The 225,671-nt window shown below is 67.0% G+C and carries 211 protein-coding genes and 1 tRNA gene (2 of these 212 running past the window's edge); 121 read left to right on the top strand and 91 right to left on the bottom strand.

Annotated elements, in window-relative coordinates:
* On the bottom strand, positions 1–432 hold the start of the coding sequence (locus tag QP609_RS05920) for a nitronate monooxygenase (protein ID WP_169410908.1). Its footprint begins 645 nt before the window's first position; 432 of the gene's 1,077 nt are visible here — the first part of the coding sequence; the start codon lies at positions 430–432; its stop codon lies beyond the left edge, outside the window.
* A gap of 127 nt (positions 433–559) precedes the next feature.
* The gene (gene ffh / locus QP609_RS05915) at positions 560–1,936 is read right to left on the bottom strand and encodes a signal recognition particle protein (protein ID WP_005408591.1); all 1,377 of its coding nucleotides are present in this window, start codon (positions 1,934–1,936) and stop codon (positions 560–562) included.
* Positions 1,937–2,058: 122 nt separating this feature from the next.
* Between ffh and ccsA the strand changes: the two genes are divergently transcribed.
* Positions 2,059–2,853 carry a cytochrome c biogenesis protein CcsA gene (gene ccsA / locus QP609_RS05910; protein ID WP_014646399.1) on the top strand — a complete coding sequence of 265 codons (795 nt, stop codon included), beginning with the start codon at positions 2,059–2,061 and terminating at the stop codon, positions 2,851–2,853.
* Between the two features lie 100 nt (positions 2,854–2,953).
* On the opposite strand, the gene QP609_RS05905 is transcribed toward ccsA, so the two are convergent.
* The 4 genes from QP609_RS05905 to radA all read right to left on the bottom strand — a co-directional run bounded on the left by QP609_RS05905 (position 2,954) and on the right by radA (position 9,255).
* A complete protein-coding gene (locus tag QP609_RS05905; RefSeq protein ID WP_197621721.1) occupies positions 2,954–3,418 on the bottom strand; it encodes a hypothetical protein in 465 nt (154 codons plus the stop codon).
* 107 nt (positions 3,419–3,525) lie between these two features.
* Positions 3,526–5,835, bottom strand: a complete 2,310-nt coding sequence (locus QP609_RS05900) for a tetratricopeptide repeat protein (RefSeq protein WP_197621722.1) — start codon at positions 5,833–5,835, stop codon at positions 3,526–3,528.
* A 48-nt stretch (positions 5,836–5,883) separates the two neighbouring features.
* Positions 5,884–7,743 carry an ATP-binding protein gene (locus QP609_RS05895; protein ID WP_014646396.1) on the bottom strand — a complete coding sequence of 620 codons (1,860 nt, stop codon included), beginning with the start codon at positions 7,741–7,743 and terminating at the stop codon, positions 5,884–5,886.
* A 135-nt stretch (positions 7,744–7,878) separates the two neighbouring features.
* Positions 7,879–9,255: a DNA repair protein RadA gene (radA, locus tag QP609_RS05890; RefSeq protein ID WP_014646395.1), complete on the bottom strand. Its 1,377-nt coding sequence runs from the start codon at positions 9,253–9,255 to the stop codon at positions 7,879–7,881.
* Positions 9,256–9,404: 149 nt separating this feature from the next.
* On the opposite strand from radA, the gene QP609_RS05885 reads away from it, so the two are divergent.
* Positions 9,405–11,462 (top strand): bifunctional diguanylate cyclase/phosphodiesterase, encoded by a 2,058-nt coding sequence (locus QP609_RS05885; RefSeq protein ID WP_049404407.1) that lies wholly within the window; start codon positions 9,405–9,407, stop codon positions 11,460–11,462.
* A gap of 220 nt (positions 11,463–11,682) precedes the next feature.
* On the opposite strand, the gene cyoD is transcribed toward QP609_RS05885, so the two are convergent.
* From cyoD to cyoA, 4 genes are read right to left on the bottom strand one after another with little or no spacing between them, the layout of a single operon-like run.
* Entirely contained in the window at positions 11,683–12,024 is a 342-nt protein-coding gene (cyoD, locus tag QP609_RS05880; RefSeq protein WP_005415725.1) for a cytochrome o ubiquinol oxidase subunit IV, read from the bottom strand.
* Complete coding sequence (gene cyoC / locus QP609_RS05875; RefSeq protein ID WP_014646393.1) at positions 12,024–12,662, bottom strand: cytochrome o ubiquinol oxidase subunit III; 639 nt, start codon at positions 12,660–12,662, stop codon at positions 12,024–12,026. Before cyoC ends, cyoD begins: the two co-directional genes overlap by 1 nt.
* Complete coding sequence (cyoB, locus tag QP609_RS05870; protein WP_032956371.1) at positions 12,659–14,656, bottom strand: cytochrome o ubiquinol oxidase subunit I; 1,998 nt, start codon at positions 14,654–14,656, stop codon at positions 12,659–12,661. Before cyoB ends, cyoC begins: the two co-directional genes overlap by 4 nt.
* A 2-nt stretch (positions 14,657–14,658) precedes the next feature.
* On the bottom strand, positions 14,659–15,699 hold the full coding sequence (gene cyoA / locus QP609_RS05865; RefSeq protein WP_014646391.1) for a ubiquinol oxidase subunit II: 1,041 nt from the start codon (positions 15,697–15,699) through the stop codon (positions 14,659–14,661).
* Between the two features lie 355 nt (positions 15,700–16,054).
* Between cyoA and QP609_RS05860 the strand changes: the two genes are divergently transcribed.
* Both QP609_RS05860 and QP609_RS05855 read left to right on the top strand, forming a co-directional pair.
* The gene (locus QP609_RS05860; RefSeq protein WP_142234422.1) at positions 16,055–16,690 is read left to right on the top strand and encodes a GyrI-like domain-containing protein; all 636 of its coding nucleotides are present in this window, start codon (positions 16,055–16,057) and stop codon (positions 16,688–16,690) included.
* 13 nt (positions 16,691–16,703) lie between these two features.
* Positions 16,704–17,039 (top strand): hypothetical protein, encoded by a 336-nt coding sequence (locus QP609_RS05855; RefSeq protein ID WP_014646389.1) that lies wholly within the window; start codon positions 16,704–16,706, stop codon positions 17,037–17,039.
* Between the two features lie 93 nt (positions 17,040–17,132).
* On the opposite strand, the gene QP609_RS05850 is transcribed toward QP609_RS05855, so the two are convergent.
* The 6 genes from QP609_RS05850 to QP609_RS05825 all read right to left on the bottom strand — a co-directional run bounded on the left by QP609_RS05850 (position 17,133) and on the right by QP609_RS05825 (position 28,177).
* A tRNA-Thr gene (locus QP609_RS05850) sits at positions 17,133–17,208 on the bottom strand.
* A gap of 85 nt (positions 17,209–17,293) precedes the next feature.
* The gene (locus QP609_RS05845) at positions 17,294–17,620 is read right to left on the bottom strand and encodes a hypothetical protein (RefSeq protein ID WP_041863164.1); all 327 of its coding nucleotides are present in this window, start codon (positions 17,618–17,620) and stop codon (positions 17,294–17,296) included.
* Positions 17,617–18,567, bottom strand: a complete 951-nt coding sequence (locus QP609_RS05840) for an RHS repeat-associated core domain-containing protein (RefSeq protein WP_289214010.1) — start codon at positions 18,565–18,567, stop codon at positions 17,617–17,619. Before QP609_RS05840 ends, QP609_RS05845 begins: the two co-directional genes overlap by 4 nt.
* 28 nt (positions 18,568–18,595) lie before the next feature.
* Positions 18,596–23,983, bottom strand: a complete 5,388-nt coding sequence (locus QP609_RS05835) for a hypothetical protein (protein WP_289213877.1) — start codon at positions 23,981–23,983, stop codon at positions 18,596–18,598.
* A gap of 221 nt (positions 23,984–24,204) precedes the next feature.
* Entirely contained in the window at positions 24,205–25,206 is a 1,002-nt protein-coding gene (locus QP609_RS05830; RefSeq protein ID WP_046429538.1) for a 2-hydroxyacid dehydrogenase, read from the bottom strand.
* A gap of 97 nt (positions 25,207–25,303) precedes the next feature.
* The gene (locus QP609_RS05825) at positions 25,304–28,177 is read right to left on the bottom strand and encodes an autotransporter domain-containing protein (RefSeq protein ID WP_197621421.1); all 2,874 of its coding nucleotides are present in this window, start codon (positions 28,175–28,177) and stop codon (positions 25,304–25,306) included.
* Between the two features lie 265 nt (positions 28,178–28,442).
* Between QP609_RS05825 and QP609_RS05820 the strand changes: the two genes are divergently transcribed.
* Genes QP609_RS05820 through QP609_RS05800 form a run of 5 tightly spaced genes read left to right on the top strand, consistent with a single transcriptional unit; the run spans position 28,443 to position 34,427 of the window.
* Positions 28,443–28,943 carry a sigma-70 family RNA polymerase sigma factor gene (locus tag QP609_RS05820; RefSeq protein WP_229653741.1) on the top strand — a complete coding sequence of 167 codons (501 nt, stop codon included), beginning with the start codon at positions 28,443–28,445 and terminating at the stop codon, positions 28,941–28,943.
* A complete protein-coding gene (locus tag QP609_RS05815) occupies positions 28,940–29,908 on the top strand; it encodes a DUF4880 domain-containing protein (RefSeq protein ID WP_197621420.1) in 969 nt (322 codons plus the stop codon). Before QP609_RS05820 ends, QP609_RS05815 begins: the two co-directional genes overlap by 4 nt.
* 14 nt (positions 29,909–29,922) lie before the next feature.
* Positions 29,923–32,721 (top strand): TonB-dependent receptor, encoded by a 2,799-nt coding sequence (locus tag QP609_RS05810; protein ID WP_014646383.1) that lies wholly within the window; start codon positions 29,923–29,925, stop codon positions 32,719–32,721.
* 45 nt (positions 32,722–32,766) lie between these two features.
* Positions 32,767–33,723, top strand: coding sequence for a hypothetical protein (locus QP609_RS05805; protein ID WP_197621419.1), 957 nt, complete (start codon positions 32,767–32,769; stop codon positions 33,721–33,723).
* Positions 33,720–34,427 (top strand): hypothetical protein, encoded by a 708-nt coding sequence (locus QP609_RS05800; protein WP_197621418.1) that lies wholly within the window; start codon positions 33,720–33,722, stop codon positions 34,425–34,427. Before QP609_RS05805 ends, QP609_RS05800 begins: the two co-directional genes overlap by 4 nt.
* A gap of 59 nt (positions 34,428–34,486) precedes the next feature.
* Here QP609_RS05800 and QP609_RS05795 read toward each other — a convergent pair whose 3' ends face one another.
* The 7 genes from QP609_RS05795 to murJ all read right to left on the bottom strand — a co-directional run bounded on the left by QP609_RS05795 (position 34,487) and on the right by murJ (position 44,212).
* Positions 34,487–35,176: a lysoplasmalogenase gene (locus tag QP609_RS05795; protein ID WP_180835885.1), complete on the bottom strand. Its 690-nt coding sequence runs from the start codon at positions 35,174–35,176 to the stop codon at positions 34,487–34,489.
* Positions 35,173–37,056, bottom strand: coding sequence for a M61 family metallopeptidase (locus QP609_RS05790; RefSeq protein ID WP_197621417.1), 1,884 nt, complete (start codon positions 37,054–37,056; stop codon positions 35,173–35,175). Before QP609_RS05790 ends, QP609_RS05795 begins: the two co-directional genes overlap by 4 nt.
* 198 nt (positions 37,057–37,254) lie before the next feature.
* Complete coding sequence (ispH, locus tag QP609_RS05785) at positions 37,255–38,205, bottom strand: 4-hydroxy-3-methylbut-2-enyl diphosphate reductase (RefSeq protein ID WP_005408565.1); 951 nt, start codon at positions 38,203–38,205, stop codon at positions 37,255–37,257.
* Positions 38,206–38,232: 27 nt separating this feature from the next.
* Positions 38,233–38,757, bottom strand: coding sequence for a signal peptidase II (gene lspA / locus QP609_RS05780; protein WP_014646377.1), 525 nt, complete (start codon positions 38,755–38,757; stop codon positions 38,233–38,235).
* Positions 38,757–41,588: an isoleucine--tRNA ligase gene (gene ileS, locus QP609_RS05775; RefSeq protein WP_134808625.1), complete on the bottom strand. Its 2,832-nt coding sequence runs from the start codon at positions 41,586–41,588 to the stop codon at positions 38,757–38,759. The genes lspA and ileS overlap by 1 nt, the downstream gene beginning before the upstream one ends.
* Positions 41,585–42,532, bottom strand: a complete 948-nt coding sequence (locus QP609_RS05770) for a bifunctional riboflavin kinase/FAD synthetase (RefSeq protein WP_014646375.1) — start codon at positions 42,530–42,532, stop codon at positions 41,585–41,587. Before QP609_RS05770 ends, ileS begins: the two co-directional genes overlap by 4 nt.
* Positions 42,533–42,607: 75 nt before the next feature.
* A complete protein-coding gene (murJ, locus tag QP609_RS05765) occupies positions 42,608–44,212 on the bottom strand; it encodes a murein biosynthesis integral membrane protein MurJ (protein WP_014646374.1) in 1,605 nt (534 codons plus the stop codon).
* A 117-nt stretch (positions 44,213–44,329) separates the two neighbouring features.
* On the opposite strand from murJ, the gene rpsT reads away from it, so the two are divergent.
* Positions 44,330–44,599, top strand: coding sequence for a 30S ribosomal protein S20 (rpsT, locus tag QP609_RS05760; RefSeq protein WP_005408560.1), 270 nt, complete (start codon positions 44,330–44,332; stop codon positions 44,597–44,599).
* A 166-nt stretch (positions 44,600–44,765) separates the two neighbouring features.
* Here the strand turns inward: rpsT and cgtA are convergent, their stop codons facing one another.
* The 3 genes from cgtA to rplU all read right to left on the bottom strand — a co-directional run bounded on the left by cgtA (position 44,766) and on the right by rplU (position 46,602).
* Positions 44,766–45,818, bottom strand: coding sequence for an Obg family GTPase CgtA (cgtA, locus tag QP609_RS05755; RefSeq protein WP_014646373.1), 1,053 nt, complete (start codon positions 45,816–45,818; stop codon positions 44,766–44,768).
* Positions 45,819–46,011: 193 nt separating this feature from the next.
* Positions 46,012–46,275: a 50S ribosomal protein L27 gene (gene rpmA / locus QP609_RS05750; protein WP_005408558.1), complete on the bottom strand. Its 264-nt coding sequence runs from the start codon at positions 46,273–46,275 to the stop codon at positions 46,012–46,014.
* 18 nt (positions 46,276–46,293) lie between these two features.
* Complete coding sequence (gene rplU, locus QP609_RS05745; protein WP_005408557.1) at positions 46,294–46,602, bottom strand: 50S ribosomal protein L21; 309 nt, start codon at positions 46,600–46,602, stop codon at positions 46,294–46,296.
* A 318-nt stretch (positions 46,603–46,920) separates the two neighbouring features.
* On the opposite strand from rplU, the gene uvrA reads away from it, so the two are divergent.
* From uvrA to QP609_RS05730, 3 genes are all read left to right on the top strand, one after another.
* Complete coding sequence (gene uvrA / locus QP609_RS05740; RefSeq protein WP_049441204.1) at positions 46,921–49,914, top strand: excinuclease ABC subunit UvrA; 2,994 nt, start codon at positions 46,921–46,923, stop codon at positions 49,912–49,914.
* Positions 49,914–50,321 carry a thioesterase family protein gene (locus QP609_RS05735; RefSeq protein ID WP_014646371.1) on the top strand — a complete coding sequence of 136 codons (408 nt, stop codon included), beginning with the start codon at positions 49,914–49,916 and terminating at the stop codon, positions 50,319–50,321. Before uvrA ends, QP609_RS05735 begins: the two co-directional genes overlap by 1 nt.
* A gap of 97 nt (positions 50,322–50,418) precedes the next feature.
* Positions 50,419–51,144, top strand: coding sequence for a hypothetical protein (locus tag QP609_RS05730; protein ID WP_014646370.1), 726 nt, complete (start codon positions 50,419–50,421; stop codon positions 51,142–51,144).
* Positions 51,145–51,216: 72 nt separating this feature from the next.
* On the opposite strand, the gene QP609_RS05725 is transcribed toward QP609_RS05730, so the two are convergent.
* Positions 51,217–51,663, bottom strand: a complete 447-nt coding sequence (locus tag QP609_RS05725; protein ID WP_041863160.1) for a copper chaperone PCu(A)C — start codon at positions 51,661–51,663, stop codon at positions 51,217–51,219.
* 34 nt (positions 51,664–51,697) lie between these two features.
* Here QP609_RS05725 and QP609_RS05720 point away from each other — a divergent pair, with 34 nt between their 5' ends.
* The 4 genes from QP609_RS05720 to QP609_RS05705 all read left to right on the top strand — a co-directional run bounded on the left by QP609_RS05720 (position 51,698) and on the right by QP609_RS05705 (position 55,391).
* On the top strand, positions 51,698–52,474 hold the full coding sequence (locus QP609_RS05720; protein WP_014646368.1) for an enoyl-CoA hydratase/isomerase family protein: 777 nt from the start codon (positions 51,698–51,700) through the stop codon (positions 52,472–52,474).
* A gap of 99 nt (positions 52,475–52,573) precedes the next feature.
* The gene (tesB, locus tag QP609_RS05715; protein ID WP_005412623.1) at positions 52,574–53,482 is read left to right on the top strand and encodes an acyl-CoA thioesterase II; all 909 of its coding nucleotides are present in this window, start codon (positions 52,574–52,576) and stop codon (positions 53,480–53,482) included.
* Positions 53,483–53,486: 4 nt separating this feature from the next.
* Positions 53,487–53,996: a pathogenicity-like protein gene (locus QP609_RS05710; protein WP_053494920.1), complete on the top strand. Its 510-nt coding sequence runs from the start codon at positions 53,487–53,489 to the stop codon at positions 53,994–53,996.
* Positions 53,997–54,173: 177 nt separating this feature from the next.
* Positions 54,174–55,391, top strand: a complete 1,218-nt coding sequence (locus tag QP609_RS05705; RefSeq protein WP_197621682.1) for a sigma-70 family RNA polymerase sigma factor — start codon at positions 54,174–54,176, stop codon at positions 55,389–55,391.
* A 51-nt stretch (positions 55,392–55,442) separates the two neighbouring features.
* Here the strand turns inward: QP609_RS05705 and QP609_RS05700 are convergent, their stop codons facing one another.
* Positions 55,443–56,003: an EF-hand domain-containing protein gene (locus tag QP609_RS05700; RefSeq protein ID WP_014646365.1), complete on the bottom strand. Its 561-nt coding sequence runs from the start codon at positions 56,001–56,003 to the stop codon at positions 55,443–55,445.
* A gap of 156 nt (positions 56,004–56,159) precedes the next feature.
* Here QP609_RS05700 and QP609_RS05695 point away from each other — a divergent pair, with 156 nt between their 5' ends.
* Positions 56,160–56,915 carry an arginyltransferase gene (locus QP609_RS05695; RefSeq protein ID WP_032961379.1) on the top strand — a complete coding sequence of 252 codons (756 nt, stop codon included), beginning with the start codon at positions 56,160–56,162 and terminating at the stop codon, positions 56,913–56,915.
* 38 nt (positions 56,916–56,953) lie between these two features.
* Positions 56,954–58,168, top strand: coding sequence for an endonuclease/exonuclease/phosphatase family protein (locus QP609_RS05690; RefSeq protein WP_032961376.1), 1,215 nt, complete (start codon positions 56,954–56,956; stop codon positions 58,166–58,168).
* 82 nt (positions 58,169–58,250) lie between these two features.
* On the opposite strand, the gene purT is transcribed toward QP609_RS05690, so the two are convergent.
* On the bottom strand, positions 58,251–59,438 hold the full coding sequence (gene purT / locus QP609_RS05685; RefSeq protein WP_014646362.1) for a formate-dependent phosphoribosylglycinamide formyltransferase: 1,188 nt from the start codon (positions 59,436–59,438) through the stop codon (positions 58,251–58,253).
* Positions 59,439–59,575: 137 nt separating this feature from the next.
* On the opposite strand from purT, the gene QP609_RS05680 reads away from it, so the two are divergent.
* The 5 genes from QP609_RS05680 to QP609_RS05660 are packed head-to-tail and all read left to right on the top strand — an operon-like array spanning position 59,576 to position 62,274.
* Positions 59,576–60,457, top strand: a complete 882-nt coding sequence (locus QP609_RS05680; protein ID WP_014646361.1) for an SPFH domain-containing protein — start codon at positions 59,576–59,578, stop codon at positions 60,455–60,457.
* 45 nt (positions 60,458–60,502) lie between these two features.
* Positions 60,503–60,682, top strand: coding sequence for a hypothetical protein (locus QP609_RS05675; RefSeq protein ID WP_014646360.1), 180 nt, complete (start codon positions 60,503–60,505; stop codon positions 60,680–60,682).
* Positions 60,679–60,858: a DUF4177 domain-containing protein gene (locus QP609_RS05670; RefSeq protein ID WP_014646359.1), complete on the top strand. Its 180-nt coding sequence runs from the start codon at positions 60,679–60,681 to the stop codon at positions 60,856–60,858. Before QP609_RS05675 ends, QP609_RS05670 begins: the two co-directional genes overlap by 4 nt.
* Positions 60,859–60,861: 3 nt before the next feature.
* Entirely contained in the window at positions 60,862–61,455 is a 594-nt protein-coding gene (locus QP609_RS05665; RefSeq protein ID WP_014646358.1) for a PH domain-containing protein, read from the top strand.
* Positions 61,456–61,464: 9 nt separating this feature from the next.
* Positions 61,465–62,274, top strand: a complete 810-nt coding sequence (locus QP609_RS05660; protein ID WP_046429507.1) for a M15 family metallopeptidase — start codon at positions 61,465–61,467, stop codon at positions 62,272–62,274.
* A 154-nt stretch (positions 62,275–62,428) separates the two neighbouring features.
* Here the strand turns inward: QP609_RS05660 and QP609_RS05655 are convergent, their stop codons facing one another.
* The 4 genes from QP609_RS05655 to QP609_RS05640 all read right to left on the bottom strand — a co-directional run bounded on the left by QP609_RS05655 (position 62,429) and on the right by QP609_RS05640 (position 66,050).
* Positions 62,429–62,800: a DUF423 domain-containing protein gene (locus QP609_RS05655; RefSeq protein ID WP_014646356.1), complete on the bottom strand. Its 372-nt coding sequence runs from the start codon at positions 62,798–62,800 to the stop codon at positions 62,429–62,431.
* Positions 62,801–62,904: 104 nt separating this feature from the next.
* The gene (locus QP609_RS05650; RefSeq protein WP_014646355.1) at positions 62,905–63,978 is read right to left on the bottom strand and encodes an SRPBCC family protein; all 1,074 of its coding nucleotides are present in this window, start codon (positions 63,976–63,978) and stop codon (positions 62,905–62,907) included.
* Between the two features lie 234 nt (positions 63,979–64,212).
* Entirely contained in the window at positions 64,213–64,854 is a 642-nt protein-coding gene (locus QP609_RS05645) for a response regulator transcription factor (RefSeq protein WP_006424175.1), read from the bottom strand.
* Positions 64,854–66,050: a sensor histidine kinase gene (locus tag QP609_RS05640; protein ID WP_197621681.1), complete on the bottom strand. Its 1,197-nt coding sequence runs from the start codon at positions 66,048–66,050 to the stop codon at positions 64,854–64,856. The genes QP609_RS05645 and QP609_RS05640 overlap by 1 nt, the downstream gene beginning before the upstream one ends.
* A gap of 150 nt (positions 66,051–66,200) precedes the next feature.
* Between QP609_RS05640 and QP609_RS05635 the strand changes: the two genes are divergently transcribed.
* Genes QP609_RS05635 through QP609_RS05615 form a run of 5 tightly spaced genes read left to right on the top strand, consistent with a single transcriptional unit; the run spans position 66,201 to position 69,224 of the window.
* Complete coding sequence (locus QP609_RS05635) at positions 66,201–66,797, top strand: GNAT family N-acetyltransferase (RefSeq protein WP_014036357.1); 597 nt, start codon at positions 66,201–66,203, stop codon at positions 66,795–66,797.
* Positions 66,743–67,588 carry a septum site-determining protein MinC gene (gene minC, locus QP609_RS05630; RefSeq protein WP_046429497.1) on the top strand — a complete coding sequence of 282 codons (846 nt, stop codon included), beginning with the start codon at positions 66,743–66,745 and terminating at the stop codon, positions 67,586–67,588. Before QP609_RS05635 ends, minC begins: the two co-directional genes overlap by 55 nt.
* A gap of 37 nt (positions 67,589–67,625) precedes the next feature.
* Complete coding sequence (gene minD, locus QP609_RS05625; protein WP_005415682.1) at positions 67,626–68,435, top strand: septum site-determining protein MinD; 810 nt, start codon at positions 67,626–67,628, stop codon at positions 68,433–68,435.
* Between the two features lie 2 nt (positions 68,436–68,437).
* A complete protein-coding gene (gene minE / locus QP609_RS05620) occupies positions 68,438–68,698 on the top strand; it encodes a cell division topological specificity factor MinE (RefSeq protein WP_005408532.1) in 261 nt (86 codons plus the stop codon).
* A 46-nt stretch (positions 68,699–68,744) separates the two neighbouring features.
* Positions 68,745–69,224 carry a hypothetical protein gene (locus tag QP609_RS05615; RefSeq protein WP_014646351.1) on the top strand — a complete coding sequence of 160 codons (480 nt, stop codon included), beginning with the start codon at positions 68,745–68,747 and terminating at the stop codon, positions 69,222–69,224.
* 209 nt (positions 69,225–69,433) lie between these two features.
* Here the strand turns inward: QP609_RS05615 and QP609_RS05610 are convergent, their stop codons facing one another.
* The 3 genes from QP609_RS05610 to QP609_RS05600 all read right to left on the bottom strand — a co-directional run bounded on the left by QP609_RS05610 (position 69,434) and on the right by QP609_RS05600 (position 75,103).
* Positions 69,434–70,678 (bottom strand): DUF819 family protein, encoded by a 1,245-nt coding sequence (locus QP609_RS05610; protein WP_046429580.1) that lies wholly within the window; start codon positions 70,676–70,678, stop codon positions 69,434–69,436.
* Positions 70,679–70,818: 140 nt separating this feature from the next.
* Entirely contained in the window at positions 70,819–72,897 is a 2,079-nt protein-coding gene (locus tag QP609_RS05605) for a S9 family peptidase (protein WP_197621621.1), read from the bottom strand.
* A gap of 241 nt (positions 72,898–73,138) precedes the next feature.
* Positions 73,139–75,103 (bottom strand): oligopeptide transporter, OPT family, encoded by a 1,965-nt coding sequence (locus tag QP609_RS05600; RefSeq protein ID WP_197621620.1) that lies wholly within the window; start codon positions 75,101–75,103, stop codon positions 73,139–73,141.
* A 200-nt stretch (positions 75,104–75,303) separates the two neighbouring features.
* Between QP609_RS05600 and QP609_RS05595 the strand changes: the two genes are divergently transcribed.
* Together QP609_RS05595 and QP609_RS05590 are read left to right on the top strand one after the other, a co-directional pair.
* Positions 75,304–76,452, top strand: a complete 1,149-nt coding sequence (locus tag QP609_RS05595; protein WP_111205854.1) for a heparan-alpha-glucosaminide N-acetyltransferase domain-containing protein — start codon at positions 75,304–75,306, stop codon at positions 76,450–76,452.
* A gap of 109 nt (positions 76,453–76,561) precedes the next feature.
* Complete coding sequence (locus QP609_RS05590; RefSeq protein ID WP_197621619.1) at positions 76,562–78,316, top strand: oligopeptide:H+ symporter; 1,755 nt, start codon at positions 76,562–76,564, stop codon at positions 78,314–78,316.
* Between the two features lie 54 nt (positions 78,317–78,370).
* Here QP609_RS05590 and QP609_RS05585 read toward each other — a convergent pair whose 3' ends face one another.
* Positions 78,371–80,359, bottom strand: a complete 1,989-nt coding sequence (locus QP609_RS05585; protein WP_046429487.1) for a prolyl oligopeptidase family serine peptidase — start codon at positions 80,357–80,359, stop codon at positions 78,371–78,373.
* A gap of 163 nt (positions 80,360–80,522) precedes the next feature.
* Positions 80,523–81,158 carry a LysE family transporter gene (locus QP609_RS05580; protein ID WP_005415673.1) on the bottom strand — a complete coding sequence of 212 codons (636 nt, stop codon included), beginning with the start codon at positions 81,156–81,158 and terminating at the stop codon, positions 80,523–80,525.
* Positions 81,159–81,295: 137 nt separating this feature from the next.
* On the opposite strand from QP609_RS05580, the gene QP609_RS05575 reads away from it, so the two are divergent.
* The 13 genes from QP609_RS05575 (at position 81,296) to QP609_RS05515 (ending at position 95,650) form a co-directional block, all read left to right on the top strand.
* Entirely contained in the window at positions 81,296–82,201 is a 906-nt protein-coding gene (locus tag QP609_RS05575) for a LysR family transcriptional regulator ArgP (RefSeq protein ID WP_169410935.1), read from the top strand.
* Between the two features lie 185 nt (positions 82,202–82,386).
* Positions 82,387–82,833 (top strand): GNAT family N-acetyltransferase, encoded by a 447-nt coding sequence (locus tag QP609_RS05570; protein WP_014646343.1) that lies wholly within the window; start codon positions 82,387–82,389, stop codon positions 82,831–82,833.
* 191 nt (positions 82,834–83,024) lie between these two features.
* A complete protein-coding gene (gene mqo, locus QP609_RS05565) occupies positions 83,025–84,713 on the top strand; it encodes a malate dehydrogenase (quinone) (RefSeq protein WP_197621618.1) in 1,689 nt (562 codons plus the stop codon).
* A 326-nt stretch (positions 84,714–85,039) separates the two neighbouring features.
* The gene (locus QP609_RS05560; protein ID WP_075076127.1) at positions 85,040–87,232 is read left to right on the top strand and encodes a TonB-dependent siderophore receptor; all 2,193 of its coding nucleotides are present in this window, start codon (positions 85,040–85,042) and stop codon (positions 87,230–87,232) included.
* Positions 87,233–87,413: 181 nt separating this feature from the next.
* Positions 87,414–89,057: a malonate decarboxylase subunit alpha gene (gene mdcA / locus QP609_RS05555; RefSeq protein WP_075076128.1), complete on the top strand. Its 1,644-nt coding sequence runs from the start codon at positions 87,414–87,416 to the stop codon at positions 89,055–89,057.
* A 10-nt stretch (positions 89,058–89,067) separates the two neighbouring features.
* Entirely contained in the window at positions 89,068–89,388 is a 321-nt protein-coding gene (gene mdcC, locus QP609_RS05550; RefSeq protein ID WP_134808613.1) for a malonate decarboxylase acyl carrier protein, read from the top strand.
* Positions 89,385–90,293, top strand: coding sequence for a biotin-independent malonate decarboxylase subunit beta (locus tag QP609_RS05545; protein ID WP_197606262.1), 909 nt, complete (start codon positions 89,385–89,387; stop codon positions 90,291–90,293). Before mdcC ends, QP609_RS05545 begins: the two co-directional genes overlap by 4 nt.
* A gap of 2 nt (positions 90,294–90,295) precedes the next feature.
* On the top strand, positions 90,296–91,000 hold the full coding sequence (gene mdcE, locus QP609_RS05540) for a biotin-independent malonate decarboxylase subunit gamma (protein ID WP_169411659.1): 705 nt from the start codon (positions 90,296–90,298) through the stop codon (positions 90,998–91,000).
* Positions 90,993–91,634: a malonate decarboxylase holo-[acyl-carrier-protein] synthase gene (gene mdcG / locus QP609_RS05535; protein WP_134808614.1), complete on the top strand. Its 642-nt coding sequence runs from the start codon at positions 90,993–90,995 to the stop codon at positions 91,632–91,634. The genes mdcE and mdcG overlap by 8 nt, the downstream gene beginning before the upstream one ends.
* Complete coding sequence (gene mdcB / locus QP609_RS05530) at positions 91,631–92,485, top strand: triphosphoribosyl-dephospho-CoA synthase MdcB (protein ID WP_197606258.1); 855 nt, start codon at positions 91,631–91,633, stop codon at positions 92,483–92,485. Before mdcG ends, mdcB begins: the two co-directional genes overlap by 4 nt.
* The gene (mdcH, locus tag QP609_RS05525; RefSeq protein WP_197606256.1) at positions 92,482–93,402 is read left to right on the top strand and encodes a malonate decarboxylase subunit epsilon; all 921 of its coding nucleotides are present in this window, start codon (positions 92,482–92,484) and stop codon (positions 93,400–93,402) included. The genes mdcB and mdcH overlap by 4 nt, the downstream gene beginning before the upstream one ends.
* Positions 93,403–93,506: 104 nt before the next feature.
* Positions 93,507–94,874: an SLC13 family permease gene (locus tag QP609_RS05520; RefSeq protein ID WP_197621617.1), complete on the top strand. Its 1,368-nt coding sequence runs from the start codon at positions 93,507–93,509 to the stop codon at positions 94,872–94,874.
* A 56-nt stretch (positions 94,875–94,930) separates the two neighbouring features.
* Positions 94,931–95,650 (top strand): GntR family transcriptional regulator, encoded by a 720-nt coding sequence (locus QP609_RS05515; RefSeq protein ID WP_049441166.1) that lies wholly within the window; start codon positions 94,931–94,933, stop codon positions 95,648–95,650.
* Positions 95,651–95,944: 294 nt separating this feature from the next.
* On the opposite strand, the gene QP609_RS05510 is transcribed toward QP609_RS05515, so the two are convergent.
* On the bottom strand, positions 95,945–96,268 hold the full coding sequence (locus QP609_RS05510; RefSeq protein ID WP_197621323.1) for a hypothetical protein: 324 nt from the start codon (positions 96,266–96,268) through the stop codon (positions 95,945–95,947).
* Between the two features lie 153 nt (positions 96,269–96,421).
* On the opposite strand from QP609_RS05510, the gene QP609_RS05505 reads away from it, so the two are divergent.
* Positions 96,422–97,369, top strand: coding sequence for a nucleoside hydrolase (locus QP609_RS05505; RefSeq protein ID WP_024956998.1), 948 nt, complete (start codon positions 96,422–96,424; stop codon positions 97,367–97,369).
* 4 nt (positions 97,370–97,373) lie between these two features.
* On the opposite strand, the gene QP609_RS05500 is transcribed toward QP609_RS05505, so the two are convergent.
* The 6 genes from QP609_RS05500 to QP609_RS05475 form a co-directional block, all read right to left on the bottom strand.
* Positions 97,374–98,633, bottom strand: a complete 1,260-nt coding sequence (locus tag QP609_RS05500; RefSeq protein ID WP_049441162.1) for an MFS transporter — start codon at positions 98,631–98,633, stop codon at positions 97,374–97,376.
* 78 nt (positions 98,634–98,711) lie between these two features.
* Complete coding sequence (locus QP609_RS05495; protein ID WP_197621324.1) at positions 98,712–99,725, bottom strand: hypothetical protein; 1,014 nt, start codon at positions 99,723–99,725, stop codon at positions 98,712–98,714.
* A 124-nt stretch (positions 99,726–99,849) separates the two neighbouring features.
* A complete protein-coding gene (locus QP609_RS05490) occupies positions 99,850–101,163 on the bottom strand; it encodes a HAMP domain-containing sensor histidine kinase (RefSeq protein ID WP_197621325.1) in 1,314 nt (437 codons plus the stop codon).
* Positions 101,160–101,900 (bottom strand): response regulator, encoded by a 741-nt coding sequence (locus tag QP609_RS05485; RefSeq protein ID WP_032960784.1) that lies wholly within the window; start codon positions 101,898–101,900, stop codon positions 101,160–101,162. The genes QP609_RS05490 and QP609_RS05485 overlap by 4 nt, the downstream gene beginning before the upstream one ends.
* Positions 101,901–101,957: 57 nt before the next feature.
* Positions 101,958–102,503 (bottom strand): redoxin family protein, encoded by a 546-nt coding sequence (locus QP609_RS05480; RefSeq protein ID WP_014646325.1) that lies wholly within the window; start codon positions 102,501–102,503, stop codon positions 101,958–101,960.
* Positions 102,504–102,506: 3 nt separating this feature from the next.
* Positions 102,507–103,298, bottom strand: a complete 792-nt coding sequence (locus tag QP609_RS05475; RefSeq protein ID WP_046429443.1) for an alpha/beta hydrolase — start codon at positions 103,296–103,298, stop codon at positions 102,507–102,509.
* Positions 103,299–103,640: 342 nt separating this feature from the next.
* Here QP609_RS05475 and QP609_RS05470 point away from each other — a divergent pair, with 342 nt between their 5' ends.
* The 5 genes from QP609_RS05470 to QP609_RS05450 all read left to right on the top strand — a co-directional run bounded on the left by QP609_RS05470 (position 103,641) and on the right by QP609_RS05450 (position 107,205).
* Entirely contained in the window at positions 103,641–104,285 is a 645-nt protein-coding gene (locus QP609_RS05470) for a DoxX family protein (RefSeq protein WP_014646323.1), read from the top strand.
* Positions 104,286–104,380: 95 nt separating this feature from the next.
* Positions 104,381–104,857 (top strand): EF-hand domain-containing protein, encoded by a 477-nt coding sequence (locus tag QP609_RS05465; protein ID WP_142234403.1) that lies wholly within the window; start codon positions 104,381–104,383, stop codon positions 104,855–104,857.
* Positions 104,858–104,911: 54 nt separating this feature from the next.
* A complete protein-coding gene (locus tag QP609_RS05460) occupies positions 104,912–105,757 on the top strand; it encodes a DUF692 domain-containing protein (protein WP_197621326.1) in 846 nt (281 codons plus the stop codon).
* Complete coding sequence (locus tag QP609_RS05455) at positions 105,750–106,484, top strand: putative DNA-binding domain-containing protein (protein ID WP_197621327.1); 735 nt, start codon at positions 105,750–105,752, stop codon at positions 106,482–106,484. The genes QP609_RS05460 and QP609_RS05455 overlap by 8 nt, the downstream gene beginning before the upstream one ends.
* Before the next feature lie 82 nt (positions 106,485–106,566).
* The gene (locus QP609_RS05450; protein ID WP_049441148.1) at positions 106,567–107,205 is read left to right on the top strand and encodes a ferric reductase-like transmembrane domain-containing protein; all 639 of its coding nucleotides are present in this window, start codon (positions 106,567–106,569) and stop codon (positions 107,203–107,205) included.
* A gap of 55 nt (positions 107,206–107,260) precedes the next feature.
* Here QP609_RS05450 and QP609_RS05445 read toward each other — a convergent pair whose 3' ends face one another.
* From QP609_RS05445 to QP609_RS05425, 5 genes are all read right to left on the bottom strand, one after another.
* Positions 107,261–108,397 (bottom strand): metallophosphoesterase, encoded by a 1,137-nt coding sequence (locus QP609_RS05445; RefSeq protein ID WP_197621328.1) that lies wholly within the window; start codon positions 108,395–108,397, stop codon positions 107,261–107,263.
* 120 nt (positions 108,398–108,517) lie between these two features.
* Positions 108,518–110,059, bottom strand: coding sequence for a TerC family protein (locus QP609_RS05440; RefSeq protein WP_041863153.1), 1,542 nt, complete (start codon positions 110,057–110,059; stop codon positions 108,518–108,520).
* A 43-nt stretch (positions 110,060–110,102) separates the two neighbouring features.
* Positions 110,103–110,327 (bottom strand): helix-turn-helix transcriptional regulator, encoded by a 225-nt coding sequence (locus QP609_RS05435; protein ID WP_012479411.1) that lies wholly within the window; start codon positions 110,325–110,327, stop codon positions 110,103–110,105.
* Positions 110,327–110,794, bottom strand: coding sequence for a DUF2975 domain-containing protein (locus tag QP609_RS05430; protein WP_041864087.1), 468 nt, complete (start codon positions 110,792–110,794; stop codon positions 110,327–110,329). Before QP609_RS05430 ends, QP609_RS05435 begins: the two co-directional genes overlap by 1 nt.
* Positions 110,795–111,003: 209 nt before the next feature.
* Positions 111,004–111,585, bottom strand: coding sequence for a hypothetical protein (locus QP609_RS05425; RefSeq protein ID WP_049441141.1), 582 nt, complete (start codon positions 111,583–111,585; stop codon positions 111,004–111,006).
* A 129-nt stretch (positions 111,586–111,714) separates the two neighbouring features.
* Between QP609_RS05425 and QP609_RS05420 the strand changes: the two genes are divergently transcribed.
* The gene (locus tag QP609_RS05420; protein ID WP_004147836.1) at positions 111,715–112,026 is read left to right on the top strand and encodes a metalloregulator ArsR/SmtB family transcription factor; all 312 of its coding nucleotides are present in this window, start codon (positions 111,715–111,717) and stop codon (positions 112,024–112,026) included.
* Between the two features lie 24 nt (positions 112,027–112,050).
* Positions 112,051–113,445 (top strand): DUF2867 domain-containing protein, encoded by a 1,395-nt coding sequence (locus QP609_RS05415; protein WP_197621329.1) that lies wholly within the window; start codon positions 112,051–112,053, stop codon positions 113,443–113,445.
* Between the two features lie 38 nt (positions 113,446–113,483).
* On the opposite strand, the gene QP609_RS05410 is transcribed toward QP609_RS05415, so the two are convergent.
* A complete protein-coding gene (locus QP609_RS05410) occupies positions 113,484–113,915 on the bottom strand; it encodes a pyridoxamine 5'-phosphate oxidase family protein (protein WP_046429427.1) in 432 nt (143 codons plus the stop codon).
* A 285-nt stretch (positions 113,916–114,200) separates the two neighbouring features.
* On the opposite strand from QP609_RS05410, the gene QP609_RS05405 reads away from it, so the two are divergent.
* Together QP609_RS05405 and QP609_RS05400 are read left to right on the top strand one after the other, a co-directional pair.
* Entirely contained in the window at positions 114,201–114,638 is a 438-nt protein-coding gene (locus QP609_RS05405; protein ID WP_046429425.1) for a hypothetical protein, read from the top strand.
* 36 nt (positions 114,639–114,674) lie between these two features.
* Positions 114,675–115,181: a PaaI family thioesterase gene (locus tag QP609_RS05400; protein ID WP_046429424.1), complete on the top strand. Its 507-nt coding sequence runs from the start codon at positions 114,675–114,677 to the stop codon at positions 115,179–115,181.
* Between the two features lie 9 nt (positions 115,182–115,190).
* Here the strand turns inward: QP609_RS05400 and QP609_RS05395 are convergent, their stop codons facing one another.
* The 4 genes from QP609_RS05395 to QP609_RS05380 form a co-directional block, all read right to left on the bottom strand.
* Positions 115,191–116,933 (bottom strand): GGDEF domain-containing protein, encoded by a 1,743-nt coding sequence (locus QP609_RS05395; RefSeq protein WP_289213876.1) that lies wholly within the window; start codon positions 116,931–116,933, stop codon positions 115,191–115,193.
* A gap of 164 nt (positions 116,934–117,097) precedes the next feature.
* Positions 117,098–118,123 (bottom strand): AI-2E family transporter, encoded by a 1,026-nt coding sequence (locus QP609_RS05390; RefSeq protein WP_032961540.1) that lies wholly within the window; start codon positions 118,121–118,123, stop codon positions 117,098–117,100.
* A 106-nt stretch (positions 118,124–118,229) separates the two neighbouring features.
* A complete protein-coding gene (locus QP609_RS05385) occupies positions 118,230–119,282 on the bottom strand; it encodes a sensor domain-containing diguanylate cyclase (protein ID WP_197621331.1) in 1,053 nt (350 codons plus the stop codon).
* A gap of 150 nt (positions 119,283–119,432) precedes the next feature.
* Positions 119,433–120,440, bottom strand: coding sequence for a LacI family DNA-binding transcriptional regulator (locus QP609_RS05380; protein WP_197621332.1), 1,008 nt, complete (start codon positions 120,438–120,440; stop codon positions 119,433–119,435).
* 95 nt (positions 120,441–120,535) lie between these two features.
* On the opposite strand from QP609_RS05380, the gene QP609_RS05375 reads away from it, so the two are divergent.
* Genes QP609_RS05375 through QP609_RS05355 form a run of 5 tightly spaced genes read left to right on the top strand, consistent with a single transcriptional unit; the run spans position 120,536 to position 125,168 of the window.
* Entirely contained in the window at positions 120,536–121,588 is a 1,053-nt protein-coding gene (locus QP609_RS05375; protein ID WP_197621333.1) for a sugar phosphate isomerase/epimerase family protein, read from the top strand.
* 27 nt (positions 121,589–121,615) lie between these two features.
* Positions 121,616–122,833 carry a nucleoside permease gene (locus QP609_RS05370; RefSeq protein ID WP_014646305.1) on the top strand — a complete coding sequence of 406 codons (1,218 nt, stop codon included), beginning with the start codon at positions 121,616–121,618 and terminating at the stop codon, positions 122,831–122,833.
* A 12-nt stretch (positions 122,834–122,845) separates the two neighbouring features.
* Positions 122,846–123,970, top strand: coding sequence for a Gfo/Idh/MocA family oxidoreductase (locus tag QP609_RS05365; protein WP_197621334.1), 1,125 nt, complete (start codon positions 122,846–122,848; stop codon positions 123,968–123,970).
* Between the two features lie 19 nt (positions 123,971–123,989).
* A complete protein-coding gene (locus QP609_RS05360; RefSeq protein ID WP_180835672.1) occupies positions 123,990–124,853 on the top strand; it encodes a sugar phosphate isomerase/epimerase in 864 nt (287 codons plus the stop codon).
* Positions 124,854–124,871: 18 nt separating this feature from the next.
* Positions 124,872–125,168, top strand: a complete 297-nt coding sequence (locus tag QP609_RS05355; protein ID WP_042358583.1) for a cytochrome c — start codon at positions 124,872–124,874, stop codon at positions 125,166–125,168.
* A gap of 30 nt (positions 125,169–125,198) precedes the next feature.
* On the opposite strand, the gene QP609_RS05350 is transcribed toward QP609_RS05355, so the two are convergent.
* The 7 genes from QP609_RS05350 to QP609_RS05320 all read right to left on the bottom strand — a co-directional run bounded on the left by QP609_RS05350 (position 125,199) and on the right by QP609_RS05320 (position 132,499).
* On the bottom strand, positions 125,199–125,960 hold the full coding sequence (locus tag QP609_RS05350) for a DUF1080 domain-containing protein (protein ID WP_289213875.1): 762 nt from the start codon (positions 125,958–125,960) through the stop codon (positions 125,199–125,201).
* Positions 125,960–126,535 (bottom strand): gluconate 2-dehydrogenase subunit 3 family protein, encoded by a 576-nt coding sequence (locus tag QP609_RS05345; RefSeq protein WP_169411642.1) that lies wholly within the window; start codon positions 126,533–126,535, stop codon positions 125,960–125,962. The genes QP609_RS05350 and QP609_RS05345 overlap by 1 nt, the downstream gene beginning before the upstream one ends.
* On the bottom strand, positions 126,535–128,220 hold the full coding sequence (locus QP609_RS05340; RefSeq protein WP_046429409.1) for a GMC family oxidoreductase: 1,686 nt from the start codon (positions 128,218–128,220) through the stop codon (positions 126,535–126,537). Before QP609_RS05340 ends, QP609_RS05345 begins: the two co-directional genes overlap by 1 nt.
* Before the next feature lie 26 nt (positions 128,221–128,246).
* Positions 128,247–129,143, bottom strand: a complete 897-nt coding sequence (locus QP609_RS05335; protein WP_197621335.1) for a TIM barrel protein — start codon at positions 129,141–129,143, stop codon at positions 128,247–128,249.
* A 258-nt stretch (positions 129,144–129,401) separates the two neighbouring features.
* Positions 129,402–130,256 carry an SIR2 family protein gene (locus QP609_RS05330; RefSeq protein ID WP_197621336.1) on the bottom strand — a complete coding sequence of 285 codons (855 nt, stop codon included), beginning with the start codon at positions 130,254–130,256 and terminating at the stop codon, positions 129,402–129,404.
* The gene (locus tag QP609_RS05325; RefSeq protein WP_197621337.1) at positions 130,256–131,269 is read right to left on the bottom strand and encodes an AAA family ATPase; all 1,014 of its coding nucleotides are present in this window, start codon (positions 131,267–131,269) and stop codon (positions 130,256–130,258) included. The genes QP609_RS05330 and QP609_RS05325 overlap by 1 nt, the downstream gene beginning before the upstream one ends.
* A 657-nt stretch (positions 131,270–131,926) precedes the next feature.
* Complete coding sequence (locus QP609_RS05320) at positions 131,927–132,499, bottom strand: single-stranded DNA-binding protein (protein ID WP_043034165.1); 573 nt, start codon at positions 132,497–132,499, stop codon at positions 131,927–131,929.
* A 291-nt stretch (positions 132,500–132,790) separates the two neighbouring features.
* On the opposite strand from QP609_RS05320, the gene QP609_RS05315 reads away from it, so the two are divergent.
* From QP609_RS05315 to QP609_RS05305, 3 genes are all read left to right on the top strand, one after another.
* Positions 132,791–133,822 carry a LacI family DNA-binding transcriptional regulator gene (locus QP609_RS05315; RefSeq protein ID WP_197606137.1) on the top strand — a complete coding sequence of 344 codons (1,032 nt, stop codon included), beginning with the start codon at positions 132,791–132,793 and terminating at the stop codon, positions 133,820–133,822.
* 129 nt (positions 133,823–133,951) lie between these two features.
* On the top strand, positions 133,952–134,854 hold the full coding sequence (locus QP609_RS05310; protein ID WP_197621338.1) for an ABC transporter ATP-binding protein: 903 nt from the start codon (positions 133,952–133,954) through the stop codon (positions 134,852–134,854).
* 12 nt (positions 134,855–134,866) lie between these two features.
* On the top strand, positions 134,867–138,451 hold the full coding sequence (locus tag QP609_RS05305) for a M1 family aminopeptidase (RefSeq protein WP_197621339.1): 3,585 nt from the start codon (positions 134,867–134,869) through the stop codon (positions 138,449–138,451).
* Positions 138,452–138,567: 116 nt separating this feature from the next.
* Here the strand turns inward: QP609_RS05305 and QP609_RS05300 are convergent, their stop codons facing one another.
* From QP609_RS05300 to QP609_RS05280, 5 genes are all read right to left on the bottom strand, one after another.
* Positions 138,568–138,885 (bottom strand): hypothetical protein, encoded by a 318-nt coding sequence (locus QP609_RS05300; protein ID WP_049404961.1) that lies wholly within the window; start codon positions 138,883–138,885, stop codon positions 138,568–138,570.
* Positions 138,886–139,027: 142 nt separating this feature from the next.
* Complete coding sequence (locus tag QP609_RS05295; RefSeq protein ID WP_032960680.1) at positions 139,028–139,414, bottom strand: SseB family protein; 387 nt, start codon at positions 139,412–139,414, stop codon at positions 139,028–139,030.
* A gap of 121 nt (positions 139,415–139,535) precedes the next feature.
* Positions 139,536–141,251, bottom strand: coding sequence for an alpha-amylase family glycosyl hydrolase (locus tag QP609_RS05290; RefSeq protein ID WP_197621747.1), 1,716 nt, complete (start codon positions 141,249–141,251; stop codon positions 139,536–139,538).
* Positions 141,251–142,738, bottom strand: coding sequence for an MFS transporter (locus QP609_RS05285; RefSeq protein ID WP_197621748.1), 1,488 nt, complete (start codon positions 142,736–142,738; stop codon positions 141,251–141,253). The genes QP609_RS05290 and QP609_RS05285 overlap by 1 nt, the downstream gene beginning before the upstream one ends.
* Positions 142,735–144,927: a Six-hairpin glycosidase-like protein gene (locus QP609_RS05280; RefSeq protein WP_197621749.1), complete on the bottom strand. Its 2,193-nt coding sequence runs from the start codon at positions 144,925–144,927 to the stop codon at positions 142,735–142,737. Before QP609_RS05280 ends, QP609_RS05285 begins: the two co-directional genes overlap by 4 nt.
* A 237-nt stretch (positions 144,928–145,164) precedes the next feature.
* On the opposite strand from QP609_RS05280, the gene QP609_RS05275 reads away from it, so the two are divergent.
* The gene (locus tag QP609_RS05275) at positions 145,165–147,219 is read left to right on the top strand and encodes a glycoside hydrolase family 97 protein (protein WP_197621750.1); all 2,055 of its coding nucleotides are present in this window, start codon (positions 145,165–145,167) and stop codon (positions 147,217–147,219) included.
* Between the two features lie 275 nt (positions 147,220–147,494).
* Positions 147,495–150,251, top strand: coding sequence for a TonB-dependent receptor (locus QP609_RS05270; RefSeq protein ID WP_169411630.1), 2,757 nt, complete (start codon positions 147,495–147,497; stop codon positions 150,249–150,251).
* A 211-nt stretch (positions 150,252–150,462) separates the two neighbouring features.
* On the opposite strand, the gene QP609_RS05265 is transcribed toward QP609_RS05270, so the two are convergent.
* Entirely contained in the window at positions 150,463–152,076 is a 1,614-nt protein-coding gene (locus QP609_RS05265) for an alpha-glucosidase (RefSeq protein ID WP_197621751.1), read from the bottom strand.
* A gap of 214 nt (positions 152,077–152,290) precedes the next feature.
* On the opposite strand from QP609_RS05265, the gene QP609_RS05260 reads away from it, so the two are divergent.
* Positions 152,291–153,289, top strand: a complete 999-nt coding sequence (locus QP609_RS05260) for a polyprenyl synthetase family protein (protein WP_126411812.1) — start codon at positions 152,291–152,293, stop codon at positions 153,287–153,289.
* A gap of 173 nt (positions 153,290–153,462) precedes the next feature.
* Here QP609_RS05260 and QP609_RS05255 read toward each other — a convergent pair whose 3' ends face one another.
* Positions 153,463–154,254, bottom strand: coding sequence for a dienelactone hydrolase family protein (locus QP609_RS05255; protein WP_197621739.1), 792 nt, complete (start codon positions 154,252–154,254; stop codon positions 153,463–153,465).
* Positions 154,255–154,397: 143 nt separating this feature from the next.
* Here QP609_RS05255 and QP609_RS05250 point away from each other — a divergent pair, with 143 nt between their 5' ends.
* Entirely contained in the window at positions 154,398–155,645 is a 1,248-nt protein-coding gene (locus QP609_RS05250; RefSeq protein ID WP_051007151.1) for a hypothetical protein, read from the top strand.
* A 70-nt stretch (positions 155,646–155,715) separates the two neighbouring features.
* Positions 155,716–156,306 carry an SMI1/KNR4 family protein gene (locus QP609_RS05245; protein ID WP_134808591.1) on the top strand — a complete coding sequence of 197 codons (591 nt, stop codon included), beginning with the start codon at positions 155,716–155,718 and terminating at the stop codon, positions 156,304–156,306.
* Between the two features lie 60 nt (positions 156,307–156,366).
* Here the strand turns inward: QP609_RS05245 and QP609_RS05240 are convergent, their stop codons facing one another.
* From QP609_RS05240 to QP609_RS05225, 4 genes are all read right to left on the bottom strand, one after another.
* Entirely contained in the window at positions 156,367–156,900 is a 534-nt protein-coding gene (locus QP609_RS05240; protein WP_289213874.1) for a hypothetical protein, read from the bottom strand.
* A gap of 87 nt (positions 156,901–156,987) precedes the next feature.
* The gene (murD, locus tag QP609_RS05235) at positions 156,988–158,397 is read right to left on the bottom strand and encodes a UDP-N-acetylmuramoyl-L-alanine--D-glutamate ligase (RefSeq protein WP_197621738.1); all 1,410 of its coding nucleotides are present in this window, start codon (positions 158,395–158,397) and stop codon (positions 156,988–156,990) included.
* Positions 158,378–159,730, bottom strand: a complete 1,353-nt coding sequence (murL, locus tag QP609_RS05230) for a UDP-N-acetyl-alpha-D-muramoyl-L-alanyl-L-glutamate epimerase (RefSeq protein ID WP_032957807.1) — start codon at positions 159,728–159,730, stop codon at positions 158,378–158,380. The genes murD and murL overlap by 20 nt, the downstream gene beginning before the upstream one ends.
* 76 nt (positions 159,731–159,806) lie before the next feature.
* Positions 159,807–162,401, bottom strand: a complete 2,595-nt coding sequence (locus QP609_RS05225; RefSeq protein WP_046429381.1) for a bifunctional aspartate kinase/diaminopimelate decarboxylase — start codon at positions 162,399–162,401, stop codon at positions 159,807–159,809.
* A 75-nt stretch (positions 162,402–162,476) separates the two neighbouring features.
* Between QP609_RS05225 and QP609_RS05220 the strand changes: the two genes are divergently transcribed.
* A complete protein-coding gene (locus QP609_RS05220; RefSeq protein WP_169411622.1) occupies positions 162,477–163,349 on the top strand; it encodes a PhzF family phenazine biosynthesis protein in 873 nt (290 codons plus the stop codon).
* Positions 163,350–163,479: 130 nt separating this feature from the next.
* A complete protein-coding gene (locus QP609_RS05215) occupies positions 163,480–164,358 on the top strand; it encodes a PhzF family phenazine biosynthesis protein (protein ID WP_049441090.1) in 879 nt (292 codons plus the stop codon).
* A gap of 166 nt (positions 164,359–164,524) precedes the next feature.
* Here the strand turns inward: QP609_RS05215 and QP609_RS05210 are convergent, their stop codons facing one another.
* Positions 164,525–164,956 (bottom strand): OsmC family protein, encoded by a 432-nt coding sequence (locus QP609_RS05210; RefSeq protein ID WP_014646276.1) that lies wholly within the window; start codon positions 164,954–164,956, stop codon positions 164,525–164,527.
* A 371-nt stretch (positions 164,957–165,327) separates the two neighbouring features.
* Here QP609_RS05210 and QP609_RS05205 point away from each other — a divergent pair, with 371 nt between their 5' ends.
* The 4 genes from QP609_RS05205 to QP609_RS05190 all read left to right on the top strand — a co-directional run bounded on the left by QP609_RS05205 (position 165,328) and on the right by QP609_RS05190 (position 167,564).
* On the top strand, positions 165,328–165,726 hold the full coding sequence (locus QP609_RS05205) for an HU family DNA-binding protein (protein ID WP_010483539.1): 399 nt from the start codon (positions 165,328–165,330) through the stop codon (positions 165,724–165,726).
* 254 nt (positions 165,727–165,980) lie between these two features.
* Complete coding sequence (locus QP609_RS05200) at positions 165,981–166,289, top strand: DUF3861 family protein (RefSeq protein ID WP_014646275.1); 309 nt, start codon at positions 165,981–165,983, stop codon at positions 166,287–166,289.
* 56 nt (positions 166,290–166,345) lie between these two features.
* Positions 166,346–166,885, top strand: a complete 540-nt coding sequence (locus QP609_RS05195) for a hypothetical protein (RefSeq protein WP_134808588.1) — start codon at positions 166,346–166,348, stop codon at positions 166,883–166,885.
* An 82-nt stretch (positions 166,886–166,967) separates the two neighbouring features.
* Positions 166,968–167,564 (top strand): DUF1439 domain-containing protein, encoded by a 597-nt coding sequence (locus QP609_RS05190; protein ID WP_075077032.1) that lies wholly within the window; start codon positions 166,968–166,970, stop codon positions 167,562–167,564.
* 72 nt (positions 167,565–167,636) lie between these two features.
* On the opposite strand, the gene QP609_RS05185 is transcribed toward QP609_RS05190, so the two are convergent.
* Positions 167,637–168,179: a type 1 glutamine amidotransferase domain-containing protein gene (locus tag QP609_RS05185; RefSeq protein WP_032957815.1), complete on the bottom strand. Its 543-nt coding sequence runs from the start codon at positions 168,177–168,179 to the stop codon at positions 167,637–167,639.
* A 164-nt stretch (positions 168,180–168,343) separates the two neighbouring features.
* On the bottom strand, positions 168,344–168,811 hold the full coding sequence (locus tag QP609_RS05180) for an SET domain-containing protein-lysine N-methyltransferase (RefSeq protein ID WP_197575207.1): 468 nt from the start codon (positions 168,809–168,811) through the stop codon (positions 168,344–168,346).
* 209 nt (positions 168,812–169,020) lie between these two features.
* Between QP609_RS05180 and QP609_RS05175 the strand changes: the two genes are divergently transcribed.
* The 5 genes from QP609_RS05175 to QP609_RS05155 all read left to right on the top strand — a co-directional run bounded on the left by QP609_RS05175 (position 169,021) and on the right by QP609_RS05155 (position 174,323).
* Positions 169,021–169,476, top strand: a complete 456-nt coding sequence (locus tag QP609_RS05175) for an SUF system Fe-S cluster assembly regulator (protein ID WP_005408436.1) — start codon at positions 169,021–169,023, stop codon at positions 169,474–169,476.
* 17 nt (positions 169,477–169,493) lie between these two features.
* Entirely contained in the window at positions 169,494–170,969 is a 1,476-nt protein-coding gene (sufB, locus tag QP609_RS05170; RefSeq protein WP_111205821.1) for a Fe-S cluster assembly protein SufB, read from the top strand.
* 74 nt (positions 170,970–171,043) lie between these two features.
* Positions 171,044–171,808 carry a Fe-S cluster assembly ATPase SufC gene (gene sufC, locus QP609_RS05165; protein WP_032957818.1) on the top strand — a complete coding sequence of 255 codons (765 nt, stop codon included), beginning with the start codon at positions 171,044–171,046 and terminating at the stop codon, positions 171,806–171,808.
* Positions 171,808–173,070: a Fe-S cluster assembly protein SufD gene (gene sufD / locus QP609_RS05160; RefSeq protein WP_197621853.1), complete on the top strand. Its 1,263-nt coding sequence runs from the start codon at positions 171,808–171,810 to the stop codon at positions 173,068–173,070. Before sufC ends, sufD begins: the two co-directional genes overlap by 1 nt.
* Complete coding sequence (locus QP609_RS05155; RefSeq protein ID WP_032957821.1) at positions 173,067–174,323, top strand: cysteine desulfurase; 1,257 nt, start codon at positions 173,067–173,069, stop codon at positions 174,321–174,323. Before sufD ends, QP609_RS05155 begins: the two co-directional genes overlap by 4 nt.
* Positions 174,324–174,592: 269 nt before the next feature.
* On the opposite strand, the gene QP609_RS05150 is transcribed toward QP609_RS05155, so the two are convergent.
* Positions 174,593–175,243: a transposase gene (locus QP609_RS05150; RefSeq protein ID WP_014646267.1), complete on the bottom strand. Its 651-nt coding sequence runs from the start codon at positions 175,241–175,243 to the stop codon at positions 174,593–174,595.
* 208 nt (positions 175,244–175,451) lie between these two features.
* Here QP609_RS05150 and QP609_RS05145 point away from each other — a divergent pair, with 208 nt between their 5' ends.
* The 13 genes from QP609_RS05145 (at position 175,452) to QP609_RS05085 (ending at position 188,876) form a co-directional block, all read left to right on the top strand.
* Entirely contained in the window at positions 175,452–175,991 is a 540-nt protein-coding gene (locus tag QP609_RS05145) for a GNAT family N-acetyltransferase (protein ID WP_014646266.1), read from the top strand.
* Positions 175,988–176,320, top strand: a complete 333-nt coding sequence (locus tag QP609_RS05140; protein ID WP_014646265.1) for a non-heme iron oxygenase ferredoxin subunit — start codon at positions 175,988–175,990, stop codon at positions 176,318–176,320. Before QP609_RS05145 ends, QP609_RS05140 begins: the two co-directional genes overlap by 4 nt.
* A 176-nt stretch (positions 176,321–176,496) precedes the next feature.
* The gene (locus QP609_RS05135) at positions 176,497–176,898 is read left to right on the top strand and encodes a hypothetical protein (RefSeq protein WP_041863144.1); all 402 of its coding nucleotides are present in this window, start codon (positions 176,497–176,499) and stop codon (positions 176,896–176,898) included.
* Between the two features lie 151 nt (positions 176,899–177,049).
* Positions 177,050–179,344 (top strand): TonB-dependent receptor, encoded by a 2,295-nt coding sequence (locus tag QP609_RS05130; RefSeq protein WP_046429352.1) that lies wholly within the window; start codon positions 177,050–177,052, stop codon positions 179,342–179,344.
* A gap of 68 nt (positions 179,345–179,412) precedes the next feature.
* Positions 179,413–180,132 (top strand): tetratricopeptide repeat protein, encoded by a 720-nt coding sequence (locus QP609_RS05125; RefSeq protein WP_197620904.1) that lies wholly within the window; start codon positions 179,413–179,415, stop codon positions 180,130–180,132.
* A gap of 10 nt (positions 180,133–180,142) precedes the next feature.
* Positions 180,143–180,820, top strand: coding sequence for a Fe2+-dependent dioxygenase (locus QP609_RS05120; protein ID WP_032957365.1), 678 nt, complete (start codon positions 180,143–180,145; stop codon positions 180,818–180,820).
* A gap of 163 nt (positions 180,821–180,983) precedes the next feature.
* Positions 180,984–181,385, top strand: coding sequence for a hypothetical protein (locus QP609_RS05115; protein ID WP_069117505.1), 402 nt, complete (start codon positions 180,984–180,986; stop codon positions 181,383–181,385).
* Positions 181,386–181,530: 145 nt separating this feature from the next.
* Entirely contained in the window at positions 181,531–183,951 is a 2,421-nt protein-coding gene (locus QP609_RS05110; protein WP_197620905.1) for a TonB-dependent receptor, read from the top strand.
* A gap of 191 nt (positions 183,952–184,142) precedes the next feature.
* Entirely contained in the window at positions 184,143–184,781 is a 639-nt protein-coding gene (locus tag QP609_RS05105; protein ID WP_014646258.1) for a PepSY-associated TM helix domain-containing protein, read from the top strand.
* 26 nt (positions 184,782–184,807) lie between these two features.
* Complete coding sequence (locus QP609_RS05100) at positions 184,808–185,326, top strand: DUF2271 domain-containing protein (RefSeq protein WP_005408420.1); 519 nt, start codon at positions 184,808–184,810, stop codon at positions 185,324–185,326.
* A 122-nt stretch (positions 185,327–185,448) separates the two neighbouring features.
* Entirely contained in the window at positions 185,449–186,252 is an 804-nt protein-coding gene (locus tag QP609_RS05095; protein ID WP_053496200.1) for a DUF4198 domain-containing protein, read from the top strand.
* 51 nt (positions 186,253–186,303) lie between these two features.
* Positions 186,304–187,275, top strand: a complete 972-nt coding sequence (locus QP609_RS05090) for an FAD:protein FMN transferase (protein ID WP_197620906.1) — start codon at positions 186,304–186,306, stop codon at positions 187,273–187,275.
* On the top strand, positions 187,272–188,876 hold the full coding sequence (locus QP609_RS05085) for a sulfite reductase subunit alpha (RefSeq protein WP_197620907.1): 1,605 nt from the start codon (positions 187,272–187,274) through the stop codon (positions 188,874–188,876). The genes QP609_RS05090 and QP609_RS05085 overlap by 4 nt, the downstream gene beginning before the upstream one ends.
* Positions 188,877–189,023: 147 nt before the next feature.
* Here QP609_RS05085 and QP609_RS05080 read toward each other — a convergent pair whose 3' ends face one another.
* The 4 genes from QP609_RS05080 to QP609_RS05065 form a co-directional block, all read right to left on the bottom strand.
* Entirely contained in the window at positions 189,024–189,632 is a 609-nt protein-coding gene (locus QP609_RS05080) for a HutD family protein (protein WP_046429337.1), read from the bottom strand.
* Positions 189,633–189,666: 34 nt separating this feature from the next.
* Entirely contained in the window at positions 189,667–190,392 is a 726-nt protein-coding gene (locus QP609_RS05075; protein WP_032957373.1) for a murein L,D-transpeptidase catalytic domain family protein, read from the bottom strand.
* A gap of 17 nt (positions 190,393–190,409) precedes the next feature.
* The gene (locus QP609_RS05070) at positions 190,410–191,492 is read right to left on the bottom strand and encodes a L,D-transpeptidase (protein ID WP_197620908.1); all 1,083 of its coding nucleotides are present in this window, start codon (positions 191,490–191,492) and stop codon (positions 190,410–190,412) included.
* A 351-nt stretch (positions 191,493–191,843) separates the two neighbouring features.
* Positions 191,844–192,170, bottom strand: coding sequence for a helix-hairpin-helix domain-containing protein (locus QP609_RS05065; protein WP_014036262.1), 327 nt, complete (start codon positions 192,168–192,170; stop codon positions 191,844–191,846).
* A gap of 199 nt (positions 192,171–192,369) precedes the next feature.
* Here QP609_RS05065 and QP609_RS05060 point away from each other — a divergent pair, with 199 nt between their 5' ends.
* The 4 genes from QP609_RS05060 to murU all read left to right on the top strand — a co-directional run bounded on the left by QP609_RS05060 (position 192,370) and on the right by murU (position 195,999).
* On the top strand, positions 192,370–193,863 hold the full coding sequence (locus QP609_RS05060; protein ID WP_197620937.1) for a M20 family metallopeptidase: 1,494 nt from the start codon (positions 192,370–192,372) through the stop codon (positions 193,861–193,863).
* 69 nt (positions 193,864–193,932) lie between these two features.
* Positions 193,933–194,202, top strand: coding sequence for a GlsB/YeaQ/YmgE family stress response membrane protein (locus tag QP609_RS05055; RefSeq protein ID WP_005415577.1), 270 nt, complete (start codon positions 193,933–193,935; stop codon positions 194,200–194,202).
* A 64-nt stretch (positions 194,203–194,266) separates the two neighbouring features.
* Positions 194,267–195,292, top strand: coding sequence for a phosphotransferase (locus tag QP609_RS05050; protein WP_111205814.1), 1,026 nt, complete (start codon positions 194,267–194,269; stop codon positions 195,290–195,292).
* On the top strand, positions 195,289–195,999 hold the full coding sequence (gene murU, locus QP609_RS05045; RefSeq protein ID WP_197620909.1) for an N-acetylmuramate alpha-1-phosphate uridylyltransferase MurU: 711 nt from the start codon (positions 195,289–195,291) through the stop codon (positions 195,997–195,999). The genes QP609_RS05050 and murU overlap by 4 nt, the downstream gene beginning before the upstream one ends.
* Positions 196,000–196,551: 552 nt before the next feature.
* Here the strand turns inward: murU and hda are convergent.
* Genes hda through QP609_RS05030 form a run of 3 tightly spaced genes read right to left on the bottom strand, consistent with a single transcriptional unit; the run spans position 196,552 to position 199,564 of the window.
* Positions 196,552–197,259 carry a DnaA regulatory inactivator Hda gene (hda, locus tag QP609_RS05040; protein WP_014646247.1) on the bottom strand — a complete coding sequence of 236 codons (708 nt, stop codon included), beginning with the start codon at positions 197,257–197,259 and terminating at the stop codon, positions 196,552–196,554.
* Complete coding sequence (locus tag QP609_RS05035; RefSeq protein ID WP_014646246.1) at positions 197,259–198,428, bottom strand: AI-2E family transporter; 1,170 nt, start codon at positions 198,426–198,428, stop codon at positions 197,259–197,261. The genes hda and QP609_RS05035 overlap by 1 nt, the downstream gene beginning before the upstream one ends.
* Entirely contained in the window at positions 198,425–199,564 is a 1,140-nt protein-coding gene (locus tag QP609_RS05030) for a DUF2066 domain-containing protein (RefSeq protein WP_032957235.1), read from the bottom strand. The genes QP609_RS05035 and QP609_RS05030 overlap by 4 nt, the downstream gene beginning before the upstream one ends.
* 99 nt (positions 199,565–199,663) lie before the next feature.
* Between QP609_RS05030 and purM the strand changes: the two genes are divergently transcribed.
* The 7 genes from purM (at position 199,664) to QP609_RS04995 (ending at position 204,586) form a co-directional block, all read left to right on the top strand.
* Positions 199,664–200,722 (top strand): phosphoribosylformylglycinamidine cyclo-ligase, encoded by a 1,059-nt coding sequence (purM, locus tag QP609_RS05025; RefSeq protein ID WP_014646244.1) that lies wholly within the window; start codon positions 199,664–199,666, stop codon positions 200,720–200,722.
* A gap of 26 nt (positions 200,723–200,748) precedes the next feature.
* Positions 200,749–201,228, top strand: a complete 480-nt coding sequence (locus QP609_RS05020) for a hypothetical protein (protein WP_197620911.1) — start codon at positions 200,749–200,751, stop codon at positions 201,226–201,228.
* On the top strand, positions 201,225–201,647 hold the full coding sequence (locus QP609_RS05015; protein ID WP_014646242.1) for a hypothetical protein: 423 nt from the start codon (positions 201,225–201,227) through the stop codon (positions 201,645–201,647). Before QP609_RS05020 ends, QP609_RS05015 begins: the two co-directional genes overlap by 4 nt.
* Positions 201,648–201,688: 41 nt before the next feature.
* Positions 201,689–202,351 carry a DUF2238 domain-containing protein gene (locus QP609_RS05010; RefSeq protein WP_069117523.1) on the top strand — a complete coding sequence of 221 codons (663 nt, stop codon included), beginning with the start codon at positions 201,689–201,691 and terminating at the stop codon, positions 202,349–202,351.
* Entirely contained in the window at positions 202,348–203,007 is a 660-nt protein-coding gene (purN, locus tag QP609_RS05005; RefSeq protein ID WP_014646240.1) for a phosphoribosylglycinamide formyltransferase, read from the top strand. The genes QP609_RS05010 and purN overlap by 4 nt, the downstream gene beginning before the upstream one ends.
* A 68-nt stretch (positions 203,008–203,075) precedes the next feature.
* Entirely contained in the window at positions 203,076–203,900 is an 825-nt protein-coding gene (locus QP609_RS05000; RefSeq protein WP_046429311.1) for a DUF3108 domain-containing protein, read from the top strand.
* Positions 203,901–203,902: 2 nt separating this feature from the next.
* On the top strand, positions 203,903–204,586 hold the full coding sequence (locus tag QP609_RS04995; RefSeq protein WP_197620912.1) for a DUF3108 domain-containing protein: 684 nt from the start codon (positions 203,903–203,905) through the stop codon (positions 204,584–204,586).
* 88 nt (positions 204,587–204,674) lie between these two features.
* On the opposite strand, the gene QP609_RS04990 is transcribed toward QP609_RS04995, so the two are convergent.
* The 3 genes from QP609_RS04990 to QP609_RS04980 are packed head-to-tail and all read right to left on the bottom strand — an operon-like array spanning position 204,675 to position 206,512.
* The gene (locus QP609_RS04990; RefSeq protein ID WP_197620913.1) at positions 204,675–204,992 is read right to left on the bottom strand and encodes an EF-hand domain-containing protein; all 318 of its coding nucleotides are present in this window, start codon (positions 204,990–204,992) and stop codon (positions 204,675–204,677) included.
* Entirely contained in the window at positions 204,989–206,260 is a 1,272-nt protein-coding gene (gene murA / locus QP609_RS04985) for a UDP-N-acetylglucosamine 1-carboxyvinyltransferase (protein ID WP_014646237.1), read from the bottom strand. Before murA ends, QP609_RS04990 begins: the two co-directional genes overlap by 4 nt.
* 21 nt (positions 206,261–206,281) lie before the next feature.
* Positions 206,282–206,512 carry a BolA family protein gene (locus QP609_RS04980; protein ID WP_005408396.1) on the bottom strand — a complete coding sequence of 77 codons (231 nt, stop codon included), beginning with the start codon at positions 206,510–206,512 and terminating at the stop codon, positions 206,282–206,284.
* 54 nt (positions 206,513–206,566) lie between these two features.
* Between QP609_RS04980 and QP609_RS04975 the strand changes: the two genes are divergently transcribed.
* The 17 genes from QP609_RS04975 (at position 206,567) to QP609_RS04895 (ending at position 220,519) form a co-directional block, all read left to right on the top strand.
* Positions 206,567–207,568: a KpsF/GutQ family sugar-phosphate isomerase gene (locus QP609_RS04975; protein WP_014646236.1), complete on the top strand. Its 1,002-nt coding sequence runs from the start codon at positions 206,567–206,569 to the stop codon at positions 207,566–207,568.
* 67 nt (positions 207,569–207,635) lie between these two features.
* Complete coding sequence (locus tag QP609_RS04970) at positions 207,636–208,184, top strand: HAD hydrolase family protein (protein ID WP_014036245.1); 549 nt, start codon at positions 207,636–207,638, stop codon at positions 208,182–208,184.
* Entirely contained in the window at positions 208,181–208,756 is a 576-nt protein-coding gene (gene lptC, locus QP609_RS04965; protein ID WP_014646235.1) for an LPS export ABC transporter periplasmic protein LptC, read from the top strand. Before QP609_RS04970 ends, lptC begins: the two co-directional genes overlap by 4 nt.
* A gap of 101 nt (positions 208,757–208,857) precedes the next feature.
* Positions 208,858–209,424: a lipopolysaccharide transport periplasmic protein LptA gene (gene lptA, locus QP609_RS04960; RefSeq protein WP_032959333.1), complete on the top strand. Its 567-nt coding sequence runs from the start codon at positions 208,858–208,860 to the stop codon at positions 209,422–209,424.
* Positions 209,424–210,143: an LPS export ABC transporter ATP-binding protein gene (gene lptB, locus QP609_RS04955; protein ID WP_005415558.1), complete on the top strand. Its 720-nt coding sequence runs from the start codon at positions 209,424–209,426 to the stop codon at positions 210,141–210,143. Before lptA ends, lptB begins: the two co-directional genes overlap by 1 nt.
* Positions 210,144–210,183: 40 nt before the next feature.
* Positions 210,184–211,605 (top strand): RNA polymerase factor sigma-54, encoded by a 1,422-nt coding sequence (locus QP609_RS04950; RefSeq protein WP_014646233.1) that lies wholly within the window; start codon positions 210,184–210,186, stop codon positions 211,603–211,605.
* 58 nt (positions 211,606–211,663) lie between these two features.
* The gene (raiA, locus tag QP609_RS04945) at positions 211,664–211,981 is read left to right on the top strand and encodes a ribosome-associated translation inhibitor RaiA (protein WP_005415556.1); all 318 of its coding nucleotides are present in this window, start codon (positions 211,664–211,666) and stop codon (positions 211,979–211,981) included.
* A 21-nt stretch (positions 211,982–212,002) separates the two neighbouring features.
* Entirely contained in the window at positions 212,003–212,455 is a 453-nt protein-coding gene (locus tag QP609_RS04940) for a PTS sugar transporter subunit IIA (protein WP_032130191.1), read from the top strand.
* A complete protein-coding gene (gene hprK, locus QP609_RS04935) occupies positions 212,452–213,402 on the top strand; it encodes an HPr(Ser) kinase/phosphatase (protein ID WP_005408388.1) in 951 nt (316 codons plus the stop codon). Before QP609_RS04940 ends, hprK begins: the two co-directional genes overlap by 4 nt.
* 26 nt (positions 213,403–213,428) lie before the next feature.
* Positions 213,429–214,313 (top strand): RNase adapter RapZ, encoded by an 885-nt coding sequence (rapZ, locus tag QP609_RS04930; protein ID WP_014646231.1) that lies wholly within the window; start codon positions 213,429–213,431, stop codon positions 214,311–214,313.
* A gap of 317 nt (positions 214,314–214,630) precedes the next feature.
* Entirely contained in the window at positions 214,631–215,023 is a 393-nt protein-coding gene (locus tag QP609_RS04925) for a PTS fructose IIA component family protein (RefSeq protein WP_032958481.1), read from the top strand.
* Positions 215,016–215,285, top strand: a complete 270-nt coding sequence (locus tag QP609_RS04920) for an HPr family phosphocarrier protein (RefSeq protein WP_005408385.1) — start codon at positions 215,016–215,018, stop codon at positions 215,283–215,285. Before QP609_RS04925 ends, QP609_RS04920 begins: the two co-directional genes overlap by 8 nt.
* A gap of 2 nt (positions 215,286–215,287) precedes the next feature.
* Positions 215,288–217,057 carry a phosphoenolpyruvate--protein phosphotransferase gene (gene ptsP / locus QP609_RS04915; RefSeq protein ID WP_197620914.1) on the top strand — a complete coding sequence of 590 codons (1,770 nt, stop codon included), beginning with the start codon at positions 215,288–215,290 and terminating at the stop codon, positions 217,055–217,057.
* 228 nt (positions 217,058–217,285) lie between these two features.
* Complete coding sequence (gene mgtE, locus QP609_RS04910) at positions 217,286–218,647, top strand: magnesium transporter (RefSeq protein ID WP_008266103.1); 1,362 nt, start codon at positions 217,286–217,288, stop codon at positions 218,645–218,647.
* 105 nt (positions 218,648–218,752) lie between these two features.
* On the top strand, positions 218,753–219,019 hold the full coding sequence (locus tag QP609_RS04905) for a hypothetical protein (RefSeq protein ID WP_049405333.1): 267 nt from the start codon (positions 218,753–218,755) through the stop codon (positions 219,017–219,019).
* A gap of 71 nt (positions 219,020–219,090) precedes the next feature.
* Positions 219,091–219,891 (top strand): prolyl oligopeptidase family serine peptidase, encoded by an 801-nt coding sequence (locus tag QP609_RS04900; RefSeq protein ID WP_180835094.1) that lies wholly within the window; start codon positions 219,091–219,093, stop codon positions 219,889–219,891.
* A gap of 136 nt (positions 219,892–220,027) precedes the next feature.
* Complete coding sequence (locus QP609_RS04895) at positions 220,028–220,519, top strand: transposase (RefSeq protein WP_197620915.1); 492 nt, start codon at positions 220,028–220,030, stop codon at positions 220,517–220,519.
* 92 nt (positions 220,520–220,611) lie between these two features.
* On the opposite strand, the gene QP609_RS04890 is transcribed toward QP609_RS04895, so the two are convergent.
* The 3 genes from QP609_RS04890 to QP609_RS04880 are packed head-to-tail and all read right to left on the bottom strand — an operon-like array spanning position 220,612 to position 222,631.
* Positions 220,612–221,562: an aspartate carbamoyltransferase catalytic subunit gene (locus tag QP609_RS04890; RefSeq protein ID WP_197620916.1), complete on the bottom strand. Its 951-nt coding sequence runs from the start codon at positions 221,560–221,562 to the stop codon at positions 220,612–220,614.
* Between the two features lie 15 nt (positions 221,563–221,577).
* On the bottom strand, positions 221,578–222,072 hold the full coding sequence (ruvX, locus tag QP609_RS04885) for a Holliday junction resolvase RuvX (RefSeq protein WP_197620917.1): 495 nt from the start codon (positions 222,070–222,072) through the stop codon (positions 221,578–221,580).
* Positions 222,065–222,631, bottom strand: coding sequence for a YqgE/AlgH family protein (locus QP609_RS04880; RefSeq protein WP_014646224.1), 567 nt, complete (start codon positions 222,629–222,631; stop codon positions 222,065–222,067). The genes ruvX and QP609_RS04880 overlap by 8 nt, the downstream gene beginning before the upstream one ends.
* A gap of 91 nt (positions 222,632–222,722) precedes the next feature.
* Here QP609_RS04880 and QP609_RS04875 point away from each other — a divergent pair, with 91 nt between their 5' ends.
* Positions 222,723–224,510, top strand: coding sequence for a DUF4153 domain-containing protein (locus tag QP609_RS04875; protein ID WP_197620918.1), 1,788 nt, complete (start codon positions 222,723–222,725; stop codon positions 224,508–224,510).
* Positions 224,507–225,052: a DNA-3-methyladenine glycosylase I gene (locus QP609_RS04870; protein WP_197620919.1), complete on the top strand. Its 546-nt coding sequence runs from the start codon at positions 224,507–224,509 to the stop codon at positions 225,050–225,052. The genes QP609_RS04875 and QP609_RS04870 overlap by 4 nt, the downstream gene beginning before the upstream one ends.
* 60 nt (positions 225,053–225,112) lie before the next feature.
* Here the strand turns inward: QP609_RS04870 and QP609_RS04865 are convergent, their stop codons facing one another.
* Positions 225,113–225,671, bottom strand: the 3' portion of a protein-coding gene (locus QP609_RS04865; RefSeq protein ID WP_014036228.1) for a YitT family protein. The gene runs 149 nt beyond the window's last position; 559 of the gene's 708 nt are visible here — the last part of the coding sequence; the start codon falls outside the window, past its right edge; it ends in the stop codon at positions 225,113–225,115.

Below are 225,671 nucleotides of genomic sequence, written 5' to 3'. Positions count from 1 at the left end.
GTGGCGTGGCAGCAGCACGCCCATGATGGTCGAGGCCACCGCCGGGCGTGCCGCAAGCAACGCAGCGAACTGTTCTTCGAAATCGGCAGGCGTGGCGTCGGCGGCGCTGGCCGGCACGTCCGGGCCCCACTGCGCGAGGAAAGCGCGGCTGGCGGCCTCGGCAGCGACATCACGGCTCGGTGCGGGGTCCGGCAGCCACAGGTTCACCTGCGCCGGGCCGGTGGAGGTCGCGCGGAAGTCCTCCATCCAGCGACCGATATCGGCCGACGACGACAGCACCGCGCCCATCGCCCCCATGCTGCCGGCATTGGCCAGCGCGGCGGACAACGGTACGGGGCAGGCACCGGCCATCGGTGCCAGCAGGATCGGAACGGAAATGCCAAAGCGCCGGCAGAACGCCTCGACGCGGGAAGTTACAGCGGAACTCTGCATGACGGCCCATCGTTTCGGACAGGCCCCCATGGTGCGCGCGGGACAGGGGAAGAGTCGAGCCTGCTGCTGCGCGCCGCCGCCCGAGCGTGAGCTCGGGCGCTACATCACACTGCGGACGGGGCCGTCATCAACGGAACGGCATGCCGCGGCCGCCCATGGCGCCCATCATGCCCTTCATGCTGCGCAACATGCCCTTCATGCCACCGCCGGCCATCTTGCTCATCATCTTTTCCATCTGCATGTACTGCTTCATCAGCTTGTTGACGTCGGCCGGGGTCACGCCCGAACCCTTGGCGATGCGCGCGCGGCGCGAGCCGTTGAGCAGGTTCGGGTTGCGCCGTTCCTTCTTGGTCATCGAGCTGATGATGGCGATCATGCGCGGCACTTCCTTGCCCTGGCTGACCTGCTGCTTCAGGTGGTCGGGGATGTTGCCCAGGCCCGGCAGCTTGTCCATCAGGCCGCCGATGCCGCCCATGTTCTGCATCTGCTCGAGCTGGTCGCGCATGTCGTTCAGGTCGAACTTCTTCCCCTTCGCGACCTTCTCGGCCAGCTTGGCGGCCTTGTCCTTGTCGACCTGCTGCTCCACCTGCTCGACCAGCGACAGCACGTCGCCCATGTCGAGGATGCGGCTGGCGATGCGGTCCGGATGGAACACGTCCAGGCCTTCCGGCTTTTCGCTGACACCGACGAACTTGATCGGCTTGCCGGTGATGTAGCGCACGCTCAGCGCGGCACCGCCGCGGGCGTCACCGTCGGTCTTGGTCAGCACCACGCCGGTCAGCGGCAGCGCATCACCGAAGGCCTTGGCGGTGTTGGCCGCGTCCTGGCCGGTCATGGCGTCGACCACGAACAGGGTTTCGGCCGGGTTCACGGCAGCGTGCAGGGCCTTGATCTCGGCCATCATCGCTTCGTCGATGGCCAGGCGGCCGGCGGTATCGACCAGCAGCACGTCGACGAACGACTTGCGCGCGTCGTCGATGGCGGCGCGGACGATGGCCTCCGGCTTCTGGTCGGCGCTGGACGGGAAGAACAGCACGCCGACCTGCTCGGCCAGGGTCTTCAGCTGCTCGATCGCGGCCGGGCGGTAGACGTCGGCCGAAACCACCATCACCTTCTTCTTGCGCTTTTCCTTCAGGTGCTTGGCCAGCTTGCCCACCGTGGTGGTCTTGCCGGCGCCCTGCAGGCCCGCCATCAGGATGATGGCCGGAGCGGGCACATTGAGGTTCAGGTCGCTGGCCTCGGCACCCATCACCGCGGTCAGCTCGTCGCGCACGACCTTGATCAGGGCCTGGCCCGGGGTCAGCGACTTCAGCACTTCCTGGCCGACCGCGCGCACCTTGATGCGCTCGATCAGGGCCTGCACCACCGGCAGCGCGACGTCGGCTTCGAGCAGCGCGATGCGTACTTCGCGGGTCGCCTCGCGGATGTTCTCCTCGGTCAGGCGGCCGCGGCCACGCAGGCGCTCGATGGTGCCGGAAAGGCGCTGGGTCAGGGACTCGAACATGCGGCGCAACCTGTCTGAAAGCGGGGGACAATAAGGCAGACAGTATAACGGGTCCGGCTGTCCGCCCGGACTGCGACCACCGGGCCGTCGCCAGCATCACAGGGGTATGCGAAACTGCAACGATGACAATCGTTCTCATCGCCGTCCTGCTCTACCTGGCTGCCAGTGCCCTGCTGGTGCGCGCGCTCGGCCGCGATGAAAGCACCGGCTCCCCCACCTGGCTGTGGCCGGCCCTGCCAGCGATGCTGCTGCATGGCGGTTACCACGTGATGGTGGCGATGCGCACCAACGGCGGGCCGGACATGCACTTCTTCGCCGCGCTGTCGCTGGTCGGCCTGGGCATGGCCTGGCTGACCTCGCTGGTGGGCGCGCGCGGCCGCATGTCGGCGCTGGGCGTGGTGGTGTTCCCACTGGCCGCGGTACTGCTTCTGGCCTATCACGGCTACGGCCACGAGCCGAGCAAGGTGCTGGGCTGGCGCCTGGCCAGCCATGCCTGGCTGGCGCTGCTGGCCTACGCCACGCTGAGCATCGCCGCGCTGCTGGCGATCATGCTGTGGCTGCAGGAACGCGCCCTGCGCCGCCGCGAGTTCCGCCCGTGGCTGCGCGCGCTGCCACCGCTGGCCGACCTGGAATCGCTGCTGTTCCGGGTGATCACGGTCGGCTTCGCGCTGCTGACCCTGACCCTGGTCACCGGCGTGCTGTTCGTCGACGACCTGCTGGCGCAGAAGCTGGTGCACAAGACCGTGCTGAGCGTGCTGTCGTGGATCGTGTTCGGCGTGCTGATGATCGGCCGTCGCCGCTACGGCTGGCGCGGCATGAAGGCGGTGCACTGGACGCTGGCGGCAATGCTGTTGCTGCTGCTGGCGTTCTTCGGCAGCCAGTTCGTGATCGAACTGGTGTTCGGGCATTCGCGATAAAGGCATGCCGACCAACGGTCGGCACCCACCCCAACATCACCGGGTAGTGCCGGCCGCTGGCCGGCAACTGAACCGCACCATGCGCGGATGCTGCCGCCGATCAGGGAATCGACTGCGCCAGGATCTTCCGCACCGAGCGACCGCTGTTGGTGAGGATGTCATCGACCTGCCAGCAGCCCTGGCCCTGGCGCACCATCGGCAGACGGGTCACGTAGGCCTTCTTCCATACCGCATAGCGCATCTCGACCTGGCCGGCAGTGGCCGAGGCCTCTTTCCAGCGGTAACGCACCGGGGTTTCAATGTCGCCGTCCTGCGCATCCAGCCACGGGTCGGAATCGATCGTGCAGATGCCCTCTTCGCGCTGCTGGCAGGCACGCTCGCCACGCAGTGCCTTGCCGAACGCCGGGCTGACCAGCGCGGGCGGTGGCTCCAGCAGGTCACCATTGCCGGTCGTGGCCTCGAACAAGGCACGGGCAACGGCCATGGGTTCCTGGCAGGCCGGTGCGGCCTGCACGGTGGGGGCCAGCAGCAGCCCGGCGATCACGAACATCCCTGTCTTTCGCATGTATTCCATTCCCTGGTGGTGATGATGATCCGTTGTAGAGCCGAGCCCATGCTCGGCTGCTTTCCGCGTGGGCCGAGCGCAGGCTCGGCTCTACAGGAGCGTGCAGCTTACAGCCCGTAACGCTCGATCACGTCCAGATGCGGCTGGCGGTCCTGGTCACAGGCTTCAGCCAGGCGCAGCCAGCAATGCGGATGCGGCCACGTCGCGGTGTGCTGCTGGAGGAAGCGGTGCAGCGCCAGCGGCGCATGGTCCTGCGGCTGGGCGACGGTGAACAGCAGGCCGGGCAGCGTGCCCTCCTCCCTATCGGGGTCGGTGACGGTGTAGTCCGGGCGGCTGTGCGACCACACCTTCCAACCCTGCGCTTCGGCCGCCTCGACGAAGGCGTTCCACGCCTCTTCGCCCGGGTGCGCGCCATCGATCATCCAGCTGCGGGCGAAGCCGCCGCGCTCCAGCACATGCACCTGCGCATAGGTCGGGATGAAATGCTCGCGCGCTTCCTCCTCCTCCTCGGGTGCCGGATGCACCAGTGCGGCATCGAACACCACCCAGTCGCCCACCTGCTGGGCGCGGTTGGACGGCGCATTCTCGACGATGCGCGCGGTCACCGGGCCGCTGCGGCGGGCGTAGTACTCCATCGGCTCGCCGTTCTCTTCGCTGCGGATGATCACCCAGCCCCATGGCTCCTCGACCACACCTTCCTGGCTGGACAGCTCCATGCCGATCGCCGCGGCCGAGCGGCGCACCGCGTCCCAGTCGCGCGCCGCGCTGGCCGCACTCATGTGGTCCCAATGCGCGGCGTTCGGCTCGTCCAGCAGCTCCACCAACTGCGCATAGCAGGCCTGGGCCTCGCTGAAGCGGCCGGTTTCCATGTACATGCGCGCCAGCGTGCCGCGCGCGCCGTGCGAGCCCGGAGACAGCTCCAGAAGCGATCGGGCCGCCTGCTCCAGCGCCGGCCAGTCGGACACCCGGCGTGCGCGCTGCACGTCGCACCAGTGCGCGAACACCGGCACGCTGCTGCGGTAGACCTCGGCCAGCTGGCGCAGGCCGTCGTCGTCCCCCTGCTCGGCCAGCCAGCGCATCAGCGTGTAGGCTGCGGGACCATCGTTCTGCGCATGGCTGCGTACGAACCGCCACAACAGCGCTCGCGCCTCGGCCTGCGCGCCGCAGGCGCTCAGCGCCGAGGCGGCCATCTCGGCCAAGGCCTCGTCATCGGGCAGCTGCGCCTGCGCCTGCAGCAACCACTGCGCCTCGCGCTCGGGGTCGCGCGCCTGGTTCTGTTCACCCTGCGCGTCCAGCCATGCCAGCAGCTCGCCGGCCGGCACCGGCAGCGGTGCGACATCCGGCAATGCATCGATGCGTGCCGCCAGGCCGGCCACCAGCGCTGCCGCCCCCCGGTCCTGGCGCAGCTGCGCCAGATGGGTGCGGGCCAGTTCCAGCTGGCGCAGCGCCACCCAGCGCGCACCACGCTGCAGGGCAAGCTCCAGGCTCAGCGCTGCCACTTCGATCAGCAGGCGATGCGATCCGACCCGGGCGAAGTGCTCGATGATCGTGTTGAAGCGCGTGCCCAGGTCCCACGTATTGCGCGCAGGGTCACGCTGGCACAGCGCTGCGGCGGTGTTCGCCCACAGCCGCCAGTAATTCGGGGTCAGCTCGCTCCACGGCACCAGCTGCTGCAGCGCTTCTTCGTCGCGGCCCAGCTGGGCCAACGCCCATGCCTTGGACAAGCGGCGCGGCACCGTGCAGTTGGCCGGCTCGTACTCCCCGGAGGCGGCCACTTCGGCTTCGCGCTTCTCGATCAGCGCCAGTGCCTCGTCGGCGCGGCCGACAGCGAGCAGGATCTTGATCTGCATCTCCGGGAAGCTGTCGAACACTTCCTTGCCACAGGCCTCCACGGCGTCGGCCTGCGCCTGCAGGTAATCCAGCGCCTCCTGGCCACGGCCATCGTCGAGCAGCGCATCGGCTTTCTCGCAGCTCAGGCACTGGAAGCAGGCCCAGCTGGGATCGATGCGGCCGAGGGTCTCGTCGCACACCTCGATGCGCTCGGGCACCCAGCCCGGGCCATCGATGTTGCCGTAGCAGGCGGCCAGGTCCTGGGTCACGCAGATCGACTGCGGGCATTCCAGGGTGTCTTCGCGGTGTGCCCGCTCGAACAGCGAAACGGCTTCGCCAAGTGCGCTCTCGCCTTCAACACGGTTGCCGACGCGGTTGCGCAGCGCCCAGTGGCCGACGTAGACGTCGACCCAGGGGTTGTCGAGCGCCTTGCCCAGTGCGCGTGCTTCGGGCAGCAGTGCATCGACGCGGTCGATCTGCAGTTCACTGACCTCGTCGGCGAGGCGGTTCAGCAGGTGCGCGTTCTGCGCCTGGCCGGCCTGGCGCAGGTCGCCCTGCAGTTTTTCGACCCAGTTCCAGATGTCCATGGGGTAAGTACTCCTGTCTAGCGAAGGCTGGATGAGAGGGCGCGGTGCTCAGCGCAGCATCTGCTGCAGAGCACCGGCGATATCGGTAAAGGCGCCGTTGAGATCCGGGCCCTGCGTGGCGGTCGTTGCCCGGGCCAAGGGACGGCCCTGCGCAGCGACGATGATCTTCAGCGAGCGCAGCAGGCGTGCCGCCGCTTCGGCCTGCGGGTGGCCCTCGCGCTGGGCGCGCAGCAGCGCCTGCACCGCCGGGTTGTCGAGGTTGAGGTACAGCCGCGAGGGTGCGCGCGATTCGATGCGTGCGGTGAACTGGCGCGCCAGGCGCAGCGCCGCCATCGAAACGCGCTTGTCGTTCTCGTCGTCTTCCAGGCGCTGCTTCAGTTCGGCCTCGCGGTCGGGCACCACCACCACCGGCAGTGCTTCCGGGCTGAAACGCGCCGGCAGCAGCTGCTCGCCATCACCCAGCTGTTCGCGCAGCCATGCGAGCTGCGCGTCGTCGAGGCTGTCATCGCTGCGGAACAGTGCGCGATTGCCCTGCTCGGTGCCGAGTTCAACCAGGCGCAGGCCCTTGGCCTGGGCCCAGCGCCGCAGGAACGGCACCACCGCGTAGCGATGGCCATGCGCGACCGGCACCCCCATCGCGCGGAACAGCATCTCTTCGAAGCCACCGCCATTGTCGAGGATGACATGCACGGCACCGCGCGCCGGCAGGGCACTGGCCGGCAGGTCGCCCTGCGAGGTCGGCACGCGCACATGCTCCATCAGCAGGTCGAACAGGCGGTCATCGCACAGCGCCGCGCCCAGCAGCGCCTCGTTGTGGCGGCTCAATACGCGTCGCCACGCCTCCGGCTGCTGCCGCGCAACGTCGGCCAGACCATCGATCAGCGCCTCCAGCAAGGCATGTTGCACAGCGCGGTACTGGTCATCGCGCTGCAGGTCTTCGCGGCTGGCGGTGGGAGTCAGCCGCGAGGATTCGATCACCCCGCCGATGAAGCCGGCCCACGGCGGCAGCAGGTCACGGGCATCGTCATCCAGCAGCATGCCGCGCACGAACACCGACAGGTTGCGGTTGTCGCTGGTGCCATAGGTGGCACCATCCTGCACCCACAGCAGGCCGGTGGCATCGCTGTTGCCGTCGGCCCGCAGCGGCACGGTGACGATCGGCTCGAAATCGTGTTCGAAGCGCGCGGCGAACTGCAGTGCCTGGCGGCGTGCCTGCACCGGGTGCACGGCCACGTCACCCTGCCCCCGCCACGGCGGCGGCTCGGGGTTGAGCGCTTCGGTCGCAGCACCGATGAAGATCGGTTCGGACAGCAGCGCGCAGTAGCGGCCCAGCACCTCATGCAGGCGCGCCTCGTTGGCCAGTGGCAGGAAATCCGGATGCAGTTCCAGTTCCACCTCGGTGCCGACCGCGCGTGCCGGCACTTCGCTGACGGTGTACTGCTCGGCATTGCTGGACACGTACAGATGGCCCAGCTCCGGCGTCTGGTACGAGGTGGTACGCACGCTGACCCGGCGCGCCAGCACGAAGGCCGACAGGAAGCCGAGGCCGAACATGCCGATCAGGCCTTCATCATCCTCGCCGCCCTGGCGCAGGCCACGGGTATAGCCGACGCCGACGGTGGCCAGGTAGTCGTGGATCTCCTGGCGGGTCAGGCCGGCACCGGTATCGGTGATGCGCAGCACGCCGGCACCGGCATCGACCTGCACCGAAATGCGCGAAGGCACCTGGACGCCGGGCTGCTCGATGCGGCGGCGGATGATCGAGTCGTGCGCGTTCTGCACCAGTTCGCGCAGCGCCACCACCGGGGTGGAATACAGGTGCTTGCCCAGCACCGTCATCAGTCCATTGAGATCGACCCCGGCACGACGGATCTCGGCGTTGGGGGCGGTGAGCGCGGTGTCCTGCATGTAATCGTTTACTCCTGGGCACGGAAAGGCGCCAGAGGGCGCCTTCGTCGAGCGGGAAAAACTAGCACAGCCAGCCTGACCGTTGCCGTATATGACGTATGTGGAGGCAGGCCCCGCAGCAGTCCCCCCAGTGCCTCACGCCGCGTCGATGGCCTCGGACAGGCGCTCCACCGCGATCACTTCCATGCCTTTCACCGATCCGCCCTTGGGCGCATTGGCCTTGGGCACGATGGCGCGCTTGAAGCCATGGGTGGCGGCCTCGCGCAGGCGGTCTTCGCCATTGGGCACAGGTCGGATCTCGCCGGACAGGCCCACCTCGCCGAACGCAATCGTCTTTTCCGCCAGCGGCCGGTCCTGCAGCGACGACAACACCGCCAGCAGCACCGGCAGATCGGCCGCGGTCTCCTGCACGCGGATGCCACCGACCACATTGACGAACACGTCCTGGTCGCCGACCAGTACGCCGCCATGGCGATGCAGCACCGCCAGCAGCATGGCCAGGCGGTTCTGCTCCAGGCCGACCGCGACACGGCGCGGATTCGACAGCGGCGACGCATCGACCAGCGCCTGCACCTCGACCAGCAGCGGCCGGGTGCCCTCGCGGGTGACCATCACGCAGCTGCCCGGCTGATGGGTGCTGCCGCCGGACAGGAAGATCGCCGATGGGTTGGAGACCTCCTTCAGGCCCTTGTCGCCCATCGCGAACACGCCCAGTTCGTTGACCGCACCGAAGCGGTTCTTGAACGCGCGCAGCAGGCGGAAGCGGCTGCCGCTCTCGCCCTCGAAATACAGCACCGCGTCGACCATGTGCTCGAGCACGCGCGGGCCGGCGATGCCGCCCTCCTTGGTCACGTGGCCGACCAGGAACACGGCGGTGCCGGTCTCCTTGGCGAACCGTACCAGCCGCGCCGCGCTCTCGCGCACCTGGCTGACCGATCCCGGCGCAGCGGTCAGGCTCTCGGTCCACAGGGTCTGCACGGAGTCGGCCACGATCAGCCGCGGGCCGGCCTTGGACGCATGCTGCAGGATCGATTCGACCCCGGTCTCGGCCAGCGCGTTGACCCCGTCCAGCGGCAGCTCCAGGCGGTGCGCGCGGCCGGCGACCTGCGCCAGCGATTCCTCGCCGGTGACGTACAGCACCGGCAGTTCGGCCGCCATCTTCGCCACCGCCTGCAGCAGCAGGGTCGACTTGCCGATGCCCGGATCGCCACCGACCAGCACCACCGCGCCCTCGACCAGGCCGCCGCCCAGCACCCGGTCGAACTCGCCGATGCCGGTGGAGACCCGGCGATGCTCGGTCTGCTCCACGTCCTTCAGGGCGGTGATCTTCGGCGGGTCGATCTTGCCGGCCCAGCCGGCCCGGCGCGAAGCCGGCGCCTTGGCCGCCGCCGCGCTTTCCAGCACGATCTCCGACAGCGAGTTCCAGGCGTTGCACTCGGTGCACTGGCCCTGCCACTTGCTGAATTCGGCGCCGCATTCATTGCAGACGTAGGCGGTGCGGGCTTTTGCCATCGGATGATTTCCAGCAACGGGAACAGGCGTGGCAGGATAGCCGAGCCGGGTCGCAGGTGCTGCGACCACTCAAGTCCTGCCCACCTGCGCCGATAGGGGTCGCGGGCGTGCGCCTTGCGGGCGCCCCTCCCTCCCCCACTGGATTCATCATGACTGGCAGCTACAGTCAGAGCCTGGTCATCATCTCCCTGCTGGTGGCCATTCTTGCTTCGTACACGGCGCTGGACATGGCCGGGCGCCTGGCCACGGCCGAGGGTCGCGTGGCCCGCTGGTGGCTGGCCGGCGGCGCGGCGGCCATGGGCCTGGGCATCTGGTCGATGCACTTCATCGGCATGCTCGCCTTCGACCTGCCGATTCCGGTGGGTTACGACCTTGGCATCACCCTGTACTCGCTGGCGGTCTCGATCGGCGCCTCAGCCTATGCGCTGTGGCTGGTGTCGCGGCCCAGCCTGCCGTGGCGCCGGCTGCTGGCCGGGGCCGTGCTGATGGGCCTGGGCATCGCCACCATGCATTACCTGGGCATGGCGGCGATGCGCATGCAGCCCGGCATTGACTACCACCCGGGCTGGTTTGCCGCGTCCATCGCGGTGGCCATCGGTGCCGCCGGCGCCGCACTGTGGATCGCCTTCCGCCTGCGCGCCGAGCGGCGCAACACCCTGCTGCTGCGCGCGCTTGCTTCGCTGGTGATGGGCCTGGCCATCGTCGGCATGCATTACACCGGTATGGCGGCGGCGCGCTTCCCCGAAGGCAGCATCTGTGGCGCCGTCGGCAGTGGCGGCATCGACACGCGCTGGCTGGCGGTGCTGGTGATCGTCACCACCGTGGCCACGCTGGGCATCGCCCTGGTCGCCTCGCTGTTCGACCGGCAGATGCGCGTGCGCACCGGGCTGCTGGCCGATTCGCTGGCGCACGCCAACGACAAGCTGATCCAGGCCGCGCTGCACGACCCGTTGACCCAGCTGCCCAACCGCATGCTGCTGCAGGACCGCATCGAGCAGGCCATCGAGAAGGCGCGGCGCCGCAACCATGCAGTGGCGGTGATGTTCTGCGACCTGGACGGCTTCAAGGCGGTCAATGATGCGTACGGCCACCAGCTCGGCGACCGCCTGCTGGTGGCGGTGGCACAGCGCATCGGCGGCCAGCTGCGACCGCAGGATACGTTGGCCCGCCTCGGCGGCGATGAGTTCGTGATCGTGCTGGCCATCGACATTCCCGACGATGCGGTGGTGGTGGCCGAGCGCATCATCGCCGCGGCCGGCGAACCGTTCCTGCTGGATGCGGCCGAACTGCAGGTCAGCGCCAGCCTGGGCATTGCCCTGTACCCGGATGACGCCGGCAACGAGCGCGAGCTGATGGCCCACGCCGATGCGGCGATGTACCACACCAAGGAAACCGGGCGGAACGGCTACACCTTCTTCACCCCGTCGATGCAGCTCAGTGCCAACCGCCAGCTGCGCCTGCTGCAGGACCTGCGCAAGGCCATCGCCCGCGACGAACTGATCCTGCATTACCAGCCTAAGTTCCCTGCCGCCGGCGCACCGGCCACCGGGGCCGAAGCGCTGCTGCGCTGGCAGCACCCGGAGCTGGGACTGCTGGCGCCGGACGTGTTCATCCCCATTGCCGAGCGCAGCGGCCTGATCCTGCCGATCGGTGACTGGGTATTGGACCGCGCCTGTGCGCAGCTGCGGGCATGGCACCAGGCCGGGCATACGGAATGGACAATGGCGGTGAACCTCTCGCCGCTGCAGTTCGCCTCGCCGGCACTGCTGGACAGCGTGCGCGAGGTGCTGCACCGGCACCGGATCGAACCGGCGCGGCTGACCCTGGAGATCACCGAGACCACGGCGATGAAGGACGTCGATGCCAGCCTCGCGATTCTCAACGACCTGACCGCGATGGGCGTGCACATCGCCATCGATGATTTCGGCACCGGCTATTCCAGCCTGCTGTACCTCAAGCGCATGCCGGCCACCGAACTGAAGATCGACCGTGCGTTCGTGCACGACCTGGAGCGCAATGACGAGGACGCCGCCATCGTCTCGTCGATCATCGCGCTGGGCCGCACCCTGCAGCTGCAGGTGGTGGCCGAGGGCGTGGAGACGCAGGCGCAGCGCGAGTACCTGAGCGAACTGGGGTGTGATCAGTTGCAGGGTTACCACCTGGGTCGACCGATGGACGCCGAGGAATTCCTGCGCCGGGTGGGGTGAGGCGCCAGGTCCGGGGTCAGATCCCTTGCCGCAGGCAAGGGATCTGACCCCATCCACGCATGGCGTGGATCTCCTGGTAGAGCCGGCCGCTGGCCGGCTTCGCGTAATTGCCGGCCAGCGGCCGGCACTACCAGCCTGGTGGGTGCACGAAACGCGCAACCACAGCAAACAGAAAGGCCGCCCGAGGGCGGCCTTTCTGCGTGGCAACGTCGCGAGGACGTCAGTGCATCATGTGCACGTTCATGTTGTGCATGACCCACAGGGTACCGATCACGATGATGCCGATCACCACAACGGTGAAGGCCGCAGCGTTGACGTTCCAGCGGCTTTCCGAAGAGCGGTCCAGATGCAGGAAGAACACCAGGTGGACCAGCATCTGCAGCACCGCGGTGACCGCTATCACCACACCGTTGACGGTGCGCGAGAAATCACCCGACATCACCATCCAGAACGGGATGACGGTCAGCACCACCGCCAGCACGAAGCCGATCAGGTACGACTTCACGCTGCCGTGGCTTTCGCCGCCGGTGCCGTGGTCGTGTGCGTGGTTGTCATGTGCCATTACAGCGCTCCATTGAGGTAGACGACGGAGAACACGCCGATCCAGATCAGGTCCAGGAAGTGCCAGAACAGGCTCAGGCACGCCATGCGGGTCTTGTTGGTCGGGGTCAGGCCGTACTTCTTCAGCTGCACGAACATCACCAGCAGCCACAGCAGGCCGGCGCTGACGTGCAGGCCGTGGGTGCCGACCAGGGCGAAGAACGCCGACAGGAAGGCACTGCGGTCCGGACCGTAGCCCTGATGGATCAGGTGCTGGAACTCATAGACTTCCATGCACATGAAGCCGAAGCCCAGCAGCCAGGTAACCGCCAGCCACAGGAACATCTGGCCAACCTGCTTGCGGTGCATGGCGATCATGCCCAGGCCGAAGGTCAGCGACGAGGTCAGCAGCAGCGCGGTTTCCCACGCCACGAACGGCAGTTCGAACAGGTCCTTCGCGGTCGGGCCACCATCGGTACCGCCTGCCAGCACCACGTAGGTGGCGAACAGCGAGGCGAAGATGAGGCAGTCGCTCATCAGGTACACCCAGAAACCGAAGACGGTGTTGCCGCCGGTGTCGTGGTGCTCGTGGTCGTCATGGCCATGGGCCGCCGCGTGCGCGGCGTGCCCGTGGCTCAGGGTCGAGGTATTGGTGCTCATGCCTTCAGCTCCGACTTCACCAGGCCCTGGGCTTCCAGGTGCTTGCGGTGTTCGTTCTCGATGCGTTCCACCTCGGCGGCCGGGACCCAGTAGTCCACGTCCTGGTCGAAGGTGCGGTAGATGAACGTGGCGATCATGCCGACGAAGCCGACGATGGCCAGCCACCAGATGTGCCAGATCATCGCGAAGCCGAACACCAGGCTGAAGGCACCGATGACAACGCCCGTGCCGGTGTTGCGCGGCATGTGGATGTCGGTGTACTTGGCCGGCTTCGGCCAGGCTTCACCGCGCTGCTTGCGCTCCCAGAAATCGTCCAGCTCGGTGACTTCCGGCAGCGTGCCGAAGTTGTAGAAGGCCGGCGGCGAAGAGGTTTCCCACTCCAGCGTACGGGCATCCCACGGGTCGCCGGTCAGGTCGACGGTCTTCTTGCGGTCGCGGATCGAGACGGCCACCTGGATGATCTGACACAGGATGCCGGCGCCAACGATGAAGGCACCTGCGGCGGCGATCAGCAGCAGCGGCTCATAGGCCGGGTTGACCGTGCTCTGCAGGCGACGGGTCATGCCCATGAAGCCCAGCACGTACATCGGCATGAAGGTCACGTAGAAGCCGATGAACCAGCACCAGAACGCGCACTTGCCCCAGAACTCATTGAGGCGGAAGCCGAACATCTTCGGCCACCAGTAGGTGATGCCGGCGAACATGCCGAACACCACGCCGCCGATGATGACGTTGTGGAAGTGGGCGATCAGGAACAGGCTGTTGTGCAGCACGAAGTCGATGGCCGGGATCGCCAGCATCACGCCGGTCATGCCGCCGATGACGAAGGTGACCATGAAGCCGATGGTCCACAGCACCGGGGTGGTGAAGTGCACGCGGCCGCGGAACATGGTGAACAGCCAGTTGAAGATCTTCACGCCGGTCGGGATCGAGATGATCATCGTCGTGATGCCGAAGAAGGCATTGACGTTGGCACCGGAGCCCATGGTGAAGAAGTGGTGCAGCCACACGATGAACGACAGCACGCCGATGCAGGCGGTGGCGTAGACCATGCCCTTGTAGCCGAACAGCGCCTTGCGCGAGAAGGTCGCGATGACTTCGGAGAACACACCGAACGCCGGCAGGACCAGGATGTACACCTCCGGGTGACCCCAGATCCAGATCAGGTTGATGTACAGCATGGCGTTGCCGCCACCGTCATTGGTGAAGAAGTGCGTACCCAGGTAACGGTCCAGGGTCAGCAGCACCAGGGTGATGGTCAGCACCGGGAAGGCAGCGACGATCAGCACGTTGGTCACCAGGGCGGTCCAGGTGAACACCGGCATCTGCATCAGCTTCATGCTGGGGGTACGCATCTTCAGGATGGTGATGAAGAAGTTGATACCGCTCAGCGTGGTACCCAGGCCTGCGACCTGTAGACCCCAGATGTAGTAGTCCATGCCGACGCTTGGACTGTATTCGATGCCCGACAGTGGCGGGAATGCCAGCCAGCCGGTGGCAGCGAACTCACCGATCCACAGCGACAGCATGATCAGCACCGCACCGGACACGAACAGCCAGAAGCTGAGCGAGTTGACGAACGGGAACGCGACGTCGCGCGCACCGATCTGCAGCGGCACGGCCAGGTTCATCAGGCCGGTGATCAGCGGCATCGCCACGAAGAAGATCATGATCACGCCGTGGGCGGTGAAGATCTGGTCGTAGTGGTGCGGCGGCAGGTAGCCCTCGGAGCCACCGACGGCGATGGCCTGCTGGGTACGCATCATGATGGCGTCGGAGAAACCGCGCAGCAGCATGACGAAGGCGACGATGAGGTACATCACGCCGATCTTCTTGTGATCCACCGAGGTGAACCACTCCTTCCACAGATAGCCCCACAGCTTGAACTTGGTGATCAGGGCGACGACGCCCAGGCCACCAAGAACCGCGCCGATCAACGTCGTCAGGACGATCGGATCGTGGGGGATCGACTCAAGAGAGAGTTTTCCCAACATGTTCATTCTCCCGAACCCGCGTGGCCGGCATGGCCTGCATGTTCGTGTTCGTTGGCATCCAGGTTTTCACCCGATTCCTTGGAATCATGCGCGTCACTGGGGGCATGGCCCTCGTGCGCTTCATGGGTGGCGGCATCGGCAGCGGCGGCACCGGCATGCGAGTGCTTCATGCCGTAATGCTTGTTGTCGCCCATGTGCTTGGCGATGACCCAGTCGAACAGGCCTTCTTCGGTCTTGCCGAAGTAGGTGACCGGATACCACTCGGCGTTGCGTGCTTCACCCAGCGCCTTGAACGAGGCCTTGTCCAGGGTCTGCTCACCGGCGCGGACCTGGTCCAGCCACTGGCGGTATTCGGCATCGGTGACCGAGTAGGCGGTGAAGTGCATCTTGGCGAAGCCCGCGCCGCTGTAGTGCGAGGACATGCCCGGGAATTCGCCGGTCTCGTTGGCGATCAGGTGGAGCTTGGTCTCCATCGCAGCCATCGAGTAGATCATGCTGCCCAGGTGCGGGATGAAGAACGCATTCATCACCGAATCGGACGTGATCTTGAAGTTCAGCGGCGTGTTGACCGGGAACTTGATTTCGTTGACGACCGCCACCTTCTCTTCCGGATAGATGAACAGCCACTTCCAGTCCAGCGAGATCGCCTCGATGGTGACCGGCTTGACGTCCGAATCCAGCGGACGATACGGGTCCAGTGCGTGCGACGAACGCCAGGTCAGGACCGCCAGCACCAGCACGATCATGCAGGGAATGGACCACACCACCACCTCGATCGCCGTCGAGTGGGACCACTTCGGCTCGTAACGGGCCTTGGTGTTGGAGGCGCGATACTTCCACGCGAACGTCAGGGTCATGATGATGACCGGGATGACGACCAGCAGCATGAGCACGGTGGCTGTGATCAGCAGGGTCTTCTCATCCTGGCCGATCTGGCCCTTCGGACTGAGGATGGCCACCGCATCGCAACCGGTGAGCATCACCAGCAACGACAGCAGCAGGCCCGGGCGCAACCAGCGCCCAAGGGTTTTCAACGGAATCATCGGTCGATCCAATTGCGAGGGAATGCCGTTCCCCGTCCCTGCCTGTTCCGGCCAAAAGCCGGTCCCACCGGTCCGGAAGACAGGCAGGGAGGTGGGGTCGAGTCAGCCTTTCAATTTTAGGCCGTCACCCACCATTTAAGAAAGGCATTGACATTGATCGAGCGCAGGAAAGGCCCGATTCTGGCTGCGACACGTTGTCGCACCGCGCAGGTGTGACGGGCGCATGACCCAGGACTGCGTCGCGGCCCCGCGCGCTCGTGGGGCCATTCGCCCTCGTTCGGCAAAGTCACCTGAACCGGTTCAGCGTACTGGCGGGTGCCTGGCGTGGGATGCTCTGCACAGGAGGAGGCCCCCGATGGACAAGATCGACTTCAAGAAGCGCGACCGGGCGCTCTATCAACCGCCCGCCGGCAGGTTCGTACCGGTCGATGTGCCGCCCCTGCCCTACGTGATGGTCGATGGTCGCGGCGACCCGAACACGGCCCCCGCCTACCTGCAGGCCGTGCAGTGGCTGTATTCGGTGAGCTATGCATTGAAGTTTGCGCTGAAGGCCGAAGGGCGCGACTACGTGGTGCCACCGCTGGAGGCGCTGTGGAGCGCCGAGGACCCGGCCAGCTTCATCGCGCGACGCAAGGACGAGTGGGCCTGGACCGTAATGATCCGCACGCCCGAGGGCATCGGCCCTACGCAGTGGCAGGCCGCGATCAGCAAGGCGCGCGCGAAGCTGGGGGATGCGCCGCCCAGCCTCCGCAATGAAATCCTTGCCGAGGGCCCCAGCCTGCAGACCTTGCACGTGGGCGCCTACGACGACGAAGGCCCCGTCCTGGCGCATCTGCATGAGGAAGTGATGCCCGCACTGGGTTACACCTTCGCCGGCCCCCATCATGAGATCTACCTGAGCGACCCGCGCAGGACCGACGCGGCGCGGTTGAAAACCGTGCTGCGGCAGCCGGTGCGGCCGATCAAGCCTGATGAGGATTCCGGCACATGACACAAGGAATGCCATGCACCTGATCAACCGACTGCTGCACTGGACCACCCTGCCCGCCGGGCGCCGCCTGATGGCCGTGCTGGGTGCCGCGCTGGTGATCGTGCTGGCCTGCAATCCGGATCTGCTGCCGTTGTTGCCGGTGGTGGATGCGCTGGGCCTGGACGTACTGATGCTGTTGCTGGGTGCGCAGGTGGTGGCGGTCCTGCCTTGGGTGCGGGAGCGGGCCGCGCGTGGGATCAGGGTGCTCGCACACCTGCTGATCGGTGCATCGGCGGGAGCAGCGGGTGGTTATCTCCGGCAGCTCGCGTGGTGGCTGGCACGGGATGCGGGGATGACGAGACGTTGCTGAAGGCTTGCAGCCTTCAGTGAGGTCACCATCCTATGATAACCGGCGGGCGCAAACAAAAAGCCCCGACCAAAGGCCGGGGCTTTTCACTACAACTGGTGCCGGAAACAGGAGTCGAACCTGCGACCTACGCATTACGAATGCGCCGCTCTACCAACTGAGCTATTCCGGCCTAGCTGGACATTGTAGGACTACAAGCAACATGCGGTCAATGGCTGCGCATCTACCCTCTTCATGGGCCAACAAGCCGCTACCAGCTACTGATAGTGGCTTTCACGGATGACCTTGGAACATCGCTGGTCGAGATCAACATGAAATGACTTCAGTCCACCTTCTGGCAGCAGAACCCTGTCATGGACGTGCTGGACTGAGAAGCCAATATCTGCGGTGCCGGAAGACTCCTCCGCAATGCGATACATCTCCCGTTTCCATCCCCTCGTCTCTTGGACGTAAGTCTCGATTGTCGTCACGCATCTTTCTAGCCCTTCCAACCCCTTCTCACCTCGGGGCTCCTTCGCTGCACAGCCGCCTGCCATCAGCAATGAAAACAGCAGCCCCACTTTCAAGATGACTGAGCGTTTCATCTGCGTCCCTCCATGATAGGTACGAACTCATAACCCTCATGACTTCTAATCATCCCAGGCACTCCCATTTCTTCAAGGAACTGATAGTCATACCCGTTAGCTGCAGGGCGATAACCCTCGTCCCGAGTATTCGGGTGAGTATGGAAGAATCCTATAACTCGGCAACCACACTGAAACTCTGAAGGCTTGAAAAGCACATCCTGCCCCATTTGAGCACGAGTACCAGGTTGAGCACGAATCAATTGAGGGGCGCCAACCAGGTTCGGAGCCACGATCCACCCTCCTTGTTCCCGCTTCAGCGATCCAGGTTGCCCCCACAATACAGTTGGCGCATCGGGGTTGGAGTCCTGCCAAGCTCGCTCCATCTGCCGCTTCAGCCCAGGATCTCTCGTCCAAGCAGGATCAGTCGATTGCGGAGAGCGACCGTAACTTGGTGACGCCGAAGTTGACTGCCTGCTTCCCACTGCCCCCGTGCCCATCGTTCCTCGACCTGCAGAAGAACCACCGTATGCCCCCTGCTCCAACTGGCAGTCAGTGTCTTTGCCACATGCTCGCCGGCCATCGGGATCAAAGTAGCGATATGGGTTCGAATTGGCATACCTGTAGCGTCCGAATGCTCCCACCGAATCGCTTTGGGGCGACACCGGATCCACACTAAGGAACACACCAAGGATTGGATCCATATACCGCTGCTGCATGTAACTCAAGCCCGTCGAAGCATCACTCACGTGCCCTGCATAGCCAGGCCCATCAGCAACGGACCCACCAACCACGGCGCCATAGGGCTCATAGGTGGTACGCCGGATAACGCTGCCAGCCGCGTCAGTCTCAGCGACCGGTGACCCTAACGCATCGGTATGGATATAGGTAATCGTCTCCGCAGCAGCCTGATTGAACAGTCCACCCAGAATCAGCGCGGCCCCACCTACGGTTCGACTCACCAGCATCTTCATTCCTGCGTTCATCGCGCCCACCTCAGTTCGACCAGGCCGAGCACGCCTGCGCGTTGCAGGCACGCACCTTGTAACCACCCTGGCAGCGCGTATCGAGGTCGTAGCCGATGCCTTCTGCCCTATAGGTCGCGCCGCCGCTGCTTGAACGCATGTTGTAGTAGGTGGCACCCGGCGACGCATTCCAGATGACCGAGCAGATGTTGGGGCCGCTCTTTACGATCCTCACACCCGTAGGTACGGCCGGCGCACTGGAAATCGCAACCAGGCCAGCAGCAGAACTGGGGCTGCAGCCTGCGGGATTGCAAGCACGACCACGGTAGTAGAAGTTGCCTCCGCCGCCCTTGCTGAGGGAAACGGCTCGATCCCCCGCAATCAGCGACCAGTTGGCGCCGTCAGTACTTTCGTCGATTTCATAGCGCGTCGCGTCCGCCACTTCCAGCAGGGAGATCGAGTAAGCCGCGCCGATTCCCACCCCATCCGGCACGCGCAGAACCGGGGTCGCCGGAGGACCAATCACGCGCACGCCCGCTACCGCGGACCACGGTCCGCAACCGGCGACATTGCAGCCACGCACCTGGTAGTCCCACTGTCCCGGCCAGCGGCCGCCTCGGGCCACGGCGGTCGCACCGTCTTCCTGGGCGAGTCCGAAGCCACCCCCATTGAGCTGCTCCATCAGCTGATAGCTCGTCGCTGCGGGGATTGCGCCCCACCACATGCTCACGGTTGAACTGTAGCTCACGCCACCGAGATTGATCGCCGTGGCTTGGACCGGTGGCAATGTCACGACGATACTGCCTACGGCGCTTGACGCACTGCACCCGGCGTCATTGCATGCAAAGGCACGATAGGCGTAACTGCCGGCGATTCGTCCGCTGATGGCCAGTTGATTCCCACTGATCCGGTTGATCTCAGTCCATGCTGCTCCGTTGAATTGTTCTTCAATGCGATAGCTGCTGGCCTGTGCCACGCTCGAAACAGAGACGGCGTAGCTGCCGTTGTAGCTCGCAGCAGGTACCGACAGTGCGGGTACGGATGGGGCATACAGCGCGGTAATCGCCGCTTCGGCCGAGTAGACGCCGCAGCCCTGTGGATTGCATGCTTTGACCCGATAGCGATAGGTGCCTGCCGGTTTGCTGGTCACTTGATAGGTGCGGCCAGCACCATCAAAGACCACGCTCCATCCGCCACCCACGGCCTCTTCAAGCACAAAGCGGGCGGCACCCTGTACCGCTGACCAGCTCAGGAAATAGGTTCCGTTGATACCTTGCGCCGGTGCAGTGATCACCGGCGCAGCGGTGGGAGCAAGCTCCACCTGGATGGAGGCTTCCACACCCCAAGCACCGCAGACAGTGCCATTGCAGGCACGGCCACGATAGCGATAGACGCCGGAGCTTCGCCCGGCCAGCGAAACGTTCAGCGCAGGCCCTTGATAGACAGCCTGCCAGTCACCGCCACCCGACTCCTGCACCTCGTAACGCTGCGCACCGGCAACGGCTGTCCACTGCACCGCAAACGCACCGTCCGCGCTGTAACCCGGAACCGTTACGACCAGTGCTGCAGGCGCGATATTCACGGCACGCTTGGCAACAAGGCTGCCGTTGAGCTGGATATAGTCAAAGCCCTTCGCCTGGCGCTGATCGTGCTGATAGCGCAGCACGCCATCCTGCCCATAGAGGGAACGAATGTTGCCATTGGGCGCACTGGCCAGGGTGCGGCGTCCATGCGCGTCGTACTGATAGGCCTCCTTGCCATCGACCTCGCGCAGGCGATTGCCGTAGTCGAACCGGAACGCCACGCCATTGCGGATCTTCAGGTTACCCTGGCTGTCATAGCCAAGCCCGGTGACGGTCGCACCACTGCCGACATCCCGCACGTTCGTCAACCGATTGTTGAAGTCGTACTCAAAGGACTGCCGCCGTGCACCAACGCTGGCGGTGACGATATTGTCCAGAACGTTGTACGCATAGCTTGCGTTTCCGAAGCTGGCCGCCGTCACCGTGGTCAGACGATCCAGGCCGTCGTAACGCATGTCGCGGTTTCCAGGGGCTGCCGGCAGGCCGTCACTGATGGCCGCCACATTGCCATTGGCATCGTAGTCGTAGCCGTCATCGATGACCTTGCCACCTGCACCACTGTCGGTGCTGCGATCGGGCAGGCCGCGCGCGTTCTGCGTCATCTGATGCACGACGCCGTTGCCATAGGTGAAGCCGCTCATGCCGCCGTTCGCGTAATAGCGCACGTTGGTGGCGAAGGCTCCGGCTCGCGTCGGCTGCCCCAGCGCATTCGGGCCGTAGTCGATCGTCAGGCCGGACGGCTGCACATGGGTTGCCAAGGCGCCGTTTGCATCGTAGCCATAGCCCAGCGCCCAGGCCTCGCCACCGTCGTAGGCCACGCTCTCGGACGTGGGCAGTCCACGCAGATTGTAGGTGTAGTCGTTAGTGGTGACGGCGCCGTTGTTGCGCGTCTGCACACGCTTGACTTTCCCGCCCGGCCAATAACTCCAGTCCTGATCACCCTGGCCATCAGAGAAACGCAGGGTCAGCAAGCGATTCATGCTGTCGTAGCTGCGGTCAGCCCGCGAAGGCGACGCATAGGCAGCGTCGCTGTCGCACTGAGGGCCCAGCAACGTCAGGCCCGAGGCAGACCAGAGCAGATTGCCTGCAGCGTCATAGCCCATGCCGGTCGCACCGGTCTCAGGCTCCATGCTCTTGCACAGCCGCTGGGCGCCGTCATAGACGTACTGGCGCCGTACACTGACGCTGCCATCGTAGTTGCGCCTCAGGATCGACAGCGGTTTGCCCAGCGTGTCGCGCTGAATCTCCGTCACTACCCCTTCCGCGTGGAGAATCCGGATGGGCGTGTCCTGGCTGGGCTTGCCGTACATCAAGTAGTCGGTGGTGGTGGCAATGCCGCGCGGATTGGTCACCCTTACGCTGCCTCCGCCGATCTGCTCGGTGGTCGTGACAAGCCGGCCCAGTTCGCTGTCCTGCTCGCTGCGATTGGGGCGCCCGAGCGCGTCATAGCCGGTATGGGTGCCGGGCAGCGCCGAGCGGAAGTCGGACGCCGCGCGCGTCGGATAGGAGGTAAAAACCAGGCGCCCATTGCTGTCATAACGGGTCACCGTCTGGCGCAATGTACCGCCACGGTCCGCAGCGTCGAACGACTCTTCCAATACTGGGCGCCACAACCCATCGTAGTACGTCACCGCGCGTGCGTTGCCGGTACTGGACTCGCGCTTCCAATGTCCCGCTTCCAGCCCGATCTCCGCTCCCGCCACCTGGAAGAATCGCGTTGTAGAAGGATTCCAGGCCACGCTGTCATTGGCGGCCTGGGTCGCCAGTACGATTCGGCCCATCCCGTCGTAGTCGAAGCTTCGGCTGGCACCATTGGGCTCCACCGCTGCGCGCACCCAGCCATTGTCATCGACCTGCAGCGAGGCACTGCTGCCGTCCGGGTACGCGACACTCTGCGGCAGGCCACGCTTCCAGCTGCCAAGCGCAATGGCATTGCCCTTGCCATCGGCCACGGAGGCGAGCGTGCCATCGGCGTGATAGCCCAGCGTCTGCTGCAACGCGCCGAAGGCGTAGGCACGTTGCGGGCGCGCCATCGAGTCGAACTCGGTGCGTTCGGTCTCAATCTCAACGCCGCCAACGCTCTGTGTGCTGCGCGCGACTTGGCTGAGTATCCAACGACCCGTGTCGTCGAAGTAGGTGGTTCTCAGCGTTCGCGCGCGCCCCAACGAGTTACTCTCGGTCTGCACCACCGGCCGCACATGCGCATCGAACTGATCGGTCGTATTGACGAAGTTGACGCCATCCTGGCTGAGCACAGATTGCTTCAGGGGACGAATCTTGACGGCGAAGGGATCATCGGCCGCGGTCATCGAACCGTAGCTGTCCGGGAACGGTCCGGCCTGGACCTCGTCCGAACTCATATAGGTATTGGTGATGACCTGGACGATCTGACCGTCCGGCGCACGCACCGCCTCCTGCAGCAACTGCCCCTCGTTCTCGTCGAGTTTTCGTCCGAACACACTGTGACGGCGCGTACCATCTGGCTCCACAATCGTCGACACTGCGGAGTTGGCCAGGCCCGAGTCATATCCGCCCGACTCGTACGTCCAGGTCAAACTGCCCAACCCGGGCCCCGTCAGCGTCTTGCTGGTGATCGCGAAGAGGTCGAACGCATTGGAGGCGCGTTGCGCGTAGCGCCCACCGCCCATGTCTGCGCAAGCGGTACTTTTTACACCCAGCCGGGTGCGGCGCAGGTACTTGAACTCAAACTGTCCACGCGTTCCTGATGGATGGGTCGCGATCAGGGTGAATCCAGACTGCTCGAACGTGGGCTTGATGCAGAGCTTCGGTTCACCATCCCAGCTCTGATACTCCGGGTTCAGGCCCCCGAATCCGCCGTCCTGCCAGCTGTACTCATAGCCGAAGCGAGCACCATCCGGCTGCTGCACGGCACGCAGCGCAGGCCAGCGTGCGAATCCCATTGCACCGGAGCCCTCGTTGTACTCATAGCTCCAGGTACGGCCATTGGCTGTTGCACTTGCAATACGGTCCCCGGCATAGGCAATGGAGATGGCGCGACCATCACTGCCGCGAATGCCAACCAGCTTGTCGCCCGAATAGTCATAGGCTACCCAGTTGCCGTGGCGATCTTCGACCCGACTGGCCATCAGCAGAACACGCACCAGTTTTGAACCTACGCCCTGGCCGAGATCCATGAAACCGGCTGTTCGTTCAATACCCACATTGAAGAAGTAGCGATTCCCCGATGCATCCACGCCCAGGAATCCCTCACCGGGATAGCCATTGGCCGTCGAGCCCAGGCAACTGAGGCGCATGTTGCCCCGAGTACCCCAGCGATAGGTTTCACCGTTGGTGGGTTTAGGGTTGGAGGCGTTGGCGATCAGCAGCATCTCCTGCTCGCCCTGGTCGGGGACACGCACCTGCACGCCGGTCCATATCTCGAAGGTGCCCACGCCGGTACGCGTCTTGGGGTAGAAGGTCTGCGAGCAACGCTGGGTGGCGCCATTACCCGACTCGTTCCACTTCCAGATGGAGTCGAAGGTGGCGTGCATGTAGGGGACTTCGATGTCCCAGCTGCCGAATCCCCCCAACGGCTGCCGGTCCTTGAAGGACTGCACAGCGAGACGACGCTGCAATCGCACCGGCAGCGCGTTGTTGCCTGGCAAGTCGATGTCGGTAACGACAAATTCGGTCGACCCCGAGCTGGGGCTGATGCTATCCCCGAACAGGCTCGAGGTCAGCGGTGCCAGCCCCTCGCCGTTCTTGATCTTTTTGTAGTACTCGGTATGCGGGGTGACCGGGCTACTCGCCCAGGTCCACCCGGATGACACGACCAATGCCGCGCCCAACAACGCCTGCCACTGCCAGATACGCATGGAACATCCCTTTGTCCAAATGCGTCGGCAATCACCAGACGTTCGGTAATCCACCGACGTGTGCTGGCGTCATGTTCCGGCCGGAAAGTAGCTGCGCCGTCCCTTGCGCCCCCCTGTACCTTCAGGGGCACAAGCCCCTTCACGACAGCTTCATATGATATTCATCCAAAGTAAATACCCCAGGCGAGGAATGGGCGAGGCCCATTTCCGCATCGTGTCTGCTAAGCCCTCACCCGGTTCGCACACACCCGCCCCTCCGCAAAATCCCGCAGGTTCCCCAACGTGATCGCCGAGATCTCCTGCAGCGCCTCAACGGTAAAGAAGCCCTGGTGGCCGGTCACCAGCACGTTGGGGAAGGTCATCAGGCGCTGGAAGGCCTCGTCGTCGATGATCTCGCCGGAAAGGTCCTGGAAGAACAGCGCGCTTTCCTGCTCGTAGACGTCGATGGCCAGATGACCCAGCCGCCGCGATTTCAGCGCGCGGATCACCGCATGGGTATCCACCAGCGCGCCGCGCGAGGTGTTGACCAGCATCGCGCCGGTCTTCATCCGCGCCAGCGAGGCGTCGTTGATCAGGTGCTGGGTATCGGGCGTCAGCGGGCAATGCAGCGAGACGATATCGGCGCGCGCCAGCAGTTCATCCAGTCCAACCCTGTCGCCCACGCCGGCGAAGGCCGGCGACGGATACGGATCATGCCCCAGCACGGTGCAGCCCATGCCCTTGAAGATGCGCGCGGTGGCCAGGCCGATCTTGCCGGTGCCGACGATGCCGACCGTGCGCCCATGCAGGGTGCGCCCGAGCAGGCCATCGAGCATGAAGTTGCCCTCGCGCACGCGGTTGTAGGCGCGATGGGTCTGCCGGTTGAGCGTCATCACCAGCGCCAGCGCGTGCTCGGCCACGGCTTCGGGGGAATAGGCCGGCACCCGTGCGACGAACAGGTCCAGCGCTTTCGCGGCGGCCAGGTCCACATTGTTGAAGCCGGCACAGCGCAGCAGTACGGCGCGTACGCCCAGCGCATGCAGCGCGTGCAGTACCGGCGCGTCGAGGCGGTCATTGACAAACACGCAGACGGCGGCGCAGTCCTGTGCCAACGCAGCGGTATGCACGTCCAGCGCGGCATCGAAGTACACGAACGCAAAGCCCTGCCCGGCCGCATCGCGCTGGTTGGCCTCGTCGAGGAAGCGACGATCGTAGGGGCGGGCACTGAAAACGGCGATCTGCATGACGGGGCCTGGCGGGATTTCCCTGCCGACCATACCGCAGCACCTGCCCTGATGGGATGGCCCCGGCGATACGGATATCGCCGGGGCCGCGTACCCCTTAGAACCGGTAGCCCAGGCCCAGCATCACGCCGTTCTGGATCTGCCCGTCGCGGCGCTCACCCACGTAGTCGGCCATGATCGACAGGCGCTCGCTGGCGCGGCTGGTCACGCCCACGTTCCAGGCCAGCACCTGTTCGCCCACGGCCTGGCTGCTGGCACCAAACACCAGGTCCGGGGCCGCAGCAAAACCGGTGCTGTAGCGCGCCTGTGAATCGCCCAGCTCCTTCTGCCAGACGACGCGGGCACGCGGGGTGATGCGCTCGCCGTTGTTGCCTTCGAAGGTCTTGAACAGCTGCACGCCGGCACCCACGCGGATGCTCTCCAGGCTGCCGCCGCGCCCCACCAGCGCACCAGCGCCCTGCCCTTCGTTGAAGCGGGTGGCCGAGGTCCGCGCGTAATCCACCACCGGCAACAGCGGCTGGATCACCAGTCCCTTGCCGGTGGTGAAGGAGAACGCATGCTCCACCCGCGCCGAGATCGCGTCGTTGCTGTATCGGGCGCGCAGTGGCTGTTGCAGGCCATCGATGGCCGAAAGGCTGCGGCGGGTATCGTGGCGCAGGTCGGTGTAGCGCACGGCCGCCGACAGGTAGCCACGCGAATAGATCGCATCCAGGTAGCCGCCCACATCCAGCGCGCGCACGTCGCCACTGAAACCGGAGCCATCGCTGGCCTTGGTCGACATGTCCGCGGCGGCCACGCTGACCCCGAGGGTGACGCGGTCATCGGCCACGCGCGTGTCGGCACCGACCACGATGCCGCCGATGTTATGGCTCAGGCCGGCCACACCACCGTCGGCGTCGATGCGGCCATGGCTTGCAAAACCGCGCGCCCACAGGCCACGGCTGCCACCCGCCGCGCGGCTGTCGCCCGCCGCCTCGCCGGCCGGCTCGACCAGATGCATGGCCAGCTGGTTGAACAGGCTGCCATGGCGCATGCCCGGCTGCGCCGACACCGACTGCGCCGCCTGCGAGGCCAGGCCATCGGCATCGCCGCCACTGCGCATCGCCGCCTGGTGCTGCTGCACCACGTTGCCGATGCTGCCCAGCAGTGCATTGTCGGCCAGGCGCAGGCTGGCGTGTGCATCACCGCGCAGGGCGCCGGCCTGCTGTGCGATCACATCGCGGTCGGTGAACTGCAGTGCGCCGAGCAGCGACTTCAGGCCGCTGTCCTGGCGATCCGATGCGGCTGCCAGCGCGCGCCCCAGTCCATCGCCGGAGGTGCCGTTGGCAAACAGCCCCAGCTGATCGAAGCCCGGGTTGGCGGTCAGCCACAGCCCGTCGGCCGTCTGGTTGACGTTGAAGCTGAGCAGCGAATTGTGGCGCGGGCGGAATACTTCGCCCGCGGTGATGCTGGCGCTGTAGCCGGTGTCGCCCAGTCGCACGGCATCCTGGAAACCGCCCTGGTAGATGGGCCCTTCCACCAGATCGCGGCGGTAGGTGCCGGCATAGAAGCCCTGGGCGACGTTCAACGCCAGGTGTGCGCCCTGCGCGATCACCAGCGCCCCCTCTTCGGCACCGCCATCGTAGAAGCTGCCGACACGCAGGCGGCCACTGCCGGTGCCACCGGCCTCGGTAACATCGAACAGCACCTGCCCGCCGGGCATGATGTTGACGTAGCCGTGGGTCACCAGATCACCGCCACGCGGCATCAGCGTGCCGAACACGCGCAGTCGGTTGAAGCCGTCTTCGCGCCAGGACGGGCCGGTGCCATCCAGCAACGCATCACTGTCGGTGCCGACCGATGCGATATCGCCATGGCCAACCACCACGCTGCCCGGCATCACCCGCAGCTCGGGGGTACGCAGCGCGCCGCCCTCCAGCGCGATGGTGCCGTTGTCGACCAGCATGAAATCGGCGCCGGTGGTTTCGGCGGTGCGCCAGGTGGCGCCATTGCTGACACGGATCACGCCGGCGGAGTTGGCCAGGGTCGAGGTATCCAGATCGGCCAGCCGCAGCTGCCCGCGCAGTTCGTCCTGGAGGTCGGGGTCGGCAAGCAGCTGCTGCAGCGACTGCGTGCCGATGCCGTTCGGTCCCCGCGTGGAGACGTTGTACAGGCTCACCGCGTAGTTGATGTAGGTGCTGGCCCAGTCGGTGTTCCAGCGCGCGAAATCGTCGTCGACGAAGGCCTGCAACTGGCGCGCGGTGCGCAGGTAGCCCGGATTGATGTCGCCGCTGACGTTGCTGGTCACATGCAGGGTGTCGCCCGGATCGCGATAGCCTGCCGTGTTGATGATGTTGTTGCCGCGGATGTCCTGGCCCGGGAACGACTCCAGCTTGCTGCCGCTGCCATCCGGATCGAAGGTGACCGAGGTACCCGTGGTGCGCGCCGGGTCGCGGAACACCAGCAGGCCATTGGGCCGCACCACCTCATACATGGCCTTGTGCAGCAGGCCGGCATCCATGCCGCCGCCATAGTTGCCGGTGTAGATCTGGGTCATGCGCGGCGACGGTGCGTAGGTGATCCTGCCACCACTGCTGGCGGCATGGATCTGCACCGAATCGACCAGCGGCAGGTCGCCGCCGAGATAACGGTTGACGCCGCCGGACTGCATGATCGAGCAGGACGAAATGCAGTGGCCGGACACAATCGTGTCCAGGCCCTGGGTGCGGATCACCGCCTGCAGCCACTCGCCGGCGATCAGCGCGCCACCGTTGGACGTGCGCAGCACGACTTCGCGGATCGGGCGTCCTTCGGCCTGCGCCTTGGTCAGCAGCGCGGGCAGCGCCACCACATCGGCAACGGTTACGCCGCCGCTGAGGAAGACGCGATCGTCCTGCACGTGATAATTCATTGCCATGACGTCATCAACCGCCGCCATGGCGGTGATGCCCAGCAACGCTGTCAGGGCCAGGCTCAACTTCGAATGCTTCATGTGTTCTCTCTCTCCACCCGCAACGCACGGGTCGAAAGTTCAACGTCCGGACGGTGCGCCCTCCCCCAGTGCAGCGGCCCTCGAAACATGAACGCATTCACAATGGATTCGTGGGCCACGCACACTCTTCCCCATCCGGTCATCGTCGCGTAAAACTCGAAGACGTACCCGCCACCGACGTCCGAGGCCAGCCCTGTCCGCCCCCTCTCCTCTGATCCATCGCGCGCCGGACCTGTCCGCGCCGGCGGACGCGTTCATTGCGTTCGTGCGGGAGGAACGCGCGCCGTTGTGTGCGTTCCTGCGCACGCGCGGTGTCGGGCCGGAGGATGCGGAGGACATCGCGCAGGACTGCATGGAGCGGTTGATCCGCTATCGCGCGCACAGTGCCGACGAGCTGCGGCTGCTGCTGTATCGTATCGCCCGCAACCGCCTGGCAGACCGCGGCCGTTCGTCGCAGTCGCGGCCGCATCTTTCCCTCGCCGAACATGATGGCGGCAACGAGCCTTCCAGCACGTCGCCCGATCCATTGCGCCAGGCCGAGTCCGGGCAGATGCTGTCCCTGCTGCGGCAGGCCCTGTTCAAGCTGCCCGAGCGCGCGCGCGAGGTGTACCTGCTCAACCGGATCACCGGCATGAGCTATACGCAGATCGCGCGGCACTGTGGAATTACTGCCAAGACCGTGGAAAAACACATCGCCCGCGCCCTGCAGGGCCTGCGCCAGGAACTCGGAACGGATCCGCTGCACAACGACAGGGACAACGGATGAGTCACGCCAGGCCCAGGGAAGATACGCAGCTGTTCGAACGCGCCAGCGCCTGGGTGGCGCGGCTGGAGGCTCCGGACTGTACGCCGGGCGAGCGCGAGACGTTCGAGGACTGGTTGGCCGAGGATCCGGCCCATGTCACTGCCTGGATCCAGGCCGAGACCCTGTTCCAGCAGGGCGAGGAACTGGCCGCCGACCCGTGGCTGCGCACCGCCGCGGCACGTGCGGCACGGCCGGCGCCGCGTCGCTGGCTGTCGGCAGTGGCCGCTGCCGCAGGCGTCTGCCTGGCCATCGGGATCGGCTGGATGATTGCCGTCGACGGCAACCCCACGCCGCTGCGCTACGCCAACGATTCCCACCAGCCCCGGCTGCAGACGCTTGCCGATGGCAGCGTGGCCACGCTGGATGCGGGCACCACCCTGCACGCCCGTTTCGGTTGGCGCCATCGCAACCTGGTGCTGGAACGTGGCCGCCTGCAGCTGCAGGTCGCACCGTCGGGCAAGGCCCTGCAGCTGCGCGCCGGCGACAGCACCATCCGCGACATCGGCACCACCTTCCAGGTGGAACGCCTGCATGATGGCCTGGTCGAAGTCGCACTGCTGGAAGGTGCGGTGGAAGTCAGCAGCGGGGGCACCCAGCACACCCTGGCGCCCGGCCAGCAACTGCAGGTACTGCCGTCGGGCCGCATCCAGCCCGGTCCGGCACTGTCGTCCAATGCCCCTGCTGAAGGCTGGCTGCAGGGACAGCTGGTGTTCGATGCCACACCGCTGTCGATCGTGGTCGAACGCATGAACCGCTACGGCCACACGCCGCTGGTGATCGCCGATCCGGAGATCGCCAGCCTGGCGGTAAGCGGTACCTTCCGTGCCGGCGACGCGCAGGAACTGCTGTCGGCACTGGAACTGGGCTGGTCGGTGGCTGGCCAGACGCGACCGGATGGCGCGCTGGAACTGCGCCGCACGTACTGAGGAGGCCTGCGGTGATGGCAGTACCGGGCGCGCTGCAGGGGGGGCTGCTGCTCCGCACCCTGTTCTGCCTCGCGTTGGGCATCCCCGCGCTGCCGTCTGCCGCTGCGGCCGAGCAAGCGGGCACCCTGGAGGTCGATGTTGGTTCAGGCCCGCTGGCGCCGGCCCTGCAGCAATGGGCGCGACAGAGCGGCATTGCCCTGCTGTTCGATGCGCGTGAGCTGGATGGCCTGCGCACGGCCGGCACCCATGGCCACCGCGATGCGGCTGCGGCCCTGAAGGAACTGGTCGCGGGCATGCCGGTGAACATCCTGCGTACGCCTGCTGGCGGATTCGTCGTCCGCCGCACCCGCCCCGCACCGCCATCGCCACCGTCGGTCGCGGCACGCGCCACGCCCGCAGCACGTTCGCCACACAAATCCGCCGACGCGCCGCCGCAGGTGGAACTGGCGCCGATCCATGTCACCGGCAGCCGGCTGCCGCGCACCTCCGTGCAGACCACGCTGCCGGTCACCATCATCGACCGCGATGACATCCTGCGCAGCGGCTACGGCAGCCTGTTCGACCTGTTGCGGCACTTGCCGGGCATGAACGGCCACCCGGCGATGAGCACCTCGCGCAGTGGCGATTCGCAGTACCTGCCGGTGGGTGCGGCCACCACCACCAGCCTGGACGGCATGGGCCCGCGTGCGACCCTGTTCCTGGTCAATGGCCGGCGCCTGCCACGCTATCCCATGGTGTCGCTGGAACAGGGTGGGCTCACCGATCTTGGGGGAATCCCGCTCAGCTTCGTCGAACGCATCGAGCTGGTACGTGGCGGCGCCTCGGCCATCTATGGTGCCGACGCGATGTCCGGCGTGGTCAACATCATCCTGCGCGACCAGGCTGACGGCCCGGAAGCCATGCTGCAGACCGGCCTGAGCGGGCGCGGCGACGCTGGCCAGTATCGCGTGCAGGCGGCCACCGGCGGCGTGCGCGACGGAGGGGACCGCTGGTTCGCCGGCATCGACCTGCACCGCATCGACCACGTGGCCGGTGATCGCCGCCAATGGCATGCGGAAACCTCGCAGTACCTGATCGGCGCGTTCCGCGATGGACGCTACTGGCCGGCAGAACGCTGCGAAGGCCCATTGACGCGGCGCGATGGTGCCTGCTGGTTCGACAGCGCCCGACCACGCTCGCTGCAACCGGCCTCGGATACTGCCTCGACCTACCTGCGCTACCGGCATGAGCGCGGCGAAGGTCGCTATGCCTACGCCGAGGCGCGGGCCAGCCACAACCGGCAACGCTTCGACCTTGGTCCAACCGCCGTTGCCATCGGCCTGTACGGGTTCACCTTCAACAGCGTGCTGCGCGAAGCCGGCAACGTGCGTCCGCATGTACGTGCCACCGACGCCGACGTCACCTTCGGCATTGGCCGCGACCAGGGCCGGCGCAGCTGGGATGCCGGCATCAGCGCACAACGCAGCGATGTCAGCCTGTCCACGTCGGGCACCGTGCGCGCCGAGCCCCTGCTGCGGGTCGCCGAGACACTGGATTTCCTGCCCGGCTTCACCTCGTTGCCGGCGGGCGCGGCCGAGCAGTTGTTCCCGTCGATCCGCAACCGCGGGCGCACCGAGCAGTGGCAGGGCTGGTGGGGCATGCAGCGCGAGCTGATGCCATTGGCCGGCGGTGCTGCACAGCTGGCCACCGGCATCGACCTGCGCCAGGAGCGCTGGACCTCGCATCCCGACGCCCTGCTGAGCCAGGGTGACCTGGCGCTGGGCCTGCCGCAGGAGCAGCGCCACCTGGCGCGCCGCAGTGGCGGCGCCTACGCCGAACTCGGCCTGCCCCTGGCGCACACGCTGCGCATGGACCTGGCCGCACGCTGGGACCGCGACGGCGACTACCAGGCCTTTTCGCCCCGCGTGGGCGTGCGCTGGAGCCCCACGCCCCGGTGGTCCTTCCTGCTTGCCAGCGGGCGCGGCTATCGTGCGCCCAGCCTGTTCGAACAGCGGCGCCCCCCGGGCTACTTCGGTGCGATCGAGCTGCCGGCCTCCAGCGCCCTGCCCGACTGCGCGCAGAGCAGCGGCAACGGGCGCTGCAGCGTCACCGTGGACGTGGTGGAGAACGATGCGTTGAAGGCCGAGCGGTCGCGCAGCCATTCCCTGGCCGCGACCTGGACGCCGACCGATACATTCTCGCTGTCACTCACCCACAACATCGTCGAACTGCGCAACGAGATCCTGGCCCTGCAACCGGCCGACGCGGTGTGGAACCCCGGCACCTGGGAGCTGGACGAGGACGGCCACCTGAGCAACCTGCGCCTGTCCTTCGACAACATCGGCCGCACCACCTCGCGCAACTTTGTACTGCGCGGGGAGTACCACATCGATACCGGCAGCACCGGCCAGTGGCTGTTCTCGCTCGATGCGCTGAAGCAGCAGGAACTGCGCCGCGAACGTGGCCATGATGCAACGGTGGACCTGCGCGGCCATGTCACGCCGACGATGGCCGCCGTGCTGAACGTGCAGTGGCAGAACAGCAACTGGGACATCGCCCTGCGCGGCAACCAGGTGGGGCGCACGCGCGCCTGGCTGCCCGGTGCGGAATGCCCGGAGGAACAGCGCGAGCAGAACCACTGCATGAACCCCCGGCAGCTGCGCTGGAACCTGCATCTCGCACGACGCCTGGGGCCGCGCGTGGTCGCCGCGCTGGACGTGCACAACGTGCTCGACACGCAACCGGTGAACTATATGGTTGGCAACGGTGGCCAGATGCCGGGGCTCGACGATCCGCTCGGCCGCTACTTCTTGCTGACCCTGCAGATCCGCTGAGCGTAGTACCCTACGCGCCCTGTTCCATCGGTTCCCCACCACCCCATGAAGGCCTATCTCTGGTTCTGGGGCGCGTTCCTGCTGTTCTTCGCGTTGCCCTTCCCCTGCATCCTCTATGTCGGCACGTCGTGGCCGGTGCAACTGGCCGACCGCAGCGCGCCATGGCTGGCCCTGCTGCTGCTCGCGCTGTCGGTGATCCTGTGGCTGGCCCTGCTGCTCGCCTTCCTGCACTACCTGCTGCTGGGCCCGCCGCGCGCGCTGCATCGGCTGCGCACCATCCTGGCCGGCGGTGAGCCGCGCGACGCGTTGATCGAACAGGCCGAGCAGACCGGCGTGCACGTGCGCGGCTTCGCGCAGTGGAAGCTGCAACTGGGCTTCCAGAACCTGTCCGGCACGCCCATCAACGAACAGATGCTGGTGGTGGACAGCAAGCCGCAGCTGCAGCGTTTCGTGGCCGGCAAGCGTATCGAGGTACGCCTGAGCCGGATGCCGGGCGCGTTCCCCAACGTGGTGCTGGAGGGAGCGCAGCCCGAACTGGATGTCGCCAGCCTCTGGCGTCGTGGTGTCGGCGCAGCGATCGGCATCGTGGCGGTGGCCAGTGCCTATGTGGCCGCCTATCGGCTGCAGAGTGAGGGACTGGGCTGGACCTTCCTGTCGCTCGGTCATCCGCTGCTGGTGTGCCCGCTGGTGTTGTGCGGCTACGCGCTGGGCCTGCGCCTGCTCGGCCGGCTGCTGCAGGCCGACGCCCGCGGTGACGCGCTGAAGTATCGCGGCATCGGCGTGGATGCGAAGGTGCTGAAGCTGCGCCAGACCGGCACCTATCTCAACGAGCAGCCGCAGGTGGAGTTCCAGCTGGAATACATCGACCGCGAAGGTGGCGTGCAGCAGGTGAGCGTGCGCCGCTTCATCGCGTTGATCGAGCTGGCCAATCTTCCGCGCGAGCGGGTCACGCTGTTGTACGACCCGGAAGATCGCCGCAACGTTCGCCTGGAGGGTGTATGAAGCAGCCGCCCTCGACCCGGCTGGTGTTCTCCGTGGTGTTGCTGGTGCTGGCCGGCGTCGCCGTGGCTGGCGGAGCCCTGCAGACGCTGGGCGAAACACTGGGCCATTCGGTGCAGGCCAACAGCGCAAGCGCGCCGATCGCCATGCCGCCAGCGCGCGAGAGGCCCGCTTCGCTCGCGCCGATGACCGAGCCGCGGTTGCCGCCGGTGCCCGAACGCAACAACCGGTTGTTCGATGCGGACTACCTGCTGGCCGCCCGCCAGGCACTGGAACAGATGCCTGCGCTGGCCGGGCACCGGCTGACGGTATTCCACAGCATCCACTTCTACGACGATGGCCGGATCAATCTGGACCTGGTGGATCCGCAGCAGCCGTCACGCGTGGACAGCTACCACTTCGAACGCGGCCAGTGGCGCAAGGGCGACCCGGTCAATCCGCAGCGCTTCGCGCCCACGATCACCCTGCGCCGCAGCAGCACGGCGCTGGCCAACATCGATTTCGAGGCGGTGCCGCGCGTGGCCCAGGCACTGCAGGCACAGCGCAACGCATTGATGGGCACTCCCGGTGAAGTCGGCCACGTCTATGTGATCGTGCGCAAGGGTGGCACTCTGGTCTGGCTGCCGGACGAAGTCGCCGGTGATCGCCAGTCCACACGACTCTCTTTCGACGCACAGGGCCGTTCCGGCAACGCGACCCTCCGATAGTCAACGCGAAAAGGGGACGGAGGGGATTAAGTCGTTTGTGCCTTGGTGCCGTCTGCGACTTAATCCCCTCCGTCCCCTTTTTGCTGTTTCACGGAGCGGGCGATGGCGTACTGCGCGCCGTAGTAGGTGGACAGCACCAGCAGGCTGGCCAGTGGCAGGCCGCCGGCGAAGCGGTCCCAGGCCAGCAGCGAGTCGCTGGCGACGAACAGCAGCGCACCGGCGGCCGCCCAGCGGGAGCTGCTGGCATCCATTGCATCGGTGTGCGGTCGCCGCCACTGGCGTGCGAGCGCCAGGACCGCCATCGAGGCCAGCACCACCACGTATGCCAGCACCGGAATGCGCATCGGTGCGGGCAGGTGCGGCCACAGACCAAGTACATTCAGTACAGCGAACGCGCCGAGCAGGACGCTGGCGGCAAGCAGGCCACGTCCGGCACGCAGGCCATCGCGGAAGGCGACGATGTAGCAGAGGTGCGCCAGCAGGAACGCGACCAGCCCCGGCACGAACGCATCCACCGGCAACATCAGCGCGATATCCCCCACGCACGACAGCAGCATGCCAGCCAGCACCGCGCGTCGGTAGAACGGCTGCGCTGGATCATGCACGCGCCAGGCGATGGCAGCGATCAGCAGCGTGGTGGTCGGCTTGGCCAGCCAATGCAGCCAGCGCCCGTCGCCGTGCAGGAACGCACCGAGGATGGCGAGGATCGCCATCAACAGGATCACGCCATCGCGGGCGCGCGGTTTCATCGTGCCTTCCACAGGTCCGCAAGGCGGTCAGGCTTGCCGGCGATACGCTCCAGCACCGGGTACTGCAGGCCACCGTGGTAGGCGATGTTCATCGTTTCGATGCGGTCGAACTGCTTCACCAGCAGCACGATCGGCGCCTTGTCCTCCGCCGCCGCAGCTACCGCATCCTTCAAGCGCTGGCTGCTGTACTCGCGCCCGCCAACGGCAATCACCTTCATGCCCGGCGCCAGGCCGGCATTGAACGCCGGGCTGTCCCAGATCACGTCGCCGACCGCGCCGCTGTCGAGCACGGTCGCACCCAGCGAGTACGCCAGCAATGCCGCCTTGGCGCGTTTTTCCTGTGCCTTGTAGGCGTCGTTCGGCGTATCGCGGTAGACCAGCTTCCAGCCCGCCAGTTCCAGGCCGCCGGTCAACGAACCGTGGCCGTCCAGGCGCCCGCGCAGGAACGTCGCCCAGTCATACGGCGCGATGCCGTTCAAGGTCGCGACCACGTCGTTGAAGGTGTACGGGTTGACGTCCCAGTCGCCGTTGCCGACGCCGAAGAACGCACGTGCGAAGTCATCCAGGCTACGCCGGTTGCCGCTCAGTTCGCGCAGCTTGCCCTCCACTTCCAGCCACAGCATCTGGCCGCCGGAGTAGTAGTCCTCGCTCATCTGATAGTTGCGGTAAGGCAGCGTGCGGCGCTGCGCGATGGTCGGGTCATTGGTGGTGTCCTGCAGCGGCCGCCAGGCCAGGCCCGGGCGACCACGGTCATAGGTCGCGGCCACGTTGGCCAGCATGTCGCGCGCCTGCGCGGTCGACCACAGCCCTGAACGCGCCGCCAGCACCTGGCCCCAGAACTGGGTCTGGCCTTCGTAGACCCACAGCAGACTATCGCCCATCGGCGTGTTGAAGTTGGCGGTGGCCAGATCGGCGCCGCGACGGTACTTGCCATTCCAGGAATGGGTGTACTCGTGCGGCAGCAGATCGCGCATCCACGCGTTGTTGTCCCACTCGGTGAAGTAGCCCGGGTCGGCACTGTTCTCGCTGGAACGGTGATGCTCCAGGCCGATGCCACCGAGGCGGTCGGTCAATGCCAGCAGGAACTCATAGTGGTTGTAGTGCCGCGCGCCGTAGAGCTTGTCGGCCTGCTGCACCAGCGCGCGGTGCATCGTGATCTGCGCCTCGCTCGGCTTCAGCGATTTGGCGTCGTCGGCAAACACGTTGAGGTGCACCGGCACCTTCGCGCCCGGATCGAGATCGATGCGCTGGTAGTGCTCGCCGGCAAACAAGGGCGAATCGACCAGATGGTCATAGGAGATCGGCTTGAACACCACGGTGTCACCGTCGCGGCGCGCGGTCTCCAATGCAGTGGCGAACGACCAGCCCTTGGGCAGGGTAACGCTGGCCTGCGCCTGCAGCTGGCGCGCGTCGATGCCGGCCGGATACAGCGAGTTGGCGTTCCACTGCAGGTTGAGCATTTCCGGGGTCATCACCACCCGGCCCTGGCTGCCGCCCTGCGAGGACAGGAAATCGAAGTGGGCGACGATCTCGCTGGCGCCCTCGGGCACGTTCACCTTGAACGCATAGACGTTGTACTGATCGCGCTGCCAGGCCAGCGGCTTGCCGTTGGCGGTCACGCGCAGGCCGGCCAGCTTGTCGATCGGGCCGGTGGGCGAATGGTTGCCGGGAATCCACTGCGGGTACAGCAGGGTCATCGGGCCGGGCTTGGCCGGCACGGTGGCGGTCACCTTGAAGATGCGCCGGGCCAGATCGCGCGCGTCCACATCGATGCGCAGCAGTCCTGGGGCCGCCGCGTTGGCCGGTGGCGAGGTCTGCGCAAGTGCAGGCGTGGCCGCCAGCGCGAACAGCAACGACATCGCCAGGGCTCGGGTCTTCATCAGGCAGTTTCCAACAACGGGGAATCCTCCGATGCTAGGCCTGTGCGATGGCCGGCCCCATGGCCAAAGGTCATGGGCGGTGCGCCCACCCGGCCATGCCAAAGGCGTGCGAACCAAGGTTCGCACCCACCAGATCAGTTTCGGTTCGCACCCACACCGGGGAGTGGCGGGCCGTACCCTGCAGACGTCCTTCCGCGCTCAGTCGACCAGGCGCAGGCGCAGTTCCTTCGGCAGCGCGAACACCATCGATTCCGGTTCGCCGTCCAGCTCGCCCACGCCGGTGGCGCCCAGCTCGGCCAGGCGCGCCAGCACGCCATCGACCAGCACCTGCGGCGCCGAGGCGCCGGCGGTCACGCCGATGTGCTGCTTGCCTGCCACCCATGCCGGGTCGATCTCGTGCGCACCATCGATCAGATACGACTCCACGCCTTCGCGGCGGGCCAGCTCGCTCAGACGGTTGGAATTGGAGCTGTTCGGCGAACCGACCACCAGCACCAGGTCGCAGCGCTTGGCCAGGTCGCGCACAGCATCCTGGCGGTTCTGCGTCGCGTAGCAGATGTCGTCGTTCTTCGGGCCCTGCATCGCAGGGAACCGCTCGCGCAGCGCATCGATGATGCCGCGCGTGTCATCCACCGACAGCGTGGTCTGGGTGGTGTAGGCGAAGTTTTCCGGCTGGTTGATCTGCAGCGTCGCGACCTGCTCGACATCCTCGACCAGGTAGATCTGCCCGGTCCCGGCTTCGCGGTTCCACTGGCCCATGGTGCCCTCCACTTCCGGGTGACCGGCGTGGCCGATCAGCACCACGTCACGGCCGGCACGGCAGTGGCGCGCGACCTCGAAGTGGACCTTGGTCACCAGCGGGCAGGTGGCGTCGAACACCTTCAGGCCACGGCGCTCGGCTTCCTGGCGCACGGCCTGGGACACGCCATGCGCGCTGAAGATCACGGTGTTGTTGTCCGGAACCTCGTCGAGCTCTTCGACGAAGATCGCGCCGCGCTGCTTCAGGTCGTCGACCACGAAGCGGTTGTGCACCACTTCATGGCGGACATAGATGGGCGCGCCCAGCGTTTCGATCGCGCGCTTGACGATCTCGATCGCACGATCGACACCGGCACAGAAACCACGCGGGTTGGCGAGCAGCACATCCATCAGTTCAGTCTCCCGGCGGCAGCCGGCTTACGGTTTCGGGTTGGCATTATCCGCCTTTTTGGCGGACTTGCCGTCGAACAGGCCAAACAGCGCGATGCCGATGGCACCCACCACGATGGCCGAGTCGGCGATGTTGAACGAGGGCCAGGTGTAGCTGCCCACGTACCACTGGATGAAGTCGACCACGTGGCCGTGCACCTGGCGGTCGATCACGTTGCCGATGGCGCCGCCGATGATCAGCGCATACGGCACCGCGGCCTTCCAGTTGCCGCGGGCGGTGCCGCGCAGCCACCACGCCATCAGCCCGCTGATGGCGATCGCCAGCGCGGTGAAGAAGTACTTCTGCCAGCCACCTGCGTCGCTCAGGAAACTGAATGCCGCGCCGGTGTTGTAGGTGCGGTACCAGTTCCAGAAGCCGTCGATGACCACCACCGGCTGGAACTCCGGCAGGCTGGACAGCACCCAGGCCTTGGACCACTGGTCCAGGCCGATGATGGCCACCGACAGCAGCAGCCAGACCAGGGCGTTCGGATGCGGACGGGGCGCGGCCATCAGAACCAGCTCCGCACTTCGCCGGCGCCGGTCACGTTGCTCACGCAACGGCCGCACAGCTCGGGATGGTCGGCGTTGCTGCCGACGTCGGCGCGGTGGTGCCAGCAGCGCACGCACTTGGCCTTGGTAGTCGGCTGGGCGCTGACGAACACCTCGTCGGTGGTCGCCGGGCGCACCTGCACGTCGCCACTGATGAACAGGAAACGCAGTTCATCGGCCAGCGGCTGCCAGCGCGCGGCCTGCTCTTCGCTGGCGGCGATGGTGATCTCCGCTTCCAGCGCGGCACCGATCGCACCGTTGGCACGCATCGGTTCGAGCACCTTGGCCACCTGCTCGCGCACAGCCAGCAGCTGGTCGAAGTCGGCGGCATTGAGCTGGGCATCGGCCGGCAACGGCGCCAGGCCGTCATACCAGGTGGTGAACAGCACGTGCCCGGCGCGTTCGCCCGGCAGGTAGCCCCACAGCTCGTCGGCGGTGAAGGTCAGGATCGGCGCCACCCAGCGGGTGAATGCTTCGGCGATGTGGTACATCGCGCTCTGGGCCGAACGGCGACCGTGCGAATCGGTCGGCATCGTGTACAGGCGGTCCTTGGTCACGTCCAGGTACAGCGAGCCCAGGTCCACGCTGCAGAAGTTCAGCAGCAGCTGCACGATCTCGGCCATGTTGTAGCCGTCGTAGGCCGCCTTGATCTTCTCCTGCAGCTCCCACGCGCGATGCACGATCCAGCGGTCCAGCGCGACCATCTGCTCGAGCGGCTGCAGGTGCAGCGCCGGGTCGAAACCGTCCAGGTTGCCGAGCAGGAAGCGCGCGGTGTTGCGCAGGCGGCGGTAGGCGTCGGCGTTGCGCTTGAGGATCTCCTGCGACAGCGACATCTCGTTGCTGTAGTCGGCCGAGGCGATCCACAGGCGCAGGATGTCCGCGCCCAGCTTGTTCATGATGTCCTGCGGCTCGATACCGTTGCCCAGCGACTTGGACATCTTGCGGCCGTGCTCGTCCACGGTGAAGCCGTGGGTCAGGCACTGCTTGTACGGGGCACGCTTGTCGATCGCCACGCCGGTCAGCAGCGAGGACTGGAACCAGCCGCGGTGCTGGTCGGACCCTTCCAGGTACAGGTCGGCCGGCTTGCCGAAGCCACGCGCGGCGAGCACGCCTTCATGGGTCACGCCCGAATCGAACCAGACGTCGAGGATGTCGGTGACCTTCTCGTAGTCGGCCGCGTCGGCACCGAGCAGTTCGGCGGCGTCCAGCGAGTACCACACGTCGATGCCCTCGGCTTCGACGCGGTCGGCGACCTGCTGCATCAGCTCCACCGAACGCGGATGGATCTCGCCGGTCTGGCGGTGGGTGAACAGTGCGATCGGCACGCCCCAGGTGCGCTGGCGCGAGATGGTCCAGTCCGGGCGACCGTCGACCATGCTCTGGATGCGCGCCTTGCCCCAGGTCGGGAACCAGCCGACGGTGTCGATGGCGGCCAGCGCATCGTTGCGCAGGTTGGCCTTGTCCATCGAGATGAACCACTGCGGGGTGGCGCGGAACACCACCGGCGTCTTGTGGCGCCAGCAGTGCGGGTAGCTGTGGCGGATCGGATGGAACGCCAGCAGCGAACCGTTGTCGCGCAGCACGCCGACGATGGCCTCCTGCGCCTTCCACAGGTGCTGGCCCGCCAGCACCACGTCACCGGCCGGCGGGGTCGATTCCAGGTACACGCCGCGGCCGTCGATCGGAGTGACCTGGCCAGCGTTGTACTTGTCCAGCAGGCCGTACTTCTGGCTGACCACGAAGTCTTCCTGGCCGTGGCCGGGGGCGGTGTGCACCGCACCGGTACCGTCCTCGTCGGAGACGTGGTCGCCATTGAGCACCAGGATCTCGCGCTCCGGGTAGAACGGATGCGCCAGCAGCTGGTTTTCCAGCGCAGCGCCGGTGGTTTCACCATGCAGCACCACTTCGTCCACGCCATAGCGCTGCAGCGCGCGCTCGGCCAGGGCCGCGGCCAGCACCAGCCAGCGGCGCTTGCCGTTGTGGGCCGGGCCTTCGGCCAGCACATAGTTGATCTCCGCGCCCAGCGACACCGCCAGCGAGGCCGGCAGCGTCCACGGCGTGGTGGTCCAGATCGGTACGGCCACTTCGACGTCGACCGGCACGCTCACGCCGAACGCCTGGCCGATGGCCTGCGCATCGCGTGCAGCGTAGGCGACGTCGATCGCCGGCGATTCCTTTTCCTGGTACTCGATCTCGGCCTCGGCCAGCGCCGAGCCACAGTCGAAGCACCAGTACACCGGCTTGGCGCCGCGGACCAGGTGGCCGTTGGCCACGACCTTGGCCAGCGCGCGGATCTCGTTGGCTTCGAAATCGAAGCTCAGGGTCTTGTACGGGTTGTCCCAGTCACCGGTCACGCCCAGGCGCTTGAAGTCCACGCGCTGGATGTTGATCTGCTCTTCGGCGAACTCGCGGCACTTCTGGCGGAATTCGACGGCGTCAAGCTTGGTGCCGACCTTGCCCCACTTCTTCTCGACCGCGATCTCGATCGGCAGGCCATGGCAGTCCCAGCCCGGCACGTAGGGCGCATCGAAGCCGGCCAGGTAGCGCGACTTGACGATGATGTCCTTCAGGATCTTGTTGACCGCGTGGCCCAGGTGGATGCGGCCGTTGGCGTATGGCGGGCCGTCATGCAGCACGAACAGCGGGCGGCCGGCGGCGTTGTCGCGCAGCTGCTGGTAGAGCCCCTGCTCTTCCCACCGCGCCAGAATGCCCGGCTCGCGCTTGGGCAGGTCGCCGCGCATCGGGAATTCGGTGGCTGGCAGGTTCAGGGTGGTCTTGTAGTCCTGGCTCACGCAGTGGCTCGCAATCTATGTTCGGAAAGGATGGCGCGCGCCTGTTCGGCGTCGCGGTGCATCTGGTCGGTCAGCGCCGCCAGATCATTGAATTTCTCTTCGTCGCGCAGCTTGGCGACGAACTCCACGTCGATGTGGCGGCCGTACAGGTCGCCCTGGAAATCGAACAGGTGGGCTTCCAGCAGCGGCTCCACGCCCTCCACCGTCGGCCGCGTACCGAAGCTGGACACCGAAGGCCAGGGCTGGTCGAACACGCCGTGCACCCAGGTCGCGTAGATGCCCGACAGTGCCGGGGTCTTCGGGAAGCGCAGGTTGGCGGTGGGGAAGCCCAGCGTACGGCCGAGCTGGCGCCCGCGCACCACCCGCCCGCTGATCGCGTAGGGGCGGCCGAGCAGGTCGTTGGCGCGGGCGAAATCGCCCTCCTGCAGCAGCTGGCGGATGCGGGTGCTGGAGATGCGCTCGCCATGCAGGTCCACCGCTTCGATCTCGCCCGCGGTGAAGCCGAGTTCGGCGCCCATCTCCTGCAGCAGTGCCAGATCACCGCGGCGGCGGTTGCCGAAGCAGAACTCGGGCCCGATCCACACTTCGCGGGCGCCCAGCCGGTGCACCAGCAACCGGCGCACGAAGGTCTCGGCCGGCATCGCCGCCATCGCCGCGTCGAAACGCAGCAGGCCGATCGCATCGACGCCGAGCTCGCGCAGGATCTCGACCTTGCTGCGCGCCAGGGTCAGCCGCGGCGGCGGCGTGCCCTGGGCGAAGAATTCACGCGGCAGCGGCTCGAATGCCACGGCCACTGCGGCCACGCCCAAGGCGCGCGCGCGGGCAACCGCGTGGCGGACCAGCGCACGATGGCCCAGGTGGAGGCCGTCGAATGCACCGATACAGACCACGCTTCCGTTGGGGAACAGCTCCCCGCCCTCGACGCTTCTGAACAGCCTGCTCATCAACTCTCGTTCCGGCCCGACCGGGGCCGCCGCTTCAATGGTGTAACCCTGAAGTATAGCCGCCACGGACCGCGATCAATGCCCGCGCAGGTCGCGCGGGCGGAAGCCCATCGCCAGCATGGCCACCACGTAGGTCGCGCCGCCGCCGCCGACCAGCAGCATCAGGCCACCGATACGGTGCCATTTGTCCATGCCGGTGAAGTCGGGGACCCAGTGCAGCAGGGCCAGCAGCACGCCGACCATGGCCACGCAGGCCACCCCCAGCCGCACCAGATAGCCGCCCCAGCCCGGCCGCCGCTGGTAGACGTCGGTCTTGCCCAGCCAGTACCAGAGCAGGCCCAGGTTCAGGTAACTGGACAGCGCACTGGCAATGCCCAGCGCCAGGTGCAGGCCCGGCTGCTTGCCGATCGCCGCCATCACGCCCTGCGCCTTCAGCGCGTCGGGCACCATCACCTGGTACAGCACGGCCAGCAGCGCGAAGTTGAACACCATGTTGGCCACCAGCGCGGCCACGCCGGCACGCACCGGGGTCTTGGTGTCCTGCCGCGCATAGAACGCCGGCAGCACCACTTTCAGCAGCGCGAACGCCGGCAGGCCGAAGCTCAGGCCGTATACCGACAGGGCGGTCATGCGGGTATCGAACGCGGTGAACTGGCGGTACTGGAACAGCGTGGCGATCAGGGGCTCGGCCAGCAGCACCAGGCCCAGCATGGCCGGCACGGAAATCAGCAGGGTCATGCGCAGGCCCCAGTCCAGCGAGCGCGAGAAGCCTTCGCGGTCGGTGCTGACGTGGTGGCGGGCCAGCGCCGGCAGGATCACCGTGCCCAGCGCCACGCCGAACACACCCAGCGGCAGCTCCAGGAAGCGATCGGCCAGCGACAGCCAGGACTGCGAGCCGTCGGTCAGCTTGGCCGCGATGAGGGTATCCAGCAGCAGGTTGATCTGCGCCACCGACGAACCGAACAGGGTCGGCACCATCAGCGTCAGCACCTTGCGCACGCCCGGATGGTTCCAGCCCCAGCGCGGCAGGGTCAGCAGGTTGATGCCCTTCAGCGAGGGCAGCTGGAACAGCAACTGCAGGAGACCGGCCGCCAGCACCGCCCAGCCCAGCGCCAGGATCTGCTTCTCCGGGGTGCCGCCCAGCCGCGGCGCCAGCCACAGCGCACCGGCGATCATGCACAGGTTGAGGATGACCGGGGTCAGCGCCGGCATCGCGAAGCGCTGGAAGCTGTTCAGCGCACCGCCGGCCAGCGCGGTCAGCGACACGAACAGCAGGAACGGGAAGGTCAGGCGGAACAGGTCGACCAGCAGGGTCTGCTTGACCGGGTCGGTATCAGCACCACTTGAGAATGCCACCGCCAGCTGCGGCGCGAAGATCAGCGCCAGGGCGGTGACCAGCATCAGCACCCCGCCCAGGGTGCCGGCGGTCCGGGACATCAGCTCACGCAGTTCGGCGTGGCTGCGGGTCTCCTTCACCTCGGTGAACACCGGCACGAAGGCGGTGGAGAAGGACCCCTCCGCGAACAACCGGCGCAGGAAATTGGGTATCCTGAAGGCAACCCAGAACGCATCGGTAACCGCATTGGTGCCGAACGTGGTAGTGATCACCTGATCCCGGACAAGTCCGAGAACCCGCGAGACCATGGTCATGCTGCTGAACGACAGCAGGCCCCGCAACATCTTCGGTGAACTCACTCAGCGTCCCTCTTGACAATCGACTTGACGTGCATTTCTCGGGCCATCATACTAGCTAGCTTGCTGTTCCCATAACACCGATTTTTTCAGGAAACCACCACCGTGGCCAATATCAAGTCCGCCAAGAAGCGCGCCAAGCAGACCGTCGTGCGCAACGCGCGCAACGTGGCTCAGCGCTCGATGCTGCGCACCGCTGTCAAGAAAGTGATCAAGGCGCTGGACGCCAACGATGCCGCCGGCGCCGAAGCCGCCTTCGCCGTTGCCCAGCCGATCCTGGATCGCTTCAGCGCGCGTGGCCTGATCCACAAGAACAAGGCTGCTCGCCACAAGAGCCGCCTGAACGACCGCATCAAGGCCCTCAAGGCCGCCTGATCCGGCGTTGCCGCCCTGCCCTTCGGGGTTGGGCAGCAGACAAAAGCCCGGCCCCGGCCGGGTTTTTTGTTGCCTGCGGTTTACCGGGATTGCCGGCCAGCGGCCGGCACTACCAAATGAAAAACCCGGCCGAAGCCGGGTTTTCCGCATGGAACCACAACGGCATTCACTGCGCGTTGCGGGCTTCCAGCTCGTCTTCCTTCTGGCGATCGAAGAAGGCCATGATCCGGCTCATGATCGGGAAGGTACCTTCGCGGCCCAGCGCGGAAACCAGGAACCACGGCTCCTTCCAGCCCAGCTCGGCGACGATCTGCTCGGCCGCGGCCTGCGCCTCGTCTTCGAACATCAGGTCAGCCTTGTTCAGCACCAGCCAGCGCGGCTTGTTCAGCAGCTCCGGATCGTGCTTCTCCAGCTCGCGTTCGATCGCACGCACCTGCTCCACCGGCGAAATGCCCTCCACGCCGCCTTCCATCGGCGAGATGTCCACCAGGTGCAGCAGCAGGCGGGTGCGCTGCAGGTGGCGCAGGAACTGCGCACCCAGGCCGGCGCCGTCCGCAGCACCTTCGATCAGGCCCGGAATGTCGGCGATCACGAAGCTGCGGTGGTTCTCCACCTTCACCACGCCCAGGTTCGGGTACAGCGTGGTGAACGGGTAATCGGCCACCTTCGGCGTTGCCGCCGAAACGGCACGGATCAGGGTGCTCTTGCCGGCGTTGGGGAAGCCCAGCAGGCCGACATCGGCCAGCAGCTTCAGCTCCAGCTTCAGCGTGCGCTCTTCGCCCGGCTCGCCTGGCAGCGCCTGGCGCGGCGAGCGGTTGGTCGAGCTCTTGAAGTGCATGTTGCCCAGGCCACCGCGACCGCCCTTGGCCACCAGCAGGCGGTCGCCGTGCTGGGTCAGGTCGCCGATGACTTCATCGGTGGCAACGTTGATGACCACGGTGCCGACCGGCACGGTGATGGTCAGGTCTTCGCCGCCCTTGCCATAGGCCTGGCGGCCCATGCCGTTCTCGCCGCGCTGCGCCTTGAAGATACGCTCATGGCGGAAGTCGACCAGGGTGTTCAGGTTTTCGTCGGCGCGGATGTACACGCTGCCGCCCGCACCGCCGTCGCCGCCGTCCGGGCCGCCGAGCGGAATGAACTTCTCGCGACGGAAGCCAATGCAGCCGTTGCCGCCGTTGCCGGCGAACACTTCGATTTCTGCTTCGTCTACCAGTTTCATTGTTTCGATGCCTGCGATGGGCGCGACCTGTTGGCCGCCACCTTGAATGTCATGCCGGCCGCGGGCCGGCAACCCGGCCCAGCCGGTCTTGCTTCAACTCTAACGAAAAGCCCCGCCGAAGCGGGGCTCTCCATGCAGCGTGCTCTTCATCCAGCACGGCCATGCCGCGGCACGGGTGCCGGCGATGCCTGGATCAGGCGTCGGCCGAGACGATGCTGACGGTGCGACGCTTCTTGGCGCCCTTGACCGAGAACTCCACCTTGCCGTCCACGAGGGCGAACAGGGTGTGGTCACGGCCCAGGCCAACGCCGGTGCCCGGGTGGAACTGGGTGCCGCGCTGACGCACGATGATGTTGCCGGCTTCGATGGCCTGGCCGCCGAAGATCTTGACGCCCAGGTACTTCGGGTTGGAGTCGCGACCGTTGCGCGAGGAGCCTACGCCCTTTTTATGTGCCATGACTGCTTCTCCTGATGCTTAGCCGGCGATGCCGGTGATCTCGATTTCGGTGTAGTACTGACGGTGACCCTGACGCTTCATGTGGTGCTTGCGGCGACGGAACTTGATGATCCGGACCTTGTCAGCACGACCCTGGGACAGGACCTTGGCGGTGACGGCAGCGCCCTTCAGCGCATCGCCCAGCTTCACGCCGTCGCTGTCACCCAGCATCAGGATGTTGTCAAACTTGATCTCGCTGCCGACTTCGACTTCGAGCTTTTCAATGCGGAGCTTTTCGCCCTGCGCCACGCGGTATTGCTTACCGCCGGTGACCAGTACTGCGTACATGACCAGGCCTTCCTCTGTAGTTATTGTGGTCTGAGCTGCCGCCATCGAGGGCGGACAGGAGCGGAATTGTACGCAGATCAGCGGGCGCGGGTCAAGTCAACCCCCGAACGCCGCGGGGGGACGGCTCCGGAACGGGGTCAGATCCCTTTTCACCCCGTGAAAAGGGATCTGACCCCTGCCTGACGGCCTGTCTCACCAGATGAGACATCGGGCTGGCATTGTCGCCCATTGCCCCCATCTGGTCACCTCGGTAGGCTGACCGATTGCCGTTCCCTGCTGGCCCGGCACCCAGCCAACGCCCCCACAACCGGATCCCCCATGGCGATGGATTTCATCCGCATCCGCGGCGCGCGGACGCACAACCTGAAGAACCTCGACCTCGACCTGCCCCGCGACAAGCTGATCGTGATCACCGGCCTGTCCGGCTCGGGCAAGTCCTCGCTGGCGTTCGACACCATCTATGCAGAAGGCCAGCGCCGCTATGTCGAGTCGCTGTCGGCCTATGCGCGCCAGTTCCTGAGCGTGATGGAAAAGCCGGACCTGGACCACATCGAGGGCCTGTCCCCGGCGATCTCGATCGAGCAGAAGTCGACCTCGCACAACCCGCGTTCGACGGTCGGCACGATCACCGAGATCTACGACTACCTGCGCCTGCTGTACGCCCGCGTCGGCACCCCGCGCTGCCCGGACCACGGCTATCCGCTGGAGGCGCAGACGGTCAGCCAGATGGTCGACCAGGTGCTGACCCTGGACCCGGAACAGCGCTACATGCTGCTGGCCCCGGTCATCCGCGACCGCAAGGGCGAGCATGCCCAGGTGTTCGACCAGCTGCGCGCGCAGGGTTTCGTGCGCGTGCGCGTGGACGGCGAGCTGCATGAAATCGATGCGGTGCCGCCGCTGGCGCTGCGCCAGAAGCACACCATCGAGGCGGTGATCGACCGCTTCCGCCCGCGCGAGGACATCAAGCAGCGCCTGGCCGAGAGCTTCGAAACCGCGCTGAAGCTGGGCGACGGCATGGCCTCGGTGCAGAGCCTGGACAGTGCCGACGCTTCGCCGACGCTGTTCTCCTCCAAGTACTCCTGCCCGGTCTGCGATTACTCGCTGCCGGAGCTGGAACCGCGCCTGTTCTCGTTCAACGCACCGATGGGCGCCTGCCCCGGCTGCGACGGCCTGGGCATGGCCGAATTCTTCGATCCTTCGCGCGTGGTGGTGCATCCCGAGCTGTCGCTGGCCGCCGGCGCAGTGCGCGGCTGGGACCGCCGCAACGCCTATTACTTCCAGCTGATCGCCTCGCTGGCCAAGCACTACCGGTTCGACGTCGACGCGGCATGGAACTCGCTGCCGCAGAACGTGCAGCAGGCCGTGCTGTACGGCAGCGGCGATGAGGCGATCACCTTCACCTACTTCACCGAAGCCGGTGGCCGCACCCAGCGCAAGCACCGCTTCGAGGGCATCATTCCCAACCTCGAGCGCCGCTACAAGGAAACCGAATCGCCGGCGGTGCGCGAAGAGCTGTCCAAGTACATCAGCGAACAGCCGTGCCCGGAATGCCATGGCGCGCGCCTGAACAAGGCGGCACGCAACGTGTTCGTGGCCGACCGCCCGCTGCCGGAGCTGGTGGTGCTGCCGATCGACGAGGCGCTGAAGTTCTTCAGCGAACTGAGCCTGCCGGGCTGGCGTGGCGAGATCGCCGCGAAGATCGTCAAGGAAATCGGTGAGCGCCTCGGCTTCCTGGTCGATGTGGGCTTGGATTACCTGACCCTGGAACGCAAGGCCGACACCCTGTCCGGTGGCGAGGCACAGCGCATCCGCCTGGCCAGCCAGATCGGCGCCGGCCTGGTCGGCGTGATGTACGTGCTCGACGAGCCGTCGATCGGCCTGCACCAGCGCGACAACGAGCGCCTGCTCGGCACCCTCACCCGCCTGCGCGACCTCGGCAACACGGTGATCGTGGTCGAGCATGACGAGGATGCGATCCGCCTGGCCGACTACGTGCTGGACATCGGCCCGGGCGCGGGCGTGCATGGCGGCGAGATCGTCGGCCAGGGCACCCTGCAGGACATCCTGGAGGCACCGCGCTCGCTGACCGGCCAGTACCTGTCGGGCAAGCGCGCGATCGAGATCCCCGCGCGCCGGCACAAGCCGAACCCGAAGATGACCCTGCACCTGCGCGGGGCCAGCGGCAACAACCTCAAGGGCGTGGACCTGGCGATTCCGTCGGGCCTGCTGACCTGCGTGACCGGTGTGTCCGGCTCCGGCAAGTCCACCCTGATCAACGACACCCTGTTCTCGCTGGCCGCCAACGAGATCAACGGTTCCTCGCACCCGATCGCCCCGTACAAGGAGATCGATGGCCTGGACCTGTTCGACAAGGTGGTGGACATCGATCAGTCGCCGATCGGCCGCACCCCGCGTTCGAACCCGGCCACTTACACCGGCCTGTTCACTCCCCTGCGCGAACTGTTTGCACAGGTGCCCGAAGCGCGTGCGCGTGGCTATTCGCCGGGCCGTTTCAGCTTCAACGTGCGCGGTGGCCGCTGCGAAGCCTGCCAGGGCGACGGCCTGATCAAGGTGGAGATGCACTTCCTGCCGGACGTGTACGTGCCCTGCGACGTCTGCCATGGCAAGCGCTACAACCGCGAGACGCTGGAGATCCTGTACAAGGGCTTCAACATCAACGACGTGCTGGAAATGACCGTCGAGGATGCACTGAAGCTGTTCGAACCGGTGCCGTCGATCGCACGCAAGCTGGAAACCCTGGTCGACGTCGGCTTGAGCTACATCAAACTGGGCCAGAGCGCGACCACGCTGTCCGGTGGTGAAGCACAGCGCGTGAAGCTGTCCAAGGAACTGTCGCGCCGCGATACCGGCCGCACCCTGTACATCCTCGACGAACCGACCACCGGCCTGCACTTCCACGACATCGAAGCGCTGCTGGGCGTGCTGCACAAGCTGCGCGACGAAGGCAACACGGTGGTGGTGATCGAGCACAACCTGGACGTGATCAAGACCGCCGACTGGATCGTCGACCTGGGCCCGGAAGGCGGCCACCGCGGTGGCACCATCCTGGTCACCGGCACGCCGGAAGACGTGGCGGCCTGTCCGCAGTCGTATACCGGCCAGTTCCTGGCGCGCATGCTGCCGTCCACCAGCGCGCGCCCCGAACAGCCGGCTGCCGTGGCCAACAAGCCCGACGCCCGCCCGCCACGCAAGGTGAAGCCTGAGAAGCCGGCCAAGGTTGCCAAGAAGGCCGCGGCCGCCAAGAGCACCGGCAAGGCCAGCAAGAGCACATCGAAGAAGAAGGACGCCTGATGAGCAGCGAACACAAGATCCTGGCCCGCATCCCGATCAGCGTGCGCTGGCGTGACATGGACAGCATGGGCCACGTCAACAACGCCAAGTACATTTCCTACCTGGAAGAAGCGCGCGTGCGCTGGATGCTGGGCGTGGACGGCGTATCGATGACCGACCGCATCGCACCGGTGGTGGCCGCGACCAACGTCAATTACCGGCTGCCGATCGTGTGGCCCAACGACATACTGGTCGAGCTGTTCGTCGAGCGCCTGGGCAACAGCAGCGTGACCATTGGCCACCGCATCGTCGACCAGCACGACGCGTCGAAGCTGTACTCGGACGGCAACGTGGTGGTGGTGTGGATGGATACGCAGACCGGCAAGAGCGCGCCGCTGCCGGAGGCGATCCGCAGCGCCTCCACTTGACGCGCCCTGGTAGGTGCCGACCTTGGTCGGCACGCTTTGGCTGCAATGAGGTTGCCGGCCAGCGGCCGGCACTACCGATCCCATTCAATGGACTGACATGATCCACCAGACTGAACTGCGCGACCTGCTGCCCGGCATGGTCCCCTTCCCCACCGACGTCTTTCCCGCCGACCAGGCCTGGCTCGGCCAGCACCTGCTGCCGCTGCTGAAGATCGACCTGGGCGTGCTGCGGCCGGAACTGGCCGGCCAGGTGGCGACGATGCTGTGCCCGATCGAGCCGTACGACGGCTGCATCGGCGAGACCACCGAAGAACACCACAACGATTTCACCGGCACCAACTGGATCGCCTTCGAACTGACCGCCGGCAACGAGATGCGCTTCCTCGGCAATGAGGGCTATTTCATCGGCGAGGCGGTGCAGGACAAGGATGCGCAGGAGCACATCGCGCAGATGCGCGACAGCTACGCCAAGGCCCGCGATTACCATGCCGCGCACGGCCGTCTCGCCTGCTACTCGCGCTACGGCAAGGGTGAGGCCAGCGAACGCGACTACCTGGATACGCTGGGCGGACCGATAGGCTTCGGCAACTGGACCGAGACCGCGGAGATTCCCGCGGCCTTCGAACTGGGCTTCACCGACGCTGCCGATGACCCAAACGCTGCGGACGATGCCGAAACGGTGATCATCACCCGCAACGGCAACAAGTTCTTCGCCGTGGCCGGCGTAGCCGGCTACAACTGGTGCGCCACCGGCGCCGATGCGATCGTGATGCTGTACGAGCCGGAAAGCCGCACCGTGCTGTTCTCGTACGACTGGTCGTAAGGCCCTGCGGTAGTGCCGGCCGCTGGCCGGCATTTCCTGTGCTGCCGGCCAGCGGCCGGCACGACCATCCCGCTACGGCGCAGCCTTGCGTACGGCCAGCGTCGCACTTGCTTCGCCGCCGCCTTCCAGCTGCAGCCGTAGCGGCACCGCCTGCCCCTCCTTCAGCGCGCCCTTGCCCTGCATCAGCATCAGGTGCAGGCCACCGGGCTTGAGCTCGGCACGTGCACCCGGCGCCAGCGGCAGGCGCTCGATCGCGCGCATCCGGCTGACCCCATCCGTGATCGTGGTTTCGTGCAGCGACACATCATTGAAGCTGCTGCTGGTCGCGCCGGTGATCACCACCGCCTTGCCGCAGCCGTTGTGGATGACGCCGTAGCCAGCGGTCATCGGCATTGCCGGATTCGGTGGCAACCGCGCCCAGCCCTGATCCACCGTGACGCAGCCCGATTCCGCCGCCGAGGCCGATGCTGCGGCCGCACACAGAAGCCACAGTACGCCAACGAATGGTTTGGTTATCATCGCCCAGGTTCCTTCTTCGCAACGAGACCGCAGCATGACGACGCTCATCGAGGTGATCAACCATGGCCCCATCCGCGAACTGCGCCTGGCGCGGCCGCCGGTCAACGCACTGGACACCGACCTGTGCCGGCAGTTGATCCATGCCATCGAGCTGGCCATGGCCGAAGACGCGCACGGCATCGTGCTGTCGGGCAGCGAGCGCATCTTCACCGGCGGCATGGACGTGCCGCACCTGCTCTCGCATGGCGATGACAAGCACAAGCTGCTGGACACCTGGAACGCCTTCTTTGGCGCCGTACGCACGCTGGCCGAGAGCCGCATCCCGGTGGTCGCGGCGATCACCGGCCACGCCCCGGCGGGCGGCTGCGTGCTGGCCCTGTGCTGCGACTACCGGGTGATGGCCCGCAGCGCCGATCCGTCGCGGCCATATGCCATCGGCCTGAACGAGGTGCAGGTGGGCCTGATCGCGCCGGAGGGCATCCAGCGCCTGCTGCGCCGTGCGGTGGGCGTGCACCGCGCCGGCGTGCTGCTGACCACCGGTTCGCTGGTACCGGCCGAACAGGCGGTGCAGATCGGCCTGGTGGATGAGCTGGCAGAGGGGGACCTGGTGGTGGCACGCGCGATTGCCTGGCTGCAGGACCTGCTCAGGCAGCCGCGCCAGCCGATGCTGCTGACCCGCGCCATCGCCCGCGCCGACCTGCACGTGGCGCTGCAGCCGGACCTGATCCAGCTCGACCGTTTCGTCGAGGCCTGGTTCGCCCCGGACGCACAGAACGCCCTGCAGGCGCTGGTCGCACGGCTGGGCAAATAGCGGTTGCCCCGCCCGGGGTCAGATCCCTTTCGCCCGGCGAAAGGGATCTGACCCCTGACCGGTATAATCAGGCCCTCTTTCACTGCTGTGGCCGCCCCCTTGAACGACACGCCCGAACCCGTCGTCTCCGAGCTGATCGACCTGCTCACGCTGGAGCGGCTGGAGGACAACCTGTTCCGCGGGCAGAGCCGCGACATCGGCACCAAGTACGTGTTCGGCGGGCAGGTGCTGGGCCAGGCGCTGGCCGCGGCACAGGCCACGGTCGACAACGGCCGCCACGTGCACTCGCTGCACGCCTATTTCCTGCGCGCCGGCAACATCGACCACCCGATCGTCTACGACGTGGACCGTACCCGCGACGGCGGCAGCTTCTCGGTGCGCCGGGTCACCGCGATCCAGCACGGCAAGGTGATCTTCTTCTGCGCGGCATCGTTCCAGCAGGCCGAGACCGGCGCCGAGCACCAGCACAAGATGCCCGAAGTGCCGCAGCCGGAAGACATCGAACCGAACCGGCCGCTGCCGGCCGAAGTGCTGGAGCGGCTGCCGATCAAGGTGCAGCGCTGGCTGTCGCGCGGCGGCCCGTTCGAATTCCGCCACGTCTACCCGCGCGACGAACTGAACCCGCCCAAGCGCCCGCCCTACCACCAGGTGTGGCTGCGCCTGAGCGAGCCGGTCGGCGATGCTCCGGAACTGCACCAGGCCCTGCTGGCCTATGCCTCGGACTTCCACCTGCTGGGCACGGCGACGTTCCCGCACGGCATCAGCTACTACCACCCGCACGTGCAGATGGCCTCGCTCGACCACGCGATCTGGTTCCACCGCCCGTTCCGCGCCGACGACTGGCTGCTGTACTCGCTGGACAGCCCCAGCGCGCAGGATTCGCGCGGCCTGGCCCGCGGCCAGTTCTTCACCCGCAATGGTGTGCTGGTGGCCAGCACCGCGCAGGAGGGCCTGATCCGCGTGGTTCCCGACCAGGCTGCCGCGGCCGCCGTGCCGGCCAAGGAGTAAACCCATGCGCCAGATCTTCAGCAGCCAGCGCGTGGAAACCGTCGAAGGCGTGGCCGAGCTCCTGCGCGGGCATGGCATCGACGTCAAGGTGACCAACGGGCGCTCGTACAAGACCCGTCGCCGCGGCCAGTTCAGCTATACCGACCTCGGCAACGCCAACGCCTACCCGGCGGTATGGATCGTGCGCGCCGACGACCAGCCGCGTGCACGCGAGATCCTGCGTGAGGCGCGCCTGCTCGACACCACCCGCCGCGACCATCCGACCGCCGAGTTCGCCTTCCGCGACACGCCGGAACAGGGCAGCGGCGGCCGCAGCTGGGCCTGGCGCATCCGCATCGCCCTGCTGGTGGTGATCGCCGGCGTGGCGCTGGTGATCGGCCTGCGCCATCGCGGTGCCCCGGCCCCGGCAGCACCGGCCCCTGCCCCGCAGGCCCAGCCGCAGCAGGCGCAACCGGCCCCGCAGGCCGCACCGGAAGAGGAAGAAGTCCGGGTCCGCATCCAGCCATCGAAATAACCCACGGGTCGTACCCGCCGCTGGCCGGCAACTGCAAAAAGGGGACGGAGGGGATTAAGTCGTTTGTGGCACAAACGACTTAATCCCCTCCGTCCCTTTTTTGTCAGCACAGAAAGTCGGTCACATTGGGCGCGCGGCTCCGTCATGGGACACAATCCCAGCAGGAGAGCCGCCGCCATGACGACGTTCGCCGCATCGATCGACCAGACCCTGGAACGCGAACTGCCCGCCGCCGCCAGCGGTTGCCAGCACGCCTACGGCCGTATCGTGCTGGCCTGCCAGAACACGGTCACCGCCATCGCCCTGGCCATCACCCGCGACCGCCAGGCCAGCGAGGACATCGCCCAGGAGGCCTTCGTGAAGGGCTGGCAGCAGCTGCACCAGCTGCGCAGCGCGACCAGCTTCCTGCCCTGGCTGCGGCAGATCACCCGCAACCTGGCCCGCGACTGGCTGCGTGCGCAACGCGGCCGGCCGCTGACCGGCGAGGCCGCGGAGGTGGCGATGGGCATGGCCGCCGACCCGGCCCCAAGTGCGGCTGATCGCCTGCAGCGGGTGGAAGAGGAGATCGCCGCCGAGGACATCATCTCCGCCCTGCCCGCTGACAGCCGCGAAGTCCTGTTGCTGTACTACCGCGAAGGACAGCGCTCGCAACAGGTCGCCGACCTGCTCGGGCTCAGCGATGCGGCCGTGCGCAAGCGTCTGTCGCGTGCACGTGCCCTGGTGCGCGAAGGCCTGCTGCAGCGCTTCGGCGAATTCGCGCGCAGTAGTGCACCAAGCGCCGCATTCGCCACCGCCGTGGTGTCGATGGTGCTGGTGGCCGCACCCGGCACCGCCAGTGCCGCGATCCTGATCGGCACCGGCGTCGGCGTCGGTGGCAGCAAGCTCGGTCTCGGCGGCGCCAGCGTTGCCGGAGGCACCGCGATGGGATCGTTGACTGCCACCCTGGGCCAGCTGCATGTGCTGCCGGCTGAAAGCTGGGGGGCGGTGATCGGCGGCGTGGTCGGGGGCGCGATCGGCAGCTACCTCGGCGGGCGCTTCCTGATGTCGTACACCGAAACTGCGGCAGAGCGGGCCGATGTGCGCCGCTTCCTCTACCTCAACATCACCACCGGCATGTTCTGGTGCCTGGCAATCCTGCTGGCTGTGGTGCTGCAGGCACCGGCCTGGACGCAGCTGACGGTGCTGGCGGTCGGGTTGGGCGTGGTCAACTACCAGTGCCTGGTGACGCTGCAGCGGGTGATGGCGCCGATGATCGCGCGCGATTCGGCGCGGCGCGGGCGAACCGGCATCAACTGGAAGTTCGAATCGATGTACGGCCGCACCGCCATCATCGCCATGAACCTGATGGTCATTGCGCTTGTGGCGTACTCGCTGATGCGCAGCGGCCGCTTGTAACGGACAACGCCGGCAGTGCCGCCGGCGTTGTCGTCATCACTGCATTGACCCTCAGCGCTGCGGCTTCGGTGCGCCGCCGTCGCGCGGACCGCCATGGCGCGGGCCACCATGCATCGGGCCCTTGGCCGCATCAAACTCGGCCTTGCTCAGCTGGCCGTCCTTGTTGGTGTCGGCGGCGGCGAACCAGGCATCACGATGCTGCTTCATGCGCAGCTCGCGGTCGGCCTTGTCCAGGTAGCCGTCCTTGTTCAGATCAAGCTGGTCGAAGCGCGCGGCCAGGCGCGGATCGGCCTTGGCTTCCTCGCGGCTGATGCGGCCATCCTTGTTGACGTCCAGCGCGGCCCAGCGCTCACCGCCGTGGCCACGACGGCCATGCTGCCAGCGAGGCAGCTCGTCGCGCGAGAGCTTGCCGTCCTTGTTCTTGTCCAGCTCGTCGAACTTCGCGGCCAGGCGCGGGTTGGCGGCCGCCTCGCTGCGGTCGATCACGCCGTCACCGTTGGTGTCCAGCTTGGCCGGGCGCGGTGCCGGCGTGGCCGGGGTGTCGGCCGCCAGCGCGATACCGGATGCGGAGGTGCCGAGCAGCAGGGCCAGCAGCAGGGGGGTACGGATCATGAGGTCACTCCTGGGGATGGGAACAGCGTCGGGGTGATCACTTCACCCTCGGGGGACAACAACGCCCGGGCGCGACGTCGGTTGACGCTACTGCCGATTCCATTCATCCGGCGGACAGTCGCCGCCACTGCGACAACCTGGGGCTATGCTGTGCCCATGGCGATACATGGCGACAGAGACGACGAACTGCGACTTTTCCAGACCGGCGAGCACCCCTGCGGGTACTGGTCGGACCGGGTGGCACGCGACCTGGTGCTGGACCCGAACGACCGCCGCCTCGGCGCACTCTATCCACTGGCACTGAGCTGGGGCTTCCGCCGCAGCGGCGACCTGGTCTACCGGCCGCATTGCGCGCACTGCCAGGCCTGCGTGGCGGTGCGCATCCCGGTGGCCCGCTTCGCCCCGGACCGCAGCCAGCGCCGCTGTGCCACCCGCAATGACGACCTGGAGGTGCGGATCACCGCCGCCACCGCCCGCGATGACCTGTTCGCGCTGTACCACCGCTACCTCACCCACCGCCATGCCAACGGCGGCATGGACGACCACGGCCCGCACGAGTTCGAGCAGTTCCTGATCGGCAGCTGGTCGCACACCCGCTTCATGGAGATGCGCCTGCCCGGCCACGACGGCCAGCCCAGCCAGCTGCTGGGGGTAGCGGTGACCGACGTCACCGAGCACGGCCTGTCGGCGGTCTACACCTTCTTCGACCCGGACCACGCCGCGCGCGGGCTGGGCACCTTCGCGATCCTGCAGCAGATCGAGTGGGCGCGCCGCGAGGGCCTGCCGCACGTGTATCTGGGCTACTGGATCCGCGGCCACCAGAAGATGGACTACAAGCGCCGCTTCCATCCGCTGGAAGCCTACGATGGCCGCCGCTGGCACGATTTCGACAAGGATCTGGACGGGCGCTGACAAACCGCTGACACCGGGCCGGGTGCACAATACGGCCCATGAACATGACCCGCCGCCATCCCCTGATCCTCGCCCTGGCCCTGCTCTGCGGCGCCACCGCCCCTGCCTTCGCCACGTCCCCTGCGATGACCGAAAAGCCGTCCGCTGCGCTGCGCCTGGCCACCTACAACACCTCGCTGTACTCCGATGACGCCGGTGGCCTGATCAAGGAGCTGGAAGGCGACAGCGAACACGCGCGCAAGATCGCCGCAGTGCTGCAGCAGGTGCGCCCGGACCTGGTGCTGCTGAACGAATTCGACTTCGACGACGCCCATCGCGCCGCCGACCTGTTCCAGAAGCGCTACCTGGAGGTCGCCCAGCCCGGTGGCGGCAAGCCGCTGCACTTCGCCTACCGCTATCTGGCACCGGTCAACACCGGCGTGCCCAGCGGCCTGGACCTGGACAACAACGGCGTGGTCGGTGGCGAAGGCCGCAGCCGCGGCAACGATGCGTGGGGCTACGGCCTGCACCCGGGCCAGTACGGCATGCTGGTGCTGTCGCGCTACCCGATCGACGAAGCCAGGGTGCGCAGCTTCCAGCTGCTGAAGTGGAGCGCGATGCCGGGCGCAATCCGACCGGTCGATCCACGTACCGGCCAGAGCTTCTACAACGACCATGTGTGGTCGCAGCTGCGCCTGTCGTCGAAGTCGCATTGGGACGTGCCGGTGAAGACCCCGGCCGGCGTGGTGCACGCGCTGGTGTCGCACCCGACCCCGCCGGTGTTCGACGGCCCGGAAAAGCGCAACGCGGCGCGCAACCATGACGAACTGCGCCTGTGGCAGGAATACCTGTCCAAGGGTGACAAGCCATGGCTGTGCGACGACAAGGGTCAGTGCGGCGGCCTGGCCCAGGACGCGCGCTTCGTGATCCTCGGCGACCTCAACAACGACCCGGTCGATGGCGATGGCCGCCATGAGGCGATCGTCGAACTGATCGAGAACGCCCGCGTGCTGCGCTACCCCACCCCGCGCAGCGTCGGTGGCGAGCAGACCAGCCTGGCCTATGCGGCCAAGGGCATCGAGCGCAAGGGCGCACCGTTCCATGCCACCGGCGATTTCGGCCCGAAGTCCGGCACCATGCGCCTGGACTACGTACTGCCCTCGACCGGTTTCGAATATGTCGGCAGCGGTATCTTCTGGCCGGCCAATGAAAGCCCGGAAGCGAAGATCGCCGACGGCAGCGACCACCACCTGGTGTGGGTGGACGTGCGGTAGAGTCGACGGCCCTGAAAAGGGGACGGAGGGATTAAGTCGTTTGTGGCACAAACGACTTAATCCCCTCCGTCCCCTTTTTGCTTTACGGGCGCAGTTCGACGCCGATGGCGTCGGCGGCATCTCGCGCGATGGCGCGCGCCTCGTCGATGGTTTCCGCGCGCGCCAGGGTGACACCGACGCGGCGATGGCCATGCACGCTCGGCTTGCCGAACAGGCGTACGGCAGTATCCGGCACCTGCAATGCAGCGGCGACGTTGTTGAAGTACGGCACGCCCTCGCCGTGTGCCAACAGCGCGCACGACGCCGACGGGCCGCTCTGGCGGATCACCGGGATCGGCAGGCCGAGGATGGCGCGCGCATGCAGCGCGAACTCGCTCAACTCCTGCGATACCAGCGTCACCAGGCCGGTGTCGTGCGGGCGCGGCGACACTTCGCTGAACCACACTTCGTCGCCCTTCACGAACAGCTCCACGCCGAACAGGCCCCAGCCGCCGAGGTCATCGGTGATCGCGCGCGAAATCTCTTCGGCACGCGCCAGTGCCGCGCTCGACATCGGCTGCGGCTGCCAGCTTTCGCGGTAGTCGCCGTCCTTCTGCAGATGGCCGATCGGCGCACAGAACGAGGTGCCACCGGCATGGCGGACGGTCAGCAGGGTGATCTCGTAATCGAAATCGATGAAGCCTTCGACGATGCAGCGGCCGGCACCGGCGCGGCCACCGGTCTGCGCGTAGTCCCAGGCCGGGGCGATGTCCGCCTCGCTGCGCAGGGTGCTCTGGCCCTTGCCCGAGGACGACATCACCGGCTTGACCACGCACGGCAGGCCGATGGCGGCGACGGCAGCACGGTATTCGGCCTCGGTATCGACGAAGCGGTACGGCGAGGTCGGCAGTCCCAGGGTTTCGGCGGCCAGGCGACGGATGCCTTCGCGATCCATGGTCAGGCGTGCGGCGCGCGCGGTCGGGATCACCCGCAGGCCCTGCTCCTGTTCCAGCTGGACCAGGGTCTCGGTGTGGATGGCCTCGATTTCCGGCACCACCAGGTGCGGCTGCTCCTGGGCGATCAGCGCCCGCAGCGCCATCGCATCGAGCATGTCGATCACGTGCGAGCGGTGCGCGACCTGCATGGCCGGGGCGTCGGCATAGCGATCGGCGGCGATCACCTCCACGCCCAGCCGCTGCAGCTCGATGGCCACCTCCTTGCCGAGTTCGCCCGAGCCCAGCAGCAGCACGCGGGTGGCGGAGGGGGACAACGGCGTTCCAAGCTTGGCCATGGCGGTTCCAGCAGCGATGTGAAGGCGGGAGGGCATTCTAGCTGGCCGGGCACCCTGACCATGGCATCCGACGAACGGTAGTGGACAGGTGATATCACTTTGATATCTTCAATTTGAACCCTCAAGGACGTACCGCCATGAAAGAGAAGTCGCTGTCTTCCCTCAACGGCCTCGGCACGCTGGTCGGCGCCCTGCTCGTCGGCCTCGCCGGCGCCGCCCTGTTCGTGGTGGGCGTGGCAGCCAAGGCCAGCACCGGCTCGCCCAGCCTGCTGCTGATGCTGCTGGGCGCCCTGCTGGTGGCGCTGGGCGTGTTCATCCTGGCCGGTCTGTACACCATCCAGCCCAACCAGGCGGCGGTCCTTAGCCTGTTCGGCAAGTACGTGGGCACGGTGAAAGACAACGGCCTGCGCTGGAACAACCCCTTCTTTGCCAAGCGCCGGGTCAGCCAGCGCGTGCGCAACTTCGAGAGCGGCAAGCTGAAGGTCAACGAGCTGGACGGCAGCCCGATCGAGATCGCCGCGGTGATCGTCTGGCAGGTGGTCGACGCCTCCGAGGCCGTCTACAACGTGGACGACTACGAGAGCTTCGTGCACATCCAGTCCGAATCTGCGCTGCGTGCGATGGCCACCAGCTATCCCTACGACCAGCACGAAGACGGCCAGCTGGCCCTGCGCAGCCATGCCAGCGAGATCTCCCAGCACCTGAAGAACGAGCTGGCCGAACGCCTGGCCGACGCCGGCGTGCAGGTGATCGACGCACGCATCAGCCATCTCGCCTACGCCGCCGAAATCGCCCAGGCGATGCTGCAGCGTCAACAGGCCAACGCGGTGATCGCCGCACGCACGCGCATCGTGGCCGGTGCGGTGGGCATGGTTGAAATGGCCCTGGCCGAACTGCAGAAGAACGGCGTGGTGCAGCTGGATGAAGAACGCAAGGCGCACATGGTCAGCAACCTGCTGACCGTGCTGTGCTCGGACCGCGGTACCCAGCCGATCGTCAACGCCGGTTCGCTGTACTGAACCACCCTCGCAACGGGGTGCCCCACCACCCCGCCAGGAGCTTGCATGAGTGAGAAGAAAGCCTACCCGCTGCGCATCAATGCCGACGTCCTGGCCGCCGCGCAACGCTGGGCTGACGACGAGCTGCGCAGCCTCAACGCACAAATCGAATACGTGCTGCGCGACGCCCTGCGCAAGGCAGGACGCCTGCCGAAACCCACGCCATCTTCGGGGGACAAGGAATGAGCAAGCGCTGGAGCTACCAGACGATCGAGGTCAAGACGTCCATGATGGGCCAGCTCAAGGCCGAGGACATCCAGAGCGAACTGAGCCGCCAGGGCCAACTGGGCTGGGAGCTGGTCAACATCATCATCCCCGCACCGATGCGCCCGGCGATGCTGGTATTCAAGAAGGAGGCCTGAGCCATGGGTGCCAGCGATCCAAAGCAGTACGAGGTGGCCGAGAGTTCGCCGTTGCGCGTGCTGTGGATCGTGCTGCCCCTGCTCGCCGCCTTCGTGGCCTGCCTGTATGCGCAGTTGTACAAGGCACCGGCCACGGCGCCCTGGATCGAAGTAACGCTGTCGCCGCCCTGGTTCCGGATGGGCGGCAGTGCCGCCTGGAGCCTGCTGGTGATCGCCGCGCTCGGCATCGGGTTGGGCGCGGCGTTCTTCCGCCGCCGGGTGGAACTGGCCGACGACGTGCTGGACGTGCGCTCGACGATGTACCGCCGCCGCGTTCCGGTGGCACAGCTGCGGCTGGACCAGGCCGAGGTGGTCGACCTGCAGCGTGACCGCCGCTATGGCATTCGTTTCAAGACCAATGGCTATGCGATGCCGGGCTTCTATTCCGGCCACTTCCGCCTGCAGGGCGGCGGCAAGGGGTTCGCGCTGGTCACCGACCGCACGCGCGTTCTCGCCCTGCCGGTCAGCGATGGCAGCACGCTGCTGCTCAGCCTGGAGCGGCCGCAGGTGCTGCTGGACGCACTGCGCAAGGTGGCCGCACCGGCGCCTCGGCGGTAAGCTGCGGCGATGCAACGACGCGCCCCCCTGCTGATCAATACCGAGGCCATCGAGCTGTGGCCCGCCCACCTGCTGCGCGCACGAAGCAACCTGGATGCCCGCCTGCTGTCGCAGGCACAGTGGGTGCTGCGGCGCAAGCGCGATGGCCGCTACCTGGCGGCGGTAACGACGCATGGCGTGCATTCGCTGGTGCCACGCCTGCCGCGCGAGCCCGGGGCCGAGGACGCACTGGCGCTGCTCGATGCAGCGGCGGCACGTCCGTTCGGCGCTGCGCTGCAGGAACAGTGGCTGCCGCTGGCCGGGCTGCAGCAACGCCTGCAGCAACTGGGCCTGGATGCACAGCGCTATGCCGACGACAGCGGCCTGCCACTGCAGCCCGAACCGTGCCTGCTGCACTTCGCCGGCCGTGACCGCTTCGGCCGCCCGCTGTGGCTGCGCCGTGGCGCCGCGCAGGGATGGCGGCGGATGCGCCTGCAGGCGGCACGGGAGGGCATCGCGCTCGACGCAATTTCCGGCTTCCGCAGCCATGCCTACCAGCTGGGCATCTTCGAGCGGAAGCTGGCACGTGGGTTGAGCGTGACGGAGATCCTGAAGGTCAATGCAGCGCCGGGGTTCAGCGAACACCACAGCGGCCATGCGCTGGACATCGGCACACCGGGCGATGCCCCGGCCGAGGAATCATTTGAAGCCACCGACGCGTTCGCCTGGCTGCAGGTGCATGCCGGCGGGCATGGCTTCCATCTGAGCTACCCACGCGACAACCCGCACGGCATCGTCTACGAACCCTGGCACTGGTGCTGGAGGCCTGCCAACGGCTGAGCCCCTCGTGGCGCCCGCACGCGGAATGGAACGAGAGAGCGAAGACAAAAGCGGGCCGCTTCGCTCGAAGCCGAGCATGGCTCGGCTCTACAGCAGCTGCCGCGCAACGCCCCCATGTAGTGCCGAGCCATGCTCGGCTGTACCCGGATTGCCGTCACCGCCTCAACGCATTGATCGCCAGCACCACCCAGCCGGCCATCATGCTGGTGCCACCGATCGGCGCCATCCGCGTCGGCCACTGCCACAGCGCCCCGCCCACCAGGCTGCCTGAAAACAACAGCACACCCAGCAGCAGCACGTACAGCGCCAGGTGTGCGATCGCCCCGTGCGCGCGCGGCCCGAGTGCCACCAGTACCGCACCATGCGCGAACGCGTACAGCGCCGCCATGTTCAGGTGCTGCTGCGCCAGCGGATCGGCCACGCCATGCGAGGCGTAGGCGGACAGGCCGATCGAGGCAGCGGCCAGCAGCGCCCCCAGGCAGGCGAGCAGGGACGGCTTACGTGCACGACGTTCGAGATTGAACATGGGGGCTCCTTGCGCAGCGCCCCTTGCCGGGCGCCGGATCAAAAAAAACGCGCCGCAATGAGCGGCGCGTTTTCGTGTCCAACACTACATGGGTCAGCCGAGGCTTACTTGACGGCCCAGTAGATGTCGTAGGTCGCTTCCGGGGTGAACGACTTGTCGATGCCGTCCTTCCAGGTTTCGTACGGGCGGTCGATGACTTCGTTGCCCGAAGTCACGGCCCAGGCACGCAGGCCGTTACGGGCCACGTCCAGACCCGCCATGTGGCCGGTGTAGGCCGCATGCGCCGAACGGTGCGGAGCAACGTGCACGTACTTGACCGGAGCGCCGCCGTCGATCTTGACGGTCAGCTCGTCGGCAGCAGCACCTTCAGCACCCTTCTTCTTCACCGGCTGGGCGATGTCGAAGGCGTACTTCTCCTGGCCGAAGTCGGTGGTGATGATGCGGAACGGGCCGGCGGCTTCAAGGCCATTGGCCTCCATCACGCGCTTGATCCACTCCTGGTTGTCCTTGATGGACTTGGTGATGGTGTCCTGACCGCGGTCCACGTTGCCGGCGTTGACCACCAGCAGGTTCTCGGCCGGCACTTCAACGATGGCCAGGTCGGTCAGCGGGGCTTCCGGCGTGCGGTAGTCCACGTTCGGCACGGTTGCGAGCATGTTGGCGATGCGCGACAGGCCCAGCTTGATGTCATCGCCGATCTGGCGGCTGACATACAGGCCGGCGTAGCGGCCGAACAGGTCGAAGCCGTACTTCACCGAGTAGTCCTGGGTGATCTTGACGTTGCGACCGCCCTTGCCGGTCGGCTCCAGGTTGAAGGTGGTGACCTTGTCGTGACCCTTGGTGGCGTCTTCGATGGCGATCACAACACGCTTGTTCTCTTCGGCTTCGGTGATCTTCCAGGAACCGGTGCCCAGGTCCTTGGAGGTGAAGTCGAGGGTGGCACCGGTACCGGAGGCCGGGCCGGACAGCTTCAGTTCAACGGCGGGATCGCGCAGTACCAGCGGGTTCCAGTCCTTGAAGCGGCGCAGGCTGCTGACCGTGTCGTACACGATCGTCATCTTGCGGTTGGTCTCGATGCTTTCGGTGATGTGACGCTCGCCCGGCAGACATACGCCAATGATGACGAACAGGCCAGCCACGATCCCCAAGGCGATCAGGAACTCGATAATACGGGTCATTCAGAGAGTCTCCGGGGCCGATCCCACGGCCGGGTTGATTGAAGCGAAGCGCCAATCCTAGCAGGCTTCGCGGGCATTGTTTATCGGGATTGGCGCACCGGTTTCCCTGCCGGCTGCGTATTTGTATGGACAAAGAATTCGAAGGGTAACGCATACCGCTACCCGGCAAGTAGGGGGCAACCTTGGCAGGAACCCGTAACTACGACCCAAGTCTTTGTACTTGAACGATTTTCTTCAGACCAGCTGGAGTTCGAACGCCTTCAGTACGGCACGCGTACGGTCGCGCACGCCCAGCTTGGACAGGATGTTGGACACGTGGTTCTTGATGGTGCCTTCGGCCACGCCCAGCGAATTGGCGATCTCCTTGTTGGAGAAGCCGCTGGCCATCAGCCGCAGGATCTCGGTCTCGCGGTCGGTCAGCGGGTCCGGGCGGTCCAGGCTGACGAACTCGTTGCGCATGTGCTCCAGGCCGGACAGCAGGCGCTGGGTCACCGCCGGCTGCACCAGCGAACCGCCGTCGGCCACGGTACGGATGGCACCGACCAGCTGCGCCAGGGTGACATCCTTGAGCAGGTAGCCCTTGGCACCGGCCTTGAGCCCGGCCAGCACCAGCTGGTCATCGTCGAACGTGGTGAGGATGATGGTCGGCGGCAGCTGTTCCTGCCGCGACAGCACCTGCAGTGCCTCCAGACCGGACATCACCGGCATGCGCATGTCCATCAGCACCACGTCGGGGCGCACCTGCGGTATCAGCTCGACCGCCTGCCGGCCGTCGCCGGCCTCGGCCACCACCTCGATGCCGTCGTCGAGCGCCAGCAGGGAGCGGATTCCCTGCCGCACCAGGGTTTGGTCGTCGACCAGGCAGACGCGAATCATCAACGCACTCCTTCAGGAACCTTGGTAAGGGCCGCCACCAGCACCGTTGCCGGCACCGTCGCCCGCAGCCGGAAGCCTTCTCCGGGACGGGTTTCGATCTGCAGCTGGCCACCACATTGTTGCAGGCGCTCGCGCATGCCGCGCAAGCCATTGCCTACATTGACCATATCCGCGCCGACGCCGTCGTCGCGGGCCTCCACCACCACCCGGTCGGGGGCTTCACGGTACACCTTGATCCACAGGTGGCGGGCGCCGGCGTGGCGCACCGCGTTGGTAATGATTTCCTGGGTACAGCGCAGCAGCACGTGGGCCCGCTGCGGGTCTTCCACGTTCAACGGATCCTCGATCTCCAGCTGGATGTCCAGCGAGGGCACGTTCTCGGTCAGCGGGCGCAGCGCCGCGGCCAGATCGATCGCGCCGGTCTCGCGCAGCTGGCTGACCACCTCGCGCACATTGCCCAGCAGCAGCTTGGCCAGCGCGTGCGAGCGCTTCACGTGGTCCAGCGCCTGGCCCTCGGCCAGGTGGCCGGCGACCTCCAGGTTCAGGGTCAGCGCAGTCAGCTGGTGGCCCAGCAGGTCGTGCAGCTCGCGCGAAATGCGGGTGCGCTCGTTGACCCGCGCGCTCTCGGCCAGCAGGGCGCGGGTGGCACGCAGCTCCGAATTGAGCCGGCGCTGCTCGTCGCGGGCCTCGGTCTGCTGCCGTGCAACCAGGCTGGTCACGAAGATGAACATGGAGAAGCCGCCGTACAGCAGCGACTGCATCACCGCTTCGAACAGCGGGAAGCGCAGCAGCAGGTAATAGACCGGCGCCACCGCCAGCTGGCTGACCAGCAGCCACAGCACCCCCAGCCGTACCGACAGCATCCACGGAATGACCCCGGCGGCCACCATCATCAGGATGCTGCCCAGGCCCGAACCGCTGAGGAAACTGACCCCCAGCGCCGAGACCGTCAGCAACAGCAGCAGGCCGCGGTCCAGCCAGCTGGTGTGGCTGTCGCTGCGCAGGATGCGGGTCAACCAGTAGTAGGCCGTGCCGAAGGACAGGTAGGCGACGAACAACAGGATCGCCCAGCCGCCCATGTCACTGCGGCTGTGCAGGTTCTCGAACTGCGAGTACGCCAGGGGCAGGCCGACCATGACCCAGGTGAACAGGCCGGCCAGGCGGAGGACGCGGGTATGGCTGAGGACTCCCAACATGCCAGCACTCTACGGGCCGCGCCTGCGCACCGCACCCCACGGAAGTCATGCCTGCCCGGTCGCCTGTTCATGCCGCAGCCCACCCCGGGCATGCAATAATCGTGCGCAGGGTCCCTTGATGGACCAACCGCGTTACCCCACGGAGTCACAATGTCGATTGTCATCCGCGACGTGCGCGAGCACGAGCTCGATTCCGTCCTGGCTTTGAACAACAACGCTGGCCTGGCCATCCTTCCCCTGGATGCGGCCCGCCTGCGCCTGTTCTATGAAACCGCTGAGTATTTCCGCGTCGCCGAGCGCGACGGCAACCTGGCCGGCTTCCTGATCGGCTTCGGCAGCGACAGCCAGCACGACAGCAGCAATTTCGCCTGGTTCAAGCAGCAGCTGGACACCCCGTTCTTCTATATCGACCGCATCGTGGTCGCCAGCCGCCGTCGTGGCGGTGGCGTCGGGCGTGCGTTCTACGCCGACGCGCAGAGCTTCGCCGAGCTGCGCTACCCGCAGATGACCTGCGAGGTCTTCCTCGACCATGGCGCCGATGCCGCCCTGCTCTTCCACGGCAGCTTCGGCTTCCGCGAGCTGGGCCAGAACACCATGCCGCAGGTCGATGTGCGCGCCAGCATGCTGGCCAAGGAACTGTGCAGCTACCCATGGGTCCAGGAGACCTACGGCGACAAGCTGCCGGATGTGGCATGGACACGCGCCCGGCAGCTGCCGGCGCAGGCACAGCGGCCGACGGGGACCTGAGCGTGGCGGTGAATTTCGATTACGAACAGGCCGGTGAACTGAAGATCGGCCAGGTGGGCATCGCCAACCTGCGCATCCGTACCCTTGATGTCGAACGTCTCGTGCAGGAAATGCGCGAGCGCGTGACCCGCGCCCCGAAGCTGTTCGGCCGCGCCGCGGTGATCCTCGACTTCGGCGGCCTGAGCCAGGTGCCGGACGTGGCCACCGCGCAGGCGCTGGTCGACGGCCTGCGCAGCGCCGGGGTGCTGCCGGTGGCGCTGGCCTACGGCACCAGCGCGGTCGACCTGCTCTCCCAGCAGCTCGGCCTGCCGCTGCTGGCCAAGTTCCGCGCGCAGTACGAGCGTGCCGAGGGCGAACCGGCCCCGCCGCCGCCCGCACCTGAACCGCGCCGGGCAGCCCGTGCCGAACCGAAGCCTGCCCCGGCGACGCCGGTGGCCAAGGTGGCCGACGCCGCTGCACCGCAGCCGGGCCGCATGCAGCTGGGCAACGTGCGTTCGGGCCAGCAGCTGTACGCGGAAAACTGCGACCTGACCGTGATGGCCACCGTCGGCGCCGGCGCCGAGGTCATCGCCGATGGCAGCATCCATATCTACGGCACCCTGCGTGGCCGCGCGCTGGCAGGGGCCCAGGGCAACACCGCGGCACGCATCTTCTGCCGTGATTTCCATGCGGAACTGGTGGCCATTGCCGGCCACTACAAGGTACTGGACGATGTTCCGGACAACCTGCGCGGCAAGGCCGTCCAGGTGTGGCTGGAACAGGACCAGATCAAGATCGCTGCGCTGGACTGACGCAGCACCAAACTCATGCAGAACCAGGAGAAGTCCTTTGGCTGAAATCATCGTAGTCACCTCCGGCAAGGGCGGCGTCGGCAAGACCACTTCCAGCGCGAGCCTGGCCTGCGGCCTGGCGCGGCGCGGCAAGAAGGTGGCGGTGATCGACTTCGACGTCGGCCTGCGCAACCTCGACCTGATCATGGGCTGCGAACGCCGCGTGGTGTACGACTTCGTCAACGTCGTGCACGGCGAAGCCACCCTCAAGCAGGCCCTGATCAAGGACAAGCGCTTCGACAACCTGTACGTGCTGGCGGCCTCGCAGACCCGCGACAAGGACGCACTGACCCAGGAAGGCGTGGGCAAGGTCCTGAAGGACCTGGCCGCCGACGGCTTCGACTACATCATCTGCGACTCCCCGGCCGGCATCGAGAAGGGCGCCTTCCTGGCGATGTACTTCGCCGACCGCGCGGTGGTGGTGGTGAACCCGGAAGTGTCGTCGGTGCGCGACTCCGACCGCATCATCGGCCTGCTCGATTCGAAGACCCACAAGGCCGAATCCGGCCAGGACGTGCCGGCCTTCCTGCTGCTGACCCGCTACACCCCGCTGCGCGTGGAAAGCGGCGAGATGCTGAGCATCGCCGACGTCGAGGAAGTCCTCGGCCTGAAGGCGATCGGCGTGATTCCGGAATCGGGCGACGTGCTCAACGCCTCCAACAAGGGCGAGCCGGTCATCCTGGATGTCGAATCCGCTGCCGGCCAGGCCTATGAAGACGCCGTCGCGCGCATCCTCGGCGAAGAACGCCCGATGCGCTTCACCAACGTCGAGAAGAAGGGCTTCTTCAGCAAGCTGTTCGGAGGGTAAGCATGGGCCTGTTTGATTTCCTCAAAGCGAAGAAGACCACCGCCGAAACCGCCAAGAACCGCCTGCAGATCATCATCGCGCAGGAACGCAGCCACCGTGGTGGCCCGGACTACCTGCCGCTGCTGCAGCGCGAGCTGCTGGAAGTGATCAAGAAGTACGTGAACATCGACGTCGATGCGGTGAAGGTCGACCTGGTGAAGGATGGCCAGCACGATGTGCTGGACATCTCCGTGGCGCTGCCGGAAGGCCCGGACAAACCCTGATCCCCTGTCCCGCCCGTGCCTGCATGGGCGGGGCTGCCTGACCCGCATGACCGATACGACAACCGCCGTGGACATCACCTGCGTGGGCGACATCGCCTTCGCCGATGCGCAGTGCCTGCTCGCCGCGCATGGCCTGCGGCTGCACCACGTGGCGGCCGGCGAGCCGATTCCCGGCAGCTACTGGGGCGAGCCCGAGGCGGGCATCATCGCCAGCAACGTCTACGTGCGCGATGACACGCCCGTGCACTCGATGCTGCATGAGGCCTGCCACCTGATCGTACTGCCGCCGGAGCGGCGGGCGCAGGTGCATACCGATGCCACCGACTCGGTGGCCGAGGAAGACGCGACCTGCTACCTGCAGATCGTGCTGGCCGGGCAGCTGCCCGGCGTCGGCAGCCAGCGGCTGATGGCCGACATGGATGCCTGGGGGTATACGTATCGGCTGGGATCTACGAAAGCGTGGTTCGAGCAGGACGCCGAAGACGCGAAGGCATGGTTGATCGAACGCGGGTTGCCAGTGGCGTAAGGCGCGGGCGCGGTTGGCCACGGGCGCGTGGCGACGCGCCGGACCTTGCGGCGCCCCTCTTTCCACTCGGCGCGGTTCGAGCAGGACGCCGAAGACGCGAAGGCATGGTTGATCGAACGCGGGTTGCCGGTGGCGTGATTCACCGGGAACCGGGGTCAGATCCCTTTTGCGTCGCAAAAGGGATCTGACCCCATCACCCCGTCGCCGTATCAGCCCTGCCCGGCCAGTGCGCGCAGGGTGATGCCGACGATGTAGGCCAGGTAGGTGCCGGTGGCATAGCCCATCGTGCCCAGCAGCACGCCCACCGGCGCCAGGGCCGGATGGAACGCGGCCGCCACCACCGGCGCCGAGGCCGGGCCACCGATGTTCGACTGCGAACCGACGGCGAAATAGAAGAACGGCACCTTCAGCAGCTTGCCCAGGCACCACAGCAGCACGATATGCACGGCAATCCAGATCAGGCCAAGCAGGAACAGCCACGGGCGATCCAGCAGCGCCAGCAGATCCATCTGCATGCCGATGCAGGCGATCAGGAAGTACAGCAGCAACGAACCCAGCCGCGATGCACCCGCCCCTTCCAGGTTGCGTGCGCGGGTGAAACTCAGGCTCAGGCCCAGCGTGGTCGACAGCACCACCACCCACACGAACGGCGCGTCCAGGCTGAACTGCGACGCCCAGCTGACGTTGGCCTTGAACCAGGCCGCCAGCGGCGCACCGATCGCATGCGACAGGCCGACGCCGCCGAAGGCCACCGCCACGATCAGCATCAGGTCGGTCAGGCTGGGAATGCGTTCGTGCTCGGCCTGGAAGCGCGCGATGCGTTCCTTCAGTTCATCGATGGCCGAGGTATCAGCGCCACTGCGTGCATCGATCTTCGCTGCACGTCCTGCCAGGAAGATCAGCGCGGCCATCCACACGTAACCGACGCCGACATCGACCACCGCGAACTGGCCAAAGGTGGTCGCGTTGACGTCGAACACTTCGCGCATCGCCAGCATGTTGGCACCACCACCGATCCAGCTGCCGGCCAGTGCCGCCATGCCGGCCCAGGTATCGCCGGCCACGGTGTCGGGATGGATCGCGCGCATCACCAGGAACGCCACCACCGCACCGAGCATGATGCTGGCCGAGGCGCCCAGGTACATCAGTACCAGCTTCGGGCCGAGCCGCAGGATGCCCTTGATATCCACTGCCAGGGTCAGCAGGATCAGCGCCGCCGGCAACAGGATGTCGCGCGCGATCGGGTTGTAGAGCTTGGTGTTCTGGCCGTCGATCAGGCCGACGGTGTTGTAGATGCCGGGAATCAGGTAGCACAGCAGCAGCGCTGGCACGAACGTATAGAAGCGCTTCCACAGCCCCTGCTCGCGCGAGGCGGTCCAGAACACGGCGCCAAGAGTGGCGGCGATCAAACCGAAGACGACGATGTCGTTCTGGATCAGGGCAGTCGAAGGCATGCAGGCGCTCTGGTAGAGCCGGCCGCTGGCCGGCTGCTGGTGGCGGCAGATCAGGAAGGTGTGCCGACCAACGGTCGGCACCCACCGGTAAAGCAGATGGTGAAACAGAAGCGCCGCCCCGGAGGGCGGCGCCGCAACCATCAGTTGCCGATGTGCTGCTTCAGCCAGGCATTGACGGTGTCATGCCACAGGATGCTGTTGTTCGGCTTCAGCACCCAGTGGTTTTCATCCGGGAAGTACAGGAACTTCGATTCGATGCCCTGGCGCTGGGCAGCGGTGAACGCGGCCAGGCCCTGCTCGACCGGGATGCGGAAGTCCTGCTGGCCGTGGATGACCAGGATCGGCTTCTTCCAGTCCGCCACGTGGTTGACCGGGTTGAACTTCTCGTAGTTCGCCGCCTTCTGGTACGGCGTACCGCCCTGCTCCCACTCGGTGAACCACAGTTCTTCGGTGGCGTAGCCCATCATGCGCTGGTCGAACACGCCGTCATGGTTGACCAGGCACTTGAACGGGCCGTTCCAGTTGCCGGCAATCCAGTTGACCATGAAGCCGCCGTAGCTGGCGCCCAGAGCACAGGCCTTGTCACCATTGAGGAAGGAATACTTCTTCAGCGCCGCATCCCAGCCCTTCTGCAGGTCTTCCAGCGGGCGGTCGCCCCAGTGCTGGCTGATCGCATCGGTGAACGCCTGGCCGTAGCCGGTGGAGCCGTGGAAGTCGATCATCACCACCGCATAGCCCTGGCCCGCGTAGGTCTGCGGATTCCAGCGGTAGCTCCAGCCATTGCCGAAGCTGCCCTGCGGGCCGCCGTGGATCAGGAACGCCACCGGGTACGACTTGCCTTCCTGGTAGTTGTGCGGCTTGACCACGTAGCCATGCACGGTGTCGTTGTTCCAGCCCTTGAACTCGAACTGTTCGTAGTCGCCGAAGCTGACATCCTTGAGCACCTCACCGGCGGCGGGGGTCAGCGCGCGCAGCTCGCCGATCGGCTCACCGGCAGCCGGCAGCAGGCCGACCAGCACCTGATCGTTGCTCTTCAGGCTGTTGCGGGTGATCGCCACGCTGTTGCCGGCCACATCGACCGAGGTCACGCTGCCGTCGCCGATCAGCTTGGTGGCCTTGCCGCTGGCCACGTCGATCTGGAACAGCGGGTGTTCGCCGAGGTCATCGGCCGTGGTGTAGATGCTGGCGCCGTCGGCGGACAGGGTGATGCCGCCAGCCGAACGATCCCACTGCGGGGCGATCTCTCGGGTCTTGCCACTGGCCAGGTCCATCGCCATCAGGCCGAAGCGGTCAGCCTCGAAGCCCGGGCGCTTCATCGCGCGGTAGAACAGGGTCTTGCCGTCGGCACTGAACACCGGGCCGGCATCCCAGGCCGGGTTGGAGGCGGTCAGGTTGACCGGCGCCTGCTTGCCCGCCGCGTCGAAGCGGTACAGGTCGAAGTTGGTCGACCACGACTCCTGCTTGCCGGCCACGCGGATGCTGGCGACCACGCTGGCGCCATCCGGCGACCACGCGAAATCATCATTGCCGCCGAACGGCTTGGACGGGGCATCACCGTCGATGGTGGCGCTCAGCGCGGAAGCGCCCTTGACCGGACCGGCCTTGGCTGCCGGCAGCGGCGCGACGAACAGGGTGTTGCGGCGGCCGTCGTTCCAGGTATCCCAGTGGCGCACGAACAGCGAATCGAAGACCTTTCCACTGGCCTTGGCGCCGGCGACGTCCTTGAGCTTCTTCTCGGTGCAGGTCAGGTCCGAGGCACAGGCCTGGAACACGCCGGCGCTGAACAGCACGCGGTCGTCCTGCGGCGACACGTGGTAGCTGTCCACGTCGACCGGGAAGTCGGTCAGCTGGCGCGGGGCGCCGCCGCTGACCGGCTGCGCGTACAGCTGCTGGCTGCCGTTCCTGGCGCTGAGGAAATACACGGTCTGGCCATCGGCCGACAGCGAAGCGGAATTGACGTTCCAGCCGGCCGGGGTGATCTGCTTCGGCGGTGCTGCGTCGCGGGTACGCAGGTTGCGCGCGTACAGCGCGGTGGAGGCCTTCAGGTTGGCATCCACGCTGCGCTTGGCGAACACCACGGTGCCGCCGTCAGCGGTCAGTACCGGCGCGGAGACGCGGTCCATGGCCACCATGTCGCGGACTTCCAGGCCACGGGCAGCGGCGACGCTGGGCAGGGCGGCCAGCAGGCTCAGTGGCAGCAGGGCATGACGCAGTTTCATCGGGGTCTCCGCAGGACGGCAAAAAACCGATGGTAGGCCCGTGCGGCCGGGGCTGCCAAGGCCATCGGTCATGGCTGCCGGTGGGGCGCGGCCCCGCCGCCAGAAAAAGCAAACCGCGCCGTGGCGCGGTTTGTGGGGACACCGGGGTCGGATCCGATTCCGACGGAATCGGCTCTGACCCCAGACGCTGTCAACCCGGGGTCAGAGCCCTTCCCTGCGGGAAGGGATCCGACCCCAACCCTTACGCCATGGCGCGCTTGCCGGTGCGGTAGATCAGCCAGCCGACCAGGAACAGCACGGCCAGGCCGATCCACTGTGCGCCCGGCATGTGGAACGGCACGGCCAGCACGTCGGCGCGACTGCTCACCACGATCGGAATCGCGATGGCGATGCCCATCAGCGCTTCGCCGGTGATCAGGCCGGCGGCGAACAGCACGCCCGGCTTGTGCACGCGGTCGCGGCCTTCTTCGTCATCGGCACGCACCTTGTGGAAGCGCTCGACGAGGTAGGCGATCAGGCCGCCGAGGAAGATCGGCACCATCAGTTCCAGCGGCAGGTAGATGCCGATGGCGGCGGCCAGCACCGGCACGCGGAAGCGGGCGTTGCGCGACTTCAGCCAGCTGTCGAACGCGATGATGGCGGCACCGACCACGGCACCGATGCCGATGAAGGTCCACGGCAGTTCACCACCGAACAGGCCCTTGGCCACCGAGGCCATCAGGTTGGCCTGCGGCGCGGCCAGCGCGTTCGGGTGCAGCTCCGACTTCACGCCGATGCCGTAGGCGGTGGCCAGCAGGTTCAGCACCGGGGCCATGATCAGCGCGCACGAGAACGCACCGATGCCCAGCATCAGCTGCTGCTTCCACGGGGTGGCACCGACGATGTAACCGGCCTTGAGGTCCTGCAGGTTGTCACCGCCGACCGCTGCAGCACAGCACACCACCGCGCCGATCATGATCGCGGCCACCGCGCCCAGCGGCGCGCCGAAGGCGCCGACCGGCTGCAGGCCATCCTTGCCCAGCAGCACCACCAGCACGGCCGAAGCGAACAGGATGGTGGAGATGGTGATGCCCGAAACCGGGTTGTTGGACGAGCCGATCAGGCCAGCCAGGTAGGCCGAGACCGAAACGAACAGGAAGCCGGCGACGATCATGATGAGGGTCATCGGGATGGACACGTGCCACTGGCCGACGATGGCTTGGTACAGGGCCAGCAGCGGCAGCACGAACACCACCAGGGCGACCAGCATCCACTTCATCGGCAGGTCGCGCTCGGTGTGCGCCAGCACCGGGCCACCGCTCTTGCGGGCGGCGGCAAAGCCGCTCTTGACGCCGTTGAGCAGCGACTTGCGGAGCGAGATCAGGGTCCAGATGCCACCGATCAGCATCGCACCGACGCCCAGGTAGCGCATCTTCGCGCCCCAGATGGCGAACGCGGCCTCGGTGGACGAGGCAGCGGCAACCGACGCGGCCAGCGCCGGGTCGGTGTTCATGAAGAACGCCTGGTAGATCGGGATGGCAATGTGCCAAGTCAGGATCGAGCCGGACACCACCACGATGCCGACGTTGAGGCCGACGATGTAGCCCACGCCCAGCAGTGCCGGCGACAGGTTGGTGCCGATGAAGGCGGTGACCTTGGAACTGCCGACGTAGGCCGAGGTGGCCCAGGCATCGGGAATCAGGCGCATCCCGCTTTCCGCGGCCAGCTTGACGAAGGCACCGATCACCGCCGACAGGCCGAGGATCTTCAGGCCCGGGCCCGGGTTCTCACCGGCCTTGAGCACTTCGGCCGCAGCCTTGCCTTCCGGGAACGGCAGCGGGTCTTCGACAATCATCGAACGGCGCAGCGGCACCGAGAACAGCACGCCCAACAGGCCACCGAGGCCGGCGATGCCCAGCACCCACCAGTACTTGAAGTCCGGCCAGTAGCCCATGATCACCAGCGCCGGGATGGTGAAGATCACACCGGCGGCGATCGATGAACCGGCCGAGGCGCCGGTCTGCACGATGTTGTTCTCGAGGATGGAGCCACCGCCCAGCAGGCGCAGCACGCCCATGGAAATCACCGCGGCGGGAATGGCGGTGGCGATGGTCAGGCCTGCGAACAGACCGAGGTAGGCGTTTGCGGCCGACAGCACCACCGCCAGCACGATGGCCAGGGCCACTGCGCGGAAGGTGAGCTGCTTGGGCGCAGCGTCGTGGTTCATGGAAGCCCCTGCTGGCAAAAAATCCCTGCCACGCTAGCGTTCAGGGCAGATCAAGTCCAGCGTGCCAAAGGATGGGGGCGTGTGCTGCGGCGCAATGGGCCGGTACGTGGACCGGCAATCGACCGACCCGGCAAAGTCCGGCTGGGCACGCCGTAAATGATATGTTATATCTTAATGATACCTTGTTGTTACTGCATCGCATGCCCCCTTCCCCCTCCCCCCGCCTGGCCTCCATCGACCAGCTGCGCGGCACCGTGATGCTGTTGATGCTGCTGGACCACGTGCGCGAGACCTTCTTCCTGCAGCACCAGGTGAGCGACCCGATGGACGCGGCGACGGTCTCCCCTGCGCTGTTCGCCTGCCGTCTGCTGGCCCACCTGTGCGCCCCCGTGTTCGTGCTGCTGACCGGGCTGTCGGCCTGGCTGTACGGCCAGCGCCAGGCGGATCCGCGCGGGGCCACAGCTGCGTTCCTGCTCAAGCGCGGGCTGTTCCTGGTGGTACTGGAACTGACCCTGGTGAATTTCGCCTGGACCTTCCAGCTGCCGCCGGAAACGCTGTACCTGCAGGTGATCTGGGCCATCGGGCTGAGCATGATCGCGCTGGCCGGGCTGCTTTGGCTGCCGCGCCCGGCCCTGCTGATGCTGGCAATCGCGGTGGTGGCCGGGCACAACCTGTTCGACGGCCTTCGGGTGCAAGGAAACGGCCTGCTGGCGGTGCTGTGGAAAGTGCTGCACCAGCGCGACTGGATCGAGGCCGGCGCGCTGCGCCTGCGCACCTCCTATCCGGTACTGCCGTGGATCGGGGTGATTGCGCTGGGTTATCTGATGGGGCCCTGGTTCGGCCGCGCGCGCGCGCCGGAGCAGCGCCAGCGCTGGCTGCTGTGGGCAGGCGTCGGCGCGCTGGCCCTGTTCGCGCTGCTGCGGTTCGCCAACCAGTATGGGGATGCTCCCTGGTCGTACCAGACCACTACGCTGCGCACGTGGTTGAGCATCTTCAACGTCACCAAGTACCCGCCGTCATTGCAGTTCCTGTTGCTGACCCTGGGCGTGGGGCTGTTGCTGCTGCGCTTGTACGAATGGCCGCCCCTCGCGCGTGCGCTGCGCCCGCTGTCCGATATCGGCGCCGCGCCGATGTTCTTCTACCTGCTGCACCTGTACGTGCTGAAAGGGCTGTACCTGGCCGCGTTGGCGGCCTGGGGGCCGACCCATGGCGAACTGTATGCCCTGGATTCGGTCAGCGGCCTGCTGCTGGTGGCCTGTGCGCTGGCGGTGGTGCTGTACCCGCCGACGCGGGCCTTCGCGCGGTTCAAAGCGCGAAGGCGCGATCTGCCTTGGTTGCGATACCTGTGAGCGGTGGCCGCCGGGGGAGCGCCATCCCTGCATGGCGTGGATCCACCGGCGGCTGCCTGCCCAGGCCCAGAGGCCTATAATCGCGCCCTTTCCGCTGTCCCCGCCGTCGATGACCGTTGCCGCCTCTGCTTCCGACGACTTCCTGGGCCACCCCAAGGGCGTCTACGTCTGCTTCTTCACTGAAATGTGGGAGCGCTTCTCCTTCTACGGCATGAAGGCGCTGTTGCTGCTGTACCTGACCAAATACCACCTGTTCGGCGACAAGGCCGGCCTGGACCTGCTCGGTGCCTACGGTGGCCTGGTGTACTGCATCCCGGTGTTCGGCGGCATGCTGGCCGACCGCTGGCTGGGCATGCGCCGGGCAGTGCTGTTCGGCGGCATCCTGCTGGTACTCGGCCACCTCGGCATGGCCTTCGAGGGCCACGCCGCGTACCGGGTGAACGGCGAAGTGGTGCGCGACACCTCGGCGCTGGCGGTGACCTACCTGTCGCTGGCGCTGATCATCATGGGCGTCGGCTTCCTGAAGCCGAACATCTCCACCATTGTCGGCAAGCTGTACGCCAAGGACGACCCGCGTCGCGACTCGGGCTTTTCGCTGTTCTACGCCGGCATCAACCTCGGCGCGCTGTTCTCGTCCCTGGTGTGTGGCTTCCTCGGTGAGGCCTACGGCTGGAAGTACGGTTTCGGTGCGGCCGGCATCGGAATGCTGGCCGGCCTGGCGATGTTCCTGTGGGGCCAGAAGTACCTGCAGGGCCATGCCGAACCGCCGCAACCGGCGGCGCTGAAGCAGAAGGTGCTGGGCCTGCCACGCGAATGGCTCATCTATCTGTGCGCGGTGCTCGGCGTGCTGCCGGTGGCATGGCTGATGTGGGCCGCCGGCAACGGCGCGTTCGCGCTGGGCGGTGAGATCAGCCTGGCGCTGATGCTGATGCTGGTGGTGCTGGGGGGCGTGCTGGTCTGGTTCGCCTGGTTCACCGGCACGAAATGCACGCCGGTGCAGCGCCAGCAGATGATCGCGCTGATGGTGCTGATCTTCATGGCGCTGGTGTTCTTCACGATGTACGAGCAGTCCTACGGCTCGTGGGTGACCTTCACCGACCGCCTGCTGACCAAGGACATCGTGCCCTCGCTGGTGATCACCGGCGGCACGCCGCTGCCGTGGTCGATCCTCTCGCTGCTGCTGGCACCGCTCGGCTTCGTGGTCAGCGCGCGCCTGTCGGAACGGCGCCCGGGCTCGGCCGCGCCGCGCACGTTCTTCGCCGCCATCATCGTACTGATGCTGGTGCTGCTGGTGCGCGACTGCCTGGTGATTCCGCAGACCGCCGGCTCGCTGACCTACCTCGGCGGCCTGTTCCTGGTGCTGCTCGCTCCGGCCTTCGCCGCGCTGTGGACGTGGATGGACCGCCGCGGCTGGGAACCGGGCAAGCCGGTGAAGTCGGCCTGGGGCCTGGTGATCGGCGCGCTGTCGTTCGTGCCGCTGGCGCTGGCCGCACAGCAGGTGGGCGCCACCGGCGAGATGGCCAGCGTGTGGTGGCTGGTGCTGGCCTACTTCCTGCTGGCCAGCGGCGAGATGTGCCTCTCGCCGGTCGGCCTGTCGGCGGTGACCCAGCTGGCCGTGCCGCGGGTGATGAGCCTGATGATGGGCACCTGGTTCCTGGCCACCGCATTCTCGGAAACGCTGGCCGCGCTGTTCGGCAAGCTGGCCGCGATCGAGGTGCCGGAAGGCGAATCGCTGGACATGGTGGCTGCCGCCGGTGCCTACGCGCACCTGTTCTGGCTGCTGATGTGGATCGGCCTGGGTTGCGCGTTGGCGGCCTTCATCGCCGCGCCGCTGCTGAAGAAGATGATGCACGGGGTGAAGTAAGTCCCGCGTGCGGAAGACCAGGGCGGCGGAAAATTCATCCGCCGCCCTGTCAGCTCAGGGCGCCTTGTCCTTGCCGGCCACGGGCGCGGTCGTCGCGGTCTTGCCCCCCAGGCTGCGCGCCAGGAACGCCAGCAGCTTGTCGTAGTACTCGCTGCGATGCGCCTCGGTGTAGAAGCCGTGGCCTTCGGTCTTGTAGTACAGGCTTTCCACCGGTGTGCCGGCGCGCTTGAGCGCCGCTTCCATGCGCTCGGTATGCTGGATCGGCGCACGCTTGTCTTCGCCACCGGCCGCGAGGAACACCGGCACCTTGATCCGTTCGGCCAGGTTCACCGGCGACACCGCGCCCAGCTTGGCCGGATCACCCAGCCATTCGCGCAGGTAGGTCACGCCTGAGCCGCGGTCCTGGATATCGCCACGGGTGTACATCATCGGCAGGTCGTAGACCCCCACATAGCCGGCCGCGCACTGATACAGCCCGGGTTCGCGGGCGGCCCCCATCATCGCCGCGTAGGCCCCGTAGCTGGCGCCATAGATGCAGATGCGACGAGCATCGGCGATGCCTTCGCTGATTGCCCAGCGGGTGGCATCGGTGACATCGTCCTGCATCGCCGCGCCCCACTGCTGCGCACCGGCCTGGGTGTGGGCCCGGCCGTAATTGCCCGACCCACGGAAGTTGACCTGCAGCACCGCATACCCGGCGGCGGCCAGCATCTGGGTTTCGCGGTCGTACTGGCCGGAATCGAAGATGTCGAACGGACCGCCATGCGGCATCACCACCATCGGCAGGTTGCGGCCGTTGCTGCCGGCCGGCAGGGTCAGGAAGCCATGCAACGGCAGCCCGTCCCGCGCCTTCAGTGCAATCGGCTTCACGCTGGCACTGCGGTCCACGTCAATCCAGTCGCTGCGGCTGATCAGGTGGTCAGCCTTGCGCGCCACCGTGTCGTAGACGTAGAAATCGCCCGGGTTCGAGCCCGACCAGGTTTCCACCAGCACGACACGGCCATCGCGGGTGCTGGAGGTGATGTAGACCGGCCCTCCGAAGGCGGCTTCCAGGCTGCGGTACAGGCGCGCCTCCGGCGACTTCTCGTCGAAGAACCGGGTACGCGGCGTATCGCCCAGATAGAGCGCGCCCACCGGCACGTGGGTGCCGGGCCGATGGATGATGCGATACGGATTGACCACCTCGTCGCGCAGCAGCGTGGCACGCTCGCCGGTCTGCGGGTTCCAGCTGACGATCGCGTCCGGACCCTGGGTCTGCTCGACGTTGAGATAGGCCAGGCTGTCATCGGCCGAGAAGCCGAGGGCGGTTTCGATGCGCTTGCTGACGGCCTCGTCGTTGATCAGCTTCCAGCTGTCGCCGCTGCGTTCGCGGAAGTACAGCTTGTTGATGTTGTCGCTGCCCGAGCCATGCACGAAGCGCACTTCGCCGGCGCCGTCGGTGGTGAACTCGCCGCGCCGTACCGGCGAGGACGCCACCCGCGAGCGACGACCCGTAGTCACATCCATGCGATCTACGCGGGTGTACGGATCCTCGGCCAGCGGCCATACGGTCACCAGCACGTTGCGCTCGTCGCCCGGCAGGTCGTCGGCCAGGAAGGCGGCCACTGCTTCGACCTTCTTCGGCTGGATGCGGGTCCCCGGGCCCTTGCTTTCGACGCGATAGCCGACCAGCAGTTCGCCGCGGTTGCCGTTGGCGTCGATGGCATAGAGTTCGCCGGTGGGATTGGGTTGGTCGAGCGAGCCCCACTTCTGGGCCAGGCCGATCAACAGGCGCTCGTTGCTGACCCAATCGAATTCCTGCGCGTGGTTGCGGCTGGGCGGCCAGAAACTGCCGACCACCTCCTTGTCCTTCAGGCGCAGGATCGCGATCGCGGTGCTGTCCTCCCTCGGCACCGTTGCCGCTACGTACTCGCCCCCCGGCGAGATCTTGATGTCGGTGAAGGTCTCCCGGCGCAGGTACTGCGTCAGCTCCACCGCCCCCGCGCTGCCTGCGGCAACGCCCCCGATGACGGCCAGTGCGGCCGCCAGAATCGTCCTGTGCATCCTTCCCCTGCTCCTGTGGACACCTTGTCCTGGTCTCCGATTCTAGGCAGGGCAATGGGTTTCCCGCCAGAGCCGGAAAAGACGACGGCACCGTTGCCGGTGCCGTCGTTGCCACTACCTTGGAGAGAGAGTCAGGACGTGGGTTCGGGGGGCGTGCGCCGGGTCAGTGGACCCCGCGCACCGCCAACATGAGGGCCAGGATGCTGAGGATCACGGCGATGGTGCCGTCGAGCACGCGCCAGGTGCTGGGCTTGGTGAACAGCGGCGCCAGCAGGCGTGCGCCGAGGCCCTGCGCGGTCAGCCACAGGCAGCTGGCCGTGACCACGCCCGCAGCGAAGGCCATGCGGGCATTGCCGAAGTTCTCGGCGATGGAGCCGATCACCATCATGTCCAGCCAGAAGTGCGGGTTGATCAGCGAGAAGCCGACCGCGGCCATCAGCACCGCGCGACGGCTGCCGTCGTCGCTGTCGGCCTCGCCCATGCCACCGCCGCCGGCGATCGCACGGCGTGCCGACTTCATCGCATACCAGGCCAGGAACGCGACACCGGTCCACAGCACGGCGGTGGTCAGCCACGGCAGCGCTGAAGTGAGCGTGCGCAGGCCGGCCACGCTGGCAAAGATGAAGATGGCATCGATGGCCGCGCAGGTGGCGACCACCGGCACGATGTGCTTGCGCAGGATGCCCTGGCGCAGAATGAAGGCGCTCTGGGCCCCGACCACGGCGAACAGGCCGATGCCGGTGGCTGCACCAGAGAACCAGGCACCGAGGCCGGTGCTGGCGGAGATGACCGAGAACATGGGATTCACTGCCTTGTATTGCTTGGGGGACGGTGCCTCGCGAAGGCGGACAGCACCGGAACGGGCGCCATTGTCGCGCCGCAACATGGAAAAGACGAGCTAAACTTCCTAAACCAACATTAGCGGAGCTTAATTCGATGCGCATCGATCACGCCCAGCTGCGCGCCCTGGCCGCGGTGATCCGCGAAGGCAGCTTCGACCGCGCCGCGCAATCGCTGAATGTCACGCCCTCGGCCATCTCGCAGCGGGTCAAGGCACTGGAGGACCGGATCGGCCGCCTGCTGGTCAAGCGTGGCACCCCGGCCACCGCCACTGCCGAGGGCCAGTTGCTGGTGCAGCTGGCCGAGCAGACCGCCCTGCTGGAACACGATGCGCTGCACCGCATGGGCCTGGCCGACGAGGACCTGCCCCAGGCCAGCATCCCGGTGGCAGTGAACCACGACAGCCTGGAAACCTGGTTTCCGCAGGCCGCGGCGCAGTTCGCGCAGGGCACCGGGACCACCCTGGACCTGCGCGTGGAGGACCAGGACCACACCGTCGAACTGCTGCGACAGGGCACGGTGCTGGGTGCGGTGACCACGCTGGACGAGCCGGTGCAGGGCTGCCAGATCCACGCGCTGGGCAGCATCCGTTACGCGGCGACCTGCACCCCCGAGTTCCGCGAACGCTACTTCGCCAAGGGCGTGACCGCGCAGGCACTGGCGCAGGCACCGGTTCTGGTGTTCAACCGCAAGGACGACATGCAGTCGCGCTTCGCCCGGCGCATGGCCGGCGATGACCTGCCCAGCACCGCACCGACCTGGTGGATTCCCTCCACCCGCGCCTTCGTGCAGGCCAACCTGGGCGGCATGGGCTGGACGATGAACCCATTGCCGCTGGTCAAGCGGCACCTGGACGCCGGCCGCCTGGTCTACGTACGCCAGCGCGCGTGGGAAGACGTGCCGCTGTACTGGCAGCACTGGAAGGGCGACGTGCAGACCATGGCCCTGCTGACCCGCGCCGTGCTGGATGCATCCTCGGCATTGATCCGGCGCAAGCGCTGACGCACAGCGCAAAAAGGGGACGGAGGGGATTAAGTCGCTTAAGGCCAATACGACATCCAAGGCAAATACGGCTTAATCCCCTCCGTCCCCTTTTTCGGGGCTCCATCGGATCTCCATCAAGCCTACACACCGGGTCCATGCGCGATGCGGATACTGGCGGGCCGACCATTACAAGGATGTCCGGCATGCCCGTGTACCTGCGCGACGCCCGCCCCGAGGATGCCGCTGCCTGCATCGACCTGCGTGGGCGCACCCGCGAGAACGCCTTCAGCGCCGAGCAGCTGGCCCAGCTGGGCATCACTGTGGACAGCTGGGCGGCCGGCATCGCCCAGGGCGATTCGATCGGCCGCGTCGCCTGGGAGGGCGAGCGCATGGCCGGCTACTGCTTCGCCGACCGCGACAGCGGCGAGGTGCTGGTGCTGGCCCTGCTGCCGGACTACGAGGGCCGCGGCATCGGCCGCCAGCTGCTGCAGGAAGTGGTCAGCCTGACCCGCGATGCCGGCCACCGGCGGCTGTTCCTGGCCTGCTCGGCCGACCCGCGTTCGCGCTCGCACGGCTTCTACCGCCGCCTGGGCTGGCGCCCGACCGGCGGGGTCGATGAGGCTGGCGACGAGATCCTTGAACTGGTCTGATCCCACTGTCGCCGGGCATCGCCTGCCGCCCATGTGGCAGCGCCGCGAAACGTCGGATGCTGCGTTGCATCAAAAAAGGACCGGATCCGGTTAGAATCATCGGTGGATGATGCAAGGCGTTGTTTCTTCACGCCCTTTCCCTGCCCCACGCGCATCCTGACCCCTTCCCCTCCGCCAACGATCCCGCCCCCATGAAGAAATTTGGCAAGGCTCTTCTCGCCCTGCTCGTGCTGCTGTTGCTGGCCGCCGCGCTGTTCCTGTACTGGCCGCTGACCCAGCGCTCGGTGCCTGCCGCCAGCAACGACAAGCCCGTCGATGTTGTGCTGGTCGGCGCCGGCATCATGAGCATCACCCTGGCCACCTACCTGCAGGAGCTGCAGCCGGACTGGAACATCCAGGTCTACGAACGCCTCGACGGCGTCGCCGGTGAAAGCTCCGATGGCTGGAACAACGCCGGCACCGGCCACTCGGCGTTCGCCGAACTGAACTACACCCCGGAACTGCCCGACGGCAGCATCGAGACCAAGCGCGCGGTCGGCATCGCCGAATCGTTCGAGGTCTCGCGCCAGTTCTGGTCGCATCAGGTGAAGGAGGGCCGGCTGAGCCAGCCCAGCGACTTCATCAACCCGACCCCGCACATGAGCTTCGTCTGGGGCGATGACAACATCGCCTACCTGCACAAGCGCCAGCAGGCCCTGGTCAGGAATCCGCTGTTCTACGGCATGCAGTACTCCGAGGATCCGGCCCAGATCAAGCAGTGGGCCCCGCTGCTGATGGAAGGCCGTGACCCGAAGCAGAAGGTTGCCGCCACCTGGATGCCGCTGGGCACCGACGTCAACTTCGGCGTGATCACCCGCCAGCTGACCGCCGGCCTGCAGCGCAGCCCGAACTTCAGCCTGCACCTGAACCATGAAGTGAGCGCGCTGCGGCAGAACGCCGACAAGAGCTGGAACGTGACGGTGAAGGACCTCAAGGCCGGCACCGAATCCACCACCCACGCCCGCTTCGTGTTCATCGGTGCCGGTGGCGCCGCACTGAAGCTGCTGCAGATGTCGGGCATTCCGGAATCGAAGGACTACGCCGGCTTCCCGGTCGGCGGCCAGTTCCTCGCCTTCCAGGGCCAGGACGTGACCTCGCGCCATGGGGTGAAGGCCTACGGCATGGCCGAAACCGGTTCGCCGCCGATGTCGGTGCCGCACCTGGATGCACGCAAGCTGGACGGCAAGCCGGTGGTCCTGTTCGGGCCGTTCGCGCTGTACAGCACCAAGTTCCTCAAGCACGGCTCGTGGTGGGACCTGTATTCCTCGGTCACCCACAACAACGTTGGCCCGATGCTGGAAGTGGGCAAGGACAACCTGGACCTGGTGCAGTACCTGATGGGACAGGCGCGCCTGAACGATGCCGACCGCCAGGCCGAACTGGTCAAGTACTTCCCCAATGCCAAGCCGGGTGACTGGAAGCTGGTCACCGCCGGCCAGCGCGTGCAGATCATCAAGCGCGATCCGCTGAAGGGCCCGGTGCTGCAGTTCGGTACCGAGATCGTGACCGACAAGGACCACACCCTCGCCGCCCTGCTCGGCGCGTCGCCGGGCGCGTCGACCTCGCCGCCGATCATGCTTGACCTGATGGCCAAGGCCTTCCCGGAGCAGATGAAGGCCGGCTGGGAAACCCGCCTGCGCGAGATCGTGCCGTCGTACGGGCGCAAGCTCAACGACAGCGCCGCGCTGGTCAACGAGATCCGCACGCTGACCAGCCAGACCCTGCAGCTGCCCTACCTGGAGGTGCCGGTGGACGCGAACGCGGCATCGCCCGCTCCGGCGGCGGTTCCGGCGCCGGCCAAGGAAAAGCGCAACGCCAACGAGGAACTGCAGGCGCTGTAAGCCCGCAGGTTCCCTTCGATGCAGACGGACGGCCACCTTCGGGTGGCCGTTTGCGTTTGTGCAGGCTACCGCCTGTAGAGCCGAGCCCATGCTCGGCTCCGGCAAAAAGCAGCCGAGCATGGCTCGGCTTTACAGAAAGCGATGCCCCGTGCCGGGAACCCTGCGCACAATGACGCGAATTGTAATGTTGTTAAGAATTATTTACATTTGCGTCCTGCGCAGTGACCGCGCCTCGCCCCAGACGGACCTGACCGTGCCCGAAGCCGCCGCCCCGGGTGCTGGACGACTGTTGCCGCCCCTCCCCGCCTCCACGCTTCGAGCCCACCATGTGCCTGACCTTCGATAACCGCCTGCCCCGCCGCGCGCTGCTGCCGGCTGCCCTGCTTTCGTCTTTGACCCTGCTGGCCGCGCCCAGCGCGTTCGCCGCCACTGATGGCGCTGCCGACGCCAAGACCCTGGACCGGGTGAGCGTGCGTGCCGAACAGTCGGCGCCGCCGGCCAGTACCACGCGCCTGCCGATCACCCTGCAGGAAACCCCGCAGTCGGCCACCGCGATCAGCCTGCAGCGCCTGCAGGACGAATCGCTGTTCAGCATCAACGATGTGATGCGCAACGTGACCGGCGTCAGCGTGTCCTTCTATGACACGCAACGCCCGCTGTACTACGCGCGCGGCTTCGCCATCACCGACTTCCAGGTCGACGGCATTCCCACCTACAGCGGCTCGACCAACCAGGAGTACGACACCGCTTTCTACGACCGCATCGAAGTGATCCGCGGTGCCAACGGCCTGCTCAGCGGCGCCGGCGTGCCGTCGGCCACGGTCAACCTGCTGCGCAAGCGCCCCGGCAAGGAATTCGACGCGTCGTTCGCGGTCAGCGCCGGTAGCTGGGACTACCGCCGCATGGAAGCCGACGTAACCGCGCCGCTGACCGCCGACGGCCGCTTCCGCAGCCGCGTGGTCGCCGCCTACACCGATCGTGGCCTGTATTACGACCGCTACAAGGAAAACAAGATGGCCGGCATGGCGGTGCTGGAAGGCGATGTCACCGACAGCACCACGGTTACCGTCGGCTACCAGACCCAGGACAACAACCCGACCGGTTCGACCTGGGGCACCGTGGCGTTCTTCGACAACCAGGGCAACTTCGCCCATCTGGCGCGCTCGACCAACCTGTCGCCGAAGTGGAGCTACTGGAAGCGCGAAAGCAATACCGCCTTCGCCAACCTGGAACAGCGTTTCGGCGACCACTGGCTGCTGAAGATCAACACCGCCTACACCCGCGGCAACGTGCAGAACGTGCGCCTGTACGGCACCGGCAACCCGGACCCGGTGACCGGCGCGGGCATCTACCTGCGCGCGGCCGCCGGTGATTCGAAGGACACCCGCCGCAATGTCGATGCCTACCTGACCGGCAGCTTCCCGCTGTTCGGCCGCGACCACGACCTCACCGTCGGCGCGCAGTGGTCGGACCTGGAAGGCACCACCAATACCGTGGCGCTGAACTTCCCGGGCGACTGGGCGACCTGCGGGCGTGAGCGCTGCTACTACATCCCCAACGTGTTCAACTGGAACGGCGACATCTCCGAAGTGACCTACACCCGCACCGGCGCACGCCGCGTGGCCAAGACCACGCAGAGCGGCGTCTACCTGGCCACCCGCCTGCGCCTGGCCGAGCCGCTGTCGCTGATTGCCGGTGCGCGCCTGAGCCGCTGGGAAACGCTCAGCCGCTCGTACAACGCTGCCGGCGCCTATACCGGCACCAGCGGTGCATACAAGGTGAGCGATGAGGTCACTCCGTACGTGGGCCTGGTCTACGAGATCACCCCGAACGTGTCGGCCTATGCCAGCTACACCGAGATCTTCAATCCGCAGAACTACAAGGACCGCAACGAGAACCTGCTGGCACCGGTGCAGGGCTCGAACCTGGAAGCGGGCATCAAGACGCAGTGGTTCGATGGCCGCCTGACCGCCAATGCGGCGGTGTTCGAGGCCAAGCAGGACAACTACGCGGTGCGTGACATGAGCGTGCCGGAAGGTACGCTGAGCGACGGCAGCTCGGCCTATATCGGCATCAACGGCACCAAGGCGCGCGGTTGGGAGATGGACGTCAACGGCGAGATCCTGCCGGGCTGGACGGTCAATGCCGGCTACACCCGCGTCAAGGTGACCCGCGCCGCCACCGACCTGCTGTACGCCAATCCGCCCAAGGACCTGCTGCAGCTCAACACCCAGCTGCAGCTGCGCGGCGCGCTGGAGCGACTGAGCATCGGCGGTGGCCTGCAGTGGCAGAGCCGGGTGCAGGGCTACAACATCGCCTACCCGCTCGGCGGCACGGTGACGGTGAACCAGCCGGCGTATTCGCTGGTGCAGTTCAACGCCAACTACCGCATCAGCGACAACTGGACCGCGACGCTGAGCGTGCGCAACGCGCTGGACAAGACCTACTGGGCCAACCTGGACTACAACAACTTCGGCGAGCCGCGCTTCGTGTCGGCCAGCCTGCGCTGGAAGTTCTGAGCAAACGACGGGTGCAAGGTGGGTGCCGACCGTTGGTCGGCACGCCCTCCGCCACGACCACGGTCGTGGGCTACCTGAATGGGCCCGTCTCCGTGCGGGCCTTTCCTTTTGCTGCACTGCAGGTTGCACCCTACGCCGTAATTATGCCGTAATTATTCCAACACCCGTCGGAAGCCGGTCAATGAACCCGAGCTGGGATACGTTGGAACGCAGTCGCCAGGCCCGCCTGGAACGTGCCGCGCCGTGGGCCCGGGGACGCGAGGTCGCCGCCGGCGACGTAGGCGAGCTGCTGCATGCACTGCTGGAGCCCGGCGACAAGGTCTGCCTGGAGGGCAACAACCAGAAGCAGGCCGATTTCCTCGCCCAGGCCCTGGCCGATCTTGATCCGGCCCGCGTGCACGACCTGCACATGGTGCAGTCGGTGCTGTCGCTGCCCTCGCATCTGGATGTATTCGAGCGTGGTATCGCTTCGAAACTGGACTTCTCGTTCTCCGGCCCGCAGTCGGTGCGCCTGGCCAACCTGGTGGCTGAAGGGCGCATCCAGATCGGTGCCATCCACACCTACCTGGAACTGTTCGGCCGCTACTTCATCGACCTGACCCCGCGCGTGGCCCTGGTCGCCGCGCAGGCCGCAGACCGGCACGGCAACCTGTACACCGGCCCGAACACCGAAGACACGCCGGTGATCGTCGAAGCCACTGCCTTCGGTGGCGGCATCGTCATCGCCCAGGTCAACGAGATCGTCGACGCCCTCCCCCGCGTCGACATTCCCGCTGACTGGGTCAACTTCGTGGTGCAGGCGCCGAAGCCGAACCACATCGAACCGCTGTTCACCCGCGACCCGGCGCAGATCTCCGAGATCCAGGTGTTGATGGCGATGATGGCGATCAAGGGCATCTACGCCGAGTACGGCGTGAACCGCCTCAACCATGGCATCGGCTTCGATACGGCGGCCATCGAACTGCTGCTCCCCACCTACGCCGAATCGCTCGGGCTGAAGGGAAAGATCTGCCAGCACTGGGCGTTGAACCCCCACCCGGCACTGATTCCGGCGATCGAATCGGGCTTCGTCAGATCGGTGCATTCGTTCGGTTCGGAACTGGGCATGGAGAAATACATCGCCGCGCGAGGTGATGTGTTCTTCACCGGCGCCGATGGCTCGATGCGTTCCAACCGCGCGTTCTCGCAGACCGCCGGCCTGTATGCCTGTGACATGTTCATCGGCTCCACCCTGCAGATCGACCTACAGGGCAACAGTTCCACTGCCACCCGTGACCGCATCGCCGGCTTCGGCGGTGCACCGAACATGGGCTCGGACGCACGCGGCCGCCGCCATGCCAGCGAGGCCTGGATCAAGGCCGGGCAACAGGCTGCGCGCCCGGGCGAAATGCCACGCGGGCGCAAGCTGGTGGTGCAGATGGTGGAAACCTTCCGCGAGCACATGGCACCGGCCTTCGTCGAAAGGCTCGATGCCTGGGAACTGGCCGAGCGCGCGCAGATGCCGCTGCCGCCGGTGATGATCTATGGCGACGACGTCAGCCATGTGCTGACCGAAGAAGGCATCGCCAACCTGCTTTTGTGCCGCACCCCTGAGGAACGCGAACAGGCGATCCGCGGCGTGGCCGGCTATACCGCCGTGGGCCTGGGCCGCGACCGCGCGATGGTGGAAAACCTGCGCGACCGCGGCGTGATCCGCCGTCCCGATGACCTTGGCATCTCCGTGCGCGATGCCAGCCGTGACCTGCTGGCGGCGCGTTCGGTGAAGGACCTGGTGCGCTGGTCCGGCGGTCTGTACGACCCGCCCAAGCGCTTCCGCAACTGGTAAGGGGCTGAGCATGGAAACCCTCGACTATCGATTCGAAGGACACACTGCGGTGCAGTTCCCGCGCGAAGCGGTGCTGGTCGGCGTGCTGGCCTCGGGCAACCTGGAAATCCTGCTGGAACCCGCTGCGCTGGAAGGCGCGATGACGGTGCGCATCATCACCGCCGCGAAGGGCTTCGGCAGCGTGTGGCAAGCGGTGATCAACGACTTCGCACAGCGTCATCCGCTACGCGATGTACGCATCTCGATCAACGATGCCGGTGCCACCCCGGCGGTGGTCAGCCTGCGCCTGGACCAAGCCGTGGAAACCCTGCGTGCTGGAGATCCACGATGAACCGGACGCAGCGCTACAGCTACTACGAAGCCGATGCGCGCGAGCGTATCGCCAGCCTGGTCGATGCCGGTTCCTTCAGGGAATTCCTCGGCCCGGCGCGGCGGATGATGAGCCCGCACCTGGCACAGCTCGACCAGCCCGCGGCGTTCGACGACGGCGTCGTTGTCGGCGAAGCCACGCTGCGTGGCCGACGCGTGCTGCTGGCCGCGCAGCAGGGTGAATTCATGGGCGGCGGCGTGGGCGAAGTGCACGGTGCCAAACTGACCGGGCTGCTGCGTCGCGCAGCCGAAACACATCCCGAAGGCGTGCTTCTGCTGCTGGACACCGGTGGTGTGCGCCTGCACGAAGCCAATGCAGGGCTCATCGCCATTTCCGAGATCATGCGCGCCACCCTGGACGCGCGTGCAGCGGGTGTGCCGGTGATCGCGCTGATCGGCAGCGGCAACGGCGCCTTCGGCGGCATGGGCATCGTCGCCCGCTGCTGCAGCACGGTCATCATGTCCGAAGAGGGGCGCCTGTCGCTGTCCGGCCCGGAAGTGATCGAAACCGTGCGCGGCGTGGAAGAGTTCGATTCCCGCGATCGCGCGCTGGTCTGGCGCGTAACGGGAGGCAAGCACCGCTACCTGATCGACCAGGCACAGGTGCTGGTGCCGGATGCCATCGAGGCCTTCGCGCAGGCGGCCAGCAACGCGCTTCAGCCTGATACCAGTAGCACCGATCCGGATACTGCACTGGCTGCGCTGCAGGAACGCCATGCGGCATTGAAGGCGCGCGTGCAGGCCTGGGGCGATTGCCGCGATGGCCTGGAGATCTGGGCCCGCCAAGGCATCGCAGCCCCCGAGCGACTACCGCTGCTCGACACCGATGAGTTCCTCATCGCCACCGCCGACCGGAGCCTGCCATGAGCATGCCGTTGCAGAACCTGCTCGATGCCCTGTTCCCGCATGGGCATGCCATTGCGGTGAACGATTCGGTGCTGACCGGCAGCGCCACCACCGAGGATGGCGAGGTGACCGTGATCGGTACCGCCGACAAACTTGAAGTCGGCGTGGACCACGCACTGGCACTGGCCGAAACCGTGCTTGCCAGCACCGGCGCACATCCACAGCGACCGATCGTGATGCTGGTGGATACCGCCGGACAGCGCCTGGCGCGGCGCGACGAACTGTTGGGCATCAATGGTTACTTTGCGCATCTCGCGCAGACGCTCGATCTGGCACGCCGCCGTGGTGCGCGCCTGATCACCCTGGTCTACGGCGAATCCGTCAGTGGCGGCTTCCTCTCATTCGGCCTGATGGCCGACCACATCCACGCCCTGCCCGATGCACAGGTGCGGGTGATGGACCTGCGCGCAATGGCGCGGGTGACCAAGCAACCGCTGGAGAAGCTGCAGGCGCTCAGCCAGAGCTCGCCGGTATTCGCGCCGGGCGTCGCCAACTACGTGGCGATGGGTGCGGTGGACTCGTTGTGGGAAGGCGATCTTTCCCAGCACCTGCTGCAGGCCCTGCGCACACCCGCCGAAGGCGACCGACGTGCCGCACGCGGCGCACAGCGCGGCGGTCGCGCCCTGGCGGCAGCGGTTTCGACTGCGGTGGCCCACGGCGATGCCTGAGCGGCCCGCCCGCCACACGCTGGCCTGGCTGTCGGCCGATGCCGACTGGCGGGCTGACGTGACTGGACACGAACCGCGCCTGGCAGCATGGTTCGCACAGGGCCTGCCAGCCATGGTGGCACGCAGTGCGGCGGATGATCCCGACCCGCGGCTTCGCCTGGGGGTGCCGCTGCCGCCAGGCGAAGGCAAGCAACGGCTGGCGCTGCGCGTGGCCCTGCAGGACATCCAGCACCTGCAGCCTCCCCCTGCCCTGGATCAGATTCTCGCCGGCGGCGTTCCGGCTGATTGGCAGGCGGCACTGCAGGCAATGCTGCGGCTTGCACCGGCCCGCGTGTTCGGCGCCTTCGCCTGGCAGCACCTCAGCGGTCTGCCCTATGTGCACGCACGCTCGGACATCGACCTGCTGTGGCAGGTGGGCGACGCGCGCCAGGCCGACCTGCTGGTCGAGCGCCTGCAGCACTGGGAAAGCGCCTTCGGGCATCGGGTCGATGGCGAACTGTGCCTGGTGGATGGTGGCGCGGTGAACTGGCGCGAATACGCCGGGCGCAGCCGCGAGGTACTGGTCAAGCGCCTCGATGGTGCCGCACTGGAACTACGTGATGCGTTGTTCGCCTCCACCGGAGTGAGCGCGTGAACGCCCTCGTGCAACCGGCGGTCAGGCCAGCTGCCGTGGACAGCGCGCGTCTGGGGCGCCTCGCCATCGCCAGCCTGCACGCCGAACTGGCCCTTGCACCCAAGCCAGGGTTGGTCACCCCCTTCGACAGCGGCAGCCACCACGACATGGACGCCGGCACGTTCCTGCGCAGCCTGTTCACGCTGCGCCACTACTTCATCGCCGTGGCCTGCCTCGGTGCAGCCGAGGCGGACTTCAATGCCTTGCGCCGGTGTGGCATCTCCGCCGAAATCGCGATGCTGCGCGCGACCGCCGGCATCAACACTCATCGCGGCGCGGTCTTCAGCCTTGGCCTGCTGGTCGCGGCTTCCGCTGCCTGTCGGGGCCGCGCGGGCGGTGCCATCGCAGCCGAGCAGGTCTGCCAGGAAGTGCGCCGCTGGGCTGCCGAGCTCGCCGGCGCACCACTTGATGCGAACAGCCCTGGCCAGCGCGCGCGCGCACGGCACGGCGTGCAGGGTGTGCGCGAACAAGCGGCCGCCGGCTACCCGCTGCTGCGCGAGGTGGCACTGCCTACACTGCGCCACGCGCTGGCCAGCGACCTGCCACGCGAGGCCGCGATGTGCCAGACCCTGGTGCAGCTGATCGCGTGCGTGGATGACCTCAACCTGCTGCACCGTGGCGGCGCCAACGGCCTGTGCTGGGCCCAGCAACAGGCGCGAGGCTTCCTCGATGCCGGTGGCGCCTTCGTACCCGGCTGGCAGGCACGCCTGCACAGCATCGGTGATGGATTCGTCGCACGCCGGCTGAGCCCCGGCGGCAGTGCCGACCTGCTGGCCTGTGCCTGGTTCCTGCTGCAGCAGGAGGTCGCATGAGCCTTGCCCTGCTCTGCCCCGGCCAAGGCGTCCAGCACGCGGAGATGTTCGAACGCGTGCGCGATCTTCCGGCCGCACGCCACATCCTTGATCTGGCCAGCACGGTGCTCGGACGCGATGTATTTTCCGCCGCTGGGGCCGAAGACCGCTTCGACAATGCGCAGGCACAACCGCTGCTGTGCACGGCCAGCCTGGCGCAGTGGCAAGGACTGCGCGACTGCGTGCCAGCGCCGACGCTGATCGCTGGCTACAGCATCGGCGAGCTCGCCGCGCACGCCATTGCCGACAGCTTCGATGCGGCCACCTGCCTTGCCCTTGCGGCGCAGCGCGCGCGATTGATGGACAGCGCCAGCCCCGCCGATGCAGGCCTGCAGGCGGTGCTTGGCCTGGAACGCCATGTACTGCAGCCGCTGTGCGATCTGCACGGTGCGCACGTGGCCATCGCCAACGGGCAGGACCATTTCATCGTGGGCGGCACGCACGCCTCGTTGCAGCGGCTGGCCGATGCAGCGCGGGCGCAGGGCGCGGACATCCGTCTGCTGCCGGTGCGCGTGCCCGCACACACACCATTGCTGGCGGCGGCGGTCGCACCGTTCGCTGCCGCACTCGATGCATCGCCACTGCAGGCCCCACGCCTGCCGCTGCTGGCCGGCATCGATGCGCGACCGGTGCGGGACCGCGCAACGGCAGTCAACACGCTTTCGTTGCAACTGGCGCAGACCATCGAATGGGCGCAGGTGATGCGCCAGGCCTTCGAGCGCGGCGCGCGGGTATTCCTGCAGTTGGGCCCGGGCAACGCGCTGGCGCGCATGGTCGCGCCGGCCTATCCGTGCTGCGAGGTGCGCGCGGTGGAAGAGTTCCAGAGCCTTGAAGGCGCCGCGGCCTGGGTCCGCAGCGCGCTGGAACGGCTGCAGTAACGGGTTCGAGCAGTACGTATCACGCAACACGCCGTACGTCGCCTTACCCCGGGATGGCGGGTCTCCATCCGCGCTGTACGTGAGTCACGTGTCTGGGAGGGCGCATGAGTCCACAAATCGCAACGATCATCGGTCTGGTGATCATGTTCATCGTCGCCACCGCGATGCCGATCAACATGGGCGCGGTCGCCTTCGCGCTGGCCTTCATCATCGGGGGGCTGTGGGTCGACATGGGCGGCAAAGAGGTCCTGGCCGGCTTTCCCGGCGATCTGTTCCTGACCCTGGTCGGCATCACCTACCTGTTCGCCATCGCGCAGAAGAACGGCACCATTGACCTGCTGGTGCACTGGGCAGTGAAAGCGGTACGCGGCCATATCGTGGCCATTCCGTGGGTGATGTTCGTGATCACCGCGGTCCTGACCGCGTTCGGTGCGCTGGGCCCGGCCGCGGTCGCGATCATCGGCCCGGTCGCCCTGCGCTTTGCCAAGCAGTACAACATCAATCCACTGATGATGGGCCTGCTGGTCATCCATGGTGCGCAGGCCGGCGGCTTCTCGCCCATCAGCGTGTACGGCAGCATCACCAATGGAGTGGTGCAGAATGCCGGGCTGGAAGTGACCGAGATGGCGGTGTTCCTGACCAGCCTGGGCTTCAACTTCATGATGGCGACGATCTGCTTCTTCGCCTTCGGTGGCATCGCCCTGCTGCGTCGCGGTTCGATCACGGCAGCGGGAACGATCGGCAATGCCGAGCTGGCGATGGCAGGTGGCCCGCAGGCATCCTCGCGCCAGTTCGCGATCGAAGGCCATGGCGCGCTGGTCGCGGCGGGCGGCGGCACCCTGTCCAACGATCCGGCGGCACTGGATGAGGTCAGCCTGACCCGCGAGCGGTTGTTCACCCTGATCGGCCTGCTCGGCCTGGGCGTGGCCGCGCTGATCTACAACCTCAACGTCGGCCTGGTCTCGATCACCGTGGCTGTCGCGCTGGCACTGCTGTCGCCACAAAGCCAGAAGGGCGCGGTCGATGGCATCAGCTGGTCCACCGTGCTGCTGATCTGCGGTGTGGTGACCTACATCGGCGTGCTGGAACATGCCGGCGCGGTGGACTTCATCGGCAATGGCGTGTCCGACATCGGCATCCCGCTGCTGGGTGCACTGCTGGTCTGCTACGTGGGTGGCATCGTCTCTGCATTCGCCTCGTCGGCCGCGGTGCTCGGCGCAACGATTCCATTGGCCGTGCCGTTCCTGATGCAGGGTCACCTCAGCGCCGCTGGCGTGATCTGCGCGCTGGCGGTGTCGTCCACCATCGTCGATGTCAGCCCGTTCTCCACCAATGGCGCACTGGTGGTGGCTTCGGCAGCCAAGGAAGAGCGCGAGAGCCTGTTCCGTCGCTTCCTGGTGTACAGCGGTCTGGTGGTGGCGCTGGGGCCGTTGCTGGCCTGGGTGGTGTTCGTGGTGCCGGGCTGGATGTAACCGCCATCGGGTCGTGCCGGCCGCTGGCCGGCGCGACCTGGCGTTACACTCTGCGCATGGCCATTGCCCCTGCCCCGCGGTCACCGAAGAAGCGCGCGCCTCTGTACGAAGAGGTGGCCGAACACGTGCGCGAGCGCATCTATGACTACCGCTTGCCGCCGGGCGAGTGGATCGACGAGCCCGCGCTGTGCGAGGAACTGGGTATCAGCCGTACGCCCCTGCGCGAGGCGTTGAAGCTGCTGGCAGCCGAAGGCCTGGTGCAGATCGATGCCGGTCGTGGCAGCCGGGTCACCCGGCTGACGCTGGAAGACCTCAACCAGCTGTTCCCGGTGATGGCCATGCTGGAAGGCCGTTGCGCACACGAGGCGGTGAGGCACATCGACGATGCCGGCGTGCAACAGCTGGAGGCCCTGCATGCGGCGATGGAAGCGGCGGCGGCCGAGGGCAACATCGCCGAGTACTACCGCAACAACTACCTGATCCACGAAACCGTGCAGCATTACGCCGGCAACCCGTGGCTGATCCGCATCACCCACGACCTGCACCGCATCCTGAAGATGCATCGCGGCCGCCAGCTGCTGACCCCAGGGCGCACCGCGCAATCGCTGGCCGAGCACCGCGAGCTGATGGAGTGCTTCCGCCGCCGCGACGCGCAGGCCGCCGAACGCACCATGGAACGCCATCTGCTCAGCCAGGGCCAGGCCCTGGCCGCCTATGTGGCGGCAGGCGGGCTGTTGAACGTGCCGGCGCCCTTGCCGACCGAAGGCGGCGGCTGAGCGGATGTGGTTGCCGGCCAGCGGCCGGCACTACCGGGACGTGCCCTTGGTTGGACTGTTGAACGTGCCGTGGGCGCTTGCCCGCCGAAGGCGGCGGCTGAGCGGATTTGGTTGCCGGCCAGCGGCCGGCACTACCGGGACGTGACCTTGGTTGGGCTGCTGAACGTGCCGTGGCCGCTTGCCCGCCGAAGGCGGCGGCTGAGGGGAAGAGGTTGCCGGCCAGTGGCCGGCACTACCGGGACGTGACCTCGGCGGGTTAGTGCCGGCCGCTGGCCGGCATCCCGAAAAGTCTGATCAATCGCCACCGCAGCTGCCGCCGTCCCCCCCACCACCATCACTGCTGCAGTCGGAGCTGCTGTAGCTGTGATGGCTGTGGCTGTCACTGGAATAGCCAACGGAGGTGTCATGGCTTCCGCCGCCATCCCCCCGGCTGCCCGAGCCACCGGCCGTGGCCACTGCCAGGCACAGGATGGCGCCGACCAGCGGCAGCAGCCAGACCAGCAGCAGCTGCACCGCGCGGCCACCCGCCGACAGGCCATCACGCCTGACGATCACCACGGTAGCCGCCACGTTCAGGCCCAGCACCAGCAGGACCAGCAGAAGGGCAACGATCAACATTCGGCGGCTCCATGCCTGGACTGGAGGGCATTATGGGCCTGCCAGCCCGGCAATGGCCCTGCCCGTCATGAAGATGGGACAATGCAGGGCGCGCCTGCCTGCTTCCAGGCCGCCGGCGCCCCCCGCACCACACGGAAGAAGAAGAACAACAACATGCTGAAAGTCATTTTCGATACCGACCCGGGCGTCGACGACGCCCTGGCCCTGCTGTACCTGCACAAGCACGCCCAGATTGACCTGATCGGCGTCACCACCACCTTCGGCAATGCCTCGGTGGAGTCGACCACGCACAATGCGCTGTACCTGAAGCAGGCCTGGGGCTTTGCCGCCCCGGTCGCGCGCGGCGCCGGTGGCCCGCTGCAGCCGGAAGCCACCCCCGAAGCCTGGCCGGTGCACATCCATGGCCACAACGGCCTGGGCAACCACCCGGTGCCGGCCGAACTGGACGTGGCCGCCGACGCGCGCCCCGCTCACCAGCTGATCATCGACCTGGTCCGCGCCCATCCGGGCGAAGTGACCCTGGTCGCGGTCGGCCGCATGACCAACCTCGCGCTGGCCCTGCAGCAGGCCCCGGACATCGCCGGCCTGGTGCGCGGCGTGGTGATCATGGGCGGCGCGTTCCACGTCAACGGCAACATCACCCCGGCCGCCGAGGCCAACATCTGGGGCGATGCCGAAGCGGCCGACGTGGTGTTCACTGCCAGCTGGCCGGTCACCGCCATCGGCCTGGACGTGACCACCCGCGTGGAAATGGACCGTGACGGTCTGGACAAGCTGGCCGCCATCGGCGGTGCCGATGCCGAACTGGTGCGTGCGCTGTCGCAGGATTACGTGGACTTCTACCTGCAGGCCGGCCACAAGGGCATGGTCGTGCACGACTGCTGCGCCTGCATCGCGCTGACCCGTCCGGAGCTGTTCCAGTTCGAGCGCGCCAGCGTGCGCGTGGCCACCGACGGCGTCGCCCGCGGCATGACCATTCCCAAGCCGGAAGGCCTGGCGTTCGGCCCCAGCGTGTGGGACGGCCACGTGGTGCAGTCGATTGCCATCGGCGTCGATGCGGCCGCCGTGCTGGCCGACATCGAGCAGACCCTGAAGGTCTGACCTGCTAGCGCCTGGCCCTGCCCGGGACCGTCTCGGGCAGGGTCCACAGCACCGGCAGCACCAGCACCGCCACCAGCGCGATCATCGCGCCCGGCGCCGCCGCCCAGCCGCTGCGTTCCACCCACCATTGCGCCAGCCATGGCGTTGCCCCGCCGAAGAAGGCCGTGGCCATGGTCACGCCAAGTGCCAGCCCACTCACCCGCCCTTCGCCGGGGAACTGCTCGGCCGTGGCCGGGGCCGCCACCGCGCTCACGCCGCCGGCCACGCAGGCCAGCAGCACCGCCGCCAGCGCAATGCCCAACGGCGGCGCCTGTGCCATCCAGGCGAACAGGGACAGCGGCAACAACGCTGCCAGCAGGGTCAGGCCCAGCAGCATCGGCCGCCGCCCGACGCGGTCGGACAATGCGCCACACAGCGGCGTGATCGCAATCACTGCGACCGCCGCAATTGTCGAAAGCCACAGTGCATCGCCCTCATCGTGGCCCTGCGCGTGCAGGAACGCAGGCACATAGGTGATGCCCACGTAGTAGGTGATCGATCCCAAGGCCGAGATCGCGAAGGTGCGCGCCACCGCCAGCGGGTGGTGCTGCAGCACATGCCGCAGCGGCGTGGCAGGAATGCTGCCTTCGCGGCGCTGGCGTTCGAACTCAGGCGATTCGTGCATGCCCGAGCGCGCGACCAGGATCACCAGTGCCAGCGCAGCGCCGACGAAGAACGGAATACGCCAGCCCCAGCTGTCCAGCTGCGCGGGCGCGAGCAGCGCCACGGTGACCGCCGAGATCGCTACCGCCAGCAGTGCGCCTACTTCACTGGCGGCCGAGGCCAGCGAGGTCACCAGGCCACGCCGCCGCGCCGGTGCGCTTTCCAGCAGGTACGCCACCACGCCGGTGTACTCACCGCCCACCGAAAACGCCATCACGCAGCGCAATACCAGCAGTAGCACGCCCGCCGTGGTACCTGCGGTGGCCGCGGTTGGCAGCAACGCAGTGGCCAGCATCGCCGCCGCCATCAACGCCATCGAAGCCAGCAGCATCCAGCGCCGGCCCAGGCGGTCGCCCAGGTGGCCGAAGCACAGCGCGCCCAGCGGGCGCATCAGGTAGGACACGGCGAAGCCGGCCAGGGTGACCAGCAGCGCCTGTTCGCCGCCGCCGAAGAACACCCGCGACAACACCGTGGCGAAATACAGGTACAGGGTGAAGTCGTACCACTCCACTACCGTGGACAGGCCCGCCACCCACATCGAGCGCTGCCGCGCCGCGGTCATTGCGTGTTCGCCTTCAACAGCCTCGGTCCCGGTTGCGCAGGTTCGGGGCAGGATGTCATGGCCCGGGTGAAATACCGGTCATCGGCCATCCGCTGCCTGCATGTACTGGGTTTCATGGCCGGTGAAGCGCTCACCGTCAAAACCGAAGCAGAAGCGCCCTTCCTCGAACACGCGGTAGACCAGCAACGCGCCATCGAGGCAGAACTGCTGCCGGTCCACGCCCGTCTCCAGTGTCCCGTAGCCGGTAGCATCACCGCCCTTTCCCGCCGGCCCGGTGAAGGCATCGAACGGCAGTGGCGTCGCCCTGCCCGTGCGGGTATCGACCAGCACCAGCGTGCGCTGGAAATACTCCGGACGATCATCGACCTGTACCAGCAGGTAGTGCCGGTTGAAATTGGGTTTCTGATGCTGGAGGGCATCTTCGATGGCTGCGCGGTGCCGCGCATCGCAGAAGTCGACCGGGCTGTAGCGGTAACTGCAACCGTCGTGGTCGTAGGGCAGGTTCATGCCGGAATAGCTGATGTTTCCCTCGCTGTCCACGTCGTGGCCCAGTTCCGGGGTGCTGCACAGCAGCCACGAACGCTGCGCATCTTCGGGATCGGCCATCAGCTTCGGCTCGCGGCCCTCGTCGTAAGCCGCATCACCCGGGAAGTCCTGGCGGAAACGCTGGCGGACGATGGGACGTGCCTTCTCCAGCGGCAGGCCGATCCTGGCCCCACGGAACGAAACGAATGTCATCGTCGGCAGGATCACCTCTTCCACCGGCAGCCCCTTCCACTGCCCCTGCACGCAGAACGTGGCGATCTCGTTCTCCACGTCTTCCTTGCAGGGCTTCGGCGCGTTCGCCGCCAACCAGGGATGGGCCGGGCGCCCGGTCTGCTGATCGATGTACCAGCCGTCCAGCGCGCAGGTCGGCAAGGCGTCGAGCAGCGGAGAGAGATCTGTTGCGGTGGCCGGGGCGGCAGGCGGTGTGCCCGCTGCGGGTGCGTCGGTCGGTGCGTCCGGTGTGCGATGGCAGGCCGCCAGCGCGAGCAGACCGACCAGCAGCGCGACGTGGCGCGGGCGCTGGATTGAATGCTGCGTTCCCTGCATTGCGTGCTTCCTGGTTTCGACACTCCCTGCAGATGATCGCCGATCCCAAGGCCGTGCAGGAACGTCACAGATCCCACATCGGGGTCAGAGCCCTTCGCTCCCGCAAGGGATCCGACCCCGCCCGTTACCCCGGCAGCCGCAGCTCAGCCCTCAGCCCGCCACCCTCGCGGTTGCGCAACCGCAGCGAGCCGCCCAGCGACTGCGCCAGTTGCACCGCGATGGCCAGTCCCAGGCCAGTGCCACCGGTATCGCGATTGCGCGAGCTTTCCAGCCGATGGAACGGCGCCAGCACTGCCTGCAGCTGGTCCTCGGGGATGCCCGGGCCACGGTCGGAAATTCCGATCCATACCCTTCCGGCCTCGTCACGGCCGGCCTCGATCTCGGCAGCGCCGGCGTAGCGGAGTGCATTGTCGACCAGATTGCCGACCACCCGTCGCAGCAGCTGCGGCCAGGTCTGCACGACCAGTCCAGCGGGCGCACCGCCACTGACCGGCTTGCCCATGTCCTCGTAATCGCCGACCACACTGGCCAGGAACGCGCCCAGGTCCATCGACACCGGCGCGCCACTGGCGACGTGGCTGCTGCGCGCATAGGCCACACCCTCGCGCACCAGTTGCCCAAGGTGATCGAGGTCGGCCAGCAGCCGCTGCTGGGTGCTGTCTTCAGGCAGGGTCTCCACCCGGAGCTTCATGCGCGTGATGGGGGTCTGCAGGTCATGCGAGATCGCGGCCAGGATCTGCAGGCGTTCACTGACATGGCCACGAATGCGTGCCTGCAGTGCGTTGAGTGCGGCTGCTGCGCCGCCTACTTCCGCCGGGCCATCTTCAGGCAGTGCAGGCCCGTCCTTGCCCGGCTGCAGATGCTCCACCGCATGCGACAACTGCTGCAGCGGGCGCATGGCCAGGCGCACCGCCAGCCACGCGCACACCAGCAGCAGCGCCAGCTGCACCAGCAGCACGGCGGGCAGCCAGCGCGCCAGCGGCAGGCCCGACGGGGTGACTTCAATGGTCAAGGGAGTGCCGTCGTGCAGGCGCAGTTCCACCTCGAACCGCTCCGGCAGGCGAGCCACCTGGCGCGCCTGCAACGGATAGCGGTGCTGCAGGCTGTCATCGATGATCGCCGTGACCTGGCGTGCACGATCGGTCTGCAGCCCCGGTCCGGCCGCGGCCGGGCGCAGCAGGTAACGGTAGGTGCGCCGCTCCAGCCGCGGCACCCAGGCATCGCGCTGGTCCGCGGGCAGGTGCTCCAGCAGCGCGACACTCACGGCCACGTCTTCGTCCAGGTTGCGCAGCATCATGCTGCGGGTGGACTGGTAGCGTTCGAAGAACAGCAGGCCGAAGGACAGTGCGTGGGCCAGCGCCAGTCCGCCCAGCAGCACCAGCAGCAGCCGCGCCGACAGCGTGCGCGGCCAGCGTGGGCGGCGTGCGGTGGCGTTCATTCGTCCGGCCCCAGCAACTGCACCGGCACGCTGAACACATAGCCTTCGCTGCGCACGGTCTTGATGTAGGTCGGCTCGCGTGCGTCGTCACCCAGGCGCTGCCGCACGCGGCTGACCAGCAGGTCGATCGAGCGGTCAAACAGTTCGGCATCGCGGCCCTGCGTGAGGCTGAGCAGCTGGTCGCGGCTGAGCACCCGATTGGCGTGATCGAGGAATACGCGCAACAGGCGGAATTCGGCGCCACTGAGTGGATACGCGGTGTCCTGTGCATCCAGCAGATGGCGTGCGGTGGTGTCCAGGCGCCACTCGCCGAAGGCCAGCTGGCGACCGGCTTCGCTCACCTGCAGGTTCGGCGGCAACATCCGGGTGCGGCGGATCACCGCATTGATGCGTGCCAGCAGTTCGCGCGAAGAGAAGGGCTTGGTCACGTAGTCATCAGCGCCCATTTCCAGGCCGATGATGCGGTCGGTTTCGTCGTCGCGGGCGGTCAGCAGCACCACCGGCACCGCACGATGCTTGCCGGCGCGCAGGTTGCGGCACAGGCTCAGTCCGTCCTCGCCCGGCATCATCACGTCCAGCACGACCAGATCCACGGCATGGGTATCCATCAGCGCGCGCATGGCCCGGCCACCGTCGGCCTGGCTCACGCGCAGGCCGTTGCGTTGCAGGTAATCGGCCAGCATCTGGCGGATCTCGCTGTCATCGTCGACGACCAGGATGTGCGGTACGTGGTTCATTGCGTTCTCGATGAGGACGAAGGTCAAGGCCGCGCGGTGCGGCCATGGTAGCGCGGCTCAGGGGTTGGCCAGCAGGCGCTGGATCTCGCTTTCGGTACGTGCGTAGTCGCCCTCGCCGTAATGGCGGTAGACCACCCGCCCCTGCCGGTCGAGCAGGTACAGTGCGGGCCAGAAGCGGTTGCCCCAGGCGTTCCAGATCCGGTACTGGTTGTCCTGCACCACCGGCCAGGCGATGTCCAACCGTGCGATGGCCTTGCGCACGTTGCCAGGCAGCCCTTCATAGGCGAACTCCGGCGTATGCACGCCGATCACCCTCAGGCCCTGCGACGCGTAACGCGCATGCCACTGGTGGACATACGGCGCCACGTTGAGGCAGTTGCTGCAGGTGTAGGTCCAGAACTCGACCAGCACCACCTTCCCCCGCAACTGCTCCAGTGTGAGCGGCGGGCTGTTGTGCCAGGGCCCGCCACCGTCGAACCCGGCGGCGGGAACGGCCTGTGCCGGCTGCGCATCGGCCTCCGGGCTGGGCCAGGCCATCAACAGCGCAGCCCCACCCAGCACGCCCATCAGCAACGGCAGCACGTACGCACGCAGGCCGGCCATCGCTCAGCCCCCCTGCTCGGCCAGTGGCAGTTCCGCCGGCTTCACCCCCGCCGCTTCCAGGATACTGTCGGCCACCTGCGCCGGATGCGAAAGCAGCGACACATGGCTGCTGCCGATCGATTGCAGCTGCGCGCCAATGCGCTTTGCGGTGGCGGCCTGCAGCTGCGGCGACAGCATGCGATCGTCACGGCTGAGCACGTACCAGCTCGGCTTGCTGCGCCACGCCGCAACGTTCACTACTTCGCCCAGCGCGCTGGCCTTCAACGGGACCTGCGTGCTGTACAGCAGTGCGGCCGACTTCTTCATCACGTCCGGCGCGAAGTCCTGGGCGACAGCGTCAGCCGGCAACGTCAGGTAGCCGTCCCTTTCCTGCAGGCGGGCCAGGCCCGGACCGACCGGGAAGCCTTCGCCCTGTTGCGCCGATGATTGCCCTGCATCCGGCGCGAACGCCGCCACGTACACCAGCGCCTGCACCTTCGGGTCATTGCCCGCTTCGGTGATGACCGTGCCACCCCAGCTGTGGCCGACCAGCACCACCTTGCCAGGCGCAGCGGCAATCGCACGACGGGTGGCGGCGACGTCGTCGGCCAACGAGGTGAGCGGATTCTGCACGGCCACCGCCGGCAGCTTCCAGTCATGCAGGGTCCTGATGACCTTGCTCCAGCTGGAGCCATCAGCGAACGCGCCGTGCACCAGGATGACGGTGGGCGGTGCAGCGGTATCGGCCCGGGCAGCGAAGGCAGGGGCGGCGGCGGCAAGGGCGAGAGCGGCGGCCAGCAAGCAGGTACGGATCATGGGGGGCACTCCGGAGTTGGGAGTGGCCATTTCCGCCTGCCGGTGTATCGGCGCTGTTTCTCCGCAGCGCAGAGTTGTACCGGACTGTAGGGCGCAGGCGGGTTTCTACAGTGGGATACATCCGCGCGCCGGTCCTGGCCGGGCGCTTTCGGGTGGATATCGCTGCCCGCACGCGGGCGCGCAACGCCCCGATCCGCATCCGCGCATCGTCTTTGTATCTGACTGTACGAAACCCCGGCCGCGGCCACAGTCGCTGACAAAACCCCGGGCAACGGCACACGTTGCCGATACCTGCGCCGCCTGGAATGGCTTCCATCGACCACTGGCCCGCAGGACACCACCATGATCAGCACCGCTTCTTCCGTGTATACGCCCCGCCTGGACGCCGTCGGCCGCTGGCTCTCGCCGTTGGCGCTGCGCACCCTGCTGGCCTGGGAGTTCTTTGAATCCGGCCGCGAGAAGCTGGGCGGCCAGAACTGGTTCGCCGACCTGGAAGGCCGCTTCCCGTTCCCGTTCTCCACACTGCCCGCGTCGCTGAACTGGCAGCTGGCCACGTGGCTGGAACTGGTGGGTGCGGTGATGCTGCTGCTCGGCCTGGCCACGCGCTCGGTGGCCTACGTGTTCTGGGTACTCACCATCGTTGCCATCGCCGCCGTGCACTGGCCCGACCAATGGAACGGCCTGGGTGAACTCTGGCAGGGCTATGCGATCACCGACCAGGGCTACGGCAACTTCAAGCTGCCGTTGCTGTTCCTGGCCATGCTGCTGCCACTGATCCTCAACGGCGGTGGCGCACTCAGCGTGGACCGGCTGCTGGCCGGGTCCGGCCGTGCCACGGCACGCAATGACGGCCTGGGTTGGGGCGTCAGCCTGATCGCCCTGCTGCTGCCGGTTGCCGCGCTGTTGCCCGGCATCGGCTTCGGCGGTGCCCTGCTCGGCGGTGTGCTGGTGCTGGGCCATCTGCTGCGCCGTCGCCGCGCCGCCTGAGCCGACTCCCCTGTTCCCGCGCGTTTCGCTTTCCGTCGCCTCTTCGGCGGCGTCCATCCCGCACGCCCCGCGTGCTTTCCCAAGGAGTCACCACCATGTCCATCTCGACCAAGAACACCTCTTCCTCCCGCCTGCCGCGCATCGGTGCCATCGGCATCGCCCTGGCCGGTGGCCTGCTGCTGGCCGGCCAGGCCGCGGCGATCCAGCCGCTGGCGATCAGCGCGGTGGCCATGAGCGCCGCCGCCGAAGGCAAGTGCGGTGAAGGCAAGTGCGGGGCCAACAAGGCCACCACCGGCACGCCCGCCGGCAAGGCCAAGGTGGCCGAGGGCCAGTGTGGCGAAGGCAAGTGCGGCGACGCCTCGTTTGCCCGCACTGATCGCGACCACGACGGCAAGGTCTCGCGTGCCGAATTCAACGCTGTGGCCGCCAAGCGTGCCGCCGAGTTCGACCGCATCGACACCGACCACGACGGTTACATCAGCGAGCAGGAAGCGCACGACTACCTGCGCAGCGTCTACACCGCCAACGGCAAGCCGATGCCGAAGGGCCTGTTCTCCCGCGTTGCCGATTGATCGACGTTCACCCGGCGCCGCCTTCAAGGCGGCGCTCTCTGTGGAGCATCCGCCATGTCCCTGCCCCTGCCCACCCATGCCGCCGGTCTTGGCCTGCGCCGTGGCCTGATCGACGAACTGCTGGCCATGCCGGCCGGTGCCATCGACTTCCTCGAAGTCTCCCCCGACAACTGGATCGGCGTCGGCGGTGCACACGGCGACGCGCTGCGCCAACTCAGCGACCGCCACCCCTTGACCTGCCACGGCCTGTCGCTGTCGCTGGGCGGTCCTGATCCGCTGGACCGCACCCTGCTGGCACAGACCCGTGCCTTCCTCGACCTGCACCAGGTGCAGCTGTACAGCGAACACCTGAGCTACTGCGCCGCCGGTGGCCATGTCTACGACCTGCTGCCACTGCCGTTCACCACCGAGGCCGTTCACCATGTCGCCGGCCGTATCGCCCAGGTGCAGGACATGCTGGGCCGGCGCATCGCCGTGGAGAACATTTCCTACTACGCCGTTGCCGGCGCGGACATGAGCGAGATCGACTTCCTCAACGCCGTGCTCGCCGAAGCCGACTGCAACCTGCTGCTGGACGTCAACAACGTCTTCGTCAATGCCTGCAACAACGGTTACGACGCCTTCGAATTCCTGGCCCACGTGCCGTCCCACCGTGTCGCCTCGCTGCACGTAGCGGGCCACTTCGATGAAGACGACGGCTTCAAGATCGATACCCATGGTGCGCCGGTGAAAGGCGTGGTCTGGGCGCTGTTGCGCGAGGCCTACATGCGGGTGGGCGTGCGTCCCACGCTGCTCGAGCGCGACTTCAACTTCCCGCCGCTGGCCGGGTTGCTGGCCGAGGTCGCGCAGATCCGCCAGGCACAGGCTGAGGCACGTTGGCCGGAGGTGGCCCATGGCTGAGTCGCTGGCTACCCTGCAACGGCGCTGGGCCGATCATGTGCGGGACCCTGCAAAGACCGCACCCGATGGCGTGGAGGCGCGCAGGCTGGCGGTATACCGCCGCCTGTGCATCGACAGCCTGGAGACCCTGCTGGCCGGCAGCCTGCCGCGCCTGCAACACCAGTTGGGCACGTCGCGCTGGCGCGACACCGTGGCGCACTACTACGCCCACCACGCCTGCCAGACCCCGTTGTTCCCACGGATCGCCGGCGAGTTCGCGGCCTGGCTGGCAGTGCAGGACACGCTGGCACTGCCGGACTGGGCGGCGGAACTGGCACACTACGAGAGCACGCAGCAGTCGCTGCACATTGAAGCGCGTGGCGCTGGGTGTCTGCTGCAGCGCGTACCCGAGGACAGTGATGTGCTGGCGGTTTCGCCGCTGGTGCGGGTGCTTGGGTACCGGTGGCCGGTGCATGAGGACGAGGGGCTGGAACCGGTGTTGGGCGCAGCTCCCACGCTGCTGGTGATCCAGCGCCGCGCCGATTTCAGCCTGAAGGTCGAGCAACCGTCACCGCTGGCCTACGCGCTGCTTTCGGTCTTCGGTGACGACGGCGCGCGTGTGGATGAGGCACTGCAGGCGCTGTCCGAAACACATGACGTGGCAACGGACGCATTGCGTGCTGCCTGCGTGCCCGTTCTGGGCGAGCTGTGCACGGCGGGGGGGCTGGTTGCATTGCCTGCGTTCTGAGGTGCCGGCCAGCGGCCGGCACTACCCGTTCATTGACCGGCAAGCGGCCGGCACTACCCGCCCCCTACTTCGAGGTCTCATCATGGCTGCTTCCAACATTTCCTTCCTGCACGGCTGGCGCCTGTTCGTAGCCATCGCTGTGGTCCTGATCGCGTTCGCACTGACCGCCTTCGCCCTGAATCCCGATGCAGCCGAAGGCAGCCGCGCGGCGATCCGGCTCACCGCCCGCACATCGTTCCTGCTGTTCCTGGCGGCATTCACGGCATCCTCCTTCGCCACCCTGCTGCCCGGCCCGTTCACCCGGTTCCTGCTGCGTGAACGGCGCATCATCGGCCTGTCCTTCGCGTTCTCGCACCTGCTGCACGCAGTCGCCATCACCAGTTTCGGCATCCTCAACCCGGCGTTCTGGCCAGCACGCTCCGCGCTGGCCAACCTCCCGGGCACGGTGGGCTACATCGCCATCCTGGCGCTGGCCATCACCTCGCACCGGGGGCTCGCCCGGCGCATGGGACCCACCGCCTGGCGTCGCCTGCACGTCACCGGCATGTGGATCATCGCGGCGGTGTTCACCTACTCGTACTTCAAGCGCGTGCCCGGCAACTTCTGGTATGCGGTGCCGTCGGCGCTGCTGTTCACCGCCTTCGTGGTGCGCTGGATCGCCAAGCGGGCGCAGGCCCTGCGTCGAAGTGCGCATGCGCGGCCGCCGCTGCGGGCGGCCTGACGGGCCGGGGTCAGATCCCTTTGCCAAAGGCAAAGGGATCTGACCCCACATCAGGTCAAGGCGCGCGGCGCAGCGTGATCAGGGTGATCTCCGAAGGCACACCGATGCGCGCCGGGAAACCGGCCCAGAGGCCCGCGCCGTTGCCCACGTACAGCGTCATCCCCTCCACGTCGTAGCGGCCGGACACGAAACCGCCATTGGCCCGCTTCACCAGCTGGTCCATGCCGATGATCTGCCCGCCGTGGGTATGCCCGGACAGCTGCAGCTTCACCCCACGCGCCGCCGCCTCGCGTGCATTGCGCGGGCGATGGTCGAGCAGGATCACCGGTGCGGACGGATCGGCACCGGCCAGCGCAGCATCCAGATCCGGCAACGGCAGGCCATAGCGCGCCGCCACCGGATCGGTGACACCGGCGATGGTCAGCGCCGCGTCGCCGCGCCGCACCTGCAGGTGGCTGTTCTCAAGCACCTGCATGCGCAGTGCGCGGAATGCCTGCATCCAATCCTGGTACTGCGCGTAGTACTCGTGGTTGCCGGTGATGGCGATGACACCGTCCGGCGCTCGCAGATCGGCCAGAGGACGCGCGTCGTCACGGCGGGCCTCGACGCTGCCGTCGATCAGGTCGCCAGTGATCACGATCAGGTCCGGCTTCAGCGCGTTGCTCTCGTCCACCACCCTGCGCACCCAGTCGCCGGTCAGCAGGCGGCTGGCGTGGATGTCGGTCAGCTGCAGCACGCGATAGCCGTCGAACGCAGCAGGCAGATCCTTGATCGCCACGTCGATCTGCCTGGGCTGGGGCACGGCCATGCCCTGGCTGACGCCATAGCCACTCACAAGCAGCGCCAGCAGGCCGGCCAACGGCCGCAGCTTCGAGGCGCGCAGGGCCGATACGATGCGCGGCCAACGCAGCAGGCGCGAAAGCAGCAGGCCCACGTCCAGCACCAGCATCAGCAACGCCAGCAGCAGCACCGCCGTGGAGCCGGTGGCCAGGACCGCGATGGCCATCTTCGGGATTTCCGGCGATGCCATCGTGCCCCAGAAGGTGGCCACGATGCGCAGCTGCACGGCCATGGCCACCACCAGCAGCGACAGCACGACCTTCAACCCGATGGGCATGCGCAGCGGCCAGAACAGGCGCCAGGCCACATACAGGCCCATCAACAAACCGATCGTACTCAGCACTGCAACCATCCATGACAGAAAGCGGGCCCGCCATGGTGACGGCTGCGGGTCGTGTTGTGTAGAGCCGGGCCCATGCTCGGCTTCTCAACACGCAGCCGGGCATGGGCCCGGCTCTACAACAACAGGCGGTCAGGCCATTCCGTCGAGGCGCTCCACCCGCAGGCGGGCGATACGGCGCTTCTCCATTGCCAGCACGGTGATGCGCACGCCGGCCACCTCCACCGCGTCGCCGACGTCCGGCAGGCGGCCCAGCTGCTCCAGCACCAGACCCGAGATGGTCATGTAGTCGGCACTGCGGGGCAGCGACACGCCCGCCAAACGCTGCAGGTCGTCCAGGGTCAGCGCACCATCGGCCTCCCATTGATCCTCGCCCTGCGCCACCACGCCATAGCGCTCGTCCTGGGTATCGACCAGGTCACCGGCAATCGCCGCCAGCAGGTCGTTGGCGGTCACCAGGCCCTCCACGCTGCCGTACTCGTCCACCGCCACCGCCAGCGGCACCGGATGCTGGCGGATCAGTTCCAGCGCCTGCAGCGCACTGGCAGTGGACAGAACGTACTGCGGTTCGCGCAGGTTGCCCTCCAGCTGCAGTGGCTTGCCCTGCAGCAGGTCGGCCAGCACGTCCCGGCTCTGCACCACGCCACGCAGGCTGTCCAAGTCACCGTCACCGACCAGCAGGCGCGTATGCGGCGAGGCCACCAGGCGCGCCACCACATCCTCCTGACCACGCGCCAGGTCGATCCATTGCACGTCGGCACGCACAGTCATCACGCTGGACACCGGACGATCGGCCAGGCCCAGCACGCTGCGGATCATTTCGTGCTCCGCCGGCTGCAGGCGCTCGTCGGCGTCCACCTGCTCGTCCACGCCTTCGTCGTCGTGGCCGTTCGCTGGACGCGCGCCCAGCATCCTCAGCACGGCATCGGCGGTGCGCTGGCGGAACGGCTGGCGGCGCTCGTTGCGCTCACGGTTGAAACGCACCCACTGGTTGAACGCCTCGACCAGGATCGAGAAAGCGATCGCTGCGTACAGGTAGCCCTTCGGGATCTTGTAGCCCAGGCCTTCAGCCACCAGGCTGAAGCCGATCATCAGCAGGAAGCCCAGGCACAGCACCACCACGGTGGGATGCTTGTTGACGAAGCGGGTCAGCGGCTTGCTGGCCAGCAGCATCAGCGCCATGGCGATGGTCACGGCCGCATACATCACGCCCAGGTTGTCGACCATGCCGACGGCGGTGATCACCGAGTCCAGCGAGAACACCGCGTCGAGCACCACGATCTGTGCCACCACCATCGCGAAGCTGGCATAGACCTTCTTGCCATCCTCGTGATGCGCGCGGCCTTCCAGCCGTTCGTGCAGTTCCATGGTGCCCTTGAACAGCAGGAACAGGCCACCGCCCAGCAGGATCAGGTCGCGCCCGGAGAAGCTGTGGTCGAACAAGGTCACCAGCGGCTCGGTCAACTTCATGATCCAGGCCAGCGCCGCCAGCAGCACCAGCCGCATCAGCAGTGCCAGCGCCAGGCCGATCACCCGCGCGCGGTCGCGCTGGTGCGGCGGCAGCTTGTCGGCAAGGATCGCAATGAACACCAGGTTGTCGATGCCGAGAACGATCTCCAGCACGACCAGGGTTGCAAGGCCCATCCATATCGAGGGGTCAGCCAACCATTCCATTTCAGGTCCGTTTCGTCAGTGGGTAAGGGAAGAGGGCGTCCACTCAGTCGGCATCCTGCGCCTGCGCCGGGTCATGCCCAAGCAGGTCGCCGGGCGTGCACTGCAGCTCGCGGCAGATCGCATCCAGCGTGGAAAAGCGGATGGCTCGCGCCTTGCCGGTCTTCAGGATCGACAGGTTCGCCAGGGTGATGTCGATGCGCCCCGCCAGCTCGGACAGGGTCATGCCCCGTGCCTGCAGCATGCGGTCCAGGGTGATGACGATCGCCATCAGATGACACCATCAAGGTCATCGCGCATCGCCGCGCCCACGGCGAACACGCGTGCGAGCACGAACAGCATCAGCACCGCCACCAGCCCGGTGATCGACATGCCGCCGCCCACCTCCATCCAGGTGAAATCCGGACCCATCCAGGCCGCGTAGGCACCGATCAGGATCGACAGCAGTTCCATTGCCAGCATCAGCCAGGCCATGCGCTGCAGGCGCTGTGCATTGGCATGGGTGAACGGCCGCTCGCGCGCCGCCGACTTCAGCAGCCTCAGCAGATGGCGCAGGAACAGCAGGCACAGCACCAGCAGCGCGACGATCGCGCCCAGGCCCAGGCAGAAGTGCAGGAACAGGTCGTTGCCATGCGCGGCGGCGGCCTCGGCGTCATGCACGCTGTCGAGCAGCCAGCGGCGGTCATGGGCGACCAGGGGCACCGCCAGCAGTGCGGCCAGGATGCCCAGCCAGCACATCGCCCGGACGGCCTGTACGGCGGCCTGGGCCAGGGTGAACAAGCCTCGCGCGGGTCTGGCGCGGGCGGGACGAGCGGTCAAGCGGCCTCCGGCATTGGGGTGGCCTCGCCGCCCCAGGGTGGATTTATCGATAAACGATATAACACATCCTGCGTGAAAGGCTGAATCGCGGGCATGGTCCACCGGCTGGGCGCGGGCCCCGGCAGGCGTTACGGGGTGGGAGCCGCGGGTTCGAGCATCGCGTCCCCCGGCGTCACCGAGGCCATCGCCTGTACGCCGGCCTCGGCCGCCTGCCGCGTCACCAGCCGGAAGCGCACCTGCAGCTTGGCCTGCCCCGGCGTGGCCCAGCCGTATTGGATCGCCACCTGGTCGGCCGACAGCGGACCACGGCCCGGCAGCGAGCGCGCCTGCAATGGCTTCGGTGCCGCCTGCACCAGCCGTGCGAAGCCCTTCTGCACCACCGCCGCATCGGCCTTCTCCGCATACACCGAGCAGGTGCCATCGTCGGCCCAGCTGACCGCATAACGGCCGCTGGCCAGCGGCACCATCCAGGCCACGCCCGACTGCCCCTGCAGCAACGTTGCCGCTTCGGCAGGCTGCAGCGGTGACAGCCCGTTGGATTCCATCAGCGACTGCAACCGCGCCGGCGCGCCGATGTGCTGCATGCAGGCGGTATCGAACAACTCGCTGAAGGGATCCTGCGCCGGGGCCTTGGCCTTGGGAGCACGCGCGGGTTGCGCCACCGCCAGGGTGGGCAGCAGGGCCAAAGCCAGCCAGAACGCAGGACGCATCGGGATTCCACGCTACGGAAAACAGCAGGGAGGATGGCAAAGCCCGGGCGCGCCGCGCAATGGGTCATGGCTTGACAGTCCTAAGCTGCGGGAGCAACATGAATTAACGAATTAGTTAACTAGCTCTCCATGGACCGCATCTTCGAAGCCCTTGCCTCCACCGCCCGCCGGCAGATCCTGGCCTATCTCAGCGCCGGCGAGCTCAGCGCGGGCGAGCTGGCCGAGCGCTTCGACTTCAGCAAGCCGGCGTTGTCCAGCCACCTGCGCATCCTCGAGGAAGCCGGACTGATCGAACGCGAGAAACGCGGCCAGTTCGTGTACTTCAGGCAGGTACCCGACCGTTTGGCCAACACGTTGTTCTCGTGGGCGGCCGAAGTCTGCCCGGTCGGCGGCCCGCTCAAGCGTGAAGCCCGCGCCCGCCGCAAGTCCCCCGCCCGCTGATCCGCCCCGCCAAGGAGCATGACGATGCCTGGTTCGACCCGCGATCGCCGTTCGTTTCCAGCAGTGCAGCTTCCGGCACAGGACGGCGGCAGTCCGACCGAAGTCACCCTGATCGCGCAGCTCGGCATCGGTGCGGGTGACGCGCTGGTGAGTGACGCCGGCCAGCGTCAGCGCCACCACCCGGCGTTCATCGATGCGTTGGATGAACCTTCGGCGCGACTGGGTGGCATGCACCTGCAGCACGGGGATGCCTCCTCGCTGTACAGCTTCACCGTCGGTGCCGGTGGCCACCCGTTTCATCGCCATGCAGGCCCGCGCATGTTCACCGCCATCGCCGGCAGCGCGGGAGCCGAGCTGCGTTTCGCTACCGCCTCCGACGCGCAGCTGGCAGCAGGTCCTGGTGCCTTCGCGCGCACGCTCCGGCGCGTCCGCATCCCACCGGACTGCCTGTTTACCGTGCGCTTCGGCGGCGGCACCTGGCACCAGTTCGCGTCGAACCATCCTGCACATCCGGCGCTGTTTGCGCTGTCCTGCCACAGCGATGAACTGGCAGGCCGAATGAGCGAGCAGACCCGTGCGCAGGTGGAGCGCAATGCCGCCGATATCCCCAGCCTGACCGAGGTGCTTCCGGAATCGTACTGGCCTTCGTGCACCTCGCTTGCGGCGGCACCGCTGTTGCAGCTGTCGCTGCAGGCGGCACCTCCCAGCGTGTGCGCACACCTGTGCGCGCGTACCCGTGCCCTGCTCGGCCCGCTGCGCCGCATCCCCATGCGGCCGCTGCGCGGGTTCGTCGAACGTGCCACACCGGCCTATCCCATCCATTCACGGCCCGCGCCCACCGATGGCCTGCTGACCACAGCGCTGCCGCACAGCCACTACCAGGACCTGACCACCCTGTGCCTGGAACCCTCGCAGGTGCTCCACCGTTCCGCGTCGGCGCTGCTGGCCGACGTACTGGAGGGCTTCCTGCGCAATCCACCCAGCGGCGTAGGCCAGCTGATGGCGCTGCGAAACCGACTGGTGGCACCGGTGCGGTTGCGCACGTCGCCGCTGGGATGCCCGGTGTCGTCATTGCTGTCGACCGATCGCAGCCGGTTGTTCGCTGGTCGATTCCCGGTGCTGGATTCGCACATCGATACGCAGGACAACGACGCCGAAGTCCTGCTCGGCGCCGACGATCGGCACCTGCGTTTCCGCAGCAGCGTGCGCGTGCAGCGGCATCGCGATGGACATGTCGAGATCAGCCTGGGCTCACGCGTGCAGACCCTCAATGCGTTCGGCGGCATGTACATGGCCCTGATCGACGCCGGGCACCGGCACTATGTCGCACCGGCACTGCTGCGGCGTGCGGTGGAGCACGCCTTGGCACCGGAACTGGCCAACCTTGAGGATCCGGCAGCACACCCTGCGCGCTGCTGACCCTGGAACGCGATGCGCCGGGCGCTGCGCGGTTCCGGTCAGATCACGATTTCGCCCTCGTCCTCGCCATCCCAGTAGTGGATGCGGCTGGCGCGCACGTGAATCAGCACCAGTCCCGGTGTATCCACGCCCTGTTCGAACCAGCGCTCCAGGTCCTTCACCCAGTGCTGGCTCATCGTGGCCCGGTCGCGCACCAGCACAGCCCTGCCCTGCACGTGCACGAACAGCGGCGGCTTGCCCAGCAGCGACTTGCTGCCGGAAAAACCCAGCGCAACGGCGGGGTCAGCTTCAATCTCGCGCACCATGTCGGTGTCTTCGGTGGTGAAGAACCAGCTGTCACCGTCATAGTCCACGTCGCCATTGTTGCTCATCGGACGGCCGGCAATCTCTCCACCGGCGTGGGTCTGCAGCAGGCTGAAATCAATGCCGGCCATTTTCCTGGCCAGTTCGGGCAGGGTGAGCTGGGTCATGGCGTCGTCCTTCATGGAATGGAATCCCAGCGTCTGCGCAGCGCGGTGACCTGGGCGTGGAGGGGTAGTTGCGGCCTCTTCACAGGAAACGAGATAGAGCGCATGGCGCGTACGTGACGCATTCCTCACCACCACACTGGCGTTAACGGCAGATGGAGGAACGGCCCTGCAAGCCGCGACACGCCCCTAACGGCGTGCTGCCCCAGAATCGCGCAACCCCGTGGCGCGACCGGCATGGCTGCCGGTACAAACGCGGCCTTTCCTCCGTAACCGCATGGCCTCCACATGGACCTGTCCGCCTGGCTCGCGTTCGGCTGCTACCTGTTGGCGTTCTTCATTGTCTGCCTGTTTGCTGCGGCCTATCTGAAACGCTCCGACTTCATGCCCTACCACGGCCAGGCCGTGGACAGGCCGTGGGCACAGATCGACCCCCGCATGCAGGTGCTGCTGATGGCACTCATCCGCGTGGTCGGCGCTGCCTGGATCGCACTGGCCGGTGCCGGCGTGATGCTGGCCTGGTTGATCTTCTTCGGAGGTCACTTCGCACTGCCGCAGCTGCTGGCGTTCCAGCTGTTCTGCCTGGTCGCCACCCTGCCGCCGGTCCTGGTCGCTTCCGGCGTGCGGCGACGCACCGGTGCGCGTACACCGGTGCCCGCCGGCGCCGCGGTGGTGTTGCTGTCGGTCATCGGATTCGTGCTGGCCCTGTTGTCGCTACCGCAGTGAGTTCTTTTTCTCCCCTCTCCCCCGCGAGGCTCCACGATGAATCCCGAATCGATCTTCTACAGCGTGGTCAACGGTGATCTTCCACGCTCCCAGGCCGGCACCCTGCTCGGCTGGCGCTTCGTCGGTTACGACGATGCACTGCGCCGCATCCAGGTCGAGTTCGAGGCCGGGCCGGTGCTCACCAACCCGATGGGCAACGTGCAGGGCGGTTTCCTGTCAGCGATGCTGGACGACTGCATGGGGCCAGCGATCTACGCCACCCTGCCTGCCAACCGCATCGCGGTCACGGTCGAATCCAAGACCAGTTTCGTCAGCCCCGCACGGCCCGGGCGGATCATCGGCTGGGGCGAAGTCGAGCACAGCAAGGGCAGCATCGCCTTCACCCGCGGCTGGCTGACCGACCCGGCCGGCAAGGTGCTGGCCACTGCCAGCGCCACCTTCCGCGTGGGTGCGCTGCGCTGGCGTGGACTCTCGGTGCCGCGTCCCATCGCGCGCCGGATGATTGCGCGCACGCTGCGGCGCGTGCATGCGCAGATCGGCTGATGGGTGCCGTCAACGTGCGTTGCGGCCGCCGCCGGCCACGTGCACGCGGTCGCGGCCCTGCGCCTTGGCCTGGTACATGGCCGCGTCGGCGGCACGCAGCAGGGTGCGCCAGCCCAGCGCGTCGGTGCCGCCCTCGGCCACACCGAAGCTGGCGGTGACGCGCAGCACCTTGCCACCGACCAGGGCGATGTCCAGCCGCTGCAGCGCCACCCGCAGCGACTCGGCCAGCTGGCGGCCACCGGCCAGATCCCCGTCGGCCAGCAACACGAGAAACTCCTCGCCACCATAGCGGGCAATGCTGTCGCTGCGGCGCAGGTGGCGCTGCAGCAGCTGCGCCACCTGCACCAGCACCTCGTCACCGGCGTCATGCCCGTGCCCATCGTTGATCGCCTTGAAGCGGTCCACGTCCAGCAGGATCACCACCGCGCTGTTGCCGCCGTCGGCATGACGCTGCTGCACCAACTCGTCCAGCGCGCGCCGGTTCAACAGCCCGGTCAGCTCATCGGTGCCGGCCAGCTGGCGCAGCTCGCTGGTCAATGCCGAGCGCTCGCGCGACTTCTCGCGCAGCACTTCGATGGCATCGAACAGGCGCTGCATCTCGGCCAGCGGGTGGGTCACATGCTGCTCCGGGCCGGGCGCTTCCGAGGCGATCTGGATGACCTGCTTCTGCGCCTGCAGCAGCGGCCGCAGGATCTGAAGATGCGCGATGCGCAGCGCCACGCCCAGCACCACCAGCGTGCCCAGCACCGTCGCCACCAGCACCACCAGGCGCGTCGCTTCGCGATTGCGGGTGCGTTCGAAACGGGCGATGGACACGCTCAGGTAGCCGTCCCGCAGCGCTTCCAGCGACCGCAGGGTCGGCACGTAGCGGGTGGTGAATTCGGCGGTGGTCCACGGCGGCGGCACGCCGCGCCGGCCATCCTCGATCAACTGTTCGATCATCGGCAGCGATTCGCCGAAGAACTGCCGGCGCGCCATGTCCCAATGCCAGGACAGCGCCGGATCACTGCGGAACACCGCTTCATGGCTGCCTGCCAGCCGCCACAGCTCCAGCAGGCGGCCTTCGGTCTGCAATGCCCCCCGCACCTGTTCGTCACGCCAGGCCCCCGGTACCGCCACCGGCGCCATCACGTTCGAGGCCAGGCGGCCGCCATGCTCGCGCAGGTCGATCAGCACCTGGCCCTGCATCGCCGGAATCGCCGCTTCGCGGTCGGCGCTGACCAGCACGTTGATCTGCGCCGAGGTCAGCACGTGCAGGCGATCAACCACGGCGAACATGCTGCTGATCGCGCGCTCCACGTCCTCCACCTGGCGCGCGCCATGCGGCTGTGCCGCCACCCGGTCCACCGCGGCCCGCGCCGATTGCAGGCGACGTTGCGCATCGGCCAGCAGCCCGTGTTCGTCGACCACGCCCGGGTCAGCGTTGAACACGGTGTCCAGGCGTTGCAGGGCGGTATCGACCCGCTTGCGCGCGACTGCCAGCTCCGCCGCCAGCCGGGCCTGTTCGCCCGCATCGGCCGTGTTGGCCCCGAGCAGGCTGTTGGCGGGGCCGCGCTCGGCCGACACCAGGTTGGCCAGGTCGAAGGTCTGCCGCAGCTGGCGCAGGCTGACCAGGTTGTCCTCGGCGGCAGTGAAGCGCAGCGTGCCCTGCACCAGCGCGATGGCCATCAATGGCAGCGTACAGACTACGAACAGCCCGGCCAGGATCCAGACCCAGGTCCGCAATCCGATGGGCGACGCCTTGCGGGCCATGCACATTTCCCCTGTAGTGCACAACACTGTAGCGGCCGCCTGCACAGGCGCCAAGCCGCTACCGGATCAATCGTTGCCATGGGTATACCGCGCCCGCCGCGAACACACCGACAAAGGCCGCACGGGTTGTCGAATCGGGGCAAATTACGTCATGCCCCGCCGCGTCAGATCCAGCGCTGGTCGACCAGTTCGCGCTTCACGTAGGCATAGAACACCGGTGCGGCGACCAGGCCCGGCAGGCCGAAGGCCGCCTCCATCACCAGCATGGCCAGCAGCAGCTCCCAGGCACGCGCCTGGATCTCGCCACCGACGATGCGCGCGTTGAGGAAGTACTCCAGCTTGTGGATCACGATCAGGTACAGCAGCGCCGCCACCGCCACATAGAACGAGACCGACAGCGCGACGATGGCGATGATCGTGTTGGAAATGATGTTGCCCACCACCGGCAGCAGGCCGGCCAGGAAGGTGATCAGCACCAGGGTCTTGGACAGCGGCAGGTGCACGCCGAACAACGGCAGCACGCCCAGCAGGAAGATGGCGGTGAACACGGTGTTCAGCAGCGAGATCTTCACCTGCGCGAACACCACCTGGCGGAACGCGGTGGCCAGGCGGCTGGTGCGCCCGACCAGCTCCTGCGCCAGCGGGCCCATCTTCGGCAGCGGCAGTTCGTCATACAGCGCGATCATCGCGCCCAGCACCATACCGATCAGTACGCGTACACCGACCTGTACCACCGAGGTACCGGCCACGCCCAGCTGCCGCTGGTGCTCGGCAGCCCAGTCGTTCAGCGCCGCGCGCAACGCCGGCATGTCTTCGGGAATGTAGGGTTGCAGCAGCGCCGGCACCTGGTGCCGCGAAGTGTTGAGGATCTCCATCAGGCGCGCCAGCAATGCGTCCGGGCCGCCGGTCTCGTTGCGGAAGAACGAGGCCACGCCGATGCCGGCCAGTACCAGCCCGCTGATGATGATCGCCGACAGCACGATCACTGCGATCGCCCGTGCCCGCCCCGGCGGCAGCTTGCCCTCCACGGTGGAGGCCAGCACGTGCGTCAGCTGGAACACCAGCAGGCCGGACAGCAGGGTCACCACCAGGCCCAGCTTCAGCGCCAGCCACATGCCCAGCAGCATCATCAGCCACGCCGCGATCCTTGGAATGGGGGGTTTGGGCTGGGCGACGAGAGCGTCTTGCATGGGAGCGCGTCCGGGCGGGGTGGCCCATGGTAGAGGATTGGCATGCCGATTCCGCGTGCAGGATGAACCGGCATTTCACCCTCGTTCGGCGGCGGCGGTGCCGCACTCACTCGCCGTAGCTGGCCGTGTTCTTGCCCTGCCGCTTGGCGTGGTACAGCGCGCGGTCGGCCAGTGCCAACCAGTCCTCGACACTGCCGCCACGCGGTGTGGCGGCAATGCCGATACTGACGCTGAACTCCACGCCCGGCGTGGCCTGCTGCGCGGCCTCCAGCAGGTGCAGGCGCACCCGCTCGGCCACGTGCATCGCATCGACGGGCGCGCAGTCGCGCAGCAGCACCACGAACTCATCGCCCCCCAGCCGCGCGGGCGTATCACCGGGCCGGGCAAAGGTGCGCAATGTCGCCGCGATATGCCGCAGTACCTCGTCACCGGCGCGGTGGCCATGCGAGTCATTGATGCGCTTGAAATCATCCACATCGAGCATCAGCAGGCAGGCAAAACCGCCCTGGCCCTGTGCCCGGTCCAGCGCCTGCTGCGCACGCAGGATCAGGAAGCCACGGTTGGCCAGCTCGACCAGCGGGTCCATCCGGCTGAGCCGCTGCAGCTGACGGTTCTGCGATTTGACCCGGCGCGCCAGCTGCCAGCTGAGAATGCTGAGGCCGATGCCATACACGAACAGGAACGGGACACTCAGCATGATCGTGCGCTGCGAGGTGACCGGCTGGAAAGGGAAGCCGAGCAGCCACCAGGCGAGAGCGAAACCCAGCAGCAGGGCCAGGGTGGCGCGCATCGCCAGGCGCACGCCACCGGCAGCGATCTTGTCGGCCACCAGCAGTGCGGCGAACAGTGCACTGGGCACCGCGCTCAACGCCATGAAGGCGATCCAGCCACCGCCGAAGAAGGAGTCGGCCACCGTGCAACGGAACTGGACGACCGCCGGCTGGCGGGAGCGCTGGGTCAGCCGCAGTGCCAGTGCCGGCCACGCCAGCGCGTTGAGCAGCAGCAGGAGCCAGGCCAGCCCGCCGTCCTGGCGTTCAAGCATGATCGAAGCGATGGGGATCGCCCCCAGCCCATTGCCGACGAAACGCATCCAGCCGATGCGACGTGCCGCGCCAATGCCTTCGACCGCGCCTTCCGCCGAATCGGTGAAGAATGGCATTGCCGACCCCCTTGCGCGATCGCACCTGGTGCTACGGCCCTTGCCGGGCTGCCTGCGATGAGTCTGACAGCTTTGCGTCAATTCGGGATCAAGGTTGCGCGATATCGCGCGGGCCTCTGCCGCTGCCGCTGCCCCTCCCGCTCCCCGTGGTTACCCGGGGCGGGGCGCAGCCGTCGAGCCACGCAGCTTGAAGCTGAACTCCAGCGTCTGCTGAAGCGGCACATCGACGTGCTCGATGATGGCGAGCAGCAGGTTGACCGCACGCTCGCCAATCTCCCGCATCGGCTGCCGGATGGTCGTCAGCGGGGGCGTGAGGTAGCGGGAGGACGCCAGATCATCGAAGCCGACCACGGACAGCTCGTCCGGCACGCGGATGCCCAGGTCCCGGCAAGCGGCCAGGGTACCCAGTGCCATCTGGTCACTGAAGCAGAACACCGCGGTCGGCGCGGCCGTGCCATCCAGCAGCGCCATCGCCGCTGCATGGCCGGATTCCACGGAAAAGTCACCCGGCACGATGCTCAGCTGGCGCAGGCGGCCACGCGCCTCGCCGGCCGCGCGGACCCCTTCCAGCCGTTGCTGGTGCAGGGGATTGTCAGGCGGCCCCCCGACCACCGCAATCCGTTCGTGCCCCAGCCCGTACAGATGCTCCATCACCGCGCGTGCGGCGGCGGCGTTGTCGATGTGGACGCTGGGGATGCCCAGCGCGGGGTCGAACTCGCAGCCGTTGACCACCGGTGCGGCGGCGCCGCGCTGCTCGACGATCTCGCGCGCGGTCGGTGGCAGGCGATGGCCCAGCACGATCATGCCGTCGGCCTCGTTGCGCCGGAGCATCTGCGCGTAGCGTTCCTCACGGTCGGGTTGATGCTGGGTATCGCCCAGCAGGACCGCGTAGCCGACCGCCTGCGCAGCCTCCTCCGCACCCTGCAGGATCTGTGCGAAGAACGGATTGGCGATGTCCGGGACGGTGACCAGGATCTTGCCGCTGCGCTGGGTCTTGAGCGTGCGCGCCACCGTGTTGGGCACATAGCCCAGTGCGGCGGCGGCCTGCTCGATGCGCGCGCGGGTGGCCGGCAGCACCTTGTCCGGCCGGGAAAGCGCGCGCGACACCGTACCGGCGGACACGCCGACGTGTTTTGCGATGTCGTAGATGGTGGCCATGGCGTTAGTCCTCCTGCCCGCTGTGCACTGCACAACAGGTCCTGCGTAAGCCCCTGCTAGGATAATGCAATCGATTGCATCGAGGGCGAATCACGTTGAAGACGCTCAAGGGTCCAGCGCTGTTCCTGGCGCAGTTCATCGGCGACACAGCTCCTTTTGATCGGCTGGACACGCTGGCCGGATGGGCCGCGGGTCTGGGCTATTCTGGCGTACAAGTCCCCACCTCCGCGCCCCACCTGTTCGACCTGGCGGAGGCGGCGCGCAGCCAGGCGTACTGCGACGACGTTGCCGGCATGCTGGCCGGGCACGGCCTGCAGATCACCGAACTGTCGACCCACCTGCAGGGGCAGTTGGTTGCCGTCCATCCTGCCTACAACAGCCTGTTCGACGGATTCGCGCCACCGGACAAGCGCGGCAACCCGGCCGCCCGCCAGGCCTGGGCGGTGGAGCAGCTGCGGCTGGCGGCGCAGGCCAGCCAGCGCCTGGGGCTGACCGCGCATGCCACGTTCTCCGGTGCATTGGCCTGGCCCTACTTCTACCCCTGGCCGCAGCGCCCGCCGGGACTGGTGGAAGAAGCCTTCGCCGAACTCGGCCGTCGCTGGCGCCCGATCCTGGATGCGTTCGATGCCTGCGGCGTTGACCTGTGCTTCGAGATCCACCCGGGCGAGGACCTGCACGATGGTGCGACCTTCGAGCGCTTCCTCGATGAGGTCGACCACCATCCCCGCGCGAAGATCCTGTACGACCCCAGCCACCTGCTGCTGCAGCAGATGGATTACCTCGGTTTCATCGACCGCTACCACGCGCGCATCGGCATCTTCCACGTCAAGGACGCGGAACATCGCCCCAGCGCAAGCAGCGGCGTGTACGGCGGCTACCAGGACTGGATCGACCGTCCGGGCCGGTTCCGTTCACCCGGTGACGGCCAGATCGACTTCAAGGCGATCTTCTCGAAGTTCGCGCAGTACGACTTCCCCGGCTGGGCGGTACTGGAATGGGAGTGCTGCCTGAAGCACCCGGAAGACGGCGCGCGCGAGGGTGCCGCCTTCATCCGCGACCACCTCATCCGCGTGACCGAACGCGCCTTCGATGACTTCGCCGATAGTGGCACCGACGCCGCATCACTGCACCGCATGCTGGGAATCTGAGCCAAGACCGCCCCGGGAGGGCAAGCCATGACGCACGCCATGTCGCGCCTGGGCGCGATGATGTTTCTGCAGTTCTTCATCTGGGGGGCGTGGTTCGTCACCCTGGGCACCTACCTGGTGCAGGGCCCGCTGCAGGCCAGCGCGAGCCAGGTGGCGACCGCGTTCCTCAGCCAGTCGATCGGTGCCATCGTGGCGCCGTTCCTGGTCGGGCTGATCGCGGATCGCTACTTCGCGGCGCAGCGCATTCTTGCGGTACTGCATCTGGCCGGTGCCGCGCTGATGTGGCTGGCGTCCACGGCGACCAGCTTCAGCATGTTCTCTGCGTGCGTCATGGGCTACATGTTGCTGTTCATGCCGACCCTGGCACTGGCCAACAGCGTGGCCATGCGGCACATGCAATCACCCGAGAAGCAGTTCCCGCTGGTCCGCGTGGCCGGCAGCATCGGCTGGATCGTGGCGGGCGTGCTGATCGGCTGGCTGGGCTGGGAACAGGCGCATCGGCTTGAGCTGACGTTCCGGATGGCGGCGGCGGCGTCGCTGGTGCTCGGGCTGTATGCGTTCACCCTGCCGCACACACCGCCACTGGCGCAGCAGCGCGATGCCGGGCTGGGGCAGATCCTGGGGCTGGATTCGCTGCGGCTGCTGAAGTCGCGCGCCTACCTGGTGTTCTTCCTGGCCTCCATCGCCATCTGCATCCCGCTGTCGTTCTACTACAACTTCACCAATCCCTATCTCAACGACCTCGGCGTGCGCGGCGCGGCAGGCCTGCAGTCGCTGGGCCAGGTTTCCGAAGTGCTGCTGATGCTGGCCATGCCGTTCCTGTTCGTTCGGCTGGGGGTGAAAACCATGCTGGCGGTCGGCATGGCCGCCTGGGTGGTGCGCTACGCGCTGTTCGCCTTCGGCGATGCAGGTGGCGGCTTCCCGCTGCTGGTGATCGGCATCGTGCTGCACGGCATCTGCTACGACTTCTTCTTCGTCACCGGCCAGATCTACACCGATGCACATGCCGGCCCTGCCGCGCGCAGCAGCGCACAGGGGTTCATCACCCTGGCCACCTATGGCGTGGGCATGTTGATCGGCACCTTCCTGTCCGGCGCGGTGGTGGAGCACTTCACCACCGAGGCCGGTCCCGACTGGCAGCAGATCTGGCTGTTCCCGGCCGCTGTTGCGCTGGTGGTGCTGGTCGCCTTCCTGCTGCTGTTCCGCGACCGGCCGGCGGCTGCGGCCGCGCCCTCCACACCCTGAGGATCCCCGTCGATGCCCAAGCTTGGAATCGCCATCGTCGGCACCGGCATGATCGGCGCCGTGCACCGCCGCGCGGCCTTGCTCGCCGGCGCCGAGGTACGCGGCGTGGCCGCCTCGTCACCGCAGCGCGCGCATGAGGCAGCGCACTCCTGGAATGTCCCGCGCGCCTACCTGGATATCGAGGAGGTGATCGCCGATCCGCAGGTACAGGTGGTGCACGTGTGCACGCCCAACCATCTGCACCGCGCCATGGCACAGGCTGCGCTGGAAGCCGGCAAGCACGTGATCTGCGAGAAGCCGCTGGCGACGACGCTGGACGATGCGCAGGCGCTGGCGATACTGGCCGCCTCGACCGGATTGGTTGCCACCGTCCCCTTCGTCTACCGCTACCACCCGGTGGTGCGCGAGGCGCGTGCACGCATCGCCCAGGGTGACCTGGGGCCGCTGCACCTGATCCATGGCAGTTACCTGCAGGATTGGCTGCTGGACCCGGCCAGCAACAACTGGCGCGTGGACCCGGCGCTGGGCGGCACCTCGCGCGTGTTCGCCGACATTGGTTCGCACTGGTGCGACCTGGTCGAATGGGTCAGTGGCGAGCGCTTCACCGAAGTGAACGCGGCGTTTGCCACGGTGATCGCCGAACGCAGCGCCGTCACCGGCCAGAGCTTCAGCACACCGGCAGCGAACGGCGCGACGCAGGCGGTCGCGAGCGAGGACGTGGCAACGGCGATGTTCAGGACCGGCGCCGGTACGCTGGCGTCGTTGACGGTGAGCCAGGTTTCGGCCGGACGCCGCAACCGCCTCTGGTTCGAGATCGACGGCGCCAACGCCAGCATCGCCTTCGACCAGGAGGACGCCGAGCGGCTGTGGATCGGCCTGCCCGACCAGCGCGAGGAAATCTTCGTGCGCGGGCCCGGCGCGGGCACTGCCGAACAGCGCCGGCTGTCGGTGCTGCCGGCCGGGCACGCGCAGGGCTACGCCCAGTGCTTCGAGGCGTTTGTCGCCGACACCTATCGCGCCATCGACGGCGAGCAACCGGACGGCCTGCCCACCTTCGAGGACGGCATGCGTTCGGCGCGGATCGTTGATCGTGTCATTGCATCGGCCAGGTCACGCGCCTGGACCACCATCGGTTGAATCCCGGGAGGATCTGTTGATGAAAGCCCTTGTCCGTCGAAGTGCAAGCCTCGTCCTGCTGCTCGCGGCGCTGCCCGCCTTCGCAGTCGAAGCCGCCAGCGCGCAGAAGCCGATCGCGGTGCAGATGTACACCCTGCGCAATGCCGGCTCGCTCGAGCAACAGTTGAAGATCGTCCACGATGCCGGTGTGCACGCGGTGGAAACCGTCGGCACGCAGAACGTCAGTGCCGCGGAACTGAAGCAGCTGCTGGACCGGTATTCGATCAAGGCCATTTCATCGCATGTGCCGCTGGCCGAGCTGCGCAGCAACCTGGATGGGGTGGTGACCTTCAACCGGTCGATCGGCAACACCACGCTGGTGGTGCCGTACCTGGACAGGAAGGAACGCCCGAGCGATGCCGCCGGCTGGACCGCCCTGGGACAGGAACTGGGCCGGATCGCGAAACAGGTGCGCGGCAAGGGCATGCGCCTGGCCTATCACAACCACGACTTCGAGCTGGTCGACTTCGATGGCAGGACCGGGCTGGAACTGCTGTTCGCCGCCGCCGGCCCCGACCTGCAGACCGAGCTGGACCTGGCCTGGGTCGCGCGTGCGGGCCTGGACCCGGCGGTGATGCTGGGAAAGTTCCGCGGCCACGTATTCGCGGTACACGCCAAGGACAATGCGCTCAAGGGCCAGGCCGAAGACGAAGGTGGATTCGCTGCGGTCGGCCAAGGCGTACTGGACTGGAACACGATCCTGCCTGCTGCGAGGGGCGCCGGCGTGCATTGGTACATCATCGAGCACGACCAGCCACGCGAGCCGGCCAAGGTCGTCCAGACCGGTGCGGACTATCTGCGTGAACACCTGACCACCAACGAGCCCGCCCGTGCGCGGCGCTGACGCATCAAGGAGCCACACATGAAAATGATCTTGGCAATGGCGGTGGCCCTGGGCGGCATGAGCGTTGCGGCAGCCGCCTGGTGCAAGGACGACCCGGCTGCGGGTGCGAAGCTCTACACCGCGAACTGCGTGGCCTGCCATGGCGCCGATCGTGCAGGCATGCCGGGCGCGTTCCCGGCGCTCACCGACATCGGCAAGCGCATGGCACCCGCGCAGATCAAGGAAAAGATCAGCAAGGGCGGCGGATTGATGCCGCCCTTCTCCCAGCTGTCACAGCAGGAGATCGATGACATCGCCAGCTACCTGGCGAAGTAAGCGGCCGGCGACCACGCCGGCCACGTGCCGCTACAGCTCGCGCACCCAGATGTTGCGGTAGCTGACCCTGGAGTCATGCTCCTGCAGATAGAGCGGCGCACACGCATGGGGCGAATACGAGGGCGCTCCGATGTACTCAGTCTTGCCTGCCAGCACGGTGTCATCCTGCACCAGCACGCCGTTGTGCAGCACCGTGATGCGCGCGGGCGACACAAGCCCACCGCCCACCGAGAAGCGCGGTGCCTTCCAGATGATGTCGTAGGCCTGCCACTGGCCCGGCGCGCGCGAGGCATTCACCCGCGGCATGGCCTGCTTGTAGATGGAGCCCGCCTGGCCATTGGCATAGGTCGGGTTGTTGTAGCTGTCGAGCACCTGCAGTTCATACAGTTCCTGCAGGAAGATCCCGCTGTTGCCCCGGTTCTGGCCGTCGAAGCCCTTCGTGTCAGTGGGCGTGCGCCACTCCACATGCAGCTGGACATCGCAGAAGCGTTGCCGGGTGCGGATGCCCTTGCTGCCCGGAACGACGGTCATGGCGCCCCCGGCAACCTTCCAGGGCACGCGTCCGCCCTGCTCCGATTCCCACGCGGAGACATCCTTGCCATCGAACAGCACGATCGCGTCGGAGGGGGCCTTGCCTGGCGGCGTGGCCACGACAGCGGGCACGGGGGTCCACACTTCGGTCTTCTTCGGGTCGCGCGCAGCGTCGGCACTGTCCTGCGCGAATGCAGATGCAGCGGCCAGCAGGCCGACAGTGATCAACGCAGGGCGGATCATCAGGGTGGTGGTGTCCATCAGCTGGTCCCCCAAGCGGGCGTACCGGGGACATAGGCGAGGTCGCCGTCGTAGCGGCCGGGCACCGCGACGTACTGCAGCACGCCGGTCGCCCCGACCTTGGAGGTGAAGAAGCCGAAGATGGCCAGCTGCTTGATCATCGTGAAGTAATGCGGCATCGCCTCGCCCTCTTCAGGCGTACCGGTCTCGGTCACGTCGGCAGAGCGCGCCTTGGCTTCGGCGTCCAGCGTTCGCAGCAACTGGGTGCGGGCTTCCGGCGCAAGCGCCACAAACCGGCCGCCGGCGCGCTTGTCGATATCGACCAGGCCTGCCCGGAACGTTGCCTGCTGCCGGGCGGTGTAGCAATCGCTGACGAAGGTCGCCATGAACAGGCCGGCGCCGGCATCCTTCGCCCCTGGCGTCCGGGTCCGCGGCAGGATGGTCTCGGCGATCTCGTCCAGCGTGCCGATGTCGGCATCGGAGAACAGGGACTTCACCGGTGCCGCGGCGGCGTTTCCCTGCGCGAGCGCAGGCAGGCCGACCATGGCCGCGCCGGTGGCGGCAACGATCATCTTCAACAGTTCGCGGCGATCCATCAGAGGTTCCCCGCTTTCAGTTCGCGTACCGCGTGGTCGGCCGCGCGCGCGGTCAGCGCCATATAGGTCAGCGAAGGATTCACGCAGGCGCTGGAGGTCATGCAGGCACCGTCGGTCACATAGACGTTGGGCGCATCCCAGACCTGGTTGTGCGCGTTCAATACCGAGCTCTTCCGGTCACGTCCCATGCGTGCGGTCCCCATCTCGTGGATGCCCTTGCCCGGGGCATAGTCGTGGTCGTGCATCTTCACGTCCTTGACGCCAGCCGCCTCCAGCATCTCGGCGGCATCGGCGGCCATGTCCTTGCGCATCGCCAGTTCGTTGGCGCGCATGGACACGTCCATCGCCAGCACCGGCAGCCCCCATTTGTCCTTGCGGTCGTGGTCCAGGCGGATCGTATTGTCGTGGTGCGGCAGCATTTCACCGAACCCGGTCATGCCGATGCGCCAGTCGCCCGGTACGGTCAGCGCCTCCTTCAGGTCGGCACCGATGTTCAGCTCGGCGATCTCGCGCGACCAGCCGGTGCGGCTGGCACCGCCCTGGTAACCGAACCCGCGCAGGTAGCCGCGCTTGTCGGCCGCGACGTTGCGGAAGCGCGGAATGTAGAAACCGCACGGACGGCGGCCGAAGTAGTACTTGTCTTCGTAGCCCTCGACCCGGCCCGAGGCGCCCGCACCGAAATGATGGTCCATCACGTTGTGCCCCAGCTCGCCCGACGAAGAACCCAGTCCCCCCTCCCACACATCGGTCGCCGAGTTCATCAGCAGCCAGGTCGAATTGAACGACGATGCATTGAGGAAGATGACCTTGGCGGTGTACTGGTAGGTCTGCCCGGTCTCGGCATCGATCACCTCCACGCCGCGCGCACGCTTGCGATCCTTGTCGTAGAGCACTTCCTTGACGATCGAGAACGGCCGCAAGGTCAGGTTGCCGGTCTTCATCGCCGCTGGCAGCGTCGCCGCCTGGGTCGAGAAATAGGCACCGAAGGGACAGCCCAGGATGCACTTGTTGCGGTACTGGCAGTTGACGCGCCCCTGCTCGGGCATCGGCTGGGTGATGTTGGCGGTGCGCGAGTGGATCATGTGCCGCGTTCCGCCAAAGGCCTTCTTGATCCGCGCGGCCACGTCCTTCTCGACGATGTTCAACGGGATCGGCGGCAGGAACTCGCCGTCCGGCAGCACGTCCAGTCCTTCGCGCGTGCCGGCGATGCCGGCGAACCTCTCTACATGGTCGTACCACGGCGCGATGTCGGCATAGCGGATCGGCCAGTCGGTGGCGATGCCATCCTTGAGGTTCGCTTCGAAGTCCAGGTCGGAAAACCGATAGCTCTGCCGGCCCCACATCAGCGAGCGCCCGCCTACGTGGTAGCCACGGAACCAGTCGAAGCGCTTGGTTTCGATGTAGGGTGAGTCCTGCTCGTTGGCCCACATTCCTTCCAGGTTCTCGGCCAGGCCGTAGTCGCGCATCAGCACCGGGAAGGCGGCCTTCATCGCCTGCGTCGGCCGGTTGCGATGCGGGAAGTCCCACGCTTCCTTCATCGCATTGACGTAGTCCTTGACGTGCTCGATGTTGCGCCCGCGTTCCAGCATCAGGACCTTCAGGCCCTTCTCGGTCAGCTCCTTCGCTGCCCAACCGCCACTGATTCCCGAGCCAACAACAATGGCGTCGTAGTGATTATCTGCCATGGTCTCTCACCTGGGTGGATATCGTTTCAGACGTCGCAGAGGCGGATCGCCTCGCGCAATGAGGCAACGGGATCGGGCGCTGCAGGCGTGAATTCCTGCGCCAGATACCCCTTGAAACCGGTGTCGCGGATCGCGCGACAGATGGCCGGATAGTGGAGCTCCTGCTGGTCTCCTATCTCGTTCCGGCCCGGCACGCCTGCGGTGTGGTAGTGCTTGAAGCAGGCGTGATGCTTGCCGATGGTGGCGATGATGTCGCCCTCCATGATCTGCATGTGGTAGATGTCGTAGAGCAGACCGAAATTGTCCGAGCCGAGCCGCTGGCACAGCTCCACGCCCCAGGCGGAGTGATCGCACAGGTAGTCGTGGTGATCGACCCTGGAGTTCAGCAGCTCCATCACCAGCACCACGCCGCGCTTCTCGGCATGCCCGAGGATGCGCTTGAGGCCGGCTTCGGCATTGGCCATGCCGTCCTGCGGGTCCATGCCATTGCGGTTGCCGGAGAAGCAGATGAGGTTGCGGTAACCGGCATCGGCGACCAGGTCGATGTGCCGCGTGTAGCGCTCCACCAGCGGGTCGTGGAATTCGCGGCCGGCAAAGCCCTTGGTCAGGCCCAGCTCCGCGCCATTGCACATCGAGCTGTAGACACCATTTGCCTTCAGCGTGGGCCAGTCTTCCGGGCCGACCAGGTCGATGGCGGCGAAGCCGATGTCCTTCACCGTCGTGCAGAGCTGGGCGACCGACAGCTGCGGGAAGGTCCAGCGTGCGACGGAGTGCTTCAGGTTGCCCTTGAGCGCTGCGGTGGCGGCGAATGCAGGCAACGCTCCCGCAGTACCCAGCGCTACGCCTCCAGCAACCGCCATGCGCAACGCATCGCGCCGCGTGAGGCCCGTCGCCGGAGCCGGTCTGATCGAATGGTTGGACATCCACCTGCCGGCCTCCCAACCGGTATCAAACGCAACGATTCACAGCAATGCAATCGATTGCACCATAGGGGAGGAAATTGGATGCTTGCAAGTTGCGGTGCACGAAAATTGATGCTGCGGGGCACAACAGCGAAGGAATTGCGGGAAAAGAAAAGCCCCGCATGAGCGGGGCCTTCTTCTTAGCTGCACTTTTCGGCTACCAGACCCAAGCGGAGCAGACGTGTCGCTACGCCCAGCAGAGAAATTGACCGTCGCGCGCTACAGCGCCACGGAAGCAGCGCTCAAGTTGTCTGCCAATGATCGAAGTTCAGTTGTGAGACTCGAGTGATCATCGGAGCCATTTACGTAAGGATATTCGAGAACAATCAAATTCATCGTATCCGACAACACCTGCTTCATCTCTTCCGAAATAGCACCTTGCGCCGACAGGAAATAGTGAGCACGCGCACCAGCCGATCCGAAATTTATATCCTCAAGGATAAGCCTAATGTCAGGATCATCGATTCCACACCCTATAAACAAAAGCGTATGCGTCAAAGTTAGAGCTTTCAAAACCTCATAGAACATCGCGCTCTGAGTTCTCGCACGGGCGTAGTCCTTTCGTCCGAATATCATCTTAGCTGGGGTATCAACGGATCCATGCGTTTTAATGACAACACTTCGATCCCCTCGAATAAACTCAGCAAGATCATCCGCATAGTATTCCTTTATAGTAATCGTACCCCTCGACTTCTCCAAAACATATACATCATAAATTTTGTCAAAGTTAGGAGAAAGCACGATCTTACAATCAAGCCGATATATCGCATCATGTATGTCAGCCGCGGCATAGCCAGGATTCTGATACTCCTCCCTGATAATTCTCGAGTATTGATCAGGGCGGAGTTTATGACGTAAAACATCGAGCGCAGTCAAATAATCCCGCGCATCAAGATAGGGCCTTACCAATGCGGATAAATTATGCGAATTAGCCGTATCATCCAGAAATTTGTGCCAGGTTTTTGGCCGTCTATTACCATCCCTGCCTACTGAATTACGAGAAACCCCCGATCCAACGAACAAAACCACGCGCTCTTGATCAAAGTCTTCCAGCAAAGGGTCTGTCCAATCCATCAAACAGCCTCCCTAATAGCAGTTTCGACGCGCTGCAATAGTCGCTTTGAAATTTGCGAATACATGAGCTTCGCATCATCAACTGCGGCGAAGTGCGCACCAACAACTCCGTCCGAAGTTCCCAAGTCAAAAACTGGCGCGTGAGCCGACTGAGAGAGTGGTATTAGGCTTGCGAGAGCTGGTATCTGGCCGAGATTAGCACTTTCCAAGTCGTCGAAGCCAAACTTCTCCTCAAGCTCTAAAAGATATGGCCCGAAGCGCTGCATTATTGCGTCAAAAGACTTTACAGGCTTCCTTTCTCCTCTCACCGATTTTGCGCGATACTGCTGCATGACATAGCCAAGAAACCTCAGATTCCATTGCGCAGGATGACCGTCAACCAAGTATCGCTCTCTCGCCTTCACGCTGTATGAATCGAGAGCACCTTGAACCTCGCCGCGCCAAGTGGCAAGCGTCGATATAATATTATTGATCGCGATCATGCTAAACAAATCAACAGACATCGGCACCAAGAAATAGTCTGCCGCCAGCAAAATAGATCTATTTATTGCCCCGAGTGACGGCCCCATATCTATCAGCACAAAATCGTACTCATCAGAGACAAGATTTAGTAGATGCTTAAAATTGAAAGTCGTCTGCAACCCCCGCGCGTATCCGATTAGGCCTTCGCTCCAATCTCTCGACAGCATATCCTCTCGCGCAGCGAAATTCGGGTGCCCTGGCAAAACATCCAAAGAAAATCTATCGGACTTGAAAATTTCTGGCAACGCCTGCGAGAAACCTCGACCTTGAGCGATAGAGTCGTAGAAACTATCTATAGTGCTCGAATCATTCAGATAGATAGACTCAAGCGCACCTTCTGGAAGCAAGTAGGTTGTCGCATTACTCTGCGGATCACCGTCAATTACAAGAACCTTCAGCTTCAACTCTTTCGCCAAGAAGGCGCCGAGATTGCAAAGCAGCGTAGTCTTCCCAACCCCACCTTTATTATTGAAAAATGCAATGCTTTTCATTTACCCCCCGAGCATACTTGGTAAAAATAAAATCAAAACTATCGAAATGATGCACTCGGACCGGATCCCGCGTATCCCATCCAATGTTACATCAAGTTTGAATTTCACACACCAAGCAGCAACAGTGCAAAGCCGAGGCTAACCAGAAGTCCCCAAATTTACTTCACAAGAAACTCAGAGTTTCACGATCAAAAGTGCAGTTGACACACTAACGAGTGATAGGCTTCTCTGCCCATGGATCCGACATTGATTCTTGCAGAATCTCATTCACTGCAGCCAGCGGCGGCCGCATTCACTAGGCAGCTGGCATGACCAATGTACTAATATGAAAGCCATTCTTTGAGAGCCATCTTTAACACAACGTTCGTACGCAGCTGCTTGTTGACCATGCTTCTTGGTAATTTTTGATCGCGAATTTAATCAGCCAAAACAAATGGACGACAGGACGAAAGTTCCTGCAGATCTAGTAGCACCGGAAAGCGTTCACCAAATGAAGGAGGAGCAATCCGAACGCGAAATGCCGATCTGATCGTTTACGCCCTCTACTGGCATAAGATTGGCGCCAGATTTGCAGGATATAAATTCATCCGCAAATAATAAACCCCAGCAAACACAAGGGTTCACTGGGGCTTATTTCCATCACAGATTTACTAAAAATCAGAACGGAATATCGTCGTCAGCGAAGTCGTCCATCGGCGGCGCCTGCTGCGGCTGCGGGCGCTGGTTGCCGCCCTGGTTGCCGTAACCCCCGCCCTGGTTGCCGCCCTGGTTGCCATAGCCACCGCCCTGGCCGCCACGCTGGCCACCGCCGCCACCGCCATACTCCTGGCGCGGCGCCTGCTGGCGCTGCGGACGATCGCCGCCGTAGTTGCCACCACCACCGCCACCGCCTTCACCGCGGCCGCCCAGCATCTGCATTTCATCGGCGATGATGTCGGTGGAGTACTTCTCCACGCCGTCCTGGCCGGTGTACTTGTCGTAGCGCAGGCTGCCTTCGACGTAGACCGAGCTGCCCTTGCGCAGGTACTCGCCGGCGATCTCGCCGAGCTTGCCGAAGAACACCACGCGGTGCCATTCGGTGCGCTCCTGCTGGTTGCCATCCTTGTCCTTGCGGACGCTGGTGGTGGCCAGGCTGATGCGGGTGATCGCCATGCCGCCCTGGGTGTACTTCACGTCCGGGTCGTTGCCGAGATTGCCGACCAGGATGACTTTGTTGATGCCGCGCGCCATAGGTACCTTCGTCCGTTGTCCAGGGGCAGACCGCCAGTGATAGCACAGCCCCGGGCGGGGTGCAGTACGCTGAGCCGCCCCTGGTGAAATTTGGGGGAATGCGAGAACAACGCATCTTACCATTGCCGCCGCCTTCCGCCCGGTCAGGAGACCCCGACCGCACCGAAGGATCACGCTGATTTCCTTGTCCGGCAATGACTTACCTGTGCCCAGGCCGACGTTAAGAGGGGCATTCGCGTCTGCGCATGGCATCATGCCCGGGCACCTCCCACCTGCCCGCTCCGCCCGCCCATGACCATCAAAGGCAAAGCCACCTCCCTGGACATCGCCCACCTGGCCGGGGTCTCCCAGCCGACCGTGTCGCGAGCCCTGCGTGGCAGCCCGATGGTCAACGCCGAGACCCGCGAGCGCATCCTGCGCATTGCCCGCGAGCTGAACTACAAGGTCGACAAGAACGCCTCCAGCCTGCGCCTGCGCAATGCCGGCACGCTGGCCCTGCTGTTCTTCGAGGACCCGACCAACGACGACTCGCTGATCAACCCGTTCTTCCATTCGATGCTGGGCTCGATCACCCGCGCCTGCGCCCTGCACGGGCAGGACCTGCTGGTCTCTTTCCAGCAGCTGTCCACCGACTGGCAGGCCGATTACGAGGACAGCAACAAGGCCGACGGCATCATCCTGCTCGGCTACGGCGACTACCACGAATCGCGCGACCGCTTGCAGCGGCTGGTCGAACAGGGCACGCACTTCGTGCGCTGGGGCGCCGCCCTGCCCGGCCAGCCCGGTGTCTCGATCGGCAGCGACAACTTTCAGGGCGGGCATGACATCACCACCCACCTCCTGCAGCAGGGCTGCCGCCGCATCGCCTTCCTCGGCCATGCCTCCAGCCACTACCCCGAATTCCAGGAGCGCTACCGCGGCCACGTCGCGGCGCTGAAGGACCACGGCCTGGCCGCCGAACCGGCGCTGCAGCACGACGCGATCACCACCGAAGCCTCCGGCCAGGAGGCCTGCCAGGCCCTGTTGGCGCGCGGCGAGCCGATCGATGCGATCTGCGCGGCCAGCGACCTGATCGCCATCGGTGCGATGCGCGCCCTGCGCGAGGCCGGGCTGCGGGTGCCGCAGGACGTGGCGGTGACCGGCTTCGACGACATCCCGCTGGCCGCTTCGGTGTCCCCCGCGCTGACCACGGTGCAGCAGGACACCAAGCAGGCCGGCCAGCTGCTGGTGGAACGCCTGCTGGCGCTGATCGGCCGGCAGCCGGTGGACAGCCAGAGCATCCCGGTGAAGCTGGTGGTGCGCGAATCATCCCTGCGCGGGTAAGCGCCGCTGGGCCGGCGCGCTGGCCAACGCACGACGGCGGGATTCTCCCCCCATGACCAACGGCGGATGCGCACGGAGGCGGTTGCGCGGATAACGCGCAGACATTGCCCATGGAAAGGTGTACGTCGCATGCTGAAGATCGATTCGCTGTCCAAGACGTACGCCAACGGCGTGCATGCCCTCAACAACGTCACCCTGGACATCCCGCGGGGCATGTTCGGCCTGCTCGGCCCGAACGGCGCCGGCAAGTCCTCGCTGATGCGCACGCTGTCCACCCTGCAGGAGGCCGACAGCGGCACGGTGACGCTCAGCATTCCGGGCGAGGCGCCGATCGACGTGCTGCGCGACAAGGACGCCGTGCGCCGTCGGCTGGGCTACCTGCCGCAGGATTTCGGCGTGTACCCGAAAGTCAGCGCGCTGGACCTGCTGGAGCATTTCGCAGTGCTCAAGGGCCTGACCCAACGCGCGCAGCGCCGCGAGGTGGTCGATGGGCTGCTGCAGCAGGTGAACCTGTGGGATGCCCGCAAGCGCAAGCTGGGCACCTACTCCGGCGGCATGCGCCAGCGCTTCGGCATTGCCCAGGCGCTGCTGGGCGACCCGCGGCTGGTGATCGTCGACGAGCCCACCGCCGGCCTCGACCCGGAGGAACGCAACCGCTTCCTCAACCTGCTGGCGGCGATCGGCGAGAACGTAGCGGTGATCCTGTCCACCCACATCGTCGAGGACGTGACCGACCTGTGCCCGACGATGGCGATCATGAACAAGGGCCAGGTGCTGCTGACCGGCCGCCCCAGCGAAGCGATCAACGCCCTGCAGCACCAGGTCTGGCGCAAGCAGGTCGATCCTTCGGAGCTGGCCGACCATGTAGCGCGCTACGTGGTGCTGTCGACCCGTCTGGTCGGTGGCCGCCCGGTGATCCATGTGCACAGCGCCAACGACCCCGGCGACGGCTTTGCGGCCGTGGCTCCCGACCTCGAAGACGTGTACTTCCAGCGCCTGCGCCTGCAGGCCCGTGCTCGCGCGGCAGCCTGAGCGGAGCACGCCATGATCCTCGATTTCTTCCGTTTCGAGCTGCGCGAGCAGCTGCGTTCCCCGCTGCTGTGGCTGCTGGCCGGGCTGTTCGCCCTGCTCGCCTTCGCCGCTGCGTCCAGCGACGCCGTACAGATCGGTGGTGGCAGCGGCAACGTGCACAGCAACGCGCCCACCGTGATCGCGCAGATGCTGGGCATCTTCACCCTGCTCGGCATGCTGGTCACCGCCCTGTTCGTCAGCAATGCGCTGCTGCGTGACTTCGAACTGGGCACCGCCGAGCTGATCTTCGCCAGCCCGGTGAAACGCCGCGATTACCTGGCCGGCCGCATCGCCGCCGCCCTGGCTACCGGCCTGCTGTTCTACCTGCTGGTCGCTTTCGGGCTCTGGCTGGCACCGTTCATGCCCTGGGTGGACGCCGAGCGCATGGGGCCGATCAGCTGGCAGGGCTATGCCTGGAGTTTTGCGGTCATCGTCATTCCCAACCTGTTGTTCACCACCGCGCTGCTGTCACTGCTGGCAGCGGTCACGCGTTCAATCCTGTGGGTCTACATCGGGCTGGTGGCCTACCTGGTCCTGTTCGGCGCCAGCGCGGCGGTGCTGCGCGACATCGACAACACCTGGCTGGCGGTGCTCAGCGAGCCTTTGGGCATGCGCGCCCTGTCGCGCACCATCCGCTACTGGTCCACCGCCGAGCACAACAGCGGCGTTCCCGGCCTGGCGGGCTACCTGCTGGCCAACCGTGCCCTGTGGCTGGGCGTGACGGCGCTGCTGTTCGCCGCCACGTTCGCCCTGTTCCGCACCGAGCGCAGCGGCAGCGGCCGTCGTCGCTGGGGCCGCCGGCAGGCGCAGCCGGTTGCCGACGCCGCCGCCCTCCGGCCCAACCGCACCCCGTTGCCGCGCGTGGTACCGGCATTCAGCGCGACCACCGCGTGGCAACAGTTCCTGCGCCAGGTGCGCTTCGACACGCGCGGCGTCCTGCGCAGCGTGCCGTTCATCGTGCTGCTGGTGCTGGGCCTGGCCAATTTCCTGCCCAACGCGCTGTTCCGGCAGACCCTGTACGGCACCTCGATCTGGCCGGTCACCTCGCAGATGATCATGGGCCTGCAGGGGGCCTTCAGCTGGCTGCTGGTGATCATCGTGCTGTTCTTCGCCGGTGAGCTGGTGTGGACGGAACGCAGCGCGCGCATCAACGAAGTGACCGATGCCATGCCGGTGCCGAACTGGGTACCGCTGCTGGCCAAGTTCACCGCACTGCTGGCAGTGATCATCTGCTTCCAGGCCGCCGGTGCACTGGCGGCGATGGGCGTGCAGCTGGTCAAGGGCTACACCCACCTGGAGCCGCTGCTGTACCTGCGCAGCCTGGCGCTGGACTCGGTGATCTACATCCTGATGGGGGGCCTGGCACTGGTGCTGCAGGTGCTCACCAACAACAAGTTCGTCGGTTACGCGCTGCTGATCGTGGTGATGATCGGCCAGGGCGTGCTCGGCATGCTGGACTACACGCAGAACCTGTACACCTTCGGTGGCTGGCCCAACGCTCCCTATTCGGACATGAACGGCTACGGCCACTTCCTGCCGGGGCAGCTGGCGTTCCAGGGCTACTGGGCGCTGTTCCTGCTGACCCTGATGTGCCTGGCATCGGCGCTCTGGGTGCGCGGTGTCAGCCAGGGCCTGCGCCAGCGCCTGGCCCTGGCCGGCCGCCGCCTGCGCGGCCCGACCGGCGTCTTCGCCGGACTTGCGGCATTGGCCTTCGCCGGCGTGGGCAGCTGGCTGTACTGGAGCACCAATATCCGCAACGAGTTCATCTCGCCCGACCAGCAGCTGGACCTGCAGGCCCGCTACGAGCGCGAGCTGTCGAAGTACCGCACCCTGCCGCAGCCGCGCATCGTGGCGGTGGACAACCGCGTGGACCTGTTCCCGGAATCGCAGTCGATGGTGATCGATGCGAACTGGACGGTGCGCAATACCCATGCCACGCCGATCCAGGACGTGCATGTCTCGATGGGCGATGACAAGCAGCTGGTCGACGTCGACCTGGGTGGGCAGACGCTGTCGTTGCACGACGCCGATCTCGGCTACCGCATCTACCACCTGCAGAAGCCGCTGCAGCCGGGCGAAACCCGCAGCGTGCATTTCCGGGTGGTGCAGAAACCCAACGGCATCACCGCCGGGCCGGCGCCGAGCAACATCGTGGACAACGGCACCTTCTTCAACAGCCGCGTGCTGCCCTCGTTCGGCTACAACGAGGGCGCCGAGATCAGCGACCGCAACGAGCGGCGCAAGCGCGGCTTGGGTGAGCCGCGGCGCATGCCCAGGCTGGAGGACGAAGCGGCGCGCGCCAACACGTACATTGCCAACGATGCCGACTGGCTCGACTTCCGCACCACGGTCTGCACCGCACCAGACCAGGTGGCGCTGGCCCCGGGCTACCTGCAGCGCGAGACCACGGTCAACGGCCGGCGCTGCTTCAGCTACGCCATGGACCGGCCGATGCTGAACTTCTATGCCTATCTATCGGCACGCTGGGAGGTGCGCAAGGCGAAGTACAAGGACATCCCGATCGAGGTCTACTTCGATCCGGCGCACGGCTACAACGTGAACCGGATGATCGAGGCGGTGCAGAAGTCGCTGGCCTATTACGAGGCGAACTTCACCCCGTACCAGCACCGCCAGGTACGCATCATCGAATTCCCGGGCTATGCCCGCTTCGCGCAGTCCTTCGCCAACACCATCCCCTATTCCGAGGCCATCGGTTTCATCGCCGACCTGCGCGACCCGGACAAGGTGGACTACGTGTTCTACGTGACCGCGCACGAGATCGCGCACCAGTGGTGGGCGCACCAGGTGATCGGCGCCAACGTGCAGGGTGCGACCGTGCTGTCCGAATCGCTGTCGCAGTACTCGGCCTTGATGGTGATGGAGCAGGAATACGGCCGCCAGCACATGCGCCAGTTCCTCAAGCGCGAACTGGACGGCTACCTGTCCGGCCGCGGTGGCGAAGCCATCGAGGAACAGCCGCTGGAACGCGTGGAAAACCAGCAGTACATCCACTACCAGAAGGGTTCGCTGGTGTTCTACCGCCTGCGCGAGGAAATCGGCGAGCAGGCGCTGAACCGTGCGTTGAAGCGCTTCCTGCAGGACAAGGGCTACCAGCAGCCGCCGTACACCACCTCACGCGAGCTGCTGGGCTACATCCGCGCAGAGACCCCGGCCGACCGCCAGCAGCTGGTCACCGACCTGTTCGAGAAGATCAGCTTCTACGACAACCGGGTGATGGCCGCCAGCGCCCGCAAACGTGCTGACGGCCGCTACGACGTGACCCTGGACCTGCATGCCGCCAAGCAGTACGCCGATGGCAAGGGCAGGGAGAGCGACGCGAAGATGGATGACTGGGTCGAGATCGGCGTGTTCGCCACCGGACCGTCGGGCAAGGAGCGCGACCAGAAGGTGCTGTACCTGCAGCGCCACCACATCACCAGCGCCGCGCCGAAGATCACGGTGACGGTGGATGAAAAGCCGGACGAAGCAGGCTTCGATCCCTACAACAAGCTGATCGACCGGGTGAGCGATGACAACCGGCGCAAGGTGACGATGTGAAGCAACGGGGCGCCGGCCGATGTGCCGGTGCTCCGCGCGACGCGTGCGGGGCTTGGCTTGGCCTTGCTGTAGTGCCGAGCCCTGCCCCGCACACCGTTCACGACAACCGCGAAAGTTCAGCGCACCGGGGCCTTCGGCCCCAGCAACGCCAGCAGCACGAAGACCACGATCGAGGCGACGGTGCCAAGCACCGCCGGCAACCCGAATGCCCACGCCGGACGGCCCTGCTGGCGCGCCCACTGGCCCAGATGCCAGGCCGCCCCCAGGTTGATCAGCCAGGCAATGGCGAACACCGGCCACAGCACCATGCCCACCGCACGCAGAACAGGCATGGACACCAGTGCGGCGACGATGGCCGCGATCAGGAAGACCAGTGCGGAGCGGGAATGGCGTGATCGTGCCGGTGCGTCGGCGGGTGATTCGCTGAATTCCATGGAGAGTGCCTCGATCCCGATGTAGTCCAAAGGGGATCACGTACGGTGCCCGAAGGGAAGCTCTCTGTAGTATCGAGCCGTGCTCGACTGATCCGGCATTGCGCGAACGGCAGCCGAGCATGGGCTTGGCTCTACATGACAATCAACCCTGGGCGAAGTCCTTCAGGATCTCGCCGACGCCGCTGGGCGAGATCTCGAAGCCCAGCGAAGTGCCCGGGTTGATCACCACGCCGTAGCCACCCGGCACGCGGCGCAGCACGTCCAGCATCCGCCAGCGGATCTGGTGTTCGGCCTGCTGGCTGTAGATGCCCACCCGCGACGGATCGGTGAACACGGCCACGTGCAGGGTGCCCTGCTTGTCGAACAGCAGCGGGTCGAAGCCGCTGCCATCGGGGGTCACCAGGCTGCCGGTCAGCAGTACCACCTCGGAGGCGACGAAGGCCTCCATGAAGGCGCGGATCGGCACCGACCCGTCCATCGCCGCCTTCAGCAGGGTTTCGATCGGGGTCTGCGGGGCGAGGTCGGTCATGGCGATACGGCGGGGCGTGAGGGGGGCCTATTGTGCCGGATATGGTCACCCCGGTAGTGCCGGCCGCTGGCCGGCACCTGAAGGTGCAATGGATTCATGGGTTGCCGGCCAGCGGCCGGCACTACCGCCCCAGACGCACGTCCCGCGCCCGCTGGTCGGCCATCGCCTTGTCCAGCTCGGCCTGCAGCGCCGGCTGCTGCACGGCGGCATCGAGCACGTACACCTTCACCCCGTGCGCCGGCACTTCGGCCTTCAGGGAAGCATCCACCTGCAACGAACCGCCGTCCAGCGCATCACGCCAGCGGCCCGCCTGGACGTACCGCGCCACGGTGAAGGTCTTCGCACTGTCGCCCTTGTTCAGCAGCACCAGCGCGGTCTGCGCCACCTCGCCATGCTGCAGCACGCGGAAGAACACCGCCTCATCACCCTGCAGGCGCTCGTTCACCTGCAGGCCGCGCTGCAGCGCCGGAGTGGCTGCGCGCAGCCGGGCGATACGCTGCAGCGGCGCGAAGATCGGACTCTTCGGCGCAGCATCCACACGCGGCTGGCCGAAGTAAGCGCGATTGCCGGCATGCTCGGCACGGCCACGCATGAAGCCCGTCTCCGAGCCGTAATAGACCACCGGAATGCCGCGCGCGGTGAACAGCCAGTTGTGTGCATCGATGAAGCCGTTGTCACTGGCCTGCAGGCGCGGCATGTCGTGGTTGTCGTAGAAGCTCATCAGGTCGTACGGGTTGGCATACGGCCCACCCCTCAGGTGCAGCGGCTCGGCCAGGGTTTCAAAGCCCTTGCCGGCGGTGCCGAACGCCTGCTCCAGCGCACCGCGCAACGGGAAGTCGAGCACGCTGACGTTGGCGTTGGCCGGCCAGGTGTGCTCTGCAATGCGCGCGGCATCGTAATCGAACGCTTCGCCGAACATGAACATGCCCGGGTGCTCGGCGCGGATACGCTTGACGAAGGCATGCCACCACGGGTGCGGCAACCAGCCGATGGTGTCGATGCGCAGCGCATCCACGCCCTGAGCGGCCCATTGCAGGTAAGCACCGACCAGGTAGTCCATCACCGCCGGATTGTCCTGGTTGAAGTCGGACAGCTCGGCAAGGTTGCCATCGAAGATCGAGCCGTCCTTGCTGTCGACCGGTCCAATGCTGTTGTAGAACGCGTGCAGCGGGTTGTGCTTCGGATCCAGTTCCTGCGGCGGCAGGTTCTGGTGGTCGGCGATCAGTTTTCCGTCCTTGTCGAAGATCTGCCCGAACTGCGGCTGCCGTGTCGGCATGGTCCAGGCCGGCGAACCGTGGTTGCCTACGATGTCCAGCACCACCTTCAAGCCGGCACCGTGCAGGCCCTTGGTCAACCCGGCGAAGTCCAGGTCCTTGCTCGGCAGGTGCTCATCAAGTCTGTAGAAGTTGATACCCCAGTACCCGTGATAACCGGTCTTGCCGCGGTCGGTCAGCGTGCTGGTGCAGCTGATCGGCTTGCTGCCGGTGAAGGCCTCGTCCGGATTGTCGACGATGGGCGTGATCCACACCGCGCCGAAGCCGAGGTTGCGGATGTACTGCGCATTGTCGAGCACGCCGCGGAAGTCGCCGCCGAGATAGCCGATGTTGCCGTCCACCTTGTCCGGGCAGGGCACCGGGATATCGAAGGTGCGGTGCACGCCACCCTGGTCACGATGGTCATTGGACGGGTCACCGTTGACGAAGCGGTCGGTGACCACGAAGTACACCGCATCGCTGGCGAACGGTTCGGTGGTGCCCACATAGTCCGGGCGCGGCGCGGCCGCCGCATGGCCGGCCAGCAGCATCAAGGAAACAGCAACAGACAACGCAGCACGCATCACACCACCTCCGGACGGGACGGAACCCACAACACGCACAGGCCGGCAATGAACAGGCTGCAGCCGCCCAGCACCAGCACATGCATCGGCTGGCCGCCCAGCAACGTGCGCAGGGCGAAGCCGAGTGCACTGGCCGCCACCAGCTGCGGGATCACGATGAAGAAATTGAAGATGCCCATGTACACGCCCATCTTCGACGCCGGCACGCTGTCGGACAGCAGTGCATACGGCAGCGAGAGGATGGACGCCCAGGCGAAGCCGACGCCGACCATCGACAGCAGCAGCCAGTGCGGGTCGCGGATGAACATCAGCGAGACCAGGCCGGCACCGCCCAGCCACAGGTTGACCAGGTGGCTCCAGCGCAGGCCGATCGCACGCACCATGAGTGGAATCAGCACCGCCGCCAACGCGGCGAACCCGTTGTAGGCGCCAAACAGCACGCCCACCCAGTTGGCACCCTCGTTGTAGGCCGCCGACTCTGGTTCAGTCGAACCGAAATGGGCGCCAGCCACCGCGGCGGTGGTGTAGATCCACATCGCAAACAGCGCGAACCACGAGAAGAACTGCACCCACGCCAGGCGACGCATGGTGACCGGCATCGCGCGCAGGTCGCCGACGATGGCGGCCAGCATGTGCGTGGCCGGCAGCGTACGCGCGAGCGCCAGCAGCAGGCCATAGCCGGCACACAGGCCGGCCAGCACGTACAGCATCCGGTCGCCCTGCCGCCAGGTGATCAGCAGCGCCAGCAGTACGCCCAGCCCCAGCCATGCAGCCACCGGCACCCAGGGCGCCGGGCCGCTGATCGGCGCCGCTGCGTGATGTGCCGGAGGTTCGGCGTCATCGAAACCGGCCAGCTCCGCCGGTGAGTACTCGCGGGTGCTGACCACCGTCCAGGTGATTGCCGCCAACAGCACCACCGCGCCAAAGTAGAACGCATAGCGCACGGTATCAGGCACCTCACCTGCGGCAGCCGTATTGGCGACCCCGAAGTGGGCCAGGATGAACGGCAGGAAGCTGGCGACGATGGCGCCCACGCCGATGAAGAAGCTCTGCATGGCATAACCGGCCGGACGCTGGCGCGGCGCCAGCTGGTCACCGACGAAGGCGCGGAACGGCTCCATCGACACGTTGATCGAGGCATCGAGTACCCACAGCGTGCCGGCGGCGATCCACAGCGTCGGCGAGTTCGGCATCACCAGCAGCGCCAGCGTGGTCAGCACCGCTCCGATCATGAAATAAGGACGGCGGCGCCCCCAGCGCGTCCAGGTGCGGTCGGACAGGTAACCGATCACCGGCTGCACCAGCAGGCCGGTCAGCGGCGCGGCGATCCACAGCCCGGGCACCGCGTCGATGTCCGCGCCCAGCGTCTCGAAGATGCGGCTGGCATTGGCGTTCTGCAGGGCGAAGCCGAACTGGATGCCCAGGAAGCCGAAACACATGTTCCAGATCTGCCAGAACGACAGCTGCGGCTTGGCGGTACGATTCATCGTGCGCCCTCTGCCGCGGCCACCGGCGCCACCATCAGCGCCTGCACCTGGGCCTGGTTGAGCACGCCATCGCGTCCGCCCTTGCCCCCGGTGTAGTGCGCGAAGTGCTGCAGCGCGCTCATGTTGAAGCCTTCTTCAAGCGTGACCGTGCATCGGCCCTTGGGCACCGTGAATGTCGCCGAGGTCGAGTCCTGCATGGCCACGCTGTGCGGCAGGGTGACGGTGTGCCGCTGCAACGGCTGGCCCGGGCACTGCAGCACCAGCTGCTTCACCGCAGCGGTGACGCCGGTGTTGATCGGCCCGTTCGGATTGCGGTACTGCAGGCGCAGGCGCACCTGCCCGGCCCTGGCGGAGGTGAACTGCCAGCGCTGCGTACCCTTCAGTCGCTGCTGCGGACCGACGCAGACCATCGGGCTGTGCAGCGATTCAATTGCACCGTCGCGCCGGGTCAGGCTGAGGCAATGCTGCAGGCCATCGTCACCGATGCGTGCCAGGCCATTGCTGGCGGCGAGCGCCCGGCCGTCCTGCCACAGCACCTGGCCTGCAGCGACCACGACATTCCAGCCCCTGCCCTTGCGTTGCACCTGCGGTGCGGCCGGCGTGGCTGGTGCGCGCGCATCTGCGTCGGCCGTCGTCGCCGCGCTGCGTGGCGCCGCTGCGGCGGGCACCAGCTGCACGGTGGTGGTGGCGCCACGGGTCTTCACCTTGCCCGCCACCAGCAGGCCATCACCCACCTGCTTCGGTCGCTCCAGCACATAACGCCTGCCATCGGCCTCCAGGGAGATGCGGCGCTGATTGCCGAACAGTTCGGGCACCAGCACGGCCGGCAGCTTGGGCTGCACGCGGCCATCGTCCTGCACGCCGAATACGCCCTCGACCACCATCGACAGATAGCCGGCCACCGACCACAGCTGGCGTTCGGAGTTGACCACCGGGCCGCTCAGCACGCCCTCGTCAACATGCACCGCCTGGCTGACCAGCTCGTAGTTCTCCATGTTGGAACCGGCCAGCGCGGCGCCCTGCATCAGCGAGCGGATCTCGGCGGCGATGCGCGGTGCATCGTCCAGCTGGCGCGCCGCGCGCAGCGAATAGGCACTGACGAACGGCCAGATCGCGCGGTTGTGGTAGATCGGCTGCTGCGCCTCCTGCGGCCACACCACCGGGCTGCCGGCCGGGCCCATCGGATACGCCGCCAGCGCACGCCGCGCGCGCTCGGGCGGCAGCACCTCGGCCAGGATGCCCAGCGACAGGCCGAGCAGATCGACCTTGGCGTACGGCACCGGGTGCGCGGCCTCGCCGATGTAGCTCATGTACTGGCCGATATCCTCGCGCCAGAAGCGCGCATTGATCTGCTGCGCCAACGCATCGGCCCAGGCCCTGTAGTCGGTCGCGCGGGCATCGCCGTGCTGCCCGGCCAGGCGTTCGGCCAGGCGCAGTGCCTGGTAGTGCAGCACGTTGGTGGACAGTGCGTAGGAATCACCGATGAAACGCACGTCCTCGCGGGTCCAGTCTGGATAGGTCTGCTCGCGCCAGTCCAGGAAGGAGGTCTCGCCGCGGTACAGGCCCATCTGCGCGTCGAACACCATCGCGCGGTCCTGCGCCAGCGTGCCCTGCAGCGCCTGCCAGACCTGATCGGCAAACGCTCGGTCCTCCAGCAGGTGGCGTGCCGCCAGGAACCACACCACGCGATCACTGCTGATCGGCCAGCTGCCGCCGGAACCGGTGTCCTGCGCCACGAACAGGCCGGGCGTACGCCCGTCACGGGCTGCCGACAGCTTGAACTGCAGCGACTGCCGGGTGCGCTGCGGGTCCAGCCGCGCCAGCGCCAGGTCGGCGGCGAAGCTGACATCACGGGTCCACACATAGGGCCAGCGTGCACCGGTCTGGAAGCACTCGCACGGGACCGGCCGGCCCTCGTCGAACGCCGGATCACGGATCGCGTCCACGCGGTCCTGGGACATCTCCTGCTGGGCGAGCGCGAACAGGGCATCGAACATCACGCTGCCGGTCTGGCTGCGCATCGGTGCGGCTGCGATCTGCACTGCGCCCTTCGGCGCATGCAGCACGAAGCTGCCCTTGGCAGCGGCTTCGGCGCGCGCATGGCGACCGTCGAATTGCAGGTCGGCCGCCTGCGCGGTCGATCCCAGCGCTGCCCCCAGGGCAGCGGTCAGGCAAATGATCTTCAGCATCGAAGCGGCGGACCGGCTTGCGCCCGTCGGCCTCCCTCCCTCTCTGCACGCGTTGTAGGTCCGCACCGTCGTTGCCGGCGGGCGGGCGCGGCCCCTCCCTCAAGGTGCCTGGGCCCCATGGTAGACGCGGGGCTGTCGGCTGCGTCCAGTTGCATACGTATTCATGGCATCGCGCGGTGGCGCGCCCGCCGCGCTGGCTTATGGTCCGGGTCTGCCAACGGCGCCTTGGGAGGGGAATTGCCGATGTCATCCACTGCTGTACGCGCGGTGTTCGCGCACATGCTTGGGCTGGCCCTGATCGGGTGGTCCACGCTGGTACAGGCCACGCCGCAGGTGGCCAGTGTCGAATCGCCGGGCAAGGTATTGAAGGTCAGTCTGCTGCTGGACGGCGGCACCGCCCGCTACCGTGTCGAGCGCCTGGGCGACACCGTGGTGGAGGATTCGAAGCTTGGCTTTGCCCTGCGCGACGGTCGCCTGGACCGCGATTTCGCCCTGCTGGGCCAGCAGCGGCGCAGCGTCGACGACACCTGGGAGCAGCCGTGGGGCGAGCGCCGGCTCACCCGCGACCACTTCAACGAGCTGACCGTGCAGCTGACTGAAACCACCGGCCGCAAGCGGCGGCTGGATGTGGTGTTCCGCGTCTACGATGATGGCCTTGGCTTCCGCTATGTGTTCCCTGAGCAACCGAACCTGCGCGAAGCCATCATCGATGACGAACTGACCGAATTCGCCATCGCGCCCGAATCAACCGCCTGGTGGATTCCCGCCGGCGAACCGATCCACTACGAATACCTGTATCAGCGCACGCCGCTGCGCGAAGTGCCGCTGGTGCATACGCCGATGACCCTGCGCAGCCGCGATGGACTGCACGTGGCGATCCACGAGGCAGCGCTGGTGGACTATGCCGGCATGTGGCTGCGGCGCACCGAGGGGCAGCGCCTGCGCGCGCAGCTGTCGCCCTCGGCCGAAGGCTGGAAGGTACGCCGCACCCTGCCCTTCGCCACGCCGTGGCGCACGCTGCAGATCGCCGATCGTGCCGGTGGCCTGGTCGAATCGGACCTGATCCTCAACCTCAATGAACCCAACGCGCTGGGCGATGTGAGCTGGGTGAAGCCGGCCAAGTACCTGGGCGTGTGGTGGTCGATGCACCTGGACAACGAGAGCTGGGCAACCGGACCGAAGCACGCGGCCACCACCGCCAAGACCAGGAAGGTGATCGACTTCGCCGCCGCGCATGGCTTCCGTGGCGTGCTGGTGGAAGGCTGGAACCCGGGCTGGGACGGCAACTGGGTGGGCAATGGCTACGACTTCGATTTCACCCGTGCCACGCCCGATTTCGATATCGAAGCGCTGTCGGCGTACGGCCTGACAAAGGGTGTGCACCTGATCGGCCACCATGAAACCGGCTGCGCCATCGAGCACTACGAGGACCAGCTGGGTGCCGCGCTGGACCTGTATGCACGGCTGGGCGTGGACCAGTTCAAGACCGGCTACGTCTGCGACGACGGCCAGGTCGACCGCCGCAATCCGGCCGGGGGCCCACTGTGGCGCGAGTGGCACGACGGGCAGTTCATGGCCCGCCACCACCTGAAGGTGGTGCAGGAAGCCGCGCGCCGGCACCTGTCGGTCAACCCGCATGAGCCGATAAAGGATACCGGCCTGCGCCGCACCTATCCCAACTGGATCTCACGCGAAGGCGCGCGCGGCATGGAATACAACGCCTGGGGCCAGCCGCCGAACCCGCCGGAGCATGAGGTCAACCTGGTGTTCACCCGCATGCTGGCCGGGCCAATGGATTACACCCCCGGCATCCTCAGCCTGAAGGGCCGCCACGGCCAGGCCATTCCCAGCACGCTGGCCCGCCAGCTTGCCCTGTACGTGGTGCTGTACAGCCCGATCCAGATGGCCGCGGACCTGCCCGAACACTACCTGCAGCATCGCGAGGCGTTCCGTTTCATCGAGGACGTGGCGGTGGACTGGGAGCAGAGCCGCGTGCTCGATGGCGAAGTGGGTGACTACGTGACGATCGTGCGCCGCGACCGCAACAGCCGCGACTGGTTCCTCGGCAGCATCACCGACGAACACGGCCGCGTGCTGCCGGTACCGCTGGGCTTCCTGGAGCCAGGCGTGCGCTATCGCGCCGAGATCTACCGCGATGGTGAAGGCGCTGATTTCCGCAGCAACCCGTTCGCGTTCGCACGCGAAACCCGCGAGGTGACCAGTGCCGATGCACTGACGCTGGTGCTGGCACCGGGCGGTGGGCAGGCCATTCGCTTCACGCCCATCCACTGAACGTTTTCCTACCTGCGCTCCCGTAGCGCCCGAGCCCATGCTCGGGCGGCGGTGCGTAGCACCGAAACGCAGCCGAGCATGGGCCCGGCTCTACCGAACAAGGCACCTGAAAGCGATTACAACCCTGCAGACGCCATTGAATACGTATGCAGGGTGATTCCCGCGAAGAACGCGCTGCCTACCATAGCGGCGACGACAGCGGCCACCGCGTCGCACGTTCACGGCCCCGCCGGAACGCTCACAAATCGATCTGCAACATTGCCTGGGAGGGGAAAATGTTGAACCACAAGCGCAGCGCGCTGAGCATCGCGCTGGCCGTTGTCCTGGCGCCGACGCTGGCGTCGGCACAGTCCACGCAGAACACCACCACGCCGGCCGGCACCGCCGCCACCAACCTGGATACGGTGCAGGTCACCGGCATCCGCCGCGGCATCGAGAGCGCGATCGCGGTCAAGCAGGACGCCACCTCGGTGGTCGAGGCAATCTCCGCTGAAGACATCGGCAAGCTGCCCGACGTCAGCATCGCCGAATCCATCTCGCGCCTGCCCGGCCTGGCCGCCCAGCGCGTGGCCGGGCGTGCGCAGGTGATCAGCGTGCGCGGCCTGTCGCCGGACTTCGCCACCACCCTGCTCAATGGTCGCGAAGTGGTCAGCACCGGCGACAACCGCGGCGTCGAGTTCGACCAGTACCCGTCCGAGCTGGTCAACGGCGTGACGGTGTACAAGACCCCGGACGCGGCGCTGGTCGGCCAGGGCCTGTCGGGCACCATCGACATGCAGACCGCGCGCCCGCTCAGCTTCGGCGAGCGCGTGATCGCGGTCAGTGGCCGCTACCAGAAGAGCTCGCTGGGCCGCGCCGCCAACACCGATCCGTACGGCAACCGCTTCAGCGCCAGCTACATCGACCAGTTCCTGGACAAGACCCTGGGCATCGCCATCGGCTACGCGCACAGCGACATGCCGATCCAGGAGAACCAGGTCGGCCTGTACGAGCCGTGGACCACCGAGCACACCGACAAGGGCGACCGCCCGGGCGTGGGCGCCGGCACCTACTTCTCCGATGGCATCAAGGCGCTGCGCCGCACCGGCAACAACAAGCGCGACGGCGTGATGGCCACGATCCAGTTCCGCCCGAACAACAGCTGGACCAGCACCTTCGATGCCTTCCACACCGAAGCCGAGCAGATCGACACCGCCAACCAGTTCGAGCTGAACCTCAGCAACTACAACGGCAACTACACCCCGGGCCTGCTGGTCAGCAACCCGCAGGTCAACGCCAACGGCTCGTTCACCGGCGGCACCGCCAGCGGCGTGTATCCGCTGGTGCGCGGCATGTACAACAAGCGCAAGGACAAGATCGATGCGTTCGGCTGGAACAACGAGTTCAACTTCGGCGGCGTCAAGCTGGTCGCCGACCTGAACTACTCCAAGGCCACGCGCGACGAGCTGAACCTGGAAAACAACCTGCAGCTGACCCCGATGCCGCAACTGGATACGGTCGGCGTGTCGATCCGCCAGGACGGCTTCTCGCAGATCACCCCGGGCCTGAACTACTCCAACCCCGATGCACTGTTCCTGACCAACACGATCTACGGCTCCGGCTACGGCAAGGTGCCGCAGGTGGAAGACCGCCTGAAGGGCGGCAAGCTGGCTGCCACCATCGCCCTCCCTGATGCCATCGCCTCGTGGGCACCGGATATCGACATCGGCGTGAACTATGCCGACCGCCGCAAGGTGAAGACCCAGTCCGAAGGCAACATCCTGCTCGGCGCACAGGGCGATGCCAACATCGCCCCGGACCTGCAGTACCGTCCGGTGGACCTGGGCTTCGCCGGCCTCGGCACCATCCCGGCCTGGAACGTACCGGCCGCTGTGGGTCGTTACATGACCTTCAACCCGGTCGACAACCTGGACTACCTGATCCCCAAGTCGTGGACGGTCGAAGAGAAGATCACCACCGCCTGGGCGCGCCTGAACATCAACACCGACATCGGTGAAGTGGGCGTGCGCGGCAACATCGGCGTGCAGATGCAGCACACCGACCAGAGCTCGGATTCGCGCTACTGGGACAGCTCGCAGTCAGCCGGCAACAACGTGCAGCCGTATTCGAACGGCCGCACTTACAACGACTGGCTGCCGAGCTTGAACCTGGCCTTCATGTTCCCCCACCAGCAGACGCTGCGCTTCGCCGCCGCCAAGCAGGTCGCGCGCCCGCGCGTGGACCAGATGCGCGCCGGCCTGGAGTTCGGCGTGGATACCGGCACCGGCCGGCCGGGCGGCAGTGGTGGCAATCCGCTGCTGGATCCGTGGCGCGCCACCGCGCTGGACCTGTCCTATGAGAAGTACTTCGGCGAGAAGGCCTACGTGGCTGCCGCGATCTTCTACAAGGACCTGAAGAGCTACGTCTATACCCAATCGGTGGACAACTACGACTTCACCGCGCTGCTGGGCAGCTACGTGCCGCCGCCGGGCATGACCGCGCCGGTGCTGACCACCGGCACCTTCTCCGCGCCGCAGAACGGCAAGGGCGGCACGTTGAAGGGCCTGGAACTGACCGCATCGTTCCCGCTGGACATGCTGACCGACAGCCTGCGTGGCTTCGGCCTGCAGGCCAGCGCGACCTTCAACAAGAGCGACATCACCATCCTGGATCCGGAGAGCGCCTCCAGCGTGGGCAGTGACCCGATCAGCCTGCCGGGCCTGTCCAAGCGCGTGTACAACTTCACTGCCTATTACGAGCGCAGCGGTTTTGAAGCACGCGTCAGCCAGCGCCGCCGGTCGGACTTCATCGGTGAGATCGGCAACTTCAACGGCAACCGCAGCCTGCGCTATGTCGTCGGCGAAAACGTGACCGATGCGCAGGTCAGCTACACCTTCAGCGACAGCAGCGCCCTGCGTGGCCTGACCCTGCTGCTGCAGGGCAGCAACCTGACCAACGAGCCGTACCGCACCTACGCCGGCAGCAAGGACCGCCCGCTGGAGTACATCGAATGGGGCCGCACCTACATGCTGGGCGTGAACTACAAGTTCTGAGGCAGCGCCGGGCCCTGCCCGGCAGCCCGGACCCGGTAGTGCCGGCCGCTGGCCGGCAACAGAAAACAGGGAGCAGGACCGGAAACCCGCTGCGCAGGCAGCGGGTTTTCCTTTGCGCGGATGCCGGCCGCTGGTCGGCAAGGCCCAGCCACAAAAAAGGGACGGGGCGCTTCGGCCCCGTCCCCGCAAGTACCGCCACCGGAGAAAACGGTCAGCTGCGTCGGGCGCAATACACCGCGCGTGGCGGCAGCTGGAGTTCATTGCCCTGCACCGTGCCCGCATCCGGGCCCGGTACCACCACCTGCTGCCAGTTGCCCGGCGGCAGCGGATGGCTCACCGCTTCGGCCGACAGGTTGAAGGCCAGCAGGAGGGTTTCATCTGCAAGCATACGCTTGAACAGCAGCACGGGCTCGGCGCTTTCAAGAAATCTGATGCTGCCATGCAGGAGGGCCGGCTGGGTATGCCGCCAGGCCAGAAACGCGCGGAACGCCGCCAGCACCGAATGCGGGTCGCGCTCCTGCACGGCGACCGCCGCGGCCCGGTGTTCGGCCGGGATCGGCAGCCAGGGCTGGCCAGTGGTGAAGCCGGCCAGCGGTGCATCGGTCCACGGCAGCGGGGTACGGCAGCCGTCACGGCCCTTGAAATTCGGCCAGAAGGTGATGCCATAAGGGTCCTGCAGGGCCTCGAACGGCACCTCGGCCTCGGCCAGGCCCAGCTCCTCGCCCTGGTACAGGCAGACCGAACCGCGCAGCGAGCACAGCATCGCCACCAGCATCCGCGCCAGGCGCGGGTCGGCGGGGTGGCCGCCCCAGCGGCTGACCGCGCGCTCCACATCGTGGTTGGACACCGCCCAGCACGGCCAGCCTTCGGTCATCGCTGCTTCCAGGCGCGAGACCGTATCGCGGATGTAGGCCGCACTGTAGTCGTCCACCAGCAGCTCGAAGCTGTAGCCCATGTGCAGGCGGCCATCGCGGGTGTACTCGGCCGTGGTGGCCAGCGAGTCTTCCGAAGAAATCTCGCCCAGGCTGACCGCCCCCGGGTATTCGTCCAGCAGCGCGCGCAGGCGCTCCAGGAACGGCAGGTTCTCCGGCTGCGTGTTGTTGTAGTAGTGGTACTGGTAGGCGTACGGGTTGTCCGGGCTGAAGCCGCGCCCCACCCGCTTGTCGGCGGGCTTGGCCGGGTTGTCACGCAACTGTGCGTCGTGGAAGCAGAAGTTGATCGCATCCAGGCGGAAGCCATCCACGCCGCGGTCGAGCCAGAAGCGCACGTTGTCCAGGGTCGCCTGCTGCACGTCCGGGTGATGGAAATTCAGGTCCGGCTGGTCGACCAGGAAGTTGTGCAGGTAGTACTGCTCACGGCGCGGCTCCCACTGCCAGGCGCAGCCGCCGAACAGCGACAGCCAGTTGTTGGGCGGGGTGCCATCCTCGCGCGGGTCGGCCCAGACGTACCAGTCGGCCTTCGGATTGCTGCGGTCCTGGCGGCTCTCACGGAACCACGCATGCTCGATCGAAGTGTGGCTCAGCACCTGGTCGATCATCACCTTCAGGCCCAGGCCGTGGGCCTTGGCCAACAGGCGGTCAAAGTCGTCCAGGCTGCCGAACAGCGGGTCGACATCGCGGTAATCGGCGATGTCGTAGCCGAAGTCGGCCATCGGCGACCTGAAGAACGGCGAGATCCAGATCGCATCCACGCCCAGCGCGGCGATGTGGTCCAGGCGCTGGATGATGCCGGGCAGATCGCCCACGCCATCGCCGTTGGCATCGAGGTAACTGCGCGGGTAGATCTGGTAGATGACGGCTCCGCGCCACCATGGATAGTGCGACATCGACAGCCCCCCTCCGGGCATGCGGGACCCGCCGGCAGCGGGCCGAAATCCTGATCCGGCAAGCTTAGCGGCGGGCTCCCAGGCATGGCGCAACCTGCATACGTATTCACGCGGAGGGCCGCGCAGGCCGGGCTGGAATTGCCGCTCGGGCCGGTTTGCGCCCGAATTCACGGCCAGCGCCTATAATCGGTGGTGAGCCTGAAAGCCTGATCGCATGACCATCACCGAAGACACCCGTCCCGCCCTGGGCCTGCCCCAGATCCAGTCGCTTGCCGCGGCCGACATGGCCGCCGTCGACGCCCTGATCCGGCGCCGGCTGTCCTCGGACGTCGTGCTGATCAACCAGATCGCTGACCACATCATTTCCGCCGGCGGCAAACGCCTGCGCCCGATGCTGGTGATGCTGGCCGGCCATGCGGTCGGCCAGGCCGGCCCGGAGCACCACCAGCTGGCGGCGATCATCGAGTTCATCCACACCTCCACCCTGCTGCACGACGACGTGGTGGACGAATCCAGCCTGCGCCGTGGCCGCAGCACCGCCAACGCACTGTGGGGCAACGCGCCCAGCGTGCTGGTCGGCGACTTCCTGTACTCGCGCAGCTTCCAGCTGATGGTCGAGCTGGAGCGCATGCCGGTGATGCAGATCCTGGCCGACGCCACCAACCGCATCGCCGAGGGTGAAGTGCTGCAGCTGCTGCACGTACACAACCCGGACACCGACGAAGCCGCCTACCTGCGCGTGATCGAGCGCAAGACCGCGGTGCTGTTCGCCGCCGGCACCCGCCTGGGCGCGCTGGCCAGCGGCGTGGATGAAGCGACCCAGCAGGCCCTGTTCGACTACGGCATGCACCTGGGCTACGCGTTCCAGATCGCCGACGACGTGCTGGACTACTCGGCCAACGCCGAGGAGCTGGGCAAGAACCTGGGCGACGACCTCGCCGAGGGCAAGGCCACGCTGCCGCTGATCCACGCGATGGCCCACTCCGACGACATCACCCGCGAGCGCCTGCGCACCATCGTGCAGGACGGTGACGCCTCGGCGATGCCGGAAGTGCTGGCCGCGATCCGTGCCACCGGCGGCCTGGAGTACAGCCGCGCGCGTGCAGAGGAATATGCCGAAGCCGCCGAGCGCGCGCTCGACGGCCTGGGCGACAACGATGCCGTGGCCGCCCTGCGCGGCCTGGCCCGCTACGCGGTGCAGCGCTCGCATTGACCGGCTGAGGTGTGCCGACCAACGGTCGGCACCCACCAAACCGGCATTCCGGTGGGTGCCGACCGTTGGTCGGCACTGAAGCATCGGTAGTGCCGGCCGCTGGCCGGCATTCCCGATGACATCCGCAGCATCATGAGGTTGCCGGCCAGCGGCCGGCACTACCACTGCACGAATCAACGTTTCTCGAAGCGTTCCTCGAAGAACTCATCCAGCGCCTTCCACGCGCGCTTCGCCGCCCGCTCGTTGTACTGGCACCCCGGCGGACTGTTGGCATCGCGCTCGGCGAAGCAGTGCACCGCACCGCTGTAGTTGGTGAACTCCCAATCGACCTTGGCCGCGTCCATTTCCTTCTGGAAGCCAGCGATGTCCTCGGCAGTCACGCTCCTGTCGTCTGCGCCGTTGAGCACCAGCACCGACGGATGGCCGCCACCAGCCTGCGCCGGCAGCGGTGAACCCAACCCACCGTGCAGGCTGACCACACCGGCCAGCGGCGCACCGGCACGGGCCAGTTCCAGCACCGTGGTGCCGCCGAAACAGAAGCCCACCGCGCCGATCCGGCCGGCATCGAGCGGCACCTTGCCCGCCTGCGCCCTGAGCACGTTCACCGCCTCCAGCGCACGTGCGCGCAGCAGCGGCCTGTCATTGCGCAGCTTGGTTGCCACCGGCCCGGCCTCGGCATCGGTCTTCGGCCGCACGCCCTTTCCGTAGACATCGGCCACCAGCACCACGTAATCATCGCCGGCCAGCTGCTTGGCCTTTTCGACCGCCGATTCGTTCACGCCCTTCCAGTTCGGCACCATCACCAGACCCGGGCGCTTGTCGTTGTCGCCGTCGTCATAGACCAGCACGCCACTGAAGGTCGTGCCCTGGTGTTTCCATTCCACCGGCTGGGTCTTCATCGCCGCCCACGCCGGCATCGCCGCCAGCCCCAGGATCACCGCCACACCGCATCGCCAACGATTCATGCGCCTGCTCCACCGAGAGGGAACCCGGAGTGTACGGGGCCGGCGTGAAGCCGAAGCACGCAATGCAGCCCCCACTTCAGATCCAGACGAACAGGCCGATAGCTAGTGTCCAGCTGTGTGCCCCCCCCCCTTCCCCAACAAGGATGTCCCGTTTCGTGAAAAACCTGGGTTCCACTTCGCTTGCCTCGCTTGCCCTTCTGCTGCCTGCTGCCCAGCTGAGCGCCAGTCCGCTGGACGAGACTTTCACCGCGTTCAGCCGCTGCGACGCCAGCTTCTTCTCCAGCCTGCACACGCACGCAGATGCATGGGCCGCGCACGCATCGTTGGGTGGGACAGGCACGATCAACTGGATCGAGACCAAGGATCGTTCCGAGACCACCAACGAGGTCCAGCTCCGTGGCGGACCCCGCATCGGCGGCCTGCCGGTCGCCACCTACTTCGACAACACGTCGGACCTGGGCGTCCTGGGTCGTTATATGAGCTGGGGGTTCACCTTCGATGCGCCACTGGACACGGTTGTCAAGCAGCTGTCGCCCTTGATCGAACATGCCGAGCGCCTGCAGGGCGATCGCGGAATGCATGCCCGTAGCGAGGTCCGCGCAGGCGATCAGTGGCTGCCCACTTCCAATCGCGGCGGCATTGCCTCCGGACGCATGCTTCTGGAACGGGTGCTGATGGTGGAATCCAGCGGCGGCAGGACCATGGTGGGATGTTCGCTGCAAGGGGCGGTAGATGCAGATGTCATGGCCCAGCTCCGCCCCGACGTACCCGCTGCCGATCGCCCGCAGCCGCAGGCGGCCGGCCGGCGACTGGAAGATGTGCCGGTTATCAAGGCTGTTGTTGATGGCGTGGACAACCCGTTGCTGGCCCCCCGGTTCACATCGCTGACCTACCGCTACCGGATCAAGGGAAGGGCCCCCTCCACTACTCCGACCACCATTACGATGGTGGCCGACAACGGCCTGTTGAAGATCACCGAGGACTACACCTCGTTCACCATGCATCGGCTGTCAAAGGCAAATCTCTTCCAGCTGGCATCCATGCGCGACGCTGCGATGACCCTGCAGACCCGGTCGCTGAAGCAGGATCTTCCCGCAGCGTGGACACCCGGCAGCCGGTTCCGCGCAGAGACGACGATGGTCTTCTATCCGGAACGCAGCACTTCCAAGCCACTCACCACCACGCTGTCCTGCGTGATCGGAGAACGCTTCCCGGCACGCGATGTATCAGCCTCGCTTTCTGGCGATGCGATCCGGCTGGAGTGCAAGGTCGACGGCGATCGCAGTGTTCGTGCCTTCATCGAGGACCTCGGCATCGCGATCTCCCTGGAATCGCATGGCAAGTACGGCTCATCGGTTTACGACATCATCGATTTCCAGGTGGTACGCTGACACGCCGCGCCGCACGGCCGGCCTCGATGCGCGAAGCCGGCTGTGCCTGCCCTGCTCTTGGCATCTTCCGATGACCCTTGTTGATCGCTTTCTGTCTGGCCTGATTCCGCGCTTGCCCGCCGAGGATGCTCCGCAATGGGCGCGGGTACAGGGTGCCACTGTCGAAGACCTACAGCGCCTGCGGGCGCAGTGGCCACAGGTCCCTGACAGCCTGATGGAACTGTTGTCGCGCGTGGATGGCACCCATTTCCGCGAGTATCCAGGCGGCGAGGTGTGCGTGCTGATGCTCGGCTCCGATGTCGGCGACTATCCGTACTACCTGCGCTCGGTCGCACAGATCTTCGAAGACCAGCAGCAGTGGGACGACAGCATCCGTTCGATCTACGAAGAGTGGCTGGATGACGAACCGGAGATCCTGGGTGAGGGCATCGACGCCGATCTGCCGATGAACCGCCGCCTGTGCTTCTCGCACTGCATGAACAACGGCGGCACGTCGATGCTGTACCTGGATTTCGACCCGGGGTCGGGCGGCACGGTCGGCCAGGTGGTGCGCTACCTGCACGATCCGGACAGCTACGCGGTGATCGCGCCCAGCTTCGACGCCTACCTGCAACAAATGATTGATCGCGATTACGCGTTCATCGACCAGGACGAGGATTGAAACCCAGCCGAGCATGGGCTCGACTCTACAGTAGATCCACGCCATGCGTGGATGGCGCTCTCACCCGCGTTCGATCCAGTGCAACGTGCCGGGCGCGAACGCCAACAGATCCGCCGCGGCGAGCTGATCCCGCGACCAATGATGTTCCGGCGGCTTCGGCTGCCGGGCCCCCACCGAGCCGTCGTAAACACGCACCAGAAGTCCGATACGCGCCGCACCCACACCCAGCAGGGCATCAATGCGCTGCAGCCATTGGCCGGCGTCGGCAAGAGCTCTATCGCGGCACACCTGCTGATCCTGTTCATGCCGCGCCAACTGCTCGGACAGCGCGCGAGCGATCCTGGCCTCAATCCAGCCCTTCTTCCGCCAACGTTCGGCATCGCCCTTCCATTCCGGCTGCACACTCGTCGAGGCCAGCGCGGTGCCGCAATCGCAGTACGCGGCACTCAGCCACGGCTGCCAATCCGGGCCCACCGCCGCCTGCAGGCTCGGTGATGCCTGCGCGAACAGGCGCCGGCCGCTACGGGTGAAGACCGCGGCGGCCGCGTCGTGCGGCAATGACGTGGGCAGGAACACGGTGATGAAGGTGCACATGCGGGCATCCGGGTCCGTCCGGGGATGCCTGCATGATAAATGCACGATGGGGTCAGAGCCCTTTCCTGCGGAAAAGGATCCGACCCCTTACCCGATGCCCAACCCCGGAATCGCGCTGATGCTGTCCGGATCGAACCCGGCCAGCGCGGCGAAATGACGGCCACGCGCCACGTAGTCGCGGTACGCACCAAAGCTCGGTGCACCCGGCGACAGCAGCACCACCCCGCCCTGTTCGCCCAGCGCGGCGCGCGCCAAGGCCATCGCCTCGGCGAGATCGCCCGCCGCATGCAGGCCGAAGCGACCGGCGTCGGCCAACGGCTGCAGCATCGCGTGGATGCGCGGGCCGTTGCTGCCCATGGTCACGATCTCCACCGGCGGCACATCGTGCGCCATGTGCTGCATGAAATCGGTCCAGTCCAGGCCACGGTCATGCCCTCCCACCAGCAGCGCGATGCGCTGGCCGGCGAAGCACTCCAGCGCGGCCAGACTGGCATGCGGCGTGGTGCTGATCGAATCGTTGACGTAGGTCAGGCCATCGGCCACGCCGATGCGCTGCAGGCGGTTCGGCAGCGGACGGAAGTCCTGCACCGCCGGCGCAAGCGCCGCGGCATCCAGCCCCAGCGCTTCCAGCGCGGCCAGCACCGCGCACAGGTTGCCGCGGTTGTGGCGGCCTGGCAGCGGCGTGTTGCGGGTATCAAACACGGCCTGCTCACCGCGATGCACGATGTCGCCGCGCATGTGCCAGCCCTGCGGCTGGTTGAACCAGACCACTTCGCTGTCGGGCAGCGACAGCGCGGCCAGGTGCGGATCGGCGGCGTTGAGCACAGCGATGCGCGGTGCGGCTTCAGTCACCAGCCGCAGCTTGTCTTCGATGTAACGCTGTTCGCTGCCGTGCCAGTCCAGGTGTTCCGGGAACAGGTTCAGCACCACCGCCACCTGCGGGCGGGCGCCACTGCGTGCCACCTCACCGGTCTGGTAGCTGGACAGTTCCACCGCCCAGTACCCGGGCGCGGGCTGCGGATCCAGCACTTCCAGCAGCGGCAGGCCGATGTTGCCGACCAGGCCGGTGCGATGGCCGGCCGCGCGCAATAGATGCGCGACCAAGGCGGTGGTGGTGCTCTTGCCCTTGGTACCGGTCACGCACACGGTGTCGTGCACGATGCCATCGTCGGCCGCGTGTTCGGCGAACCACAGCGCGGTGCCACCAATGAAGCTGGTGCCCTGCCCTGCAGCCGCCAGCGCGATCGGCTGGTAGGGGCTGATGCCGGGCGATTTGATCACCACGTCGAACGCGGCCAGCGCTTCAGCGGAAGGCTCGCCACGCACGTCCAGCGCGCCCTTCGTTTCCGCACGCGCCGCCTCGACCTCGGACGCCGGGCAGAACAGGCTCAATGCCAGCGTGGGCAGGCGCGCGCGCAGCACCGCAAACGCGGCGCGGCCCTCACGGCCCCAGCCCCACAGCGCGACGCGCTTTCCTTCAAGCTTCGAAATCTTCACGCACCCGTTCCCACAGCGCAGCTGGAACACGGTGCTCGCCCTGCAGCTGCAGCAGCGGTGCCAGTTCCAGTTCGGCGGCATCCAGCTGCGGCTGGATCTCGTTGCAGAAGCGCTTCACCAGCACGTCTTCCTTCCACTCCGGGCGCTGTGCCAGGGTCGCCATCGCCGCACGCGATTCGCGGCCTTCGCCCACGCACTCGAACGGCTTGTGGTCCTGGAATTCCAGCAGCGCATCGAAGCCACCGGCCTGCTCGGCATCGTCCAGCAGGTTGCGGCCGAAGATGCGCACCAGGCGCGTCTTGGGCATGAACGGGGCCAGCGCCAGGAACACGAAATGGCATTTCGGGCAGACGCCGCACCAGCGGTTCACCGGGCGCTCGCCGAGGATGTGGAAGTTGCGGTTGCAACTGGAGAAATGCGCGTCGTAGAAGTCACTCTTGGCGAACTGGCGGGCCACCGCCAGCTCGGACATCGGGCGCAGCAGCGAGTAGTACTGCAGGTCCGCCGCCACGTACTTCTGCACATGGCTACCGAAGGCCTGCTCGCAGGCCCACCCCTTGGACCACTGGTGGTTCACTTCGCCGGTGCCTGGAATCTGGCTGCCGTAGCTGGCCGAGCGCTCGTTGGAGAACACGACCTGGTCCACGCCGTGCAGCAACGCGGCCAGCACCATGATCGCCGAGTTCACCACCGTCACCGGGATATGGCCGTTCCAGGCGCCCTGGCGGTTCAACTCGAACAGTTCCGGTGCCAGCGTGCGGCCCAGGTTCAAGGTCGGCAGGCCAGTGCGCTCGGCGCACGCACGGATCAGCTGCGAGCCACCGATCCAGGTCACGGTCTCGTCCACGCCGGCACGGCGCAGCGCTTCGATGCTGACCAGCGAATCCTTGCCGCCGCCGATGGCCACCAGCGCATGCGGCTGCAGGCCCAGCGCCGGCGCCTGCACGGCCTCGCCCTGCACCGGCAACCGGAAGCGGCCGCGCAGGTTCAGGCCGTTGCGGTAGGCGAATTCGCCCAGGCCGTTGAGGTAAATGGTCTCCACCAGCGCGGCGGTATCGGCATCGATGCTGTAGCTGTCGATGCTGACCGTATCCGGTACGCCGGCCTTGTAGTAGCTGACACCGGCGATCAGGTGCAGCAGCTGCAGCGCGCGCTGCACGGCGGCGCTACGCGCTTCGTCCAGCACGAACGGGGCGCCCGGCACGGTGATGGTTTCCACCATCTCCGGGCCGTCATCAAAGGCGTAGACCAGCTTGGCCACGCCGGTATCCGCGGCGAATTCGCAGCGGACGAAGCGGAAGCGGGAAACCTGGTGTTTGTCGAAAGCAGTCATGGTGTATCCGGTCAGGCACGGGCCCGCGCGATGGCGCGGGGCGTGTCGGTGGGCGGGTGCAGGGCGCGCGCGGTGGTCATTCGATCACGTCTTCGCGCGGCAGCATCCGCTGGTTGTAGGTGTTGGCCATCACATAGCCGTACGCGCCGGCGTCGGCGATCAGCATCACGTCGTCCGGCGCAGTTGACACCGGCAGCTTGCGGCGCTTGCCGAACACATCGCTGGATTCGCAGATCGGGCCGACCACATCGAACGCCGCTTCGGCATAACCACCCTGGCGGCTGAGGTTCTCGATGTCGTGCCAGGCGTCGTACAGCGCCGGGCGCATCAGCGTGTTCATGCCGGCATCCAGGCCCACGCGGCGCACGCCGTCCTTTTCCACCACCTGGGTGGCATGGGTCAGCAGCACGCCCGATTCGGCCACCAGGTAGCGGCCCGGCTCGATCGCCAGGCGGAACGCCGGGTGCAGCGCCTTGACCTCGGCCAGGCCCTCGGCCCAGGCGTCCAGGTCGAACGGCTCGTCTTCGTCGCTGTACGGAATCGGCAGGCCGCCACCGATGTCGATGGTGTGCACGCTGCCGATGCGGCGGGCGAAGCCGGCCAGCTCATCGCACATCAGGCGCCAGTGCTGCGCGGTTTCCACGCCACTGCCCAGGTGCGCATGCAGGCCGACCACGCGGCTGCCCAGCTCGGTGGCCGCGCGCACGAACTCGTCCACGCGGGCGATCGGCAGGCCGAACTTGGACTCCTTGCCGCCGGTGCGGACCTTGGCATGGTGGCCTTCGCCACGCCCCAGGTCGACGCGCAGCCACAGCTCGCGGTTGCGGAACAGGTCCGGCCAGCGCTGCAGCGCTTCGACGTTGTCGACGGTGACGGTCACGCCAAGGGCGAACGCCGCCTCGTACTCGCTGCGCGGGCAGAAGCTGGGAGTGAACAGCACGCGCCGCGGCGACAGCTCCGGCAGGTGCTGGAACACATGCTTCAGCTCGCCGTACGAGACGCACTCCAGCCCGAAGCCCTCGGCTTCCAGCAGCTGCAGGATGGCCGGGTGGCTGTTGGCCTTGATCGCGTAGTAACGCTGGTCGATCGGCTTGATCGCGGCCAGCGCGCGGGCGCGGGCGCGCACCGTCGGCAGGTGGTAGACATAGCGCGGCGTACCGGCATCGGCCAACTGCAGCAGGTGCGCACGCTGGCCGCGCCACCACGGCGTGCCGCGCGGGCGCACGGTGCCGGCAATCTCGCGCCAGCGCGGGCCGAACACTTCGGTTTCTTCCACCGGCATCGCACCGCTGTCGATCAGCTCGGCATGCAGGATCGGCAGCAGGCCATCGGCATCGGCCTCGTCGATGACGAAGGTCAGGTTCAGGTCGTTGGACGACTGCGAAATCATGTGCACGCGCTCGCGGCCGAAGGTGGCCCACACGTCCGACAGCTTGTGCAGCAGAGAACGCATGCCACGGCCGACCAGGGTGATCGCCGCGCACGGCACGATCACCTTCACCTTGCAGATCTGCGACAGGTCGGCCGACAGCGCGGCCAGCACATCGGTGTTGACCAGGTTCTCGGACGGGTCCAGCGACACGGTGACGTTGGTCTCGGCCGAACCGATCAGGTCCACCGACAGGCCATGCTTCTTGAACAGGTTGAACACATCGGCCAGGAAGCCGACCTGCTGCCACATGCCGATGCCTTCCATCGACACCAGCACGATGCCGTTGCGGCGGCTGATCGCCTTGACGCCTGGTACCGGTGCAGCACTGCCGTCAATGCTGGTGCCCGGCAGTTCCGGACGCTCGGTATCGAGGATGGCCATCGGCACGCCTGCATCGCGGCACGGCTTGATCGAGCGCGGATGCAGCACCTTGGCACCAGTGGTGGCAATTTCCTGCGCCTCGTAGTAGTCCAGGCGGGTCAGCAGGCGCGCGTCCGGCACATCCTTCGGGTTGGCACTGAACATGCCCGGCACATCGGTCCAGATTTCCACGCGGCTGGCGCCGAGCAGCGCGCCGAAGTACGCCGCCGAGGTATCCGAGCCACCACGGCCGAGGATGGCGGTACCGCCATCGGCATGCCGCGAGATGAAACCCTGGGTGATCAGCAGGCGGGTCGGCTGCGCGCGGAAGCGCTGCATCCACTCCGCGTCGGCACGCCACTGGCAGTTCACCGACAGGCGCTGTGACCAGTCGCTCTGGTTCGGCTGCGGCGGCATCGCGTCCAGCCACTGGCGGGCATCCATCCAGCCCATGTCCAGGCCCGAGGCGTGCAGGTAGGCCGCGCCCAGCGTGGACGACAACAGTTCGCCCTGGCCCAGCACTTCGGCCTGCCACTGCAGCGGACGGGTGGCCGCACGCGGGTCGTCGAGCAGGCCCTGCAGTGCCGCCAGGCGCTCGGCCAGTACTTCGCGGCCCAGGCCCAGTTCGGCCAGGAAGCCTTCATGGCGTTCGACCAGCGCGGCCACGCGATCACGGCTGTCCGGCGCGCCATCGGCGATCGCGGTCAGCTCGTTGGTGACCCCGGACAGCGCCGACACCACCACCAGCACGCGCGAGCCGGTCTCTTCCGCGCGTTTTTTCGCCAGCTTCCCGATCGTGTCCCAGCGGTGACGACGCGACACCGAGGTGCCGCCGAACTTCAGTACGATCCAACGATCGACAAGGGGGGAAGCTGACATGGATTGGCTATGTAGAATGTGGGGAAGCCGCCCTTGGGGGCGGAACCTTTGATTCTAAGCGCAATATCCCCGTAGATGGCCCTCCTCCGTTACCTGCAGCTCGATGTCTTCGCCTCCCGCCCCGGAACCGGGAATCCACTGGGTGCCCTCCTGGACGCCGATGCGCTCTCCGGCGAGCAGATGCAGGCCCTGGCCGCCTGGCTGAACCTGTCCGAGACGGTGTTCTTCCTGCGCCCCAGCGCGCCCGGCGCCGACTACCACATCCGCATCTTCACCCCGACCCGAGAGCTGGCGTTCGCCGGCCACCCGAGCGTCGGCGCGGCCTGGGCGGCGGTGAGCTGCGGCCTGGCCCAGCCTCGCGACGGCGCCCTGCTGCAGCAGTGCGCGGCGGGGGTGCTGCCCGTGCGGGTGAGCGGCCCGGCCGAGGCACTCCAGATCCAGCTGGCCAGCCCACCGGCGCGGCAACTGGCGACTGGCGCAGATGCGGCACCCGAAACACTGCTGGCCCTCGCCGCCAACGGGCACGTGCCCGAACTCTGGGACAACGGCGCGCGCTGGTGGCTGCTGCCGCTGCGCGATGCCGCCGCTGTGCGCGGCCTGGCGCCGGACATGGCCGCCCTGCGTGACTGGAGCCTTGCCACCGACGCCACCGGCGTGGCCGTATTCGCCGACGAAGCCGGTACCGACCACACCCGTGTGGTGCGCGCATTCTGCCCCGCCGATGCGGCCAGCGTGCCGGAAGATCCGGTCACCGGCAGCGCCAATGCCCTGATCGCTGCCTGGCTGCGGCAGCGCAACGCCCTGCCCGGCCGCGAGGGCCATTACGTGGCCAGCCAGGGCCGCGAAGTCGGCCGCGATGGCCACGTGCAGGTGCAGGTCGACGCGCAGGGCACGGTCTGGATCGGCGGCCAGGTGCAGCCGGTCATCGACGGCCACCTTCGCTGGTAGCGCACGAAAAAAGGGGACGGAGGGAATTAAGTCGCTTATGGCACTTGGGGCACAAGCGACTTAATTCCCTCCGTCCCCTTTTTTGTGCCCCGCGCTACGCTATGCCGCCTGTCTACTGGAGTCCCGCCCGATGTCCACCCGCCGTTTCCTGCAGCTGGATGTGTTCTCCCCGCGCGCCGGTGCCGGCAATCCGCTGGCCGTGGTGCTTGATGCCGAAGGCCTGGACGATGCCAGCATGCAGGCCATTGCGCGCTGGACGCGCCTGCCCGAGACCACCTTCGTGTTCCCGCCGCAGGTCGCAGGCGCCAGCTACCGGCTGCGCATGTTCAGCCCGCAGAAGGAGGTCCCGTTCGCCGGCCATCCCAGCGTCGGCACCGCGCATGCGGTGCTGCAGGCGGGCCTGGCCGCGCCAGTCGACGGCGTGCTCGTGCAGGACGGCATCGCCGGTGCGCTGCCGCTGCGCGTGAGCGGCGAGGGCGCGCAGCAGCGCATTGCCATCCGCACCCCGCGCGCGCAGCTGGCGGAGATCGCCGAGGCCACCGATCCGCGCCTGCAGGCGGCGCTGAAGGATTGGCCGCTGGGCTCGCTGCCGCCGGCGCGCATGCAGGGCGGGCGCAGCTGGTGGGTGGTGCAGGTGGCCGATGAAGCGGCACTGCGCGCACTGCGCCCGGACTGGGACGCGGTCGCGGCTCTGGCCGAATCCACCGACAGCATGGGCGTGTTTGCCTACGCCTTCAGCGATGGCAGCGAGGGCTTCGATCTTGCAGTACGTGCCTTCGTCGGCAATGGACGCCGCTTCGAGGACGCCGCCTCCGGCGCGGCTAATGCCGTGCTGGCCGCGTGGCTGGACCTGCGCGATGCGCTGCCCCGAGGCCGTGCACCGTTCGAAGTCAGCCAGGGCCGCGAAGTCGGCCATGACGCGCGCCTGACCCTGCGCGTCGATGAAGACGGCGAGGTCTGGTCGGGCGGGCAGGTGCAGACGGTGATTACCGGCACCCTTGATTGGTGATCGCGCTGGCGGGTGGTAGAGCCGAAGGCAGCGGCAGGAGCCGCTGCCAACGTCGGACGCGACGGCCCGGAGGGTGGGGACCAGGAAGGCCGCCATAACGCTGGCCGGCTGCTACATGGACCCCGGCATCATGCGGTTGCCGGCCCGCGGCCGGCACTACCGTGGCTCAGCCCAGTTCGGCTTCCAGGCTGATCGGCACCGCGCTCAGCGCCTTGGACACCGGGCAGTTCTGCTTGGCGTCATCGGCAATGGCACGGAACTGTGCGGCGTCGATGCCCGGCACCACGGCCTTCACCTTCAGCCGGATCTGCGACAGCTGCGGGCCGCCCTCCAGGGACAGATCGACCTTGGCCTCGGTGTCCAGCGAGGTCGGGGTGAAGCCGGCCTCACCAAGCTTGGCCGACAGCGCCATGGTGAAACAGCCGGCGTGCGCGGCGGCGATCAGCTCCTCCGGATTGGTGCCCTTCTCGTCGCCGAAGCGGCTGTTGAAACCGTAGCGGGTCTTGTCCAGCAGCCCGCTCTGCGGCGTGCTCAGCTGTCCCTTGCCCGACTTCAGATCGCCTTCCCAGTGCGCGGTGGCGTGTCGCGAGATTCCCATGTGCTGCTCCTGCGTGGCGGTGATGAACGGCCACTCTCGCACGGGACGCGTTAGCCCTGCGTCGCTCCGCCGCATGCCGCACGTCCGCCGGACATCGGACAGCTGGTCACTTCTTCGCCAGACCGACGTGGACTTTTCCCTTGTTTTCAGTGGTTTCGCACATTCCAGCAACGGGCAGGCAGCAGCCATCGCGCACGCTGCAGCGCCCCCGTCCCCCACCGCCGGCCATGTACTGAATCGGCCTGGATATGAAAAAACATGCACTTTCCGCGCTTCGGGCTATTGGCGGCGCCCGAGAGTTGCCCTACATTGCGCTTGCCGACGGGGTTCGGCGCCGACCACACAACCAACCGTTCACGGAACAGGAAACCATGGCAAAGACCGCTAAGAAGGCTGCCCCGAAGAAGGCAGTGAAGAAAGTCGCGACGAAGGCAGCCGCCAAGCCGGCCGCTCCGAAGCCGATCAAGGAAGTGCTGACCAAGTCCGGCCTGGTTGCACACATCGCTGAAGCCTCCGGCGTCATCGCCAAGGACGTCCGCGCTGTGCTGGCCTCGCTGGAAAGCGCCGTCGCCTCCTCGGTGCACAAGAAGGGCGCTGGCTCGTTCACCCTGCCGGGCCTGCTGAAGATCACCACCGTCAATGTGCCGGCCAAGCCGAAGCGCAAGGGCATCAACCCGTTCACCAAGGAAGAGCAGTGGTTCGCTGCCAAGCCGGCCACCACCAAGCTGAAGGTGCGTCCGCTGAAGAAGCTGAAGGACGCCGCGCTGTAAGCGCGCGCCCCAACGCGGATTCCGACGGGACGGCTCTGGCCGTCCCGTTTTTTTTGTCCGCACCACACCCCGCAACACAGCGTTGCCGCGGCCCCGGCAATCCCCGTACAGGCCCGCCAGCATTGGCTGCCGGTGCTCCGCAAAGGGCGCGGAACGTACCGGGTGGAACACTGCGTGCAGCGCCGGCCGTCGCCGCCAGCCGTGGCCTTGCCTATGGTGGGCACATCCTCCACAGCTACGGCGAGCACACCCTCATGGCCAGCCCCTCCACCCGCTACCGGATCTCGGTAACCCCGATCGAAAAGGACGGGCTGCAGTGCACCGGGCGCTGCACCATCGAACTGGAACACCGCGCCGGACGCGACCTGATGCGCCTGCTGGAAGCGGCCCCGCGTACCGCCGGCATCAGTGGCGACGAGCGCGCGACCCTGGTGATCGCCACCCAGCTGCTGCGCGACATCGTACAGCGCCACGCCGAGACCGACGGCCACGCACTGGCCGCCATCGCCGGCCAGGTCCTGCCGGCGCTGGACGCGCTGGAGCAGCTGCCCTCCTCCCGCTGATAGCGGCGCAACCGATACACTGCCGCCCTCCAGGTTGCCTCGGGGAGGAGGCGGGCATGCGCAGGATCCTGTTCCTGATCGCACCACTGGTGCTGCTGGGTTGTTCACGCCCGGCGGCACAGACGAATGATCACATCACGGCAGCGTCCGCTCCCGTCGCCGCAGCAGCGGACACCGGTACCGGCCCCGGTCCCGGTCCCGCAGCATTGCAGGCGAGCGATATGACGCTGCTGTCCGCCGTCGACGACGGCGCAGAGCCGCCGTCGACGATGCTCAACCGCTACGTCGCCGCACTGCTCAACCGCGACCGCGCCGCCAGCGATGCTGCCTGGACGATCCCACCCGGCGACCCGCGGCATGCAGACGACGCCGCGCTGCGGCAGCTGCAGGACCTGCGCACGCTGCGCCTGCACAGCGATACTCCGATCGCCCGAGATGACCGGCAGCCACCGCGGCTGCTTGAAGTCCCTGTGCAGATCCGTGCGGTCACCGCCAATGGCACGTTCCGCTTCGGCGGCTGGTACCGCGTGCAGCCCAGCAGCGACGGCAGCGCCTGGCAGATCCAGTCGGCACAGCTGCGTCCAACGCTGGACTGAACCGTTGCAGCGGCATGCACGCGCGATTCAGCCTGCGCGGCTACTCTTTGATCCATCCATCTGCTTCCCACCGGTCACCGACATGCGCCTGCGTTCCCTGATGACCCGCCTCGCGGCCTCCACCGTGCTGATCGCCGCTGCGATCGGTGCTCAGGCGGCTCCCTCCATTTCCGGCCGCGAACTGTCGGTGGGCGCCAGCGACGTGCAGCAGTACCTCGATGGCAGCTTCCCGCGCACCCAGGACGCCCTCGGCGGCCTGATCGCCCTGACCATGAGCCATCCGCAGCTGAGCCTTCCGGCCGGCGAACGGTTGACCCTGGGCATGGACGTCGCGCTGGCCACCGCCGGCGGCAACCCGGCCCGACTGGGCACGGTGAAGCTCAGCAGCGGCCTGCGCTACGACGCGCAGACCCAGGGCTTTCACCTGCAGCAGCCGAGCGTGGATGACTTCACCCCGGCCAACCAGGGCGGCCGCCTCGACTCGCGCACCCGTGGCCTGCTCAATGCGTGGCTGAGCGACTACGCCCAGCGCGAACCGATCTACAAGCTGGACCCGGCCGTGGCCGGGGTGCTCGGCGCCCTGCAGGTGCAGTCGGCACAGGTGAAGAACGGCAAGCTGGTGGTCACTTTCAACCAGAACCTGGGCAACCTGGTACCGGCAGGCCTGCTGGGCAAATGAGGTGGTGCCGGCCGCTGGCCGGCAGCACGTCACTGCATCTGCCGGCCAGCGGCCGGCACTACCGGTAGCGCATCAGGCGGCAAGCGCTTTTACCACCGCCTCGCTGAAAGCCGGAATGTCATCCGGCTTGCGGCTGGTGATGACGTTGCCGTCGACCACCACCTCGGCATCGCGCCATGTCGCACCCGCGTTCGCCAGATCCTGCTGCAGGGAAGGCCAGGAGGTCAGCTCGCGGCCATCGGCCAGGCCGCTGTTGATCAGCAGCCACGGGCCATGGCAGATCGCCGCCACGGGCTTGCCGGCTTCATCCACTGAACGGATGAAGGCCAGTACGGCATCATCGGTGCGCAGTGTGTCCGGATTGATGACCCCGCCGGGCAGAACCACCGCATCGAAGCGTGCAGGATCGGCCTCATCCAACGGGATATCCACCGCGACGGCGTCGCCCCAGTTCTTCTCCTTCCAGCCCTTGATCGTCGCTTCCTTTGCGGGCGAGACCACGCTGACGCGCGCCCCTTCCGCTTCCAGCAAACGCTTGGGTTCGATCAGTTCAGACTGTTCGAAGCCGTGGGTGGCAAGGATGGCAATCTGCTTGCCCTTCAATCGCTCTGCCATGGAGGCACTCCGGTTGGGGGGAGCCCACAGGATGGAAGAACGGCCCTTGCGCGGCGGTGACCCTGTCGTGCACGGCAGGTGGAGAGCCGCCCGGGTGGTGCCGGCCGCTGGCCGGCACCTGGATTGCGCCTTGCCGGCCAGCGGCCGGCACTACCCGGTACCGATCAGCGCTTGGGCTGCAGCATCGTGCCGGTGCACTTGGACGAGCCGCAACGGCACTCCCAGATCTTCTTCAGCTTGGCGGTGTGGCGCTCGGCCAGGGTGATGCCGTAGTTGTAGGTCAGCTCCTCGCCGGCCTTGATATCACGCAGTGCCTCGATGAACACCTTGTCGCCCCGGCTGTCGCCGTCCTCGTCCTCCTCGATCACCGCCTCGCAGTTCGGGTCGCAGCTGTGGTTTATCCAGCGGGCGTCGTTGCCCTTGTAGTTGGCGTCGATCACCCAGTCATCGTTGAGGGTGAACAGGAAGGTATGGCCACTTTCGACGTCGCCGCTGTCATCGGCATCGACATCACCGTGGCTGCGCAGCAGGCCCTTGTACTGGATCACGCGCTCGCCCTGCTTGATCGGGGCCACGGCGAACACGCCGTTGCCATGGATGGCGGACTTGCGGGCTTGGATCTTCTTCGGCATCGGCGCGGGCTGTTTGCAGCGAATGGAATGGGGATTCTCGCCCATTCCGGGTGATTGCGAAAATCACCCCGTTGGCGCAGCATTGCGCCCCGGCAACGGCCGCGGTGTGTCCTCCCGGCCTGGCCCAAGCGCCGGCTGAATGCCCGGGTTGGATGGTGGCGAATAAAAGCGTACAATTTCAGTCCGCTTTAAGAACCACTCGCATCCCCATGTTGCGCGTCACCAAACTCACCGATTACGCCACCGTCGTGCTGACCGTGCTCGCCGCCCGTCCGGGCGAAGTGCTCAGTGCCACCGAGCTGGCCGAATTCACCGGTCTGGAGCCGCCCACCGTCAGCAAGGTGCTCAAGCCACTGGCCCAGGCCGGCCTGGTCGAAGGCCTGCGTGGCGTCCGTGGCGGCTACCGCCTGACCCGCCCGGCCATCGAGATCTCGCTGTTCGAAGTGGTCGAAGCGATGGAAGGGCCACTGGCCCTGACCGAATGCAGCCACGACCACCACCAGTGCGGCATGGCGCCCAAGTGCGGCGCGCGCAGCAGCTGGCGGCTGATCAACGACGTGGTCTCCGAGGCCCTGCGCGATGTCACCCTCGCGCAGATCCTGCCCCCTCTCCCCCTTGCCGATGACGAACAGCGCCGCACCATCGCTGTCGACGTCGTCTCCTGATCCGTAGGCAGCCCCCCATGGCCACCGAAACCATCGAAAACGTCGCCCACGGCGACACCCCCAACCGCGAGATCCACGAGCAGCTCGGCCGCAAGTATTCGGCCGGCTTCATCACCGAGATCGAGTCGGACTCCCTGCCGCCGGGCCTGGACGAGGACACCATCCGTGCCCTGTCGGCCAAGAAGGACGAGCCGGAGTGGATGACGCAGTGGCGCCTGGATGCCTACCGCCACTTCCTGACCCTGCCGATGCCGGACTGGGCCAAGCTGGAGATCGCGCCGATCGACCTGCAGGCGCTCAGCTACTACTCCGCGCCGAAGGGCCCGAAGTACGCCTCGCTGGATGATGTGCCGAAGGAACTGCTCGACACCTACGACAAGCTGGGCGTGCCGCTGCACGAGCGCGCCAAGCTGGCCGGCGTGGCGGTGGATGCGGTGTTCGACTCGGTATCCGTGGGCACCACCTTCCGCAAGGAACTGGCCGAGAAGGGCGTGATCTTCTGCTCGATGTCCGAGGCCATCAAGGAACACCCGGCGCTGGTGCGCCAGTACCTGGGCACCGTGGTGCCGGTCGGTGACAACTACTTCGCCGCGCTCAACTCGGCGGTGTTCTCCGACGGCAGCTTCGTGTTCATTCCCAAGGGCGTGCGCTGCCCGATGGAACTGAGCACCTATTTCCGCATCAACGCCGGCCACACCGGCCAGTTCGAGCGCACCCTGATCGTGTGCGAGGACAAGGCCTACGTCTCCTACCTGGAAGGCTGCACCGCGCCGATGCGCGATGAGAACCAGCTGCACGCCGCGGTGGTCGAGCTGGTCGCGCTGGAAGATGCGGAGATCAAGTACTCCACGGTGCAGAACTGGTACCCGGGCGACGAGAACGGCGTCGGTGGCATCTACAACTTCGTGACCAAGCGTGCCGAGTGCCGTGGCGCGCGCAGCAAGGTCACCTGGACCCAGGTCGAGACCGGCTCGGCGATCACCTGGAAGTACCCGTCCTGCGTGCTGCTGGGCGACGATTCGGTCGGTGAGTTCCACTCGGTCGCGCTGACCCATCACCGCCAGCAGGCCGACACCGGCACCAAGATGATCCATGTCGGCAAGCGCACCAAGAGCAAGATCGTCAGCAAGGGCATCAGCGCCGGCCGTGGCCAGAACACCTACCGCGGCCTGGTGCGGGTGGACCGCAACGCCGAGGGCGCGCGCAACTACACCCAGTGCGACTCGCTGCTGATCGGCAAGCAGTGCGGCGCGCACACCTTCCCCTACATCGAGGTGAAGAACCCGGGCGCCACCGTCGAGCACGAGGCGACCACTTCCAAGATCTCCGATGACCAGCTGTTCTACTGCCGCGCCCGTGGCATCAGCCAGGAAGACGCGGTGTCGATGATCGTCGACGGCTTCTGCAAGCAGGTGTTCCGCGAACTGCCGATGGAGTTCGCGGTGGAAGCCAAGAAGCTGCTGGAAGTCTCGCTGGAAGGTTCGGTGGGCTGACCGCCCGCCCCTGCCCCTCGCAAACGCATTCTCTTTACCGGCGGGCCCTGGCCCGCCCCACGGAAACCCCCACCATGCTGAAGATCGAAAACCTCCACGCCCGCATCGGCGACAAGGAAATCCTCAAGGGCCTGTCGCTGGATGTGAAGCCCGGCCAGGTGCACGCCATCATGGGCCCGAACGGCGCCGGCAAGTCCACCCTGGGCAACGTCCTGGCCGGCCGCGACGGCTACGAAGTGACCGAAGGCAGCGTGCAGTTCGACGGCGTCGACCTGCTGGAGCAGGACCCGGAAGCACGTGCCGCCGCGGGCCTGTTCCTGGCGTTCCAGTACCCGGTGGAAATCCCGGGCGTGAACAACACCTACTTCCTGCGCGCGGCACTGAACGCCCAGCGCAAGGCGCGCGGCGAAGAAGAACTCGATTCCATGCAGTTCCTCAAGCTGGTGCGGCAGAAGCTGGCCGTGCTGCACCTGAAGGACGAACTGCTGCACCGTGGCGTCAACGAAGGCTTCTCCGGCGGCGAGAAGAAGCGCAACGAGATCTTCCAGCTGGCCGTGCTGGAACCGAAGCTGGCGATCCTGGACGAGACCGACTCGGGCCTGGACATCGACGCGCTGAAGAGCGTGGCCGACGGCGTCAACGCACTGCGCGGCGCCGACCGTTCGTTCCTGGTCATCACCCACTACCAGCGCCTGCTGGACTACATCAAGCCGGACGTGGTGCACGTGCTGGCCGATGGTCGCATCGTCAAGAGCGGCGGCCCCGAGCTGGCGCTGGAGCTGGAAGCGCACGGCTATGATTTCCTGAAGGACCGGGTCGTGCCCGAGGCGGCGGTCTGATGAGCGCCCTGCTTGACTCCATGGCCCAGGCCTTCTGTGGCAGCGATGCGCGCCGCGAAGTGCTGGATGCGGCCCTGCGCGACGGCCTGCCCGCCGCCCGCAATGAAGCCTGGAAGTACACCTCGCTGCGCCAGCTGGAACGCCGTGCGTTCGCTGCAGCGCCGCTGCAGGGCCCGGCGCTGGACGCCGCGCTGCTGGACGACATCCCGGCGCCGCGCCTGGTGTTCGTCAACGGCCGCCTGGATGCCGCGCTTAGCGATGTGCAGGCCCTGCCGTCCGGCGTGCAGCTGCAGCCGCTGTCGGCCGCGCTGGCCGCTGGCGAAGACGCCTTGCGTTTCCTTGGCCGTCGCTACGAGCGCAGCGAAGAGATCTTCGCCCGGCTCAACGCCGCGCTGGCCGATGAAGGCGTGGTGCTGCGCGTGGATGAAGGCGTGCAGGTCGAAACGCCGCTGCAGCTGGTATTCGCCAGCGTCGCCGGCGAAGCCGACCTGGCCTGGCACCATCGCCACCTGATGGAACTCCGCGCCGGCGCCAGCCTCGGCGTGGTCGAGCACCGCTTCAGCGTGGGTGACTCCGCCCACCTGGACAACACCGTGCTGCATGCCCACGTCGCCCGCGACGGCGTACTCAAGCACGCCCGCGTGCAGGCCGGCAGCGCCCGCCAGACCAGCTTCCTGCGTACCGACGCGGTGCTGGCCCGCGACGCGCAGTACCACCGCGTGGACCTGGAACTGGGCGCCGCGCTCAGCCGCCACGAACTGAACGTGCGCCTGGAAGGCGACAACGCCCGGCTGACCGCCAACGGCGTGCTGCTCGGCAATGGCCGCCGCCACGTCGAGACCCGCCTGGGCATCGACCACATCGCGCGCGATACCGCCTGCGAGCTGCTGTGGCGCGGCGTTGCCGCCAACCGCAGCCGCGTGGTGTTCCATGGCGGCATCCAGATCCGCGAAGGCGCCGACGGCACCGACGCGAACCTGTCCAACAAGAACCTGCTGCTGTCGGCCGATGCCGAGATCGATACCCAGCCGACGCTGGTGATCGACGCCGATGAAGTGAAGGCCGCGCACGGCGCGACCGTCGGCCAGCTCGATGCCAATGCGCTGTTCTACCTGCGCTCGCGTGGCCTGCCCCAGGTCCAGGCGCAGGCACTGCTGAGCGCTGCGTTCTGCCATGAACCGCTGAAGATCCTGCCGGACGCGTTGCGCGAGCAGCTGGCACGCCGCCTGGACAAGGCCCTGGCCGAGGCGGGTGTGGCATGAACCTGTCCACGCCACGCCCGATCGAAGAACGCACCGGCGCCCCGGACTGGGATCGCGTCCGCCTCGACTTCCCGCTGCTGATGCGTGAAGTGCACGGCAAGCCGCTGGTCTATTTCGACAACGCCAACACCGGCCAGAAGCCGGTACAGGTGATCGGCGCGGTGGATGAGTTCTACCGCCGCTACAACGCCAACGTCAGCCGCGCGGTGCATGCACTGGGCAGCGAAGCGACCGACGCCTACGAAGGCGCACGCAATAAACTGGCACGCTTCCTCAACGTGCGCGCCAGCGACCTGGTGCTGTGCAGCGGCACCACCTTCGCCATCAACCTGGTGGCCTACTCGTGGGCACTGCCGCGATTGAAGGCCGGCGACGTGATCCTGATCACGCGCATGGAACACCATGCCAACATCGTGCCGTGGCAGCTGGTCGCGCAACGTACCGGCGCCACCATCCGCGTGGCCGAGATCACGCCCGATGGCGCGCTGGACCTGGATGCGCTGCGCGCGGCGATGACCCCGGAGGTCAAGCTGCTGGCGGTCACCCATGTCTCCAACGTGCTGGGCACGGTCAATCCGGTGCGCGAGATCTGCCGTGAAGCGCGCAAGCGCGGCATCATCACCGTGGTCGATGGCTCGCAGGCGGTGCCGCACCGCAAGGTCGACGTCGCCGCGATCGGCTGCGACTTCTACGCCATCACCGGCCACAAGATGTGCGGTCCGACCGGCACTGGTGCGCTGTGGGCGCGCCGCGAGCACCTGGACGCGATGCCGCCGTTCCTCGGCGGCGGCGAGATGATCAAGGAAGTCAGCTTCGACGGCACCGTGTTCAACGATGCCCCGCACAAGTTCGAAGCCGGCACGCCGAACATCGCCGGTTTCATCGGCCTGGGCGTGGCCGCCGACTACCTGCAGCAGCTCGGCCAGGAGAACGTGGAAGCCCGCGAAGCCGAACTGCTGGCGCACTTCACCGAGGAGCTGCGCCGCGTCGACGGCCTGCGCATCATCGGCGAAGCGCCGGAGAAGGCCGCCGTGGTCTCGTTCCTGATCGATGGCGCGCATGCGCACGATCTGGCCACCCTGCTCGACCTGGAAGGGGTGGCCGTGCGCTCGGGGCAGCACTGCGCACACCCGCTGCTGCAGTACTTCGGCGTCGCCGCCACCTGCCGTGCCTCGCTGGCGTTCTACAACACGCACGCCGAGATCGAGCGCTTCATGACCGCGCTGACCAAGGTGCGCAAGCTTCTGGGCTGAGCCGGCACACCGGGGTCAGATCCCTTTCGCGACGCGAAAGGGATCTGACCCCACCAGTATTCCCGACAGCCGCCGCTGCGACCGCAATGCCCGCCGGATCGCGACCAGATGAACGCGGCATACCGCCCGCAGCACACCGGGGTCAGATTCCTTTCGCCACGCGAAAGGGATCTGACCCCACCAGCATTCCCGACAACCGCTGTTGCGACCGCAATGCCCGCCGGATCGCGACCAGATAAACGTGGCATACCGCCCGCAGCACACCGGGGTCAGATCCCTTTCGCCACGCGAAAGGGATCTGACCCCACCAGCATTCCCGACAGCCGCCGTTGCGACTGCAATGCCCGCCGGATCGCCAGCAGATCCCCCGCCGGAATACCCGCCTCGATGAACTCCACATAGCGCCTGCACCGTTCATCCGCATCAGAACCCATCAGCTCAAATGCCGAATGCGGCTCGAGCAGCGCATTGGGCCTGCCACGCGCATTGGCACGATAGCTCGACCAGCGATAGTCACCGGGATGCGCCACCTTCCCCGCCCGAACCGGATTGAGCTCGATGTAGCGCTGGCAGGCCAGCAGATAGCGATCCGTATCCACCTGCGTGGAATGGAAACGTCCTTCCCACAGGGTTCCCGTGCGGCCCTGTCGATCGTTCACCCGGCGCACGTAGGCCCGGTTTACCGCCTGCATCATCCGAGACAAGCCGCCGGACACATCGGGTGTCGCCAGCAGGTGGATGTGATTGTCCATCAGCACATAGGCGTGGACCCGGCACTGCTGCTGACCTGCGTGATGACACAGCAGGCGCAGGTAGGCGACGCGGTCGCCATCCGCAAAGAACACGCGCTGACGATTGTTGCCGCGCTGGACGACATGTTGCGGATATCCGGGCGCATCGATGCGCCGTGGCCTTGGCATGGGCTGCTCCTGGTAGCAGGGGGTCAGGGCCCTTCGCTGCGCAAAGGGATCTGACCCCGAGCATCTGCCGATTCCGGGCCCGTGCCAGTCGGTCCATGGCCTGCCGTTGAGTCAGTAGATGCCGGGGTCAGATCCCTTTCGCGTTGCGAAAGGGATCTGACCCCACTCCCCCATTTGCGCCCGCCCACGCCCCACCTAGAATGGGGCCATGAGCACCCTGACCTTCCGCGCCGCCACGCCGGCCGACATCCCCGCCCTGATCGCCCTCGTCACCTCGGCCTACCGTGGCGACGCCAGCCGCGTTGGCTGGACCACCGAAGCCGACCTGCTGGATGGCGCCCGCATCGACGCCGAAGGCATCCAGGCCGACCTCGACCGCCCGCGCTCCACGATCCTGCTGGCCGAGCGCGAGGGCCAGCTGGTGGCCTGCGCCCACGTTGCCGACGTCGACGGCAACGGCTACTTCGGCATGTTCTCGGTCGATCCGGCCCAGCAGGGCGGCGGGGTCGGCAAGCAGCTGATGGACGCCGCCGAAGCGCACGCCGCACGCGAATGGAAGGTGCCGGTGATGCAGATGACGGTGATCGACGTACGCGACGAACTGATCGCCTTCTACGAGCGCCGCGGCTACCAGCGTACCGGCATCAAGAAGCCGTTCCCGTATGGCGACGAACGCTTCGGAATCCCCAAGCGCGACGACCTGCGCTTCGAGGTCCTGGAAAAGCCACTGGCCGGAGCCGCCGCGTGAGCGATACCTGGACCTTCGTGTGTGCCGGCAACGAGCTGCTGCCCGGTGAAATGAAGAGCGTGTTCGACGAAGTGACCGGCACGCCGATCGTGGTGTTCAACCTCGACGGCGAGCTGTACGCGCTGGAAGACCAGTGCACGCATGAGGAGTTCGAGCTGTCCTCGGGCGAGTTCAACACCGACGAAGGCAGCGTGGAATGCGTGCTGCACGGCGCGCGCTTCGACGTGCGCGATGGCCGCGCCCTGTGCGCCCCGGCCTATACGCCGGTACCCAAGTTCCCGGTGAAGCGCGAACACGACGCCGTCTGGACCCGCGACGACCGCGATTGAAGCACCCCCTGGCCGCCGGCGACTCCGCCCAGGGGGTGGAAGCCAGCGGAGCGCGCTGAGAGGCGTTCAGTGGCCTCCCCGGGCATCCAGACCGCTCGCTCGCCCGCGCATATGCGAATCATTATCGTTGATGTTATCCTACGTAACATCTTCGTAACGACTCCGCCCCCTGCGCCATGGCTTTGCCCGCGCCCGCCGCCACGCTGTGCCAGCTTGCCCGCCATGGGTGGCCGTTGGCTGTGGCCCTGCTGCTGACGCTGCTGCTGGGCTGGTCGGCCCTGCACGAAGGGCGCGATGGACCCGCCACCTACGGCTGGCAGGCACACGCTGAAGATCTTCAGCAGGCCATGCCGATGCCGGCCCCGCCGGCGGACGAGTGCCCGCGCCATGCGGTGCCAGCACCGGAGCCGCCGCTGGATGGCGAGGGCACAACGCCCTGTACCGGACTGGCTCCCCCGCGCGCCGCCCTGGTCGCGCATGTTCCGCTGTGGCGCTCCGATGCCCTGCACTGGCAGCTGCACGATCCCGCACTGCGGTTGAACCCCGGCCACGCACCGCCTGCACCGCACGCCAGCTGAGGCGCCCTGCGGCCATTGCCGTGCGCCTGGAGTCGTCCGCTGCGTAGCCGAGCATCGGCTCGGCTCTACAGAAAACGCCCTCTACATGCCGTCGCGCTGTCTGCGCTTCGGCCCTCGCCCCTTTCCGATCCCAGCCACTACCACCCAAGCCATGACCCACATCACGTCCCGCAAGCGCGCCCCGCGCGTTTCCCTGCTCGCCACCGCCACCCTGGCCGCCGGCTTCGCGCCGTTGGCCGCACAGGCGGCCGACAGCGCTGACGCAGCCTCCTCCCGCAAGGCCACCGACCTGGACAAGGTGCAGGTGCGCGGCAGCTGGTTCAATCCGTCGTCACCGAAGTTCACCGCCGAGCTGCTGGACACCCCGAAGTCGGTGTCGATCGTCTCGGAAAAGCTGATCGCCGAAACCGGTGCGACCAACCTGCAGGATGCGCTGCGCATGGTGCCGGGCATCACCTTCGGTGCCGGCGAAGGCGGCAATCCGACCGGTGATCGCCCCTTCATCCGTGGCTTCGATTCGCAGAGCAACGTCTTCGTCGATGGCCTGCGCGACGTCGGCTCGCAGACCCGCGAGATCTTCGACCTGGAGCAGGTGGAAGTAGTCAAGGGCCCGAGCTCGGCCTACGGCGGCCGTGATTCCGGCGGTGGCAGCCTGAACCTTGTGAGCAAGACGCCGAAGCTGAAGAACGAGACCAGCGCCAGCATGGGCATCGGCACCGACAGCTACGCGCGCGGCACCGTGGACGCCAACTACGTGCTGGGCGATGGCATCGCCGCGCGCCTGAACCTGATGAAGCACGAATCGGACATCGCTGGCCGTGACGCCGCCAATGTCAGCCGCTGGGGTATCGCGCCGTCGATCGCGTTCGGCCTGAACGGCCCGGCCCAGCTGATCGCCAGCCACTACCACATGCAGAGCGATGACCTGCCGGACGCGGGTGGCTTCCCGTATGGCAACCCGAACGGTGCGCCGGCCTCGAAGTGGGTCGACGGCCGCCCGATGGTGCCGGACCGCAACAACTACTACGGCCTGGTCGACCGTGACTTCCAGCGTACCCGCGCCGACATCAGCACCCTGGATGCCAGCTACGACTTCGGCGGCCACAAGCTGCGCAACATCGCGCGCCTGGGCAACACCAGCAACGACTACCTGTGGACCCAGCCGGACGACAGCCAGGGCAACCCGAACAACTACGGCACCCTGTGGCGCCGGACCAACAGCCGTGCCGTCGACGTCAAGAGCTTCGCCGACCAGCTGGGCCTGACCGGTGCCTTCCAGACCGGTGCGCTCAAGCACAGCTACAGCGCGGGCGTGGAATACAGCGACGAGAAGATGACCCGCGGCAGCTATCTGATGACCCCGGGCACCAGCAACCCGCTCACCGGCAACAGCAAGTGCCCGACCACCGGCGCGGCCACCGGCTACAACTGCACCGATTTCGCCAATCCGAACCCGCGCGATCCGTGGGCGGCCACCCATTCGGTGTACCGCAGCGACAAGGCACTGGACGTAGAGCAGCGCACCAGGACCACCTCGGCCTACGTGTTCGACACCATCGAGCTCAATGAGCAGTGGATGATCAACCTCGGCCTGCGCTACGACGACTTCCGCACCACCCTGACCACCCCGGTGGCCGGCAAGGCACCGACCCGCGTGCGCAACAGCAACGACTTCCTGAACTACCAGGCCGGCGTGGTGTTCAAGCCTGCCGCCAACGGCAGCATCTACCTGTCGTGGGGCACCTCCTCGACTCCGCCGGGCATGGACGGTGGTGATGGTTCGGACGGCCTGAGCGCCGCCGTGGCCGACCTCAAGCCGCAGGATACGAAGAACCTCGAGCTGGGCACCAAGTGGGACCTGTTCGACCAGCGCCTGAACCTCACCGCGGCGATCTTCCACACGGTGATGAACAACGCGCGCGTGACGGTCGACAACGGCACCAGCCAGAATGCCGGCAAGAAGGAAATCAACGGCTTCGAGCTGGGCTTCACCGGCCAGCTGACCGACGCCTGGAGCCTGTACGGCGGCTACACCTACCTGGACTCGGAACTGAAGGACAACGGCTTCGTCTGTGGTGCACCGGTCGGCCGCACCTGCCCGTCCAACGTCTACGTGCCCTCGCCGTACAACGGCAACGTATTCCCGAACACCGCCAAGCACAGCGCCAACCTGTGGACCACCTACCGCTTCCCCATCGGCCTGACCGTCGGTGCCGGTGCGTTCTACTCGGACAAGCAGTACGGTGACGTCGCCAACACCAAGTGGATCGCCAGCTACACCCGCTTCGACGCGATGGCCAGCTACGCGATCCAGGACAACATCAGCCTGCAGCTCAACGTGCAGAACCTGACCGACAAGACCTACTTCACCAAGGCCTATGCCTCGCACTACGCGAGCATCGCCCCGGGTCGCTCGACCACCCTGGCACTGAACGTGAAGTTCTGATGTAGCTTCGCTCCACCACGGCGGCAGGCTCTCCTGCCGCCGTTTTTGTTTCCGGCGATACTCACCCCATGGCAACCCGTACCCCCATCGACAGCGACGCCCTGGCCGAACTGCTGCAGCACGATCCGCAGGCCGCGTTCGCACGCGTGCGCGACGCTGCGCAGGCTGGGCAGGTCGATGCACAACTGCTGCTCGCGCAGATGCACATGGAAGGCAAAGGCAGCGCGCAGGACGCCTCGGCGGCGCTGCTCTGGTACGAAACCGCCGCCAACAACGGCGCGCCGATGGCGATGAACATGCTCGGCCGCTGCCATGAGCTGGGCCACGGCACGGCGGTCAACCTGGCGCTGGCGGCGGTGTGGTACCGGCGCGCGGCCGACACCGGCCTGGACTGGGGCCTGTACAACCTGGCCAACCTGCTGGCCACCGGCCGCGGCATTGCGCAGGACCGCGCGCAGGCACTGGCCCTGTACACCCGTGCCGCGCACCTGGGCCACGCCAAATCGATGAACCTGCTGGCCCGCCACCTCGAAGACGGGCTGGATACCGCACCCGATCCGCAGGCGGCGCTGGCCTGGTACCAGCGCGCGGCCGAGGCCGGTGATTTCCGCGGCCAGGCCAACTACGCCTCGATCCTGCTGCAGGCCGGCCAGGTCGAGCAGGCCGTGCACTGGCTGCGGCTCGCACTGGCGCACGGCAGCCCGGCATTCATGGCGCACATCGTGCCGGAGCTGGCCGCGTCACCGCATCCACAGGTGCGCGCCCTGGTCGCACCGCCGTCCCTCTGAGGAGTCCCGCATGCTGCTGCACATCCCCGACATTCTCAGCGCCGACCAGGTCGCCGACTTCCGCCGCCGCCTCGACGCCGCCGACTGGACCGATGGCCGCGAAACCGTGGGGCATCTGGGCGCACAGGCCAAGCACAACCAGCAGCTGCCCGAGGCTTCGCCGCTGCGCCGCGAACTGGGCGAGATCATCCTCGTCGCGCTGGCCCGGCACCCGCTGTTCTTCAGTGCCGCGCTGCCGCTGAAGTACCTGCCACCACGCTTCAACCGCTACAGCGGTGGCGGCACCTATGGCTACCACGTCGATGGCGCGGTGATGAACCTGGCCAATGGCGAACAGCTGCGTTCGGACATCTCCTGCACCCTGTTCCTGTCGGCGCCGGACGAATACGAAGGCGGCGAGCTGATCATCAGCGATACCTACGGCGAGCACGAAGTGAAGCTGCCGGCCGGCGACCTGGTCGTGTATCCGTCCAGCAGCCTGCACCAGGTGCGGCCGGTCACCCGCGGCGCGCGCGTGGCCTCGTTCTTCTGGGTGCAGAGCATGATCCGCGACGATGTGCAGCGCCGCCTGCTGTGGGAAATGGATGGCGCGATCGAGCGCCTGCGGCAGACCGGCGGCGACGCCGAGGCGGTCCTGCAGCTGACCGGCGTGTACCACAACCTGCTGCGGCGCTGGAGCGAAGTCTGAGCCTTGCCGGGCCGGTCTGCGACATTTTGGCAATCATTCTCATTTGCAACAGCTAACAGCTCTCATTACAATCACGCCCCGTTGATGCCGGCCGCTGCCGGCAGCCCCAGGGAACCCCCGCTTGCTGAGCCCGCTTCGCCCTCGCCCACTCATCCATCGCAAGATGGGCACCGCCATGCGCGGCCAGCGTCCTGCGCTGGCCAGCCTGCTGGCGTGGGTGGCAATGCTGGCGTTGCTGCTGGGCACCCTGCCGCTGCTGCCACAGGCCCACGCCGGCATCGCCGTGCAGGTGCCGTTGGAGGAGCGCGGAGGCGAAGCGCCCCTGCAGGAAGAGGCGCCGGCCAAGCTGCGCCGCTGCGCCTCCGCTCCGGTGAAGTCGGCCGAGAAGGCACGCCCGCCGTTGCTGCTGGCCAGCCACTGGCTGCGCACTGAGCTCGACCTCGTACCCCCCATGCCGGCCATGCCCGGCGTGCGCGCGGACTGGCCGCTGGCCGCTCCGGACACGCCCTGGGCCGATGCGCCCGGGCGCCGTCAGCAACGCGGCCAGGCGCCGCCGCTCGCCTGATCCACGGCCCGACGTGACCGCCTGCGCGGTCGCGCCTGCACGCCGCTGCCTGCTTCATCCCTGCCGCCCCTGACCGGCCCTTCCGTGCCTGCCGCGCCCTTCGCGCACGGCACCGCGCCACCCTGCATCCTTCGAGGTAACTGCCATGGCCCAGCGCCATCGTGTCCGTTCGTCCCTGTCCCGTACCCTGCTGACCAGCGCCGTGCTGGCGGCTTTCGCCAGCCCCGCCTTCGCCCACGGTGACGCCGCAGGCGCGCCGCAGACGCTGGACAAGGTGGTGGTCACCGCCGCCGGCTTCGAGCAGAAGGTGATCGATGCCCCGGCCAGCATCAGCGTGGTCAGCCGCGAGGAACTGAGCAAGCGCCCGTACACCAGCCTGGTCGATGCGCTGCGCGACGTCGAAGGCATCGACGTCGGCCTGGAAGCGACCGACAAGAACGGCCGCGCCACCGTGTCGCTGCGCGGCCTGCCGTCCGAGTACACCCTGGTGCTGATCGACGGCCGCCGCCAGAGCAATGTCGGCCAGATCTATCCGAACAACTTCGGTGGCGGCCAGTTCGCCTACCTGCCCCCGCTGGACGCGATCGAACGCATCGAGGTCGTGCGCGGGCCGATGTCCACGCTGTACGGTTCGGACGCGATGGGCGGTGTCATCAACATCATCACCCGCCGCAACCAGGACAGCTGGCACGGTTCGGTCAGCCAGGGCTTCACCGTGCAGCAGGACGACCAGTTCGGCGATGCACGCACCACCGACCTCTACCTCAGCGGCCCTTTGCTGAAGGAGCGCCTCAGCCTGGCAGTACGCGGCAGCTACTACGACGCGAAGGCTTCCAACCCGGAATGGGATGCGTTGTCCCTGCCCGACGGCACCCTGTGGGAGCGCAGCATCGGCTTCGGCGGTGGTGGCAAGTCGGTGGCCAACACCAACTGGAACAGCGGCGTGCGGTTGGACGTCCGCATCAACGACGATCACGATCTGTGGCTGGACTACGACGTGTCGCGGCAGAAGTTCGACAACAGCGAAGGCCAGACCGGCACCCTCGACAGCCTGGCCAGCCTGTGGCGCGTCGGCAATGCCGTCATTCCCAACCCGAACGGCAGCGGTACCGTCACCCGTCGCGTGGTGCAGCCGCGCGTGGGCTACACCGCCTACCAGCGCTACGAACGCGACCAGTTGTCGCTGACCCATCAGGGCCGCTACAGCTTCGGCACCTGGCAGACCTCGCTGACCCACAGCAAGAGCAGCAACCTGGGCCGTTCGCTGCCGCTGACCCTGGAAGAGCGCGCCAACCTGCAGACGCTATGGAATGACGTCTGCCGCCGCACCGGTGCTGCCAACAACTGTGCGGCCGACCGCGGCAACGCCCTGGCTGCCCTCAACCCGAGCGAGATGGCGCGCCTGCAGGCGTTCCTGCCGCGCCCGCTGCGCACCATGGAACTGGAAGGCTACGTGCTCGACACGATGCTCGACCTGGACTTCGGCGCGCACACGCTGACCGTGGGCGGCCAGTACAACGACACTGACATGGTCGACGGTGTGTTCGGCATGGATGGCGCCGGCTACCGCAGCAACGTCAAGCAGACGCACCGCATGTGGGCGCTGTTCGCCGAGGACAACTGGGCGCTGACCGACACCCTCACCGCCACCTTCGGCCTGCGCTACGACGACCACAACGTATTCGGCAGCCATGTCAGTCCGCGTGGCTACCTGGTGTGGAATGCCAGCGATGCGTGGACCTTCAAGGGCGGCGTCAGCACCGGCTACAAGACCCCGCGGCCGGACCAGCTGTTCCCGGGCATCACCGGCTTCGGTGGCCAGGGCGTGCTGCCACTGGTCGGTTCGCCGAACCTCAAGCCGGAAACCAGCACCAACTACGAGCTGGCCGCTTACTACGAAGGCCAGCGCTGGGGCTTCAACGTCACCGGCTTCTTCAACACGTTCGAAGACAAGATCGCCAGCGGCGGCACCTTTGCGAACTGCGAAGTGGCCCGCGCCGGCAGCGGCTACTGCGTGGACATCGGCCCGGGCTGGGCGGCACTGGGCTACAGCACGTTCACCCAGAGCGTGAACATCGACAAGGCCGAGACCCGCGGTGCCGAACTGGCCGCGCATGTCGACCTGCTCGACACCCTGCAGCTGCGCGGCAACTACACCTGGACCAGGAGCGAGCAGACCAGCGGCGCGCAGAAGGGCCTGCCGATCAGCGGCACGATGCCGGCCAGGCACATGGCCAATGCCAGCCTCAACTGGCAGGTCAACGAAGCGATCAGCCTGTCGCTGATCGGCGAAGGCCGCTACGACCGCTACCGCGACACGCTGCTGGACGCCAACGGCGCCAGCCACACCCGCTACTACCAGGACTACACCATCTTCCATCTCGGTGGCAGCTGGAAGGCCACGCCATGGCTGACGGTGAACGCGCGGGTCAACAACCTGTTCGACAAGGACTTCGTTTCGCAGTCGTGCCTCCTGATCAGCCAGAGCGAGTTCAACTGCGTGGACGACTACGCGACCAAGGACCAGCGCCGCAGCTACTGGATCTCGTTGAACGCGAAGTTCTGATCGCCGCGCCCGGCCCCGGTGGGTGCCGACCTTGGTCGGCACCGCTTCATCCACGCGTGGCGTGGATCTACCGATCGGTAGTGCCGGCCGCTGGCCGGCAATCGCCCTCCAGCGATACAGAACGACACGCAATTGCGAGCTATTCTCATCAATGATGTAATGGGCAGTCCCCGTCCGCCTCGAACCGTGCCGTGAGCCGTCCTGCCTCTTCCACCGTGGCGCAGCAACAGAACCGTGGCTTCTGGCTGCGGACGCTGCACCAGTGGCACTGGATCAGCTCGGCGGTGTGCCTGATCGGCATGCTGCTGTTCGCGGTGACCGGCCTGACCCTCAACCACGCCGCGAAGATCGAAGCCAAACCCCAGGTGCAGAACCAGCATCTGGAACTGCCGGCCGATCTGCTCGGCCAGCTCGGCACGCGCGAAAACGGCAATGCACCGATTCCGCGCCCGGCCCGGCACTGGCTGGACACGCAGCTGGGCATCGCCATCGGCGGGCGCCCGGCAGAGTGGTCGGCCGAGGAGATCTACCTGTCGCTGCCGCGCCCCGGCGGCGACGCCTGGCTGAGCATCGATCGCGGGACCGGCGCGGTGGAGTACGAATCAACCTCGCGCGGCGCGGTGTCCTACCTCAACGACCTGCACAAGGGCCGCAACGCGGGCCCGGCGTGGGGCTGGTTCCTGGACCTGTTCGCCGTGGCCTGCCTGGTGTTCTGCATCACCGGCCTGTTCCTGCTGCACCTGCATGCACGCCAGCGGCGCATGACCTGGCCGCTGGTCGGCCTCGGCCTGATGATTCCGCTGCTGATCGCCCTGCTGCTGATCCACTGACTTTCCTTCGTTTCCGGAGCCGCCCCATGCGCGTCACCCTGACCATCGCCCTCAGCGGCCTGCTGGCCACCTCGCCGGCGTACGCCACCACCCTCGACATCAACGTCGAAGTGCCCAAGCTCAACGTGGCCGAGTACCACCGCCCGTACGTGGCGGTGTGGCTGGAAGGCGCCGACCAGAAGGTCGCGGCCAACCTGTCGGTCTGGTACCAGCAGACCAGCAACAGCGAAGGCCACGGCACCAAATGGCTGCCGGACCTGCGCCAGTGGTGGCGCAAGAGCGGCCGCACCCTGCAGGTGCCGGTGGACGGCGTGACCGGCCCGACCCGCCCGGCCGGCAAGCACGCGCTGTCGTTCAACGACAGGCAGCCGGCACTGAAGCAACTGGCCCCGGGCAACTACACCCTGGTGGTGGAAGCGGTGCGCGAAGTCGGTGGCCGCGAACTGCTGAAGATCCCCTTCACCTGGCCGGCCACCGCCGCGCAGAACGGCAAGGCGCAGGGCGCCACCGAACTGGGCCAGGTCACCCTCGCCGTCAAACCATAACTGCCTGAGCCGGGGTCGGATCCCTTCCGCAGGAAGGGCTCTGACCCCATCGCCCTATCCCTCGGGGTCAGAGCCCTTTCCGCTGGAAAGGGATCCGCCCCCTTCCAACTGGAGTCTTCCGCATGAAGCGCACGCTCGTCCTCGCCGCCGCCCTGGCCGCTGCCCTTCCCTTCTCCGCCCTGGCCCACAAGGCCTGGCTGCTGCCCTCGCAGACCGTGATCGCCGGCAACGCGCCGTGGATCACCGTCGACGGTGCGGTCTCCAACGATCTGTTCTACTTCAACCACGTGCCGCTGCGCCTGGAATCGCTGGTGATCACCGCGCCGGACGGCAGCACCGTGCAGCCGCAGAACGCGTCGACCGGCAAGTACCGCAGCGTGTTCGACATCGAACTGAAGCAGTCGGGCACTTACCGCATCGCGTCGGTCAATGACGGCCTGTTCGCCACGTACGAGCAGAACGGCGAGCGCAAGCGCTGGCGCGGCAGCGCGGCTACCTTCGGTGAATTGCCGAAGGACGCGAAGAAGCTGGAAGTGAGCCAGTCGATCGGCCGCGTGGAGACCTTTGTCACCAACGGTGCGCCGAACGACACCGCGCTGAAGCCGACCAACCGTGGCATCGAGCTGGTCGCCGTCGGCCACCCGAATGACCTGTTCGCCGGCGAGGAAGCCACCTTCCGCGTGCTGGTCGATGGCAAGCCGACCGCCGGTCTGGAGTTCGAGATCGTGCGTGGCGCCACCCGCTACCGCAACGCGCAGGACGAGCTGAAGCTGACCAGCGATGCCAAGGGAGAGATCAAGGTGACCTGGCCGGAAGCCGGCATGTACTGGCTGGAGACCGGCACCGAGGACAACAAGACGTCGGTGAAGCAGGCCGCCAAGCGCCGCCTGAGCTACGTCGCCACGCTGGAAGTGCTGCCGCAGTAATGTGGACCGCGATGCCGGCATTCCCCGGCATCGCCACCGCAACGCATCACCATGACCGATTCCCATCTCGACATCGCCCGCCTCGGTGGCACCACCATGGGCACCACCTGGAGCGTGTCGCTGGTCGCGTCGCGCCAGCGCGACCTGCACCCGCTGCACGCCGGCATCCAGGCGCGGTTGGACGACGTGGTCGCGCAGATGAGCACCTGGGAGCCCGGCTCGGATCTGAGCCGCTACAACCGCGCCGACGCTGGCCAATGGTGCGTGCTGCCGGCGGAGACCCGCCACGTTGTGACCTGCGCACAGGCCATCGCTGCCGCCAGTGACGGCGCCTTCGATCCCACCATCGGTCCGCTGGTTGCACTGTGGGGCTTCGGTGCACATGCCGGTGAACGCCGCCAGCCCGACGCCGCTACCCTGCAGGCCACCCGTGAGCGTTGCGGTTGGCAGCGCCTGCAGTGGCAGGATGATGCGCTGCTGCAACCGGGCCGGCTGGAACTGGATCTCTCTGCGATCGCCAAGGGCTTCGGCGTCGATCACGTCGCCGCCTGGCTGCGTAGGCAAGGGATTGCGGCGGCGCTGATCGAAGTGGGTGGCGAACTGGCCGGCTACGGCAGAAAACCGGACGGCCAACCGTGGCGCGTGCTGGTGGAATCCGCACCGGAAGAGGATGTGCACACCGAAACCCCGCCACGGGTGCTGGCGCTGGACGGCAAGGCGGTGGCCACTTCGGGCGATCGCTGGCACCAGTACCATGCCGATGGCGAGGCCTACAGCCACAGCCTCGACCCGCGTACGGGCAGGCCGGTGCAGCAGGTCGCCGCAGCGGTCACCGTCGTGGCCGACGACGCCATGCACGCCGATGCCTGGGCTACCGCACTGACCGTGCTGGGTCGCGAACAGGGCATGGCGCTGGCCGAGCGCGAAGGACTGGCCGCGCGCTACCTGCAACGCACCGCAGACGGCCCGCAGGAATTTCTCAGCAGCGCCTTCCAGCGCCTGCTCGACGGGCAGGACGCATGAGCACTCGGCCATCGCGTGCGTGGCTCGGCAACACACTTGTACTGATCGTACTGGCGCTGATCGCCTGTGCGCTGCTGCGCCTGCACCTCGGCGAAGCCTGGTGGCAGGGCGCACCGCCGGCACGGGAATCGCAGATCGCCATCATCGCCACCGCGCTGTACGCGCTGGCCTGCGCAGCCCTGTGGTGGCGCACTCGTCCGCGCGATGATGCGGCGTCCGCCGATACCGCGCCGCTCCTGCTGGTCTGGTCCAGCCAGACCGGCTTTGCCCGCGAACTGGCCGAACGCAGTGCCGAGGCCCTGCGTGGTGCCGGCGTGCCGGTGCGTGTGCGCGGATTGCACCAGGTGGATGCAGCGTTGCTGGCCGACAGCCAGCGCGCGCTGTTCATTGCCAGCACCACCGGCGAAGGCGATCCGCCCGACCACGCCCTGCCGTTCCTGCGCGGGGTGATGGCCACGCCGCCTCCGTTGCAGCATCTGCAGTACGGCGTGCTCGCGCTGGGCGACCGCAGCTATGGCCACTTCTGCGGATTCGGCCACCAGCTGGACCAGTGGCTGCGCCAGCATGGCGCGCACCCGCTGTTCGATGCGATCGAGGTCGACAATGCCGATCCGGCGGCGCTGCGACATTGGCAGCAGTTGCTGGGACAACTTGGCGGAGGCGCCACTGAACTGCCTGACTGGAGCCCGGCCGAGTATCAGCCGTGGACGTTGCTGCAACGCCAGCATCTGAATCCGGGCAGCCCCGGCGGCCCGGTGTACCGGGTGCGCCTGCAGCCACCGCCTGGCGTCGATGTGCAGTGGCAGGCCGGCGACATCGCCGAGATCGGCCCGCAGCACCCACGCCACAGCGCGCGCGCCTGGCTCGATGCACAGGGCTTCAATGCAGACACCATGCTGGATGACGGGCAGGCGTTGCTGGCCCGTATCGAGCGCTCACATCTGCCATCGCTGGTTCCCCCGGGTGATCTGCCCGCACTGCTGGCAACCCTGCAACCGCTGCCGCATCGCGAGTACTCGATCGCCTCGGTGATGGCCGACGGCGCGGTGGAGCTGCTGGTGCGCCGCCAACTGCGCGCCGACGGTACACCCGGCATCGGCAGCGGCTGGCTGTGCGACCACGCGCCCATCGGCGAACCGGTGCAACTGCGGCTGCGCCGCAACGACAATTTCCATGGCGTGCCCACCGATGTACCGCTGCTGCTGATCGGCAACGGCACCGGCATCGCCGGCCTGCGCGCGCACCTGCACGAACGTGCCCAGCGCGGCGCTCGCCGCACCTGGCTGCTGTTCGGCGAGCGCACCGCCGCGCACGACTTCCATTTCGGCGAAGAACTGCAGGCGATGCTGGCCAGCGGCACGCTGGCACGGCTGGATGCAGTGTTCAGCCGCGACGGCGGCGCGCATCGCTATGTGCAGGACCGGCTGCAGGCCGAAGCGGCGACGCTGCGGCAGTGGGTCGATGAAGGCGCGACGATCCTGGTCTGCGGCAGCCTGCAGGGCATGGCCCCGGGCGTGGATGCAGTGATCGAGCGGGTGCTGGGTACCGCAGGCAGGGAAGCGCTGCTGCTGGCCGGTCGTTACCGGCGCGATGTGTATTGAACGAACCGTCGGGGTCGGTTCCCTTTCCGCAGGAAAGGGCTCTGACCCCAACCACAGCCGCACCATGACGGCGTGCCCAGGCATGGTGGCAACCGCACAGCAGTAGATCCACGCCATGCGTGGATGGCGCCCACCGGCGCCCAGGAATCATGCCCCCGCCGCGCTCACCCGTATCGCCAACAACTCGCCACCACCGCTGAGCGCATGCCGTTGCCTCTCGCCCCCCGCCAACCACGCGGTGTCCCCCGCCTGCAGCGCCGGCAGGCCACTATCGGCACCGAACTGCGCCTGTCCGGCCAGCAGATGCAGCGCCCACGCAACGCCCGGTTCGCAGAAGAAGAACATCGACCCCACCAGCGGCCGGTGCAGCAGTTCGGCCTGCAGCAGCTCGCGCTTCCACATCAGGTTGAAGTCGTGGGTGGTGCCATCGACCAGTTCACCGTGCAGCGTTTCCTCACCGGCAAAGCGCGCCCGCCCGTGTGGCGGCAGCACCTGGGCCACGCGGCCATCCTCGAAACGCAGGCGCACGCCATTGCCCTGCAGCAGCACCAGTTCGCGCTCCACGCCGGGGAAGGTGGAGAACGCAGCGTCCTGCTCGATCTCGGCCACCGACAGGCGCAGCGCCCAGTCATCACCCTGTGCGGGCAGGCGCAGGATCTCGCGGGTCCAGCCAAGTCCATTCCGCCAGCGTTCGCGACGATAGTCCAGGCTGGAAATGACCTGGCTCGGAGTGTGCAACAGGGAGTCGACGTTCATCGGCGCATTGCATCACGCCACGCGCCATCATGCATCACCGCGTAGCGAGCGTGCCCTGGCCACCGCATCCGCCGGCCAGCAGCTGCGAGTGCTTCAGCCAATCCTGGTCAGGGTAGTAAGCAAACACCATCGTGCCGCCACGCAACGCATCGATCAGCGGCTTGGCCACCGAAAGGCGCACCGCCGGGCAACCCAGGCTGCGACCCAAGCGCCCCTGCAGCTGAGCGGTGGCCGGGTTCACGTACGGCGCACCATGGATGACGATCGCGCGTTCGCGCGCACGGTCGTTGAAGCCCGGCTCCAGCCCGGCCAGGCGCAGCGAATATCCATTACCGCCCATGTAGGTCTCCTGCGCGGTGAACGCGCCGAGGCTGGACATGAAACTCCCATCGCGGTTGGAAAAGTGCTGGGTGCGGTTCTCGCCGCTGTTGCGGCCATGCGCCACCCATTCCTCGAACAGCAGGCGCTGGTGGGCCAGGTCGAACACCCACAGGCGCGGCTCGGTGGACGGCCGCGAATAATCGATCACGCTGAGACGATCACCGTTGATGCCCAGCTCCGGCCGCTGCAACGCACAGCGCATGGCGTGCGCCGCCAGCTGCAACACGTGGCGGTCGGCCTTGGGCGCACTGCGCGACAGCAAGGCAGCCAGATCATCAGCGCTGGTGGCAAGGGCGGGCGTCTGTGCCAGCGCCGGGGCGCTGGCCGAGGTCGCCAGCAGGCCGAACGCGGCCAGCCGGCACAGGCGGGATGCAGTCATGGGCACAACGAGGGGACTCAGTTGCCCTTGAGGGTGGACCCTGGCGGCTCGGATTCCAAGACCGGCTGCATTCCGGATTCAGCCGGGCTTGGGCGGACCGCCGGCAACGAGGTCACCAGCAGGGTCGTGCCCGGCAGCAGCACCTGGTACAGCTGGCGGGCAAAATCGGCCGGCAGCGCCATTGGCAACGAGGGCGTGGCCAGCAGGTCCGGGGTGGCCTGGGCACGATCCTGGCCCAGCAGCGGATAGGCCGTCCACTGGTGCAGGCGCTGGTTCACGTCCAGCGGGCTGGGCGTATCGCTGTAGCCCTGCCCCATCACGAACAGCGTGGTGCCCTGGAATGCGGGCAGGGCGTCGGCCTTCAGCGGCGACTCGCCGATCATCACGCCATCGCGCAGCACGTACAGGCGCTGGTCATGCAGGCTGACCAGGATGCCGACCTGCCCGGCCGGGGCTGCGCTGTCGTCCCACCAGGCCTGCGCCGGGGCCCCGCCCTCGGTTTCCGGCAAAGCCTGGCCGCGCGCGTTGACCGGGGCCAGCACCGAAGGATAGGCCAGGGTCATCGGCGAACTCTTGGCGTCGGCCACCACCACCGTATCGCCGCGCTGGGTTTCGCTGAACAGCTTCTGCGCGAACGCCTGCGGCAGGCGCACGCAGCCATGCGAGGCCGGATGCCCGGGCAGGCTGCCGCCATGCAGGGCGATGCCATCCCAGGTCAGCCGCTGCATGTAGGGCATCGGCGCGCTGTTGTAGAGGTTGGACCTGTGGTCCTTGTCCTTCTGCAGGATGGTGAACACGCCGGTCGGCGTCTCGTGCCCGGCCTTGCCCGAGCTGATCGTGGTCAGGCCGATGGCGATGCCGTTGCGGTACACGTAGGCGCGCTGCTCATCGAGGCTGACCACCAGCACGATCGGGCCGGTCGGTGAGATTTCCGGATGCCACAGGTACTCGCCCGGCTTCAGGTCGGTCGGTCCGCGCACTTCAGCGGTGCTGGCTTCGGCCGCAGGCTTGGCTGTCGGCGTCGGCGCAGCGGCATGGGCCAGCAGTGGCAGGGTCAGTGCCAGGGCGAGCATCAGGGTCGTGGGGCGGTGCACAAGCATCCAGCGGGGTCCTTTCCATGCGGAGCGGCCACCGTACACCATCGGCCCGTGGTGGCCGCGGCAAAACCAGGCGCCGGAAATGAAATTGCCCGGCGACACAGCCATGTGTCGTACCGGGCAATCGTTACGTCCTTGTCGGCCTGCTGCCGCCCCCTCGCATCCTGCGCTGTGGGGGTAGCGTTGCATCCTGCACGCGGCCGCGTCTGTCCTGTTTGTATCTCAGCCCCTTCCACAGGTCTGTGATGCCACCATCCTGGTGATTGGTGCCGCGTCCTGCGGCGGTCGGTGGTCACGGCCTTCCTGTCCGTGACCGGTGAACCAGCCTCCTGCCGGTTCCGACGATTCCTGCTGTCAGCGCCTGGGTACGGTCCGCACCGGTACCGATCCGGGTACCGGATCCGCCGGCAACAACCTGTTGCCTACGGTGATCCGCTGTCGATTCCGTTCGACGATCGCTTTCCCTATCCCCTTCACCTGCGTCAGGTCCTCGACACGATGAAACGGGCCGTGTCTGCGCCGGTGCTCGACGATCGCCTCGGCCTTGGCGGCTCCGACCATCGTCAATCCCTGCTGCAGCGCCTGGGCATCGGCGCGGTTGATGTCGATCGGTTCGGCGGCATGCGCCCCAGCGATCCCCACTACCAGCACCAGCGCCCTCAACACGACAAACCAAGGCACGACGTGTATCTCCCTGTGATTCTGGCCGCCCCGACCGGCAATCCCGTCGGCAGGAACAGTGTCCGTCACCACATGTGCACAGCCTATCGGTTTCCCGGATTTCCGTAAGCCAGCCAAATACCCGACGTGATGTAGGAAAAACCCTACCCGCGGCACAGGCGTAGAATGGCCGGATCAGCCCATGCAACCGGAGTTTCAGATGGACAGCGCCAAGCTCGGCCAATTCGTCAATGACAAGTGGGACAGCGAAATCGTCCCGCAGTTGGTCGACTACATCCGCATTCCCAACAAGTCGCCGATGTTCGACGCCAATTGGGTGCAGAACGGCTACATGGAACAGGCGGTCGCCCTGATGGAGAACTGGGCCAAGGCCCAGCAGCTGCCCGGCCTGAAGGTTGAGGTGGTGCGCCTGGAAGGCCGTACCCCGCTGATCTTCCTGGAAATTCCGGCTACCGGCGCCGAAACCGGCGACGACACCATCCTGCTCTATGGCCACCTGGACAAGCAGCCGGAAATGACCGGCTGGGACGACGACCTCGGCCCGTGGACCCCGGTCCTGCGCGGCGACAAGCTGTATGGCCGCGGCGGTGCGGACGACGGCTACGCGATCTTCGGCTCGCTGGCTGCGGTACTGGCACTGCAGGCCCAGGGCCTGCCGCACGCCCGCTGCGTGGTGCTGATCGAAGCGTGTGAAGAGTCCGGCAGCTATGACCTGCCGGCCTACGTCGACCACCTGGCCGACCGCATCGGCAAGCCGTCGCTGGTGGTCTGCCTGGATTCGGGCTGCGCCAACTACGACCAGCTGTGGTGCACCACCTCGCTGCGCGGCCTGACCGGCGGCAATTTCACCGTGAAGGTGCTCAACGAAGGCGTGCATTCCGGCGATGCCTCCGGCGTGATCCCGTCCAGCTTCCGCCTGCTGCGCCAGATCCTTTCGCGCATCGAGGACCAGGACACCGGCCGCATCCTGATCGACGGCATGAACGTGGAGATCCCGGCCGAGCGCCTGGAACAGGCCAAGCGTGCCGCCGAAGTGGTGGATACCGAGATCTTCGAGAAGTTCCCGATGGTCGACGGCCTGCGCCCCATGAACGAGGACCTGACCGAGCTGGTGCTCAACCGCACCTGGCGCCCGGCGCTGTCGGTCACCGGCGTCGGTGGCATGCCGCCGCTGGAATCGGCCGGCAACGTGCTGCGTCCGCAGACCTCGGTGAAGCTGTCGCTGCGCCTGCCGCCGACCGCCGATGGCAAGACCTGCGGCGAGCTGCTGAAGGAAGCACTGCTGCGCGACCCGCCGAACGGCGCGCAGGTCACCCTGGACCTGGAAAAGGCCTCCACCGGCTGGAATGCCCCGGCGATGGCGCCGTGGCTGACCCAGGCCATCGACGACGCCAGCCAGGCCTTCTTCGGCAAGCCGGCGATGTACATGGGCGAAGGCGGCTCGATCCCGTTCATGGGCATGCTGGGCGAGAAGTTCCCGGGCGCGCAGTTCATGATCACCGGCGTGCTCGGCCCGCACTCCAATGCGCATGGCCCGAACGAGTTCCTGCACATCCCGATGGGCAAGAAGGTCACCGCCTGCGTGTCCAAGGTGATCAGCGAGCACTACGCCGCCAGCCTGCGCGGCGAGACCAGCGGCTCGCCGGTGGCTGCCGACAGCGGCACCCGCCACGGCGACCACGGCTGCTGCTGATCCGGCACTCGTGACGGACGCAGCCTGGCCTTGCTAGGCTGCGTCCACACTCAAGCGGAATCCGCGCGCATGAATGGTCTGTTCGGCAGCAGCAGCTGGCTGTACATCCTGCTGGTCGGCTTCTTCGTCGGCCTGCTCGGGCGTTTCTTCATGCCCGGCAACAACCGCATGGGCTGCCTGCTGACCATCGTGCTGGGCATCCTTGGTGCCCTGCTGGCCGGTTGGTTCGGCCAGTACATGGGCTGGTACGCCCCCGGCGAACCGGCCGGTTTCCTCGGCGCGGTGGTGGGCGCGGTGGCCGTGCTGGCCGTCCTGCGCCTGTTCAGCGGTCGCCGCTGACGCCGCTCCCCCTTCCCTTCCTGTTGCCGACGTTGGCGCGCCCGGCGCGCCCGGATATGCCCGCATGACCGAACCCGCCTCCGATCCCCAGCGCAGCGCGCAGCGCCTGCAGTGGGCCCGTACCCAGCTCGATGATGCCAACGCGGTGGTCGAACGCGCTTCGGTTGACGCCGGCATGCGCAGCTACTGGCGCGCCACCAGCACGCGCGGCAGCCACATCGTGATGGACGCCCCGCCGGGGCTGGAAGATCCGCGGCCGTGGCTGCGCATGCGCGGCCTGCTGCACGACAACGGTCTGCGCGTGCCCATGCTGCTCGCGCAGGACCTGGATGCCGGCTTCCTGCTGCTGGAAGATCTCGGCGGCCCGACCCTGGCCAGGATCCTCGACGAGCGCAACGCTGACGAATGGTTCGGTCGTTCGATCGAGCAGCTGCTGCGCCTGCAGGCGATCCCGGTGCCGGCCGACTTCGGCCAGTTCGGCGAAGCACTGCTGCAGCGCGATGCCGGCCTGTTCGACGAATGGTTCCTGCAGCGCCACCTGAACCTTGAACTGGACTGCGGCGAGATCGAAGGCCTGCAGCTGGTGCATCGCCGCCTGATGGACAACGCGCTGGGCCAGGCCCAGCTGATGACCCACCGCGACTACATGCCGCGCAACCTGATGCCGGTCGACGACGGCCCCGCGGTCCTGGATTTCCAGGACCTGGTGCGCGGCCCGATCGCCTACGATGCGGTGAGCCTGTTCAAGGACGCCTTCCTGAGCTGGCCACTGCAACGCGTGGACGAATGGCTGGCGCAGTATCACGAGCGCGCCCGCGACACCGGCCTGCCGGTGCCCGACCGCGCCACCTTCCTGCGCGATGCCGACTGGATGGGCATCCAGCGCCACGTGAAGATCCTGGGCCTGTTCTGCCGGCTGCGTTACCGCGACAACAAGGGCCATTACCTCGACGACGCACCGCGCTTCATCACCTATCTGGATGAAGTGCTGCCGCGCTACCGCGAGCTGGCACCGCTGCAGCAGCTGCTGGACGACCGCATCAAGCCGGCGCTGGCCGAGCTGGGCGCGCCGATGCGCGTGGCCCGATGAAGGCGCTGGTCTTTGCCGCCGGCCTCGGCGAGCGCATGCGCCCGCTGACCCTGCACACGCCCAAGCCGCTGCTGGAAGTGGTTGGCAAGCCGTTGATCGTCTGGCACCTGGAACGCCTGGCCGCACTCGGCGTGCGCGAGGTGGTGGTCAACACCGCATGGCTGGCCGAACAGTTCCCGGCGACGCTGGGCGATGGCAGCCGATGGGGCCTGCGCCTGCATTTCCTGTACGAAGGGCAGACCCCGCTGGAAACCGGCGGCGGCATCCTCAACGCCCTGCCGGTGCTGGGCGATGCCCCGTTCCTGGTAGTGAACGGCGACATCTGGACCGATTTCGATTTCGCCACGCTGCCGCGCGAGCCGCAGGGCCAGGCGCACCTGGTGCTGGTCGACAATCCGGTTCAGCACCCGAATGGTGACTACCGCCTGGATGCACAGGGGTTCCTGCACCACGACCGCGAAGGACCATGCCTGACCTATGCCGGCATCGGCGTGTACCGTCCTTCGATCGTGGCCGACTGGCGCGCGGTGATCGGCGATGCGCCGGGCAGCGAGCGGCTGCCACCGAAGTTCTCGGTGGTGCCGCTGCAGAAGCACTTCATGGCGCAGGGGTTGATGACCGGGCAGCACCATCGCGGGCGCTGGACCGACGTCGGCACCGTGGATCGCCTGCGCGCGCTGGACGCGGAGTTGGCGGCGAACGGCTGAGCCCCTCGTGGCTGGTCGCGTAGAGCGGATCGCGTGCTTGGCCGGGCGGGTGGGCCATGCAGGGGACGCTGCAAGTACCCCTCCGGGGCCCGGCCCAGCCGCTGGCGGCTGTACGTTCAGGCGCTTGCGAAGCAGTGCTTCGCAAGCAAAGCGCCCTCACCCCTGTAAGCTCGATGGCGCCATCCATGGCGCCAACGCCCCTGCATGGCCCACCCCGCCCGGCCCCTGACAGTTTCCGTGCGCGTCCAGCCACGGAAGAAAGAAAGAAAATCAAAAGCGGATCGCTTCGCTGCGCTTGCTCGGGTGTCGACCAAGGTCGACCCCCACCAACAGCCGCGGGAACCTGTCGAAGGCGGGGTGGCTCAGGTTGCGGGGGCGTGAGCGCCATGGATGGCGCGATCGAGGCTACAGGGACGTACTTGCGCCGTCCCCCGCAACCTGAGCCACCCCGCCTCCCCTCAGGAAGCCAGCTTTTGACGTTGCTGTTGAAGTTGCCGGCCAGCGGCCGGCACTACCGCGGGTGCAGGGCGCAGCCCTGCCGAACAACATCCCTCAGTAACGAGGCCGGCCTTCTTCCAGCACCTGGCGCAGGAACGGCACGGTGATCCGCCGCTTCGCCGCCAGCGATTCGCGGTCCAGCCAGTCCAGCAGGGTGATCAATCCACCCAGCTCACGGCCGGTGTGCGACAGCAGCCACTCGATGGCCGCTTCGTCGATGGCCAGGCCGCGTCGCAGTGCACGCTCGCGCAGCACGGCCGCCCGCCCTTCCTCATCCAGCGGCTGCAGCAGCACGCGCACGCACTGGCCCAGCCGCGAGCGCAGGTCCGGCAGCACCAAGCCCAGTTCGCCCGGCGCCTTCTGTGCCGTGTACAGCACGGTCACGCCCGCAGCGCGCGCACGGTTGTGGAAATCGAACAGCGCGATCTCATCCTCGCGGTTGCCGGCAACCTCGTCCAGGCCGTCCAGCGCCACCAGTTCGCGCGCTTCCAGCCCATCAAGCGCCGCACGGACACGGCCGGCGGCGCTGGCCAGCGGCACGTACGTCGGCAACCGTCCGGCCTGCTCGGCGCTGGAGCACATCGCCAGCGCCTGGTGGGTCTTGCCGGTTCCCGCCGCACCTTCCAGGTAGACCCAGTCGTGGCTGGCGCCAACCGCGATCGCGCGCAGCTGCGCCAGCGCGCCATCCGGCGCGCCGATGAAGGTCTCCAGGCGCTGGTCCCGCGGGTAATGCAGGGCCAGCGGCAGTTGCGGCACACCCATCACTTCAGGTCGGGGCCCTTGTCGTCCGGAACGATGATATGGGGCGCGTCGACCACGCCATCAAGCACGATCGCCGGCTTCTCGCCCACGTACAGTTCGCTCTGCCGATAGCGCTGGTGGGCATAGCGCAGCAGCACGTTGGTCACCGCCGCTACCGGCAGCGCCAGCAGCATGCCGAGGAAGCCGAACAGCTGGCCGCCGGCCATCACCGCGAAGATCACCGCCACCGGGTGCAGGCCGATCTTGTCGCCGACGATGCGCGGGGTCAGCACGTAGCTTTCCAGCAGCTGGCCCACGGTGAACACCACGCCGACCAGGATCAGCAGCTTCAGGTCGAAGCCCTGCGCCTGCACCAGCGCGGCGATCACCGCCATCAGCACGCCGGTGGTCGCGCCCAGGTACGGGATGAAGCTGATCAGGCCGGCAATCAGGCCGATCAGCAGGCCCAGCTTGAGGCCGACCAGCGACAGGCCACCGGCGTAGATCACGCCCAGCGCCAGCATCACCAGGAACTGGCCACGGATGAACGCACCCAGCACCTCGTTGGATTCACGCGCCAGCGCGCTGATGGTGCCGATCTGGTTGCGCGGAATCACCGAGGCCACCCGCTCGACCAGCTTGTCCCAGTCGCGCAGGAAGTAGAACGCCAGGATCGGCAGCAGCAGGATGTTGACCACCCAGGTCACCATCGCAAAGCCCGAACGCGAGACGTAGCCCATGAACGTGGTGGCGAAGCCGCCGGCCTGCTGCCAATGGCTGCGCACCCATTCGATCAGGCGGTCCGGATCCAGCCACTGCATCACTTCCAGGCCGGTCTTGTGCTCGAACCAGGGGATGCCGGTCTGCATCAGCCACGCCTGCGCCTGCGGCGCGGCCGCGATCAGGGTGGTGATCTGGCGCTCGATCATCGGCACCAGCACCAGCAGCAGTGCCACGATCACCAGCACCATCGCTGCGAACACCAGCACCACGCCGGTCATGCGCGAGCGGCCGGTGGCCTCGATGCGGTCCACCAGGGGGTCACCCAGCCAGGCCAGCGCCAGTGCCAGCACGAACGGGGTCAGGATCGGCGCCAGCAGCCACACCACCCAGCCGATCAGGCCGGCGAACAGGATGTACTTCAGCCGGCGCAGGAACTGCGCGATTTCAGCTTCCGGGCTCAGGATCATCGCAGGCGGTACTCGTTGCTGACCGGCGCGGCCACCGGGGCACCGGTGGTGTCATCGATCGGGGTCGGCAGGGCCGGCAGCGGCGCGCTTGGCACCAGCACGCCATTGTCGCCAAGCATGCGGTTGAAGCCGGCCAGGCCGGTGGTCATCTCCACGCTCAGCTCCAGTTGGCCGGCCGAGGCGTGCAGCGGGGTGACGTTGCGCACCACCGGCACCTCGCGCAGGCCAGCGGCCAGCCGCAGGTAGTCATCGGCGCTGTTGATGCCGGTCACCACCAGGCGGTAGGTGCCGGCCTGGCCGACGGCCACGCCGGCCTTGGCATAGCGCTTGACCAGCGCATCGGCGGCACCGTCGGCACCGGCGGCCATCGCGCGCATGGCGTTGGCGTCCTTGCTGGTCCACTTGTTCAGTTCGCGGCCGTTGTCGACGAACACCCAGTCCGCCTGCCAGCCACCGTTGGCGCGGTAAAGCTTGCCGATCAGCTGCATCGGCGGTGAGTAGCGCGAGGAGGCACGGGCCACGGCGGCGCTGTCCTGGCGCCAGATGGCACCGGCCAGGGCCTGTTCGGCAGCACCGCCGCTGGGCAGGCCCAGCTTGTAACCCCGCTCGATGGCGCGGTTCAGCAGCGGGCGGGCGGCATTGGCCTGCTGCACGCTGACCAGGCGCGGGCCACTGCCGTCGTCGACGGCCAGCCACAGCACCGGCTTCGGTCGCGGCTGCGGCCACAGCGGCAGGCCCAGCGCCGAGACCAGCGAATCGACGTCATCCTCGCGGAAGCGGGCCACCAGCAGGGTCCGGAAGCTCGGTGCGCCGCTGGCACCCACGCTCTGGTCCTGCTTGTAGTCGTAGCTGGCCACGTAGTCCTTGGCATTGCGCAGCGCCTGCACCACGCCGGGGCGTGACATCACGTTGCGGTCGCCGGACAGCTTGCCCAGCACCACGCTCAGGGCACGGGCCAGGGCACCGTTGCGATCGGCCTCGGCCTGGCTGTTGACGGGCACTTCGGCCTCGTAGGCCCCCGAAGCGGTGGCGACATCTCCCTCGGTGCGCAGGCCGCTCTGGGCCATCGTGGCCACCGGCAGGCTCAGTGCAAGGAGCAGGGTCAGAATCAGGCTGCGGCGCATCAGGACATCCATTGGCTCGACGAATCCGGGGGAATTGTTGCCCGAATACGGCCTTTGCGCCAATGCGGCCTGTTAAAATCGCTCATTCAACCCCTGCCAGCGCCGACGCCCGTGACCAACACCCCGTCTTCCGCCCCTTCCCCCCTCACCTACCGTGACGCGGGTGTCGACATCGACGCCGGCAACGCGCTGGTCGAGCGGATCAAGCCCCTGGTCAAGCGCAGCTTCCGCCCGGAAGTGATGGGCGGCCTGGGCGGCTTCGGCGCCCTGTTCGACCTGTCCAACAAGTACCGCGAGCCGGTGCTCGTGTCGGGTACCGATGGCGTGGGCACCAAGCTGAAGCTGGCCCACCAGCTGAACCGCCACGATACGATCGGCATCGACCTGGTCGCCATGTGCGTGAACGACGTGCTGGTGCAGGGTGCCGAGCCGCTGTTCTTCCTGGACTACTTCGCCACCGGCAAGCTGGACATCGACACCGCCGCAGCGGTCGTGGGCGGCATCGCCAACGGCTGCACCGAGGCCGGCTGCGCGCTGATCGGCGGCGAAACCGCTGAAATGCCCGACATGTATGCCCCGGGCGAGTACGACCTGGCCGGCTTCACGGTCGCCGCGGTCGAGAAGAGCGAGCTGAAGGACGGCGCCAGCGTGGCCGCCGGCGACGTGCTGATCGGCATCGCCTCGTCCGGCCCGCACTCCAACGGCTACTCGCTGGTGCGCCGCATCTACGACCGCGCCGGCCGCCCGGCCGACCTGGAGCTGGAGGGCGGCGTGAAGCTGGTCGACGCGCTGATGGCACCGACCCGCCTGTACGTGAAGCCGATCCTGGCACTGCTGAAGTCGCACGGCGAGGCCATCCACGGCATGGCCCACATCACCGGTGGCGGCCTGACCGAGAACATCATCCGCGTGGTGCCCGACGGCCTCGGCCTGGACATCCAGGCCTCGTCCTGGACCCTGCCGCCGGTGTTCCAGTGGCTGCAGAAGGAAGGCGCCGTGGCCGACAGCGAGATGTGGCGCACCTTCAACTGCGGCATCGGCTTCGTGCTGATCGTGGCAGCCGACCAGGTCGCCGCCGTGTCCGAGGCGGTCAAGGCGCAGGGCCTGGACCACTGGACCATCGGCCAGGTGGTCACTGCTGAAGGCGCCGAGCGCGTCCACATCGGCTGAACCCGGCCCCGAGGAGCCCGGACGCAATGCCCCCGCTGCCCCCTACCCCCGTGCCGCCGCCAACGACGGCGGTACCGGCGTTCAGCCCCCAGGACGCCGACCACCTGCGCATGCTGTCAATCGCGCACTACGTGGTCGGCGGCCTGATCGCGCTGTTCTCGCTGATCTTCATCGTCCACATCGTGCTCGGCGTCACCGCGCTCACCGGCAACCTGCCGATGAACTCCGGCGGCCAGCCCTCGTCGCCGGCCGAACAGCGCGTGTTCGGCTGGATGTTCGTCGTGATCGGCTGTGTCATCGTGTTCGGTGGCGTCACCCTGGGCGCGTTCGTGGCCTACGCCGGCCGTTGCCTGGCCCGCCGCCGCCGCTACCTGCTGTGCCTGATCGTGGCCGGGCTGGCCTGTCTGTTCACGCCGATCGGTACCGTGCTGGGAGTACTCAGCCTGATCACGCTGCTGCGTCCGCAGGTCAAGGCCGCGTTCGACACAGCGGGCACGGCGGCATGACGAGCCCGGGCGCACCGCCGCCGCTGCCGCAGCAGACCCTGGCGCACCTTCAGCTGGGCAGCCACCTGCAGACGCTGAAGGTGCTGTTCTACGCGCTGGCGGTTTTCCACTGGATGGCCGCGCTGGCCTTCCTCGGTTTCATCGGCCTGGTTGCCAGCTCGCGCGGGCTGGACGATGGCGCGGTACTGGCCACCGTGTACGGCGTCGTTTCAGCGCTGGCTGCCGCGCTGGGCTTCGTGCAGCTGCACACCGCGCGCCTGCTGTCGCGCCGCACCGGGCTGGCCTGGTGCCAGCGCGCGGCCTGGCTGGCGGTGCTGGCCGGCCCGCTGGGCATGGCCCTGACCGCCTATGCCTGGGTGTTCCTGTCCAAGCCTGACATGGCCGCCCTGTTCGACCGCGGCGACCATCTCCGCGTCTGAACTTGCCGGCAGACGCCCCGCCCTTTCCTGATCGACTTCCCATGTCCGCGCCTGCCCTCCCCACGACCGCTTCGCCCAGCGCCTTCCGTTTCTCGCGCCCCAAGAAGCTGGCCTTCGCTGCCGTGCTGGCGGTATTCGCGGTCAGCTGGATCCAGCCGCTGTGGCCCACCGAGCAGGCGCTGCACAGCACGCTGACCGTGATCGGCCTGGGCGCCCTGCTGTGGGTCGACCGCCGGGGTGGCTGGCTGGGCAACGGTGCCTTCATCGCGATCTGCGGCTTCATCGCGCTGCACTGTGTGGCCGCCCGCTGGCTGTACTCGAACGTTCCCTACGACGCGTGGACGCAGGCGCTGATCGGCTGGTCGCCGAATGCGGCGTTCGGCTGGCAGCGCAATCATTTCGACCGCCTCATCCACTTCCTGTTCGGCGTCTGTTTCACGCCGGCACTGCTGCAGCTGGCACGTCACGCCTGGCCGGCGCTGCGCCGCGGCCAGGCCTTCGCCCTGGTGGTGATGACGGTGATGTGCGCCAGCCTGGTCTACGAGTGGTTCGAATGGGCCATCGCGCTCGCCCTGTCGCCGGACGCCGCCGAGGCCTACAACGGGCAGCAGGGCGACATGTGGGACGCCCATGCCGACATGCTGATGGCCACCGTGGGCAGCCTGCTGACCTGGCCGCTGATCCGCCGGAGTACCCCGCAATGACCGCGCCCACCCGCATTGCCGTGCTTGCCTCCGGCCGCGGCAGCAACCTGCAGGCCATCCTCGATGCCATCGCTGCGGGACGCCTGCGCGCCGAGGTCGTCGGCGTATTTTCCGACCGCCCGGCCGCCGCCGCGCTGCAGCGGGTCAGCGCCAACCTGCGCTGGGCGCATGCGCCGAAGGAATTCCAGGACCGCGCCGCCTACGAGCAGGCACTGGGCGACGCACTGGCCGCGGTCGCACCGGACTGGATCGTCTGCGCCGGCTACATGCGCATACTCGGCGCCGCCTTCGTGCAGCGCTTCAATGGCCGCCTGGTCAACATCCACCCGTCACTGCTGCCGCTGCACAAGGGGCTGGACACGCATGCGCGGGCACTGGATGCAGGCGATGCCGAGCACGGTGCCAGCGTGCACCTGGTCGTACCCGAGCTGGACGCCGGCGCCGTGCTGGCCCAGGTGCGGGTACCGGTGCTGCCCGGCGATGACGCCGACACCCTGGCCGCGCGTGTGCTGGCGGTGGAGCATCCCCTGCTGATCGCCACGCTGCAGCTGCTGTGCGCCGGCCGCCTGACTGAACGGGAGGGCCAGCCGCAACTGGACGGTCACCCCCTGTTTAGCCCGCTGGCCCTAGATTCCGCCGGGAACCTGAACCGGTAACGCCCACGCACACGCCCCGCTGACTGCAGGGCTGGCATCCTGCCCACCTCCTGCGGCTCCTCTCTTCCATGAAGACCACGACCCTGCTGTCCACTTCGCTGCTGCTGTCGCTTGTCGTGCTCCCCGGCGTGGGTTGGGGCCAGGCGCAGGCGCCTGCCTCGCCGGCTCCGGCGCCGGTGCCAGCGGTGCAACCGCCGGCCGAAGCGGCGGCCCCGGCCCTGCCGGCCTTGGCGTGGGAACCGCCGCCACTGCAGCCGTTCAGCGCCACCTACCAGGCCTTCTACAAAGGCAAGGAGGCCGGCGACGCCAGCATGCAGGTCACCCATACCGGCGGCAACCAGTGGCGGGTCGACATGCAGGTGGTCGGCCGCCGCGGCTTTGCCAGCGTGCTGGGCCTGAACATCGAGCAGAGCACGGTGTTCGAGGAGCGCGCCGGCGCCTATGCACCGCTGAGCCAGAGCACGGTGCGCAAGGGCCTGTTCCTGGGCAAGAAGGCGGTCGGCACGTACAACTGGCAGGCCGGTACCGCGCAGTGGACCGGCGACGTCGAGAAGAAGCGTGCGCAGCCGATTCCGCTGCAGCCGGGCGACCAGAGCGCCCTGCTGATCAACCTGGCGATCATGCGGGATGCCCGTCCGGGTGCCACCATGCACTACCGCTACGTGGACATGGGCAAGGTCCGCCAGCACGACTACCAGGCCGCGCCGCAGACCGAGAACGTCGAGGTCGGCGACCTGTCCTACAACGCGCTGCGGGTCTACCGGACCAACGGCGGCAACAACGAAACCATCCTCTGGATCGCCAACGGTGTCCCCACCCCGGTGCGCATCCTGCAACGCGAAGACGGCGAAGACCGCGTCGATCTGCGCCTGATCGAATACCAAGGAGTCTGAGCATGAGCACCCTGACCCGCCCCCTCACCTGGATCGCTGCAGCCGCGCTGTCGGTGGCCAGCCTGCCGGCCATGGCCCTGCAGCCGTTCAAGGCCGATTACCTGGCCAGCTACATGGGCATGCAGGCCAATGGCAGCATGACGCTGAGCAGCGAGGGTGCCAACAAGTGGCGCTACACGCTGCAGGTGAAGAACCAGCTGGCCGACCTGAGCCAGAGCACCTTGTTCGAAGAAGTGCGCGGCCAGCTGCGCCCGCTCAGCAGCCAGGACCGTTCGGCGCTGCTGGTGAAGAAGCGCAACGTGCAGGCCAACTACAACTGGACCAGCAACCAGGCCACTTGGACCGGCGACATCAAGCCGGACCGCGCTGGACCTATCGCACTGAAATCCGGTGACATGGACGCGCTGCTGATCAACCTGGCGATCGCCCGTGACCTCGCCGCCGGCAAGCCGCTGACCTATCGCATGGTCGACGAAGGCCGCATCAAGAACATGACCTACCGCGTCATCGGCAAGGAGTCGATCACCGTGGGCGGCAAGAGCTACGAAGCGACCAAGGTCTCGCGTGCCGACGGCAACAAGGAGCTGATCGCCTGGATCGTGCCGGAGTTCCCGGTGCCGGCACGCATGCTGCAGCGGGAGAACGACCGCGATGCCCTGGACCTGACCATCAAGGCGATGAACTGAGTGCCGGGGTCGGATCCCATTCCCTCGGGGATGGGCTCCGACCCCAGGCCCCGCGAAAAGAAAACGCCCGCTTTCGCGGGCGTTTTTCTTACTTCTTTTCTTCGGCCGCCGCCGGCTTGAACTCGGTACGGCAGTCCACGCGGATCTGCTCGCCGGTGCTGCGCCAGACGAAGGTGCGGCAATGGCGGTTGCCGTCCTGGCTGTCCTTCACCGCAACCGCATAGAACGACTCGATGATCTCGTCGCGCGAGACCGTGCCATCGCCATTCCAGTCCATGTCCTTCTGCTCGATGCCCTGGGTGATGGCGATGTTGGCGTACCAGGCGTAGCCCAGCCACGCCAGCACGATCAGCACCAGCGCCAGCAGCGCCTTGCGACGCGGGCTGAACTTGCCGCGCAGGATCATGGCACGCGCCGGATGGTGGCACCGAGCGAAGACAGCTTCTCTTCGATGTTCTCGTAGCCACGGTCAAGGTGGTAGATGCGGTCGATGGTGGTCTCGCCGCTGGCCATCAGGCCGGCCAGGATCAGCGAGGCCGAGGCACGCAGGTCGGTGGCCATCACCGGTGCGCCACTCAGGTGCTCGCTGCCCCGCACGATGGCGGTGTGGCCTTCGACCTGGATGTCCGCGCCCAGGCGCAGCAACTCGTTGACGTGCATGAAACGGTTTTCGAAGATCGTTTCGTTGATCACGCCGACGCCGTCGGCCACGCAGTTGAGCGCCATGAACTGCGCCTGCATGTCGGTCGGGAACGCCGGGTACGGCGCGGTGGTCAGGTTGACCGCCTTCGGCCGCTTGCCCTGCATGTCCAGGGTGATGGTGTCGTCGGTGGTCTCGATCTTCGCACCGGCTTCGACCAGCTTGGACAGCACCGCGTCCATGGTGTTCGGGCGCGCACGGTTGACCGTGACCTTGCCGCCGGTCATCGCCGCAGCCACCAGGAAGGTGCCGGTCTCGATGCGGTCGGGCAGCACTTCATGGCGGCCGCCGGACAGGCGCTCGACGCCTTCGATGACCAGGCGGGCAGTGCCCAGGCCTTCGATCTTCGCGCCCAGCGCGATCAGGCAATGCGCCAGATCGGTCACTTCCGGTTCCATCGCACAGTTGTCGAGGATGGTGGTGCCTTCGGCCAGCACCGCGCCCATCAGCACGTTCTCGGTGCCGGTAACGCTGACCATGTCGAAGGTGAAATGGCCGCCCTTCAGGCGCTTGGCCGTGGCCTTGATGAAGCCGTTCTCGACCACGATCTCGGCGCCCAGCGCCTGCAGGCCCTTGATGTGCTGGTCGACCGGACGCGAGCCGATCGCGCAGCCGCCGGGCAGCGACACTTCCGCCGCGCCGAAGCGGGCCAGCAGCGGGCCCAGCACCAGGATCGAGGCGCGCATGGTCTTGACCAGCTCGTACGGGGCAACATGCTGGTTGACCGGACGCGGGTCGACCACGATCGCACTGCCGCGCGACAGCGTGCCCTGGTCGATGGTGACCTTGGCACCCAGTTCACCCAGCAGCTTCACCGTGGTGACCACATCGTGCAGGTGCGGCACGTTGGTGATCTCCACCGGCGCATCGGCCAGCAGGGTCGCGCAGAGAATGGGGAGGACGGCGTTCTTGGCGCCGGAGATGCTCACTTCACCGTGCAGCGCAGCGCCGCCGGTCACAACGATCTTGGCCATGTATTCGGGATCTTCTGCGGTTCAGCCGGCTTCGGCCGGGGTCACGGTTTTCAGCGCCAGCGCGTGGATCGCGCCGCCCATCAGGTCGCCCAGGGTGGCATAGACCATCCGGTGGCGGGCCAGCGGCATCTTGCCGGCAAAGGCCTCGCAGACCACGGTCGCTTCGAAATGCACGCCATCGTCGCCCTGCACGTCGGCGCGGGCGCCGGGCAGGCCGGTTTCGATCAGGTTGCGGATGGTGTCGGCGTCCAACGGGCTTTCCTAATAAAATGTGCCTCCATTCTACTTCCGCTGCGTGGCGTCCGCATGGCCGAATCCCTGTTGCCCCCCCGTTCCGTCGACCCTGCCGGCCTGGTCGCCAGCGGCCGCCGCGTCTTCGAGATCGAGCGGCAGGCGCTGGATGCCGTGGCCGACCGCCTCGGCGAGGCCTTCCAGCAGGCTTGCCAGGCGATCCTGGCCAGCCGCGGCCGGGTGGTCGCCACCGGCATGGGCAAGTCCGGGCACATCGCCCGCAAGATCGCCGCTACGCTGGCCTCCACCGGCACTCCCGCGTTCTACGTGCATCCGGGCGAAGCCGGCCATGGTGACCTGGGCATGATCACCGAGGCCGACGTGGTGCTGGCCCTGTCCTATTCGGGCGAATCGGACGAAGTGCTGATGCTGCTGCCGGTGCTCAAGCGCCAGGGCAACGTGCTGATTTCCATGACCGGCCGCCCGCAGTCCAGCCTGGCCACCGCCGCCGATATCCACCTGGACGTCAGCGTGCCGGCCGAGGCCTGCCCGCTGGCGCTGGCGCCGACCTCCAGCACCACCGCCTCGCTGGCGATGGGCGATGCGCTGGCCGTGGCCCTGCTCGACGCACGCGGCTTCACCGCCGACGATTTCGCCCGCTCGCACCCGGCCGGCAGCCTCGGCCGCCGCCTGCTGCTGCATATCACCGACGTCATGCACACCGGGGAGGACCTGCCCAGCGTGGGGGCCGACGCCAGCCTCAGCGAGGCGCTGGTCGAAATGAGCCGCAAGCGGCTGGGCATGACCGCCGTGGTCGATGCCGACGGTGTGCTGATCGGCCTGTTCACCGACGGTGACCTGCGCCGGGCGCTGGACAGCGCGCTGGACGTGCGCACCGCGAAGATCGCCGATGTGATGACCCGCAACCCACGTACCATCGGCGCCGACCAGCTGGCGGTGGAGGCTGCCCGGCTGATGGAGACCCACAAGATCACGGGCCTGATCGTGGTCGACGACCAGGGCCGGGCGGTCGGTGCCCTGAACATTCATGACCTGTTGCGGGCCCGGGTGGTTTAACCGACAGTCCGTAGACCCCATTCAGTCTGTACCGTCCCAACCCGAATCCACCGAGCCTGCCACCCTGATGCCCTGGTCCCCCCTGCCCGCCTTCCCCGCCCACCTGCATGCCGCCGCGGCCCGCGTCCGCCTGGCCTGCTTCGACGTGGACGGCACCCTCACCGACGGTCGGCTGTACTACGACAAGGACGGCAACGAGAGCAAGGCGTACTTCGTGCAGGATGGCCTGGGCCTGAAACTGCTGCAGCAGCACGGCATCCACCCCGTGCTGATCACCGCGCGCAACAGCCAGTCCGCGCTCAGGCGCGGCGCCGACCTCGGCATCGATACCCAGATCGCCGTGGGCGACAAGCTGGCCAGCGTGCAGGCGCTGTGTGCGCAGCACGGCATCGGTCTGGAGCAGGTGGCCTTCATGGGCGACGACCTGCCGGACCTGGCACCGCTGGGCGCGGTCGGCCTGGCGGTGGCGCCGGCCAACGCCCACCCGTGGATCGCCGAGCGCGTGCATTGGCAGACCCGCGCCGATGGCGGACGTGGTGCAGCCCGTGAGCTGTGTGACATCCTGCTGGCCGCGCAGGGACATGTGGACGCGGTCCTGGCGAGGTTCGGCGCATGAACCTGCCGAGCCTGAACTGGCGCACCCTGCTCGGCATCGGCCTGCTGCTGGCGGCCCTGCTCAGCAGCTGGGCGGCCCTGCGCAACCGCGACAAGGGTCCGGCCACTGCCGGCCAGGATGTCGGCGTGGACTACGTCCTGCACGACTTCCAGGTCGTCGCCCTGGATGAGCACGGCAAGGAATCGACCACCCTGCGCGCACCGTTGCTGGAGCGCCAGCGTGGCGACCAGACCATCAACATCGCCACGCCGCTGTTCGAGATGCCGGACAAGGATGGCAAGCACTGGACCCTGCGTGCCGAGACGGGCTGGCTCAGCGCCAAGGGCGACCAGATGAAGCTGCGCGGCAATGTCGCCGGCGACAGCCCGGCCGATCCGGGCGTGGTGCCGACCACCTTCCGCACCGACCACCTGGACGTGTTCCCGAAGGAGAACCGTGCCCGCACCGATGCGCTGGTCACCATGACCCGCCCCGGCATGGAACAGTCCGGCGTTGGCTTCGAGGTGGATTCGAAGAACAACACGTATCATTTCCTCAGCCAGTCCAAGGGCCGTTACACGCCCCGACGCTGATTCCGCCGCCCTCCTGCGACGTCCCCGGACAGGCGCAAGGCAGGCAGCCCACCCATCCGCCCCCGGTTTCCCGGGCGGCCCCACCGGTAGAACGGACCCCGATGAAGATTCCCTTTGCAGCCGTACTCGCGCTCGGTCTCCTTGTTCCCAGCGCTGCCTTTGCCAAGTCCACCGACCGCAACGAGAACATGAACATCGACTCCGGCGCGCAGTCGGGCGTGCTCACCGGCGATGGCAAGACCGTGCTCTCGCAGGGCGTGACCGTCACCCAGGGCTCGCTGGACATCCGCTCGTCCGAAGCCGAGATCTACCTGAAGGACGGCGAGGCCGTACGTGCGGTGTTCACCGGCAAGCAGGCCACGATGAAGCAGCAGCTCGACGATGGCACCTGGATGGACGCGGTGGCTGATCGCATCGACTACGACATCAAGACCGAGATCATCACCCTGACCGGCAACTACAAGGTCACCAGCGCGCGCGGCACCAATGCCGGCCAGCGCATGGTCTACAACACCCGTAGCGGCGAAATGAATTCCGGTGGCGATGGCAGCCGCGTGCGCACCGTCATTCCGCCGAAGAACAAGAACGCGGCGGCACAGCCGGCGGCCACGCCCAAGGCGGCGGCGCCGGCCAGCACGTCGGCCAAGCCGGCCGGGAGCAAGAAGTAATGCTCGTCGCCAAGGGCCTGCGCAAGCGCTACAAGCAGCGCGAAGTCGTGAAGGACTTCGGGCTGACCCTCGACGCCGGTGAAGTGGTGGGCCTGCTCGGCCCCAACGGTGCCGGCAAGACCACCTGCTTCTACATGATCGTCGGCCTGGTCGCCGCCGATGCCGGCAGCATCGTGCTCGACGGCAAGGACATCACCAGCGATCCGATGTACACCCGTGCCAAGCAGGGCGTGGGCTACCTGCCGCAGGAGCCGTCGGTGTTCCGCAAGCTGACGGTGGCCGACAACCTCCGCCTGGTACTGGAGCTTCGCGAAGACCTGGATTCGGCCGGCCGCGAACGCGAATTGAACAGCCTGCTCGACGAATTGCAGCTGGGCCATGTGGCCGACCAGCTCGGCGCCAGCCTGTCCGGTGGCGAACGTCGTCGCTGCGAGATCGCCCGCGCACTGGCCGCGCAGCCGCGCCTGATCCTGCTCGACGAACCGTTTGCCGGTGTCGACCCGATCTCGGTGGGTGAAATCCAGCGCATCGTCACCCATCTCAAGCAGCGTGGCATCGGCGTGCTGATCACCGACCACAACGTGCGCGAGACCTTGGGAATCTGCGACCGCGCGTATATCCTCGCCGAGGGCACCGTGCTGGCCCAGGGCTCGCCGGAGGCGATCCTGGACAACGCCGACGTACGTCGCGTCTACCTTGGGGATTCCTTCAAGCTGTGACCGCAGGCGCCGGGTCCCTTTCCTTCCGTTCGGCACAGGCATGAAGACTCGGCTGCAGACATCGTTGGGACAACAGCTGGTGCTCACGCCCCAGCTGCAGCAGGCGATCAAGCTGCTGCAGATGTCCACGACCGAGCTGGAGCTTGAAATCGCCCAGGCCGTGGAGAGCAATCCGCTGCTGGACTGGGCCGACAGCAACGACAGCAGTGCCGCCAATGAGGCCAGCGACAGCACCGATGCCGACGCGCCCGCCGAACGCACCGACAACGGCGACGACTGGGCGCCGGCTGAACTCGACTGGAGTGCCGCCGGCAGTGGTGGCAGCTTCGACGATGACGATGACACCGGCAGTGCCGCCGAGCGCGTGGCGGAAACCGAAACGCTGGCCGACCACCTGCTGTGGCAGCTGCACCTGTCGCATCTTTCCACGCATGACCGCAGCATCGGCGCTGCACTGATCGATGCGCTGGACGACGATGGTTACCTGCGCGAACCGCTGGCCACCATCGCCGAAACCCTGCTGCCGGCGGTCCATGCCGGTGAGGATGAAATCCTCGCGGTGCTGCATCGCATCCAGCGTTTCGACCCGGTCGGCGTTGCCGCGCGCACGCTCGGCGAGTGCCTGCAGCTGCAGCTGGACGTGTTGCCTGCCGACACGCCGGGGCTGGCGCTGGCGCGACAGATTGCCGCAGGCCCGCTGGAACGGCTGCCGCGCAGTGGCGTCTCCGGGCTGGCGCATGAACTGAAACAGCCGCTGGACGAGGTCGAGACGGCGGTCGCGCTGCTGCGCTCGCTGGACCCGCGTCCGGGCACGCAGATCGCGCCGCTGTCGCAGGACACCTATGTGGTGCCCGACGTGGTGGTGTGGCGGCAGAACGGCATCTGGCGCGCAGCGCTGGCGGCCCATGCCGGGCCGAAGGTGGTGATCCACCGTGGCTACGAACAGCTGATCCGCCGCTGTGGCGAGGCCGACGCCGGCTACCTGCGCGGCCAGCTGCAGGAGGCGCGCTGGCTGCTGAAGGGCCTGCAGCAGCGCGGCGAAACCCTGCTGCGGGTGGTGCGCAGCCTGATCCTGCAACAGGCCGGCTTCCTCGAATTCGGCGAGCAGGCGCTGCGCCCGCTGACCCTGCGCGAGATCGCCGCCGAGCTGGGCCTGCACGAATCCACGGTGTCGCGCGCGATCGCCCGCAAGCACGTGCGCACGCCGCGCGGCACCCTGCCGCTGCGCGCCTTCTTCGCCTCGGGTATCGATACCGAAGGCGGTGGCGAGGCGTCCAGCACGGCCATCCAGGCGATGATCCGCCGCCTGATCGACGACGAGAACCCGCGCAAGCCGCTTTCTGACGCCAAGCTGGCTGACCTGCTCAAATCGTCGGGAATTCCAGTAGCGCGACGCACCGTGGCGAAGTATCGTGAAGCCATGAACATTTCCGCCTCGCACGAAAGGGTCAGAATCGCTTGACGCGCCGCCGCGCCCGGCGGAGAGGTTCATTGGCACATCCGAACACAGGAGAAACCCGATGCGCATCGAAACGTTTGGCAAAGACGTCGAAGTCACCCCGGCCCTGCAGTCCTATGTAGAGGAGAAGCTGGCCCGGATCGGAAAACACTTCGACCAGCACTGCGAAGCGCGGGTGACCCTCAAGCTGCAGAAGACCGAACACCACGTCGACGCCAGCCTCAACATTCCGGGGCAGACCCTGCACGCCGAGGCCGGCGGCCAGACCATGTATGCCGCGATCGACCTGCTTGCGGACAAGCTTGACCGCCTGGTCATCAAGCACAAGGAAAAAAAACAGCAGCACGCACCGCTGCCGGTGGGCGACAATGGTGGCTGATCGCCACCGTTCCCCGCAGACATGCCCCTGACTGACCTCCTGGCGGCCGTGCAGACCCAGCTCTGCACGGCCACCGACCGTGACAGCGTCCTGCAGGCCGCCGCCGGGTTGCTGGCCTGCCGCCAGGCCAACGCCGAACAGATCTATCTGAACCTGTGCCAGCGCGAAGCCCTGGGCAGCACCGCGATCGGCCACGGCATCGCCATCCCCCACGGCCGCGCGCCGACCCTGGACCGCCCCCGTGGCGCCCTGCTGCGACTGGCGACCCCGGTCGATTTCGGCGGCGACGAACCGGTGGACCTGGTGTTCGCGATGGCCGTCCCCGCCCACTACACCCACCAGCACCTGATGCTGCTGTCCGAGCTGGCCGAGCTGTTTTCCGCACCGGACATCCGCCAGGCCCTGCGCGAAGCCGGCGATGCCCGGGCGCTGCGCGAGGCGCTGGACATGACCCCACCTGCGAGTGCCGCATGAATACCAGCATCACCGCCCGTGAACTGTTCGAACAGCAGCGCGAGCGGCTGGGGCTGCGCTGGGCCGCTGGCAAATCCGGTGAGAAACGCGAGCTGGAGGCCGGCAACACGGTCTCGCGGCGTCCGTCGCTGGCCGGCTACCTCAATGCGATCTATCCCAACAAGGTGCAGATCCTGGGCACCGAGGAACTGTCCTGGCTGGACGCGCTGGAACCCCGCCAGCGTTGGGAGACCATCGAGAAGATCATGCAGTCGCATCCGCTGGCGCTGGTGCTGACCCGCAACCAGGCGTGCCCGGAAGACCTGCGCGCGGCCGCCGATGAATCCGGTACACCGCTGTGGCTGTCGCCCAAGCGCGGCCACGAACTGCTCAACCACCTGTCCTACCACCTGGCGCGCACGCTGGCGCCGCGGGTGATCCTGCATGGCGTGTTCATGGAGATCTATTCCATCGGCGTGCTGATCACCGGTGAGGCCGGGTCGGGCAAGAGCGAGCTGGCGCTGGAGCTGCTAAGCCGCGGCCATCGCCTGGTAGCCGACGATGCGCCCGAATTCACCCAGATCGCCCCGGACGTGCTCGACGGCACCTGCCCCGAACTGCTGCAGGACCTGCTGGAAGTGCGCGGCCTGGGCGTGCTGAATGTGCGCGAGATGTTCGGCGACACGGCTGTAAAGAAGAACAAGTACCTTCGGCTGATCGTCCACCTGACCAAGCCGATGACCGAACCCACCCCGCATGGCTACGAGCGCCTGACCGGCGACTCGGGCACCCGCCATGTGCTGGACCTCGACGTTCCGCTGATCACCCTGCCGGTGATGCCCGGCCGCAACCTGGCCGTGCTGACCGAAGCCGCCACCCGCCTGCACATCCTGCGCACCAAGGGCATTGATCCGGCAGCGATGTTCATCGCCCGCCACAGCAATCTGCTGGAACGGCGAACACCCTGATTCCCTGCCCCTCGAAGAGCCTGTCCATGAGCACCGCCACCCCCTCCGCCCCGACCCTGATTATCGTCAGCGGCCTGTCCGGCTCGGGTAAATCCGTCGCCCTGAAGACCTTCGAGGATCAGGACTACTACTGCTCGGACAACCTGCCGATCCACCTGCTGCCGGACTTCGTGCGCAGCCTGCTGGCCAACCACGACGGCAGCGCGCCGCGCCGGCTGGCGGTGGGCATCGACGTGCGCGGCCAGGCCGACCTGAGCCAGCTGGGCGACTGGCGGCAGCTGGCCACCGACGCCGGCGTGGAAGTGAAGGTGCTGTTCTTCGAGGCCAGCGACGAAACGGTGCTCAAGCGCTATGCCGACACCCGCCGCCGCCATCCGCTGAGCCAGCTGGGCCTGTCATTGCCCGAGGCGATCGCCCGCGAGCGCGAGCTGACCGCGCCATTGCGCCGCGAGGCCGATGCGGTGATCGATACCAGCAACCTCAACGTGCACCAACTGCGGCGGCGGATCATCACCGAGTTCGCGATGGACCATGCCACCGGCCTGTCGCTGCTGTTCGAATCATTCGCCTACAAGCGCGGTGTACCCGCCGAAGCGGACTTCGTGTTCGATGCGCGGGTGCTGCCCAATCCACACTGGGACCCGGACCTGCGTGCGCTCAGCGGCCGCGAACCGGGTGTACGCGACTACCTGGAAGCGCAACCGGACGTGCAGCGCTACCTGGCCCAGCTGATGGATTTCCTCGATACCTGGCTGCCGAAACTGGGTGATGGCACCCGCAGCTACGTGACCGTGGCGTTCGGCTGCACCGGCGGCAAGCACCGCTCGGTGTTCCTGGCCGAGCGCATGGCCCGGCATGCCCGCGAGATGGGCTGGCAGGACGTGGCGACGTACCACCGCGAACAGGATTGAGGGGGGCCGGCCGGGCTGCGCCCGGCACCCGCCGGTAGTGCCGGCCGCTGGCCAGCAACAGCAACAGCAACAGCAACAGCAACAGCAAAAGCGGCATTCCGTGGGATGGCGGGGCGGTGTGGGTAGGTGTCGACCTTGGTCGACACGATGGATCCACACCATGCCTGGATGAATCGCTGCCAGGCATCGAAAAACGCATGGGGTCGGATCCCTTTTCCAGGGGAAAAGGGCTCTGACCCCGATAACGCTGAATACGGGACACAGTGCCCCTCATCTGCTGCTATCGCCGATTCACCTTGACCTGTTAACGTGCAGTAATGACCTGTGGCATTCTCCTCGTAACACATCCCGGGGTCGGGACCGCCCTGCTTGACGTGGCGACCCGGCTCCTGCGGCAATTGCCGCTGAAAACCGAAGCTTTCGAAGTACCGTTCGACGCAGACATGGACGCCCTGCTCCCGCTCGCCTCGGCCGCCCTGCGGCGGGTCGACAGTGGTGAGGGCGTGCTGATCCTGACCGACCTGTACGGCGCCAGCCCCGCCAACCTTGCAGGGCAGCTGGCCCGGCTGGGGACCCCGGTTCGCCGGGTGTCGGCACTGAGCCTGCCGATGTTGCTGCGGGTGATGAATTATCCGGAACAGGGACTGGATCAACTGCCCGCCACAGCCGCGGCGGGTACCCGTAATGGAGCGATAGTCGACGATGCTTGAACGAGAACTCACCGTCAGCAACCGCCTGGGCCTGCATGCCCGGGCCACCGCCAAGCTGGTGCAGACCCTGGCGCCGTTCCGCTGCAACGTGACCATGGCCGCCAAGGGCCGTGAGATCAACGCCAAGAGCATCATGGGCGTGATGCTGCTGGCCGCCGGCCAGGGCACTCCGGTCACCGTGCGCATCAACGGCGAAGATGAAGCCGCCGCGATGGAGGCGGTGGTGGGCCTGTTCGAACGCCGCTTCGACGAGGACAGCTGAGCGTGCCACGCGCACGCGCCGGCCAGCTCCCTTCCGGCCAACGGCCGGTACAGCTGTTGGCCGGCCATGGCGCGGCGCGCGGAACGGCGATGGGCCGGGCGCGCGTGCGGCTGCCGCATGCACTGGAAGTGGCCGAGCAACGCGTGGCCGCCCACCAGGTCGAGGCCGAACTGGCCCGCCTGCACCGTGCGCTGGATGCCGCGCGTACGGAAATGCACGAACTGCGTCAGCGCCTGCATGGCGCACTGAACCAGGAAGTGGGCGAGTTCCTCGACCTGCACGCGTTGCTGCTGGACGACCCCGAGCTTCTGTATGGCCTGGACGAACTGATCCGCAGCGGCCCGTACAGTGCCGGCTACGCGCTGCGCCTGCAGCGTGACCGCCTGGCCAAGGTCTTCGATGGCATGGACGATGCCTACCTGAAGAGCCGCATGGACGATCTCGACCATGTGATCGGCCGCATCCACGCCTTCCTGCAACCCGAACGCCCGCCGGTGATGAAGGGCCTGGCCGGCGAGATCCTGGTCTGCGACAACATCGCCCCATCCGAACTGGCGCAGCTGCAGGCGCAGGGCGTGGTCGGCATCGTCACCGCCGCCGGCAGCGCGCTGTCGCACAGCGCGATCCTGGCGCGCAGCCTGCACCTGCCCCTGATCGTCAATGTGCCGCAACTGCTCAGCCGCGTCGCCGACGGCGACGTGCTGATCATCGACGGTGCCGACGGCAGCATCACCGTCAACCCGCTGGCCGACAACCTGCGTGACTACCGCGCACGCCTGAAGGAACACGCGCGCGAGCAGCGCGAGCTTGGCCGCCTGCGCAGCAAGCCCAGCCGTAGCCGCGACCAGGTCGACATTGCCCTGCTGGCCAATGCCGAATCGCTGGAGGACGTCACCCAGGCGCATGCGCTGGGCGCGCAGGGGCTGGGCCTGTACCGCACCGAATTCCTGTTCCTGCAGCGCAACGAGCTGCCGGACGAAGAAGAACAGTTCCAGACCTACCGTGATGCCGCACTGGGCATGAGCGGCCGGCCGGTAACCATCCGCACGCTCGACCTGGGTGCGGACAAGGCCGATCGTACCGGCCTGACCCTGAGCAACGAAGAGAACCCGGCACTGGGCCTGCGCGGCGTGCGCCTGTCGCTGGCACGGCCCAAGGTGGCCGACACCCAGCTGCGCGCGATCCTGCGCGCCTCGGCCTACGGCAAGCTGCGCGTGCTGGTGCCGATGGTCAGCACCCGCGAGGAACTGCTGGCGGTGCGCCGGCGCATGCTCAAGCTGAGCGAACAGCTGCGCAGCGAAGGCCATATGGTGTCCGAGCACGTGCCGCTGGGCGCGATGATCGAAGTCCCGGCGGCGGCATTGGCGCTGGAGAGTTTCATCGATCTGGTCGATTTCCTGTCGATCGGCACCAACGACCTGGTGCAGTACCTGCTGGCCGCCGACCGCAACAACGAGGCGCTGGGTGAGTTGTATTCACCGTTGCACCCGGCGGTGCTGCGGCTGTTGCAGATGGTGATCGAGACCGGCGCACGCCACCGCATTCCGGTGGCGGTCTGTGGCGAGATGGCCGGTGATGCGCGGATGACCCCGTTGCTGCTGGCGCTGGGCCTGAGCGAGTTCAGCCTGCATCCCGGTACGTTGCTGGAGGTGCGCCGCGCCATCCGCGAAGCCGATCTGGGTGCGCTGCGCGCCCGTGCCCCGAAGCTGCTGGCCGCGCGCGACCGCCGCGCCATCGAACGCTGGCTGGCGCTGGTGGCCGATACGCCCTGACACCACCCGCTCGCCGGGCATGCACGCCTGGGGTCAGATCCCTTTTCCGCGGGAAAAGGGATCTGACCCCGTCTCGTTGAAAGCCAAGAGGTTGCCGGCCAGCGGCCGGCACTACCGCCACCCGGCGGCTATGCGCTGAAACATCCCCTTGCGATAATGACGCGCTGAACACCCCTGTTGCCGCATCCTTGCCGGGATCGCGGCTTTTCTTATCCCGCGGGAGCTGCGATGGCTGAAGCTGTACGCCACGACAAGACTGCGCGCCAACTGCGGATGTTGTCCGACGCACTGGACAGCGGCCGGCTGGGCCCGGTACGTCGGCTGGTCAACACCCTGGCCCCGGCCGAGATCGGCAACCTGCTTGAATCGCTGCCGCCGGGCAAGCGCGAGGTGGTGTGGGGCCTGGTTGATCCGGAAGATGACGGCGAGGTGCTGGTCCACGTCGGCGAAGACGTGCGCGAGAGCCTGCTCGCGGACATGGACCCGGACGAGATCATCGCCGCGGTCGAAGACCTGGACATCGACGACCTGGCCGACCTGGTCGAAGACCTGCCCGATACGGTCATCGACGAGGTCCTCAAGTCGATGGACCGCGAGAACCGCGAGCGCCTGGAGCAGGTGCTGTCCTATCCCGAGGACAGCGCCGGCCGCCTGATGAACCCGGACGTGGTGACCGTGCGCGCCGACGTCAATGTCGACGTGGTGCTGCGCTACCTGCGCCTGCGCGGCGAACTGCCGGACCATACCGATCACCTGTTCGTGGTCAGCCGGCGCCATCAGTACCTCGGCCGGGTGTCGCTGGCGGCACTGGTGACCCACGAGGACACCACCCCGATCAACCGCCTGATCGACGACGAGCAGCCGGCCATTGACGTCGGCGAGAGCGACCAGGAGGTCGCCCGCCAGTTCTCCGACCATGACTGGATCTCCGCGCCGGTGGTGGACGACAACAACATCCTGATCGGCCGCATCACCATCGATGACGTGGTCGACATCATCCGTGGCCAGGCCGAGCACCAGGCACTGGGCGCCGCCGGCCTGGACGAGGACGAAGACCTGTTCAGCCCGGTCTGGCGCGCCATGCGCCGGCGCTTGATGTGGCTGTCGGTGAACCTGTGCACCGCCTTCCTGGCCTCCAGCGTGGTCGGCCACTTCGAAGGCACGATCGACAAACTGGTGGCGCTGGCCGTGCTGATGCCGATCGTGGCGGGCCTGGGCGGCAATGCCGGTACCCAGGTGCTGGCGCTGATGGTGCGCGGCCTGGCACTGGGCCAGGTGGGCGCGTCCAACGCGCGCACGCTGCTGTGGAAGGAGGTGCGGGTCGCCTTGTTGAACGGCGTGATGCTGGGTTCCGTGCTGGGGCTAATCGTGCTGGCCTGGTTCCACTCGCCCGGGCTGTCGGCGGTGATCGCCATCGCGCTGACCTGCAACCTGCTGTTCGCCGCCCTGGCCGGCGTGCTGGTGCCACTGACCCTGAAACGCTTCGGCTTCGACCCGGCGCTGGCCAGCGGCATCTTCCTGACCGCCGTGACCGACTCGATGGGCTTCTTCACCTTCCTCGGCCTGGCCACGCTGGTGCTGCTGCACTGAACCCTGCAGGGTCCGATCCCCGCCGCGCGGAGTTCCGACCCACGCCAAAACCCAGGGTCGGATCTCCGCTGCGCGGGGCTCTGACCCGTTTCCAACTGGACACCCATGGCCACCACGATCGAAAACTATTTCCAGCCCGGCTGGCGCGACCAGCAGCACACCTGCCCGGCCTGCGAATGGAAGGGCAGCTCGCGTGCCATGGAGATGGAGCTGGACGAGGACGCCACCGAGTACGCCTGCCCGGTCTGCGAGAACCCGCTGCTGGTGGTGCTGCATCCGGACATCGCGCAGGTGCAGGCGGCCGCCGCCGACGGCAATGCCGAAGCGCAGGAGCAGCTGGACATCATTGCCAGTTTCCCGCGACCGGAGTGACGCGCCGCACGATGCCGCGTTGACCTGCAGCGGGCTAGGATGCAGCTGACCCTGCCGCCCCGGGAAATCCCATGGTCCGATCGATGTCGCGCTGGCTGCCGCTGCTGGCCTTTCTGATGATGAGCGGTTGCACTTCGCTGCCGGACAGCGCGCGTGGCCGCTTCGAGGGCCGCGCAGTGAAGGTGGACGGCGAGACCGCCTACTACCAGGTGTTCATTCCGGCCGGCGTTCAGGCCACCGCTCCCACCAGACTCCCGGTCATCCTGTTCCTGCACGGCTCCGGCGAGCGTGGCGGCGACGGTGTCAAGCAGACCCATGCGGGGCTGGGGCCGCACCTGCGCAGGCACGCGGCCGACTTCCCCGCATTGGCCGTATTCCCCCAGGTGCCGGGCCACCAGGAATGGAGCGGGCGCAACAACCGCGTTGCGCTGGCCGCCCTGGACGCCACCATCGCCGAGTTCGGTGCCGATCCCTCACGGCAGTACCTGACCGGGATGTCGATGGGCGGCTATGGGAGCTGGAACATCGCGCTGGATGACCCCGGGCGCTTCGCCGCGATCGTGCCCGTGTGCGGCGCGGTGCTGGCGCCACGCGCGGTGCGCCCGACCCTGTTCGTCGAGCAGGTCGCCCAGGAAACCGATCCGTATGCGGCCATCGCCCAGCGCCTGAGAGGCACGCCGATCTGGATCTTCCACGGTGCGCTGGATGATGTGGTGCCACCGGACGACGATCGCAGACTGCACGCCGCATTCCGGAGCGCCGCTGCACGCGACGTGCGCTACACCGAGTACCCAGAAGGCAACCACAACGCCTGGGACGCCACCTACGCCGACCCGGCGATGTGGGCATGGCTGTTCGCGCAGAAGCGCTGAGCCGCAGCTTCAGTAGTTGCCAACCTTGGTTGGCATTGACTGCCCTGGTAGTTGCCAACCTTGGTTGGCACTGGCCTACCTGAAACCAACCCATTCCCCGATGTTCACTGGAAGCAGGCCCGTCCATGCTTGCTCCATGCAGAACACACGTCTCCTGCTCGGTCGTCGCTCCAGCATCGGCCTCAGCTATATCCTCACCGCCGTCGTCCATGACCGCGCGCCGCTCTTCACCAACGCCGCAGCGGCCGCCTTGGCAGTCCGCGAATTCCAGCGACTGGATCAGGAAGCCTTCACCCGCTCGATTGCGTACGTGGTCATGCCCGACCACATCCACTGGCTGGTCGAACTACGTGCGGGAACGCTGGAAACCGTCATGAAGCGTTTCAAGTCGCGCACAGCCCAGCAGGCAAACCGGTTGCTGGGGCGAGTCGGGCGCTTCTGGCAGGCCTGCTATCACGATCATGCGATCCGCTCTGACGAATCGTTGCACCGGCGTGCGATGTACCTGATGGGAAATCCGATCAGGGCCGGACTGGCGACGCGGCTTGGGCAATATCCCCATGCATGGTGCGAATGGGAGCTTGGGGCTTCGTGTGATCCGCTCGACAACTTGGGCGCGGATGGATAGTGCCAACCAAGGTTGGCATCTACCAGAGCGGTGCGCGGACAAGCCGCGCGGCAAGTGTGTCAACCAAGGTTGACACCTATCAGAGCGGGTGGTCAGCTCAGCAGGGTTTCCAGCACGGCCATGCGCACGGCGACGCCGTTGGCGACCTGGCGCAGCACCCACGACTGCGGGCCGTCGGCCACGTCGTCGGTCACTTCCACGCCGCGGTTGATCGGGCCCGGGTGCAGCACCGCGGCATCCTTGCCGGCGCGCGCCAGGCGCTCGCGGGTCAGGCCGTACTGGGCGTGGTACTGCTCCAGCGACGGCACCAGGCCTTCTTCCATGCGCTCGCGCTGCAGGCGCAGCATCATCAGCGCGTCGACGCCTTCCAGCATCGCGTCGAAATCATCGCCGACCACGCAGCCCTTCAGGGTCTCATCGTCCGGCAGCAGCGACTGCGGGCCGCACACGCGGATCTCACCCACGCCCAGCGTGCGCAGCGCATGCAGGTCGGTGCGGGCCACGCGCGAGTGCTTCACGTCGCCGACGATCACCACTTTCATCTTCGAGAAATCCGGGCCCTTGGCCTGGCGCAGGGTCAGCATGTCCAGCAGGCCCTGGGTCGGGTGCGCGCTGCGGCCGTCACCGGCGTTGATCAGTGCGGTGCCCTCGCCCGCCGCTTCTGCCAGTGCGGCTACCGCGCCATCCTCCGGGTGGCGCACCACGAAGCCGCGCACGCCCATCGCTTCCAGGTTGCGCAGCGTATCGCAGGCGGTTTCGCCCTTGCGGGTGGACGAGGTCGAGGCATCGAAGTTGAGCACATCGGCGCCCAGGCGCTGCGCGGCCAGCTGGAATGAGCTGCGGGTGCGCGTGGACGGCTCGAAGAACAGCGTGCACACCGCCGAACCGGCCAGCACGTGGCGCTTGTTGCCGACGCGGCCGACTGCGGCATCGCGGATCTGACCTGCCCGGTCAAGCAGCTGCAGCAGGGTCCCGCGCGGCAGGCCCTCCAGGGTCAGCAGGTGGCGCAGGCGTCCGGAGGCATCGATTTGCTGGGCGGTCATGGCGGTGTCGGGCAGTCAGGGAATGGGGGTGGCGTCGTCGGGGGACGACAGCCAGCGGTCGATGATCACCGCCGCGGCCACGGCATCGAGCGCGGCCGCATCACGGCGGCGCTTGCGCCCTTCGGCGCGCTCGACGGCGAAGCGGCGGGCGGCCTCGACCGAGCTGGAACGCTCGTCGATCATCACCACCGGCAGCTTGAAACGTTCCCGCAGCTGGCGGGCGAAGCTCTGCGCGCGCTTGCGGTTGGGTTGGTCCTGGCCATCCAGGGTCAGCGGGTCGCCGACCACCAGGCCGTCGGGCTTCCATTCCTTGAGCAGGCGTTCGATCGCGGTCCAGTCCGGGCCATTGCCGTGCACATCGACCACCGCCACCGCGCGCGCATGCGCAGCGAAGGCACTGCCGATGGCCACGCCGATCCGCCGCGAGCCGACGTCGAAACCCAGAACGGTGCCGTCACGGCGGATCGCCGGGACAGCAGGAGCCGGTACGGGCGTGGCCGGCTCAGACATGGCCGCTGTAGTCGGTCAGCCGGAACAGGTCCACGCCGATGCGCGAGGCCGCACCCTGCCAGCGCTGCTCCAGCGGCAGCTGGAACACCAGCTCGGCATCGGCCGGCACGGTCAGCCAGCTGTTCTCGGACAGCTCGCTTTCCAGCTGCCCTGCGCCCCAACCGGCACAGCCGAGGGTGACCACGGCATTGGCCGGGCCTTCGCCACGCGCCATCGCTTCAAGGATGTCACGCGAAGTGGTCAGGTACAGGCCGTCACCCACGATCAGGCTGGAATCCCACGCCCGCGCGTCGTCATGGATGACGAAGCCGCGCTCGGGATGCACCGGGCCGCCGTTGAGCACCATGCGCGCCTGCAGGTCGCCGTCACCGGTGGTGATGTCCATCTGGGCAAGCACTTCACCCAGCGTGTACTCGGAAGGCTGGTTGACCAGCACGCCCATCGCCCCGTTCTCGTCGTGCTGGCAGATCAGCGCGACGCTGCGGGCAAAGGTCGCGTCGAGCAGCGACGGCAGCGCGACGAGGAGGTGATCGGCGAGGGAGGTCGGCGTTACAGGCATGGTCCCATTCTACCTGCTGGGGGCGGGATGGTCGCGCAATGGCGGCGAACCGCGATGGGCTAGGATGGTGCTTTGCCATGGAAGGTCATCGATGCAGTCTTCATCGCCCCTGACCCTGCCGGCACGCAGCGCCATCGTCCTGATTGCCCTGCTGCAGGGTCTGATGCTGTATGCCGCGCAGGAACTGTCCGATGCGTGGCCGTTCCGCGATATCGGCTGGCGCTACTGCTGGTACGCCTGGGTGCTGGCCATTCCCAGCGCGGTGGCGCTGAGCCTGGTCGAGCTGGGCCAGCGCCGCCTGTGGCTGCAGGCCGTGCTCGGCTCGGCGGTGGTGCTGGCGCTGGCCGCCTGGATCGGCTGGAACCTCACTGGCGAGACCGCGCTGGAGTCGAGCGCGCTGCAGTTTCCACTGACCCTGGGCATGGCCGTGGCGGTGTTCGTGGTGCTGCCCTGGTGGCAGTTCCAGCTGCAGCACGGGCACTGGCGCGCCAGCTACCCCGAGCTGTTCGAGCGCGCCTGGCAGAACGGTTTGACCCTCGCCCTGGCGGCACTGTTCACCGGGCTCACCTGGCTGCTGCTGTGGCTGTGGGCGGCGCTGTTCCAGCTGCTGGAGGTCACCGTCTTCCGCGACCTGTTCCGCCAGGATGCCTTCATTGCGCTGGCTACCGGCAGCCTGGCCGGGTTCGGCGTGCTGATCGGGCGCACCCAGCACCGTGCGATCCAGATCACCCGCCAGGTGCTGTTCGCGATCTGCCGCGGACTGCTGCCGCTGCTCTCGTTCATCGCCGTATTGTTCGTGCTGAGCCTGCCGCTTACCGGGCTGGAACCGCTGTGGAAGACCCGCTCGGCCGCCAGCCTGCTGCTTGTGCTGTCGCTGTTGCTGGTAACGTTCACCAATGCGGTCTACCAGCAGGGGGACGACACCGCGCCCTACCCCGTCGTGCTGCGCCGTCTGGTTGAAGCCAGCCTGCTGGCGCTGCCGGTCTACGCCGCACTGGCGCTGTACGCACTGGGGCTGCGCGTGGTGCAGTACGGCTGGACCGTGGACCGGTTCTGGGCGGTACTCGTCGCAGTGGCCGTGGCCGGCTATGCCGTGGGCTACGCGCTGGCGGTGCTGCGCCGGCAGCGCCGCTGGTTGCAGATGCTGGAGCCGGTCAACCGCTGGATGTGCTGGGCGGTGCTGGCACTGGCATTGCTGGGCAACTCGCCGCTGCTGGACCCGGTGCGGCTGACCCTGTCCAGCCAGCTGGCGCGCCTGCGTGCCGACCCGCCCGCGATCACCAGCAGTGACGTCAACGTGCTGCGCTTCGATCTTGGCCACCGCGGCGTGCGGGCGCTGCGCGAACTGCAGCGTGATCCAGCCATCACCGCCGATGCCAACGCGCCACGGGTGATCGCTGCCGCGCTGGCACGTACCTCGCGCTGGGATGACGGCCAGCGCCTCGACAAGGGGCCGCAGGACGTCGTCGCCCTGCAGCGCGCGTTGAAGCTGGCCAAGGGATCCAGCTCGCCACCGGACGACTGGTGGCAGGCACTGGCCACGCGCGCGATCGATGGCGAATCCTGCGCCCAGAGCGAGCGCGACTGCCTGATCGTGCATCGCGACCTCGACGGCGATGGTACCGGCGAAGTGCTGCTGTGCGAGCTGTACACCATCCGTGGGCCGGACTGCGTGCTGTACGCACGTGGCAGGGACACCCACTGGCGCCGGGCCGGTTCGCTGTTCGGCACCGCCAGCGGCCAGGCCGAGGCGATCAACCAGGCGCTGCGTGATGGCAAACTCACTCTTGAACCGCCGCGCTGGCCGATGCTGTCCATTGGTGGGCGCCCCGCAGTGGCCATCGATCCCGAACCCGAATCCAGCGAGTCTTCCCCATGAGCGGCTACTGCCTCATCGCCCCGGGCCATCCGGTGCACGACTACTACCACGCCAACGAGTACGGCTTCCCGCAGCGTGACGAGGGCGAACTGTTCGAGCGGCTGGTGCTGGAAATCAACCAGGCCGGGCTGAGCTGGGAGACGATCCTGAAAAAGCGCGAGGGCTTCCGCGCGGCCTATGACGGCTTCGATGTCGACCGCGTGGCGGCCTATGCCGAGCAGGACATCGAGCGCCTGCTATCGGACGCGGGCATCATCCGCAACCGGCTGAAGGTACTGGCCGCCATCCACAACGCGCAGGTGATCCAGCAGCTGCGGGCCAGTCATGGCAGCTTCGCGGCGTGGCTGGATGCGCATCACCCGCGCAGCAAGGCCGACTGGGTGAAGCTGTTCAAGGAGACCTTCCGCTTCACCGGTGGCGAGATCACCGGCGAGTTCCTGATGAGCCTGGGCTACCTGCCCGGCGCGCACGCCGAGGATTGCCCGGTGCATGCGCGGCTGCTGACGCTGTCGCCGCCGTGGTTGCAGGCCGCCGTCCGCTGAGGGATCTCCGCGCGTGGATGCCGGTAGTGCCGGCCGCTGGCCGGCAACCCCGTTGAACGGTCACACGCCCATGTAACGGCCGGGGCGGTGGTTGAACATCAGCACCAGGCTGAGCACCACCGCGCCGATGGCCGAGTACAGCACCTTCGATGGCGACAGCACGAAGAACGCGGCCACCATCAGGCAGGCGTCGTAGGACATCTGCACCTTGCCGGCGCTCCAGCCTCGGGTGCGCTGCAGGTATACCGCCAGGATGCCGATGCCGCCCAGGCTGGCGCGGTGGCGGATGAAGAACAGGATGCCCAGGCCTGACAGCGCACCACCGACGATCGCCGAATACAGCGGGTTGATGTGCGAGAAGTCGATCCAGCGCGGCAGCAGGTCGGTCAGCACGCCACAGGCGGTGACCGCAGCGAAGGTCTTCAGGGTGAATTCCCAGCCCATGCGCCGCAGCGCCACCCAATAGAACGGCAGGTTGACCAGCACGAACACCAGGCCGAAGTTCCAGCCCATCGCGTAGTGCAGCAGGAAGGCCATGCCCGCCATGCCGCCGATCATCAGCCCGCCCTTGGCGAAGATGGCCAGGCCCAGCGAGGCCACCATCGTGGCCAGCACCATG

Source organism: Stenotrophomonas sp. 8(2023), assembly GCF_030345295.1.
GTDB lineage: Bacteria > Pseudomonadota > Gammaproteobacteria > Xanthomonadales > Xanthomonadaceae > Stenotrophomonas > Stenotrophomonas muris.
The sequence above is the reverse complement of the archived record's forward strand: the minus strand, read 5'-3'. Positions and strand labels throughout refer to the sequence as shown.

Bases quoted from the DNA above. Each gene is read 5' to 3' on its own strand.
- ffh (WP_005408591.1), bottom strand. From the start codon at position 1,936: ATGTTCGAGTCCCTGACCCAGCGCCTTTCCGGCACCATCGAGCGCCTG.
- ccsA (WP_014646399.1), top strand. From the start codon at position 2,059: ATGACAATCGTTCTCATCGCCGTCCTGCTCTACCTGGCTGCCAGTGCC.
- QP609_RS05905 (WP_197621721.1), bottom strand. From the start codon at position 3,418: ATGCGAAAGACAGGGATGTTCGTGATCGCCGGGCTGCTGCTGGCCCCC.
- QP609_RS05900 (WP_197621722.1), bottom strand. From the start codon at position 5,835: ATGGACATCTGGAACTGGGTCGAAAAACTGCAGGGCGACCTGCGCCAG.
- QP609_RS05895 (WP_014646396.1), bottom strand. From the start codon at position 7,743: ATGCAGGACACCGCGCTCACCGCCCCCAACGCCGAGATCCGTCGTGCC.
- radA (WP_014646395.1), bottom strand. From the start codon at position 9,255: ATGGCAAAAGCCCGCACCGCCTACGTCTGCAATGAATGCGGCGCCGAA.
- QP609_RS05885 (WP_049404407.1), top strand. From the start codon at position 9,405: ATGACTGGCAGCTACAGTCAGAGCCTGGTCATCATCTCCCTGCTGGTG.
- cyoD (WP_005415725.1), bottom strand. From the start codon at position 12,024: ATGGCACATGACAACCACGCACACGACCACGGCACCGGCGGCGAAAGC.
- cyoC (WP_014646393.1), bottom strand. From the start codon at position 12,662: ATGAGCACCAATACCTCGACCCTGAGCCACGGGCACGCCGCGCACGCG.
- cyoB (WP_032956371.1), bottom strand. From the start codon at position 14,656: ATGTTGGGAAAACTCTCTCTTGAGTCGATCCCCCACGATCCGATCGTC.
- cyoA (WP_014646391.1), bottom strand. From the start codon at position 15,699: ATGATTCCGTTGAAAACCCTTGGGCGCTGGTTGCGCCCGGGCCTGCTG.
- QP609_RS05860 (WP_142234422.1), top strand. From the start codon at position 16,055: ATGGACAAGATCGACTTCAAGAAGCGCGACCGGGCGCTCTATCAACCG.
- QP609_RS05855 (WP_014646389.1), top strand. From the start codon at position 16,704: ATGCACCTGATCAACCGACTGCTGCACTGGACCACCCTGCCCGCCGGG.
- QP609_RS05845 (WP_041863164.1), bottom strand. From the start codon at position 17,620: ATGAAACGCTCAGTCATCTTGAAAGTGGGGCTGCTGTTTTCATTGCTG.
- QP609_RS05840 (WP_289214010.1), bottom strand. From the start codon at position 18,567: ATGCTGGTGAGTCGAACCGTAGGTGGGGCCGCGCTGATTCTGGGTGGA.
- QP609_RS05835 (WP_289213877.1), bottom strand. From the start codon at position 23,983: ATGCGTATCTGGCAGTGGCAGGCGTTGTTGGGCGCGGCATTGGTCGTG.
- QP609_RS05830 (WP_046429538.1), bottom strand. From the start codon at position 25,206: ATGCAGATCGCCGTTTTCAGTGCCCGCCCCTACGATCGTCGCTTCCTC.
- QP609_RS05825 (WP_197621421.1), bottom strand. From the start codon at position 28,177: ATGAAGCATTCGAAGTTGAGCCTGGCCCTGACAGCGTTGCTGGGCATC.
- QP609_RS05815 (WP_197621420.1), top strand. From the start codon at position 28,940: ATGAGTCACGCCAGGCCCAGGGAAGATACGCAGCTGTTCGAACGCGCC.
- QP609_RS05810 (WP_014646383.1), top strand. From the start codon at position 29,923: ATGGCAGTACCGGGCGCGCTGCAGGGGGGGCTGCTGCTCCGCACCCTG.
- QP609_RS05805 (WP_197621419.1), top strand. From the start codon at position 32,767: ATGAAGGCCTATCTCTGGTTCTGGGGCGCGTTCCTGCTGTTCTTCGCG.
- QP609_RS05800 (WP_197621418.1), top strand. From the start codon at position 33,720: ATGAAGCAGCCGCCCTCGACCCGGCTGGTGTTCTCCGTGGTGTTGCTG.
- QP609_RS05795 (WP_180835885.1), bottom strand. From the start codon at position 35,176: ATGAAACCGCGCGCCCGCGATGGCGTGATCCTGTTGATGGCGATCCTC.
- QP609_RS05790 (WP_197621417.1), bottom strand. From the start codon at position 37,056: ATGAAGACCCGAGCCCTGGCGATGTCGTTGCTGTTCGCGCTGGCGGCC.
- ispH (WP_005408565.1), bottom strand. From the start codon at position 38,205: ATGGATGTGCTGCTCGCCAACCCGCGTGGTTTCTGTGCCGGTGTCGAT.
- lspA (WP_014646377.1), bottom strand. From the start codon at position 38,757: ATGGCCGCGCCCCGTCCGCATCCGAACGCCCTGGTCTGGCTGCTGCTG.
- QP609_RS05770 (WP_014646375.1), bottom strand. From the start codon at position 42,532: ATGAGCAGGCTGTTCAGAAGCGTCGAGGGCGGGGAGCTGTTCCCCAAC.
- murJ (WP_014646374.1), bottom strand. From the start codon at position 44,212: ATGTTGCGGGGCCTGCTGTCGTTCAGCAGCATGACCATGGTCTCGCGG.
- cgtA (WP_014646373.1), bottom strand. From the start codon at position 45,818: ATGAAACTGGTAGACGAAGCAGAAATCGAAGTGTTCGCCGGCAACGGC.
- rpmA (WP_005408558.1), bottom strand. From the start codon at position 46,275: ATGGCACATAAAAAGGGCGTAGGCTCCTCGCGCAACGGTCGCGACTCC.
- rplU (WP_005408557.1), bottom strand. From the start codon at position 46,602: ATGTACGCAGTACTGGTCACCGGCGGTAAGCAATACCGCGTGGCGCAG.
- uvrA (WP_049441204.1), top strand. From the start codon at position 46,921: ATGGCGATGGATTTCATCCGCATCCGCGGCGCGCGGACGCACAACCTG.
- QP609_RS05735 (WP_014646371.1), top strand. From the start codon at position 49,914: ATGAGCAGCGAACACAAGATCCTGGCCCGCATCCCGATCAGCGTGCGC.
- QP609_RS05730 (WP_014646370.1), top strand. From the start codon at position 50,419: ATGATCCACCAGACTGAACTGCGCGACCTGCTGCCCGGCATGGTCCCC.
- QP609_RS05725 (WP_041863160.1), bottom strand. From the start codon at position 51,663: ATGATAACCAAACCATTCGTTGGCGTACTGTGGCTTCTGTGTGCGGCC.
- QP609_RS05720 (WP_014646368.1), top strand. From the start codon at position 51,698: ATGACGACGCTCATCGAGGTGATCAACCATGGCCCCATCCGCGAACTG.
- QP609_RS05710 (WP_053494920.1), top strand. From the start codon at position 53,487: ATGCGCCAGATCTTCAGCAGCCAGCGCGTGGAAACCGTCGAAGGCGTG.
- QP609_RS05705 (WP_197621682.1), top strand. From the start codon at position 54,174: ATGACGACGTTCGCCGCATCGATCGACCAGACCCTGGAACGCGAACTG.
- QP609_RS05700 (WP_014646365.1), bottom strand. From the start codon at position 56,003: ATGATCCGTACCCCCCTGCTGCTGGCCCTGCTGCTCGGCACCTCCGCA.
- QP609_RS05695 (WP_032961379.1), top strand. From the start codon at position 56,160: ATGGCGATACATGGCGACAGAGACGACGAACTGCGACTTTTCCAGACC.
- QP609_RS05690 (WP_032961376.1), top strand. From the start codon at position 56,954: ATGAACATGACCCGCCGCCATCCCCTGATCCTCGCCCTGGCCCTGCTC.
- purT (WP_014646362.1), bottom strand. From the start codon at position 59,438: ATGGCCAAGCTTGGAACGCCGTTGTCCCCCTCCGCCACCCGCGTGCTG.
- QP609_RS05680 (WP_014646361.1), top strand. From the start codon at position 59,576: ATGAAAGAGAAGTCGCTGTCTTCCCTCAACGGCCTCGGCACGCTGGTC.
- QP609_RS05675 (WP_014646360.1), top strand. From the start codon at position 60,503: ATGAGTGAGAAGAAAGCCTACCCGCTGCGCATCAATGCCGACGTCCTG.
- QP609_RS05670 (WP_014646359.1), top strand. From the start codon at position 60,679: ATGAGCAAGCGCTGGAGCTACCAGACGATCGAGGTCAAGACGTCCATG.
- QP609_RS05665 (WP_014646358.1), top strand. From the start codon at position 60,862: ATGGGTGCCAGCGATCCAAAGCAGTACGAGGTGGCCGAGAGTTCGCCG.
- QP609_RS05660 (WP_046429507.1), top strand. From the start codon at position 61,465: ATGCAACGACGCGCCCCCCTGCTGATCAATACCGAGGCCATCGAGCTG.
- QP609_RS05655 (WP_014646356.1), bottom strand. From the start codon at position 62,800: ATGTTCAATCTCGAACGTCGTGCACGTAAGCCGTCCCTGCTCGCCTGC.
- QP609_RS05650 (WP_014646355.1), bottom strand. From the start codon at position 63,978: ATGACCCGTATTATCGAGTTCCTGATCGCCTTGGGGATCGTGGCTGGC.
- QP609_RS05645 (WP_006424175.1), bottom strand. From the start codon at position 64,854: ATGATTCGCGTCTGCCTGGTCGACGACCAAACCCTGGTGCGGCAGGGA.
- QP609_RS05640 (WP_197621681.1), bottom strand. From the start codon at position 66,050: ATGTTGGGAGTCCTCAGCCATACCCGCGTCCTCCGCCTGGCCGGCCTG.
- QP609_RS05635 (WP_014036357.1), top strand. From the start codon at position 66,201: ATGTCGATTGTCATCCGCGACGTGCGCGAGCACGAGCTCGATTCCGTC.
- minC (WP_046429497.1), top strand. From the start codon at position 66,743: ATGGACACGCGCCCGGCAGCTGCCGGCGCAGGCACAGCGGCCGACGGG.
- minE (WP_005408532.1), top strand. From the start codon at position 68,438: ATGGGCCTGTTTGATTTCCTCAAAGCGAAGAAGACCACCGCCGAAACC.
- QP609_RS05615 (WP_014646351.1), top strand. From the start codon at position 68,745: ATGACCGATACGACAACCGCCGTGGACATCACCTGCGTGGGCGACATC.
- QP609_RS05610 (WP_046429580.1), bottom strand. From the start codon at position 70,678: ATGCCTTCGACTGCCCTGATCCAGAACGACATCGTCGTCTTCGGTTTG.
- QP609_RS05605 (WP_197621621.1), bottom strand. From the start codon at position 72,897: ATGAAACTGCGTCATGCCCTGCTGCCACTGAGCCTGCTGGCCGCCCTG.
- QP609_RS05600 (WP_197621620.1), bottom strand. From the start codon at position 75,103: ATGAACCACGACGCTGCGCCCAAGCAGCTCACCTTCCGCGCAGTGGCC.
- QP609_RS05595 (WP_111205854.1), top strand. From the start codon at position 75,304: ATGCCCCCTTCCCCCTCCCCCCGCCTGGCCTCCATCGACCAGCTGCGC.
- QP609_RS05590 (WP_197621619.1), top strand. From the start codon at position 76,562: ATGACCGTTGCCGCCTCTGCTTCCGACGACTTCCTGGGCCACCCCAAG.
- QP609_RS05585 (WP_046429487.1), bottom strand. From the start codon at position 80,359: ATGCACAGGACGATTCTGGCGGCCGCACTGGCCGTCATCGGGGGCGTT.
- QP609_RS05580 (WP_005415673.1), bottom strand. From the start codon at position 81,158: ATGTTCTCGGTCATCTCCGCCAGCACCGGCCTCGGTGCCTGGTTCTCT.
- QP609_RS05575 (WP_169410935.1), top strand. From the start codon at position 81,296: ATGCGCATCGATCACGCCCAGCTGCGCGCCCTGGCCGCGGTGATCCGC.
- QP609_RS05570 (WP_014646343.1), top strand. From the start codon at position 82,387: ATGCCCGTGTACCTGCGCGACGCCCGCCCCGAGGATGCCGCTGCCTGC.
- mqo (WP_197621618.1), top strand. From the start codon at position 83,025: ATGAAGAAATTTGGCAAGGCTCTTCTCGCCCTGCTCGTGCTGCTGTTG.
- QP609_RS05560 (WP_075076127.1), top strand. From the start codon at position 85,040: ATGTGCCTGACCTTCGATAACCGCCTGCCCCGCCGCGCGCTGCTGCCG.
- mdcA (WP_075076128.1), top strand. From the start codon at position 87,414: ATGAACCCGAGCTGGGATACGTTGGAACGCAGTCGCCAGGCCCGCCTG.
- mdcC (WP_134808613.1), top strand. From the start codon at position 89,068: ATGGAAACCCTCGACTATCGATTCGAAGGACACACTGCGGTGCAGTTC.
- QP609_RS05545 (WP_197606262.1), top strand. From the start codon at position 89,385: ATGAACCGGACGCAGCGCTACAGCTACTACGAAGCCGATGCGCGCGAG.
- mdcE (WP_169411659.1), top strand. From the start codon at position 90,296: ATGCCGTTGCAGAACCTGCTCGATGCCCTGTTCCCGCATGGGCATGCC.
- mdcG (WP_134808614.1), top strand. From the start codon at position 90,993: ATGCCTGAGCGGCCCGCCCGCCACACGCTGGCCTGGCTGTCGGCCGAT.
- mdcH (WP_197606256.1), top strand. From the start codon at position 92,482: ATGAGCCTTGCCCTGCTCTGCCCCGGCCAAGGCGTCCAGCACGCGGAG.
- QP609_RS05520 (WP_197621617.1), top strand. From the start codon at position 93,507: ATGAGTCCACAAATCGCAACGATCATCGGTCTGGTGATCATGTTCATC.
- QP609_RS05515 (WP_049441166.1), top strand. From the start codon at position 94,931: ATGGCCATTGCCCCTGCCCCGCGGTCACCGAAGAAGCGCGCGCCTCTG.
- QP609_RS05510 (WP_197621323.1), bottom strand. From the start codon at position 96,268: ATGTTGATCGTTGCCCTTCTGCTGGTCCTGCTGGTGCTGGGCCTGAAC.
- QP609_RS05505 (WP_024956998.1), top strand. From the start codon at position 96,422: ATGCTGAAAGTCATTTTCGATACCGACCCGGGCGTCGACGACGCCCTG.
- QP609_RS05500 (WP_049441162.1), bottom strand. From the start codon at position 98,633: ATGACCGCGGCGCGGCAGCGCTCGATGTGGGTGGCGGGCCTGTCCACG.
- QP609_RS05495 (WP_197621324.1), bottom strand. From the start codon at position 99,725: ATGCAGGGAACGCAGCATTCAATCCAGCGCCCGCGCCACGTCGCGCTG.
- QP609_RS05490 (WP_197621325.1), bottom strand. From the start codon at position 101,163: ATGAACGCCACCGCACGCCGCCCACGCTGGCCGCGCACGCTGTCGGCG.
- QP609_RS05485 (WP_032960784.1), bottom strand. From the start codon at position 101,900: ATGAACCACGTACCGCACATCCTGGTCGTCGACGATGACAGCGAGATC.
- QP609_RS05480 (WP_014646325.1), bottom strand. From the start codon at position 102,503: ATGGCCGGCCTGCGTGCGTACGTGCTGCCGTTGCTGATGGGCGTGCTG.
- QP609_RS05475 (WP_046429443.1), bottom strand. From the start codon at position 103,298: ATGATCCGTACCTGCTTGCTGGCCGCCGCTCTCGCCCTTGCCGCCGCC.
- QP609_RS05470 (WP_014646323.1), top strand. From the start codon at position 103,641: ATGATCAGCACCGCTTCTTCCGTGTATACGCCCCGCCTGGACGCCGTC.
- QP609_RS05465 (WP_142234403.1), top strand. From the start codon at position 104,381: ATGTCCATCTCGACCAAGAACACCTCTTCCTCCCGCCTGCCGCGCATC.
- QP609_RS05460 (WP_197621326.1), top strand. From the start codon at position 104,912: ATGTCCCTGCCCCTGCCCACCCATGCCGCCGGTCTTGGCCTGCGCCGT.
- QP609_RS05455 (WP_197621327.1), top strand. From the start codon at position 105,750: ATGGCTGAGTCGCTGGCTACCCTGCAACGGCGCTGGGCCGATCATGTG.
- QP609_RS05450 (WP_049441148.1), top strand. From the start codon at position 106,567: ATGGCTGCTTCCAACATTTCCTTCCTGCACGGCTGGCGCCTGTTCGTA.
- QP609_RS05445 (WP_197621328.1), bottom strand. From the start codon at position 108,397: ATGGTTGCAGTGCTGAGTACGATCGGTTTGTTGATGGGCCTGTATGTG.
- QP609_RS05440 (WP_041863153.1), bottom strand. From the start codon at position 110,059: ATGGAATGGTTGGCTGACCCCTCGATATGGATGGGCCTTGCAACCCTG.
- QP609_RS05435 (WP_012479411.1), bottom strand. From the start codon at position 110,327: ATGGCGATCGTCATCACCCTGGACCGCATGCTGCAGGCACGGGGCATG.
- QP609_RS05430 (WP_041864087.1), bottom strand. From the start codon at position 110,794: ATGTGCTGGCTGGGCATCCTGGCCGCACTGCTGGCGGTGCCCCTGGTC.
- QP609_RS05425 (WP_049441141.1), bottom strand. From the start codon at position 111,585: ATGCGTCCTGCGTTCTGGCTGGCTTTGGCCCTGCTGCCCACCCTGGCG.
- QP609_RS05420 (WP_004147836.1), top strand. From the start codon at position 111,715: ATGGACCGCATCTTCGAAGCCCTTGCCTCCACCGCCCGCCGGCAGATC.
- QP609_RS05415 (WP_197621329.1), top strand. From the start codon at position 112,051: ATGCCTGGTTCGACCCGCGATCGCCGTTCGTTTCCAGCAGTGCAGCTT.
- QP609_RS05410 (WP_046429427.1), bottom strand. From the start codon at position 113,915: ATGACCCAGCTCACCCTGCCCGAACTGGCCAGGAAAATGGCCGGCATT.
- QP609_RS05405 (WP_046429425.1), top strand. From the start codon at position 114,201: ATGGACCTGTCCGCCTGGCTCGCGTTCGGCTGCTACCTGTTGGCGTTC.
- QP609_RS05400 (WP_046429424.1), top strand. From the start codon at position 114,675: ATGAATCCCGAATCGATCTTCTACAGCGTGGTCAACGGTGATCTTCCA.
- QP609_RS05395 (WP_289213876.1), bottom strand. From the start codon at position 116,933: ATGGCCCGCAAGGCGTCGCCCATCGGATTGCGGACCTGGGTCTGGATC.
- QP609_RS05390 (WP_032961540.1), bottom strand. From the start codon at position 118,123: ATGCAAGACGCTCTCGTCGCCCAGCCCAAACCCCCCATTCCAAGGATC.
- QP609_RS05385 (WP_197621331.1), bottom strand. From the start codon at position 119,282: ATGCCATTCTTCACCGATTCGGCGGAAGGCGCGGTCGAAGGCATTGGC.
- QP609_RS05380 (WP_197621332.1), bottom strand. From the start codon at position 120,440: ATGGCCACCATCTACGACATCGCAAAACACGTCGGCGTGTCCGCCGGT.
- QP609_RS05370 (WP_014646305.1), top strand. From the start codon at position 121,616: ATGACGCACGCCATGTCGCGCCTGGGCGCGATGATGTTTCTGCAGTTC.
- QP609_RS05365 (WP_197621334.1), top strand. From the start codon at position 122,846: ATGCCCAAGCTTGGAATCGCCATCGTCGGCACCGGCATGATCGGCGCC.
- QP609_RS05360 (WP_180835672.1), top strand. From the start codon at position 123,990: ATGAAAGCCCTTGTCCGTCGAAGTGCAAGCCTCGTCCTGCTGCTCGCG.
- QP609_RS05355 (WP_042358583.1), top strand. From the start codon at position 124,872: ATGAAAATGATCTTGGCAATGGCGGTGGCCCTGGGCGGCATGAGCGTT.
- QP609_RS05350 (WP_289213875.1), bottom strand. From the start codon at position 125,960: ATGGACACCACCACCCTGATGATCCGCCCTGCGTTGATCACTGTCGGC.
- QP609_RS05345 (WP_169411642.1), bottom strand. From the start codon at position 126,535: ATGGATCGCCGCGAACTGTTGAAGATGATCGTTGCCGCCACCGGCGCG.
- QP609_RS05340 (WP_046429409.1), bottom strand. From the start codon at position 128,220: ATGGCAGATAATCACTACGACGCCATTGTTGTTGGCTCGGGAATCAGT.
- QP609_RS05335 (WP_197621335.1), bottom strand. From the start codon at position 129,143: ATGTCCAACCATTCGATCAGACCGGCTCCGGCGACGGGCCTCACGCGG.
- QP609_RS05330 (WP_197621336.1), bottom strand. From the start codon at position 130,256: ATGGATTGGACAGACCCTTTGCTGGAAGACTTTGATCAAGAGCGCGTG.
- QP609_RS05325 (WP_197621337.1), bottom strand. From the start codon at position 131,269: ATGAAAAGCATTGCATTTTTCAATAATAAAGGTGGGGTTGGGAAGACT.
- QP609_RS05320 (WP_043034165.1), bottom strand. From the start codon at position 132,499: ATGGCGCGCGGCATCAACAAAGTCATCCTGGTCGGCAATCTCGGCAAC.
- QP609_RS05315 (WP_197606137.1), top strand. From the start codon at position 132,791: ATGACCATCAAAGGCAAAGCCACCTCCCTGGACATCGCCCACCTGGCC.
- QP609_RS05310 (WP_197621338.1), top strand. From the start codon at position 133,952: ATGCTGAAGATCGATTCGCTGTCCAAGACGTACGCCAACGGCGTGCAT.
- QP609_RS05305 (WP_197621339.1), top strand. From the start codon at position 134,867: ATGATCCTCGATTTCTTCCGTTTCGAGCTGCGCGAGCAGCTGCGTTCC.
- QP609_RS05300 (WP_049404961.1), bottom strand. From the start codon at position 138,885: ATGGAATTCAGCGAATCACCCGCCGACGCACCGGCACGATCACGCCAT.
- QP609_RS05295 (WP_032960680.1), bottom strand. From the start codon at position 139,414: ATGACCGACCTCGCCCCGCAGACCCCGATCGAAACCCTGCTGAAGGCG.
- QP609_RS05290 (WP_197621747.1), bottom strand. From the start codon at position 141,251: ATGCGTGCTGCGTTGTCTGTTGCTGTTTCCTTGATGCTGCTGGCCGGC.
- QP609_RS05285 (WP_197621748.1), bottom strand. From the start codon at position 142,738: ATGAATCGTACCGCCAAGCCGCAGCTGTCGTTCTGGCAGATCTGGAAC.
- QP609_RS05280 (WP_197621749.1), bottom strand. From the start codon at position 144,927: ATGCTGAAGATCATTTGCCTGACCGCTGCCCTGGGGGCAGCGCTGGGA.
- QP609_RS05270 (WP_169411630.1), top strand. From the start codon at position 147,495: ATGTTGAACCACAAGCGCAGCGCGCTGAGCATCGCGCTGGCCGTTGTC.
- QP609_RS05265 (WP_197621751.1), bottom strand. From the start codon at position 152,076: ATGTCGCACTATCCATGGTGGCGCGGAGCCGTCATCTACCAGATCTAC.
- QP609_RS05260 (WP_126411812.1), top strand. From the start codon at position 152,291: ATGACCATCACCGAAGACACCCGTCCCGCCCTGGGCCTGCCCCAGATC.
- QP609_RS05255 (WP_197621739.1), bottom strand. From the start codon at position 154,254: ATGAATCGTTGGCGATGCGGTGTGGCGGTGATCCTGGGGCTGGCGGCG.
- QP609_RS05250 (WP_051007151.1), top strand. From the start codon at position 154,398: ATGTCCCGTTTCGTGAAAAACCTGGGTTCCACTTCGCTTGCCTCGCTT.
- QP609_RS05245 (WP_134808591.1), top strand. From the start codon at position 155,716: ATGACCCTTGTTGATCGCTTTCTGTCTGGCCTGATTCCGCGCTTGCCC.
- QP609_RS05240 (WP_289213874.1), bottom strand. From the start codon at position 156,900: ATGTGCACCTTCATCACCGTGTTCCTGCCCACGTCATTGCCGCACGAC.
- murL (WP_032957807.1), bottom strand. From the start codon at position 159,730: ATGACTGCTTTCGACAAACACCAGGTTTCCCGCTTCCGCTTCGTCCGC.
- QP609_RS05225 (WP_046429381.1), bottom strand. From the start codon at position 162,401: ATGTCAGCTTCCCCCCTTGTCGATCGTTGGATCGTACTGAAGTTCGGC.
- QP609_RS05220 (WP_169411622.1), top strand. From the start codon at position 162,477: ATGGCCCTCCTCCGTTACCTGCAGCTCGATGTCTTCGCCTCCCGCCCC.
- QP609_RS05215 (WP_049441090.1), top strand. From the start codon at position 163,480: ATGTCCACCCGCCGTTTCCTGCAGCTGGATGTGTTCTCCCCGCGCGCC.
- QP609_RS05210 (WP_014646276.1), bottom strand. From the start codon at position 164,956: ATGGGAATCTCGCGACACGCCACCGCGCACTGGGAAGGCGATCTGAAG.
- QP609_RS05205 (WP_010483539.1), top strand. From the start codon at position 165,328: ATGGCAAAGACCGCTAAGAAGGCTGCCCCGAAGAAGGCAGTGAAGAAA.
- QP609_RS05200 (WP_014646275.1), top strand. From the start codon at position 165,981: ATGGCCAGCCCCTCCACCCGCTACCGGATCTCGGTAACCCCGATCGAA.
- QP609_RS05195 (WP_134808588.1), top strand. From the start codon at position 166,346: ATGCGCAGGATCCTGTTCCTGATCGCACCACTGGTGCTGCTGGGTTGT.
- QP609_RS05190 (WP_075077032.1), top strand. From the start codon at position 166,968: ATGCGCCTGCGTTCCCTGATGACCCGCCTCGCGGCCTCCACCGTGCTG.
- QP609_RS05185 (WP_032957815.1), bottom strand. From the start codon at position 168,179: ATGGCAGAGCGATTGAAGGGCAAGCAGATTGCCATCCTTGCCACCCAC.
- QP609_RS05180 (WP_197575207.1), bottom strand. From the start codon at position 168,811: ATGCCGAAGAAGATCCAAGCCCGCAAGTCCGCCATCCATGGCAACGGC.
- QP609_RS05175 (WP_005408436.1), top strand. From the start codon at position 169,021: ATGTTGCGCGTCACCAAACTCACCGATTACGCCACCGTCGTGCTGACC.
- sufB (WP_111205821.1), top strand. From the start codon at position 169,494: ATGGCCACCGAAACCATCGAAAACGTCGCCCACGGCGACACCCCCAAC.
- sufC (WP_032957818.1), top strand. From the start codon at position 171,044: ATGCTGAAGATCGAAAACCTCCACGCCCGCATCGGCGACAAGGAAATC.
- sufD (WP_197621853.1), top strand. From the start codon at position 171,808: ATGAGCGCCCTGCTTGACTCCATGGCCCAGGCCTTCTGTGGCAGCGAT.
- QP609_RS05155 (WP_032957821.1), top strand. From the start codon at position 173,067: ATGAACCTGTCCACGCCACGCCCGATCGAAGAACGCACCGGCGCCCCG.
- QP609_RS05150 (WP_014646267.1), bottom strand. From the start codon at position 175,243: ATGCCAAGGCCACGGCGCATCGATGCGCCCGGATATCCGCAACATGTC.
- QP609_RS05145 (WP_014646266.1), top strand. From the start codon at position 175,452: ATGAGCACCCTGACCTTCCGCGCCGCCACGCCGGCCGACATCCCCGCC.
- QP609_RS05135 (WP_041863144.1), top strand. From the start codon at position 176,497: ATGGCTTTGCCCGCGCCCGCCGCCACGCTGTGCCAGCTTGCCCGCCAT.
- QP609_RS05130 (WP_046429352.1), top strand. From the start codon at position 177,050: ATGACCCACATCACGTCCCGCAAGCGCGCCCCGCGCGTTTCCCTGCTC.
- QP609_RS05125 (WP_197620904.1), top strand. From the start codon at position 179,413: ATGGCAACCCGTACCCCCATCGACAGCGACGCCCTGGCCGAACTGCTG.
- QP609_RS05120 (WP_032957365.1), top strand. From the start codon at position 180,143: ATGCTGCTGCACATCCCCGACATTCTCAGCGCCGACCAGGTCGCCGAC.
- QP609_RS05115 (WP_069117505.1), top strand. From the start codon at position 180,984: ATGGGCACCGCCATGCGCGGCCAGCGTCCTGCGCTGGCCAGCCTGCTG.
- QP609_RS05110 (WP_197620905.1), top strand. From the start codon at position 181,531: ATGGCCCAGCGCCATCGTGTCCGTTCGTCCCTGTCCCGTACCCTGCTG.
- QP609_RS05100 (WP_005408420.1), top strand. From the start codon at position 184,808: ATGCGCGTCACCCTGACCATCGCCCTCAGCGGCCTGCTGGCCACCTCG.
- QP609_RS05095 (WP_053496200.1), top strand. From the start codon at position 185,449: ATGAAGCGCACGCTCGTCCTCGCCGCCGCCCTGGCCGCTGCCCTTCCC.
- QP609_RS05090 (WP_197620906.1), top strand. From the start codon at position 186,304: ATGACCGATTCCCATCTCGACATCGCCCGCCTCGGTGGCACCACCATG.
- QP609_RS05085 (WP_197620907.1), top strand. From the start codon at position 187,272: ATGAGCACTCGGCCATCGCGTGCGTGGCTCGGCAACACACTTGTACTG.
- QP609_RS05080 (WP_046429337.1), bottom strand. From the start codon at position 189,632: ATGAACGTCGACTCCCTGTTGCACACTCCGAGCCAGGTCATTTCCAGC.
- QP609_RS05075 (WP_032957373.1), bottom strand. From the start codon at position 190,392: ATGACTGCATCCCGCCTGTGCCGGCTGGCCGCGTTCGGCCTGCTGGCG.
- QP609_RS05070 (WP_197620908.1), bottom strand. From the start codon at position 191,492: ATGCTTGTGCACCGCCCCACGACCCTGATGCTCGCCCTGGCACTGACC.
- QP609_RS05060 (WP_197620937.1), top strand. From the start codon at position 192,370: ATGGACAGCGCCAAGCTCGGCCAATTCGTCAATGACAAGTGGGACAGC.
- QP609_RS05055 (WP_005415577.1), top strand. From the start codon at position 193,933: ATGAATGGTCTGTTCGGCAGCAGCAGCTGGCTGTACATCCTGCTGGTC.
- QP609_RS05050 (WP_111205814.1), top strand. From the start codon at position 194,267: ATGACCGAACCCGCCTCCGATCCCCAGCGCAGCGCGCAGCGCCTGCAG.
- murU (WP_197620909.1), top strand. From the start codon at position 195,289: ATGAAGGCGCTGGTCTTTGCCGCCGGCCTCGGCGAGCGCATGCGCCCG.
- hda (WP_014646247.1), bottom strand. From the start codon at position 197,259: ATGGGTGTGCCGCAACTGCCGCTGGCCCTGCATTACCCGCGGGACCAG.
- QP609_RS05035 (WP_014646246.1), bottom strand. From the start codon at position 198,428: ATGATCCTGAGCCCGGAAGCTGAAATCGCGCAGTTCCTGCGCCGGCTG.
- QP609_RS05030 (WP_032957235.1), bottom strand. From the start codon at position 199,564: ATGGATGTCCTGATGCGCCGCAGCCTGATTCTGACCCTGCTCCTTGCA.
- QP609_RS05020 (WP_197620911.1), top strand. From the start codon at position 200,749: ATGCCCCCGCTGCCCCCTACCCCCGTGCCGCCGCCAACGACGGCGGTA.
- QP609_RS05015 (WP_014646242.1), top strand. From the start codon at position 201,225: ATGACGAGCCCGGGCGCACCGCCGCCGCTGCCGCAGCAGACCCTGGCG.
- QP609_RS05010 (WP_069117523.1), top strand. From the start codon at position 201,689: ATGTCCGCGCCTGCCCTCCCCACGACCGCTTCGCCCAGCGCCTTCCGT.
- purN (WP_014646240.1), top strand. From the start codon at position 202,348: ATGACCGCGCCCACCCGCATTGCCGTGCTTGCCTCCGGCCGCGGCAGC.
- QP609_RS05000 (WP_046429311.1), top strand. From the start codon at position 203,076: ATGAAGACCACGACCCTGCTGTCCACTTCGCTGCTGCTGTCGCTTGTC.
- QP609_RS04995 (WP_197620912.1), top strand. From the start codon at position 203,903: ATGAGCACCCTGACCCGCCCCCTCACCTGGATCGCTGCAGCCGCGCTG.
- QP609_RS04990 (WP_197620913.1), bottom strand. From the start codon at position 204,992: ATGATCCTGCGCGGCAAGTTCAGCCCGCGTCGCAAGGCGCTGCTGGCG.
- murA (WP_014646237.1), bottom strand. From the start codon at position 206,260: ATGGCCAAGATCGTTGTGACCGGCGGCGCTGCGCTGCACGGTGAAGTG.
- QP609_RS04975 (WP_014646236.1), top strand. From the start codon at position 206,567: ATGGCCGAATCCCTGTTGCCCCCCCGTTCCGTCGACCCTGCCGGCCTG.
- QP609_RS04970 (WP_014036245.1), top strand. From the start codon at position 207,636: ATGCCCTGGTCCCCCCTGCCCGCCTTCCCCGCCCACCTGCATGCCGCC.
- lptC (WP_014646235.1), top strand. From the start codon at position 208,181: ATGAACCTGCCGAGCCTGAACTGGCGCACCCTGCTCGGCATCGGCCTG.
- lptA (WP_032959333.1), top strand. From the start codon at position 208,858: ATGAAGATTCCCTTTGCAGCCGTACTCGCGCTCGGTCTCCTTGTTCCC.
- lptB (WP_005415558.1), top strand. From the start codon at position 209,424: ATGCTCGTCGCCAAGGGCCTGCGCAAGCGCTACAAGCAGCGCGAAGTC.
- QP609_RS04950 (WP_014646233.1), top strand. From the start codon at position 210,184: ATGAAGACTCGGCTGCAGACATCGTTGGGACAACAGCTGGTGCTCACG.
- raiA (WP_005415556.1), top strand. From the start codon at position 211,664: ATGCGCATCGAAACGTTTGGCAAAGACGTCGAAGTCACCCCGGCCCTG.
- QP609_RS04940 (WP_032130191.1), top strand. From the start codon at position 212,003: ATGCCCCTGACTGACCTCCTGGCGGCCGTGCAGACCCAGCTCTGCACG.
- hprK (WP_005408388.1), top strand. From the start codon at position 212,452: ATGAATACCAGCATCACCGCCCGTGAACTGTTCGAACAGCAGCGCGAG.
- rapZ (WP_014646231.1), top strand. From the start codon at position 213,429: ATGAGCACCGCCACCCCCTCCGCCCCGACCCTGATTATCGTCAGCGGC.
- QP609_RS04925 (WP_032958481.1), top strand. From the start codon at position 214,631: ATGACCTGTGGCATTCTCCTCGTAACACATCCCGGGGTCGGGACCGCC.
- QP609_RS04920 (WP_005408385.1), top strand. From the start codon at position 215,016: ATGCTTGAACGAGAACTCACCGTCAGCAACCGCCTGGGCCTGCATGCC.
- mgtE (WP_008266103.1), top strand. From the start codon at position 217,286: ATGGCTGAAGCTGTACGCCACGACAAGACTGCGCGCCAACTGCGGATG.
- QP609_RS04905 (WP_049405333.1), top strand. From the start codon at position 218,753: ATGGCCACCACGATCGAAAACTATTTCCAGCCCGGCTGGCGCGACCAG.
- QP609_RS04900 (WP_180835094.1), top strand. From the start codon at position 219,091: ATGGTCCGATCGATGTCGCGCTGGCTGCCGCTGCTGGCCTTTCTGATG.
- QP609_RS04895 (WP_197620915.1), top strand. From the start codon at position 220,028: ATGCAGAACACACGTCTCCTGCTCGGTCGTCGCTCCAGCATCGGCCTC.
- QP609_RS04890 (WP_197620916.1), bottom strand. From the start codon at position 221,562: ATGACCGCCCAGCAAATCGATGCCTCCGGACGCCTGCGCCACCTGCTG.
- ruvX (WP_197620917.1), bottom strand. From the start codon at position 222,072: ATGTCTGAGCCGGCCACGCCCGTACCGGCTCCTGCTGTCCCGGCGATC.
- QP609_RS04880 (WP_014646224.1), bottom strand. From the start codon at position 222,631: ATGCCTGTAACGCCGACCTCCCTCGCCGATCACCTCCTCGTCGCGCTG.
- QP609_RS04875 (WP_197620918.1), top strand. From the start codon at position 222,723: ATGCAGTCTTCATCGCCCCTGACCCTGCCGGCACGCAGCGCCATCGTC.
- QP609_RS04870 (WP_197620919.1), top strand. From the start codon at position 224,507: ATGAGCGGCTACTGCCTCATCGCCCCGGGCCATCCGGTGCACGACTAC.